The organism is Cohnella caldifontis (genome assembly GCF_029360585.1).
Taxonomy (GTDB): domain Bacteria; phylum Bacillota; class Bacilli; order Paenibacillales; family Paenibacillaceae; genus Cohnella; species Cohnella caldifontis.
Window position 1 is genome coordinate 1 of sequence record NZ_JAQZSJ010000005.1, and the last position, 230,686, is coordinate 230,686.

General features: G+C 59.6%; 205 protein-coding genes, 1 pseudogene and 2 riboswitches (1 of these 208 cut by a window edge). Of the genes and pseudogenes, 147 read left to right on the plus strand and 59 right to left on the minus strand.

The features are described from left to right. Positions 1 to 666: 666 nt before the first annotated feature. Positions 667 to 1,473 carry an NAD kinase gene (locus PTZ19_RS09540; protein WP_276354011.1) on the minus strand — a complete coding sequence of 269 codons (807 nt, stop codon included), beginning with the start codon at positions 1,471 to 1,473 and terminating at the stop codon, positions 667 to 669. Positions 1,474 to 1,559: 86 nt separating this feature from the next. Beyond that, entirely contained in the window at positions 1,560 to 2,843 is a 1,284-nt protein-coding gene (locus tag PTZ19_RS09545; RefSeq protein ID WP_276354012.1) for a nucleoside recognition domain-containing protein, read from the minus strand. 473 nt (positions 2,844 to 3,316) lie between these two features. On the opposite strand from PTZ19_RS09545, the gene PTZ19_RS09550 reads away from it, so the two are divergent. Then, positions 3,317 to 3,697 (plus strand): globin domain-containing protein, encoded by a 381-nt coding sequence (locus PTZ19_RS09550; RefSeq protein ID WP_276354013.1) that lies wholly within the window; start codon positions 3,317 to 3,319, stop codon positions 3,695 to 3,697. Positions 3,698 to 3,720: 23 nt separating this feature from the next. Beyond that, a complete protein-coding gene (locus tag PTZ19_RS09555) occupies positions 3,721 to 4,419 on the plus strand; it encodes a DUF2225 domain-containing protein (RefSeq protein WP_276354014.1) in 699 nt (232 codons plus the stop codon). Positions 4,420 to 4,431: 12 nt separating this feature from the next. On the opposite strand, the gene PTZ19_RS09560 is transcribed toward PTZ19_RS09555, so the two are convergent. Next, positions 4,432 to 4,674: a hypothetical protein gene (locus PTZ19_RS09560; RefSeq protein WP_276354015.1), complete on the minus strand. Its 243-nt coding sequence runs from the start codon at positions 4,672 to 4,674 to the stop codon at positions 4,432 to 4,434. A gap of 110 nt (positions 4,675 to 4,784) precedes the next feature. Here PTZ19_RS09560 and PTZ19_RS09565 point away from each other — a divergent pair, with 110 nt between their 5' ends. The 3 genes from PTZ19_RS09565 (at position 4,785) to trpS (ending at position 8,516) form a co-directional block, all read left to right on the plus strand. After that, positions 4,785 to 6,602, plus strand: a complete 1,818-nt coding sequence (locus tag PTZ19_RS09565; protein ID WP_276354017.1) for a M3 family oligoendopeptidase — start codon at positions 4,785 to 4,787, stop codon at positions 6,600 to 6,602. A 73-nt stretch (positions 6,603 to 6,675) separates the two neighbouring features. After that, a complete protein-coding gene (locus PTZ19_RS09570) occupies positions 6,676 to 7,068 on the plus strand; it encodes an O-methyltransferase (protein WP_276354018.1) in 393 nt (130 codons plus the stop codon). A gap of 449 nt (positions 7,069 to 7,517) precedes the next feature. Then, a complete protein-coding gene (gene trpS / locus PTZ19_RS09575; protein ID WP_276354019.1) occupies positions 7,518 to 8,516 on the plus strand; it encodes a tryptophan--tRNA ligase in 999 nt (332 codons plus the stop codon). A 7-nt stretch (positions 8,517 to 8,523) separates the two neighbouring features. On the opposite strand, the gene PTZ19_RS09580 is transcribed toward trpS, so the two are convergent. Further along, positions 8,524 to 8,697 carry a hypothetical protein gene (locus PTZ19_RS09580; RefSeq protein WP_276354025.1) on the minus strand — a complete coding sequence of 58 codons (174 nt, stop codon included), beginning with the start codon at positions 8,695 to 8,697 and terminating at the stop codon, positions 8,524 to 8,526. A gap of 96 nt (positions 8,698 to 8,793) precedes the next feature. Between PTZ19_RS09580 and PTZ19_RS09585 the strand changes: the two genes are divergently transcribed. Continuing rightward, positions 8,794 to 9,030, plus strand: coding sequence for an alpha/beta-type small acid-soluble spore protein (locus tag PTZ19_RS09585; protein ID WP_276354027.1), 237 nt, complete (start codon positions 8,794 to 8,796; stop codon positions 9,028 to 9,030). A 188-nt stretch (positions 9,031 to 9,218) separates the two neighbouring features. Here the strand turns inward: PTZ19_RS09585 and PTZ19_RS09590 are convergent, their stop codons facing one another. Next, positions 9,219 to 10,202, minus strand: a complete 984-nt coding sequence (locus PTZ19_RS09590) for a metal-dependent hydrolase (protein ID WP_276354028.1) — start codon at positions 10,200 to 10,202, stop codon at positions 9,219 to 9,221. A gap of 68 nt (positions 10,203 to 10,270) precedes the next feature. On the opposite strand from PTZ19_RS09590, the gene PTZ19_RS09595 reads away from it, so the two are divergent. Beyond that, positions 10,271 to 10,558: a hypothetical protein gene (locus PTZ19_RS09595; protein ID WP_276354029.1), complete on the plus strand. Its 288-nt coding sequence runs from the start codon at positions 10,271 to 10,273 to the stop codon at positions 10,556 to 10,558. Here the strand turns inward: PTZ19_RS09595 and gerQ are convergent. Together gerQ and PTZ19_RS09605 are read right to left on the minus strand one after the other, a co-directional pair. Then, positions 10,542 to 10,958, minus strand: coding sequence for a spore coat protein GerQ (gene gerQ, locus PTZ19_RS09600; RefSeq protein WP_276354300.1), 417 nt, complete (start codon positions 10,956 to 10,958; stop codon positions 10,542 to 10,544). The two genes, PTZ19_RS09595 and gerQ, sit on opposite strands and share 17 nt — an antisense overlap. A gap of 241 nt (positions 10,959 to 11,199) precedes the next feature. Continuing rightward, positions 11,200 to 11,622, minus strand: a complete 423-nt coding sequence (locus tag PTZ19_RS09605) for a cell wall hydrolase (protein ID WP_276354030.1) — start codon at positions 11,620 to 11,622, stop codon at positions 11,200 to 11,202. Positions 11,623 to 11,904: 282 nt separating this feature from the next. On the opposite strand from PTZ19_RS09605, the gene cyoE reads away from it, so the two are divergent. Together cyoE and PTZ19_RS09615 are read left to right on the plus strand one after the other, a co-directional pair. Beyond that, a complete protein-coding gene (gene cyoE, locus PTZ19_RS09610) occupies positions 11,905 to 12,762 on the plus strand; it encodes a heme o synthase (protein WP_276354031.1) in 858 nt (285 codons plus the stop codon). Between the two features lie 6 nt (positions 12,763 to 12,768). Beyond that, complete coding sequence (locus PTZ19_RS09615) at positions 12,769 to 13,410, plus strand: SCO family protein (RefSeq protein WP_276354032.1); 642 nt, start codon at positions 12,769 to 12,771, stop codon at positions 13,408 to 13,410. A gap of 64 nt (positions 13,411 to 13,474) precedes the next feature. Here the strand turns inward: PTZ19_RS09615 and PTZ19_RS09620 are convergent, their stop codons facing one another. Both PTZ19_RS09620 and PTZ19_RS09625 read right to left on the minus strand, forming a co-directional pair. Further along, positions 13,475 to 13,837 (minus strand): DNA primase, encoded by a 363-nt coding sequence (locus tag PTZ19_RS09620; protein ID WP_276354033.1) that lies wholly within the window; start codon positions 13,835 to 13,837, stop codon positions 13,475 to 13,477. 326 nt (positions 13,838 to 14,163) lie between these two features. Then, on the minus strand, positions 14,164 to 15,390 hold the full coding sequence (locus PTZ19_RS09625; protein WP_276354034.1) for an MFS transporter: 1,227 nt from the start codon (positions 15,388 to 15,390) through the stop codon (positions 14,164 to 14,166). Positions 15,391 to 15,580: 190 nt separating this feature from the next. On the opposite strand from PTZ19_RS09625, the gene PTZ19_RS09630 reads away from it, so the two are divergent. The 7 genes from PTZ19_RS09630 to PTZ19_RS09660 all read left to right on the plus strand — a co-directional run bounded on the left by PTZ19_RS09630 (position 15,581) and on the right by PTZ19_RS09660 (position 23,174). Beyond that, on the plus strand, positions 15,581 to 16,039 hold the full coding sequence (locus tag PTZ19_RS09630; RefSeq protein WP_276354035.1) for a hypothetical protein: 459 nt from the start codon (positions 15,581 to 15,583) through the stop codon (positions 16,037 to 16,039). A 68-nt stretch (positions 16,040 to 16,107) separates the two neighbouring features. Continuing rightward, positions 16,108 to 17,247: a transglutaminase domain-containing protein gene (locus PTZ19_RS09635; protein WP_276354036.1), complete on the plus strand. Its 1,140-nt coding sequence runs from the start codon at positions 16,108 to 16,110 to the stop codon at positions 17,245 to 17,247. Between the two features lie 88 nt (positions 17,248 to 17,335). Further along, positions 17,336 to 19,381, plus strand: a complete 2,046-nt coding sequence (locus tag PTZ19_RS09640) for a peptidoglycan D,D-transpeptidase FtsI family protein (protein WP_276354037.1) — start codon at positions 17,336 to 17,338, stop codon at positions 19,379 to 19,381. Positions 19,382 to 19,481: 100 nt separating this feature from the next. After that, entirely contained in the window at positions 19,482 to 20,225 is a 744-nt protein-coding gene (locus PTZ19_RS09645; RefSeq protein WP_276354038.1) for a Cof-type HAD-IIB family hydrolase, read from the plus strand. A gap of 7 nt (positions 20,226 to 20,232) precedes the next feature. Beyond that, positions 20,233 to 20,742, plus strand: a complete 510-nt coding sequence (locus tag PTZ19_RS09650; protein WP_276354039.1) for a DUF456 domain-containing protein — start codon at positions 20,233 to 20,235, stop codon at positions 20,740 to 20,742. Between the two features lie 66 nt (positions 20,743 to 20,808). Continuing rightward, complete coding sequence (locus PTZ19_RS09655) at positions 20,809 to 21,528, plus strand: ThuA domain-containing protein (protein ID WP_276354040.1); 720 nt, start codon at positions 20,809 to 20,811, stop codon at positions 21,526 to 21,528. 17 nt (positions 21,529 to 21,545) lie between these two features. Beyond that, positions 21,546 to 23,174 (plus strand): putative polysaccharide biosynthesis protein, encoded by a 1,629-nt coding sequence (locus PTZ19_RS09660; protein ID WP_276354041.1) that lies wholly within the window; start codon positions 21,546 to 21,548, stop codon positions 23,172 to 23,174. Here the strand turns inward: PTZ19_RS09660 and PTZ19_RS09665 are convergent. Beyond that, on the minus strand, positions 23,171 to 24,406 hold the full coding sequence (locus PTZ19_RS09665; protein ID WP_276354043.1) for a DUF2515 family protein: 1,236 nt from the start codon (positions 24,404 to 24,406) through the stop codon (positions 23,171 to 23,173). The genes PTZ19_RS09660 and PTZ19_RS09665 overlap by 4 nt on opposite strands. A 141-nt stretch (positions 24,407 to 24,547) precedes the next feature. Here PTZ19_RS09665 and PTZ19_RS09670 point away from each other — a divergent pair, with 141 nt between their 5' ends. The 7 genes from PTZ19_RS09670 (at position 24,548) to PTZ19_RS09700 (ending at position 32,296) form a co-directional block, all read left to right on the plus strand. Continuing rightward, complete coding sequence (locus tag PTZ19_RS09670) at positions 24,548 to 26,080, plus strand: stalk domain-containing protein (protein ID WP_276354045.1); 1,533 nt, start codon at positions 24,548 to 24,550, stop codon at positions 26,078 to 26,080. Between the two features lie 98 nt (positions 26,081 to 26,178). Beyond that, complete coding sequence (locus PTZ19_RS09675) at positions 26,179 to 26,529, plus strand: thioredoxin family protein (protein ID WP_276354047.1); 351 nt, start codon at positions 26,179 to 26,181, stop codon at positions 26,527 to 26,529. A 416-nt stretch (positions 26,530 to 26,945) separates the two neighbouring features. After that, positions 26,946 to 27,722, plus strand: coding sequence for a sigma-70 RNA polymerase sigma factor region 4 domain-containing protein (locus tag PTZ19_RS09680; RefSeq protein WP_276354048.1), 777 nt, complete (start codon positions 26,946 to 26,948; stop codon positions 27,720 to 27,722). A 179-nt stretch (positions 27,723 to 27,901) separates the two neighbouring features. Continuing rightward, positions 27,902 to 28,843: a COX15/CtaA family protein gene (locus PTZ19_RS09685; RefSeq protein WP_276354049.1), complete on the plus strand. Its 942-nt coding sequence runs from the start codon at positions 27,902 to 27,904 to the stop codon at positions 28,841 to 28,843. 30 nt (positions 28,844 to 28,873) lie between these two features. Continuing rightward, positions 28,874 to 30,640, plus strand: coding sequence for a UbiD family decarboxylase (locus PTZ19_RS09690; protein WP_276354050.1), 1,767 nt, complete (start codon positions 28,874 to 28,876; stop codon positions 30,638 to 30,640). 122 nt (positions 30,641 to 30,762) lie between these two features. Further along, entirely contained in the window at positions 30,763 to 31,482 is a 720-nt protein-coding gene (locus tag PTZ19_RS09695; RefSeq protein WP_276354051.1) for a Cthe_2314 family HEPN domain-containing protein, read from the plus strand. Positions 31,483 to 31,504: 22 nt separating this feature from the next. Further along, complete coding sequence (locus tag PTZ19_RS09700; protein ID WP_276354303.1) at positions 31,505 to 32,296, plus strand: SDR family oxidoreductase; 792 nt, start codon at positions 31,505 to 31,507, stop codon at positions 32,294 to 32,296. Positions 32,297 to 32,399: 103 nt separating this feature from the next. On the opposite strand, the gene PTZ19_RS09705 is transcribed toward PTZ19_RS09700, so the two are convergent. After that, a complete protein-coding gene (locus PTZ19_RS09705; protein ID WP_276354052.1) occupies positions 32,400 to 32,648 on the minus strand; it encodes a NifU family protein in 249 nt (82 codons plus the stop codon). A gap of 99 nt (positions 32,649 to 32,747) precedes the next feature. On the opposite strand from PTZ19_RS09705, the gene PTZ19_RS09710 reads away from it, so the two are divergent. Beyond that, a complete protein-coding gene (locus PTZ19_RS09710; RefSeq protein WP_422614989.1) occupies positions 32,748 to 33,014 on the plus strand; it encodes a YuzB family protein in 267 nt (88 codons plus the stop codon). A gap of 19 nt (positions 33,015 to 33,033) precedes the next feature. On the opposite strand, the gene PTZ19_RS09715 is transcribed toward PTZ19_RS09710, so the two are convergent. Together PTZ19_RS09715 and mqnE are read right to left on the minus strand one after the other, a co-directional pair. Then, positions 33,034 to 34,095: an NAD(P)/FAD-dependent oxidoreductase gene (locus PTZ19_RS09715; protein WP_276354053.1), complete on the minus strand. Its 1,062-nt coding sequence runs from the start codon at positions 34,093 to 34,095 to the stop codon at positions 33,034 to 33,036. Between the two features lie 79 nt (positions 34,096 to 34,174). Further along, complete coding sequence (mqnE, locus tag PTZ19_RS09720; RefSeq protein ID WP_422614990.1) at positions 34,175 to 35,278, minus strand: aminofutalosine synthase MqnE; 1,104 nt, start codon at positions 35,276 to 35,278, stop codon at positions 34,175 to 34,177. 284 nt (positions 35,279 to 35,562) lie between these two features. Here mqnE and PTZ19_RS09725 point away from each other — a divergent pair, with 284 nt between their 5' ends. Then, a complete protein-coding gene (locus PTZ19_RS09725; RefSeq protein ID WP_276354054.1) occupies positions 35,563 to 36,018 on the plus strand; it encodes a hypothetical protein in 456 nt (151 codons plus the stop codon). 131 nt (positions 36,019 to 36,149) lie between these two features. Then, positions 36,150 to 36,509, plus strand: a complete 360-nt coding sequence (locus tag PTZ19_RS09730) for a HesB/IscA family protein (protein WP_276354311.1) — start codon at positions 36,150 to 36,152, stop codon at positions 36,507 to 36,509. 90 nt (positions 36,510 to 36,599) lie between these two features. Here PTZ19_RS09730 and PTZ19_RS09735 read toward each other — a convergent pair whose 3' ends face one another. Next, entirely contained in the window at positions 36,600 to 37,055 is a 456-nt protein-coding gene (locus PTZ19_RS09735; RefSeq protein WP_276354056.1) for a DUF5946 family protein, read from the minus strand. Between the two features lie 112 nt (positions 37,056 to 37,167). Between PTZ19_RS09735 and PTZ19_RS09740 the strand changes: the two genes are divergently transcribed. Then, positions 37,168 to 37,839: a YheC/YheD family protein gene (locus PTZ19_RS09740; protein WP_276354057.1), complete on the plus strand. Its 672-nt coding sequence runs from the start codon at positions 37,168 to 37,170 to the stop codon at positions 37,837 to 37,839. 281 nt (positions 37,840 to 38,120) lie between these two features. Beyond that, positions 38,121 to 38,264, plus strand: coding sequence for a sporulation histidine kinase inhibitor Sda (gene sda / locus PTZ19_RS09745; RefSeq protein WP_276354058.1), 144 nt, complete (start codon positions 38,121 to 38,123; stop codon positions 38,262 to 38,264). Positions 38,265 to 38,581: 317 nt separating this feature from the next. On the opposite strand, the gene PTZ19_RS09750 is transcribed toward sda, so the two are convergent. After that, a complete protein-coding gene (locus tag PTZ19_RS09750) occupies positions 38,582 to 39,577 on the minus strand; it encodes an NAD(P)/FAD-dependent oxidoreductase (protein ID WP_276354059.1) in 996 nt (331 codons plus the stop codon). A 254-nt stretch (positions 39,578 to 39,831) separates the two neighbouring features. On the opposite strand from PTZ19_RS09750, the gene PTZ19_RS09755 reads away from it, so the two are divergent. Both PTZ19_RS09755 and PTZ19_RS09760 read left to right on the plus strand, forming a co-directional pair. Next, a complete protein-coding gene (locus tag PTZ19_RS09755; protein ID WP_276354060.1) occupies positions 39,832 to 41,025 on the plus strand; it encodes an NAD(P)/FAD-dependent oxidoreductase in 1,194 nt (397 codons plus the stop codon). After that, a complete protein-coding gene (locus PTZ19_RS09760) occupies positions 41,025 to 41,306 on the plus strand; it encodes a hypothetical protein (RefSeq protein WP_276354061.1) in 282 nt (93 codons plus the stop codon). The genes PTZ19_RS09755 and PTZ19_RS09760 overlap by 1 nt, the downstream gene beginning before the upstream one ends. A gap of 74 nt (positions 41,307 to 41,380) precedes the next feature. Here the strand turns inward: PTZ19_RS09760 and hemQ are convergent, their stop codons facing one another. Next, the gene (hemQ, locus tag PTZ19_RS09765) at positions 41,381 to 42,127 is read right to left on the minus strand and encodes a hydrogen peroxide-dependent heme synthase (RefSeq protein WP_276354062.1); all 747 of its coding nucleotides are present in this window, start codon (positions 42,125 to 42,127) and stop codon (positions 41,381 to 41,383) included. 152 nt (positions 42,128 to 42,279) lie between these two features. Here hemQ and PTZ19_RS09770 point away from each other — a divergent pair, with 152 nt between their 5' ends. The 3 genes from PTZ19_RS09770 to PTZ19_RS09780 are packed head-to-tail and all read left to right on the plus strand — an operon-like array spanning position 42,280 to position 43,929. Then, positions 42,280 to 42,564, plus strand: a complete 285-nt coding sequence (locus PTZ19_RS09770; protein ID WP_339329319.1) for a YuiB family protein — start codon at positions 42,280 to 42,282, stop codon at positions 42,562 to 42,564. Positions 42,565 to 42,586: 22 nt separating this feature from the next. Beyond that, a complete protein-coding gene (locus tag PTZ19_RS09775) occupies positions 42,587 to 43,003 on the plus strand; it encodes a GtrA family protein (RefSeq protein WP_276354065.1) in 417 nt (138 codons plus the stop codon). A 29-nt stretch (positions 43,004 to 43,032) separates the two neighbouring features. Further along, positions 43,033 to 43,929 (plus strand): alpha/beta fold hydrolase, encoded by an 897-nt coding sequence (locus PTZ19_RS09780; protein WP_276354067.1) that lies wholly within the window; start codon positions 43,033 to 43,035, stop codon positions 43,927 to 43,929. Between the two features lie 20 nt (positions 43,930 to 43,949). Here the strand turns inward: PTZ19_RS09780 and PTZ19_RS09785 are convergent, their stop codons facing one another. Continuing rightward, complete coding sequence (locus PTZ19_RS09785; protein WP_276354068.1) at positions 43,950 to 45,347, minus strand: DUF4832 domain-containing protein; 1,398 nt, start codon at positions 45,345 to 45,347, stop codon at positions 43,950 to 43,952. A 215-nt stretch (positions 45,348 to 45,562) separates the two neighbouring features. On the opposite strand from PTZ19_RS09785, the gene PTZ19_RS09790 reads away from it, so the two are divergent. The 7 genes from PTZ19_RS09790 to PTZ19_RS09820 are packed head-to-tail and all read left to right on the plus strand — an operon-like array spanning position 45,563 to position 56,432. After that, positions 45,563 to 47,767, plus strand: a complete 2,205-nt coding sequence (locus tag PTZ19_RS09790; protein ID WP_276354070.1) for an NAD-dependent epimerase/dehydratase family protein — start codon at positions 45,563 to 45,565, stop codon at positions 47,765 to 47,767. Then, the gene (locus tag PTZ19_RS09795) at positions 47,757 to 48,668 is read left to right on the plus strand and encodes a tetratricopeptide repeat protein (RefSeq protein WP_276354071.1); all 912 of its coding nucleotides are present in this window, start codon (positions 47,757 to 47,759) and stop codon (positions 48,666 to 48,668) included. The genes PTZ19_RS09790 and PTZ19_RS09795 overlap by 11 nt, the downstream gene beginning before the upstream one ends. After that, positions 48,646 to 50,487, plus strand: coding sequence for a DUF2194 domain-containing protein (locus tag PTZ19_RS09800; protein ID WP_276354073.1), 1,842 nt, complete (start codon positions 48,646 to 48,648; stop codon positions 50,485 to 50,487). Before PTZ19_RS09795 ends, PTZ19_RS09800 begins: the two co-directional genes overlap by 23 nt. A gap of 3 nt (positions 50,488 to 50,490) precedes the next feature. Then, positions 50,491 to 51,903, plus strand: coding sequence for a GT4 family glycosyltransferase PelF (gene pelF, locus PTZ19_RS09805; protein WP_276354074.1), 1,413 nt, complete (start codon positions 50,491 to 50,493; stop codon positions 51,901 to 51,903). Between the two features lie 4 nt (positions 51,904 to 51,907). Beyond that, positions 51,908 to 55,027: an exopolysaccharide Pel transporter PelG gene (gene pelG / locus PTZ19_RS09810; protein WP_276354075.1), complete on the plus strand. Its 3,120-nt coding sequence runs from the start codon at positions 51,908 to 51,910 to the stop codon at positions 55,025 to 55,027. Positions 55,028 to 55,049: 22 nt separating this feature from the next. Then, positions 55,050 to 55,736: a polyphosphate polymerase domain-containing protein gene (locus tag PTZ19_RS09815; RefSeq protein WP_276354314.1), complete on the plus strand. Its 687-nt coding sequence runs from the start codon at positions 55,050 to 55,052 to the stop codon at positions 55,734 to 55,736. 15 nt (positions 55,737 to 55,751) lie between these two features. After that, on the plus strand, positions 55,752 to 56,432 hold the full coding sequence (locus tag PTZ19_RS09820; RefSeq protein WP_276354076.1) for a DUF4956 domain-containing protein: 681 nt from the start codon (positions 55,752 to 55,754) through the stop codon (positions 56,430 to 56,432). Between the two features lie 16 nt (positions 56,433 to 56,448). On the opposite strand, the gene PTZ19_RS09825 is transcribed toward PTZ19_RS09820, so the two are convergent. Next, complete coding sequence (locus PTZ19_RS09825) at positions 56,449 to 57,438, minus strand: copper amine oxidase N-terminal domain-containing protein (protein WP_276354077.1); 990 nt, start codon at positions 57,436 to 57,438, stop codon at positions 56,449 to 56,451. A 74-nt stretch (positions 57,439 to 57,512) separates the two neighbouring features. Here PTZ19_RS09825 and PTZ19_RS09830 point away from each other — a divergent pair, with 74 nt between their 5' ends. The 6 genes from PTZ19_RS09830 to PTZ19_RS09855 all read left to right on the plus strand — a co-directional run bounded on the left by PTZ19_RS09830 (position 57,513) and on the right by PTZ19_RS09855 (position 63,935). Next, positions 57,513 to 59,015, plus strand: coding sequence for a DnaD domain protein (locus PTZ19_RS09830; RefSeq protein ID WP_276354078.1), 1,503 nt, complete (start codon positions 57,513 to 57,515; stop codon positions 59,013 to 59,015). Positions 59,016 to 59,057: 42 nt separating this feature from the next. Next, complete coding sequence (locus PTZ19_RS09835; protein WP_276354079.1) at positions 59,058 to 60,011, plus strand: ATP-binding protein; 954 nt, start codon at positions 59,058 to 59,060, stop codon at positions 60,009 to 60,011. Between the two features lie 820 nt (positions 60,012 to 60,831). Then, positions 60,832 to 61,947, plus strand: a complete 1,116-nt coding sequence (locus PTZ19_RS09840) for a sulfate ABC transporter substrate-binding protein (protein WP_276354080.1) — start codon at positions 60,832 to 60,834, stop codon at positions 61,945 to 61,947. Between the two features lie 34 nt (positions 61,948 to 61,981). Next, a complete protein-coding gene (cysT, locus tag PTZ19_RS09845; protein WP_276354081.1) occupies positions 61,982 to 62,818 on the plus strand; it encodes a sulfate ABC transporter permease subunit CysT in 837 nt (278 codons plus the stop codon). 12 nt (positions 62,819 to 62,830) lie between these two features. After that, the gene (cysW, locus tag PTZ19_RS09850) at positions 62,831 to 63,697 is read left to right on the plus strand and encodes a sulfate ABC transporter permease subunit CysW (protein WP_276354083.1); all 867 of its coding nucleotides are present in this window, start codon (positions 62,831 to 62,833) and stop codon (positions 63,695 to 63,697) included. Between the two features lie 28 nt (positions 63,698 to 63,725). Beyond that, complete coding sequence (locus tag PTZ19_RS09855) at positions 63,726 to 63,935, plus strand: YezD family protein (RefSeq protein ID WP_276354084.1); 210 nt, start codon at positions 63,726 to 63,728, stop codon at positions 63,933 to 63,935. Between the two features lie 92 nt (positions 63,936 to 64,027). Here PTZ19_RS09855 and PTZ19_RS09860 read toward each other — a convergent pair whose 3' ends face one another. After that, positions 64,028 to 64,174, minus strand: a complete 147-nt coding sequence (locus PTZ19_RS09860; RefSeq protein ID WP_276354085.1) for a YqzM family protein — start codon at positions 64,172 to 64,174, stop codon at positions 64,028 to 64,030. 195 nt (positions 64,175 to 64,369) lie between these two features. Between PTZ19_RS09860 and uvrC the strand changes: the two genes are divergently transcribed. Beyond that, positions 64,370 to 66,244 carry an excinuclease ABC subunit UvrC gene (gene uvrC, locus PTZ19_RS09865; protein ID WP_276354086.1) on the plus strand — a complete coding sequence of 625 codons (1,875 nt, stop codon included), beginning with the start codon at positions 64,370 to 64,372 and terminating at the stop codon, positions 66,242 to 66,244. 103 nt (positions 66,245 to 66,347) lie between these two features. On the opposite strand, the gene PTZ19_RS09870 is transcribed toward uvrC, so the two are convergent. Continuing rightward, complete coding sequence (locus tag PTZ19_RS09870; RefSeq protein ID WP_276354090.1) at positions 66,348 to 66,932, minus strand: TetR/AcrR family transcriptional regulator; 585 nt, start codon at positions 66,930 to 66,932, stop codon at positions 66,348 to 66,350. 171 nt (positions 66,933 to 67,103) lie between these two features. Between PTZ19_RS09870 and PTZ19_RS09875 the strand changes: the two genes are divergently transcribed. Then, positions 67,104 to 68,975 (plus strand): patatin-like phospholipase family protein, encoded by a 1,872-nt coding sequence (locus PTZ19_RS09875; RefSeq protein ID WP_276354091.1) that lies wholly within the window; start codon positions 67,104 to 67,106, stop codon positions 68,973 to 68,975. Here the strand turns inward: PTZ19_RS09875 and PTZ19_RS09880 are convergent. Continuing rightward, positions 68,972 to 70,714 (minus strand): CPBP family glutamic-type intramembrane protease, encoded by a 1,743-nt coding sequence (locus PTZ19_RS09880; protein WP_276354092.1) that lies wholly within the window; start codon positions 70,712 to 70,714, stop codon positions 68,972 to 68,974. The two genes, PTZ19_RS09875 and PTZ19_RS09880, sit on opposite strands and share 4 nt — an antisense overlap. Positions 70,715 to 70,977: 263 nt before the next feature. Then, positions 70,978 to 71,151: riboswitch (cyclic di-AMP (ydaO/yuaA leader) on the plus strand. A gap of 29 nt (positions 71,152 to 71,180) precedes the next feature. Between PTZ19_RS09880 and PTZ19_RS09885 the strand changes: the two genes are divergently transcribed. The 5 genes from PTZ19_RS09885 (at position 71,181) to PTZ19_RS09905 (ending at position 76,400) form a co-directional block, all read left to right on the plus strand. Further along, positions 71,181 to 72,587, plus strand: a complete 1,407-nt coding sequence (locus PTZ19_RS09885) for a TrkH family potassium uptake protein (protein ID WP_276354093.1) — start codon at positions 71,181 to 71,183, stop codon at positions 72,585 to 72,587. A 22-nt stretch (positions 72,588 to 72,609) separates the two neighbouring features. Beyond that, entirely contained in the window at positions 72,610 to 73,272 is a 663-nt protein-coding gene (locus PTZ19_RS09890; RefSeq protein WP_276354094.1) for a potassium channel family protein, read from the plus strand. 140 nt (positions 73,273 to 73,412) lie between these two features. After that, positions 73,413 to 74,693 (plus strand): ArsB/NhaD family transporter, encoded by a 1,281-nt coding sequence (locus PTZ19_RS09895; protein ID WP_276354095.1) that lies wholly within the window; start codon positions 73,413 to 73,415, stop codon positions 74,691 to 74,693. Between the two features lie 22 nt (positions 74,694 to 74,715). After that, complete coding sequence (locus tag PTZ19_RS09900; RefSeq protein ID WP_276354096.1) at positions 74,716 to 75,006, plus strand: hypothetical protein; 291 nt, start codon at positions 74,716 to 74,718, stop codon at positions 75,004 to 75,006. A gap of 113 nt (positions 75,007 to 75,119) precedes the next feature. Next, complete coding sequence (locus PTZ19_RS09905; protein ID WP_276354097.1) at positions 75,120 to 76,400, plus strand: ArsB/NhaD family transporter; 1,281 nt, start codon at positions 75,120 to 75,122, stop codon at positions 76,398 to 76,400. On the opposite strand, the gene PTZ19_RS09910 is transcribed toward PTZ19_RS09905, so the two are convergent. Then, the gene (locus PTZ19_RS09910; RefSeq protein ID WP_276354098.1) at positions 76,384 to 77,016 is read right to left on the minus strand and encodes a hypothetical protein; all 633 of its coding nucleotides are present in this window, start codon (positions 77,014 to 77,016) and stop codon (positions 76,384 to 76,386) included. The two genes, PTZ19_RS09905 and PTZ19_RS09910, sit on opposite strands and share 17 nt — an antisense overlap. Before the next feature lie 150 nt (positions 77,017 to 77,166). Here PTZ19_RS09910 and PTZ19_RS09915 point away from each other — a divergent pair, with 150 nt between their 5' ends. Next, complete coding sequence (locus tag PTZ19_RS09915) at positions 77,167 to 78,633, plus strand: polysaccharide deacetylase family protein (protein WP_276354099.1); 1,467 nt, start codon at positions 77,167 to 77,169, stop codon at positions 78,631 to 78,633. A gap of 72 nt (positions 78,634 to 78,705) precedes the next feature. Here the strand turns inward: PTZ19_RS09915 and PTZ19_RS09920 are convergent, their stop codons facing one another. Next, the gene (locus PTZ19_RS09920; protein ID WP_276354100.1) at positions 78,706 to 79,347 is read right to left on the minus strand and encodes a 3D domain-containing protein; all 642 of its coding nucleotides are present in this window, start codon (positions 79,345 to 79,347) and stop codon (positions 78,706 to 78,708) included. An 8-nt stretch (positions 79,348 to 79,355) separates the two neighbouring features. Further along, positions 79,356 to 79,516: riboswitch (cyclic di-AMP (ydaO/yuaA leader) on the minus strand. Positions 79,517 to 79,584: 68 nt separating this feature from the next. After that, positions 79,585 to 80,505, minus strand: coding sequence for a LysR family transcriptional regulator (locus PTZ19_RS09925; protein ID WP_276354101.1), 921 nt, complete (start codon positions 80,503 to 80,505; stop codon positions 79,585 to 79,587). 179 nt (positions 80,506 to 80,684) lie between these two features. Between PTZ19_RS09925 and PTZ19_RS09930 the strand changes: the two genes are divergently transcribed. The 3 genes from PTZ19_RS09930 to sdhB are packed head-to-tail and all read left to right on the plus strand — an operon-like array spanning position 80,685 to position 83,894. Then, on the plus strand, positions 80,685 to 81,353 hold the full coding sequence (locus PTZ19_RS09930; protein WP_276354102.1) for a succinate dehydrogenase cytochrome b558 subunit: 669 nt from the start codon (positions 80,685 to 80,687) through the stop codon (positions 81,351 to 81,353). A gap of 15 nt (positions 81,354 to 81,368) precedes the next feature. After that, entirely contained in the window at positions 81,369 to 83,126 is a 1,758-nt protein-coding gene (gene sdhA / locus PTZ19_RS09935) for a succinate dehydrogenase flavoprotein subunit (protein WP_276354103.1), read from the plus strand. Between the two features lie 3 nt (positions 83,127 to 83,129). After that, positions 83,130 to 83,894 carry a succinate dehydrogenase iron-sulfur subunit gene (gene sdhB, locus PTZ19_RS09940; protein ID WP_276354104.1) on the plus strand — a complete coding sequence of 255 codons (765 nt, stop codon included), beginning with the start codon at positions 83,130 to 83,132 and terminating at the stop codon, positions 83,892 to 83,894. A 329-nt stretch (positions 83,895 to 84,223) separates the two neighbouring features. Here sdhB and PTZ19_RS09945 read toward each other — a convergent pair whose 3' ends face one another. Then, positions 84,224 to 86,083 (minus strand): stalk domain-containing protein, encoded by a 1,860-nt coding sequence (locus PTZ19_RS09945; RefSeq protein WP_276354105.1) that lies wholly within the window; start codon positions 86,081 to 86,083, stop codon positions 84,224 to 84,226. Positions 86,084 to 86,251: 168 nt separating this feature from the next. Here PTZ19_RS09945 and PTZ19_RS09950 point away from each other — a divergent pair, with 168 nt between their 5' ends. From PTZ19_RS09950 to PTZ19_RS09960, 4 genes and pseudogenes are all read left to right on the plus strand, one after another. Next, on the plus strand, positions 86,252 to 87,484 hold the full coding sequence (locus PTZ19_RS09950) for a multidrug effflux MFS transporter (RefSeq protein ID WP_276354106.1): 1,233 nt from the start codon (positions 86,252 to 86,254) through the stop codon (positions 87,482 to 87,484). Between the two features lie 59 nt (positions 87,485 to 87,543). Further along, positions 87,544 to 87,815, plus strand: a pseudogene (locus tag PTZ19_RS25400) (transposase zinc-binding domain-containing protein); the annotation flags it as partial. A 307-nt stretch (positions 87,816 to 88,122) separates the two neighbouring features. Beyond that, positions 88,123 to 88,656 (plus strand): sigma-70 family RNA polymerase sigma factor, encoded by a 534-nt coding sequence (locus PTZ19_RS09955; RefSeq protein ID WP_276354107.1) that lies wholly within the window; start codon positions 88,123 to 88,125, stop codon positions 88,654 to 88,656. Continuing rightward, positions 88,640 to 90,049, plus strand: coding sequence for a DUF4179 domain-containing protein (locus PTZ19_RS09960; protein WP_276354108.1), 1,410 nt, complete (start codon positions 88,640 to 88,642; stop codon positions 90,047 to 90,049). The genes PTZ19_RS09955 and PTZ19_RS09960 overlap by 17 nt, the downstream gene beginning before the upstream one ends. Before the next feature lie 6 nt (positions 90,050 to 90,055). Here PTZ19_RS09960 and PTZ19_RS09965 read toward each other — a convergent pair whose 3' ends face one another. From PTZ19_RS09965 to PTZ19_RS09980, 4 genes are read right to left on the minus strand one after another with little or no spacing between them, the layout of a single operon-like run. Further along, positions 90,056 to 91,168 (minus strand): TolB family protein, encoded by a 1,113-nt coding sequence (locus PTZ19_RS09965; RefSeq protein ID WP_276354109.1) that lies wholly within the window; start codon positions 91,166 to 91,168, stop codon positions 90,056 to 90,058. Then, entirely contained in the window at positions 91,153 to 92,658 is a 1,506-nt protein-coding gene (locus tag PTZ19_RS09970; RefSeq protein WP_276354110.1) for a sensor histidine kinase, read from the minus strand. The genes PTZ19_RS09965 and PTZ19_RS09970 overlap by 16 nt, the downstream gene beginning before the upstream one ends. Next, positions 92,655 to 93,338 (minus strand): response regulator transcription factor, encoded by a 684-nt coding sequence (locus PTZ19_RS09975; RefSeq protein ID WP_276354111.1) that lies wholly within the window; start codon positions 93,336 to 93,338, stop codon positions 92,655 to 92,657. The genes PTZ19_RS09970 and PTZ19_RS09975 overlap by 4 nt, the downstream gene beginning before the upstream one ends. Positions 93,339 to 93,372: 34 nt before the next feature. Then, positions 93,373 to 94,344: a M15 family metallopeptidase gene (locus tag PTZ19_RS09980; protein ID WP_276354112.1), complete on the minus strand. Its 972-nt coding sequence runs from the start codon at positions 94,342 to 94,344 to the stop codon at positions 93,373 to 93,375. 208 nt (positions 94,345 to 94,552) lie between these two features. Between PTZ19_RS09980 and PTZ19_RS09985 the strand changes: the two genes are divergently transcribed. Then, the gene (locus tag PTZ19_RS09985; RefSeq protein WP_276354113.1) at positions 94,553 to 95,269 is read left to right on the plus strand and encodes a sensor domain-containing protein; all 717 of its coding nucleotides are present in this window, start codon (positions 94,553 to 94,555) and stop codon (positions 95,267 to 95,269) included. Between the two features lie 151 nt (positions 95,270 to 95,420). On the opposite strand, the gene PTZ19_RS09990 is transcribed toward PTZ19_RS09985, so the two are convergent. After that, positions 95,421 to 95,729: a winged helix-turn-helix transcriptional regulator gene (locus PTZ19_RS09990; RefSeq protein WP_276354114.1), complete on the minus strand. Its 309-nt coding sequence runs from the start codon at positions 95,727 to 95,729 to the stop codon at positions 95,421 to 95,423. A 198-nt stretch (positions 95,730 to 95,927) separates the two neighbouring features. Between PTZ19_RS09990 and PTZ19_RS09995 the strand changes: the two genes are divergently transcribed. Beyond that, a complete protein-coding gene (locus PTZ19_RS09995; RefSeq protein WP_276354115.1) occupies positions 95,928 to 96,326 on the plus strand; it encodes a DoxX family protein in 399 nt (132 codons plus the stop codon). A gap of 24 nt (positions 96,327 to 96,350) precedes the next feature. After that, positions 96,351 to 97,052: a pirin family protein gene (locus PTZ19_RS10000; protein WP_276354116.1), complete on the plus strand. Its 702-nt coding sequence runs from the start codon at positions 96,351 to 96,353 to the stop codon at positions 97,050 to 97,052. 61 nt (positions 97,053 to 97,113) lie between these two features. Here PTZ19_RS10000 and PTZ19_RS10005 read toward each other — a convergent pair whose 3' ends face one another. The 3 genes from PTZ19_RS10005 to PTZ19_RS10015 form a co-directional block, all read right to left on the minus strand. After that, the gene (locus PTZ19_RS10005) at positions 97,114 to 98,076 is read right to left on the minus strand and encodes a cation diffusion facilitator family transporter (protein WP_276354117.1); all 963 of its coding nucleotides are present in this window, start codon (positions 98,074 to 98,076) and stop codon (positions 97,114 to 97,116) included. Positions 98,077 to 98,583: 507 nt separating this feature from the next. Further along, on the minus strand, positions 98,584 to 99,396 hold the full coding sequence (locus PTZ19_RS10010; protein WP_276354118.1) for a histidinol-phosphatase: 813 nt from the start codon (positions 99,394 to 99,396) through the stop codon (positions 98,584 to 98,586). Positions 99,397 to 99,409: 13 nt separating this feature from the next. Further along, the gene (locus PTZ19_RS10015; RefSeq protein WP_276354121.1) at positions 99,410 to 100,312 is read right to left on the minus strand and encodes a LysR family transcriptional regulator; all 903 of its coding nucleotides are present in this window, start codon (positions 100,310 to 100,312) and stop codon (positions 99,410 to 99,412) included. A gap of 177 nt (positions 100,313 to 100,489) precedes the next feature. Between PTZ19_RS10015 and PTZ19_RS10020 the strand changes: the two genes are divergently transcribed. Then, entirely contained in the window at positions 100,490 to 102,085 is a 1,596-nt protein-coding gene (locus PTZ19_RS10020) for an MDR family MFS transporter (RefSeq protein WP_276354122.1), read from the plus strand. A 12-nt stretch (positions 102,086 to 102,097) separates the two neighbouring features. Next, positions 102,098 to 102,700, plus strand: a complete 603-nt coding sequence (locus tag PTZ19_RS10025; RefSeq protein ID WP_276354316.1) for a PadR family transcriptional regulator — start codon at positions 102,098 to 102,100, stop codon at positions 102,698 to 102,700. Between the two features lie 76 nt (positions 102,701 to 102,776). Here the strand turns inward: PTZ19_RS10025 and PTZ19_RS10030 are convergent, their stop codons facing one another. Beyond that, on the minus strand, positions 102,777 to 103,334 hold the full coding sequence (locus PTZ19_RS10030; protein WP_276354124.1) for a dihydrofolate reductase family protein: 558 nt from the start codon (positions 103,332 to 103,334) through the stop codon (positions 102,777 to 102,779). A 202-nt stretch (positions 103,335 to 103,536) separates the two neighbouring features. Here PTZ19_RS10030 and PTZ19_RS10035 point away from each other — a divergent pair, with 202 nt between their 5' ends. Beyond that, positions 103,537 to 104,829, plus strand: coding sequence for an MFS transporter (locus tag PTZ19_RS10035; RefSeq protein WP_276354125.1), 1,293 nt, complete (start codon positions 103,537 to 103,539; stop codon positions 104,827 to 104,829). 6 nt (positions 104,830 to 104,835) lie between these two features. Here PTZ19_RS10035 and PTZ19_RS10040 read toward each other — a convergent pair whose 3' ends face one another. After that, positions 104,836 to 105,783, minus strand: a complete 948-nt coding sequence (locus PTZ19_RS10040) for a zinc dependent phospholipase C family protein (protein ID WP_276354126.1) — start codon at positions 105,781 to 105,783, stop codon at positions 104,836 to 104,838. Positions 105,784 to 105,966: 183 nt separating this feature from the next. On the opposite strand from PTZ19_RS10040, the gene PTZ19_RS10045 reads away from it, so the two are divergent. From PTZ19_RS10045 to PTZ19_RS10070, 6 genes are all read left to right on the plus strand, one after another. Beyond that, complete coding sequence (locus PTZ19_RS10045; protein ID WP_276354128.1) at positions 105,967 to 106,416, plus strand: chemotaxis protein CheX; 450 nt, start codon at positions 105,967 to 105,969, stop codon at positions 106,414 to 106,416. Positions 106,417 to 106,503: 87 nt separating this feature from the next. Next, a complete protein-coding gene (locus PTZ19_RS10050) occupies positions 106,504 to 107,280 on the plus strand; it encodes an SDR family NAD(P)-dependent oxidoreductase (RefSeq protein ID WP_276354319.1) in 777 nt (258 codons plus the stop codon). A gap of 13 nt (positions 107,281 to 107,293) precedes the next feature. Beyond that, on the plus strand, positions 107,294 to 108,715 hold the full coding sequence (locus PTZ19_RS10055; protein ID WP_276354129.1) for a DEAD/DEAH box helicase: 1,422 nt from the start codon (positions 107,294 to 107,296) through the stop codon (positions 108,713 to 108,715). A 120-nt stretch (positions 108,716 to 108,835) separates the two neighbouring features. Further along, on the plus strand, positions 108,836 to 110,050 hold the full coding sequence (locus tag PTZ19_RS10060; protein WP_276354130.1) for an S-layer homology domain-containing protein: 1,215 nt from the start codon (positions 108,836 to 108,838) through the stop codon (positions 110,048 to 110,050). Between the two features lie 112 nt (positions 110,051 to 110,162). Then, the gene (locus PTZ19_RS10065; protein ID WP_276354132.1) at positions 110,163 to 110,993 is read left to right on the plus strand and encodes an ABC transporter ATP-binding protein; all 831 of its coding nucleotides are present in this window, start codon (positions 110,163 to 110,165) and stop codon (positions 110,991 to 110,993) included. Continuing rightward, the gene (locus tag PTZ19_RS10070) at positions 110,986 to 112,248 is read left to right on the plus strand and encodes an ABC transporter permease (RefSeq protein WP_276354133.1); all 1,263 of its coding nucleotides are present in this window, start codon (positions 110,986 to 110,988) and stop codon (positions 112,246 to 112,248) included. The genes PTZ19_RS10065 and PTZ19_RS10070 overlap by 8 nt, the downstream gene beginning before the upstream one ends. A 77-nt stretch (positions 112,249 to 112,325) precedes the next feature. Here PTZ19_RS10070 and PTZ19_RS10075 read toward each other — a convergent pair whose 3' ends face one another. Together PTZ19_RS10075 and PTZ19_RS10080 are read right to left on the minus strand one after the other, a co-directional pair. Next, positions 112,326 to 113,624: an aminotransferase class I/II-fold pyridoxal phosphate-dependent enzyme gene (locus PTZ19_RS10075; protein WP_276354134.1), complete on the minus strand. Its 1,299-nt coding sequence runs from the start codon at positions 113,622 to 113,624 to the stop codon at positions 112,326 to 112,328. A 135-nt stretch (positions 113,625 to 113,759) separates the two neighbouring features. Next, on the minus strand, positions 113,760 to 114,383 hold the full coding sequence (locus PTZ19_RS10080) for a pyridoxamine 5'-phosphate oxidase family protein (protein WP_276354135.1): 624 nt from the start codon (positions 114,381 to 114,383) through the stop codon (positions 113,760 to 113,762). 140 nt (positions 114,384 to 114,523) lie between these two features. Between PTZ19_RS10080 and pdxR the strand changes: the two genes are divergently transcribed. Next, positions 114,524 to 116,038, plus strand: a complete 1,515-nt coding sequence (pdxR, locus tag PTZ19_RS10085; RefSeq protein ID WP_276354136.1) for a MocR-like pyridoxine biosynthesis transcription factor PdxR — start codon at positions 114,524 to 114,526, stop codon at positions 116,036 to 116,038. Positions 116,039 to 116,196: 158 nt separating this feature from the next. Further along, positions 116,197 to 116,982 (plus strand): helix-turn-helix domain-containing protein, encoded by a 786-nt coding sequence (locus PTZ19_RS10090; protein WP_276354137.1) that lies wholly within the window; start codon positions 116,197 to 116,199, stop codon positions 116,980 to 116,982. Positions 116,983 to 117,045: 63 nt separating this feature from the next. Here PTZ19_RS10090 and PTZ19_RS10095 read toward each other — a convergent pair whose 3' ends face one another. Next, complete coding sequence (locus PTZ19_RS10095; RefSeq protein WP_276354138.1) at positions 117,046 to 117,915, minus strand: alpha/beta hydrolase; 870 nt, start codon at positions 117,913 to 117,915, stop codon at positions 117,046 to 117,048. A 2-nt stretch (positions 117,916 to 117,917) separates the two neighbouring features. Further along, entirely contained in the window at positions 117,918 to 119,147 is a 1,230-nt protein-coding gene (locus tag PTZ19_RS10100) for an outer membrane protein assembly factor BamB family protein (RefSeq protein WP_276354139.1), read from the minus strand. 151 nt (positions 119,148 to 119,298) lie between these two features. Between PTZ19_RS10100 and PTZ19_RS10105 the strand changes: the two genes are divergently transcribed. Continuing rightward, positions 119,299 to 120,924 carry a helix-turn-helix domain-containing protein gene (locus PTZ19_RS10105; protein ID WP_276354140.1) on the plus strand — a complete coding sequence of 542 codons (1,626 nt, stop codon included), beginning with the start codon at positions 119,299 to 119,301 and terminating at the stop codon, positions 120,922 to 120,924. A 95-nt stretch (positions 120,925 to 121,019) separates the two neighbouring features. Here the strand turns inward: PTZ19_RS10105 and asd are convergent, their stop codons facing one another. Further along, complete coding sequence (gene asd, locus PTZ19_RS10110) at positions 121,020 to 121,808, minus strand: archaetidylserine decarboxylase (protein WP_276354142.1); 789 nt, start codon at positions 121,806 to 121,808, stop codon at positions 121,020 to 121,022. A 160-nt stretch (positions 121,809 to 121,968) separates the two neighbouring features. Between asd and PTZ19_RS10115 the strand changes: the two genes are divergently transcribed. The 12 genes from PTZ19_RS10115 (at position 121,969) to PTZ19_RS10170 (ending at position 141,840) form a co-directional block, all read left to right on the plus strand. Continuing rightward, positions 121,969 to 128,787, plus strand: coding sequence for a WIAG-tail domain (locus tag PTZ19_RS10115; RefSeq protein ID WP_276354144.1), 6,819 nt, complete (start codon positions 121,969 to 121,971; stop codon positions 128,785 to 128,787). Between the two features lie 161 nt (positions 128,788 to 128,948). Continuing rightward, complete coding sequence (locus PTZ19_RS10120; RefSeq protein WP_276354146.1) at positions 128,949 to 129,764, plus strand: glycosyltransferase family 2 protein; 816 nt, start codon at positions 128,949 to 128,951, stop codon at positions 129,762 to 129,764. A 16-nt stretch (positions 129,765 to 129,780) separates the two neighbouring features. Further along, positions 129,781 to 130,788, plus strand: a complete 1,008-nt coding sequence (locus PTZ19_RS10125) for a hypothetical protein (RefSeq protein WP_276354147.1) — start codon at positions 129,781 to 129,783, stop codon at positions 130,786 to 130,788. 74 nt (positions 130,789 to 130,862) lie between these two features. Beyond that, a complete protein-coding gene (locus PTZ19_RS10130; protein ID WP_276354149.1) occupies positions 130,863 to 132,161 on the plus strand; it encodes a glycosyltransferase family 2 protein in 1,299 nt (432 codons plus the stop codon). Between the two features lie 85 nt (positions 132,162 to 132,246). Next, positions 132,247 to 132,537: a nucleoside-diphosphate sugar epimerase gene (locus PTZ19_RS10135; RefSeq protein ID WP_276354150.1), complete on the plus strand. Its 291-nt coding sequence runs from the start codon at positions 132,247 to 132,249 to the stop codon at positions 132,535 to 132,537. A gap of 23 nt (positions 132,538 to 132,560) precedes the next feature. Then, the gene (locus tag PTZ19_RS10140; protein WP_276354151.1) at positions 132,561 to 132,902 is read left to right on the plus strand and encodes an alpha-helical endospore appendage domain-containing protein; all 342 of its coding nucleotides are present in this window, start codon (positions 132,561 to 132,563) and stop codon (positions 132,900 to 132,902) included. Continuing rightward, the gene (locus tag PTZ19_RS10145) at positions 132,899 to 133,192 is read left to right on the plus strand and encodes a hypothetical protein (protein ID WP_276354152.1); all 294 of its coding nucleotides are present in this window, start codon (positions 132,899 to 132,901) and stop codon (positions 133,190 to 133,192) included. The genes PTZ19_RS10140 and PTZ19_RS10145 overlap by 4 nt, the downstream gene beginning before the upstream one ends. Beyond that, complete coding sequence (locus tag PTZ19_RS10150; RefSeq protein ID WP_276354153.1) at positions 133,189 to 133,419, plus strand: hypothetical protein; 231 nt, start codon at positions 133,189 to 133,191, stop codon at positions 133,417 to 133,419. Before PTZ19_RS10145 ends, PTZ19_RS10150 begins: the two co-directional genes overlap by 4 nt. Before the next feature lie 135 nt (positions 133,420 to 133,554). Further along, entirely contained in the window at positions 133,555 to 133,704 is a 150-nt protein-coding gene (locus tag PTZ19_RS10155; RefSeq protein ID WP_276354155.1) for a hypothetical protein, read from the plus strand. A 40-nt stretch (positions 133,705 to 133,744) separates the two neighbouring features. After that, entirely contained in the window at positions 133,745 to 134,368 is a 624-nt protein-coding gene (locus tag PTZ19_RS10160) for an S-layer homology domain-containing protein (RefSeq protein WP_276354156.1), read from the plus strand. Positions 134,369 to 134,385: 17 nt separating this feature from the next. Beyond that, on the plus strand, positions 134,386 to 135,597 hold the full coding sequence (locus tag PTZ19_RS10165) for an S-layer homology domain-containing protein (RefSeq protein WP_276354157.1): 1,212 nt from the start codon (positions 134,386 to 134,388) through the stop codon (positions 135,595 to 135,597). A gap of 9 nt (positions 135,598 to 135,606) precedes the next feature. After that, entirely contained in the window at positions 135,607 to 141,840 is a 6,234-nt protein-coding gene (locus PTZ19_RS10170; protein ID WP_276354158.1) for an Ig-like domain-containing protein, read from the plus strand. A gap of 8 nt (positions 141,841 to 141,848) precedes the next feature. Here the strand turns inward: PTZ19_RS10170 and PTZ19_RS10175 are convergent, their stop codons facing one another. Beyond that, positions 141,849 to 142,580 carry an RNA polymerase sigma factor gene (locus PTZ19_RS10175; RefSeq protein ID WP_276354159.1) on the minus strand — a complete coding sequence of 244 codons (732 nt, stop codon included), beginning with the start codon at positions 142,578 to 142,580 and terminating at the stop codon, positions 141,849 to 141,851. A 185-nt stretch (positions 142,581 to 142,765) separates the two neighbouring features. On the opposite strand from PTZ19_RS10175, the gene clpP reads away from it, so the two are divergent. Continuing rightward, entirely contained in the window at positions 142,766 to 143,347 is a 582-nt protein-coding gene (gene clpP, locus PTZ19_RS10180; RefSeq protein ID WP_276354161.1) for an ATP-dependent Clp endopeptidase proteolytic subunit ClpP, read from the plus strand. Positions 143,348 to 143,438: 91 nt separating this feature from the next. Here the strand turns inward: clpP and PTZ19_RS10185 are convergent, their stop codons facing one another. Next, positions 143,439 to 144,446: a ketoacyl-ACP synthase III gene (locus PTZ19_RS10185; protein WP_276354162.1), complete on the minus strand. Its 1,008-nt coding sequence runs from the start codon at positions 144,444 to 144,446 to the stop codon at positions 143,439 to 143,441. A 166-nt stretch (positions 144,447 to 144,612) separates the two neighbouring features. On the opposite strand from PTZ19_RS10185, the gene PTZ19_RS10190 reads away from it, so the two are divergent. Both PTZ19_RS10190 and PTZ19_RS10195 read left to right on the plus strand, forming a co-directional pair. Then, complete coding sequence (locus PTZ19_RS10190; RefSeq protein ID WP_276354163.1) at positions 144,613 to 145,242, plus strand: YhcN/YlaJ family sporulation lipoprotein; 630 nt, start codon at positions 144,613 to 144,615, stop codon at positions 145,240 to 145,242. 213 nt (positions 145,243 to 145,455) lie between these two features. Beyond that, positions 145,456 to 145,680 (plus strand): helix-turn-helix domain-containing protein, encoded by a 225-nt coding sequence (locus PTZ19_RS10195; RefSeq protein WP_019422432.1) that lies wholly within the window; start codon positions 145,456 to 145,458, stop codon positions 145,678 to 145,680. 121 nt (positions 145,681 to 145,801) lie between these two features. On the opposite strand, the gene PTZ19_RS10200 is transcribed toward PTZ19_RS10195, so the two are convergent. After that, complete coding sequence (locus PTZ19_RS10200; protein WP_276354164.1) at positions 145,802 to 146,053, minus strand: hypothetical protein; 252 nt, start codon at positions 146,051 to 146,053, stop codon at positions 145,802 to 145,804. A gap of 157 nt (positions 146,054 to 146,210) precedes the next feature. Between PTZ19_RS10200 and PTZ19_RS10205 the strand changes: the two genes are divergently transcribed. Beyond that, positions 146,211 to 147,554: a DRTGG domain-containing protein gene (locus PTZ19_RS10205; protein ID WP_276354166.1), complete on the plus strand. Its 1,344-nt coding sequence runs from the start codon at positions 146,211 to 146,213 to the stop codon at positions 147,552 to 147,554. On the opposite strand, the gene PTZ19_RS10210 is transcribed toward PTZ19_RS10205, so the two are convergent. From PTZ19_RS10210 to PTZ19_RS10240, 7 genes are all read right to left on the minus strand, one after another. Further along, entirely contained in the window at positions 147,551 to 147,850 is a 300-nt protein-coding gene (locus tag PTZ19_RS10210) for a YtpI family protein (protein ID WP_276354168.1), read from the minus strand. The two genes, PTZ19_RS10205 and PTZ19_RS10210, sit on opposite strands and share 4 nt — an antisense overlap. A gap of 101 nt (positions 147,851 to 147,951) precedes the next feature. Continuing rightward, complete coding sequence (locus PTZ19_RS10215; RefSeq protein WP_276354170.1) at positions 147,952 to 149,928, minus strand: FtsX-like permease family protein; 1,977 nt, start codon at positions 149,926 to 149,928, stop codon at positions 147,952 to 147,954. Beyond that, positions 149,903 to 150,679, minus strand: coding sequence for an ABC transporter ATP-binding protein (locus tag PTZ19_RS10220; RefSeq protein ID WP_276354171.1), 777 nt, complete (start codon positions 150,677 to 150,679; stop codon positions 149,903 to 149,905). Before PTZ19_RS10220 ends, PTZ19_RS10215 begins: the two co-directional genes overlap by 26 nt. A 147-nt stretch (positions 150,680 to 150,826) precedes the next feature. Beyond that, entirely contained in the window at positions 150,827 to 151,927 is a 1,101-nt protein-coding gene (locus PTZ19_RS10225; RefSeq protein WP_276354174.1) for a sensor histidine kinase, read from the minus strand. Next, positions 151,924 to 152,679, minus strand: a complete 756-nt coding sequence (locus PTZ19_RS10230) for a response regulator transcription factor (RefSeq protein ID WP_276354175.1) — start codon at positions 152,677 to 152,679, stop codon at positions 151,924 to 151,926. The genes PTZ19_RS10225 and PTZ19_RS10230 overlap by 4 nt, the downstream gene beginning before the upstream one ends. A gap of 88 nt (positions 152,680 to 152,767) precedes the next feature. After that, positions 152,768 to 153,265, minus strand: coding sequence for a sporulation membrane protein YtrI (locus tag PTZ19_RS10235; RefSeq protein WP_276354176.1), 498 nt, complete (start codon positions 153,263 to 153,265; stop codon positions 152,768 to 152,770). 6 nt (positions 153,266 to 153,271) lie between these two features. Next, positions 153,272 to 153,598: a YtrH family sporulation protein gene (locus PTZ19_RS10240; RefSeq protein ID WP_276354177.1), complete on the minus strand. Its 327-nt coding sequence runs from the start codon at positions 153,596 to 153,598 to the stop codon at positions 153,272 to 153,274. 140 nt (positions 153,599 to 153,738) lie between these two features. Between PTZ19_RS10240 and PTZ19_RS10245 the strand changes: the two genes are divergently transcribed. Then, a complete protein-coding gene (locus PTZ19_RS10245) occupies positions 153,739 to 157,482 on the plus strand; it encodes a DNA polymerase III subunit alpha (protein ID WP_276354179.1) in 3,744 nt (1,247 codons plus the stop codon). Positions 157,483 to 158,230: 748 nt separating this feature from the next. On the opposite strand, the gene PTZ19_RS10250 is transcribed toward PTZ19_RS10245, so the two are convergent. After that, positions 158,231 to 159,454 (minus strand): MFS transporter, encoded by a 1,224-nt coding sequence (locus tag PTZ19_RS10250; protein WP_276354181.1) that lies wholly within the window; start codon positions 159,452 to 159,454, stop codon positions 158,231 to 158,233. A 105-nt stretch (positions 159,455 to 159,559) separates the two neighbouring features. Here PTZ19_RS10250 and PTZ19_RS10255 point away from each other — a divergent pair, with 105 nt between their 5' ends. From PTZ19_RS10255 to ppk1, 7 genes are all read left to right on the plus strand, one after another. Continuing rightward, positions 159,560 to 160,378, plus strand: coding sequence for an AraC family transcriptional regulator (locus PTZ19_RS10255; RefSeq protein ID WP_276354182.1), 819 nt, complete (start codon positions 159,560 to 159,562; stop codon positions 160,376 to 160,378). A gap of 163 nt (positions 160,379 to 160,541) precedes the next feature. After that, positions 160,542 to 160,730 (plus strand): glutamate decarboxylase, encoded by a 189-nt coding sequence (locus PTZ19_RS10260; RefSeq protein ID WP_276354183.1) that lies wholly within the window; start codon positions 160,542 to 160,544, stop codon positions 160,728 to 160,730. 107 nt (positions 160,731 to 160,837) lie between these two features. Next, complete coding sequence (accD, locus tag PTZ19_RS10265) at positions 160,838 to 161,719, plus strand: acetyl-CoA carboxylase, carboxyltransferase subunit beta (protein WP_276354184.1); 882 nt, start codon at positions 160,838 to 160,840, stop codon at positions 161,717 to 161,719. Next, a complete protein-coding gene (locus PTZ19_RS10270) occupies positions 161,709 to 162,689 on the plus strand; it encodes an acetyl-CoA carboxylase carboxyltransferase subunit alpha (protein WP_276354185.1) in 981 nt (326 codons plus the stop codon). The genes accD and PTZ19_RS10270 overlap by 11 nt, the downstream gene beginning before the upstream one ends. 122 nt (positions 162,690 to 162,811) lie before the next feature. Continuing rightward, complete coding sequence (gene pyk / locus PTZ19_RS10275; RefSeq protein WP_276354186.1) at positions 162,812 to 164,566, plus strand: pyruvate kinase; 1,755 nt, start codon at positions 162,812 to 162,814, stop codon at positions 164,564 to 164,566. Between the two features lie 71 nt (positions 164,567 to 164,637). Further along, positions 164,638 to 165,102, plus strand: a complete 465-nt coding sequence (locus tag PTZ19_RS10280) for an acyl-CoA thioesterase (RefSeq protein WP_276354188.1) — start codon at positions 164,638 to 164,640, stop codon at positions 165,100 to 165,102. Positions 165,103 to 165,255: 153 nt separating this feature from the next. After that, positions 165,256 to 167,370: a polyphosphate kinase 1 gene (gene ppk1, locus PTZ19_RS10285; RefSeq protein ID WP_276354189.1), complete on the plus strand. Its 2,115-nt coding sequence runs from the start codon at positions 165,256 to 165,258 to the stop codon at positions 167,368 to 167,370. Here ppk1 and PTZ19_RS10290 read toward each other — a convergent pair. Next, positions 167,367 to 168,896 (minus strand): Ppx/GppA phosphatase family protein, encoded by a 1,530-nt coding sequence (locus PTZ19_RS10290; RefSeq protein ID WP_276354191.1) that lies wholly within the window; start codon positions 168,894 to 168,896, stop codon positions 167,367 to 167,369. The two genes, ppk1 and PTZ19_RS10290, sit on opposite strands and share 4 nt — an antisense overlap. Positions 168,897 to 169,182: 286 nt before the next feature. On the opposite strand from PTZ19_RS10290, the gene citZ reads away from it, so the two are divergent. From citZ to mdh, 3 genes are all read left to right on the plus strand, one after another. Then, positions 169,183 to 170,298, plus strand: a complete 1,116-nt coding sequence (gene citZ / locus PTZ19_RS10295; protein WP_276354193.1) for a citrate synthase — start codon at positions 169,183 to 169,185, stop codon at positions 170,296 to 170,298. Positions 170,299 to 170,399: 101 nt separating this feature from the next. Beyond that, positions 170,400 to 171,692, plus strand: coding sequence for an NADP-dependent isocitrate dehydrogenase (icd, locus tag PTZ19_RS10300; RefSeq protein WP_276354195.1), 1,293 nt, complete (start codon positions 170,400 to 170,402; stop codon positions 171,690 to 171,692). 1,716 nt (positions 171,693 to 173,408) lie between these two features. After that, positions 173,409 to 174,353, plus strand: coding sequence for a malate dehydrogenase (gene mdh / locus PTZ19_RS10305; protein ID WP_276354198.1), 945 nt, complete (start codon positions 173,409 to 173,411; stop codon positions 174,351 to 174,353). 717 nt (positions 174,354 to 175,070) lie between these two features. Here mdh and PTZ19_RS10310 read toward each other — a convergent pair. After that, entirely contained in the window at positions 175,071 to 176,135 is a 1,065-nt protein-coding gene (locus PTZ19_RS10310) for a GntR family transcriptional regulator (protein ID WP_276354201.1), read from the minus strand. Between the two features lie 148 nt (positions 176,136 to 176,283). Between PTZ19_RS10310 and PTZ19_RS10315 the strand changes: the two genes are divergently transcribed. The 13 genes from PTZ19_RS10315 (at position 176,284) to PTZ19_RS10375 (ending at position 187,934) form a co-directional block, all read left to right on the plus strand. After that, positions 176,284 to 177,627: an ABC transporter substrate-binding protein gene (locus tag PTZ19_RS10315; RefSeq protein ID WP_276354202.1), complete on the plus strand. Its 1,344-nt coding sequence runs from the start codon at positions 176,284 to 176,286 to the stop codon at positions 177,625 to 177,627. 85 nt (positions 177,628 to 177,712) lie between these two features. Next, the gene (locus PTZ19_RS10320; protein WP_276354203.1) at positions 177,713 to 178,597 is read left to right on the plus strand and encodes a carbohydrate ABC transporter permease; all 885 of its coding nucleotides are present in this window, start codon (positions 177,713 to 177,715) and stop codon (positions 178,595 to 178,597) included. A 2-nt stretch (positions 178,598 to 178,599) separates the two neighbouring features. Further along, positions 178,600 to 179,442, plus strand: coding sequence for a carbohydrate ABC transporter permease (locus tag PTZ19_RS10325; RefSeq protein ID WP_276354205.1), 843 nt, complete (start codon positions 178,600 to 178,602; stop codon positions 179,440 to 179,442). A 28-nt stretch (positions 179,443 to 179,470) separates the two neighbouring features. Next, on the plus strand, positions 179,471 to 180,457 hold the full coding sequence (locus PTZ19_RS10330; RefSeq protein ID WP_276354206.1) for a glycoside hydrolase family 43 protein: 987 nt from the start codon (positions 179,471 to 179,473) through the stop codon (positions 180,455 to 180,457). A gap of 21 nt (positions 180,458 to 180,478) precedes the next feature. After that, entirely contained in the window at positions 180,479 to 182,020 is a 1,542-nt protein-coding gene (locus PTZ19_RS10335; protein WP_276354208.1) for an AbfB domain-containing protein, read from the plus strand. 138 nt (positions 182,021 to 182,158) lie between these two features. Continuing rightward, complete coding sequence (gene hflK / locus PTZ19_RS10340) at positions 182,159 to 183,193, plus strand: FtsH protease activity modulator HflK (RefSeq protein WP_276354210.1); 1,035 nt, start codon at positions 182,159 to 182,161, stop codon at positions 183,191 to 183,193. After that, the gene (hflC, locus tag PTZ19_RS10345) at positions 183,190 to 184,071 is read left to right on the plus strand and encodes a protease modulator HflC (protein ID WP_276354211.1); all 882 of its coding nucleotides are present in this window, start codon (positions 183,190 to 183,192) and stop codon (positions 184,069 to 184,071) included. Before hflK ends, hflC begins: the two co-directional genes overlap by 4 nt. An 84-nt stretch (positions 184,072 to 184,155) precedes the next feature. Next, positions 184,156 to 184,530: a VOC family protein gene (locus tag PTZ19_RS10350; RefSeq protein WP_276354212.1), complete on the plus strand. Its 375-nt coding sequence runs from the start codon at positions 184,156 to 184,158 to the stop codon at positions 184,528 to 184,530. Positions 184,531 to 184,618: 88 nt separating this feature from the next. Continuing rightward, positions 184,619 to 185,050 (plus strand): DUF2269 family protein, encoded by a 432-nt coding sequence (locus tag PTZ19_RS10355; RefSeq protein WP_276354214.1) that lies wholly within the window; start codon positions 184,619 to 184,621, stop codon positions 185,048 to 185,050. A gap of 273 nt (positions 185,051 to 185,323) precedes the next feature. After that, complete coding sequence (locus PTZ19_RS10360; protein ID WP_276354216.1) at positions 185,324 to 185,884, plus strand: methylated-DNA--[protein]-cysteine S-methyltransferase; 561 nt, start codon at positions 185,324 to 185,326, stop codon at positions 185,882 to 185,884. A 92-nt stretch (positions 185,885 to 185,976) separates the two neighbouring features. Next, positions 185,977 to 186,627 carry a LysE family translocator gene (locus PTZ19_RS10365; protein ID WP_276354217.1) on the plus strand — a complete coding sequence of 217 codons (651 nt, stop codon included), beginning with the start codon at positions 185,977 to 185,979 and terminating at the stop codon, positions 186,625 to 186,627. 32 nt (positions 186,628 to 186,659) lie between these two features. Beyond that, positions 186,660 to 186,962: an MFS transporter gene (locus PTZ19_RS10370; RefSeq protein ID WP_276354218.1), complete on the plus strand. Its 303-nt coding sequence runs from the start codon at positions 186,660 to 186,662 to the stop codon at positions 186,960 to 186,962. A gap of 3 nt (positions 186,963 to 186,965) precedes the next feature. After that, positions 186,966 to 187,934, plus strand: coding sequence for an MFS transporter (locus PTZ19_RS10375; RefSeq protein WP_276354219.1), 969 nt, complete (start codon positions 186,966 to 186,968; stop codon positions 187,932 to 187,934). A gap of 550 nt (positions 187,935 to 188,484) precedes the next feature. On the opposite strand, the gene yfbR is transcribed toward PTZ19_RS10375, so the two are convergent. Then, positions 188,485 to 189,075: a 5'-deoxynucleotidase gene (yfbR, locus tag PTZ19_RS10380; RefSeq protein WP_276354221.1), complete on the minus strand. Its 591-nt coding sequence runs from the start codon at positions 189,073 to 189,075 to the stop codon at positions 188,485 to 188,487. A gap of 89 nt (positions 189,076 to 189,164) precedes the next feature. Here yfbR and PTZ19_RS10385 point away from each other — a divergent pair, with 89 nt between their 5' ends. The 3 genes from PTZ19_RS10385 to PTZ19_RS10395 all read left to right on the plus strand — a co-directional run bounded on the left by PTZ19_RS10385 (position 189,165) and on the right by PTZ19_RS10395 (position 193,446). Continuing rightward, positions 189,165 to 190,721, plus strand: coding sequence for a fumarate hydratase (locus PTZ19_RS10385; protein WP_276354222.1), 1,557 nt, complete (start codon positions 189,165 to 189,167; stop codon positions 190,719 to 190,721). Positions 190,722 to 190,783: 62 nt separating this feature from the next. After that, positions 190,784 to 192,583 carry a two-component system histidine kinase PnpS gene (gene pnpS / locus PTZ19_RS10390; protein ID WP_276354223.1) on the plus strand — a complete coding sequence of 600 codons (1,800 nt, stop codon included), beginning with the start codon at positions 190,784 to 190,786 and terminating at the stop codon, positions 192,581 to 192,583. Positions 192,584 to 192,732: 149 nt separating this feature from the next. Next, the gene (locus PTZ19_RS10395) at positions 192,733 to 193,446 is read left to right on the plus strand and encodes a response regulator transcription factor (RefSeq protein WP_276354224.1); all 714 of its coding nucleotides are present in this window, start codon (positions 192,733 to 192,735) and stop codon (positions 193,444 to 193,446) included. A gap of 50 nt (positions 193,447 to 193,496) precedes the next feature. Here PTZ19_RS10395 and PTZ19_RS10400 read toward each other — a convergent pair whose 3' ends face one another. Next, the gene (locus PTZ19_RS10400; protein ID WP_276354226.1) at positions 193,497 to 194,363 is read right to left on the minus strand and encodes a helix-turn-helix transcriptional regulator; all 867 of its coding nucleotides are present in this window, start codon (positions 194,361 to 194,363) and stop codon (positions 193,497 to 193,499) included. A 125-nt stretch (positions 194,364 to 194,488) separates the two neighbouring features. On the opposite strand from PTZ19_RS10400, the gene PTZ19_RS10405 reads away from it, so the two are divergent. The 6 genes from PTZ19_RS10405 (at position 194,489) to PTZ19_RS10430 (ending at position 201,052) form a co-directional block, all read left to right on the plus strand. Next, entirely contained in the window at positions 194,489 to 195,562 is a 1,074-nt protein-coding gene (locus tag PTZ19_RS10405) for a Gfo/Idh/MocA family protein (protein ID WP_276354228.1), read from the plus strand. A gap of 160 nt (positions 195,563 to 195,722) precedes the next feature. Then, positions 195,723 to 196,685, plus strand: coding sequence for a sugar phosphate isomerase/epimerase family protein (locus PTZ19_RS10410; RefSeq protein WP_276354229.1), 963 nt, complete (start codon positions 195,723 to 195,725; stop codon positions 196,683 to 196,685). 23 nt (positions 196,686 to 196,708) lie between these two features. Continuing rightward, positions 196,709 to 197,842: a Gfo/Idh/MocA family protein gene (locus tag PTZ19_RS10415; protein WP_276354320.1), complete on the plus strand. Its 1,134-nt coding sequence runs from the start codon at positions 196,709 to 196,711 to the stop codon at positions 197,840 to 197,842. A gap of 151 nt (positions 197,843 to 197,993) precedes the next feature. Then, complete coding sequence (locus tag PTZ19_RS10420) at positions 197,994 to 199,556, plus strand: GGDEF domain-containing protein (RefSeq protein WP_276354230.1); 1,563 nt, start codon at positions 197,994 to 197,996, stop codon at positions 199,554 to 199,556. Positions 199,557 to 199,855: 299 nt separating this feature from the next. Then, on the plus strand, positions 199,856 to 200,515 hold the full coding sequence (locus PTZ19_RS10425) for a class I SAM-dependent methyltransferase (protein ID WP_276354231.1): 660 nt from the start codon (positions 199,856 to 199,858) through the stop codon (positions 200,513 to 200,515). Between the two features lie 114 nt (positions 200,516 to 200,629). Beyond that, entirely contained in the window at positions 200,630 to 201,052 is a 423-nt protein-coding gene (locus tag PTZ19_RS10430; protein WP_276354233.1) for a MarR family winged helix-turn-helix transcriptional regulator, read from the plus strand. 102 nt (positions 201,053 to 201,154) lie between these two features. Here PTZ19_RS10430 and PTZ19_RS10435 read toward each other — a convergent pair whose 3' ends face one another. Continuing rightward, the gene (locus PTZ19_RS10435) at positions 201,155 to 201,598 is read right to left on the minus strand and encodes a cupredoxin domain-containing protein (protein WP_276354234.1); all 444 of its coding nucleotides are present in this window, start codon (positions 201,596 to 201,598) and stop codon (positions 201,155 to 201,157) included. Between the two features lie 356 nt (positions 201,599 to 201,954). Here PTZ19_RS10435 and PTZ19_RS10440 point away from each other — a divergent pair, with 356 nt between their 5' ends. From PTZ19_RS10440 to PTZ19_RS10530, 19 genes are all read left to right on the plus strand, one after another. Continuing rightward, complete coding sequence (locus PTZ19_RS10440; protein WP_276354236.1) at positions 201,955 to 203,688, plus strand: pyrroloquinoline quinone-dependent dehydrogenase; 1,734 nt, start codon at positions 201,955 to 201,957, stop codon at positions 203,686 to 203,688. 70 nt (positions 203,689 to 203,758) lie between these two features. After that, the gene (locus tag PTZ19_RS10445; RefSeq protein ID WP_276354237.1) at positions 203,759 to 204,910 is read left to right on the plus strand and encodes a carboxypeptidase-like regulatory domain-containing protein; all 1,152 of its coding nucleotides are present in this window, start codon (positions 203,759 to 203,761) and stop codon (positions 204,908 to 204,910) included. Between the two features lie 609 nt (positions 204,911 to 205,519). Beyond that, positions 205,520 to 206,656, plus strand: coding sequence for a methyl-accepting chemotaxis protein (locus PTZ19_RS10450; protein WP_276354239.1), 1,137 nt, complete (start codon positions 205,520 to 205,522; stop codon positions 206,654 to 206,656). Between the two features lie 124 nt (positions 206,657 to 206,780). Continuing rightward, positions 206,781 to 207,857: a TolB family protein gene (locus PTZ19_RS10455; protein WP_276354240.1), complete on the plus strand. Its 1,077-nt coding sequence runs from the start codon at positions 206,781 to 206,783 to the stop codon at positions 207,855 to 207,857. A gap of 22 nt (positions 207,858 to 207,879) precedes the next feature. Beyond that, positions 207,880 to 208,737, plus strand: coding sequence for a phosphate ABC transporter substrate-binding protein (locus tag PTZ19_RS10460; protein ID WP_276354241.1), 858 nt, complete (start codon positions 207,880 to 207,882; stop codon positions 208,735 to 208,737). Positions 208,738 to 208,929: 192 nt separating this feature from the next. Further along, complete coding sequence (gene pstC / locus PTZ19_RS10465; RefSeq protein WP_276354321.1) at positions 208,930 to 209,811, plus strand: phosphate ABC transporter permease subunit PstC; 882 nt, start codon at positions 208,930 to 208,932, stop codon at positions 209,809 to 209,811. Further along, on the plus strand, positions 209,808 to 210,662 hold the full coding sequence (gene pstA, locus PTZ19_RS10470; RefSeq protein ID WP_276354243.1) for a phosphate ABC transporter permease PstA: 855 nt from the start codon (positions 209,808 to 209,810) through the stop codon (positions 210,660 to 210,662). Before pstC (PTZ19_RS10465) ends, pstA (PTZ19_RS10470) begins: the two co-directional genes overlap by 4 nt. A 103-nt stretch (positions 210,663 to 210,765) precedes the next feature. After that, positions 210,766 to 211,521 (plus strand): phosphate ABC transporter ATP-binding protein PstB, encoded by a 756-nt coding sequence (pstB, locus tag PTZ19_RS10475; RefSeq protein ID WP_276354244.1) that lies wholly within the window; start codon positions 210,766 to 210,768, stop codon positions 211,519 to 211,521. A 33-nt stretch (positions 211,522 to 211,554) separates the two neighbouring features. Next, the gene (gene phoU / locus PTZ19_RS10480; protein ID WP_276354245.1) at positions 211,555 to 212,214 is read left to right on the plus strand and encodes a phosphate signaling complex protein PhoU; all 660 of its coding nucleotides are present in this window, start codon (positions 211,555 to 211,557) and stop codon (positions 212,212 to 212,214) included. A gap of 150 nt (positions 212,215 to 212,364) precedes the next feature. After that, positions 212,365 to 213,327 (plus strand): phosphate ABC transporter substrate-binding protein, encoded by a 963-nt coding sequence (locus tag PTZ19_RS10485; protein ID WP_422614992.1) that lies wholly within the window; start codon positions 212,365 to 212,367, stop codon positions 213,325 to 213,327. Positions 213,328 to 213,412: 85 nt separating this feature from the next. Beyond that, positions 213,413 to 214,339 carry a phosphate ABC transporter permease subunit PstC gene (gene pstC / locus PTZ19_RS10490; protein ID WP_276354248.1) on the plus strand — a complete coding sequence of 309 codons (927 nt, stop codon included), beginning with the start codon at positions 213,413 to 213,415 and terminating at the stop codon, positions 214,337 to 214,339. Continuing rightward, on the plus strand, positions 214,336 to 215,223 hold the full coding sequence (gene pstA, locus PTZ19_RS10495; protein ID WP_276354251.1) for a phosphate ABC transporter permease PstA: 888 nt from the start codon (positions 214,336 to 214,338) through the stop codon (positions 215,221 to 215,223). Before pstC (PTZ19_RS10490) ends, pstA (PTZ19_RS10495) begins: the two co-directional genes overlap by 4 nt. 15 nt (positions 215,224 to 215,238) lie before the next feature. Continuing rightward, the gene (gene pstB, locus PTZ19_RS10500) at positions 215,239 to 215,997 is read left to right on the plus strand and encodes a phosphate ABC transporter ATP-binding protein PstB (protein WP_276354253.1); all 759 of its coding nucleotides are present in this window, start codon (positions 215,239 to 215,241) and stop codon (positions 215,995 to 215,997) included. 35 nt (positions 215,998 to 216,032) lie between these two features. Then, complete coding sequence (phoU, locus tag PTZ19_RS10505; RefSeq protein ID WP_276354255.1) at positions 216,033 to 216,689, plus strand: phosphate signaling complex protein PhoU; 657 nt, start codon at positions 216,033 to 216,035, stop codon at positions 216,687 to 216,689. 176 nt (positions 216,690 to 216,865) lie between these two features. Beyond that, entirely contained in the window at positions 216,866 to 218,611 is a 1,746-nt protein-coding gene (locus PTZ19_RS10510) for a GGDEF domain-containing protein (RefSeq protein ID WP_276354257.1), read from the plus strand. 140 nt (positions 218,612 to 218,751) lie between these two features. Next, entirely contained in the window at positions 218,752 to 220,011 is a 1,260-nt protein-coding gene (locus PTZ19_RS10515) for an EAL domain-containing protein (protein WP_276354324.1), read from the plus strand. A 70-nt stretch (positions 220,012 to 220,081) separates the two neighbouring features. Then, the gene (polA, locus tag PTZ19_RS10520; protein ID WP_276354258.1) at positions 220,082 to 222,760 is read left to right on the plus strand and encodes a DNA polymerase I; all 2,679 of its coding nucleotides are present in this window, start codon (positions 220,082 to 220,084) and stop codon (positions 222,758 to 222,760) included. A gap of 7 nt (positions 222,761 to 222,767) precedes the next feature. Next, positions 222,768 to 223,745, plus strand: a complete 978-nt coding sequence (locus tag PTZ19_RS10525; RefSeq protein WP_276354259.1) for a helix-turn-helix transcriptional regulator — start codon at positions 222,768 to 222,770, stop codon at positions 223,743 to 223,745. 65 nt (positions 223,746 to 223,810) lie between these two features. Continuing rightward, on the plus strand, positions 223,811 to 224,437 hold the full coding sequence (locus tag PTZ19_RS10530) for a GyrI-like domain-containing protein (RefSeq protein WP_276354260.1): 627 nt from the start codon (positions 223,811 to 223,813) through the stop codon (positions 224,435 to 224,437). A 78-nt stretch (positions 224,438 to 224,515) separates the two neighbouring features. Here PTZ19_RS10530 and PTZ19_RS10535 read toward each other — a convergent pair whose 3' ends face one another. The 3 genes from PTZ19_RS10535 to PTZ19_RS10545 all read right to left on the minus strand — a co-directional run bounded on the left by PTZ19_RS10535 (position 224,516) and on the right by PTZ19_RS10545 (position 227,277). Beyond that, the gene (locus tag PTZ19_RS10535) at positions 224,516 to 225,670 is read right to left on the minus strand and encodes a class I SAM-dependent methyltransferase (protein WP_276354262.1); all 1,155 of its coding nucleotides are present in this window, start codon (positions 225,668 to 225,670) and stop codon (positions 224,516 to 224,518) included. 222 nt (positions 225,671 to 225,892) lie between these two features. Beyond that, positions 225,893 to 226,807, minus strand: coding sequence for an alpha/beta hydrolase (locus PTZ19_RS10540; protein ID WP_276354263.1), 915 nt, complete (start codon positions 226,805 to 226,807; stop codon positions 225,893 to 225,895). A gap of 62 nt (positions 226,808 to 226,869) precedes the next feature. Continuing rightward, positions 226,870 to 227,277: a MerR family transcriptional regulator gene (locus PTZ19_RS10545; protein WP_276354265.1), complete on the minus strand. Its 408-nt coding sequence runs from the start codon at positions 227,275 to 227,277 to the stop codon at positions 226,870 to 226,872. 1,266 nt (positions 227,278 to 228,543) lie between these two features. Between PTZ19_RS10545 and PTZ19_RS10550 the strand changes: the two genes are divergently transcribed. From PTZ19_RS10550 to mutM, 3 genes are all read left to right on the plus strand, one after another. After that, on the plus strand, positions 228,544 to 229,257 hold the full coding sequence (locus PTZ19_RS10550; protein ID WP_276354327.1) for a transcriptional regulator: 714 nt from the start codon (positions 228,544 to 228,546) through the stop codon (positions 229,255 to 229,257). 300 nt (positions 229,258 to 229,557) lie between these two features. After that, the gene (locus tag PTZ19_RS10555) at positions 229,558 to 230,313 is read left to right on the plus strand and encodes a hypothetical protein (RefSeq protein ID WP_276354268.1); all 756 of its coding nucleotides are present in this window, start codon (positions 229,558 to 229,560) and stop codon (positions 230,311 to 230,313) included. Between the two features lie 48 nt (positions 230,314 to 230,361). Then, on the plus strand, positions 230,362 to 230,686 hold the 5' end (the start) of the coding sequence (mutM, locus tag PTZ19_RS10560; protein ID WP_276354270.1) for a DNA-formamidopyrimidine glycosylase. The gene runs 650 nt beyond the window's last position; only the first 325 of its 975 coding nucleotides appear in the window; it begins with the start codon at positions 230,362 to 230,364; the stop codon falls past the right edge of the window.

Sequence of the window (230,686 nt, forward strand, 5' to 3'; positions counted from 1 at the left end):
GGCCACAACTGGTTAAGCTTGCCGCGCAAGCTTAACCCCCGCCAAAGTAGAGGGCCACAACTGGTTAAGCTTGCCGCGCAAGCTTAACCCCCGCCAACGTAGGGGGCCACAACTGGTTAAGCTTGCCGCGCAAGCTTAACCCCCGCCCCTCTGGACAAACGGGTCTCAATGGTCATGTTCATTTGAGTACAGGATTGAGTGATGTTCGTGGAAAAGTTGCTGAAGAGGGACTTCAGAGGCACGAAACACTAGGAGCGTCAGGGACGAATTTCTCCCTGACGGTTTTTCTTAAGAGCTTCGTGGTGGGTCAGACGCCGAACCGCTGTCTTCTACGCTGCAACCCGAGAAAACCCGGTTGCAGCACGCCGAATTTTCCGTCTTTGGCCTCCGGAACAAGTCAGACTAAGCGCCCCAGCCTGTCGAGCAAACTGAAATAGTGGGGATAGCTCCCGCTAATTTTCCATTCATTCGAAGCCCAACAGCGGGAAACCTCCCACTATCCGGGCAGTTTGGTCAACTTAGCCGGGATAATTGGGAGGTTTCCGCTTAAAGGCTCAGATTTGCCGACTATCCTCACAGGGAGGATTTCCCCTCTAGCCGGAGCTTACTCCGCAGCTTCTCATCGATGACCGCCGGATGCCTCCCGGGCCCGATACCCGCCAACCGTTATCGCTTGTCCGGCGGGGAGCCGATGAACGCTTCGCGGACCCGGTTCCAGAACGGGTAAGGCCGATACCTCGCGAAGGCGACTTTCTCTTGCGCCACGCGGCAAAGGATCGAGCGCACGCCCTTCATCTGCAGCACGAGGTGGTCGATCGCGACGTGGAGCAGCTCGTCCGGATCGGGCGCGATGTCGCAATGGTGATGCTTCGGAAGAATCATCGACGAACCGAGCGTCCGATATACGCGGTTGTTGATCGACGCGATCTCCGCGATCTGGATGCCCTCGAACGAGGGGTGGATGATCGCCCCGCCCAAACTTTTGTTGTAACCCGTGCTTCCCGGCGGGGTGGAGATGACGATGCCGTCCCCCCGGAACATTTCGAACGGCTCGTCGTTGATATGGATGGCGGCGACCAGCGTGCCGTCAACGCTTTTGAGCGTAAATTCGTTCAACGCCAAATATTGCTCCGCGGAGTTCCCGAGCGCGATATTGATCTCGATCAGGGGATACCGGGCCAAATACGGCTCTTTCATTGACGCGATCCGCTCGACGAGTTCGGGCAATTCGTCCTTCTTCCAATCGGCGTAAAATCCCAAATGCCCCGTGTGCACGCCCACGAACGCCACGTCTTTCACCCGATCCCGGAAACGGTGGAACGCCTGAAGCATCGTCCCGTCTCCCCCAATGGTCACGACGAGCTCGGGGGACGTTTCCTCGCGGACGAGGCCCCGATCGGCAGCCAGGGCATGGAAGGTCTCCGCAAGCTCTATGGACAACCGGTCGCCCCGGTCGAGCAGCGCGTACTTCAAACCAATGACGCTCCTTTAGCAAAGGGATGTTTCCCGTTATTTGTATCGATCATAAACAATTCGGGGCGGGAAGACAATCCCGCCCCTTACTTATTCCGTCCGATACGGAACGCCTTCCGGGCGACCGCCGCAGCCGCGCCTGCAGCGATCAGCGCCGCGAGCGCCGCAAGAAAAGCTGCCGGCGGCCATAAGACGCGTTCGTACCCGGTCATCGCGCCGACGGCCCGGCTGACGGGCAGCAGCGCCGATTGCCCGGTCGGAATGAAAGGCCAAATCAAATATACGGTCGCTGCCGCGATCACCCCGTGCAGCAGCCGGGTGCGCGCGAACGGGCCGTATTGCCAGCCGGTGCGGCCCATGAGCCCGGCCACTTGCGCATGGACGGAAAGTCCCGCCCAGGACAGGACGAACGCCGCCGCCGCCAGTCGGTCGACCAAGGGGAGAGTTCCTCCATCCGGGCTCGCGGCTTGCGCGGCGGCTCGAGCCCCCAGCGTGACTTCGAACGTCCCTTGGACGAATGCCGGAGACAGGCCGACCGGCATGCCGACGGCCCGCAGCGACCATTCCAGAAGATGACGGAATCCCGCCAGAATGCCGCTTTGCATCAGCAAATCCAAGGCGGCGGAGAAAAACACGACGAGCCCTCCGACGATCATCATCAGCGCGAGCGAAGATTGCATCGCCTGCTGCAGCAGGATGCCGAACGGCCGCCCGTCGGCCAGCCGGGCGCGGTGCATGGCGGAGAAGGCGGCTTTCAAGCGGTTGCCGACAGGCTTGGGGGCATCCGAATCCGCGGCCGATCCGGCCCCTGCCAACCCGGGATCCTTGCGCCATCTCCCGAGTACGCCCAGCAGCATCGCGCCGCCGTAATGGGCGATCGCCAGCACGGGAATCGCCTCGGGCCGGCCGAAAAAGCCTACGCCCACCGCGCCGATCAGAAAAATCGGGTCGGATGTCGTGGTCATTTCAACCAGCCGTTCCCCTTGCGCGCGGTTGACCAATTTTTGCTCCATCAGCCGGGACGTCAACCGGGCGCCTACGGGATATCCCGAGGCGAAGCCCATCGCGACGACGAACGCGCCGGCTCCCGGAAGCCGGAACAATGGACGCATCAAAGGATCGAGCAGCGTGCCGGCCAAATGCACGATTCCGAAACCGAGCAGGAGCTCCGACAGCACGAAGAAAGGGAATAAGGCCGGGAATAGGACTTCCCACCACACTTTTACGCCGCGCAAAGAAGCCTGCAACGCGGTTTCCGGCATCGCCAGCGCCATGCCTCCGATCAGCAGGGCCGCGGCCCCGATGACGATCGGGCCGAACGCGAATGACCGTCCCGTCCCCTTCGGAGGGTTCGAGCTGCGGATTTCCACGGGATCCCTCCGTTCCGCCTGCTTCTTGTCCTCCATCCAATATATGTGGACGAACCGTCGATCTTTCCTCGAAGAATTTTTACAAAAATTTCTTGCAACCGTTTACAAAAAGAGGCTTCGCAAACGCGCGGTTTATGGTACAATAGAACCAAATCCAGACGTCGTCCATGGACGGCTCAGGCAGAGGTGAAGGAAATGGCCGGGATCGTTGCGGGATTGCTTGTATGCGCTTTCGTATACGTCATTCGCGAAGCCATCGCCAACCCGGAGGAAGAGATTTGACGCCCAGCAGCCAGACCGAATCGGTATCAGCCCCCCGCCAGGGGCTTTTTTGCTATTATAGGCCGGAGTCATCATTATGGTATAATGGATTGAATTGGAACCTTGCCGGATGGGACCCCGGCATCATGAATCAGGCCGCAGTTCCCAGACATCCTAAGAATATTCCGTGTAAGCGGGGAGAGTTGAAAACCATGTCCGACTACATCAGCCTTTACGAAGCGATCGGGGGGGCGCCTGCCGTCCGGAGCCTGGTGGAAAAATTTTATCCGAAAGTCCAGGCCGACCCGCTGCTGTCGCCGATTTTTCCGGAGGACATTACCCCGGTCATGGAAAAGCAGTATTTGTTTCTTACGCAGTTTTTCGGCGGCCCGCCGCTGTATTCCGAGCAATTCGGCCATCCGATGATGCGGGCGCGCCATCTTCCGTTTCCGGTTACCCCGAAGCGGGCGGAAGCCTGGCTGTCCTGCATGGCTAGGGCGCTGGCGGATACCGATATTCCAGAAGAACTGCATCAAGTCGTGCTCGAACGGCTGTCGGGCCCGGCGCACCATTTCATCAATTCGGAAGATTGACTCAAGTCCGAGGAGGAGTCCCGATGGACCCGCTGTATCAAATCAAAGTCACCTGCGCATGCTGCGAAACCGAGTTCAAGACTTCCCGCGTCAGGCCCAGCCTGAAACGGGCGGTAAGGAGCGACAGCGATTTCTGCTCGTATTTCAAATCCGTCAATCCGGACTATTACGTCGTGAGAGTGTGCCCTTTCTGCGGTTTCGCCTCCACGGAGAATTTCGCGGATCAGATGAACGGCAAGCAAAAGGCGGCGTATTACGAAAAAATCGGCAACCATTGGATCGCGAAAGATTACGGCGGGGAACGCACGGAGCAGGAAGCCATGGAGTGCTACAAGCTGGCTTTGCTGACCGCGCAGGCCGTGGACGAGAACATACGGGTCATCGCGGGCATCCTCCACCACATCGCTTGGCTTTACCGCTATCAACAAAATACAACCCAAGAGAACCGTTTCTTAGCGTTCGCCCTGGACGCCTACGTCAAAGTGTTCGAGCAGGAACGGGACGGGAGCAACGCGCGGCTGATGTATTTGATCGGGGAATTAAACCGGCGGCTGGGGAATTATAACGATGCCGTCCGGTGGTTCAGCCGGGTCATCAACGACAAGAAAATCATGGACGCCAGCATGATCCGGGCATCGCGCGAAATGTGGCAGACGCTTCGGGAGGACATGACGCGCGGCGGCCTCGATTTGCCGGAGGAAATGAAGGAGAACACGGTCTGATCGGCGAACGGCTTATTTTCCGGCCCGTAAAGGACGGTCGGCGAGCAGGTAGTCTCCGTCCGCGTCGACCAGCCGGACCCGGCTGCCGCAGCAGGGGAGAACGACTGCGCGCTTGCAAGCTCCGCCGCGGAGTTCGAGCACTTCTTCGGGTTTGAGCGGCAACAGCACTTGGGAGCGCCCGCAGAAAGGACATTCCGGTACATAGACGTCTTTCATGACGATGTCGTACGGCAAAGTGTTCCGAAACGGTATCATGGCGCACCCCTCTTTCGTACCTACAACATACAACAAGCCATCCCGGCGTGCAAATTCCCGCAGCGGGCTTAAAGCCCGTTCGGATGCAACCGATGCAAGGAGGAAATCGAATGGCAAACGCGAACCCCATGGTTTGGGATCTCGACCGATTTTTCGCCGGCGGGTCGGAATCGCCGGCTTTCGCCGAATTCGTCGCCGGTACCGAACGGCGGATCGAGGACATTTTGAAAGAACTGAAGGAGCAGGCGGATCAAGCAGCCGATGAAAACCGGTTGACCGGATGGACCGGCAAGCTCCAGGACATTCAGCTCCGGCTGCGGGAAGCCGACAGCTACGTCGGCTGCCTGACCTCGCAGCGCGTCACCGACCGGAAGGCCGTCGCGTGGACCGAGACGGTGCAAACGTTGTATGCCCGTTACCGGCAGGCTTTGGACCTGTTCGACGCCCAGCTTGCCGCCATGCCGGACGACCGCTTCCGAAAATGGACGGCCGGAGGGGAAGCGGAGGTCCTGTCGTTCGTCTTGAACGAGCGCAGGGAAGGGACGAAGGACAAGTTGCCCCCGGTGCTCGAAGGGCTGGCCGGAGAGCTTGCGGTAGACGGTTATCATGGCTGGGGAGAGCATTACGGCACGATCGTCGCCAAAATCGGCATTCCCTGGGAGGAAGGCGGACGCAAGACGGTTCTCTCGGCGGGGCAGGCGGCCAACAAGATGGAGCATCCGGATCCGGCGGTGCGCGCCAAGGTCAAGGAAGAATGGGAGAAAGCCTGGGCGGAGCAAGCCGACTTGTGCGCGGACACGCTGAACCGGCTGGGCGGCTTCCGGCTGAAGCTGTACGGATTGCGCGGATGGAAGGACGTCTTGAAAGACCCGCTCCGCATCAATCGGATGAGCAGGGAAACGCTGGACGCCATGTGGACGGCGGTGGAAGATTCGATCGAACCGCTGCGGAAATATTTGTCGCTTAAAGCCCGCTTGATCGGCAAAGAAAAGCTCGATTGGCAGGACGTCGACGCTCCGCTGCCGTCCGAACAGAACCACATCCCTTACGAAGAAGCCGCCGTCCTGATCCAAGAAGCGTTCGGCCGATTCTCGCCCCGGCTCGCCGCGCTTGCCAAGCGGGCGTTCGACGAGCGTTGGATCGAGGCCGAAGACCGCCCCGGCAAACGGCCCGGCGGATTCTGCACCGATTTTCCGCTGGAGAGCGTCACGAGGATTTTCATGACGTACTCCGGCACCTCGGGGAACGTATCGACCCTGGCTCACGAATTGGGTCACGCATATCACGGGGAGCTGGTGTTCGGACTGCAGCCGTTCAACCAAGATTACGCCATGAACGTGGCGGAGACCGCCTCCACCTTCGCGGAAGCGCTCGTCAGCGACGAGCTGCTCAAGCGGGCGAAGACGGACGCGGAGAAACTGGCGCTGCTGGATATCCGGCTGCAGAGCGCCGTGTCGTTCTGCATGAACATCCGCGCCCGGTTCCTGTTCGAAACGCGCTTTTACGAGCGCCGCGCCCGCGGCATGCTGGAAGCGGCCGAACTGAACGAGCTGATGGAAGAAGCGCAGCATGAGGCGTTCGGAGGGGCGCTGGGCAGCTGGCATCCGCACTTCTGGGCGTCGAAGATGCATTTTTATTTGACGGACGTTCCCTTCTACAATTTCCCGTATACGTTCGGGTACTTGTTCAGCACGGGCATTCTTGCCGCCGCCGAGCGGGAAGGGGAAGGCTTCCGCGACCGTTATGACGCGCTGCTTCGGGATACGGGCGTTTTGACCGTGGAGGATTTGGCGCAACGGCATCTGGGCGTTCGGCTGGACCGGCCCGATTTTTGGCGGTCGGCGGTCGCCCGAGCGGTATCGGACGTGGAGCCGTTCGAGCGTCTTGCTGCGGTTTCAAATTCCAACATAAATTTACAAAATGATTGAAAATTCCTATCTCTTCCAGTATACTGAGTCCGAAGTCTTGAATCTCAGGATGCATGAAGGAGGAGAATGAAGTTTGGAGCAAGTGTCATTGGCTCGTCAGGTGGATCTGGCTTTGGAACGGCTGGAAGGCGAATTGACCGGCATGTCCGCGGGAACGATCGTCCTGCAAATCCGCAATGACGAGGTCGGAAAGTTCGGCATTCGGCACTTGCCCGTCGATTGCGGAAGCGGGGATCCGGATGCCGCCGGCTTGACGCCGGACCAGGTCCGGCAGTTGCGCCGCAAAGCGATGGAAGCGCTTCGGCACAAGCGGGGCTGGACGCATGGAGAGATCGCTTACGATTTCGTTCTCCGCCATGGACAAGTCCAGGTCAGCATGCAAATCGAATCCAACTACAATATGGCGAACCTGTTGTTCCGCCGCGCCGCCAAGCACCGTTCCCATCGCGACGTTTCCAACGAGTAGCCTTTTCATCATGCTCCGCCGAGCAGCCGCCTCTCCGGGCGGCTGTCGGTTTTTTCGGTCGGCCCCGCGAGGGCATAAGGGGTTCGACAGGTGACGGATCGGATGGATGGTTGACTTTCCGTCCGGGAACGGGTATTGTGTTGCTTAAACCAAACCGAAATCGGCCATGAACGGAACAAGTAAGCGGATGGCCGGGCGCTTCAGAGAGCCGGTGGACGCTGCGAACCGGCGCGCCCGCTCCGCCGAATGGATCCCGGAGCCGGGAGCGAAAGACGCGTCGACGCGCGTCCGGAAACTCCCCGAACGTTCCCCGTTACGGAACCAGAAGGTCTGCACTATCCGATACGGGATCGTGCAGGCGAAAAAGGGTGGCACCACGGCTTCCACGTCCCTTGCGGACGCGGGGCCTTTTTTTTTATTCAAGACGGAAAAGGGAAAGGAAGATCGAAATGGCGAACCCCAAACGCGTGCTCTCCGGTATCCAGCCCAGCGGCAGGCTGACGATCGGCAACTATATCGGAGCGATGAAAAGCTATGTCGCGCTGCAGGAGGAACATGACTGCTACTACATGATCGCGGACCTTCACGGCATCACCGTTCCCCAGGATCCGGAAGCGCTGCGGGAGCAGACCGAGATGGTGACGGCGCTGTACGTCGCCATCGGCCTGAATCCGGACAAAGCGGCGATTTTCCTACAGTCGCACGTGCCTGCCCACGCCGAGCTCGGCTGGATCATGACCACCTTGTCCTATATGGGCGAGCTGGAACGGATGACGCAGTTCAAGGACAAATCCGCCGGCAAGGAAGCGGTAGGGGCGGGGCTGTTCGTCTACCCCCCTCTCATGGCGGCGGACATCCTGCTGTACAAAGCCCATCTCGTGCCGGTGGGGGACGACCAGAAGCAGCACCTGGAGCTGACGCGGGATTTGGCGGGACGGTTCAACCACCGATTCGGGGAGACGCTCGTCGTGCCGGAGCCCCTCATCCCGAAGCTAGGCGCCCGGATCATGTCGCTGGACGACGCCTCCAAAAAGATGAGCAAGAGCAATCCGAATCCCGGCAGCTATATCGCGATGCTGGATTCGCCGGACGACATCCGCAAAAAAATATCCCGGGCCAAAACGGACCTGGGCCGGGAGATCGCGTACGATCCGGAGGAGAAACCGGAAATCAGCAACCTGATCACGATTTTCTCGCAATGCTCGGGAAAATCCGTCCCGGACATCGAAAAAGCGTACGAAGGTCAAGGGTACGGCACGTTCAAGAAAGACGTCGCCGAAGCGGTCGTTTCCGCGTTGGAACCGATTCAGGCCCGTTACGCGGACATTCGCGCCTCCGGAGAAATCCACCGCATCCTGAAGGACGGGGCGGACCGGGCGGCGGCCGTCGCGGACGCCACGCTGCGCGAAGCGAAGCAAGCCATGGGGTTCTTGCTCCCGCGCCGTTAATCGGCGGTCAGCCCGCCTTCCGGCGGGCTCGCGCTTTCCAGACGAAGCCCGCTCCGATATTCAAGAGAGCGAGCAACCCGAAGAGGGCGGCAAGCCAGATCCGATAGCTGATGCTGACCGCCGCGAGGCACATCCAGACGACGGACGTCAGGGCAAAGGTCAAGGATGCGATTTTGCTCATTTTTTAACCCCCTCTGTGAGCATATTTTTCTCCGACTCCCGCATACTAAAGAGGCAAGCTTGCACCCAATAACCTCAAGGCGAAAGGAGATTGACCATGCCAGCATCGCAACAGTCTGGAGGCGGAAGCCGGAATCAAGTTCTGGTTCCCCAAGCTCGTGCCGGTCTGAATAGCATGAAGATGGAAGCTGCCCAGTCCCTCGGGGTTCAAATTCCTTCCGACGGGTATTACGGCAACGTAACGGCCCGCGAAACAGGCGCCCTCGGCGGTTATATCACGAAAAACCTGGTCGCCATGGCAGAGCAACAGCTTTCCGGCGGCATTCGGCGGTAACCGCCAAGACGCTTAGGCGTCGGGTACCGAAAGCCCGGGGGCAGACCCCGGGCTTTTACGCTTGGGCAGCCAATCGTATGCATGCCGCCGCCGCCGGGCCGCAATTCAATGCTTCTATCTTGTCGCACAACGAGGCCGGACGTCAAGAAAAGAAGACCCTTGCGAGTCTTCTTTTCGCTCCGCGCGGCTTAGTATGTGTTGATTCTCAGCCTTTTCTCCAAGCGGTCGTCGCTCAGCCAACCGACGTAGGACTGCAGCGGCGCAAAGGAGAAATCCATGAGCACGACGGCTACGAACGGGTACTGACGCCGGTATCGGTAACGGATGTCTTGCCAGCGCACCTCGTAGCCCCAGGAATGCGGTTTGACCTTCGCGCAAGGAAAAGGAGTTCTCGCCAGGAAAGCCTGGATATCCGGGAGCCGTTTGGAAACGTCCGCCGCCGGGTGATCGTCGCAGGCCGGCGCATCCTCCCAGCGCAAGCGGCCGCGTTCCCATTCGCCCACGCCGTACCGGCCGCCCTCCGAGCTCCGAATGACGTTCCAACGGTACGGCGCCATCGTAGGAAGCACCGTGTACCGGTCGCCGGGCTGCCGATGGGGATCCGCTTCCGGCACTTTGCGCTCCGCCCGCGCGTGAACGAGCGTCCGCCAGGCGTAATAGAGAACCAACAAGCCGTACAGCACCGGAAAGATGACGCGAGGCTCCGCGATTTTGGCCGCCCACATGAACACGGCGAGGATGTGGGAGGAGAAGATAAACGGATCGAAAATATGGATGACATTCCATTTGACCCATTTCCGGCTGAACGGGAGTAAAGCTTGGGCCCCGAAGGAATTGAACAAATCCGTCAGCACATGCACCACGACCGACAGCAACACCCAGAAGGCCAAATGCCGCCAGGGCAGCGAAGGGTTCAACACCAGGAGCGCCGAAGTGATCAGCCCCGTCCAGGCGAACCAAGCCGGTATGGAGTGGGACCAGCCGCGGTGATGCTTAATGTACAAAGTGTTGCTCCTCAGCCGGAGCAGCGTGTCCAGATCGGGCGCGTTCGAGCCGGCGACGGTAGCGACCAAAACGACCGCCATGACATCCGGACGGGAAGAGAAGGCGGGGTCGAGCATGGCCAATCCGCCGAGGCCCAGGCCGAACACGAGATGAGTGCCGGTATCCATCGCAACGCCTCCTTACGATCAGTATGGACGTTGGCCGGCCCGATTATGAGAACGGAGGAGACTGCGCAATGGTCCTGTTTTGCGAATACACCGTTCCGGAGAACCATAGGGAAGCCTTCCTGGCATGGGTCCGGCGGCACCCGGAGCTTTGGCGGGACGCCGAATTCATGGAAAGCGCGGATCAGCCGGGCGTTTTCCTCGAAATCCGGCAGGCGGTTGACGAAGAAGACGCCCTCCGCAAAAAAGCGGAACGCCGGCAAGGGCGTTCCGAATGGCGGGAGATGGAGGGATGGATCAAGGGGGGCCGTGACGGACTTCGGCTTTGGACTTTCCGCTCCGTCAGTCGGGACGGGTGAGCCCGGTCGTACCCGGGCCTCCCGGCGTTCCGGGCGTGCCGAACGGAAGCGTGTAGACAAGCGGTTCGTCGAACGTGATATAGTCGAGGTTGACGGTCAGCAGCAAATAACGTTTGCCCGATACGGGATCCCGGATAATGATGTGATCGCGGCCGGCGGCTTCCAGCACGCCTTTGAAAACTTTGGCGTTCCACTCGCAGTTGTTCTCGAACGTCATGTAAATGGTCGCCACTTTGCTCAGGTTCATGCGCAGAATGTTCTCGACATAAGATTCTTCTTGACCGACGATCGGAACGACGGCCCCGCCGGGAGTCATCGGCAGCCCGCTAGGTACGGAAGGCGGGACGGCCGCTCCGGTCGACAGGCCGGTGAACGTGCCGCCGGTCGTCCCGGGGAACATGCCGCCGGTCGTCCCGGGGAACATGCCGCCGGTCGTCCCGGGGAACATGCCGGTGCCGGGCATCGTTCCGGTCATGCCGCCGACTCCGGGCAACGTGCCCGGAAGCGGAACCGCGCCGGGATAACCGACGTTCGGCGCCGTGCCCGTAACGCCTGCAACGCCGGGAAATGCCGGTGCCGTGCCGGCTCGATAAGGGGACCAAGACGGAAAGCTGTACATCGGTGGAAATTCCTCCTTCGGTTTAATAAACGCGCGGGCAGTCTTCCCGGGTCGGGGCGAAGAAGCAGTGGGCTCTGTGACGTCCGGTATTCGTCTGGTCGTACCAGGTACCCGGGCAGCTGCCCGTGGGGCGGAAAAACCAGAGGGCGTTCGTGGCCGGACGCGTCCTTTCGCCGTTAACCGCCCTTCTCGCGAGCCGGGTGAATTTCTCCCGGGCCCTTTGGTAGAAATAAGGCTTCCGCACCGCTTCGAAGCCGCCGGGCGATTGGAACACCATCTGCGGTAGCGTGCGGATACCCTTGAAGTCCAGGCAGTTCCCCCGTACCCGATTGACGCCGACGTTGCCGACCATCAGCATGCCCAGCTCGCCTTCGCCTTCCGCTTCCGCGCGCATCAGCCTGCCCAGCATCGCAATGTCGCTGCTCGTTGCCTTGATAACGGCCATCCGGGCATAACATCCTTCCTTTGTGCCATGGGCGATTGTCGCTATACAGTCTATTTCGCCCGCCCGGTTTTGGTGACACCCGCCCGGGCGTTTTGTTCTCAAGTTAGCCACATGCGGTGGCGATTTGATGAACACCGGGTAGCGAACATTGTCAATGCCTTTCCGGAAAGGTATCATAGACGATATAACATTTGCCTTTTTTCCGGGGGCTCCCCCAAAAGCATTCGGAATCGGCTTCGAAGCTTTGCGTCACTTTTGGGGGTCTAATCTAGGAGGAACTCCGTGTTTAAAGATCTCGTGGCCCTAACCAAACCGCGCATCATCCGGCTGAACCTGATCGCGGCGTTCGGAGGTTTCTGGGTCGCTTCCAAATGGAGCATCGACATCCCGCTGTTGATTTGGATGCTGCTCGGTTCCGCGCTGACGATGGCTTCGTCCTGCGTGTTCAATAACTATTTGGACCGCGATTTCGACATTAAAATGTCCAGAACCCGAGAACGGGCGCTCCCCCAAGGAAGATTGTCCCCTTCATTCGTGCTGGGGTACGGCATTATTCTGGGAATCGCCGGATTAGCCGTGTTGTTTCTGCTCGTGAATCCGCTCACCGGTTGGCTGGGCGTTTTGGGCATGTTCGTTTACGTCGTGATCTATACGATGTGGTTAAAGCGCAATTCGACCTGGAGCACTTCCATCGGAGGCGTGTCGGGCGCGATGCCCCCGGTCATCGGCTATTGCGCGGTGAATCCGACGCTGGATGCGGGAGCTTGGCTTCTGTTCGCCCTGCTGTTTCTTTGGCAGCCCGCCCATTTCTGGTCGCTGGCGATCCGCAGACGGGAAGAATACCGGGAAGCCGGCTTTCCCTTGCTTCCGGTCGTGAAGGGCGTTACCCGCACCAAATGGCAAATGCTGCCTTATATCGCGCTTTTGATCCCGGCGTCCATCCTGATGTACCAATACGGATACGCAGGCGTCTATTTTCTCGTGTTGTCCCTGGCAGCCAGCGCGGTGTGGCTGCTGCACGCCCTTTCGGGACTGCGTTCGTCGGATGACGAGAAATGGGCGAAAACCGACTTTTTCCTATCCATTAACTATTTGATGATTATGTTTCTGGTCATGATTCTCGATACGAACGGAGTGTAACGGACGTTGGAACAAGAACAACAAGGAACTTCGGCTCCCGCTTCGCGCGCCAAACGATACGCGTTTCCGCTCGCCGTGCTGGCCGTCTGCGTGATTCTTGCCGCCTATGTGCTCTGGAACCAGTACGGGGGATCCAAATATCCGAAAGGCGCGGATTTCGCCTACACGGATCTGGACGGCCAGACGGTGACGTTGAAAAACACGAACGGAAGCGTCCGCTTGCTGTACTTCTTCTATTCTTATTGCCCGGACGTCTGCCCTCCGACCACCTTCTTGATGTCCCAGGTCCAAGACGAGCTCAAGAAGGAAGGAAAGTTCGGCAGCGAAGTGAAATTCCTGTCGGTCACGATCGACCCGACGCGGGATACGCCGGAACGTCTCAAGGAGTGGTCCGCTCAGTTCGGAGCCGACCCCGGCGGGTGGAAATTTCTGCGGGGAGACGAGAAAGCGACGGCCGATTTGGCCAAACAGTATCAGATCCTGGTCACCAAAGACGCGGAAGGCAACTTCGGTCACATGAACTTGATCGTGCTGCTCGACAAGAAAGGGCGGATCCGCGACTGGATATCCGCGAACGATTACTTCGCCAACGGAGACCGGAACTTGCCGCTCAGCGATTTCGTCAAGCAAATCACCGACCTGTTGTGAGAACCGTGGAACAAGAGAAGGAGCGATCCCAGACGGTCTTGATCGATCGGGGGACCGCTCCTTTTTATTTCGGATCCGGCGGATAGACGGAGGGATCCGGATAACGGATGTACTCCTCCAGGCCGGCTTTCTCCAGCTGCTGGATCAAGTACTCCTCGGGCGTGCCTTCCACGCCCTTGTAGCCTTTGCGCGTGTAAAGATGCTCGGCGTCGGGAAAGACGTCGCTCAGCATGCCGCGGATCCGGCGGCCGGAGGCGTCGTTGTCCAGGAAGAGGTACACCTGCCGATGGCCCACGGTCCGGCGCAGGCTGTCCAGCCGATCCGGGCCCATCGTGCCGAACGTGCAATGGATCGGAACGTCGGGCGACAAGACGCGGGATAAGCGGCTTTTGTCGTTTTTTCCTTCCACGATAATGGCGAAATCCAAGGCGGAAGCCCCCGTTTTTCCCCGAAAGGCGGGTAATCGGATCGTTTTCTGTATTGTACCATATCCGAACGGGGGTCAAGCGGGCTTAGAAAAACAGCAGTACCAAGAGGAGCAGAAGGAATAAAACCAGGATGATCCAAAAGCCGGAGGAGAAGAGAAAATCCCCGCGGCGAGCGGCGACCGACATGCGCGTTCACCCCGTTTCGTCTCCCGGATCGGCTCCGGTTTCCGCGCCTGCGGATAGGCGGGCGATAATCCATCCTATGCAAGGCAGCAACGCCTGTCATGTGCGGAAGCCCATTGCCCATAGTTAAGTCTCGCACGAGCTACATATGGGGGACCGCCGGCCGATTGTTCCAGCCTTCCTGGTAGGTCTGGCGCGGGAACAGCAGCACCATGGCGGCCATCAGCGCCAGGAAGGCGAGAAAGAAGGGCGAGATCCGGTCCCGGAAGGCGCCGGCCGCAACCGGACCGATGAATGACCCGATCGACAGCGCGATCGATAGAAAGGAGAACGTTCGACCGTATCGGGAGGTGCCGCTCAGCTGCAGCAGGAAAGAGGTCATCGCCGGGAACAGCACGCCTTTGGCCATGCCCAGGAAAAACAGAATCGCCGTGAGCGGAAGGGGCCATCCCCCGGCCAGCGCGTAATAGGCGCAAGCCTCAAGGGCTAATCCCCCGATGATCCGGGAGTATGGCAAATACCGGTTCAGGAACAGCAGCCCTAGCGTGGCAAGCGACCCGAGGCTGATCACCGAGAACAGAAGGCCGACGGTCATGACCTCCGAGGCGTTGCGCGCCCGCAGCGGCAGCTCGAAAGACAGGATGCCTTGCGCGCAGGAGAGGGCCAGCGGCAGGATGAACACGATCCAGGGGAAAGGTTTGGGCGCCCCGGTCTCCTCTTGCGCGGGTTCGCGCAAATGGCGGTCCGTGCCTCCCGCCGCGTCGGAAGCGGCATCGCCGCTCTCCCGGATGGCGGGTTTGCCCGAGCTGTCCATCGGAAGCTTGGCCGGTTCGCGGATAAACCCAAGCGAGATCACGCCCGTGAACAGAAGAATCCAGCCCAGCACGGTGAACGCCGTATTGAATCCGACCGCGGCCGCCAGCCAGGCTCCCGCGGCGGGGGATATCACCGAGGCCACCGTATGCACGAGGCCGTTGCCGGCCATCAGCTTGCCTTGGTGCACATGGTCGCGCGCCAACCGGGCCAGCATGGCCATGCTGGCCGGCGACAGAAACGCGAGCACGAAGCCGCTCGCGGAACGGATGTACAGCAGTTGCCACGGATCGGTAACGCGTCCCTGCAGGATGAGCAGGACGCCGGCGCCCGTCAAGCTGGCGGAGATGAACAGCCGGCTGCCGAAACGGTCCACGCCGTAACCGGCGAGAAGATTGCCGGGCAAGTGGGTGAGCGAATACATCCCCATGACGAGACCGATAAAGGAGGGAGCGGCGCCCAGCGATATGGCGAAAGGAGTCAGCATCGGATATTGGGCGTGCAGGTCGAAAAGGGCGACGAAAGAGAAAAAGTAAAGCCATACGGCGGTTTTCAATGGACGGCGACCTCCTCATGTCCGCGTTACCGGCGGCCTATCCTACTTGTACGTAAGGACGAGTCCGGTTATGCCCCTCTCGTTTACGGGGTGCGATTCCGTAGGGTATAATGGTTGGGACGCGAGAGTCGTTCGCGGCCCTCGCAGGTTAAGCCGATTCGAAATTCGGCCGGAGGAGTGTCGGTTCGTCATGAAATGGAATCCCGAATCTTGGACGTCGGATGCTTGGACGCAGTTTCTCCAGGAGCATTGGATCGTCTTGCTGGCGGCCGTCGTCGTCATTTTCATCGTGATGAAGGTCGTCAAAACGGTGCTCAAATGGGTGCTGGCCGCCGCCATTCTGTTCGGGGTGGTCGCATACGGCGGATACAGCATCGACGATTTGTCCGCGCTCGGCAGCAAGGTGGAGGCGGGGACGAAGGACGCCATCCTGAAAGCGGCCGTGAACGAAGCCTCGAAGGCGGAATACACGGTGCAGCCGGACGGAAGCTACGTGATCCGCACGCCGAATCTGGAGCTCAAAGGCGAGAAGGGAAGCGGGAAAGTCAAAATCTCGTTTCAAGGCATCCCGGCCGGCACGTGGGACGTGGAAGGCCCCATTCGGACGCTGATCGAACAAGCAGAATCCAAAGCCGGGGCCCAAGCCTGATTTGCCGACCCGCACCCTCTCGCGGGTTTATTTTTTGCGCAAGAAATCGGGGAAGGAGGTGGGGAAGGATGCCGGCCATCCTCGATTGGAACGTTCAAGCGTTCAACGTCGTCACCGTCGCGCTGCTCGCGATCGTCGCTTTGTCTTTGCTGCAAGGGTTGCGTAAAGGAGCGAAAGGTTCGGCCCGGCAGCTGTTCCTTTTCCTGCTCCACTCGGCGGTTACGGTCGGAGCCGTCATCCTGTCCGCGGCGGCGGCCGCCGCATTCTCCCCCCGGCTGCAGCAATGGCTGGCGGAGAGCGGGATGACGAGACCTTCCCCGGACGCCAATTCGGTCCGGCAGCTGCTGTATACGGCCGGCTCCGGCCTCCGGGATCTGCCGCTGCTTCGGTTCGCCGTCCTGTTCCTCCTCTGTTACGCGGTCGTCCGCTCGGCCGCCGGCCTGCTGGCCCGGCTGCTCGGGTCCGTCATTTCGGCGCCGCTGGCGATCATGCCTTCCGGAGGAGCGGTAAGCCGCGCGGCCGGAGGCGTCATCGGCACGGCGCTCGGGGCCGTGCGCGCGCTCTTGCTGACGGCGGCGCTGTTCGCGTATTGCGCGTTGTTTCCGCAGGCGCCGTACACCGATTATATCCAGCAATCCGGCTTGTACCGGGAGGCGGCGGCGCAAGTGATCCAGCCCGCTGCCGGCACGCTGCTGGAGGAGCGGCTGCCGGTGTTCGCGCAGGCGATGTCGGGCGAACTGAACCAGCTCTGGCTGCGCCGCTACGACGTCATCGACGCCGAAATCCCGGACGACATCGTAGGCGCCGCGCTGGAAGTCACCAAAGACAAATCCGGCGAAGAAGCCAAAGCCAAGGCTTTGTATGACTGGGTCGGGACGCGGATCGCGTACGACTACGACAAGGTCGAAGCCTACGAAGAAAGAGGAGACTGGCGGGAACAGACGCCGGAGACGACGTTCCGGACCCGCAAAGGCGTGTGCATCGATTACGCCCGCCTGTACGCCGCGATGGCGCGGGCCGCGGGGCTGGACGCCCGGGTCGTGACCGGGCTCGGCTACGACGGCCGGGGCGGCTATGGCGCGCATGCCTGGAACGAAGTGTACCTGCCGGCGGCCGGCAAATGGGTCCCGCTCGATCCGACGTGGGCCCGCACCGGCAACTGGTTCGATCCGCCGCGATTCTACGACACGCACATCCGCAACGCCTAAACCCTTTATCCAACTTTTCGCCGCAGTCATTCGTATATTTCGTTAGTCAGGTCTCCGCCATGAGGCTACCCGCAAGGAGGTTACACAAGTGAGCGGTTCCGGATCGGAAGATGCGCAAAAGAAAGAACTGCGCAACCGCCGCCATTTCAGTTTTCGCCTGAACGTGTTCTTTTTCGCGACCTTTTTCGTGTTTTCGGTGCTGATCGTCAAGCTCGCCCTGCTGCAGTTCGTGGACGGCCCGACGCTCAAAGCGGAGGAACATAAAATCGGGACCCGCGACGTGCCGATTCCGCCGATCCGCGGCAATATTTACGACTCCGCAGGCCGGCCGATCGCTTACTCCACCTCCACCCAGTCCCTGTACTTCACGCTGGAGCCGGGGACGAAGGAAGAGGAGGGACGGGCGCTCGCCGCCAAGCTGGTCGACGTGTTCAATCGATACGGAGATCCGGTGGAGAAGCCGCTGACGGCGGAGCAAGTGTTCGATTACATGGACTTCGGCGGCAAAGTGAATTTGCCGTTCCAGCCGCGGCGCATCAAGACCGGCTTGAACCAGAAAGAGATCGCATATTTCTCCGAGCACCGGGACGAATTCAAAGGCATCGACGTCGTGGAGGAGAGCATCCGCCAGTATAGCAAAGAGCAAATCGCGGTACAGCTGGTCGGCTACATGAAGAAGCTGAGCGGCGCGAAGTCGCTCGACAAATACAAGGACATCAACGCGGACCAGGACGACCCGACCTTGAAATACCTCGATTCCGAGGAGGTCGGCTTCGACGGGCTGGAGCTCATGTACCAGGACGAGCTGCGCGGGCGCAACGGGGTGAAGTCGTATCCCGTCAACAACGAGAGCAAAATCGTCGGGCCGATGCAGCTGACCAAGCCGGTCAAGGGAGACAACCTCTACCTGACGATCAATCAGGACGTACAGCTCGCGACGCAGAAGGCCATCATGGACCATCTGCAATTCATGAAGCAATCCTCGCCCGGCACGACTTATTACGACGGCCGGTTCGCGACGACCGGCTACGCCGTGGCCATCGAGGTCAAAACCGGCAAAGTCGTCGCCATGGCCAGCATGCCGGACTACGATCCGAACCTGTGGCAGGGCGGCATCAGCTCCAAAGATTACGACGCCGTCAAATATTTCACGGGCAACGGCGCGATCCGCGAGGTTCAAGCTCCCTACGCCGATGACAAGGAACGCAAGAAGCACCCCTCTTCGCTCGTGTTCTTGGGCTCGACCCAGAAACCACTGTCCATTCTGATCGGGTTGAACGAGAAGCTGATCACGCCGAACTCGACGTGGAACGACCCGGGGTATTTCGCGTTCGGGGCCAAAGGCCACGAGGTGAAAGTGCGCAACGCGAGCAGCGCCGCCAACGGTTCGCTGAACCCGACCACGGCGATCGCCAAATCGTCCAACGCCTTCATGGCGGCCAATATCGGCAACGGTCTATACATGAAATACAAAGACAGCGAAGGCGTCGACGTCTGGGACAGCTACGTGAAGCAGTTCGGCCTCGGCGTCACGACCGGCAGCGGCCTTCCCGGGGAGTCCAAGGGCGACGCGAACTACTTCTCCGAGGCCAAACGAGGCAGCGCGCAGTCCGCTCTCATCTACGCTTCCTTCGGCCAGCAAGGCCGTTATACGGCGCTGCAGCTGGCCCAATACGCCGCCACGCTGGCCAGCCACGGCCAGCGCATGAAGCCGCAGTTCGTGGACGAAATCAAGGACGCGGAAGGCAACGTCATTCAGCCTTACCAGCCGGAAGTGCTGAACACGGTGCATTTTCCGGACGCATATTGGCGTACGATCGAAAGAGGGATGGCGCAGGTCAAGGTGCAAGGGTTCGAAGGCTTCCCTTACAATTACCTGCGGAAAACGGGGACGTCCCAGCAGGACGTCGCCGGAAAGAAGCTGGAGAACGGCGTGTTCATCGCCTACGCCCCGGCGGAGAACCCGACGCTGGCCGTGGCCGTCGTCGTCCCGCAGGGCGGCTACGGCGGATGGTCCGCGGCTCCGATCGCGCGCAAAATTTTCGATGCGTACGACGAGGCGGTCGGTCTGACGGGTACGCCCCGCAAAGCGTCCCCACCCGTCTCTCCGCCGTCGGACGCTCCGAATCCGTGAAAAACCGAAAATCCGCTCCCGATGGAGCGGATTTCGCGCGATTATGGTAGAATGTCGATGAACGAGGTGCCGGCATGGCGAAAGGAGAGTCTTCGGCAAAATGTCACGTTATCGCTTGTTGGCGCTGGATTTGGACGGAACGCTGCTAAACGGGGAGAGCGAAATCAGCCCGGGCAACGCCGAATGGGTTCGCCGGGCCCGGGAAGCGGGCATCGTCGTCATCCTGTCCACCGGCCGCGGCGCGGATAGCGCTTCGGAGTTCGCGAGGCAGCTGGAGCTGGATACGCCGATGATCACGCTGAACGGCGGGGAAATATGGCGCGGACCGAACGAGCTGTTTCGCCGCACGCCCCTTGAGGCGTCGCAAATCAAGGAGCTTCACCGGCTTGCCCGGCGCAGCGGAGACGTATGGTATTGGGCCTATTCCACGGAAGGTCTCTGCAATAAGGAAAAATGGCCGGAAGACATCGAATCCCGGGAATGGCTGAAGTTCGGCTTCTACTCCGAGGAGTTGGACCAAATCCGCGCCATCCTGGAAGAGATCCGGACCTGGGACGGACTCGAGCTGAGCAACTCGTCTCCTTACAATATCGAGATCAATCCGGCCGGAGTGTCCAAGGCGGCGGCGATGGAAGAAGTTTGCCGGCTCGTCGGCTGCCGGATGTCCGAGGCGGTGGCGATGGGGGACAGCTTGAACGACATCGCGGCCATCCGCGCCAGCGGGCTCGGCATCGCCATGGGCAACGCCCAGGAGGAAGTGAAGCAGGCGGCCGACGCGGTCACCTCCAGCCATCTGGAGGACGGGGTCGCCCGCGCGATTCGGGACTTTGTGCTAAAGGCGTGAGATCTTGATGGACGCAATCGGCTGGCTGATCGTCGCGGCGCTGTTCGCCCTTGGCATGGCGGGCGCCGTGCTTCCGGTACTCCCGGGGGCGGTGTTCATTTTCGCGGGCTTCTTCGTGTACGGCTTTTTTTTCTCGTTCGAGCCGTTCGGTTTCTGGTTCTGGGCGATCCAGACGTTGATCCTCGTCCTGCTGACCGTCGCGGACTACCTCGTGAACGCCTGGGGAGTCAAGAAATACGGAGGCTCCAAAGCTTCGGTGGTCGGCAGCACGATCGGCGTGCTGATCGGGCCGTTCGTGATTCCGGCGTTCGGTCTGATCATCGGCCCGTTGGCCGGCGCGGTGATCGGGGAATGGTTGGACGGCCTGGTCAAAGGAACCCCGCTGAACCGGGAATTTTTCGTCCGGTCTTTGAAGGTCGGCTGGGGATCGCTCATCGGGCTGTTCAGCAGCACGGTCGTGAAGATCATCCTGCAGCTGTCCATGATTGCCGTATTCGTCGTTTGGCTGATTTGGTAATTTCGCAACCCTAAAACCAGCGAGAGTTTGGCTCCGTCAAACTCCGATTCAAGGAGGATCTACATCATGCTTCGCGTAACGGTATGGAACGAATTCCGGCACGAGCAGATTCACGAAGAGGTTCGCAAAGTGTATCCGGAGGGGCTTCACAAGGCGATCGCCGACGGTCTCGAGGCGGAGGGAGGCTTCACGGTCCGCACGGCCACTTTGCCGGAGCCCGAGCACGGGCTGACGCAGGAAGTGCTGGACGACACCGACGTCTTGATCTGGTGGGGGCACATGGCCCATCACGAGGTGGATGACGCCATCGTCGAACGGGTGCACGAGCGCGTGCTGAACGGCATGGGCCTCGTCGTGCTCCATTCGGGACATTTCTCGAAAATTTTCAAAAAGCTGATGGGAACGGGCTGCGACCTGAAATGGCGCGAGGCGAACGAGAAGGAAAGAATCTGGACGGTGAATCCCGCCCATCCGATCGCCGCGGGCATTCCGGAATATTTCGAAATCAAGCCGGAGGAAATGTACGGCGAGCACTTCGACATCCCGGCGCCGGACGAGCTGATATTCGTCAGCTGGTTCGAAGGCGGGGAAGTATTCCGCAGCGGCTGCACGTGGCATCGCGGCCAAGGGAAAATTTTCTATTTCCGCCCGGGACACGAGACGTACCCGACCTACTACGTCCCGCTCGTGCGCCGCGTGATCGCGAACGGCGTCCGTTGGGCGGCGCCGTCGGGCGCGGCGAAACCCGTGCGGGGCCACCATCAACCGCTCGAACCGATCCAATGAATCGAGGCTCTTAACCGGTGAAAAAAGACACGCTGCTCAAAGGCACGCTTATCCTCGCCGCGGCCGCGCTCGTGGCGAGGGCTCTCGGCATTCTGCAGCGGGTGCCCATCGAGCATATCCTCGGGGATAAAGGAAACCAATACTACGGAATCGCCAATAACCTGTATTTGTTGCTGCTGGCGGTGGCGACGGCCGGGATTCCCAGCGCGGTAAGCAAGATGGTCTCCGAACGCTATTCGCTGGGGAGAGAGAACGAGGCGCGGCAAATTTACCGCGCCGCTCTTCTGTTCGGAGCGGCCGCCGGACTCCTGATCACGCTCGTCATGCTCGGCTTGGCTCCGATGATCTCCGCGCTCATGCACGATCCGGGCGCCGCGGCGTCGATTCGGGCCATCGCCCCTTCGCTTATCCTGTTCCCGGTGATCGCGATGATGCGCGGGTATTTCCAGGGTCGGCACAACATGTCGGCGGGCGGCCTCTCGCAGATCGTCGAGCAAATCCTGAGGGTGGCGTCGGCGGTCGCCCTGGCTTTCGCGTTTTCGGCATGGGGGTGGAGCGACGAGAAAGTCGCGGCGGGAGCCTCGTTCGGCAGCGTTTTCGGCAGCATTGGCGCGTTCGGCGTCATGTTGTACTATGCGCGCAAGCTGGCCTCGGCGGATAAGGCTTCCGGTACCGCGAAGCACGCTTCCGGCGGCCGGAGGCTGAAATTGGGCGACATTTACCGGGAGCTGTTTCGCCTTTCGGTGCCGATCGTACTTACGGCCATTACCGTTCAAATGATGTATACGCTGGACGGGGTTCTCCTCCATCCTTTGCTGCGGGGGCATTTCCAACCCGAAACGATCGATGCGTGGGGCAGCGTGCTCTTGCAGAACGCGCAGTCCATCGCGGGCATCCCGGTCATTCTGGCCGTCGCGCTCAGCCAGTCGATCATTCCGGTCATCTCCTCCGCCCATGCGACGGGGGACCGCGCCAAAGTCGGCGCCCAATCGTCGCTGGCCGTGCGCATCGCCGTATTCAGCGGCATGCCGATCGTCTTGCTGCTGTCCGTCGGAGCTTACAGCGTCAACGGCTGCCTGTTCAGTTCCAGCCGGGGGAGCCTCGTCGTGGGGCTGCTGTCGTTCGGCACCATTTTCCAGATCGGGATGATGGTGACGAACTCGATTTTGCTCGGGATCGGCCAGCCGCGTAAAGCCACCATGCACGCGCTGACCGGCATTCTGGTGAAAATCGTGCTCAGCTTCGCCCTGGCGCCTTGGATGGGCGTATACGGACTGATCGCCGCGACGTCGATCTGTTTCCTGTGGACGCTGGGCTTCAATATCCTCAGCCTGAAAAAAAGATCGGACCTGCGGGTCATCGACAAGGGACGCTGGGCCGGTTTCCTGGCGGCGATCGCCGTAACGGCCGCCGTGCTTTGGGGGCTTCAAAGCGCGGTGCTCGCCTTATTGGCCGGCTTGCCCGACCGGGGCGCGCTGTTCTTCTCTTCGGCCGTAATGGGCGTCGCCGTCCTTCTGGTGTATCCGGCGCTGCTCATCCTGTTCCGGGTGATTACCCGGGAAGAGGCGGGGTCGTATCCCGGGCCCGTCCGCAAGCTGCTGGCCCCGTTGTTCCGCTTGCGCGCCGGCCGCGCCTCCGGCGGTTAAATACGGGGAAGCGGCGCGGCCGCAAGGGTTTGCAGCTTGCGCTGCGCGAGCTCATGCTCCTCCGTCATGTCGACGAGCCGAGGAGGCTTCGGCGATGTAAGCCACGATGCGGTCATGGACCGCGCCAAGTCTCCTCGGAACCAATCGATGGACGGAGGTTCGGGCAAGGGGCGGTCGTTCCACGCTTGGTCCAGTTTGGGGCTGTACCAAAGCGAATCGTCGGCGGAGAATTCCCTTTCGGGGGAGTTCCCGCCTTTTTTGCGTTCCCCGAACCGCTCCGGCCAATAGTCCGCTCGGGAACCGGTATGCGGGATCCGCTCCGCGAACGCCCGAACGCCGGCCAGCACGCGCGGATAACCGAAAAGCATCGCATATAAGCTTTTGCCGAACCGGATCCGCTCGTCCAGGCTGGCGAACCGCTCCAGCACCGCTCCGGCCAATGGAAGCCGGATTTTTCCTTTCCGGTCGTCTTCCAGCAACGGAAAGACGACCTGGTTCGTCTGCAGCCAGGGCAGGGCGCGGAAAGACGGCGTTCGGAGCACGCGGTCCCGATACAACGGATGTTCCACGACCGGGTTCTGGATCACGTTCTGTTCGTTGATAATCAAGGCAACCGTCAAAGGCACGGGGTCGCGATCCGTCCAGAAACGTTCCCAGAACGGGCCCATGAACGCCGATACGCCGAATTTCGGCAACAGCCCGAACAGCGGCCTATTCCGTTTAAGGCTTTCCGCGTACAACCTGAGCTGCGGGTAGGCATCCCGGAAAATCAGCGCGTTGCACGTCTCCAGCAAAGCGAAATGCATCTCCGCCGTATCCGGTTCGAGCAGCCGGGGCAGCCATTCCCCTTTCAAATCGGTCATCGACCAGCCTCCGTTCCGCGACACCATGTGGGCGAGCAGCGCCCAGTGCAGTTCGGGCAGCGATCGGAATACATTCCAATAGGCCTGCGTTCGCGTCACGTTGTCGAGGTTCCAGACGCGGGTGTCCCGGAGAAGCGTCCCGATGAACGCCTCTTCTTCCGCGTTACCCATTCCGGACTGGATCGTGAACGTTTCCCTGGAGGGCTCTCGCAACAACCGGTTCAATTCGCCGAAGAGCGGGCTTCCTTCCCCGCAGTTGCAGGAAAGCGGCCTGCGCCGGGCGGTTAGCCGAAGGGACCTCCGCCATGCCGCGGACTTCCTCGCGAATCCGAGCGCCAGCTCGCCGGCGGCCTGCCATAACGATGTCAATGGGGCGCCCACTCCTTTGTTTGGGAATGTAACGGATTTGCCGGGAGGATTCCCGTTCCGGGCGTCGAATTACTCTTGTTGCGGCTAGGGAAATGTTTCCAAACTTACTTGTGCAGGGCCGCGAGGAAAGGGGAAAACGGAATGAAGAAAACATGGCGGAAATGGGGCATCGCCTTATGCGCGGTGCTAGCGGCCTTGCTGGTCGGCTGTCAAGCGGTCTCGGGCCTGAATTTCGACGACGTGATCCTGAAGCAGCTGGACGTGAAGTCCGCGGAGCAGTCGGGCACCGTCGACGTGGCGATCGATTGGAATCCGGACTTCCTGGAAACGATGGATCCTCAGGAAGCGAAGCTGCTCGGGCTTCTGGGCCAGATCTCGCTGAAGATCGATAAAGCGCAGGTAGACGCGCAAAACCGGATCAGCTACGCGGGCTCGCTCGCGTTCGGCGGCAAAAAGCCGGTGAACTTCAAATTCCTGATGGACTCCGAGCGGATGCTGCTCTCCGTGGAGGGAGCCAAGAAACCGCTGCTGATCGATCTCGGCGAGGCGGATATGCCGATGACGAATCAGCTCGAAGAACCGGTTCGGCAGCTCATGAAAGAGGCAGCCGGATATTTCGTGCACCATCTTCCGAATCCGGAAAAGCTGAGCGCTTCCCGCGAATGGACGTCGGTGAACGGGCAATCGACGGGGCTCACGAAGCTGCACGCGGAATTCGACGGCCAAGAGCTTGGAGACCTTCTCCTTCGCTACGTGGATGCGCTGGCCGGGGACGAAGACGGGTTGCGGGCCATGCTCGAAAGCGTCGCGGGCCAGCTCTCGGGGCTGCCGCCGGAATTGCTTTGGGAATTGACCGGGGACGAGAACCCCACCGCAGAGGATTTGAAGGACTGGGCGGAAGAAGGGGTCCAGACGCTGATTCCCGAGCTCAAAGAGGCCCAGGCCGAACTGGCGAAAGCAAAAGGAAGCCTCGAGTGGTCGCTCGTTTTCGATAAAGGCACGCAATTGAAGGCCGACTTCTACGTGGACGATTCGCTGCAGCTGCGCAAGTCCGACATGGACCTGAAGATCGCTCCTGCCGTGTTCTCGATGTCCGGATTCCCCGTGCGGAGCATCGCCGTGCGGACGCATTCGGAGATTTGGAACGTGAACGGCAACGTATCCGTTCCCGCGATCGAGACGCCGGCGGACGCGCTCACCCCCGATGAGCTGGACGGATTGTCCGCCTCCGGATTTTTGCGGAACCTTGAAGAAGGTTCGCCGATTTACGATCTGCTCAAAAACGAGCTGCAGATCGACGACACTTCGTTCGAGCTGGATGGCTATTCCTTTTACGACACGCCCCCTGTAATCGAAAGGAACGGGTCGAAAGCCAGCGTTCAACTTCCGATTCGGGAAACGTTGGAAGGATTCGAAGACTCGTTCACGTACAACCACCCCACGAGGGAAATCCGGTTTACGGACGAGGGGACGGGGCAAGAAATCGTCCTGACGATCGGCTCGTCCGAAGCGGTCGTGAACGGGTCGAAGGTCCAGCTGGCGGAGCCGGTGCATCTGAACGGTTCCTACGCGTACATGGGCGCGGATGACCTGACGAAGCTGCTGAAGGCCACTTACACGTATGCCGAGGAAGACGACGGTTTCCTTACGGTGACGGTCAGCCGGGATCTCTGAATTGGCGAGTCGGCAGCCGGCTTGCCGCGGCTCATCCCCGGGCGTATAATAACCGTACATCTTAGCCGGTTGTTGGCCGACAATGGAGGATGATCCTTATGCAAAAAGTAACCGAAGAGCAAGCGTTTCGGGAGGCGACGGGCCGGGACGGGCTGACGGTGGCGGTGTTCAAGGCTACGTGGTGCAAGGACTGCCATTTCATCGAGCCTTTCATGCCCGAAGTGGAGGCTGCGTACGCCGACCGAATCCGGTTTATCGAGATCGACCGGGACGAGTTGCCCGACCTTTGCTCGGAGCTGAATATCCTGGGCATCCCCAGCTTTATCGCGTTTCGCGGCGGGCAGGAGCTCATCCGCTTCGTCAGCAAGCTTCGCAAAACCCGCGACGAAATCGAGCAGTTCCTGGACCGGGCGGTTGAAGTTTCGAACGCGATGGCTCCGCAAGCTTAATCGAAAACCGAATGAACGCAGGCGCAAACAGACGCCTTTCCCATTGCCGCTAAGGCGAGAGGAAGGGCGTCTGTTTTATTATATTGCCGGCGAATTTACATGCATATAGTCACCGCAAGTTTCGGGGAGAGTCTTTTCTGCGCGCCTCTCCCGTTCATGCGTTCGAACTCTTTTTGGGCTTACGGCCCCCTCGCTGGGGTGCTGCAACCCGATTTTATCGGGTCACGGCGTGGGTATGGCGCGTCGAAGGCGCTGCGCCGACGGTCGTGAGGAGGTAGATTCCGACTCTCAACCTCATTTTCTCGGCGCTTCCGGTATTTTCAGGGAACCTTCAGCGAGGATTCATCCCCGTTTAAGATTGGCCGCCCATACTGTACCTGTACCAAACTTTGCTATAACTTGAAGGAGGCAAGGAAATGAAGAAAACGACGAAAGCGATCGGTTTGGCCGCGGCGATGGCGGTCATGATTCCCTTCAGCGCCTATGCGGCGACGTCGACGGGCGGCAGCTCCGCGGCATCCCCGACTAGCGCCGTGCAGACGGACAAGCAACATCCGGGCAAAGGAGGCCGCTTCGGCATGGGTACCCGCGCCGTCGACCAGTCCGTGCTGGACCTTCTGAAGCTGGATCGGGCCGCCCTGCAAGCGAAGCTGAAGGAAGGCAAGTCGCTGGCGGAAATCGCGGAGGAGCAAGGGGTGTCCCGAGACGCGTTAAAGCAGGCGCTGATCGACGCCAACGCGGCGAGATTGGATCAGATGAAGCAGGAGTTCGCGAACAACGCGGACGATCTGCTCGACGCCAAAGGCGGCGTTGCGGCGGGCAAACGGGACGGCGTTGCGGGAGCGGAGGGTTTTGCGCAACGCGACCTGTCCGCCGCGGCATCCGCGCTCGGAATGACCGTGGAAGACTTGAAGACGGCGCTGCAAGCGGGCAAAACGCTCGCCGACGTGGCGAAGGAGAAAAACGTCGAAGTCCAGACGTTGATCGACGCGGAAACCGCAGCCATCCAAGCGCAAATCCAGCAGCAGGTCCAAGACGGCAAATTGACCCAGGACCAGGCCGATAAACGGCTGGCGCGAGCGGCGGATTTGGCGGACAAATTCGTGAACGGCGGATTCTTCCGCGGAGGCGGGCGCGGGCATCACGGCTCCGGCGGCTCCGCGCAGGACAGCGGCCAGAGCCAGTCGAGCTAAGAGCTATGCGTTAGGACCTCGGCTTCCCCGACAAGGTGGAGGCGGAGGTCTTTTTTCATTGGCTTCACACTTCGTTTGGGAATCGGACACATTTTGAACATGGTATTGGGGGGAGGGCTTCGGTATAATGGGAAATGTCGATCGGACGTATCTTCCATCAGAGAAATCGGGGAATGGCGATGACCCTGCAAAAATACAAATGGTTGACCTTGCTGACCTGCATCGGCATGTTCGTCGTGCTGATCGCGGGCGTGCTGGTCACGAATACGGAGTCCCAGGCGGGATGCGGCACGGACTGGCCCCTCTGCAACGGGAAGTTCATTCCCGCCTACACGCTGGAATCGATGGTGGAGTATTCCCACCGCATGGTGAGCGGAGCAGTCGGCCTTCTGGTCGGCGCGAGCTTCCTGGCGACGGTGCTTTGGAAGCCGGTGAAGCGCAAGGAACCGATTTGGTACGCTTCGGGATCTTTGTTCTTCACCTTCCTTCAAGCGGCGCTCGGAGCGATGGCGGTCGTCTGGCAGCAATCGAAGGCGGTGCTGGCGCTTCACTTCGGCATCTCGATGTTCGCCTTCACTTGCACCTGGCTGCTCTATGCTTGGGCCGCGAAGGCCGCGTCCGAACCGGATGGGCGGCAAACGGCCGCCAAGTCCGGCGGAAGCCGCCCGGTGCCAAGCTCGGTGTTCTGGTTTTCGCTGGTTACGCTGATCTATTGTTACGGAGTCGTCTATTTGGGAGCGTATATCCGGCATACCGGATCGGGCGGCGCTTGCGCCGGTTGGCCGCTTTGCAACGGGGAAGCGATTCCGACGATGGGCGGCCGGGCCGTCGACATCGCTTTCGCGCACCGTCTGGCGGCCTTGCTGCTGCTCGTCGTGGCGGCGGCGCTCGTGTACTTCGTTCGCAAACGGACGGAGTCCGGCTCGGACGCGGCGCGGACGTCGAACTGGGCGCTCTTGCTCGTCTGCTTGCAGATCCTGAGCGGAGGGCTGTTGGTCGCGACCCTTGGCAACCATAACGTCTACGTGTTTACCGGTTTGCTTCATACCGTCATCATTTCCGCCTTGTTCAGCGTCCTCTGCCAGCTGACGCTGCGAACCCGGAACTTTTTCGATACTTGAGGCTTTTCGATTGGAGGCTCGCTGCGGTTCATGACATTCCGATCCCTGAGGCCGTATTTGGACGCTTTGCGTCAAGAAAACCAACTCGCCGTCATCGAGGCGCCGGTGGATCCCAACCTGGAGCTGGCGGAAATCCATCGGCGCGTCATCGAACAGGAAGGGCCGGCCCTGCTGTTCACGAACGTCAAAGGAAGCCCGTTCCCCGTCGCGACGAATCTGTTCGGGACGAGCCGGCGGGTCGACCTGGCGTTCGGCCACCGGCCGGAGGCGCTGGCCCGCAGGCTGGTCGGCGCCTTGGATACGCTCATTCCGCCGACGCTTCCGAATTTGTGGCGGGAGAAGGACATGCTGCTCGACCTGATGAAGGTCGGGATGCGGCGGGTTCCGCATGAGCAAGCTCCGGTGCTCCAAGCCTCCAGAAAGGAAAATCCGCTGGAAGGTCTGCCCGTCATCACGAGCTGGCAGGAGGACGGGGGACCGTTCGTGACGCTGCCGCTCGTGTATACGGAGCACCCGGACCACCCCAAACAACATAACCTCGGCATGTATCGGATGCAGGTGTTCGACGGCCGGACGACCGGCATGCACTGGCAAATCCATAAAGGCGGAGGCTTCCATTACCACGAGGCCGAGAAGCGGGGACGGGCTTTGCCGGTATCCGTTTTCCTCGGAGGACCGCCCGCCCTCATCGCGTCGGCGATCGCGCCGGTGCCGGAGAACGTGCCGGAGCTGCTCCTGGCTTCGCTCATTCTCGGCGGCAAGCTGCCCTTGGCGGACGATCCGCTGGGCGGGCACCGGATTCCCGCCGAAGCCGAGTTCGCGATCGCCGGCCAAGTGCCGCCGTTCGAACGCAGGCCGGAAGGGCCGTTCGGCGACCATTACGGCTACTATTCGCTGCAGCATGATTTTCCGGTGTTCCATGTGGACCACGTCTGGCACCGCAAAGACGCGATCTACCCGGCGACGGTCGTCGGCAAGCCCCGGCAGGAAGATTATTACCTCGGCGAATTTTTGCAGCGGCTGCTGTCGCCCGCCTTCCCGATGGTCATGCCGGGCGTGCGCAGTCTTTGGACCTATGCCGAGACCGGATTCCACGCGCTTGCCGCGGCGGTGGTGCGGGAAAGCTATTCCCGCGAAGCGCTGGGCACCGCGTTCCGGATTTTGGGCGAAGGACAACTGACGCTCACCAAGTTCCTGATGCTGACCGACCGGCCGGTCGACTTGGCCCGTTTCCCGGATCTGCTGGAAGCGGTGCTGGAGCGGTTCGACCCGTCGCGCGACCTGATCGTGTTCGACAACACTTCGCATGACACGCTGGACTATACCGGCCCAAGGCTGAACCATGGCAGCAAGGCCGTGCTGCTGGGCGTAGGCGAGCCGGTGCGCGAGCTGCCGGCCGTTTACGAAGAGGGCCCGCTGCCCGGCATCCGGAAGGTCAAGCCTTACAGCCGCGGCTGCCTGGTCGTGGAAGGCGCTTCCTTCCGGGAGGACCCGCAGCTCTGCTCGCGGCTGGCCGAATACTTGAACCGCAGCGGCTCTTCCTGGCCGCTCGTCATCCTTGCCGACGACGCGGACGTCGCGGGCGGGCAGACGCCGTTCCTGTGGACGACGTTCACCCGGTTCAATCCCGCCGCCGACATTTACGCGGCCAGCGAACCGGGACGGCATCATATCGCGTATCGGCTTCCGATCGTCATCGATGCCCGCATGAAGCCCGGATACCCGGACGAGCTCATCCCCCGGGAGGACGTCGCGCAATTGGTGGACCGTCGTTGGTCCGAATATTTCCGCTCCTGAGCGAGCATGAAGCAAGAGCCCCTAAGGTACGCCCTTAGGGGTTCTTTGCGTGAAGGCCGGTTGAGCGTCCATAGCGGGTTGCGATACAATGGGAATATGCGAAATGGGTGGAGGAGTCGCCGTTGCTGCGATCGATGCTGGGAGAACCCCCCCGTACGCCCGATGGAGCGCTGAAAGCCGCCTTCGCGGCGATGGGGGAATTCACGGAGTTATGCGACCGCTTGTCGCGCCGCAATCCGGAGATCGCCGGGAAGCTCCGGACCTACGCCGTCTGGGCGGAAGGGCTGCGGCGTTCGCTGGACGAGCTGGAAGAGAGCCTGTTCGCCGCCGAGTTTTTCGGCAACCGGGTGCCCCGCGTTTCCTGGGAAAAGTTGACCGACGCGGATCGGTTGAATTACGGCCGGCACGTTTATTTCGATAAAAACGCCTACATTCGCATTTTCTCGCTGCTGGATAAGATGGGCACGCTGATGAACGACCTGCTGGAGTTGAAGACCGAGAAGGTCAAGCCCCGGTTCTCCTATTTCACCGTGCTCCGGCGGTTGCGGGAGACCGGACGCCATGCCGAACTGGCCGCGATGCTGACCGCCCTGAAGGAAGAGCACCGGGACGCGATGAGCCGGCTTCGGAGAAGGAGAAACACGGAAATCCACTACATGAACGCCGAGCTGAAAGACGACCTGCAGACCAGCGAGCGGATGGGCTCGGGCAACGGGGAACCGTGGCATTTGGAAAATTTGCCGGGGAACATGGCGGACGCCCGCGAAGGCTGGGCCATGGTGCTGGGCACGGTGGAACGCGTATTCGCGTTCGCCTGCGGGCGCATGCGGCGCTTGCCTTAGGAGAGGGGAGGCGGGACGATTGTTGAACGGCAAGACGGCGCTGGTGACCGGCAGCGCCAAAGGATTGGGGCGCCGGACGGCGCTGGAGCTGGCCGCCTCCGGATGCGACGTGGCTTTGAATTACGTCTCGAGCCGCGAGGAAGCCGAACGGGCGGCGGCCGACATCCTGGCGATGGGCCGGAAGGCCGTGGCCATCCGGGCCGATATCTCGCGCGAGGAAGAAGCGGACCGCCTGGTGTCCGAAGTCGAACGGGAGCTGGGCATGGTCGACATTCTGATCAACAACGCCGGTCCCTTCATTCGGGAGCGCAAGTTGTTCGCGGATTACGGCAGGGAAGAGATCCATCATTTGATGAACGGAAACCTGGTCGGCACGATGCTGCTGGACCACCGCGTGCTTCCGGGCATGAGGGCGAAGGGGTGGGGCCGGATCATCCATTTCGGCTTCGGCCATGCGGCGGAGGCGCGGTCGTGGCCGCACCGGGCGGTTTACGCCGCGGCCAAAGTGGGTCTCGTTTCTTTTACGAAAACGCTGGCGGTCGAAGAAGCTTCCCATGGCATTACGGTCAACATGATTTGTCCGGGGGATATCCGAGGCGGCAACAAAGAGAAAGGCATCGCCGATGCCCGCGGCATCTTGGACGAAGAATCGCCGCGCGGACGGCCGGGCACCGGAGAGGACGTCGCCCGCGTGATCACGTTTCTCTGCCAGCCGGAATCCGACTTCATCACCGGCAATACGATCGACGTCTCGGGCGGACTCGACCCGATCCGCGCCAATTTAAGGGATCAAATCGGGGTCTCCAGAAAGTAGTCGGAATGTGCCTCGAAGGCAGGCTTCGCTTTTCGGGAAAAAAATCAAGGTCCCGCCGCGGGGGCAGGACCTTGGGTCGATGTATTTCACGATACCGATAAAATCAGAATACTTGTACGACTTCTTCGATGCCTTCGACTTCTTCGAGGAGCGCGCGCTCGATCCCGGCTTTCAGCGTGATCGTGGAGCTCGGGCAGCTGCCGCAGGCACCCATCAAGCGAAGCTTGACGACGCCGTCTTCCACGTCGACCAATTCCACGTCCCCGCCGTCCCGTTGCAGGAAGGGGCGCAATTTATCCAGTACCTCGAGCACTTCGTCGTACATCGACGTGCTTTGTACGCTTTCACTCATGGTTATCCACTCCTTTCGTATCTATTATAGTACAATTCCGCATGAATTCAAACGGAAGTTCGTCGCGACGTCCGGGTTTCGGAAAGGAGGCTCCGCATTGTGAACATCGTGGAATTTTGCGTCAGTAACCGGCATCATGGAACCGACGATATCATCGAACGCCTGGAACAGGATCCGGACATCGAGGTGGTCGAATACGGCTGCCTCGGCAATTGCGGAGAGTGTTTCCTGTCGCCTTACGCGATGGTGAACGGCGATACGGTCGTCGCGGAAACGCCGGAGCAGCTTTTGGAGCTCATTTACAAAGCCATCAAGGAGCAGGAAGAGGAAAAATCCGCTCTGGACAAGTTGCTCGACGATTTGTAAGAATCCGCTTCGGAATCCGTTAACCGATATGGTGTTTGCTCATCCACAAAACGCCGCTTTTGAGCACGCGGGGAACCCGGCCGATAATCGCCGTGGAACCCATGAGGCCGAAACCGGCTTTTTTTCCGAGCGAGCCCAGCACGCCTTTCAGCTTGATCCGCGGCAAGCGGATGTCTTTGCCTTGCCAGCGGGCCGCAATGACGTCGGCGACCTGTTTGCCCATCGCCTCCGCCAATTGGGCGCTGGGCGAGAAGGCGGAGGAAGCGCAGTCCCCGATGACGTACACGTCGCGGAAATCGGGCAGTTCGTGCCATTCGTTCACGATCAGCCGTCCCATCCGGTCCTTCGGCAAGTTTAACCCGCCGACGAGCTCCACGGGTTGAATGCCGGCCGTCCAAATCGTGACGTCGGCGAGAATCTCCTCATCGCCGTTATGAACGACGCCCTGTTCGACCGAAGTAATGGAAATGTGGGAACGCATTTCGATGTCGTGTTCCGTGAACCAAGCGGACACGTATTTCTGTAATTTCCCGGGGAATCCGTTCAAGATGCTTCCGCCGCGGTCCAAGATGCGAATGTTCAGATCCGGCCGGCTTTCGCGGAGCTCGGCGGCGACTTCTACGCCGCTTAATCCCCCGCCGACGATCGTGACTTGGCCGTTCGGCTTGACGTCGTTCACTTGCTGGTACGTGCGGCGGGTCGACGACAGGGACTGGATGCTGCAGCTGAACTCCCGCGCTCCCGCGATGCCGTGGTAATTGTCGGTGCATCCGAGCGCGATGACGAGGGAGTCGTACGGAAGGGGGTCATGTCCGGATACGGCGACCAGCCGCCGTTCCCAGTCGATGCCCTCGATTTCCCCGTAAACGACTTCCAACTGCGGATGCACGGGAAAAGCCACGCGGATATCCATATCCGTCACCGTGCCGGCCGCCAGCGCGTAATACTCCGTTTTCAGGCCTTGAAACGGAAGCCTGTCGACGAGATGAATTTTGGCGTCTTTCGGCAGTTCCTTGCCCAGCAGTTCGTGCACCAAGGTGAGACCGCCGTATCCTCCGCCTAATACCACTACGTTTTTCACTTCGACTTACCCCTTTGGCGTGAACGTTCTTTTAGTATGGCACAGAAGAGACCCCGTCTACCCGACGGGGCCGGCCGAATTATTCGAACACCTGAACTTCGTTGTAAAACGTATCCCTTTCCACCGGGACTCTTCCGGCTCCCCGGATAAGCCACATCAGGTCTTCCCTCGTGATGCCCGCCGGGGTGAGCGCGCCGGCCGCATGGCTGATCCGCTCCCGCACGATCGTGCCGTGGGCGTCGGACGCTCCCATCGTCAAGGCGACTTGGGTCAGCTGCGTGCCGATATTGATAAAATACGCCTTGATGTGCGGGATGTTGTCCAGCATCAGGCGGCTGATCGCGATCGCCTTGAGATCCTCGAAGGCGGAGTTGCGCCGGCGGATGCCCGCGTTGGGACTGATCGGCTGCATCGACAGGGGAATGAACACCTGGAATCCGCCCGTCTCGTCCTGGAGGGAACGGATATGCAGCATGTGCTGAACCCGTTCCTCCACCGATTCGACCGAACCGTACAGCATCGTCGTCGGCGTCCGGAGGCCGAGAAGGTGGGCTTGACGGTGAACCTCCAAATATTGCTCGATGCCCGCTTTGTCCACCCGCATTTTTTTACGGTATTCCGCCGAGAGGATTTCCGCGCCGCCCCCGGTCAGCGACTCCAGTCCGGCGTCGATGAGCCGTTCCAGAACCTCCCGGTAGGAAAGACCGGAAATCCGGGAATAAAAATCGATTTCCGCCGCGGTGTAGGCTTTGATCGTTACGTTCGGATACCGCTTCTTCAGCGCCCGAATCGATTCCACGTAATAATCGAAGGGAACGTGGGGATTATGCCCGCCGACGATATGGAATTCGCGAACGCCCGGATGAATATGCTGGTCGACGTAGGCGATCATTTCCTCGGGGGTCAGCGTGTACGCCCCTTCGTCGCCTTGATCCTTGCGGAAATTGCAGAAAGCGCAGTGAGCTTCGCACACGTTCGTGAAGTACAAGCTCATGTTTTCGATGAAGTACACTTTCCTGCCGTTTTTCTTCAGGTTGACTTCGTTGGCCAGCTGGCCGATCGTCAGCAAGTCGTCGGAGCGGTACAGGAAGACTCCGTCTTCGAAAGACAATCTTTCGCCATGGCGGACTTTATCGGCGATTTCGGTCATGCGTTTGCCGGCATCCGCGGATACCAAGGTCATGATTCCAACCTCCTCGCCGTCATGAGACTTACGGCGTTATGATTTGTGAAAAAAATTACATGTAGTTCCCGCCGAAAAACAAGGGCTTCGTTCCGGTCCACAACTGTAAACATTATAAACCTGCTCCTATTCCCCGGCAACTGAAAATAAATGAAAGGAATGGAGAGGTATATTTGGAAGGAAAAACGGGAATCAACTAGAATTATAAACAATTAATGGTTATCTTATGGCGCAAAGAGCATGGGATAACGATAACCCCGTACGAAAGGTGTGTTCTTCCGAAAATGGAGATTATGCCGCTGAGCGAGCTGGAGAAGCTGGAGGAAGAAGAGAAAATCAAGACGCTGCGCGAATACCGCGAAGCCTATACGATCAAGGATCTCAGCCAGGCATGGGGGCTGTCCAATCCGATCCAATATTATATGTGGCTCAAAAAGCAGCGCATTTACGAGCACATCGTCCGGAAAGCGGACAAGTTCGACCCGTCCAAGGAATGGCGGAGGATGCAGGAGAACGATTCCCGCGAGCTCGACCGCCGGGTGCGCGGTTTGTCCGCCGACCAGTTCCGGTACACGCTCGATACCGAATCGACGGGCCCCGAGCTGGCTCAAGTGTTCCGCAGATTGTCGGACTTCCTGCAGAACGAGAAAGGGCTGTTCCGCTGCCGGATCGAGCTCAAAGCGTTGGCGGGCCAGATCCCGGCCCCTAAAGAGTGGAAAGACGAAGAAGCCGGCGCTTAACGCCGGTTTTCGCTTTATAGGGACCATAAGCGGGGACAACCGATTCTTGAGGCGCAGGCGCAGGTGAAGTATACTGAAGGAAGAGCAACAGCGCGTTCAGAGGACGCCTCAAGGAGGTTAGGAGCATGAGCATGGTGAACATCAGCGAATCCGCCGGATCCAAAATCCAAGAGATGCTGGCGGCCGAAGGGTCTTCCGATTTGTTCCTGCGCATCGGCGTGAAAGAGGGCGGATGCACCGGTTTTTCGTACGGCATGGGTTTCGACGACGAAAAACACGATAACGATAAAGTGTTCCAGGTGCAAGGGCTCACGGTCGTGGTAGACGAGGACAGCGCCAAGTACCTGTACGGCGTGGAAATCGACTGGAAGGAATCCGCCATGGGCGGCGGCTTCACGATCCACAACCCGAACGCCGTCGCGACCTGCGGCTGCGGCCAATCGTTCCGCACCGCCGCCGACGCGGGCAAGCCGAACCCGGACACTTGCTGAATCAGCCAGGACCTTCTAGAAAGCCTCCTCCGTATGATTCTGGTTCTCAGAATGATGCGAAGGAGGCTTTTTTGTGCCCGGCGGGGAGCGTTAGAGTTCTCTCCGGACCCGGCTTCTCCATACCTTCACGTTTTGCGCGGCATTCCGCTCGCCTCCGCGGTAAATGTCCTCGATGGTCATGGACCATTCCCTGGGCAGTCTGCGTCTCTCGCCGGAAGGCAGCGGGTTCGTGATCTTGAATTTTCCTTTGTCCGCGATAAACGTTCGGGTGGCCTCCAGGATTTCGCTCGTATTCCATTTCCGATCGTAAGCTTCGCGGAAAATGCCGGCTGTCATGGCGTATCCCTCTTCAGTATAGTTGGAGGGGTGTTGCAGCATGTAACAAGCGACGTTCCAATAATGCAGGGAGGCCAGCTCAGCGTCGTCTTGCTCCCAAGCCAGAAGTCGGCCGAATAAATCGTGGCAGGCGAGTCCATCTGCCGTACGTGCGCCGCATTCCACGCAAGCGCCTTCTTTCATAACCGCGGCGATATCGGCATTCGCCATTTGCAGATCCCTCCTATCCGCGGAATCGGGCGTTTTACCGGCGTCATGCATCCAAGAACCTGTCCCAGGATAAACGTATACATAAAGTATATCAGATCTGGGAGGGCACCGAATGGAACAGGCGAACGGACGCCAGCTGGCCGACAAATGGCTGAAAACGCGGGCGTTACTGGGACACCGGCAAATTGCCGGACATATTCCGCATACGGTGCCGTATAACGCAGGGCGGCTGCGCGGCATGACGGAACGGCACGGGATGGTGGTGTTGAAGCCGGTACGGGGAGGCGGAGGCTACGGACTGATCCGGGTCGCCAAGGTTCGCCGCGGTTATCAGCTGGATTACCGCGCGCAAAAAACGGTGTACCGTTCTTTCGCAGCAGTGCGGAGCAGAGTGAACCGGATCCGCAGGGGAAGACCGTATCTGATCCAGAAAGGGATCCGGCTCACCCAGGTGAACGGCCGTCCGATCGACTATCGGGTCAAATACGTGAAACAGGACGGCGTTTGGAGGTTTCGGGCGCTGGTCGGCCGGGTCGCCCGGAGGGGATTGTTCGTCACGAATCTCTGCCAGGGCGGGCAGATGCTGACGGCGGCGGAAGGTTTGCGAAGATCTCTGTCCCCAAGACGGGTCGCCGCCAAGAAACGGGAGATGCGGGTTTTGACGAAACTTTGCACGGCCGTGCTGGAGCGGCGTTTTCCGGGCATCGGGGCGCTCGGTTACGACTACGGCATCGACCGGAAGGGACAGATTTGGATCTTGGAAGTCAATACTCGACCGCAGTAACCCAGAAAATTTGACATTATTTTCTATACAAAACTTTAATCGGCTCCCATATGGAAATGAAACTTTTTTATGGCCTTCATTCACCCACAGGTTGTGAATAACTTCATCCCCAATATCCCCGGCATTACGACAAGGGTTGAGGATGTTCATCAACATTTTGCTCACAGCTTCTCCACATGCGGCTGTGGATATCCGGGCGATTGTCCGTTCCGCGAAGGACATGCTATGATGCCCTCACGAACTTCTCTATTCTATGATATGGGGAAAGGGTGAGGGTTATGTTGCCTATCCTATCGGACGAACTGTTGCTAGACGCTTATCGGAACGCCGTCCGGCTCGGCCTGGAGAGGGATTTCATCCGGCTGCTCCGGACGGAGATCCGGCGCCGCGGGCTGGCTTCTGCGGAAGCGCGGGAACATCACTGATGCAGCGCAACGACTTGTACGAGGAAATCGCGTCCGCATTCGGGGCAGCTCGCCAGATGGGGGCAGACGGCATCGTCCTCCGCGGAGGATCCCATTCTCGGAGTCAATTCGTAGGGAGAGTAGGGACCGGTCCAATCCTCCGGACGACCTTCGTCTTCGGCTCGGGCACCGCAATTCGGACATGAAGCTTCCAGGGGGATCATTCCATTGCATACCGGACACAGCAAAACGGGGCACCTCCTTCGAATTCCGGATTCAGCCGGATTCCTGAAGTAGGATGCCCCGTTTTCGTTGAATTCGAAGCCTTCTTGCGGAAATTACAGTTTCATGTTGCTGCTATGCCCCGGAGACAGCTTCGCTTCCGGATCGATATACACTTTGGCGTTGTTGACGGCGGTCGGCGCTTCCCCGAACCCGACGGCGATCAGCTTGAGCTTCCCTGGATAAGTGGAGATATCCCCGCAGGCGAAAATGCCCGGTATGCTTGTCTCCATCCGGGAATCCACGACGATGGAACCGCCCTCGATCTCCAGTCCCCACTCTGAGATCGGACCCAGCGAGCTTACGAAGCCGAAGTTTACGATGACGTCGTCCACATCATGATCGGATGTCTGGCCGGTTTTCACGTCGGTCAGCGTCACCCGCTCGATCGCCGAATCTCCCGAAAGCGCGGTGATTTCGGTCGGGGTGACGATCTTCACCTTCGATCGCTGCAGGAGCTCCACGCTGTGCTCGTGGGCCCGGAATTTATCGCGGCGGTGGACGAGCGTCACCGACTCCGCGATCGGCTCCAGCATGAGCGCCCAGTCGACGGCGGAATCGCCGCCGCCCGAGATCAGTACCTTGCGTCCGCGGAACTTCTCCAGGTCGCTTACGAAATAATGCAGATTGGCTTTTTCGTAACGCGCCGCTTCCGGCAGTTCCAGCTTTCTCGGCTCGAACGCGCCGACTCCGGCGGCAATAATCACCGCGCGCGCATGGATTGTGCCCGCATCGGTGACAATTTCAAACAAGCGCTCTTCCTTTTTTTCGACCTTGAGCACTTTCTCTTCCAAGCGGATGTCCGCTTGAAACAGCTCCATCTGCCGTTTCAGGTTGTTCACCAGGTCCTGGCCGGTCACTTTCGGAAATCCCGCGACGTCGTAAATGTATTTCTCGGGATACAACGCGGCCAGTTGACCGCCCAATTGGGGCATGCTTTCGATTATGGTGACGGACATTTGCCGCATGCCGCCGTAGAAAGCCGCGAACATGCCGGCAGGACCTCCGCCGATGATGGCCACGTCGGTCGTGGCGGGTTGTGTTGAAGTCAACTTCGTGCGCACCTCCCGTGCAGCTTGCAAGCTGTCTTCCTATTTTCCACATTATAAGCTTTTCAAAACGCCCAGGGAAAGGAAATTTTGTGGAGATGTCCAAACAAGATTGTGAAAATCAACCTTGAAAATTTGCAAAAAAGTCGATATCATTCTCCATGTATAGGCCGGGAGTTTCGACGAAGGCCGACGACGGACTTTGTGTTATTTTTCACAAACAGACAAAACACAAACAGAGATTGGATGGGATTGCGATGAGCAGCATACCGAAAATTGTCATCCTCGGAGCCGGATACGGCGGGGTACTGACTTCGCTTCGGCTGCAGAAGGAATTGAATTATAACGAAGCGGACGTTACGTTGGTGAATAAGCACGATTACCACTACATCACCACGCATCTTCACATGCCCGCGGCCGGCACGGACAACCCGGAGAACGCGCGCGTCAACATTTCGAAGTTGATCGACGAGTTCAAGATCGATTTCGTGAAATCGACCGTCGTGCAAATCCGTCCGCAAGACCGCAAAGTGATTCTGGAAGACGGAACGCTTTCCTACGATTATCTGGTCATCGGTCTCGGCGGCGAGCCGGAAACGTTCGGCATCCCGGGGCTGGCCGAGAACGCGCTGAGCATTCGCAGCATCAACTCCGTCCGTCTCATCCGCGAGCATATCGAATATCAATTCGCCCGTTTCAAACGCGAGCCGCACCGCACGGACTACCTGACTTTCGTGGTCGGCGGGGCCGGCTTCACGGGCATCGAGTTCGTCGGCGAGCTGGCCACCCGCGTGCCGGAGCTGTGCAAGCAGTTCGACGTCGATCCGGCGCTCGTGAAAATCTATAACATCGAGGCCGCGCCTACCGCGCTGCCGGGCTTCGACCCGGAGCTCGTCCAGTACGCGATGGAGACGCTCACCAAGAAAGGCGTCACCTTCAAGATCGGCACCGCCATCAAGGAATGCACGCCGGACGGCGTCGTCGTCGGCGTAGGCGAAGAAATCAAAGCGCAAACCGTCGTCTGGACGGGAGGCATCCGCGGCAACCGCCTGATCGAGGAAGCCGGCTTCGAAACGATGCGCGGCCGCGTCAAAGTGGACGAGTTCATGCGCGCTCCGGGCCACGAAAATATTTTCATCCTGGGCGACAACGCGCTCGTGTTCAATCCGGAAGGACGTCCGTACCCGCCGACGGCGCAAATCGCGATGCAAGCCGGCATGAACTGCGCCCACAACCTGGTCGCTTCGATCCGCAACCAGCCGCTGAAGCCGTTCGTGTTCCACAACAAGGGCGTCGTCGCCTCCTTGGGCAAAGGCGAAGGCATCGGCGTCGCGTTCGGCCGCAAGTACAAAGGCCGCACCGGCGCTTGGCTGAAGAAGATCGTCGACCTGCGCTACTTGTTCATTATCGGCGGCATCCCGCTGGTGCTCCGCAAAGGCAAGTTCCTGTAATGAGACACTGCAGCGTGCAGGTCCGCGGGTTGTTGACCCGCGAGGAATTGGACCGGTATAACGCGCTGATGGAAGTGGGCTCTTACCTGGAATCCCAGTCCCGCTACGATTTGTCCGCCGTCATCCAGGCGGAGGTCGATCGGTTGATCCTTCCCGCCATCGAGCGGCTCAAGGAGAAAGGCAGGGAACGGGACCGGAAAACGCAGGAGTTTCTGGAGGAGCAGCGCCGCGCGGAATGGGAAGCCAAAATGCGCGAGCTGTCGGAAGACGAAGCCGAGTAAACGAAGAAAACCGTGGCCAGGATCCGGATGGGATCCTGGCCACGGTTTTTCGGTTGATTGCGTGCGCATGTCGATCAGCCGTTGAGCAGCTCCGACAACGCATCGCGGGTCAGCCGGTTGCCGACGTAGAAGGGGCCGAACTCGCCGTACCGCGCGCTCACCTCGTCGAAGCGCATTTCGTACACGAGCTTTTTGAACTGGAGGGCGTCGTCGGAGAACAGCGTCACTCCCCATTCCCAATCGTCGAAACCGACCGAGCCGGTGATGATTTGCTTCACTTTGCCCGCATAGCTGCGGCCGATCATTCCGTGGCTGCGCATCATCGCCTTGCGGTCTTCCATCGGCAGCATGTACCAGTTGTCCTGGAGCAGCCGGCGTTTATTCATCGGGTAGAAGCAAACGTGCTTCGTCTTCGGCAAAATCGGCTTCAGGCGGGCGGCGATTTCCGGTACCTGCATCGGGTCGACGCCCGGCTGGCCCATGTAATTGCTCAGTTCCACGACGCTGACGTACGAGTAGGCTTTTTTCGTATACCGGGCGAAGGCGGAACGGTTAAACGCGTTCTCGATCGCGTTCAGCTCTTCCAGCGTTTCCCGAAGGTGCATGAACGCCAGGTCCGCTTTCTGTCCGACCACGGCGTACAAGGCCAGGCTGCCTTCTTTCCGTTCTTCCGTCTCTTCCCAGTCGGCGACCAATTGCCGCAATCCGTGCAGCGCTTCTTCCCGGTCCTCCGGGGAAGCGTCTTTCCACGCCCCCCAATCGATCGTGCGGAAATCGTGCAGCGCGTACCATCCGTCCAGCGTTTGGGCGGCTTCGCTCATGTCTCATCTCTCCTTGTCCAATGCGACCTGTCGGCTACCATTGTACCAAAGTTCCGGCCAATGTTCACATCCTGTTCGTTTGACGGGCGAGAAAGCGATCTTGTACACTACTAGGTGTAGAAAGAAGATGAGGCCTGGAGGTAAACGCGTCCGTGTTCGAAATCTTACAGGAAATCGTCGGTGCCCTGCTGTTTTTCGTGCTGCTGTTCGGCATCGGCTTCATTTTGAACATGCTCATAAAAACGACTTGGCTGCCGACTTGGCTGTGGGTGATCATTTTCATCCCGCTGGGCATCTGGCATTATTGGGAACCGGGACTCACGCTGGGGTCGTTCCTGGCGGTATGGCTGCCCTCGATCCTGTCCAGCACGGCCGGCGCGCTGGTCAGCGGCTGGGCGATCCGCAAGCTGCGCAAAGGCGGCTACAAGATGTTTTGACGCCTGGAGAGGAGCCTAGCGCATGTGGAAGCTCGGCAAGGAACATATCCGGATGGCGAAGTTCGCGCTGGTCGGTGTCTTGAATACCGGTGTGGATTTCGCCGTTTTTATCGTTTTGGTGTACGGACTCGGGCTGAACTCGGCCTTGGCGCAGGTCATATCCTATTGCTGCGGCGTGGCGAACAGCTATGCGCTCAACCGGATTTGGACGTTCCGCGGGGCGGCACGCGGGGGGTTCGGGGAAATTCTCCGCTTTCTCCTGGTGAACGGGGCTTCGTTCGGCGCCGCCACGGCGGTTCTGATCGGGCTGTTGGACGGGGCAGGCTGGCCGGCGTACGCGGCCAAATTGGTTTCGGTACTGGCCGCCATGGCCGTCAATTACGCCGGTACCCGGCTATGGGTGTTTCGGATGGAAAAGGATCGGCAAGGGGCACAATAGAGGGGAATTCCAGCGAAGAGGTGATTCCCATGCCCCGAACCGAGGTGAATGGCGTCCAGCTTCATTACCACGCGCAAGGAAGCGGAACGCCGATCGTCTTTCTGCACCCGGCTTGCATCGGTAGCCGGGTGTTTACCTATTTGCACAACGACCTGTCGCGCGATTTCCGGACGATCCGCTTCGATTTCCGCGGACATGGGCAAAGCGGGACCGCGCCGGCCAAAGTGACGATTCCGCTGCTGGTCGAGGACACTTGCCGTTTAATGGATGCTTTGGACGTGCCAAACGCGTATCTGATATCGTATTCCGTCGCTTCGATGGTCGCTCTGGAGGCGCTGCTGACGCATCCGAACCGTTTCCGGGGAGCGGCGCTGATGAGCGGAATGGCGGAAGCGGAAGGGTGGAGAACGCGGACCAAGCTGAAAATGGGCGGTTTCGCCGGCAGAGTCGGCGCCCGGGATTTTCTCGTGTTCCCGCAGCTGTGGTCCAATTCCGACAACATCTACACGTATCGACGGCTGCGGGGCGAGACGCTGCATGGCGATATCGGGAAATGGCGGGAGTACATGGAGAGCGCCATGGCCTACTCCGCCGTTTCGCGCCTGCCCTACATCGACCAACCCGTGCTGCTGCTATGCGGGGAGCGCGACGCGGAATCGCTCCGGCACGCCCGGACCCTGCAGCAAGGGCTGCGGAACGATTCGACGGCGTTTCTGCCGGGACGCAAGCACACGCTTCCGACCTATGGCGGAGATGAAGCCGGAGCGCTGATCCGGGGTTGGCTGTACGCGCTTGAGGGAAGGGAGCCGGAAGCAGAGGGGCTTTCGGAAGATCAGGCCGCCGATCCGCCGCTGGCCGATGCCGGACGGTATATGCCGGATCCCGATTTTCCGGCGGATACCGACCTCCCCTCCGCGCGGCGGTAAGAACCCGCGGCACGGAGGTTTTATTCGTCGATTCGGATGCTGCCGAGCGGATAACGGCCGTCGGAACGGCCCCCATCCATGGCGAACTCGATTCCCGGCAGGCCCGTTTCGGGATCGAGAATGGCGATATTCAGGCGGTATGTACCGGGAGCGAGCGTCTCCGGAAGCGCCCATTGTTCTTCGAAGTCCGTGCGGCCGGGCAGCCATTGCCGAATGTCTGCCTGGGCCGCGGTTGCCGCCGCGATCCGGCCTTCCGCATCGGACAAAGAGAGCTCCATCTTCCAAGGAAAGTAGAAGGGGGCCGTCCCCCGATTGACGACGCTCAGCCCGATGGGGATCGTCTCTCCCGCCCGGGCCGACTCCGGGTGCGTGTCGGAGGCGACCGCGAATCGATAGCCGATCGTTTTCAGAAACCGGTCGATGTTGGCTTGCAGAGGTCCGCCCGGCGGCTCCTCGACCGGCGCGTCGGGTCCCATCCAAGAGACATGGGTCAGCTTCGCCTGACGGATGGTCTCGTCGATTTTATCGCTGCTGAAATAGGTGGGAGCACCCGAGAATTCGCCGCCGCTGGGACGACTGACCCAAAATTGCGGCATGGCCGGCTCTTGCTCCCCCGTCAGCCAGGATTCATACCCCTGGGTGTACCATTGCCAGAAACCGTCTACCGTCGAATCGGTTTTCCCGAACGCGTCGTTGAACAGCCCCATCCCGTTCTTGGCAGCGACGTTCATCGGCCGTCTCATGAGCAGCGGCTTATGGCTGAAATGCCGGATATAAGCTTGAACGTATTGGTCCGCAACGGCCCGTTTGGGAAAAGGAATGAGACCGGGTTCTTCGTCCCAGGTGTGCCATTCCCCCCAATGGCCGACGCTTCCGAGTTCGACGAACGCAATCGACGGATCGTCGTTATATCGTTCCGCCAAAGCGCGAATCAGCGACTCGTGTTCCCGGATTAATACGGGATTCGAGTAGTCGGGACTGAATCCTTTGCCGTATTCCAGCGTGTAATGCGTTCCTTTATGCTGGATTTCCTCGTAAAGCCAGTCCGGAATATCCAGATGGTCTTCGTCCTCCGGATAGTCGAGTACGACGCGGAGTATGATTTTGACGTTTTTCGTTTTCCATTCTTCCAAATGGATCACTTTCTCGAAGCCTGCGAAATCGAACTCCCCTTTGCGGGGTTCGATTTCCCGCCAGGTCATTTTGGCGAAAGCCAGGCGAACGGGCTGAGAGATTTGGGGGTAGCGGGCGTCGGCCACGAACCCTATATACGGGTTGTCGAGCAGCCGGTCGCTTTCGGCAGGGACGTATGTAACGGAGGCCGGCGGTACTTGGCCCTGTACGTGCAGGGCGGCGAAACAACCTCCGATGGTCAGCGCGGCGAACGCTGCGGTGAGGAATTTTCTGGTATGCCGCATTGGACTTGCCTCCTGTCGTGACGATGTAATAGTCCTATTTCACTAGACGCGGATTGGAAAATAGTTCCGATAGACTACTTTCGGCGCTTATGTTTAGAATTTGTTTAGCCTTCTATGACATAATATCGCTGATTTGCGATAGTTGGATTTTATTACGGACGGCACGGATTTGTCGATCATTTGTTTCCCGGAGAATCGGGGGACTGAGGTGAACCATGAGAGTCTTAATCACCGGAGGATACGGCTTTATCGGCTCTTTCGTCGCGGAAAGGTTCTATCAAGAAGGCTGCGAGGTTTCGATCCTCGACGATCTTTCCACGGGCAATCCGGACCATATCGATTTTAAACACCACAAATACATACTATCGATCGAAGACCCGAACTGCGAGGAATTGTTCCGGAACGGCCGTTTCGAAGTCGTCGTCCATTTGGCCGCGCAGGTCAGCGTCGCAGCTTCCGTCGAGGATCCCGGGCTGGATACCCGAACGAACGTGCTCGGGCTGACCCAGATGCTGAATCTGTCCCGCAAATACGGGGTCCGGAAATTCATCATGGCCTCCTCGGCCGCCGTGTACGGCATGAACGAGCGTTTTCCCTTAACCGAGCAGGAAGCATGCGAGCCCGTATCCCCCTATGGAATCAGCAAATGGGTCGGGGAACGGTACTGCCGCAAATGGCAGGAGCTCTATGGTTTGGAAACGCTATGCCTTCGGTTTTCCAACGTGTACGGTCCCCGCCAGCAAAGCTCGGGGGAAGGGGGCGTCGTCTCCGTTTTCCTGGAAAACGCGATGTCCGGCAAACCGCTGCCCGTTTACGGGGACGGTACCCAATTCCGGGATTTCATCTACGTCCGCGACGTAGCGGACGCGATTTTCCGGGCCGCTTCCAGCACGTTGACGGGGATTTACAATCTTTCTACCGGGCAAGCATCCAGCGTTAACGATTTGATCAGTTGCCTGGAGCGGCTCCATGGGCCGTTGACCGTGCAGCGCAAAGAGAAAAGGCAAGGCGATATCGAGAAGTCGCTGCTCGATAACCGCGCGATCCGCCGGGACTTGGACTGGGCGCCTCGATACGAGTTGGCCGAAGGGCTGGCCTTGACCTACGAGTGGACAGCGCAGCGGCAGGCTGCCGCCGATCGCGAAGAAGCCGCCGAAGAGAAGAAGAAAAGACCGCCGTCCCGATTCCGCCAATGGCTGCATAAATGCCTGCCCTACGCGGAAAATCTCGGACTGTTCGCGATCACCGTCTATCTCTCCGGGGCCTTTGCCGATTCTTCCTACGAATTTCTCGATTTCAAGCTCTTTTACATTTTGATTCTGGGCATGGTTCACGGCAACCGGCAAGCCATTACGGCCGTTATCCTGTCGTCCGCCTTGTTCACGTGGGAGCAGCTCAACAACGGGCGGGAACTGATCTCCCTGATGTACGACACGGAATATTTCTTCCAGATCGCCATCTATTTGTTCATCGGACTCGTCGTCGGCTATACGGTCGAACGGAAGCTCGCGCTCATTTCCTCTTTGAAAAGCCAGTTGCTGGATGGGGCGGAAAAGTACGAATTTCTCCATGGGGTGTACCAGGAAACGCGGCGGGTCAAGGAGGAGCTGCAGCAGCAAATCCTGAATAACGGGGACAGCTTCGGAAAAATCTACGCCGTCACCAAAAACCTGGAGAGTCTGGAGCCAGAAAAAATTTTGGCATCGACGGTCAGCGTGGTCGAGTCGATCTTGAAGTCGGACAGCGTAACGATCTACACGGTCAACAAGTACGGAAGTTACTTGCGGCTCGCCGCCCGTTCGAACGGGGAACCTTTCGACGCGCCGAAGTCCCTGAAGGTGGAGGAATACCCCTTCATCCAAGAGATGCTGACGAACAAACAGCTGTACGTCAACAAGCGGCTGCAACCCGGCACGCCGCTGCTGGCGGCGCCCGTCCAAAGCGGCGGCCAAGTGTTGGCCGTGATCGCCCTGCATCGGATGCCGTTCGAAAACTTCACGCTGTATTACCAAAACCTGTTCAAAGTCACGGTCGAGTTGGTGTCTTCCGCATTGTCCCGCGCGCTGTCCTACGTGGAGGCCACGGCGAGCCAACGTTATCTGGAGGACACCTTGATTCTCAAGCCGGAAGTGTTCAAGGAAATCCTGGACAGCAAACGGTTGGCCCGAGACCGGCACGGCGTGGAGTATGCGCTGCTGACGCCGGTCGATTCCCGCCCCGGCCACGATTTCGCCGAGCTTTCCCGAGTCATTTCCCGCTCGCTTAGGGAGACGGATTATATAGGGTTGTCCCCCGACGGCAAGCTTCTGCTGCTGCTCTCCAATTCCACCCGTGAAGAGGCCGATTTCGTGGCCCGCCGCCTCAGCCAGTCCGGGGTCGAGATGGCGTTCGTGAACGAGGAGCTGCCCTATGTGGGTTGAAGCTTACTTGGCCTACGCTGCCGCATTGGCGATTTGGCTAGGCATCCGTTACCGGCGCGATTGGAGAGAGGGCGTGCTGCGATGGATGGTTGCGGCTTTCCTGCCGGGGGCCGGGCTGTTGCTTCCGCCGTTCGTCACCGGACGGAAGGCGGGCAGGCGGAGCGAAGACGATTTCGACTTCGAGTTTATTTCCGTTCAACCGTCCGACCGGCCCCAGATTTACGACACGGAATCGATGGAAAAAGAGATGAACGTCGTTCCGCTGGAAGAAGCGCTGTTCATCAACGACCGTGCCACGAGACGCGGCGTGATGATCGATTTGCTGAAACAGGATTCGCTGGAGTATTTGGACGTGCTGCAGCTGGCGGTCGCCAACGAAGACTCCGAAACGTCCCATTACGCGGTCAGCGCGATCATGGAAGTGAAGCGGAAGCTGCAGCTGGCGATCCAGGAGCTGTCGGTCCGTTACGAGACGGACAAGGACGACCCCCATCTGCTGCAGTCTTATGCGGAAGTGCTAAGCCAATATTTGAAGAGCGGTTTCCTGGACGAACGGACGAGGCTCAAGCATCTTTATACTTACGTCGAAATCATGGGGCAGTTGATCCGGTTGAATCCGGACGAGCCGGATTATTATATCGGGAAAGCCGAAGCGGAAATCTCCCTTCGGCTGCTGGCGGACGCGGAAGCGACCGCGCTCCGGTTCGCGGAACGGCTGCCGCTTCGGGAAGAAGCGTATTTGATGCTGATCAAGGTTTACTTTAATCGGCGATCTTACGAGCAGATTCGCTCCACCGTCATCCGTATGACGGAAGCCCCGATCCGGTTGTCCAACCAAGCGCTCTCCATCGTCAGATATTGGCTGGAGGTGAGCTCGGGTGAGACGCAAGCGAAGGGATAACTTCAGGCGGGAAATCTATTTGATTCTCTCCGGCGTACTGCTGCTTGCCTTGGCGGTGCAAATTACCCATTCTCAATACCTGCTGCGGTTCAGCGTAAACCAAAAACTTGCCGGCCAGATAGAAGAAAACAAGTTCCGTCGGGTCGATCCCCAGACGCTGGTCTCCTCGGAATCCCCCTTCTGCCTGGCTTACGATTCGGATAACGAGGGCAGCGCAGAAATTGAAGCGAACGTGGAAAAAGTTTTGCAGTACATGAAGAAACCGTCGGCCGTGTTCGATCTGTCCTTAAAACCTCTTCAAACCGCGGGCTGCCAGGCGGTCATCGCTTCGACTCCGGCATTAGGCAAGCTTGGAGATCCCGATCGGCTAAGTGAGTACGTGGAGAACGGCGGTTACATGTTCTTGACGCAGCCTGTGGATGCGGACGATTCATATTATCGCTTATATCGCAAGCTTGGAATCGTCAACTCAGGCTCCCCGATCACGGACATCCCGGGTATTAAGCTGACTTCTCCCATATTGATCGGAAGTCAAGGTTTTGAAATCGACGATCCCTCCATCACGAATTCGCTCATGGCGGTGGAGTTGGAACCGAACAGCAAGGTGCTTGCAACGACCGCAGCCGGCCAGCCTTTAATATGGGAGCATGCGTACGGCAAAGGCAAATTCATGGTATTCAACGGAACGATGCTGCAGGAAAAAACGAGCCGAGGATTGATCGCGGGTGGTATCGGTCTCCTGATCCCGGACTTCGTATACCCGGTTTTCAACTCCAAGGTCATGTTTATCGATGATTTTCCGGCACCGATCCCGCAAGGCAAGAACGAGCAGATCTACCATGATTATCGGATGGATATCCCGGCATTTTTCCATAGCGTTTGGTGGCCGGATATGCTCAAAGCCGCGAAAAAATACGATTTTCGTTATTCGGCTGTACTGATCGAATCCTATCAAGACCGCGTGGAACCGCCTTTCGAGAACCCCAGCGATCAGGACAGGAAAGGATTGATTTCCTACGGCAGGGAAGTCATCAAAAGCGGGGGGGAGATCGGGCTGCACGGGTACAACCATCAATCCTTGCAGACGCTCGAATCGACTGCCGAGGAGTTCGGTTACAAGGCTTGGGGAAGCGTCGATGAGATGGCGGCATCGGTAGGGGAGGCGCTCGCCTACTTCCGCAGTGCGTTTCCCCAATATGATATGGTCACCTACGTGCCGCCTTCCAACGTGCTCTCCGCCGAAGGACGAGAAGCGTTGAAACGGAGTTGGCCCGACCTGGCGGTCCTTTCTTCCTTATACGGGGAAGACGCATCCGGATTGGCTTACGTTCAGGAGTACGAAATCGCATCCGACGGAATTTTGGAAATGCCGAGGGTATCTTCGGGTTATTTGGATAGTGCTTATGACCGGTGGGCGGACGCGAACGCGCTCACCTCGCTCGGCTTGTACTCCCATTTCCTTCATCCCGATGATCTGCTAGATCCGGCGAGGAGTCAGTATCTGAACTGGGAGCGGTTGTACAAGCAATATTCGGGGATTCTCCAGCGCGTCGAGAGCTCGTATCCATGGCTTCGCAGCATGACCGCGACGGAAGCGGCCCTCGACATGTCGGACGTGCTCACAAGCAAGGTGGACTGGCATCGGAGCGGAAAGACGCTGTACGGCACAATCGATCCCTTTAACCGACCGGAATATTTCGTCTTGCGGACGGACAAGAAGTTCGGTAAACTGCAAGGCTGCGATGTACGGAAGATCGATGAAGGGACGTATTTGATCCGGGCAGTCCAATCGCAATTTAACATGGAATTGGGTGAATGAGTCATGCGGATCTGCTTAATCGCGGAAGGTTCCTATCCCTATATCACGGGCGGGGTGTCCAGTTGGATCCATTCGCTCATCGCGAGTTTGCCGGAGCATGAGTTCATCATCTTCACGATCGGCGCCCAAGAAAAACAACGCGGTCTTTTTCGTTACGAGCTGCCGGCTAACGTTACGCAAATCAAGGAAACGTTTTTGGACACCTATCTGCGCGAAGAAGGCGAATGGGGACGGCGATTCCGGCTGACCGCCACGCAGAGAGACGCCTTCCGGTCTTTGTTGGGCGGGAGCGGAAGCGTCGATTGGGCCGAAGTATTCAATTTACTGCGGACGAAAAAATTTGCTAGAGCCGCCGACTTCCTGATGAGCAAGGATTACTTCGACGTCTTGACGGAGCTGTGCCGGGAAAAGTACAGCTTGGTTCCGTTTACGGAAATGTTCTGGACGGTCCGTTCCATGATACTGCCCCTTTTCCTGACGATCCGGCACGAGGTGCCCGAAGCCGACGTCTACCACAGCGTGTCTACCGGATACGCCGGCGTCGTAGGAGGGTTGGCCAAGCAATTGCATGGCAAGCCGCTCATTCTGACGGAACACGGGATTTACTCTCGGGAGCGGGAGGAAGAGATCATCAAGGCGGACTGGGTCAAAGGGTACTTCAAGGATCTTTGGATCCAATATTTCTACCGGTTATCGGAGTGCGCTTACCAGTATGCCGACCGCGTCGTCACGCTATTCGGGCGCAACCGGGAAATCGAAGTCGAACTCGGCTGCGACCCCGGGAAAATCGCCATCATTCCCAACGGAGTCAACTTGGCGGAATATGCCGACATCCAGAAGGAGCGGGACCCCGCAGCATTTCGGATCGGCGCGGTCGTCCGGGTCGTTCCGATCAAAGACATCAAGACGATGATTCAAAGCTTCGCGATCGTGAGGCGCGAAGTTCCGAACGCTGAGTTATACATAATCGGACCGGTGAGCGAGAACGAAGAATATGAACGCGAATGCCGCCAATTGGCCGAAAGCCTGCAAGTGGACGGCATCGTCTTCACCGGCGAGGTGGACGTGAAGGACTACTTGAAGCGCATGGACATGGTTTTGCTCTCCAGCATCAGCGAAGGGCAGCCGCTTGCCGTCCTGGAAGCGATGGCGTCCGGGTTGCCTTGCGTCACGACGGACGTCGGAAGCTGCCGGGAGCTGCTCGAAGGACCGGACGACGACATAGGGCCCGCCGGTTATGTCGTGCCGGTCATGCACTACGAGCAAATGGCGGCCTCCATCGTCAAGTTAAGCCGCAACGAGCGGCTTCGCCATGAAATGGGCCGCAATGGCCGGGAAAGAGTCTCCAGGCGGTATACGAAAGAAGCGTTCATCGAGTCTTATCGGCAGTTGTATCGGGAATGCGAGGGGGGATAGGAAAGTGGCAGGGGTCGGATTCGAACTGAGAAAGCTGTTCCGGGACCAAGGAATCGTCCATACGTTCAAGGCGTATGCCTATTCTTCGCTGACGACCGTCGGGCCGATGTTCGTCTGCATGCTGATGATTCTGTTCCTGCAGACGCTGCTCGCCCATAACGGCGCCTCCTATCCGGATAGGGAATTGTTTCTGGCTACGGTCGTCTACGCCTTCGTTTTTTCCGTGCTGGTGACGGGCGGCTTGTCCATGCTGCTCACCCGATTCCTATCGGACCGCATGTTCGAAAAAAAATACGAGCACCTGCTCTCGTCTTACTACGGCGCGATCGGCGTATGCCTGCCAATCGGCGCGGTTGCGGCCTGGCTGTTTCTGCGCCATGTCCAAGCCGGATCCGCTTTTAAAGCCGCAGCTTACCTGCTGTTTGCCGAGCTGATCGTGGTCTGGATCCAGTCGGTGCATCTCTCTGCGCTGAAAGATTATAAACGGATCGTGCGGAACTTCTCGTTCGGCGCGGGTTTCGCCATCGTCGGCACGTGGGCGTGGTTTCGCTTCACGCCGTACGACAACGCGCTGTCGGCCGTCTGCTGGATCGATCTGGGACTTCTGATCATCGTGGGGCTGACCGCCAGGCATTTCGCGGGTTTCTTTCCCCCCCGCAGCAGCCGGCTGTATTGGAGCTTCCTCTCTTATTTGAATAAATATCCGTCCCTGCTTCTGATCGGAACGTTCCTGTATGCCGGCGTGTACGTCCACAGCTTCGTTTATTGGTTCTCGCCCGATTTCGGGGAAAGCGTCGCTTCCGCCTACCGGATTTCCTCCTATTACGATCTTCCGGTTTTTTACGCGTATTTGTCGGTCGTTCCGACGCTGGTGACGTTCGTCGTGTCCGTGGAAACCTCGTTCTATGACAAATTCCGCGACTATTATACGAAGATCATCAGCAGCGGAACGCTGCAGGAAATCACGAGAGCCAAGCAGGAGATGCAGCGCACGCTGATGCAGGAAGTCAGCTTCGTCATGGAAGTGCAGCTCCTGTTCACGGTCGTCTCGCTCGCGGTCGGCATCAAGGCGCTTCCCGCGATCGGGCTGACGATGGAACAGCTGGACATTTTCAAAATCCTGGTCCTGGGGTATTACGCCTTTATCGTCGCTTTCGTCCTGCTGCTGCTCATGCTCTATTTCGACGACCGCCGCGGCGTTGCCTGGATCAGCGGAGGTTTCGTCTTGCTGAACGCGGGTCTGACCTTGTGGACGATGCGGCACGGGCAGCACGGCCTCGGCATGTTCATCGCGTCTTTCATCGCGCTGGTCGTTGCCTTGGTCCGGCTTCGCCTTTACGTGCGGAATATCGATTACTACACGTTCTGCGCGCAGCCTCTCGTGGTCGTGGAGAAGAAGCCGTTCTGGAGAAGGCGGTTCGGCAAGAAAGGCGCCGCCGCGGTCATGATGCTGGGGCTGGTGCTGCTTTCTGCCTGCACGAGCGGTCAAGAGCCGGAAGCTTCCGTCCCGGTGGATCTGTCTTCCGCTCCCTCGGTCACCGACACGAACCATTTTGTGGAAGACAAGCGCATATACGAACGGGACGACGATTTGTCCGTCGACACCTTGTACTTGACTGTCCTCTCGGGCAAAGACGGCGACGGAGATGAAGACGACATCGATCCGGTTACCTGGTACGCGATGAATCGCATCCAAAGCAAAATGGAGGAAGGGGAACTACCGGTCATTGCGCAGGAGGGGGCGCCGGGCGGCAAAGGACCGCAGCCCGGATTGTTCCAGTTCGGCGCGACGAAGGCGAATGCCACGATCTCGCTGCGGGGCAATACGTCCCGGTACGCGTCCCAACGGTCTTACAACATCAAGTTGTACGACAGTGCCGGACTCTGGAACGACCAGAAAATAATCAATCTGAACAAACATATTTACGATCCAACTCGAATCCGCAACAAATTGAGCTTCGATCTCTTCGAGACTTTGCCGGATATCGGCAGTTTGCGAACGCAGTTCGTTCACGTCTACGTTCGGGATTTGTCGGAAAAAGGAATGGATAGAGGGTTTGAAGATTACGGTTTGTTCACGCACGTCGAGCAGCCGAATAAAAATTTTTTGAAAACGCATTGGCTGGACCCTAACGGACAGTTATATAAAGCCATTATGTTCGAATTTTATCGATATCCGGACGAATTAAAGTCGGAAAACGATCCCGGATATGATCCTGCAGCATTTGAAACGCGTCTTGAAATACGGGGCAGGGAAGAACACGGCAAGCTGCTTCAAATGCTGGACGACTTGAACGATATGTCCATCCCGATCGACGATGTCATGCAAAAACACTTCGATCTGGACAATTATTTGACGTGGATGGCTGCCAACATTCTCATGGACAACATGGACACCAACGCTTCCAATTTTCTGTTATACTCCCCGCTTAATTCCGATAAATGGTATTTCCTTCCTTGGGATTATGACGGAGGCTGGGAACTTCAGCGAAACCTCGGAAGCATCAGCCCATATGCCAGCGGAATCAGCAATTATTGGGGCAGCGTTCTCGCGAATCGGTTTTTCCGTACGCAAGAACATGTCGATCTACTGAAAAACAAGATTGACGAGCTTTACGATTCGACTTTTAACGGCTCGCTCGAAACGAAAATAGCGGATTACCGAAGAATCGTTGAGCCGTATCTCGATTCGAAGCCGGACCGGAGCTTCCTTCCGGATTCGGTGGATCGCCTGTATCAAGATTATGCGGAGCTTTCCAAGGTGCCGCTTCGATCCATCGAAAGGTTTAACGAAGATCTGCAACGGCCGAAGCCGTTTTTCATGGGGGAATTTGTTCAGTCCGGCAACACCGGTCATTTCGTGTGGGATCCGTCCTTTGACCTTCAAAAAGACGAACTGTCCTATGACTGGTCCTTGGCCAAGGATCCGGGATTCACACGTATCGTGCAGGAGAAACAAAACCTGAAAGGCACTTCGTATGATATCGGCGGATTGACGCCCGGCACGTATTATTGGAAAGTCGTCGTCCGAGACTCTCAAGGCCATGAGCAGCAGTCTTTCGATCAATTGATCGATGATGAAGGGGAACCGCACTATGGAATCCGGAAAATCGAGGTGAAATGACATTCTCTACCTGGGACGCCGGCTGCGGCACGAATGGAAATATTACCTGCACGTCCACGAATACGCGGCGCTCCGGGGAAGGGTGGCTTCGCTCCTCTCCTTGGACGCCCATTCGGCGGGGCCGAACGGATACCTCATCCGCAGCCTGTATTTCGACGGCGTGCACGATCAAGCGCTGGAAGACAAAGCGTCCGGCATCTTCGGGCGGGAGAAATACCGGATCCGCACCTATAACGGAAGCGACGATACGATCAAGTTGGAACGGAAACACAAATACGGGGATTACATCCACAAAGAATCGGTATCGCTGACCCGGGAGGAATACGAACGCATCCTGAAGGGAGACGTCTCGTTCCTCAAGAACGGCTCCATGCCGCTGCAGCGGGATTTCCATCTCGCCGTCGCGCACCGCGGCTTCCGGCCGTCGGTCATCGTCGAGTATTGGAGAGAAGCCTATGTCGACGAGGGCGATGTCCGGATCACGTTCGACAAGCGGTTGTCGGCCGTCGTGAACGGACGGGATCTATTCGAGCCGGGCGCGATGCCGGTCGAGGTGTTCGACGACGCGAGAACGATTCTGGAGATCAAATACGGGAGTTATTTTCCGGAAAACGTCCGGGTGTTGGCGCAGCCGGAATCGTTCCAGCGCTCCGCCATTTCGAAATATTTGCTGTGCCGGGAGATGGCGTTCCGCCATTTTCTTCCGTAGAAGGGGGAAGCGGGAATGGGAGATTACCTGAATTTCGAGGATTTGTTCAAAAAAAGCGTGCTGCACCTGGACGCCTTCCAAAACGTGTCCTACATGGATATCGGACTGGGGCTGCTTTGCTCGTTCGCCATCGGCATGTTCATTTACTTCGTCTATAAGATGACGTTCCGCGGCGTCATCTACAGTTACAACTACAACGTCACGTTCGTGCTCATGTCGATGATCACGGCCTTGATCATCATGACGATCAGCACGAACATCGTCCTGTCGCTCGGAATGGTCGGGGCGCTCAGCATCGTCCGCTTCCGTACGGCGGTCAAGGATCCGCTCGATATCGTCTACATGTTCTGGGCGATCTCCGCCGGCATCGCGTCCGGCGCCAAGCTGTATCCGCTGGCGCTTATCGGATCGGCCGCCGTCGGCGCCGTGCTCTTTTTCCTATCCCGGAAAAAGATCCGGACAAGCCCGTACCTGCTGATCATTCGCCATGATCTGTCGGCTTCCGACGAAGTGAAAAACCAGCTGGTCAAAATGAATTACCACCTGAAATCCAAGACGGTGCGGAAAGACCTCATCGAGATGACGCTCGAGATCCGCTTGCGGGACGACAACACCGCGTTCGTCAACCGTTTGTCGGAGATCGAAGGCGTCGCCGACGTCGCGCTGGTGAATTACCGCGGAGATTACGCCCAGTAAGGGGGCGTCATTTGCGTCATTTGGACGCGATCTGGATCGTTCGGGTGGCCGCTTCCCAAACGACATAGCTGCCCAGCGCTTCTCCCGCGAATCTGAGCGGCACCATCGTCGAGCCGTCTAACGAATAAGGCGCCGCATCCAATGACACCCGTTTTCCGTTGACTTCGGCCGTTTTGCTGCCCAGCGTCAGCCGCACCGTTTGCTTGCCCTTTACGGCTTTCACGGTGCGGCTTTTGGCGTCCCAGGAAACCGAGGCGGACAACGCCTCGAACAAGCCGCGGAACGGCACGAACGCCGCCCCCCCTTTGAGGACCGGCGGCTGCGGGAAAAACTGCTCCTTCCCGTCGATGAACAGGCGCGGGGCGTCGGATTCCGCGCGGATGCCGATCACGCCCATCTCCGGAGAGAGACAGACGGCGTCGCCGTTCGGAGCCGCCCGGCATTCGACGGGGGAGGACGCTTCGGCTGCGGACAGGACAAACCGGAGCTGTCCCTTCCCGTCCAGCGAATAGAACGATTGGGCGTCGTCCTGGAAGAAAAGGTCGCCTTTATCGTCCGTATGAAGGGAACCGGCCGTCACCTGACGGCCATCCGGAAGCCGGTAACTCCAAGTCCGGTCCTTCTGGACGGAACGGACTTCGCTGCCTTCGGCCTGGATCGTGACAGGGACGGAGAGACCCGAGGGGATGCCCGCGAGGGAGCCTGCGGGCTCCCGCTCGCCGGACAGACGCACGGCGCGGCTGCCATCCGGCGTCTCGTAGGAGAAGACGTCTCCCTTGCGGTAATAGGTTAATCGGCTCGGCTGGGGTTCCGACAACCGCCACGCGACCGAGAACGAACCGTCCGAGAGCAATTCGGCGGTCAAGTCCCGCGTTTCCGGCTCGCCGGCGGACGGGAAAACGAGTTTTTGGACGACGCTCGGGGCCGTGCCGGCCTCCGCTCCGTTCGCCGACGACGTCACGAACAGACATAAACCGACCCATGCCGATAACCGGAGCAGCCTCATGCTGGCTTCATTCCTTTTCCGTATTCTGCTTGGCTTCATTATACCAATCTTTATGCTACAATAGAGAGACATTCTTGCGGAAGAGAGTTGTCGATTCCGTTATGCACGTGTCGAATTTACTGGAATTCACAGAGAACCACCGCTACTTCGTCTATCGGGATTTCGCCCTGAGCGGCTTGGACCGCAAGCTGCTGGCGGCCCTCTATCAGCCGATGGTCGGCGCTTTCGCGGCCGGTCTCTATCATTATCTCTATCACGTCAAGGCGGAGGACGAGGTCGGCTACAGCTCCTTGGAGTCGCAGAGGGAGCTGTTCCTGGGGCTAGGCGTCGAACCGGGACCTTCCGGCAGGAAGGTCGCGATCGACGCCGCTTCGAAGCTGGAAGCGGTCGGCTTGCTGCAGGTGTTCGTCCACGAGAATCCGCTGACGGAGGAAACGGTTTACGAATATGCGCTTTTGCGTCCGCTGGGTGCGGCGGAGTTTTTCTCGAACGTCCACCTGTCGCTGCTGTTAAGAGACAAAATCGGCCGGTCGGCCGTATTGGAACTCCGAAAGCGCTGGTCCGCCGAACCGCCTGCGGAACTCACGCGGTTCATCGGCCGGCAGGAGGTGACGGTGCCGTTCTACGACATGTTCCGCCTTTCGGGCGGGCCGGCCGACCCGGAGCTGGAAGCGGGCTGGCAGGAGACGGCGACGGCCCGGCAGCAGGCTCCGAAGTTCACGCCGCCGGAGAAGATCCGCTATCACGACATCCTGAAGCATTTCCCCCGGAGCGCGACGACCCGCCGATACGTCGAACGCCTGAACAAGGCGCCCGAAACGATGCAGCAACTGAATTATTACGCCTACCGGTACGATTTGACCGTGCTGGACGTCCAGCGGCTGTTGGATCGGGACGAGATGTTCCGGGCGGACGGGGCCGTGAATTGGGAAATCTTCGAAGAGAACGCGACGGAAATTTTCAAGGTGCGGCAGAGCCAAGCGAGAGCGGAACGGGTATCCGTCCATCTGGAGCCTTCGGCAGCCGATCCGGAACCGCCTGGCGACGCCGGCGAAGGGGCGTTCGACGTGCCGGCCAAATTCCGGGACAGCGTCACGCCGAAGCAGTACGAGCATATTTTGCGCCATGAGCCGTACCATCGCGTGCTCGCCTGGCATTTTCCCGGCGAGGTGCCGGAGCCGACGCGCCGGCTGTATAACCGGATTTTCTTCGAGCTTAAAATGCCGCAGCCGGTGATCAACGTGCTGATCCATTACGTCAACGAAATTCTGAATACGAATTGGGAACAGCCGAATTCGGCCGCCTACGTGGAAACCATCGCTTCCACGATGCTGCAGAAGAACATCGATACGTTCGAGTTGGCCGTAGCCTACGTGAAGGCGGCGCAACGGTTCGAACGCCGGCGGCGCGAAGAGAAACGGGCCGGGGAAGGCACGGGCGCGAGGAGCCGCGGCAGAGCTCAGGCGCCCCGCAAGCCGGCTCTGTCCGTCGTAGAGGATACGGGCCCGATCGCGAACTTCAGCGCGGAAGAATGGGAGCGCATGATGGATCTGGCGCGGAAGCTGCAGGAAGAATAACCGGCCATAGGCCGGATGCGCGAGCGAAAGGAACGTGACGCGATGCAACCATTGGGAGACGAGCTTCGGCAATGGTCCCGTGCGGCCGCCCGTATTCCCGGCACGGAACAGTTAGCCCAGCAGGTGTTGAACGGTTCGGTGGCCGCCGGGCTGAAGGAAGCGTATCCGGGGCTGGACGACCGGACGCTGCGTTTCAACCTGAACCGTCTGTACCAGGCCGAGCGGGAGAGCGCCAATTGCCGGAACTGCCCGGGATTGGACCAGTGCCCGAACGACCTGCAGGGGCACTTCACCCGGATTTCCTGCGCGGAAATGGGCGGCCGCTGGCAAGCGTTCGATCACAAGGTTCCCTGCGCGTTGTGGACCGCGTACGAGCAGCAGCAACAGCTGCGGAACCGCATCACCAGCTTTTATGTCGACGAGTCTGTCCTCAAGGATGCGTACGCCGAGCAGGAAATGATGGAAGCGGACCGGACCCGCGCCCCCGCCGTGATGCAGATTTTAGCCTACGTGGACCGCGCGAAACGGGAGGGGCTGCAGAAGGACGGACTTTATTTGATGGGCAGCTTCGGCACCGGCAAGACGTTTTTGGCCGGGTACCTGCTGCACAAGCTGGCCAAAGAAGGCTTCTCCGGCGTCATCGTCTACATGCCCGACTTCGTGGAGGACGCCAAGGCGCTGATGTATGAGCCTCAGAAGCTTAAAGAGACGATCTCCCTCATGAAGGAAACGGATCTGCTCGTCTTCGACGACATCGGAGCGGAAAATCTGACCCCTTGGGTCCGGGACCACGTGCTGGGCTCGATCCTGAACCACCGGATGAACCGGAAGCCCACCTTCTATACGTCCAACCACGACTTGGCCGAGTTGGAGAAACACTTCAGCTTTACGCATAAAGACGGAGAAGAATCGCATAAAGGGCAGCGCCTCATGGACCGGATCCGGCCGTTCGTGGAAGTTGTCCACGTGCGGGGGCGGAACCAGCGGGGCGGCTGAGCGGGAAATGAAGCTGCGTTCGTTGTGGCAGGCGCGACTGCTGCTTCGTTCAATTTGGCGGATGGAGCCCAATCGTAAGAGATGCTAGGAGCATGAAGCCGGTGAGACCGACTTCATGATGTCCACCGTCGCAATTCACGATGGATTAAGCTTGTGAGGCAGGCTTAACGGTCCTCCGCGCTACGATTCCGGAGCGTTTAAGCTCGCGAGACGGGCTTAACGGTCCTCCGCGCTACGATTCGGGAGCGTTTAAGCCTGCGAGACAGGCTTAACGCTCCCCGGCTCCGCGATTCCGGTAGGAATAAGCCTACGAGACAGGCTTAACGCTCCCCGGCTCCACGATTCCGGAGCGTTTAAGCTCGCGAGACGGGTTTAACGCTCCCCGGCTCCGCGATTCCGGAGCGTTTAAGCCTGCGAGACGGGCTTAACGCTCCCCGGCTTCGCGATTCCCGAGGGAATCGCGCCGCTTGGGGGCGGCTTTCCCTATGGCTGGATCCATAACAGGTCACTGTTTGATAAACAAGTTGAGACCGCGGGCGATTATCGCTCTCACGAACAGAACCGTCAGGGTGCGAGGAGTTAAACCGGCGAGACCGACTTAACCCCTCGAATCCCCGACGGTTTTTTTTCAATTAACGTTTATGATTAAAATCATCAATAATTCTTATAACACATATTGACATCTGGCTGGACCATCGGTTATCATCTCCTCAATACCTACTAAACAGGTAGGAATAACCTGCTTTAACGACCGGACCACCGGAGAGCGGCATGGATTCCTTCCCTGCAATAACCAAAAAATTGAGGGGTGCTCTCCATCATGAACAATTGGAAATCCATTCGTATTCTCCTGGTTTCGGCATTGATATTGACGGTGCTAGCGGCTTGCGGCTCGAAGAAAGAAGAAACTTCCGCCGGTTCTTCCGCCAGCCCTTCGCCCAGTTCTTCGGCAAGCGAGGAAAGCGGCGCTGCCGCCAGCGGCAGCCCGGCGAAAGTTCCGGATCCGATCGAGCTGCTGAACGTCTCCTATGACCCTACGCGCGAGTTGTACGAAGAATTCAACAAAAGCTTCGCGGAGTACTGGAAGCAGCAGACCGGCGGCACGATCACGGTCAAGCAATCCCACGGAGGCTCGGGCAAGCAAAGCCGCGCCGTCATCGACGGCCTGCAGGCGGACGTGGTGACGCTGGCGCTGGCGTACGACATCGACGCGATCGCCGGGAAAGGCCTTCTCAAGCCGGATTGGCAGCAATCGTTCGAAAGCAACAGCACGCCGTATACGTCCACGATCGTCTTCCTAGTGCGCAAAGGCAATCCGAAAGGAATCAAGGATTGGAACGACCTCATCAAGGACGGCGTTCAAGTCATCACCCCGAATCCGAAAACGTCGGGCGGGGCCCGCTGGAACTACCTCGCGGCGTGGGGATACGCCGCCCAGCAGAACGGCAACGACGAGGCGAAGATCAAGGAATTCATGACGAAGCTGTTCAAAAACGTCCCGGTTCTCGACTCCGGCGCTAGGGATGCGACGAACACGTTCGTGCAGCGCAAAATCGGGGACGTCCTGCTGGCTTGGGAGAACGAAGCGTACTTGGCCTTGAAGGAGTTCGGAGACGAGTACGAGATCGTCACGCCTTCGCTCAGCGTCCTGGCGGAACCTCCGGTCGCCGTCGTCGACAAGGTCGTCGACAAGAGAGGAACCCGGGAAGCCGCCGAGGCCTACCTGAAATACTTGTATACCGAGCAAGGCCAGGAGATCGCCGCGAAGAATTTCTACCGTCCCCGCCTGCAAGCCGTGGCCGACAAATACAAGGATCAATTCCCGCAACTGAAGCTGCTCACGATCGACCAAGATTTCGGGGGCTGGCAGGAAGCGCAGAAAAAGCATTTCGCGGACGGCGGCCTGTTCGACCAAATCTATACGCCGGGGTCCTGACGACAGGAACGGCTGAAGGAGCCTTTGCCCGGAAATGGCACAAACGACAAAAACGAAACGACTGCTGCCGGGATTTCGTCTCACGATGGGATTTTCGATTCTCTACCTGAGCCTGATCGTGCTCATTCCCCTGGCCGCGCTGGCGGCGAAATCCGCCAGCCTGCCGGCCGGGATGTGGTGGGAGACGGTCACGGCGCCGAGAATTCTCGCTTCCTATAAGCTGAGCCTGATGACTTCGTTCTTCGCCGCGGCGGCGAACTTGTTCATCGGCCTGCTGCTCGCCTGGGTGCTGGTGCGATACCGGTTTCCCGGAAGACGGATAATCGACGGGCTGATCGACCTGCCGTTCGCTCTGCCCACCGCGGTAGCCGGCATCGCGCTGACCACGATCTACGCGCCGAACGGCTGGATCGGCCGGCTGCTGGCGCCGCTCGGGGTCAAAATCGCCTATTCGCCGCTCGGCATCACGCTAGCCCTCGTCTTCATCGGCCTCCCGTTCGTCGTCCGGACCGTGCAGCCGGTGCTGCAGGACCTGGAGGCGGACATGGAGGAGGCGGCCGTCATGCTCGGCGCTTACCGGCGGAAAATCTTTTTTCGGGTCATCTTGCCGGAACTCGTTCCGGCGATGCTCACGGGGTTCGCGCTTGCCTTCGCCAGGGGCATCGGGGAATATGGCTCGGTCGTGTTCATCTCCGGCAACATGCCCATGAAAACGGAGATCGCGCCGCTGCTTATCATCACGAAGTTAGAGCAATACGAGTACGGCCAGGCGGCGGCTATCGCCGTCGTCCTGCTCCTGATTTCGTTCCTGCTCCTGCTGGTCATCAATCTGCTGCAGCGGCGGGCCGGCCGCCGGCTGCACGCGGCTTAAGGGGGGGACGTCATGGCGGCAACCATCGACCAGACGCTGCCCGAGAATAAGCCCATGCGGACGCCCCGGCATTTGACGGAGTCGGGCGCCGTACGCGCCTTGCTGATCGGCGTTGCCTTGCTGCTCGTCGGCGCGATCATCCTGCTGCCTTTGGCGACGGTGATTACGCAAGCGTTCAGCAAAGGATGGGACGCCTACGCCGCCGCGCTCAGAGACCCCGACGCGCTGGCTGCGCTGCGTCTCACCTTGATCACCGCGGCGATCGCCGTACCGCTCAATACTCTGTTCGGGCTGGCGGCCGCGTGGGCGATCACGAAGTTCAAGTTCCGGGGAAAGCAGTTGCTTGTCACGCTGATAGACCTTCCATTCGCGGTTTCTCCCGTGATCAGCGGATTGATCTACGTGCTGTTGTTCGGCGCGCAGGGCCTGCTGGGTCCTTGGCTGCAGGAGCATAACGTCTCGATCATTTTCGCGACGCCCGGCATCGTCCTGGCCACGATGTTCGTGACGTTCCCGTTCGTGGCCCGCGAGCTGCTGCCCCTGATGGAGGAGCAGGGCGTCCAGGACGAGGAGGCTGCCGTCACCCTTGGCGCGCGGGGATTCCGGGTGTTTTTCAAGGTGACGCTGCCGAACGTCAAATGGGGACTGCTGTACGGCATGATCCTCTGCAACGCCCGGGCCATGGGGGAGTTCGGCGCCGTGTCGGTCGTCTCCGGCCATATCCGGGGCGAGACGAACACGCTGCCGCTCCATATCGAAATTCTGTACAACGAATACAAGTTTTCCGCGGCATTCGCCGTCGCCTCGCTGCTCATGCTGCTGGCCGTCGTAACGCTGATCGTGAAGTCCGTCGTGGAGAGCCGAATCCATCGGAACTAGCAAGGAACCTTGAGGGAGGGGAATCCGGATGACGAAGCCGGTGCAATGGAACGAAGAGTGGAATGAAAGAATCCGGGAGGCCGTGGAAGGGTTGGCTTACGGCACGGTGCAGATCGTCGTGCACGACGGCCGGATCGTCCAGATCGAACGGACGGAGAAGTTTCGGTACGAAGGCGCCAAGGATAGCCGCGTCTCCGCGGCCTCGTCCCCCAAGCCGAACGGCACGGCTTCCCTCTAGTAAGTCCCGCCAAGTGAAAATAAAACGCACCCCGATCGCCGTCCTTCGGCGCCGGGGTGCGTTTTTCATGTCCGCATCAAGCCTTAAGAGTATCAGATGTTCGCTTTGATGATGACGGCCGCGAAGAATACGACCACCATAAAGGCGAACATGACGGCGAATCCCATCGCCACGTCTTGGAAATCGTCGCGGGGCTCTTCGTTCACATGCAGGCGAGGATCGCGAATGTTCTCTTCCATGGGAAGCCTCCTGGTTGGGTCAAACCTCATTTCCCCTAGTATACCCAACATCGCTTTTCCTTGTAAAGCGCGCGAAACGTGACAAGTTTGCGACAAACCGGACGCCGGGCTCCGCCAAGGAGCGGCTGCCTGTGTTACAATGGAGGGGATGGCATCATGGATCGAAATCATTCCGAAGGGAGGATGCCGCGCCACATGGATACCGAACAAACGACGTTTCCGGACCGGGAGAAGGCGATGGAGAACATCCGCCGCAAGCTTGCGCTCCTCCCGGATCAGCCCGGCTGCTACTTGATGAAGAACGGCGAAGGCCAGATCATCTACGTCGGCAAGGCCAAAGTGCTGAAAAACCGCGTGCGCTCCTATTTTAGCGGCAGCCACGACGGCAAGACGCAGCGGCTCGTCTCGGAAATCCGGGACTTCGAATACATCGTGACCGCGAGCAACACGGAATCGCTCATTTTGGAATGCAACCTGATCAAGCAGCATTATCCCCGTTACAACGTGCTGCTCAAGGACGACAAGTCGTTCCCTTATCTGAAGATCACGCATGAGGAGCACCCCCGGCTGGAGGTCACTCGCCGCATCCTGAAGGACAAGGCGAAATATTTCGGCCCCTATCCGAACGCCTTCGCGGCCCAGCAGACGAAAAAGCTGCTCGACCGGCTGTACCCGCTGCGGAAATGCCGCACGATACCCGACAAAGTGTGTTTGTATTACCATCTCGGGCAGTGCCTCGCGCCTTGCGAATTCACCGTGCCTTCTTCGGAGTGGGACCGGATGGCCGGGGAGATCGCCAAGTTCCTGAACGGCGGCCATGCGGACATCAAAAAAGAACTTCAGCGCAAAATGGAGGAGGCGGCGGAGGCGCTCGAGTTCGAGCGGGCGCGGGAATACCGGGACCAAATCCTGGCGATCGAAGCGACGATGGAGAAGCAGACGATCACGCTGCAGGACGCCCAGGACCGCGACGTGTTCGGCTTTGCCGTGGACAAAGGCTGGATGTGCGTGCAGATCCTGTACATGCGCCAAGGCAAAATGGTGCAGCGGCACGTGTCGTTGTTTCCGTTCTACGGCGAGCCGTACGACGATTTCCTCAGCTTCGTGACGCAGTATTACAGCGACAACCCGGCGCTGCCGCGCGAGATGCTCATTCCCGCGCCGGAGGACGAGGCGGAGGAGGACGAGATCGCCGAGTCGCTGCATCGCTTTCTCCGCGTGAAGGTGCTCGTGCCGAAGCGGGGGACGAAGCGTTCCCTGGTGGATATGGCCTGCGACAACGCCCGCGTGGCGCTGGAGGAAAAGTTCCGGCTCATCGAACGGGACGAGGAGCGCAGCGTCAAGGCGGCCGCCGGCTTGGCCGAGTGGCTGGGCATCCCGTCCGCGAGCCGCATCGAGGCGTTCGACAACTCCAACATCCAGGGGACGAACCCGGTTTCGGCCATGGTCGTGTTCCGGGACGGCAAGCCGGACAAGAAGGAATACCGCAAATACAACATCCGCACGGTACAGGGACCGGACGATTACGAAACGATGCGGGAGGTCGTCCGGCGGCGGTACGAGCGGGCGTTGAAGGAAGACCTGGAGCTGCCCGACCTGATCGTCGTGGACGGCGGGCGCGGCCATATCGCGGCGGCTCTGGACGTGCTCGCGAACGAGCTGGGGCTCGACATTCCCGTGTGCGGCCTGGCGAAAGACGATAAACACCGGACCGCCCAACTGCTCGTCGGCGATCCGCCGGAAGTCGTTCCGCTGCCCCGGGACAGCCAGGAGTTTTATTTGCTGCAGCGTATCCAAGACGAGGTGCATCGCTTCGCGATCACGTTCCACCGCGAGAAACGCGCCAAGTCGATGATCGCGTCCAAGCTCGACGCCATCCCGGGCATCGGCGAGAAGCGGCGCAAGCAGCTGCTGCGGCACTTCGGCTCGCTGAAGGCGATCCGAGAGGCGAAGGTGGAGGACTTCCGCGAGGTGTCCATCGGCGAGGCGCTGGCCCGCCGCATTCTGGACGCGCTCAACGGGAACGAGGAGGCGGGCGAATCCGCGGCCGCGGAACATTCTCCGTTATAAACAGGAAAGGAATGCGATATCCCCCATAGGCTGTCCCGGCTCATCGCGAATGAGGGTCGGGACAGCTCTTTTTTCATCGGCTCCGCCCATCTCCCACTCTCGTTTACGTCGTTCCGGCGGGTTGCGCGAATCCCTTCGATTGCAGCTTGATGAGAGCGTACATGTCTTCGGGAGATAGATTTTTGCGATTGCGGATCCATTGGATCAGAATGTGGATCAGGGCGCCCGAGCGGAAGGCCAAGAAATACTCGAAGTGCGGAGAACGGCTCGTCAGGGCCGGATTGAGCCGGGATACTAGTTGTTTCAAGGTGTTCTCGAACGCTGAGTAAAGAATGTCGATCCGACGGGCCGCGACCAATAATTCGATGATTTCCGAATCCTCTTTCCAAAATCGGAAAAAAGGCAATAGAAAAGGAAAGGGATCGGCGTCGTGCCGAATTTCCTGCGCGGAGATGGATTCGAGGATAAAACGGTATAGGGATTGGAAGGTCTCATTGCATTTCCACAGCAAAATCGATTCCAGGTCATCGAAATTTCGGTAAAAGGTCGATCTTCCGACCTGCGCGGTCAGGACGACTTCTTGGATCGTGAGGGTTCGAAAGTCCTTCTCCCGTATTTTTTGCGACAAGGCGCGATACAGCATGTTTTTCGACTGGATGGACCTCCGGTCTTCGTTATTGTGGTACATAGTCCCTCCGTTTGTCCTTTATCCGTTCCTACTCTTGACTTCCCAATGGGTTCCCGAGAAAATTTGGGGTATATTCCCTTTATATCATAGAAGATCCGTCCCTTCTACGGCTTGGTAGCTGTCGTGAAATTCGCTGCAGCCGCGAACCTGCGAGGAAAGGATGTATGCGCTTTGAATCTCCTTCACGATCTCCAATCGATTCCGATGATCGGCGAGTTGAACGATCAGGACATGCGGTCTATATCCCCTTACTTGCAGCTCCATGATTTCGAAAGCGGGACGGTGGTTCTACGGCAGAATCAAGAGGCCGCCCGTTTCCATATCATCCTGTCCGGAATTTTGCACGTATACGTTCAACAAGAAACCCGAATCCACGTCGCGAAGCTGGAATCGGGGCAATTCTTCGGGGAAATGTCCTGTTTGACGGGCAGCCCGGTGAGCGCGACGGTTCAAGCGGACGGGCCGGTTCGGACGGTGTCCCTGCCCCGAGAAGGCTTGCTTCAACTCATGGACGGCAGCCCCGGGTTCCGCCGGCATATGATCGAAGCGATGGTGGGGCGGATCGCGAACTCCAACGACCGCGTGCTGGAGGAGCACGCGAAAAGCTCCGTGATCTTACGTCAACTGAAGGAAGAACGGCAATCCCAATACGGGGTTTTGGCCGGAGAGAGCGGGTTCATGCGCGGGTTGCGGCGCCGCATCGACGAGCTGGCCCGAAGGGACGGCTTGCTGTGCATCATCGGGGAGAAAGGGGTCGGCCGCTCCCATGCCGCTTGGGAGATTCACGCGCGATCTCGGAGATCCGAATTACCGGTCTTCCTGATGGAAGGGGAGAGCCTGAACATCGAGGAATGGGAAGCCAAATGCCGGGCGGCTAGAGGAGGAACGGTCATCCTAAGGGAAGCCGATCTACTCCCGTCCGATCTCTTGCAGCGCCTGGCGGCTTCGCTGGAGGACGAAACCCGGTGCATCATGACCGCCAGGCGCCCGCTTGAACTGGCCGAAGACCGGCTCACGATCCTGCCGCTCAGGGAACGGATGGAAGATATCCCCGCGCTTGTCCATGCCTTTATCGCCGACGCGGGGTTCGAGGCTCCCGAAACCTTGATTTCGCAAGAAGCATTGAACCTGATCGGCAATTTCCCGTTTCTGGCCGAGAATATCAAGGAACTGAAACGGGTGGTCCACGAGGCGCTCATCCGGAGCGACGGGGATACGATCCGCATTTCGCATCTTCGGTTCGGAAGCGCTCGCAAGCCCGGGACCCGCCCGAAAATCGCGCTCGCGCTGGGAAGCGGTTCGGCGCGGGGAGCGGCTCATGTCGGGGTCATCAAAGCGCTGGAGCAGGCCGAAATTCCCATCGACATGATCGCGGGCACGAGCGTGGGCGCGTTCATCGGCGCTTTGTACGCGGGAGGCCAGCCGACTTCGGCGTTCGAGCGGGTATTGCCTACCGTTCGCTGGAGACAGTTGGTACGCCCTACCATTCCGCTCCAAGGGTTCGTCAACAATCACCCGATGGTTCGATTCGTGGAAAAATACATCGGACCGGTCGATTTCCGGGACTTGAAGATTCCTTTTGCCGCCGTAGCTTCCCATGCGGTTAGCGGGGAGGCTTGCATTCTCAATAAAGGCAAAGTGTCGCACGCGATCTGTGCATCCACGGCCATTCCCGGAGTCATGAAACCGGTCCAATACGGGGATCAACTGCTGCTCGACGGAGCCGTCGCGCATCCCGTTCCCGTCGCGCTGGCCAAAAGCATGGGAGCGGATATCGTCATTGCCGTCGATCTCAGCACGCCTGCCTTCGCGAAGAGAGTGCCGTCCCATTTCGTCGCCGCCATTCTCAATACGATCGACGTCATGAGCAAGCGGATGATTCTGGAAGAATTGCAACTCGCCGATATCGTACTGAATCCTCGGCTCGAGCACGCTTCCGTCTCCTTTAAATTATCGGCTGCGAGCATTCAAGCCGGGGAGAATGCCGCGCGCCAATCGATAGCCGACATTCTACGGAAGATCGAATCCTACACGATTCCTTAGGTTTCGCGGCCTTCGGTAGGGAAGGAATGTCCGTTTCGCCGCCGATGCGCCAGCCAGATCAGCCAAGCGACGGCCGCCGGGAGCAGGAACCCGACCGGCGCCGCGATCCGGTCCCCGGGCAGGCCGTCCGCCATCAACTGAACGCACATAAGCGTAGTATCCAGCACGATATGCGCGAACACGACGGCGAAGAGGCCGAAGCGAAGCAGAAACCAGCCGAACAACAGGCTCAAGACGATCAGCTCGATCAGCCTGGAGGTGGCCGGGTAAACGGCGTATCCCGCATGGCCGAACGCCCAGACCGCGCCGGGAGGGATCATCGCCGCCAGCGTCAGCCAAGTCTCGGCGCGCGGGGAAGGGGGCCGCCCCAGCGCCCGTTTCGCCCCGCCGAGCAGCCAGCTGCGGAACAGACCGATGCCGAACAGGCGGCTCTGCAGCTCCTCCGAAATGCCCGTGCACCAGGCGAGCGCAAGCAGCAGCCAAGGCAGCGTCATGTTCGGCGAAGACTGGCTGGCGTCGGTGGATTGGAACATCCCGATGCCTTGCTCCAGTCCGAGCAGGATCACCGACTGCACGCCCAGGAGCAGGAAGGCAAGCGGATAGCCTTGCTTCATGCCGGTCAGCACCGCCTGCCCGTAACCGGCTTCCTTCCACCTCGGCCACAAATTCCGGCCCATCGACCGCCATAGCCCGTCTCCCGCGACCGCCGAGAAATAGGTGAAAATCCCCATGCAAGCCAGGATGACCAAGTTGATGATCAACAGGCCGAGCACCGCCAGGTCGTCGCCGGTGATGCCCTCGTCGAGCAGTCCGGCCCGAAACCCGGGCAGCAGGTTGAAGTAAAAGGCCGTATACAGGATCAGGAAAACCGCGGTCAGGCCGAGCCCCCGCCGGAACGAGGCATAGCTCCGCCGAGCGGCCGCGTAAACGATGGAGAGCACGAGCAGCACCAGCTCCGGCAGGACGAAACCGATCGCGTTCAAACGGCTCGCCAGGCGTTTCTGCTGGGCCAAATAGGCCGAGAACGCTTCGGGAACGCGGATGTCGTACGTCACCGAGCCTCCCTCGGTCGGAGGATACGCCGACGAGGCCGGAGAGAACGTCTCGGGCACGCGCGCTTCCAGAACGAGCCGGGCTTCCCCCAGATCTCCTTTGCGGCTCAAGAACGTCCATTTTCCGTCCGGATCCGCCGGATTCCCGTCCCACTCCCAGTCCGAGGTTTTCACGCCCCAGAACGCCGCGTACTGAAGCGCCCGATCGGCCCCCTCCCGGGAGCCCTCGCTCGAGGACGAAGCCGGGGTTTCGCCGGTGCCCGCCCGATCCGCTGCAGGAAGGCGGCCGTCCCGCCAAGCTACCAGCTTGCCGGATTCCAACGATATATACAACGTCAGCGTGCCCGAATCGGCCTCGGGCCAGAAATCGGCTCGGTAAACGTCGGTCGGATAGTCCTCCGCCCAAGTCCGGTCGTAGCGATCGGTTAGCTTTTCTTTGGCGAAATAGCCGACCGCTTCGCTGTCGGAGAGGTGGGTCAGCCGGACGTCCGCGGATCCCGCCGTCACGCCGAACTTCTCCCGCGCCGCGGCCAGCGCCGCTTTTTCGCCCGTTTCCCGGCTCAGCGGACGATTGCCGCCATGATCTCCGAGAATGGGGAATACTTGAATCAACAGGAAGAGAACCAGGCCGATGCCTGCCGCGATCCACCATCCCGGATGCTCGAACGTTCTCCCGATTCGGCGCATTTTCACTGCTCCTTTGGCTGATGCCGTTCAGGTAAACGCATACAGCTAGCGTAGCATAAATTTCGCCTTCATTTCCATCGCGCGGCGTTCGCTGCGGCAGAGAAACGGAGAAAAAGCGGCGATAATGCGTGCGCGCCCCTTGTTCTGTCCAGGCGGAAAGCGGATAAACTCTCCTTTTGCCCGGATTGGCCCAAATTTGCATTTGTCGGCCATTCGGGGAAAGTCTATAATGCGAAAGTACGGTTTTCACGCATTTTCATACCATCATTCATCAGCCGAATTTCTTTGAAGAAAACGGGGGAACCAACCGCGCCGCGGACTCGAATCCGCACGGCGCATCCGGGGTGAATTCCGACCGCGCGCCGCGCGGAAGGATAGGGCCGCCTGTTCGTGCCCGAACCCGTCAGCTAACCTCGCAGGCTGCCGGAACAGGACTCGCATGCGCATTTGCGGCATTGGGGTTCCAATGCTTTTTTTTGTGCTTAGGATTCTGCTCGCCCGGGATGGAACCGACATCGAGGTGAAGGGATTGTTCGGCAAAATTTACCGGTTTTTGGTGGCATCGCCTCCCCGCCTGCTCGTCATCGGCTTCGCCCTCATCATCCTGATCGGGGCCCAGCTGTTGTCACTGCCGGAAGCGTCCGCCACAGGGCAGCCGACCCGCTGGATCGACGCGCTGTTTACCGCCACTTCGGCGACCTGCGTGACCGGATTGGTCGTGGTCGACACCGGAACGTATTATTCGTCGTTCGGGCAAATCGTGATCCTGCTGCTGATCCAGATCGGCGGTCTGGGCTTCATGACGATGGCGACTTTGTTCGCGGTGTTCCTGAAAAGGCGTATCTCGCTGAAGGAGCGCCTGGTGCTGCAGGAAGCGCTCAACCAGTCCAGCATCGAAGGCATCGTCCGGCTCGTGCGGAAGGTCGTGGGGTATTCGCTGGTCATCGAGCTGGCCGGAGCCGTCTGCTTCACGGTTCGCTTCCTGTTCGACATGAGTCCGGGCCGAGCCGTTTACTATGGCATTTTCCACTCCGTCTCCTTTTTCAACAACGCCGGTTTCGACATCATGGGAAATTACCGCAGCCTGATGAGCTACGTCGGGGATCCTTGGGTGAACCTGACGGCGGCGCTGTTGATCATCCTGGGCGGTCTGGGCTTCGTGGTGCTCGCCGACCTGGCGGATTACCGCAACAAACGGAAGTTGTCCTTGCATTCCAAGGTCGTGCTCAGCATGTCGGGGCTGCTGATTTTCGCCGGCGCGGTCGTCATCCTCGTGTTCGAATATTCCAATCCGCTGACGATGGGGCCGCTTCCCCTCGGCCAGAAGCTGCTGGCCGCCTTCTTCCAGTCCGTGTCCCCGCGGACGGCGGGCGTCAACACGCTGGACGTCGGTTCGCTCCGGCAGGCCACGCAATTCATCATCATCGTGCTGATGTTCATCGGCGCTTCCCCGGGGTCGACCGGCGGCGGCATCAAAACGACCACGTTCGCGGCGCTGATCGGCGCGGTGAACACGATGATCCGCGGCAAGGAAGACGTCGTCCTCTTCCGTTACCGCTTGGCACAGGAACGCGTGTACAAGGCGCTGACCGTGACGATGTTCGCGCTGGCGCTCGTCATGGTCGCCACGATGATCCTGTCGACGACGGAGGACCATTTTTTCCTGATGATTCTGTTCGAGGTCACCTCGGCGTTCGGCACGGTCGGCTTAACGATGGGGCTGACGACGGATCTGTCGCTGGCCGGCAAAATCATCATCATTATCATGATGTTCATCGGGCGGCTGGGACCGCTGACGCTGTCTTACGCGATCGCCCCCAAGCCGGGCCGCGCGCTCTACCGGAACGCGGAAGGCAAAATCATTATCGGGTAATCAGAAGGAGCAGAACGAACGGATGAAGCTGAATCAATTCGTCATCATCGGTTTGGGCCGTTTCGGTTCCAGCCTGGGACGCGAACTCTGCCAGCTGGGGTACGAGGTGCTGGGGATCGATCAAGACGAAGAGAAAGTGGAGGAAATGAGCGGCGTGCTGACGCATGCCGTCACGGCGGACGGGAAAGACGAGGAAGTGCTGCGCTCCGTCGGGGTCCGCAATTTCGACTGCGGCGTCGTCGCGATCGGAGACGACATCCAAGCCAGCATTCTGGCCGCCATCCTCTTGAAGGATCTTGGGGTCAAAAAAGTCGTCGCCAAAGCGGTCACCGAGCTGCACGGCCGGGTGTTGGAGAAAATCGGCGTCGATCGCGTCATCTATCCCGAACGGGACATGGGCGTGCGGGTGGCCCATCAGCTCGTATCGCCGAACTTGCTCGACTACATCGAACTGTCCAAGAAATACACCATCGCGGAACTAGGCGTCCCGAAAGCGTGGTCGGGCAAAAACCTCGCCGCGGTCAATCCGCGAGGCCGTTTCGGCTGCAGCATCGTGGCCATCCATAAGCCGCAATGCATGGTGATCGCCCCGGTCGCGGAGGACGTGCTCGCCGAGAACGACGTCATGATCGTGATCGGAACGAACGAGCAGGTCGAGCAATTCCACGAGTCCATCGGAAAATGAGTTTACAACGGCAAATGAGAGAATTATAATCGGAGTAACCGAATATTGTCGGATTCATTGGTGGAGCCTGTCAACAAGGGCTCTTTTTGTTTTTTCGGGCCCATGCGGAAACAACCATGACCGGACTTGGAGGTACTTGAATGGAAGCGCAGGCGGTTTGGGCCATCGCCATTTTTCTCGTGATCTACGCCATTATCATTTCGGAGAAAATCCATCGGACCATCGCGGCGATGATCGGCGCGGCGCTGGTCGTCGGATTCGGCATCGTCGATCAGAGCACCGCCGTCCGCCATATCGATTTCAACACGCTGGGGCTGCTTATCGGCATGATGGTCATCGTGAACGTCACGGCGGAAACCGGCTTGTTCCGGTATATCGCCGTCGTGGCCGCCAAGCGGGCGAAAGGCGAACCCGTCCGCATCCTGATCGCGCTCGCCCTGATCACGGCCGCTTGCTCCGCGTTTCTGGACAACGTGACGACCGTGCTGCTCATCGTCCCCGTAACGTTCAGCATCACGCGGCAACTGCAAGTCAAGCCGTTTCCGTTCCTATTCACGCAGATCATCGCTTCCAACGTCGGCGGAACGGCGACCTTGATCGGGGATCCTCCCAATATCATGATCGGCAGCGCGCAGAAAGACCTGACGTTCGTCGCGTTTCTCGGCAACTTGGCGCCGGCCGTGCTGATCATCCTGCTCGCCTACATTCCCTTGTTCATCCTGCTGTTCCGGAAGGACCTAAGGACGAAGCCGGAGTTGAAGGAAAACATCCTCGGCCTGGACACCGCCGGGCTCATCGAGGACCGCGCGCTGCTCGTCCGGTGCCTCTCCGTCGTCGGCCTTACGATGCTCGGTTTTTTCCTGCACCAGCTGCTCCATCTCGAGTCGGCGACCGTTGCGCTGGCCGGAGCGTTCCTCCTGCTGCTGCTGGCAGGCGAGCATAAAATGGAGCAAGCGCTGCATCGCGTGGAATGGACGACCATCTTCTTCTTCGTCGGCTTGTTCGTGGTCATCTCGGGACTGGTGGAGACCGGGGTCATCGCCAAGCTCGCGGCCGGCGCGATGGACATGACGGGCGGCGGCGTGACGGCGTCCTCCATGCTGATCCTCTGGCTCAGCGCGATCGCTTCCGCGTTCGTGGACAACATTCCGTTCGTCGCCACGATGATTCCGCTCATCCAGGAGATGGGGCAAATGGGCGTATCCCATCTGGAGCCGCTCTGGTGGAGCTTGGCCCTAGGCGCGTGCCTGGGCGGAAACGGAACGCTCATCGGCGCCAGCGCCAACCTGATCGTCGCGGGACTGGCGGGCAAGGAAGGGCACCCGATCCGGTTCATGACGTTCCTCAAGCTCGGATTCCCGCTCATGCTGCTGTCCATTGTCATTTCAAGCGTTTACGTCTATCTTCGGTACTTGATCTAGAAAGGGAAGGAGAGGTTGGTCTATGGTTCCGAACGTCCAATACCGGTTCGATCCCGGCCGCATCGAGATCCGGGAATCCGCGAACGGGGAAGACGCCGAATTCCTCATCCGGATTCCGGACGGCTCCCCGTATCTGGAAGCGATGAAGCAGATCCGGCAATATTTCGAGGACAACGACGAAATCACCGACGTCCTGTTCTACTTGTATCCCGGCCATGAAATCAAGGCGATCGTGAACAGGGCCCACTATGCGGATTTCCTCGGGGAACTGTGGAAACGCCGGCTGCTGCTGAGCCTGGAATGGAAGGAATAACAGCCGAACGATAACCGCATAAGATTCGCGAACATGGAGGAGCCTGTCACCAAGGGCTCCTTCTGCTTTTTTTACAACGTATCTAATCATTCATGGGAGGGTTCGTTTTCAAAATGGAACAACAAGCGCTCATCGCCATCGGAATTTTCCTCGCTACTTACGCACTAATCGTTTCGGAAAAAATCCACCGCACGATCGTGGCCATGATCGGGGGCGTGCTCATGGTCGCGCTGGGCATCGTGGAACAGGACGACGCCCTGTATCATATCGATTTCAACACGATCGGGCTGCTGGCCGGGATGATGATCATCGTGACGGTGACGGCGGAAACGGGCGTATTCAAGTACGTGGCGGTATGGGCCGCCAAGAAGGCGCGCGGGAATCCGGTGCGGATCCTGGTCGCGCTCTGCCTGATCACCGCGGTCGGTTCCGCTTTCCTCGACAACGTGACGACCGTGCTGCTCATGGTTCCGGTCACGTTCAGCATCACCCGGCAGCTTAGGGTGTCGCCGATGCCCTATTTGATCAGCGAAATCATCTCTTCCAACGTCGGAGGGACGGCTACGCTGATCGGAGACCCGCCGAACATCATGATCGGCAGCGCGGTCAAGGAGCTGACGTTCTCGGCGTTCCTCGCCAACCTGGCCCCGATCGCCGCCGTGATCATGCTGGCGTATATCCCCTTGTTCGTCCGGATTTACCGCAAATCGCTCCGTACGACCCCGGAGCTGATCCGCAGCATCATGGAGATGGACGAGAAGGAGTCCATTACGGACCGCAAGCGGCTCGTCCAAAGCTTGTCGGTGCTCGCCATGACGATACTCGGCTTTTTCCTTCACCAGGCGCTGCACTTGGAGTCGGCGACGGTCGCGCTGGCGGGGGCTTTCCTGCTGCTGCTCATGACCGGAGAGCATTCTATGGAACACGCCCTCGCCAAGGTGGAATGGACGACGATCTTCTTCTTCGTCGGCTTGTTCGCGCTGGTCGCCGGACTCGTGGAGACGGGCGTCATCTCGCGGCTCGCGGTTCAGGCCATCGACATGACCGGCGGGGATCCGGTCGCCTCCTCGATGCTGATCCTGTGGCTCAGCGCGATCGCGTCCGCGTTCCTGGACAACATCCCGTTCGTGGCCACGATGATTCCGATGATCCAGGAGATGGGCAACATGGGCGTCTCCGACCTGGAGCCGCTTTGGTGGAGCTTGGCGCTCGGGGCATGTCTGGGGGGCAACGGCTCGCTGATCGGCGCGAGCGCGAATTTGATCGCCGCGGGACTCGCGGCGAAGGAAGGGCATCCGATCAAATTCGTCCAGTACCTGAAAATCGGCTTCCCTTTGATGCTATTGTCCGTGCTGTTAGCCAGCGCATACGTCTACCTCAGATATCTGCTCTGATGACGCGTCCGGTCTGCGCGTGCACGAACAGGCGGCCGTTCTCCCCGACGTTCACCGCGTAGACCAGGGGAATGCCCGGCCGATCGGGCAAATAAAAGGAAGTCACGCCGCCGATCTCGGCCGCGAGTCCTTCCGATTCCAGCCACCGCGCGGCCGCCGCGGCCGCGCGGTCCGCCGACAACGCCGGCCGTTTGGGACGATGGAACAGGTCGCTCAACAAATCCGCGTGCATTCGGCCCGTCACGCGCCGGATCACGCCTTGCCGATCGATCTCGACGGACAGCCCGTCCCCCCATACCGGGGTGCGGAACACGTACCGCTGATAGAAGACCCGCGTTCCCCCGTCCGGCAAGTCCGAAATATCGGCCACGATCATGTCTTCCCTGGGATTGCGCAGGCCGAGCATCCGCTTCCGCGATTCCAACAACCGGTATCCGATCCAAGCGGGCGTATGCGGGGAAGGGGAAGAAAGCGCGCCGGACCATAAGACCTTTGGAGTTGGGGCGCGTCCTTCGGCGGCGGCCGGACTTTGGATAGGGATCAAGCATAATGCGGCCAGGCAGAGCGTTGCCAGGCATAAAGACGAAACGCCGAACGGCTTATGGATTCGCTTCATCCGTCAAAACCTCCCGTCGTCCCCATTATGGGACAGAACCGGCCCGCATATTCCGGCATGCCACCGGTTCCTGGACATGAGCCTGCATGAATTCTCCAAATTCCGCCAACGCTAGGAGACAGCCCTTTTTTATCGGAAAGGAAGGTTGTAATGGCGCAACGCGGATTCAAACGGACGGCGGGCGTGATGATGGGGATTTTCGCCTTTCTCTTCTGGGCGGAGCCCGTCGTCCAGGCGGCGGGAGAGATGGAGACGGTCGGGCGGGACAAGCCGCATAAAATGTCGTGGACGGAAATGCAAAGGCGGTATGACGGCGCGTTCGTCCTCTCTGCCGGGAGGCAAAGTCCCAAGGTGGCGCTGACGTTCGACGACGTGCCCGACCCGAGGTATACGCCGAAAGTGCTGGACGTGCTGAAACGCAAGGGCGTCCGGGCCACGTTTTTCGTCGTCGGCACCCGGGCGCGGAAGCATCCCGAAATCGTGAAGCGTATCCGCCGGGAAGGACATGCGATCGGCAACCACTCTTTCTCGCATCCGGACTTTTCCCGGCTTTCGCTGGCCCATATGAAGGAACAGGTTCTCAAAACCGAGGAGCGCCTATTGCCATTGGCCGGTTTCCGGCCCAAGCTGATCCGTCCTCCGTACGGGGAAATCCGCCCGGATCAGCTGGATTGGACCCGGCGGGAAGGGTATACGGTGGTCAATTGGGACGTCGATTCCTCCGACTGGCGGCAATTGACGGCGGATCAAGTGTTCCGCAACGTGACCCGGGCGGTTCGTCCGGGATCGGTCGTGCTGCTGCACGCGGGCGGAGGAGAGGGACAGAAGCTGTCGGGCACCGTGCAGGCGCTGCCCCGGATTATCGATTGGCTGCGGAACCACGGCTATCAGCCCGTCACGCTGCCGGAGCTGCTGGACACGCCGGAGAGCCTGAAAGTATCGGGCCATGCACCGAAACCGCCCGTAGGCGCATATCCCGGCGGAAAAAGCGGGGAGCGGATTCCACCCGAGATGTACGATTTCTTCTATCCGTTCGCAAACGGTTTTACGTTCCGGCCGGTTCCGTTCGTCTGGACGGCGTCGAAAGTGGAGCTGAACCGCACGTTCCGGACGTTGTGGGAACAGCACATTTACTGGACCCGCCTCACGGTGAACAGCATCGCCGGCCGGCTGCCGGACGAAGCCCCGACGACGGCCCGGCTGCTGAGGAACGCCGACGATCTGGGCGCCGCCTTTCGTCCGTATTACGGCCCAGCCCTTGCGAATCAATTCGCCGGGCTGGTGCGGGAACATCTCGCGATCGCGGCCGAGCTCGTCACCGCGCTGCAGGACGGGCAGAAGGCGAAAGCGGAAGACGCCAATAAGCGCTGGTACGCCAACGCCGACGACATTGCCCGGTTATTGGGCCGAATCAATCCGTATTGGTCCGAAGCGAAATGGAGGGCGATGTACCGCGAGCATCTCAGGCTGCTGACGATAGAGGTCTCCGACCGGCTGGCAGGGAAGTACAAGGAGAACGTCGCGACCAACGAAGCCGTCGAGGCCCAGGCGCTGGGCATGGCGGACGAATTCACGTTCGGTATCGTCCGCCAATTCCCGAGAATGTTCGCCGCATGAGACGGCAAGTCCCGCTCGACGGCAGAACGGCCCGGCCGGAGAATCCCGGTCGGGCCGTTTTCGGCGACATGCTTATTTCAGAATGTACACCTTCACGTTCTGGAGTCCGAAAGTCGAGACGAACAAGCGCGAACCCGGCACGAAAATATCGATCCGGTTGCCCTTGATGGCGCTGCCGGAATCGGTCGCTTTGGCGATCAAGCCGCCTTTGGGCAGGCCGCTGAAATCGTAGCCGGTCACGTACACTTTGGTTCCGAACGGGATGACCTTCGGATCCACGGCGATCGTGCCCAGCTTGAGGGGGTTGCCGAAGTAGTCGACCGGTCCCCATCCGTTTTCTTCCGGAGCGGAGGAATAAGCCGTCGCCTGGATGTCGAGGACTTTGGAATAGGACAACGTGTCCCCGGAAGCGGTCGTGACGACGGTCGCCGCCGCGGCTTTCGCCGCCGGCGCGGACAATGCTTCCTTGACGGCGCCCGAAGGAATCGTGAGCTTCAGGCCTTCGTAGATGTTCAGCGGGTTCACTTTCGGGTTGGCGTCCATCAGCGTTTGCAGCGGGACGCCGAATTTTTTGGACAAGGTCCAGAACGTATCCCCTTCATGCGCCGTGTAGGGAGCGGCGGCATGGGCGGACAGGGCGGGAAGCAGCAAAGCGCTTCCGAGGACGAGGGCGGCGGTGCGTCTGGCGGTCTTTTTCCAACTGATGGTCGACAAGTATGATGTTCCTCCTTGTGTTCGGCCGGCGAGGTTAGCTGTCGGGTTCGGGTTGGGAGTTCAACCCTAGGCATCTTCCGATGCGATTCACCCCGAGCGCGGCGGGAGCCGCGCGTTCGATCTTTTCCCCCGCACCCTCTAAACGCTTGGGTTTTGGCCATTTCGGTTCCATCCGAGAATAGCATAGCCCCCCAGCCCGTCCTAGCGGCAATTACTGCCAAGAGGCGCGTGCACGCATCAGACCTTCTCTTGGGGGAGATGGTTCCTTCTGGCGAAATGGGCGGTCGTTTCCTCGATTAAATACCGAATCGAAGGCGTCAGCCACTCCGGGCTTCCGTAAATGAGCGACGTGGTCCGTTTCGTCTGCTCCAAATCCCGGACCCGGACGACGTACAGGTCGTTGTCCTCGAGCAATTGCGGCCGCAAATACGATTTCGGCAGCAGCGTACCCGCCCGGCACGCGGACAGCAGCCGAACGATCGCTTCGAACGAGTCGATTTCCATCTGGACTTCCGGCTTGACGCCATACTTGCGGAACAGCTCGTCCGTAAGCGTGCGGTACCAGGTTCCCGGCGCGAACAGGATCATGGAGAACCCGTTCAGATCGGACATCTGGAGCTGGGTGCCTTCCAATATAAAATGCGTTCTCGGAAGGACGAGCATCAGATGGTCGTCGAATAAGGGTACACTGGTAACGGAGGGTTCGTCTTCCACCGCGGAAGCGACGATGCCGAAGTCGACTTTGCGTTCCTTCACCAGCGTGGCGATCTCATGCGATTTGCCGGTGACGGCCTTGATCTCGAGATGGGGGTGCTTCTCCGTCATCGCGGTAATCCAGTCCGGCAGCGTCGTCTGCAGGGTGGTGAGGCTCGCCCCGATCGTGACGACTTGCGCCTCGTCCGATTTGAATGCGTTCAGCTTCTGGAGGTAAGCCCCGTGAATCCGCCGCAGTTCCAGCGCGAACTCGTAGGACAGCTGACCCGCGGGCGTGAGCTCCAGCCGTTTTCCGATCCGGCGGAACAACTGGGTGCCGAGTTCGGCTTCGAGCCGGGAAATCCTGCGCGAGAGGGCGGGCTGGGAAAGGTTCAGCCGCTCGGCGGCTTTGTTGAGGCTAGTATGCTCTACGACCGTGGCGAACAAACGCATATCTTCCAACATTTCGCCAATCTTCCTTTCCCGATATGCATTTTGATTATAACAATTTATAAAAAATCGGCAGTTCCATTATAAGCGAAAATAGGGTAACCTTAATAGCGGTGACAAAACGGTGACGGAATGGGAACCCGAACCTCCCTCCGTTCGACGATCGCCGACGCGAAAGGAGAACAAACGTAGACATGAGTGGAAATTCGTACTTACCCCGCAAGCTGCATTCCCTGCTGGGGGTCATCCCGCTGGGGCTGTTCTTCATTGAGCACGCCTTGACGAACTATTCCGCGTTCGAGGGCGGACTCGAGGGCTTCAACCGGAGCGTCAATTTCCTGCATCAGCTTCCGCTTGTCTTTTTCCTCGAGCTTATCCTCATTTGGCTGCCGATCCTGTTCCACGGCGTGTACGGCCTCTATATCGCGTACCAGTCGAACCTCAATACCGGCCGTTTTCAGTATGGCCGCAACTGGGCGTTCGCGCTTCAACGGATTTCGGGCGTGATTACGTTCATTTTCGTGATTTGGCACGTCTGGGAAACCCGGATCCAAGTGGCGCTCGGCAACACCACGTACGAAGAACTCGGCGCGCACATGCACGAAATCTTTACGAATCCGGCATATATCGTGATCTACGTGATCGGGGTCATCGCGGCTTCGTTCCATTTCGCCAACGGGCTGTGGGCGTTCCTGGTCAGCTGGGGCATCACGATCGGGCCGCGCGCGCAGCGCGTGTCCTCGAATATTTGCATGGGCATTTTCGTCATCGTGGCCGTGCTGTTCCTGCTGTCTCTCGTGGCGTTCAGCGGCGACGAGTTCGCTTCGGCCGCGGCGGCCGCCGGCTCGGCATCGATCGGTTAAGGAGGGCTTTCAACCATGGCAAAAGATAAAATCATCATCGTAGGCGGCGGTCTCGCCGGCCTCATGGCGACCGTCAAAGCGGCCGAGGCGGGCATGCGGGTCGATCTGTTCTCGCTCGTTCCGGTCAAACGCTCGCACTCGGTTTGCGCGCAAGGCGGCATCAACGGCGCCGTCAATACGAAAGGCGAAGGCGACTCCCCTTGGGAGCACTTCGACGATACGGTTTACGGGGGCGACTTCCTGGCGAACCAGCCGCCCGTCAAGGCGATGTGCGAGGCGGCGCCCGGCATCATCCACCTCATGGACCGCATGGGCGTCATGTTCAACCGGACGCCGGAAGGCTTGCTGGACTTCCGCCGGTTCGGCGGCACGAAGCACCACCGTACCGCGTTCGCGGGCGCGACGACCGGACAGCAGCTGCTTTACGCCCTGGACGAGCAAGTGCGCCGCTGGGAAGTGGCGGGCTTGGTCCAGAAGTTCGAACATTGGGAATTCACCTCGGTCGTGATCGACGACGACAACGTCTGCCGCGGCATCGCGGCGCAGAACCTGCGTTCCATGGAGATCCAGACGTTCAAGGCGGACGCGGTCATTCTGGCGACCGGCGGGCCGGGGATCATATTCGGCAAAACGACGAACTCGGTCATCAACACGGGCACGGCGGCCAGCGCCGTGTACCAGCAGGGCGTTTACTACGCCAACGGCGAAATGATCCAGATCCACCCGACCGCGATTCCGGGCGACGACAAGCTGCGTCTCATGAGCGAATCGGCGCGCGGCGAAGGCGGGCGGATTTGGACGTATAAGGACGGCAAACCGTGGTACTTCCTCGAGGAGAAATATCCGGCCTACGGCAACCTGGTGCCCCGGGACATCGCGACGCGGGAAATTTTCCACGTCTGCGTCGATCAGAAGCTCGGCATCAACGGCGAGAACATGGTCTATCTGGATCTCTCGCACAAAGACCCGAAAGAGCTGGACGTCAAGCTGGGCGGCATCATCGAAATCTACGAGAAGTTCATGGGCGACGACCCGCGCAAAATCCCGATGAAGATTTTCCCTGCGGTCCACTATTCCATGGGCGGCATGTGGGTCGACTACAACCAGATGACCAACATTCCCGGCCTGTTCGCCTGCGGGGAGTGCGAATACCAGTACCACGGCGCGAACCGGCTCGGCGCGAACTCGCTGCTGTCCGCCATCTACGGCGGCATGATCACGGGACCGAAAGCGATCGAATATATCAAAGGGCTGAAGAAGTCGGCCGAAGACGTCTCCGAGAGCGTGTTCGAGCGCGAAGCCAAACGCCAGACGGACAAATACGAATCCATTCTCAAAATGGACGGCAACGAGAATGCCTACTCGCTTCATAAAGAGCTCGGCGAATGGATGACGAACAACATGACCGTCGTGCGCTTCAACGACAAGCTGCAGCAAACGATCGACAAGATCAAAGAACTCAAGCAGCGCTATCAGAAAATCAACATCAACGACACGGCCCGTTGGAACAACGCCGGCGTCGCGTTCACCCGCCAGCTGTGGAACATGCTGGAGCTGGCCGAAGCGATGACTTTGGGCGCCCTGCTGCGGAACGAAAGCCGCGGCGCGCACTACAAGCCGGATTTCCCGGACCGGGACGACGAGAATTTCCTGAAAACGACGAAAGCGAAGTGGACGGCGGACGGCCCGCAAATCTCCTATGAGGAAGTGGACGTCTCGCTGATCCCTCCGCGGATTCGCGACTACTCCCACGACAAGAAGAAGGAGGGTTAAACGATGGCGGATACGGCAACCAAACCACGCACGGTCAAATTCATCATCACGCGCCGGGATCGTCCGGAAGCCGCTCCTTACACGGAGGAGTTCGAGATTCCCTATCGTCCGAACATGAACGTCATCAGCGCGCTGATGGAAATCCAGCGCAATCCGGTGAAGGCAGACGGGACCAAAACGACTCCGGTCGTCTGGGAATCGAACTGCCTGGAGGAAGTGTGCGGCGCCTGCTCGATGGTGATCAACGGCAAGCCCCGCCAGGCATGCTCGGCGCTCGTCGACAAGCTGGAACAGCCGATCCGGCTGGAGCCGATGTCGACGTTCCCGGTCGTGCGCGACCTCGTCATCAACCGCGAGCGGATGTTCCAGGCATTGAAGAAAGTCAAAGCCTGGATCCCGATCGACGGCACGTACGACCTCGGACCGGGCCCGCGGATGGCGGAGTCCAAACGGCAATGGGCTTACGAGCTGTCCAAGTGCATGACGTGCGGCGTCTGCCTGGAAGCTTGCCCGAACGTGAACGACCGCAACTCGTTCATCGGGCCGGCCCCGATCTCGCAGGTGCGTCTGTTCAACGCCCATCCGACGGGCGAAATGAACGCGCACGAGCGTCTTGAGGCCCTGATGGACGACGGCGGCATCGAAGGCTGCGGCAACTCGCAGAACTGCGTGCGGTCCTGCCCGAAGGGCATTCCGCTGACGACCTCGATCGCGGCGATCAACCGAGACACGACCAAGCATATGTTCAAGAAGTGGCTGACCTCTTGATTCGCGGCAACGCCCCTGTCCCGGATTCGAACCGGGCAGGGGCGTTTTTTCGTTGGACGGTGAAGGGGGAGCGGCTCGTGCTTGAGGGATGCAGCTCGTGCGTGGGGGAACGGCTCATGCGCAGGAGAAGCGGCTCGTGCGCAGGGGATGCGGCTCACGGGGCCGGCATGAAGGGTCGACGGATCCGCCCCGGTCCGGCCGCAGACGATCGCGATGCGGTTGCGGAGTTATTGCGTTTGAGCAATAACTCCCGGTCGTCCGAGCTTGAAAAGCCGTGAAACCGCTGAAACGCAAAAGGCGTGAACGTTAATATGTTTGGCATTCCGCGATTACGGCTTGGAGCCGTTTTGGACGAGATCGTTCAACTCATCCATCATCTCGCGGTATTCCTCGGACGCCGTCATTTTTTGTACTTGGCGGTTCCAATCGTCAATCGAAGCCGCGCCGAGAATGACCTTGATTTTGAACCGTTCCAATTGCGCGTTCAGATCGGCGTATTTTCCCGTGCTCCACAACTTGGCGATCCCGGGTACGTCCGCGTCCGCGTAAGAGACGTTCCTCCATTCCTTCACCGCCGCAGCATAGGCGTCCCGTTCGGCCGAAGACAGGTTCGGCAGGCTGCCGGCGTCCTTCAACAGGTCGGAGGTGCCGAACAGGCTGCGCAGGACGGGCCGATCCGCCTCGGTCACCCCGTTCGGTTCCGCCTCGCCGCCGTCCGCGAACTGTTTCACACCCTGTTCGAGCCACGACAAAATGCGCTCCGGCGGGATTTTCGCCATTTTCGTCACGATATAGACGCCCGCATTCTGATTGCTCCAGGGCGCGATCGGCGACGCGAGCGCGTCGGCTTTAACGCCGGAAAGCGGCGTCCAATCCGTGGCGCCTTCGGATAACGAAGCCGCTTCGTCCAGCCGGAGGGAAGCCATGCCGGCCCGGCCTTCGCGAACCCGATCCATGGCTTGCTCCTGCGTGATGATCGGAAACTCTTTATCGATCACGCCATCCGCGTACGCACGCGCCAGCCACTCCAGCGCAGACGTTTCCTCGCCGGTCACCGCATGGTCGACGACCCGCCCGTCTGCCGCCGAGAACCGCCCCGGGCTGCCAGTGTAGGCCTGTTCCACCCAGGCGAACGAACCCAGGCCGTCAGCGGGCACGAACCCGGTCATGCCGTATGTATCCGATTTGCCGTTGCCGTCCGGATCCAGGTCGGTAAAAGCTTTCAGCACTTGGTAAACTTCATCCATCGTTTTCGGCTGAGCCAAGCCCAGCTTGTTCATCCAGTCCTGCCGGACGGCGGGGAACGGCGCGTCATGCGGATCCTGGGGCAGCGGAATCCCGTAGATCCGCCCTCCGGCCGTAAGGCCGCGCGCGGGATCGAAAGCCAGCTGTTTCAGGCGGGGGAATCCGTCGAGCAGGTCCGTTACATCCACGGAGATCGAGGCAATCAGGTCATCCTGATACTGCCGGTCGCCGGGGAGCAGCATCAGCGCGTCCATGTCGCCGGCGGCGATGGCGATATGGACTCGGTCCGTATATTGCGCGGGCGCGAACATCCGAACGCTTGCGTCCGCGCCCAGACGTGATTTCAACTCGGCGGACAAGGCGGGCGAGACGGACGCGGAACCGCCGCCTGAAGCTTTGGCCGTGACGGTAAAGCGGGGCAGCGCGTTCGGGTCTTTCACGTAGGCCATGCGGTTCGCCGGGTCCCAATTCACGGTCATGCCGCATGCTTCCACCGTTGTCCGAAGCGGAATCCAGAGCGCATCGTCCTTTACGAACGGCGGGGCGGGCAAGTCCCTGACGGTTGCGCCTCCGATTTCGGCTTCGGCCGAGTCCGCCCGATAGACGAACGATGCCTTGCCGGCTTGCGTCGCCGCCAGCGTACGCGATTCGGCATCCCACTCGGTCACGTACCCGAGACCTTGGAGCAAGGCGATGCCGGGCACCATCATCCTTTCATGGACGATGGCAGGCTCCGCTAGCAGCGCGATGCTGTAGTCCTCGAAATAGACGGATACGCCGGCCCGGGAAGCCGGTCCGGATGCGGGGGAAGCGGCCGGCGCGGCGGCATCCCAGGGACTGCCGGGCGGCATGGCCCCATAGGCGGGCAAGGCGCAGATCAGCTCGAAGGCCAATAAGGCAACGGCTCCCGATATTGCAGGACGGAGAAACGGATTTCGATTCAAGGTTCAACCTCCTTGTCGGTTCTCGGATCTGCTTGTTTAGACGATCCAAAAAAGGAATAGTTACGGGAGCATGGGAAGATGGCGGAGAGGCCGCTCATCCGGTACAATGGTCAGGAAGCATGATCCTGCCTCATTTTCATTTTCATCCAAGAAAGGTGACATCCGCGCATGAACAAGTCCGGCAACCTCGCAGCCGCGCAACCCGCCCGTACGACCGGCACCGCCCTGATCGTCATATTGGGCGCTTTGACCGCCTTCGGGCCATTATCCATCGACATGTACCTGCCGGCATTCCCGAGAATCGAAGAAGAACTGCATACGTCCGGTTCGATGGTCCAGCTCAGCCTGACCGCCTGCCTGGTCGGCCTGGCGCTCGGCCAAATATTGGCGGGTCCGGTCAGCGATCAGAAAGGCCGCAGAGGCCCGCTGCTCATCGGCTTGGCCGTATATGTGATTTCCTCCTTGCTGTGCGCATGGCTGCCGTCGATCGAGGCGCTGGTGGCGTTCCGGTTCCTGCAAGGGCTGTCGGGAGCGGCGGGGATCGTGATCGCGCGCGCCGTCTCGCGCGACCTGTTCGCCGGGTCGGCGCTGACCCGGTTTTCCGCGGCGCTGATGCTGGTGAACGGTACGGCGCCGATCCTGGCGCCCATCGTCGGCGGGCAGCTGCTCAAGCTCATGTCCTGGCGGGGCGTGTTTCTCGTATTGGCGGCGATCGGAGCCGTCATGCTCGTGTCCGTATGGCTAGGGCTGAAGGAGACGTTGCCTGCAGATCGGCGAAACGGGGGCGGCTTGCGGAAAACCGCGGCGGACTTCGGGACGTTGCTGCGGGACGGACGGTTCATCGGACTCGCGCTGGCGCAGGGCTTCGTCATGGCGTCCATGTTCGCGTACATTTCCGGATCTCCGTTCGTCCTGCAAAATTTGTACGGCGCTTCTCCCCAGACCTACAGCTTGTTTTTCGCGGTCAACGCCGTCGGCATCGTGGCGGCCGGACAGTTCGCGGGACGCACGGCCGAGCGGTTCGGAGAACTCCGGCTGTTCGTCGTCGGCGTGACGCTCGCGGCAACGGGCGGCACCGTGCTGCTGATCTCCGTCTTGGCGAACGCCGGACTGGCACTGTTGCTGCCTTGCATTTTCGTCACGGTGGCCAGCGTCGGGCTGGTTACGACGACCGGGTTTTCCCTGGCCATGACGAATTACGGACGATCGGCCGGCAGCGCCGCGGCCCTGATCGGCGTGCTTTCCTTCGTATTCGGCGGAGTCGTCGCTCCTTTGGTCGGAATCGCCGGCACGCTGACCGCGGTTCCGATGGGCATCGTGATGGCGGCGGCGACTTGGTGTTCGGCGCTCTGCTGCCTGCTCGTCGTCCGGAAGGCCAAGAAGAACGGAAGCCGCGCGTAATGCGCGGTTTTTCTTGATATATCGGAATTTATAACTTATCGGGGTGAAGCTCAGGTCTCATCCTTTTCGTTTTTGAAGGCAGGATCCGAGCGAATGTCCTGAAAGAAGTTGCCAATTTCCGTATCCAAAGAATGGTTTTAGGCTGACCGGTGTGCGAAGGGTGCCACGACCTGCGGCTTGTACTGTATCGCTGCAAAGGGAAGTTTTGCACGACCCGTTCCTGTGGTGAGACGGAAGAGCGGAGCAGACTGCGGATGTGTTCCAGGTCAATCATCGTCATGTGATCATGACGATCAAGAGAGATTCGGAACTTATCTATTTTACCGGCAGGTGAACCCCGTGTTTAGAGAGGAATTAAGAAAGTTTCTTTCTTAACTGGCAGGTGAACCCCGTGTTTAGAGAGGAATTAAGAAATATTCTTTCTTAACTGGCTGTTGAACCCCATGTATAGAGAGGAATTAAGAAACTTTCTTTCTTAACTGGCCGTTGAACCCCATGTTTAGAGAGGAATTAAGAAACTTTCTTTCTTAACTGGCCGTTGAACCCCATGTTTAGAGAGGAATTAAGAAACTTTCTTTTACCCGCCAAAACCGTTTGGCCGTCTCGGCAGTCTAATGTACGGAATGCGGAGGTGGAACATGTCGACGGAGGAACGGGTTAAAGCCGCTCAGGACGGGGATCCCGAAGCGTTTCGGCAGCTGGTCGCCGAGGCGAAAACGAGATTGTTCGCGATCGCGCTGGCTTATTTGCATAATGAGGACGACGCGCTGGAAGCGATCCAGGAAGCCGTTTGCCGGGCGTACGCGAAGCTGGGGAAGCTCAAGGAGCCCCGGTATTTCCAAACCTGGCTGATCCGCATTCTGATCCGCTGCTGCATCGACGAACAAAAACGCAGGCGAAAGATGCTCCCCTTGTTCGCCATACCGGATACGCTGGCCGCGGACCTCGCTTTGGACGAGAAGCTGCGGATGCGGATGGAAATCGATCGGCTGCCGCCGAATTTGCGCCATATCATCATTCTCAAATATTACGAGGACATGACGCTGCAAGAAATCGCCGGGCTGCTGAAGAAACCGGAGGGCACGGTGAAAACGTGGCTGAACAAAGCTTTGAAGCTGTTAAGAACGGCACTGCGGAAGGAGGGGGAGCAAACGTATGTCCAACCCGGCTGACGAAGCGGCGCAAACGGAACTTTCGGAGAGGATCGACGCCGCGATCGCGGAAGGGATCCGCAGGGGGCAGGCGGAGGCCGCCCGGCAACGTCTGCGGGCGCGGAGAAGGCTGGCCGCAGCGGCGGCGGCATGCGTGATCCTGCTGGCATGTCTGCTCTCCATCCGCGTGTCCCCGGTGTTCGCGTCCATGATGCGGGACATTCCGGGTATGGATCGATTCGTCGATCTGATCCGCGATACGCAAGATAAAGGCGTCCGATTGGCGGTCGACAACGATTTCGTCCAGCCCGTGGGCGCGTCCGACGAACATGACGGCATCCGGTTTACCGTCCAGGGGATTATCGCGGACGACTCCCGGATGGTCGTCTTCTACGAGACGTCTTCGGAGAACGAATCCGAGACCGTTCGGCTGGCGGATATCCGGCCGGTGGACGTTTCCGGCAAAGAGCTGCCGGCCATGATCAGCTATCGGTATCTGCAGGAAGAGGAGCAGGCCGCGAACGAAAACGGCGTGTACCGGGGAACGGTCGACATCAGTTTGGCCCAGGAAGACCAACTGCCGGAAGAGATCATCCTTCGGACCCGAATGATCCGATCCGACGGGCCCGAGCGTCCGGACGCGCCTCCGACGCGGAACGTTAGAGACGACGAGTGGAGCGTGCCGTCCGACCGGGATGCGGGCGGGCCGGAATATCAGGTGCGTTTCCGGATCGACCGGGCCAAGTTCCAGCACCTGAGGCGCGAATACCAGCTAGGGGAAACGATCGTCGCGGAAGGGCAGCGGATCACGTTCGCCAAGGCGGTCGTGACGCCGCTTCGGGTGTCCTTATACGTGGATTACGGCGAGGCCAATCCCAAACAAGTCTTCGGCGCGGGCGACATCCGGCTGGTAGACGACAAAGGCGAGGTGTGGGCAACCACTTCGTCCAGCTTGGTGAAAGACCATCCCGTCATTTATTTCGAAAGTCCGTACTTCACGGAACCTAAAGCGCTGTACGCGGAAGGAAGCTGGTTCCGGGCGCTCGATAAAGACCGGATGACCGTCACGGTCGATCTCGGAAAGCGAAAAGTGGTCTCCGCCCCGGATGGTAAACTCGCGCTTAACGGCGTCCAGGTCGGGCAAAGCCGAACCCGGCTCGATTTTTTCCTCACCGGCGTCGATCCGTCGGACAACATGGGCTATACGCTGTTCGAATCCGAATTCAAGGACGGAACCGGCAAAACGCGCAATATGTCGGACGAAGGCGGCGTTGCCGTGGAAACGAGAGGGGATACGCGCGAACAGCATTCCTACTATTATCTCGACAATGCCGATTATCCGCAGCCGCTGACGTTCAAGATCTCGCTTTACCCCCAATACATCCGCCAGCCGTACAAGATCCGGATCAAATAACGGAATTTACTTCGCGGCGGCCAAATACGTGACGAAGGAAGGTTTGCCCCCGTCTCCCCGGACGACCGCGGCGGTCACCATCAGCCGGTCGCCGGAGGGGCTCCAGCGAGGGGCGTCGGCGATGAAGTTCGCGTCGATCGGCAGGGCCGCGGTCGTTCCCTTCGCGATGTCCGAGACGTAGACCCCGCGGGTCTTCCCGCTTGGCTCGATGCCGGCATAAGCCAGCCGTTCGCCCGCCGGCGTCCAGGCCAAGCCGAAAATCTGGGCATCTTGGGCGATCGCCGCGCGGTTCCCGCCATCCGCGTCCGCCACGGAGAGCTCCATGGATCCTCCACGGATTTTCCGCACGACGGCAAGCTTCTTCCCGTCGGCGGACGGAGACGCCCATACGGCGTTTTTGCCGACGACCGTCCGTTTTCCCGTCTCCGGGTCGTAGGAGAACAGCACCCCGTAAGGAGCGGAATAGATGACCTTGCCGCCGGCCGCCGACAAATTCCCGATCCGGGGAACCTCCGGATCGGACCATGATTTCTTTTCCGTACCGTCGGCGGACACGAGGACGAGACGGCCGTCCATCGCGGCATAGAGAATCGTCCGGTCGTCCAGCCAGACGCCGCTCGTCAGCTCCAGCTCGTCTCTCTGCGTGACCCGTATCGAGCGCCTCGTCTTCAGGTCCATCACGTAACCGGTTCCGACCGTGCTCTGCAAATCGAACGTCTTGTAGAAGATCCGGCTGCGGTCGGGACTGGCGACGGCGAACCCCTGGTTATCCGGACCCGGCGCCAGCGCGGTGTCCTCTCCCGTCGCCAGATTTCGCGCGTATAGGTTGAGCGGCCGGTACTCCGTTCCTTCTTCCGCGGTCGGCTGGCCGTTCGGATTTTCCTTGCTGACGAGGAGAAGGTCGTCGGTGAGCCAATCCGCTCCGCGAACGCCATCCAGGCGCACGAGAGGCTGAGCTTCCGAAGCTCCGAACGAAGCGCTCTCCGGGTTATCGAGGACAACGACGGGGGCGTAGGCGGGGGCTGCCGCGTCCTCGCCATTCCCGGCATGCCCGCAGCCCGCGGTGAACAAGACCAGTCCGACGGCGGACAGGACGACGCCTTTCAATCGGTTCGGCACGATGGATCTCCTCCTTGAAAAGGGCGTTCCGGCGGCGATTCCGGCAGCGTGACCCGGAAGACGGTTTCGCCGTCGGCCCGCAGGAGCTCGAGCGTTCCGTGCTGCCTCTCCGCGAGACGCCTCGCCAGCGGCAATCCCAGGCCCGCTCCGCCGGATTCGTCCAGGCGGCTCTCGGCCGCGGTGCGGAACGGCTCGAAAATCCGTTCCCGTTCCGCTTCCGGAATGCCTGCGCCGGTATCGGCGACGTCCGCGACGGCCCGCCCGCCCCAAGAGCGGCAGGCGATCCGGATTTCCCCTCCGGGCACGTTGTATTTCACGGCATTGTCGAGCAAATTGACGAAAATATGCGTCAGGCTGTCCCGGTCCGCCCAGACTTGGACCGGCTCGAGCTCGGTTCGGATCGAGAGGCCGAACCTTCGCGCCCTCGCCTTCATCCGATCCGCCAAGTCTTCCAGCAAGCGGCGCAGGTCGACGCTCTCCGCACGGTACTCGAAATCGTACTTCTCGAGCGCCGTCAGCCGAAGCGCCTTCTCGACCATGTCGTGCAGGCGGGACGTTTCCTTCCCGATCGTTCGCGCCGCGTCCGCTTGCAGCGAGGGGTCGTCCGGGTACATGGCCATCAGTTCCACGTAGGCTTTAATCGAGGTCAAGGGGGTTTTGAATTCGTGGCTGATGTGGCCGATGAATTCCTTCCGCCGGCTTTCCATTTCCTCCAGCTTGGCGACGGCTTGCCGCAGCTTCGCTTCTTCCTCTTTCATGGCGTTCAGATTGGCCTGGATCCCTTGGCTCATGTCGAAAAGGCTTTCGCTCAGCCTGCCGAGCTCGTCTTTGCGCTTGCGAAGAGGCGGTTCGGCGGGGAAGTTCCCGCCGCGGATCCGTTCCGCCGCCCGGCTGAGCCGGATCACGGAAGAAGCGGAACGGCCGAAATACCAGTAGCCCAGCAGAAAGCTGACGACCGTCACCGCGCTGCCCGCCAGGAGGAACAAATCGCGGGTCTCCCCGTAATACCGCAAATCGGACGCGAGCGGATATTCGAACAGATATACGCCCATTTGCGCATGCGGACCTTGCATGGGCGCGGCATACCACAGGTATGCTCCGTCCGCCCGGTAGGCGATTTTGCCTTTCTCCGCGATCGCCACGAGGTCGCCGCCGTTCGGCAAAGCGCCGAGCGGAACGGAATCTCCGACCGGACGGCCGGCAACGTCGTACAGCACGACCCGCAGCCCGGAGCGGATCGCCAGGTCCAACGCCAGCTGGCGGCCGTTGCGCCGAAGGAACGCCGGCGGGTCGGGCTCCTGGCTTTCGTAATAAGCCTGCTTGACGCCGAGATTGGCCGACCGGGTCAGCTGGAGCAGGTTGTGCTCCGCCGTCTCCCGCTGGTGGTCCCGGATGCCTCCGAGCACGAGCAGGCTGAGGACGAGAACGGTCAGCAGAAGCAGGAGCGCCAGAAACAGGCTGTATTTGATTTTGATGCTGGACGGGATCATCGTCCCGCCCCCGAAGCTTTGTACCCGATGCCGTAGACGGTCTGCAGCAGGCGCTGCCCTTCGTCTCCCAGCTTCTTGCGGAGCCGCTGGATATGGATGTCGACCGTGCGGGTGCCGGGCGCGGAGTCGAACCCCCAGACCGAGTCCAGCAGCTCGTCGCGGGTGAACACCCGGTTCGGGCGGGCGAGCAGCAGCGCGAGCAGGTCGAATTCCTTCGGCGTCAGATCCACCGGAACGCCCTCCAATTCCACGGTACGCGAAGCCGGATCCAGCGACAGGGCTCCGGCCGTCAATTTCCCCGGCTCCTCCGGCTTCGCCTCCAACCGGCGGATCAAGGCTTTCACCCTCGCGACCAGCTCCCGCAGGTCGAACGGCTTGGTCATGTAGTCGTCGGCGCCCAGTTCGAGCCCGGCGATTTTATCCACGATATCGTTCTTGACGGTGAGCAGGATGATGCCCATCCCCGTCCGGCTTTCCAGCCTGCGGCACACCTCGTAACCGCTCAGCTTCGGCATCGACACGTCCAGCACGAGCACGTCGGGGCGGAACTCCGCGGTCAAGCGGAGCGCCTCTTCCCCGTCGTAAGCCGCCGCGACTTCGTATCCTTCTTTGCGAAAAGCGTATGCGAGCGGGCCCACGATGCCGCGCTCGTCGTCCGCCACGAGAATCCGTTTGGCCATCGGTTCACCTCGCCGCCGGGTTGTCCGTGAAACGTTATGCTTTTTCGGCGGATGCTTCCAATGTACCAAAAAACTGCTCCAAAGTCAGACGGCTCTCCGCGACCTCGGCGGCGGCCTCCTTGCCGAGATACCGGATGTGCCAGGGCTCGTACGTATATCCCGTGATGCTTTCCTTTCCTTTGGGGTAGCGGATGATGAAGCCGTAATCGGCCGCGTGCGCCGCGAGCCAGCGGCCTTCTTCCGTCTTCCCGAAGCTTTCCTCGAGCGCGTAACCGACGCTGGCGCTGGATACGTCCATGGCCAGCCCCGTCTGATGCTCGCTCTGACCGGGATGGGCGCTCGTGCGGTTGGCTTCCTCGGCTCCTTTGGCGGCGGCGTTGGCGTCGAAAATCGCTTTCTGCCGGGCGTAGGAGCGGTAGCCGGACACGGCTTTCAGCCGGATCCCCGCTTTCTCCGCGCCGGCGAACAGCTTTTCCAATGCGGCGGCGGCTTCCTTGCGCATCTTCTTCTTGTCGGAATCCCCGGAGAACGAGAAGGGGACGTCAGGGACGGTCAGGTCCCGCGGAACGTAATCGGAAGGCAAATTCCGCTTTTTGTTGACCAGAACGTACAGGCTGGACGCGTTCGTGATGACCGCCAGATCGTCCTCCGTACGGATCGTGCGCGAAGGAAGGTTGTCCGCGGCCCAGGCGGGCAAAGCGGCGGAATCATCCGGGTTCCCGTCGGCGGGCCCGGGATCGGCGGAAGGGAGGGACGCTGGCCCCGTCGGCTTCGCAGACGATTCGGGCGGCGTTGCGGCAGGTGCCGTCGGCGAGTCGGTTTGAACCGCAGTTTCGGACGGCTGCGAGGATGGCGTTACGGGCGCTGCGGAAGGCGAATCGGCAGGGCCGGCCCCCGCGGTGCCCAAGACGTCGTCGCCGCCTTTCATATGGAAAACCCAGCCGACGATACCCAATGCGATCACGAAGGCAAGCAGCCAGCGGCCGGTTTTCGGCATGTTGCGCATTTCCTCTCCTCCATTCGAGCGAATAGCTTCAGGGTAAGAGAGGAATGTATCGCGGGTTTATCGAAATGTATCGAACTTGTAAACAAGCCCGGATCACGCCGAAAACTAGACCTAAGTCTGGCCGCCCGCCGTACTCAGGCCGATTCTGCCCGGCCTCGGCTGCCGGTACAATGGAAACATCGAAAAAGGAAAGCGTGGTCGGTAAACGATGAAAACGAAAAAAAGCGCGCTGCAGGCCTGGAAAATGCTGATGCTGTCGCTGCCGAAAGGCGTCGCGGCATTCGTCACGGCGGTCGCCGGGATTTCGGTCAGCCTGCCGCTGTCGGTGTTCGTCGTCGGCCTTCCTCTATTGGCGGAAACGCTCGTGCTTTGCGGGCATTTGCTCGAGTCGGAACGGTGGACCGTGGAACGGTGGAAGCGGGGGAAGGCTGCCGCGGCGGACCCTTCCGGCTTCGGGGATCGTCCGGTGAAGCCGAAATGGGAAGGTTGGCAGGCGCTGCTCGCGAGGCTCTTCAAAGGCCGCTCCTACCGGGGCGTCGTATACGGCTTGCTTCAACTGCCCGTCGGCATCGCGGCGTTCACCTTGGCGGTCGTGCTGCCGGCGACGTTCTGGGCATTCCTTCTGTCGCCTTTAGCCTACCAAGTCAGCGTAAGGGCGTTCTCGTTCGACTGGTACGCCGGCGATATCGTATCGAACTTCCTGCTGCCGGCATGGTCGGGAACGCAGATCTCCTGGTTGTACGGCGGGATCGGCGCGGTGCTCGTGCTTCTGCTGCCGTCGATCCTTCGCGGGCTGGGCCGTCTGTACGCGGCTTGGATCGAAGCGGCCGCCGGCCCGGCACTTCCCGCGGATCCGGCACCCGCTCCGAGCGGGAACGCGGCGCCCGTATCGGATCCGCTCCCCGAAATCCGCCAATACGCCTAACCGCCGCTTGAACGGCAAAACCCCTCCGCTCCGCGATAAGTCGCGGGACGGAGGGGTTTGCGTTTGTTGTAGGCTTTTTATTTTTCCGGGGGCTCCCCCAAAAGTAATCGGAATGTGCTGCGGAGCAAGGCGTCACATTTGGGGAAATCATTTACATCCATTTTTCGCCCCAAACCTGGATGGACTCGATGACGTCCTTCATGTCTTTGCCTTTATCGGTCAGTTCATATTCGATCCGAACCGGCATTTCCGGATAGACGGTCCGGGTGAGGACGCCTTGGGCTTCCAGTTCTTTCATGCGGTCGGTCAGCATTTTGTCGCTCATCTCGGGGATTTGCTCCTTGATGTCCTTGAACCGTTTGGGGCCTCCCATGAGCACCCGGATGATCAAGCCGGTCCACCGTTTGCCGAGCAATTCGGCGGCTTGCTCGTACTTCGGGCACATCTTGGAATAGTCCATACGGGTCCCCCCTTCCAACGTCGCGGCCGGGTCCGGGATCGGACGGGCCAATTCGCTTTGTCGATTCTCCGTTATTTTATCACAAAGCGCGCCGAAAAGGGAGTAGTAACTAAAACAAATTTAATTACTTGACAAAAGTAAGTGACCTGGATAAGATGAAACTGTAATCAAAACATATACAGAAAAGGAGTTTTGGATATGGAGTGGGGATTGCTGTTGATCAGGGTCATCATCGGATTGCTGTTCGCGGGGCACGCGATGCAGAAGCTGGCGGGATGGTTCGGAGGCGGCGGGCTGAAAGGCACCGGAAGCTTTTTCGACTCCATCGGCATCAAGCCCGGACGCCTCATGGCGCTGCTGGCCGGGGCTGCCGAACTGGCCGGGGGGCTGCTGTTCGCTTTCGGGCTGTTGACTCCGGCGGCTGCGGCGCTGATCGTCGTCACGATGGTGATGGCCGCCGCGAAAGTGCACGGACGAAACGGGCTGTGGATCACGCAGAACGGGTTCGAATATAACCTGGTGCTGACGGCGATCGCGGTCGGAATCGCCCTTACGGGCCCCGGAGCCTATTCCTTGGATGCCCTATGGTTTAACTAATCGCGAGAAGAGGAGGCGGTAAACATGATCCGAATCCAAAGGGCGGACGACCGCTACCTGGCCGATCATGGCTGGCTGAAATCCCGATTCAGCTTTTCTTTCGCCGACCACTACGATCCCGATAACGTGAAATTCGGCGTAATGCGCGTCCTCAACGACGATTCGATCGCGCCTTCCGAAGGCTTCGGCATGCATCCGCATAGGGAAATGGAAATCGTAACGATCGTGCTGAAAGGCCGTTTGGAGCATAAAGACAGCCTGGGCAACCGGGCGGCGACGACCTGGGGCGGCATTCAGCGCATGAGCGCCGGCACCGGCATTTTCCATTCGGAGTACAACTCCTCGGATGAGGAACAGCTGGAGCTGCTGCAGATGTGGTTCCTGCCGGAGCGGCGCGGGCTGACCCCCTCGTATGAGACGACCGCATTCGATCCCGGGGAACTGAGGGGAAGGCTGGTTCCCGTGGCGTCTTCCGAGGGCGTAGCCGGAAAAGTCGCGCGAGTCCACCAGGACATGACGATTTATTTGTCGGAGTTGGGCGCGGGAGAATCGCTGGCTTTCCGGCAGCCGGCCGGCCGAAGGATTTTCCTGTTCGTGCTGGAAGGAGAGCTGACGGCAAACGGAGAGACGCTGCATCGGCGCGACGCCGCGAGAATCGAGGGAACGGCGGAGATGTCGCTCGCCAGCACGACCGGCGCGAAGCTCATGCTGATCGATCTTCCGTAAGAATAGGAAAGGGCGTCCCGCGTGGAAGCGGGGCGCCCTTTCCGTTTTCCGGATCGGATATTCACGAATGCTTCTCCTGCCGATGGAGCAGGAATTGCCGGCCGTATTCGCCGTGCGGGTGAATCGTCGCATGCTCCATCTGCAAGGTGGCATGCGAGATGCCGTATTTTTCCTTCAACATTTCGTTGGCCGCGAGAATGATGCAGAACGGCTGGATATCCTCGCGGATGAACATATGGGCGGTCAGGGAGTAGTGGTCGGTCGAGATCGCCCACAGGTGCATTTCATGCACGTCCTCGACGCCTTCGACTTTGCGGAGCTCGCCGCGGATCTCCTCCAGATCGAACGATTCGGGCACTTTCTCCATGAGGATGGCGGTGGATTCCTTCAGGATTTTGGCGCCGCCCGTGAAGATGATGCCGCCGATGATCATGGAAATGACGGGATCGACGAACAGGAGTCCGGTAAAGTAAATAATCACCGCGGCTGCGATGACGCCGACGGAGCTGAGCAAATCGCCGATGAAATGCCAGAGCGCGCTTTTGACGTTCAGGTTTTCTTCTTCCTTGTTGCTGCGGCTCAGGACGATCGTCAGCGTCAAATTCACGAGGAATCCGATGGACGCGATGACGATCATCAGGCCGAATTTCACGTCCACGGGGTGAATCAGGCGCTGAATGCCCTCGATGAAGATGCCGACCGCGATGACGCAGAGCGCGAGACCGTTTAGGAAAGAAGCGATGATTTCGAACCGAAGGTAGCCGAACGTATACCGCGAGTTGGGCCGTCTTCTGGCCAAGTAAATCGCCGTCATGCTGAGGCCGAGCGCCACGACGTCGGAGATCATATGGGCGGAGTCGGACAGCAGGGCCAACGAATGGGACAGCAGGCCCCCGACGATTTCGACGATGGTGAAAAACAAGGTGAGCAGAAGGACGATCCACAGCGTCTTGCCGGATTTCGACTGCTCTTTTACGTGATCCAAGTGGTGAAAATCATATGCCGCTTCGGCATGTTGGGTCATGGGACGCCTCCTTTCCGTCGAATGCTTTTATCTTATCATACACGCAACCGGTTGAGGCGTCCTTTCCGGCCGATTTTGTTACACAATTGAAATATTGCTGTTACCCGCCTGTCGCAGAGCCCGGCTACAATAAGAAGCAAGACCCCCTTTTTCATAATATTAGAACCTGCCGTCTCGGCAGGTTCCTTTTTTTCTACGGTTGACTAGTTGACATACAGAAGATTTGTCTTATGCCGATCGTTACGGACACCACAGCCGTTATTGGAGCAATTTCAACGTTTTTCAAATCGTAACGGACAACACGGACCTTAAGCACAACACTTCGCGGCTAATCAGCGGTATTTTTGCTGAATAAGTGCAATCGTGTCCGTTAGAATACGATACGTTGAGAAATGCCCCTGATAACGTCCTCTGTGTCCCTTAGCCTGATGGTGTCCGTGTTTTTCGACCTGGTATGCGAATGGGTCAGTCGTAGTTTTTTTTCTGTCTGATAAGCGGGAAATAGGGTCAAATCGGAACGGGCACTTTGCGCTTCTGCCGGTAAAATACCCAGCGGCTGAACCCGATTTCCCGCAGGCGGGCGCGCACTTGCTCCCATTCGTCGCCGACCCGGCCCGGCACGTGGGCGTCGGAGCCGAACGTGACGTCGACGCCGAAGCGGAGCGCTCGCTCGAGCAGTTCATCGGACGGATACCACCCGCCGCAATCCTTCGTTTTGCCGCTCGTGTTGATTTCGATGGCGATATCGTTCTCCTTGACGGCCCGGAACACGTCGTCGATTTCGGATTCGGCCCCGCGGATGTCGGAGAACGCCGGGTAATAGCCTTTCATCGCGTCGATATGGCCGAGGATTTGGAACAACCCGTCGTTCGCGGAGTCGCGGATCAGCCGGTAATACTCTTTTTTGTCCTCGACTTTCTCGGCTTCGCCCAGCTTCTTCCACCGGTTGCGGTTGAAAATGCTGATCCCGCGGGTCTGATGCACCGAGCCGATGATGTAATCGAAAGGATAGCGGGCGTAAGCTTCCCGGTACGCTTCGATCTCGTTCGGGAAAAAGTCCGATTCGACGCCGAGCAGCACTTCGATTCGGCCCGCGTATTTCTCCTTCAGGCGGAGCACTTCCTCCACGTAGCTCGCGAATTCGCTCTTGGCCATGGTGATTTGGGGAAACGGGCGGTCCTCCTCCCGGGCAAAATAAGGGGAGTGGTCGGAAATCCCGATGACGGTCATTTCCGCCTTCAGCGCCGCGCGGATGTAGTCTTCGATCGTTCCGTCCGCGTGTCCGCAGCGTTCATGGTGGGTGTGCAAGTCGAATTTCAATTTCGGTTCCTCCTTACTCGCTTCCGGTGAATTGGTCCTCCGGCATGCCTTTCAAGTCGCTCAGGAACTGCCGCATCGCGCTGCTGACGTACCGTCCCGATTTCGTCATCACGCCGACGGGGTGGCTCACCTCGAGTTCGCGCACCGGCACGATTTTTAACGTTCCCCGTTTCAGTTCGCCCGTAATCGACAATTTGGAGACGATCGCCGCGCCCAAGCCCATTTCGACCATCCGCTTCACTTCTTCGCTGCTGCTCAGCTCCATCATGATGTTCGGCTCGATCTGGTAATCGCGGAAGATCCGGTCGACGAACCGTCTCCCGAGCGTATCCGGCGACAGCATGATGAAAGGAACGTCCTTGAGCATGCCGACATTCACGCTCGAAGCCAAGGCGAGCGGATGGTTCGGCGCGGTCACCAACTCGAACGTATCGTAGTACAACACCGAAGTTTCCACCTGCGGGCTGCGGTCGGTCAAATAACCGATCCCGATATCCACCGTGCCGTTCTCCACGTTGGCCAGCACCTGCAGCGAAGGCATCGACAGGATGGTCGTCTTGATGAGCGGATATTGATCCTGGAAGTAAGAGAGCACGCGGGGCAGGATCTGAATGGCGATCGAGGTCGTCGTGCCGAGCACGATGTGGCCCTGCGGAACCTGGTCCAGGTCGGACAGCTTCTGCTTCAATTCCTCGACGATGCGCAAAATGCGCTCGGCATGCTCCAGGAACACTTTGCCGCGGTCGGTCAGCGTGACCGGATGGTTGCGGTCGACGAGCACCGCCTTGAATTCGTCCTCCAGGCTTTTGATCTGCGCGGATACCGCGGGCTGCGTCAGATTGAGCAGCTCGCCCGCTTTGCGGAAACTAAGCGTACGGGAAATCATGAGCAGCGTCTCCAGCTGGCTGATGTTCAATCTTGTTCGCCTCCCGAATTGAAAATATTTATCGAAGTGACGACAAGAGATTAAAAGGATTTGTCACTGCCTTCATTATAGGGTTTTTCCCGTTGGGTGGCAAAAAAAGGTTTACGAGAACTCAAATTTGAGTATAATGAGGAAGGGTTTACTCAAATTTGAGGAGAGGGAAGTTCGATGGATTCCAAAAAAAGCAACGTCAACCTGGTCGTCACGGGGTTGCTGCTCGGGCTGTTCATGGTATCGCTCGACCAGACGATCGTTTCGACGGCGATGGCGAACATCATCAAGAAGCTTGGCGGCATGGAAAGCTTCATCTGGGTCTATTCCGCGTACATGATCGCGATGGTCGTCTCGACCCCGATATTGGGCAAACTGTCCGATATGTACGGCCGCAAACGGTTTTTCCTGCTCGGCCTCGTGCTCTTCGTCGTCGGGTCGATCATGTGCGGCACGGCCACGAACATGGAGCAGTTGATCGTCTACCGGGCGATCCAGGGGATCGGCGGCGGGGCGGTCATGCCGATCGTGTTCACGATCATATTCGATCTGTTCCCCCAGGAGAAGCGCGGCAAGATGATGGGGCTGTTCGGCGCCGTATTCGGCATTTCGAGCATCTTCGGGCCGCTCTTGGGCGGAACGATTTCCGACGGCCTGAGCTGGCGCTGGATTTTCTACATTAACGTGCCGATCGGCTTGCTGTCGATTTTGTTCATTTGGATGGGATATCGCGAAACGAAGCAGACGAGAAAACAAATCATCGACTGGACCGGGGCGATCTTGCTGACGGCGGGGATTCTGTGCCTCATGTTCGCGCTGGAGCTCGGCGGAACGGACGGCTGGGCGTGGGGTTCCTGGAAGATCGTTTCGCTGCTGGCCGCTTCCGGCGCGCTATTGGTCTTGTTCTTGCTGGCGGAACGGATGGCGAAGGATCCGATCGTGAATTTGAGCCTGTTCCGTTCCAACCTGTTCACCGGCAGCATGATGGTCGGCCTCCTGTACGGCGGGGCGATGATGGCCGGCGCGACGTATATCCCGATCTTCGTTCAAGGCGTATTCCACCAAACCGCCACGCAGACGACCACGGTGCTCATTCCGATGATGCTCGGGTCCGTCGTCAGCGCCCAGATCGGCGGAAGGATCGCCGGCAAATTCCGGTTCCGGGACGTCATGATCGTGTCCGCGCTCATGCTGACGGCCGGCCTGTCGCTGCTCGCGTTCGCGATGGACACGTCGACGAGCCGGCTGATCATCAGCTTGTACATGATCGTAGTCGGCCTCGGAATGGGTGTGTCGTTCTCGCTGCTCAACATTTCGACGCTGAGCTCCGTTCCGCCGCAATACAAAGGCTCGGCGTCTTCGCTGATCGCCTTCTTCCGGACGATCGGATCCGCTCTCGGCATTACGGTATTCGGCGTGCTGCAGAAGCACGATTTCCAGGAGCAGCTGCGCGACGTTCCGAACCTGAACCCGCAGCTGGCGGCGCAAATCAAAGGCGGCCAGGCGCTGCTTGATCCTGCGGTCCAAGCGCAGATGGGCATGTCGCCGGATGCGGTGAACGCGCTGCTGTCGAGGCTGGCCGATTCGATCATTTACGTTTTCCAATGGTCGGTCATTCTACCCGTCATCGCCTTGGTCTTCGTCTTCCTGATGGGGCGCGCGCGCCTTTCGGCCATGCCGGCAGGCGCACCGGCGGCGGGCGGCGGGCAGGGCCGTCCGGACGCTTCGCCGGACAACGCCGCGGGTACCGAGCCGAGCTTTCATGGGGGGTGAGTCCCCTTGTCGGTGAAGTTGCTTGTATTGGGCATGCTGTTAGAACGCGACCGGCACCCCTATGACATCCGGCAGACCATCAAGGAACGGAACTGGAACGAAACTTTCCATATTCGGGACGGCTCGCTGTACTACGCGGTGGACCAAATGAAGGCCGACGGATGGATCGAGGCGGCCGAGGTCATCCCGGTGCCGGGCGAGCATCGTCCCGACAAGACGGTGTACCGGATCACGGAAATCGGCAGACAGGCGTTCCTCGATCTCCTCTACGGCCAATTGGAGCAAGCGCAGCAGTACCCCAGCCATTCGTTTTTTCCCGCGCTGCCGTTCGTCCGGCACGCCGATATCAGCCGGGTAGGGGAATCCGTCGTCCGCCAACTGGAGGCGTGCGAAGCCCGGATCGAACGGATGCGATGCGTGATCGGCTTGAAGGAAGCTTATCTGCCGCGCGGATCCGTTCACCTGCTGCGGGGGATTCTCCGCTTCACCGAAGCGGAGCGGGACTGGCTGCGGGATTTGCTGACGGACGCCGAGTCCGGCGCGCTCGGAGACCCTGGATGGTCTCCGAAGCGGGTGGCTGAGATGCAGGAGATGATGAAACGCCGGTCCGAATGAGGAAAAGCCTTGCAAGGGGAGGGTTCCCAGCCCCCTTGCAAGGCTTTTCATGATGAAGGCGATAGGAGACGATCGTTTAGTTCCCGTGCGAATGATAGATGAGTTGCACGACGCCGGAGGAGAACGTTTTTGCATGGACCAGTTGTAAACGCAACCTTCGTTTCCTATCCGCAAACAAAGGTTTTCCTTCTCCCAAAATAACGGGATGCACGGATAATCTGAATTCATCGACTAATCCGAGATCGATAAAAGTCGTGACAAGACTCGCCCCGCCATAGAGCCAGATGTCTTTACCGGGCTTGCTCTTCAGTCGATTTACTGCTTCCAGAATATTTTCGTTGACGAATATCGCTTGATGATCATCCGTTCCCTGTTGCGTCCGGGAAAACACGTATTTCTCTTTGCGATGGACTTGTTCCCAAATTTCCTTCTCCATTTCCGACTGTTCGATTCCGGGAGTAAATTGTCCCCACAAGTCATAGCTCTTTCTTCCATACAATATCGTATCGATTTGATTCAAGAAATGAAGAAACCCCATCTCCGCGTCCATGATACACCAATCGATTTCCCCATTTTTCCCTTCGATAAAACCGTCTAACGTAACCGCTAAATCCAAGATGATTTTTCGTTTCATGAGATATGCCTCCTCGTCTATGGATCTACCCCCCAAGTATAGCTGATAAACATGACATCTCGTGACATATTACGAGTCGATCGGGTCGAAATGGCCTATGAAACGAAGGGATAATAGAGCGGCCCTCACGAAGGAAAATGGCGGCGGCCGTCGAATGTTAGGGGGCAGAGAGGCCCTAACGGGGAGAAGGGAAGAGGCGCGCATGTGGGACGATCGCAAGTCGGTACGATCTTGGGTCATGTACGACTGGGCCAATTCGGCATTCGCTACCACAATCATGGCGGCGGTGATGCCGATCTACTTTCAGAAGGGGATCGGGGGAACGGACGCGGGCTGGGCGTTCACCCAGACGGCCTCCGCGGTGGTCATTGCCGTGCTCGCGCCGCTGCTCGGCGCGATGGCGGACCATTACGGGAACAAGAAAGCCTATTTGCGGTTTTTCACTTATCTCGGGGCGGCGGCGAGCGTCTGCTTGGCTTTTCCCGGCAACGGAGACGTCTTGTTCGCCTCCCTGCTCGTGATTCTCGGCATGATCGGGATCGGGGGCGGAGGCACGTTTTACGATGCGCTGCTCAATGACGTCGCTTCGCCGGCAAACCGGGAGAAGGTCAGCGCAAGGGGATACGCGATGGGCTACCTGGGCGGAGGCCTGCTGCTGGTCGTGAACCTGCTGCTGATCCAAAAGCCGGAAACGTTCGGCTTGCCCGACTCCGCGGCGGGCTCCAAACTCTCCTTCGTCACGGTCGGCATCTGGTGGCTGGTATTCTCGCTCCCGCTCTTCCGCAACGTGAAGGAAACCGCCTCCGCAACGCGGGGACGGTTAGGCGGACAGGTGAAGGAAGGGATCCGAAGGCTGGGCGAAACCGCCCGCCAGATTCGCCACTACCCGGAGCTTTGGAAGTACATGATCGCGTACTGGTTTTTGTTCGACGGGGTCAACACGGTCATCGTCATGGCGACCAGCTACGGCACGACGATCGGCATCGAGGATTCCGCCTTGATCGGCGCGCTGCTGATCACCCAGTTCGTCGGCTATCCTGCCACGGTCGGATTCGGGGCTCTGGCGGCGCGGCTGGGCGGCAAAACGATGCTGTACGCGTCCATGGCGACATACTTGATCATCGTGGTTCTGGGCTTCTTCATGACGAACGCGCTGCATTTCTTCGTGCTGGCCGGTCTGGTCGGTCTGGTGCAGGGCGGTTCCCAGGCCACCGCCAGGGCGATTTACAGCCGCCTGATCCCGCCCGCGAGGACCGCCGAGTTCAACGGTTTCCTGACGTTTACGAGCCGGTTTTTCTCGTTCGGGGGGCCGCTCGTGTTCGGCTTGGTCAAAATTTTCACCGATTCCAGCCGGTACGCCATTCTGGCCGTGGCTTTCTTCTTCGTCGCCGCCATGGCGATGCTGACGTTCGTCAACGTCGCCAAAGGGGAGCGGGAAGCGTTGCGGGCGTTCGGCGAACCCGCGGACGGAACCGCCCGCTCCCCCTCCATGTGACCCGGCTCAAACCGGGATCGCGGAATCCGCGAACGTGATCGCGGCGGCGCCGCAAGACAAGCCGGTTTCATAGGATACGTCGCCGAGCACGCGGGCGAATTCCCCGCGCCGCCGCTCCGAATCGGCACCCTTCCCGCCGAGCAGCCAGGCGAGGGCGGCTCCGCCCGTCTCCCGCGCGTCCGCCAGCGCGGCGTCCCACAAATCGTCCGCGCTTTCGGTCCGGAACCGCGTACGGTCGGTCGGGTCCACCCAGGGCCGGCGGGCGTCGTTCAGCACGTCCCAATCCGGCAGGACGCGGGGGGGAGAGAACGGCTCCAGCTGCCGCCGCAGCAGCAGGCGCTTCCAGCCGGCCGGATCGAAGAACAGGCGCTGGGCGCGGACCATGTTCCGGACGGCTTCGTCCAGCTGCTCCGGCAAAATCCGCTGCGCCAGCGCGGGATAGCAGGCAAGCAGCAAGCCGTGGAACGTACGGGAGAACCCTCCGGGCAGTCCGCCGCCGGCGTCGATTTCGGGAGCGACCGGCACGCGGCCGGTGGAGATGCCGGCCCTGCGGTGCAGGATGACGGCATCCATCGCCGTCTCGTACCGTTGGTGATGCCATTTGCGAAACCCCGAACGGCTGAAGACGAACGGATGGAGGTTGCGGTCCAGCACGTGGTGAAGCAGGAAACCGAACGAGAACGCGAATGCCGGGTCGGACGCGTCCCGATCCTTGATCCCGTCCATCAGGGAGAGCAGGAACGGACCGCATCGGACCCCGTGCATGAGGTTTCCCAAGCGGTTCAGATCCGTGGAGGCCTGCCAGGGCAGAAAACGGTGGTAAAACAGAAAATCCGGCCCCTGGCAGCCGAGCTGGAACGCGGTTTTCCACGCGCGCGCATCGAGCTGTTCCCGAAGCGGTCCTTCCGACACCGCTTCGCGGCCGAATTGGATATGGGCCCAAATATTCGGCATTTTTTCCTCGCCCTTCCGTTGAATTGTCGTCGCGTTCTAGGACTTGCCGGGCATTCGGATGATTCTGGAGTCCCGTATCATGGCAAAAAGAGGTATACTTGTCCCGGCATTTTCAGTATAATGGGAGAAAGCGGTTACGAACAGCATGTCGGGCATTGTCGATGAAAGGGGCGCAACTTACGTATGAAGGCCGAGTACATCAATCCGTTTCTGGAGTCCGCCCGGATGGTCATCGAGCAAATGGTTCAAATCCGTCCCAGCACGGGACAGCTGGCTTTGAAAGATATCAAGTTCGTGGATCATCACGTCTGGATTCAGATCGGACTTACCGGGCAAATGACGGGGGACATCGTGTTCGGATTCAGCGAAACCGTGGCGCTGAAGATCATTTCGGCCATGATGGGCGGATTCGTCTTGACGGAAATAGACGACCTGGGCCGGAGCGCGATTTCCGAGCTGGGCAACATGATCAGCGGCAACGCGAGCACGATGCTGTACAACCAAGGCGTGCACGTCGACATCACGCCGCCGCGGGTCATCGACTTGAGCCATTTGGAATCCCGCCGGGCGCTTACGGTTCCATTGATCATGGACGGAATCGGCGAGATGGAAATCCAGGTTTTGATCGCGTAAAATAAGAAGAAGCGATAACGCCCCGTACGGGGCTTTTTTCTTGCACATGTTAACCGGAGAATATGTTGAGGAGGAATCCGTTTGGCGATTTCGCTGAAAGACCGCGTCGTCATCATCACCGGGGCTTCGAGCGGCATCGGCGCCCTGGCGGCCGCCCGGCTGTCCGAACGGGGGGCGATCCCGGTCCTGACGGCGCGCTCCGAAGATAAGCTGCGGGAGCTGTCCGACCGAATCCGGGGGCCGCACGCCGTCTATCCGCTCGACGTGACGGATTCGGCGCAGGCGGAGGATATTGCTTCGCGCGTCTACGAACGCTATGGCCGAATCGATATTTTGCTGAACAACGCCGGATACGGGGAATTCGTTCCGTTTCGGGACGCCGATCTCGAACATTTCCGGAGCATGATGGACGTCAACTATTTGGGCGTCGTGCGCTGCATCAAGGCGGTGCTGCCCTACATGGAGCGCGCCGGCTCGGGCCATATCGTCAACGTCGCCTCGCTCGCCGGCAAAATCGGGTCCGCCAAATCCAGCGGCTACGCCGCCACCAAACACGCGGTGCTGGGGCTGACGGAATCGCTGCGGCAAGAGCTTCGGCCTTCCGGCATCCTGGTGTCGGCCGTCAATCCCGGCCCGATCGACACGCCTTTTTTCGAGCGAGCGGATCCGGAGGGGACGTATCTCCGCAACATCCGGTGGTTCCTCATGCCGCCCGAGAAAGTCGTCCGGGCGATTATCGAAGTAATGGAGCGGCGCCTGCCGGAGAAAGATTTGCCGTGGCTGGCCGCGGCGGGCGTCCGCGTTCGCCGGCTGTTCCCCCGGTGGACCGAATCCATCGCCGCCAAAATTTTGAGCCAGAAATAAGGAGGGCCATGAAGTGTCCGATCCGTCCGAGCATACATTCGAAGGCCTCGGCCTGAGCCCCGCCCTGTCGGAGGCTTTGCAGGCCGAAGGAATCACGGCGCCGACGCCCGTGCAGTCCCAAGCGATACCGGATATGCTGGCCGGCCGCGACGGCGTGCTGGTGTCCCCGACGGGCACCGGCAAAACGCTGGCCTACCTGCTTCCGATTCTGCAGAAGCTGGACGGAACCCGCCGCGAGACGCAGGCCGTCGTGCTGGCCCCGACCCAGGAGCTGGCCATGCAAATCGTCCGGGAAGCGGAACGGTATGGCGCAGGTCTCGGCATTAAAACCGTCGGGCTGATCGGCGGCGCGTCCTTGTCCCGCCAATTGGAGCGGATGAAGGCGAAGCCCGCGCTCGTCGTCGGCACCCCAGGCCGCGTCCGGGAAGTCGCTTCTCTCCGCAAGCTCAGCTTGCCCGGCGTCCGGTTCGTCGTCGTGGACGAGACCGACCGCGTATTCTCGCTGGGCGGCAGAGCCGACGTCGAACAGCTGATCCGACAGTGCTCGCGGGACCGGCAGACGGTGTTCGTCTCGGCCACCCGGTCCGATGCCATGCGGGAGGCCGAGCGGTCGTGGCTGAAGCAGCCCTGGGTATCGCAAGCGGCCGAGCAAGGGCCCGGCGCGGGAAGCGGGCTGCCGGACACGATCCGCCATTGGTACTTCACGGCCGACAAGCGGGAGAAAATCGATCTGGTGTGCCGTTTGGTCCGCCATCTCCATGTGAAGCCGGTGTTGCTTTTCTTGAACGACATCGAAAAAATCGGCGAGCTGACCGCGAAGCTGAAATACGAAGGCATCCTGGTCGACGCGCTGTACGGGGACACCCCCGGCAAAGAGCGCGGCGAGGCGCTGCGCCGCTTCCGCGCCGGGCGCACGCACGTGCTGGTCGCCACGGATCTGGCGGCGAGGGGGCTCGACGTGCCCGGCCTCCCGCTGGTCATCCAGTTCGAGCCGGCGCTGGACGCGGACCATTACGTGCATCGGGCGGGGCGCACCGGGCGGATGGGCCGCGAAGGCGTCTCCATTACGCTTGCGGCCCCGCAGGAGCGTTTTATCGTCGATAAGCTCTCCAAGCAGCTCGGGATCCTCATGGAGCCGAAGACGTTTTATCAAGGCCGCGTGTTGTCGCCGGAAGAAGCCGGCCGCCGCAGAAACGTCGTCTCCGCCCGGGCGAAGGAGGGCGCCGGGAAACTCACGGAAGCGGCGGAACGCAGCTCCGAGCCGGTTCGCGGGACGTCTCCCAAGCCGGCCCGCAAGCCGCCGGCGCAAGCGCCGGCCTCCGCCCAAGCGAAGGGCAAGGCCAAGATCGACCGGGAGCGCGACCGCAAAAACAAAGGCGCTCCCCGCTGGTTGAAAGCCAAGCGGGAAGTTGGTCCCGGTTCGGATCGCCCGTAACGCGAATCGGTAGGACCAACGTCTCATTTTCCGGAAGTACCCGCCAAAACCCCCAGCCGCTCCCGAATCCTCTAGGCGTACGGTTAAAAACCGTGAATCCGGACAAGGGAGTGGTTAGGGATGAAGAACGTTTGGAAGAAGACGGCCGTTACGGCCCTCGCGGTCAGCATGCTGGCAGGGAGCGCGGCAGGAGTCGCATCCGCGAAATCGAACCACGGCAACAACGGAAACGGCAAAGGCAACGGCGGCGCGAAAGCGAACGTCCATATCAACCTCAACTTCAAAGACCTGAACGAAAAGCAAATGCAGTGGGCATACGCGCACATTATCCGGCTGGCTGCGCAAGGCGTATTCAACGGATACGACGACGGCAGCTTCAAGCCGGGCAACAACATCTCCCGGGTGGAGACGATCGTCGCGGCCGTCCGCTTGCTCGGCCTCGAAGCGGAAGCCCAGAAGCCGGAGAACATGAACGCCACTCTGAATTTCAAGGACTTCGACCAGTTGAAGAAGAAATACCCGAACGCCGTCGGCTACGTGGCGGTCGCCTTGAAGAACGATCTGATCGGCGAAGACGAGACGTCGATCCAGCCGGAAAAGCCGGCCACGCGGCTGTGGGCTTCCGTGTTGCTGGTCAAAGGTCTGAAGCTGGGAGACGAAGCGAGAGCCGACATGACCGCGTCGCTTCCGTTCAAGGATTCCAAGGAAATTCCGGCCGGCTCCGTCGGCTACGTCGCCGTCGCGGTGGAGAAAGGCATCGTCTCGGGTTACACCGACCAGACGTTCAAGCCGAACAAGCCGGTTACGCGCGCCGAACTGGCCACCATTCTGGACCGCCTCGGCGTTGAGCTCCCGGGCCAAGGAAACACGGACACCGTCAATGCCGCGGTTACGGGCACCGTCGTCGCCAACGTGTACGGCAGCTCCATTACCGTGCAGAAGACGGACGGCACGAACGTCACGATTCCGGTCGCTTCCGACGTTTTCGTATTCCGTAACGGCGTGAAGGCTTCCGCGTCCGCGATCGTGGCCGGCGACCAAGTGCTGGTTCGCACGTACAACGGCCAGGCCGTATTCATCGAAGTCACGAAGCTGGCATCCGCAACGACGCAATTCACGGATGCCGGCAAAGTGAGCGCGTTCACGTTCGACGCTCAAGGGCGGATCGCTACGATTTCCCTGGTTCGCGACGTGAACGGCACGTCCTCCACGGTCGTGTATAACGTCGATCCGAGCGTGTCGATCACGGGCGGCTCCGGCGTGCTGGCCGTAAACCTCGTCGTCATCGTCAAAGGCGAGAACAGCAGCGTCAAGCAAATCCAGATCACGGGCTGACGTTTCGCGTAAAACCCGTCAATTGGCAAGTCAGGCACCCTTCGGCCGAGCCCCAGGCCGGAGGGTGTTTTTTGTGCCTGTATGTCCGGCAGCGTTATAATGGAAAGAACGAATGGATACCGAGAGGGGAGATCGCGAGTTGGTTCAGGAAGGGCGGACCGAAGCCACGCTGCGGGTAACGGACCTGACGGGCGGATACAGCCGGAGAAAGCCGGTTCTCCACGGCGTTTCCTTGGAGGTTCGGGCGGGGGAAATCGTCGGTTTGATCGGCCTGAACGGCGCGGGCAAAAGCACGTTGATTCGCCACGTGCTCGGACTCATGACGCCGCATTCGGGAGAAGTGAGCGTAATGGGCGTCCGGCTGGAGGAAGATCGGGACCGGTATCGCCAATCCTGCGCTTACGTGCCGGAGCATCCGATGCTGTTCCCCCATCTGACGGTGCGCGAGCATCTTCGCTTCTCTGCTTCCGCGTACGGGATGGACAAGGAAGCCGCGGAACGGAGAACGGCGGAGCTGGCTTCCGCTTTCCGCATGTCCGAGGCGCTGGACGCTTTGCCGGACACGCTGTCCAAAGGAATGAAGCAGAAAACGATGCTGATGGGCGCGCTGCTCGTCGCCCCGCCGCTGCTGATCATCGACGAACCGTTGCTGGGGCTGGATCCGCTCGCCATCCGGGGCTTGCTCGGCGCCTTGGAAGAGGCGCGTGACGCGGGCTGCGCGATTCTGCTCAGCTCGCATATTCTGCCGGCGCTGGAACGGAGGGCCGACCGGCTGGCGGTGCTGCACCGTGGCGAAATCATCGCCCGGGGAACGCCGCGGGACGTGAAGTTACAGGCCGGCTTCGATTCGGCGGACGCCTCGCTGGACGACGCGTTCGAGACCCTGGTGGTGAAGGCCGAAACCCGAGGCTCGGCCGCCGAAGGAGGGCCGTCCCGTGTCTGACGGACGGAACGACCGGCAGCGGGAGCCGCTCCTCTCGCTGAAGCGCAGCCGCGCCTCCGCTTTCCGGACCGAGGTGTTCCCGTACTTCCGCTATGTGGCCCAAAGCGGTTTTGGGCTGCTCGTCTCGGCCGTCTTCTTCGCGTTCGCGATCGGTTACGGGAACCTGCTGCGGGACGTTCCGCCGGACTTGCCGGCCGGGCTTACGGGAGCAGCGGCGATCGCGGCGGTCTCGGTCTGGACGCCGCTGCGGACGTATTTGGGACGGGCCGATACGGTGTTCATGCTGCCGATGGAGTCCTCCGTCATGCGGACGTATTTGCGGCCGACGATCCGCCGGGCGATACGTTCCGGCGCGCTGCGGGCTTTGGCCGCGTACGCGGTTTTCCTGCCGCTGTACGTCCGCGCGCCCGCGACGGAAGCGGCGGCGGCCGGCAGGCCGCTCTGGCTGCTAGGCTTGGCGCTGGCCGCGCTGGGCGCCTGGAACGCTTGCGGGGGCTGGATAGAGAGGCAGACCGTGCGCGGGGACGCGAGGCTGCTCCTTCGGCTGGCGAGGTTCGCGTTGACGCTATTGGCCGCTTGGGCGCTGGTGAATGCTTCGCCGCTGCCGGCGTTCGGTTTCGCCGCGGCAGCCGCGGCGCTCGTGTCCGCGTGCTGGCGGATCCCGAAGCGGCAGGCGCTGCCGTGGGAGAAGCTGATCGCGGAGGAGGAGGCGGCCCGCCGCCGCTGGATGCGGTTTCTCGGCTGGTTCGTGGACGTGCCTTCCGAAGCGGCCAGGCCGAAGCCGAGACGCTGGGCGGCCTGGATCGGGGACCGCCTGCCTTGGGGGCGCGGGCGTGCCTGGCATTTCTTGTACGCCAAGACGTTTCTAAGAGGCGAAACGTTCGGCGCTTGGCTCTGGTGGAACGCGGTGATCGGCTTGATCCTGATCGCCGCGAACCATCCGGCCGCCGATTGGATCGCATACGGCATCGGGGCCGCCATCGGCGGCATCCAGCTCGGAGAGCTGGCCGGTTATCGGTTGGCCGCGCCGACGGAATCGCTGCCGCTGGATCCGAGCGGCCGCAAAGCCGCCGCGGCCGGGACCGCCCGAGCGGCCGGCATGGCCGGCGCCGCCGTACTGTGGCTGCTGGCCGCCGTTCCGTATCGCGCAGACGTCGGTTGGGTCGGCTGGGCGATGCTGGCGGCAGGCTTGCTGTGGAACGGTTGGCTGATCCCAAGGCGAATGGCCAAACCGCGTGAGGACGACGAGGAGTGAAGGTGGATTGGAAACAAACGGGGGCTTTTGCCCAAGCGACCGCGGCTTGGGCAAAAGCCCCCTTCTTCGAATCTCCCTTACTTCCCGGCCCGCACGTCGAGTACGGCGCGGTGGATTCGGTCGAACAGGTCCTCGAGTTCAGGCTCCTCGATGCAGGAGAACGCGACCCGCAGGTCGGTGCCGCCGAGGGCGATCGTGCCGACCTCGTATTCGTTCAGCAGCAGCTGCCGCACCGCTTCCGCGTCTACGTCAAGCTTCAGGCACATGAAGTAGCCGGAGTTGAACGGGTAGTATATCAGATCGTCTCCGTATTTCCCGCTGTCAAGCAGCTGTTTGACCCGATTGGCGCGGCCTTTCATGATCGCGTATTTCCGCGCCTTCTGATCGGCGAAATCCGGGGATTTCAGCGCCCGCAGCACGAACGTCTGCGAAGGATGCGGCCCGCTGGAGATCGTCGCCCGGATGATGCCGAGCGTCTTCTGCTCCAGGGCGGCCAGACAAGCGTCGGAGGTTCCCCCATAGGTGATGAAGCCGACCCGGAAGCCCCACACGTATTCTTCCTTCGTCGCGCCGTCGATCTTCACGGGCAGCACCCGCTCGTGAAGCCCGCACAGGCGTCCGAACAAGGATTCGTGCAGGGAATCCTCGAAGAACAGCGCGAAGTACGCGTCGTCCGTGACGGCCACGACGTTGATGCCGGCTTCGGCGGCGTCGCGGATCGCGGCGACGATCGCTTCGCCCTCCTTCTTTCCGGGCGTATAGCCGGTCGGGTTGTTCGGGAAGTTCAGCAGCACGATCGCCTTGCCCCGCTCTTTCTGCGCCAGCAGCGCGTCCCGCAGTCCGGCGGCGTTGAACGAACCGTCGGCGTCGTACAGCGGGTATTCCACCATGACCGCGCCGCGGCGGATGCCGAACGTCAGCTCGTAGTTCTCCCAGTTTTTATCCGGCAGGATCACCGCGTCGCCTTCGTCGGCGAACAGATCGGCGACGATGCTGAGGCCGTGGGTCAACGCGTTGGTCACGACCGGCTGGCTGAACCGCTTGCCGGCCAAGGACGGGTTCTCCTGCAGCATTTTGTCGCGCCAAGCCGTGCGCAGCTCGGGTTTGCCCGCGGGCGGCGCGTATTCGTAAATGTCCTTCGGCTCGTAGGCGGACAACGTTTCCTGAATGACTTCCAGGTGCATCGGCTGTCCGTTCTCCGTCGCGATGCCGATCGTCGCGTTGTACGTTTTCGCCTTCTGCTTGGCCTCCGCGGACTGGCTCAGGATCCCGATTTTCGGAAAGTAAATGGCCCGGCCGAGTTTCGAGAGCATTTCGAAAACGCGGGGCTGCTCATGGGCAATGGTTTCGTTCAACTGCTGGGCGAGGGGATTCATGGCTTCCTTCCTTCCAAAATTTCGATTCGGTCTCTAGAAACGATTGGTCATCGCTATTATACACGAATGGACCGGGAGCGTCATCGACCGGGAAAGGAAAAGGAATGGCAATTCGGAGGATTCCGGATAAACGGCTTATCGGCCCGCGGAATCGTGCGGCGCCTTGGCCCGGATCCACGCCATCGTTTCCGGGTCGCCGGGCCAATTCCGGTTTTCCAATCCGGCCAGTACGCCTTCCCGCTTTTTGCCGCTCATGTTCTGCCCGAATTTGAATTTGCCGGAGACGGACTCGGAATCCAGCCGCAGCACCCCCACGCCTTTCAGCTCCGGAACGTATCTGGGGTCGGCCGCGTCGATCGGCGCGTGGCCCCCCTCCGGCTGCATGGCGGCCATCAGCGCGCCGAGCGCCCCGGCTTTCTCCTGCAGGTCCTCGACTTGGCTGACGGTTCCCCGGATCCGGACGGAACGGAAGAAAACCGTCGCCGGACAAGCTCTCACGGGATCGGAGAAATAAGACGGAATAAACGCGTGGGCTTCGTAGACGACGAATTCGGCGCGCGGATCATCCGCCAGCCCGCGCATTTTCTCGCCTGCCTTGCTGCCGTGGAAATAGATCGCATCCGCATGGTAGACGAAGTTCAGCGGCACGGCTTTCGGCCACCCGTCGCTCCCCCGGAACGTCAACACCCCGTCGTGCTTTTCCCGCAAAAACGCCTCGATTTCCTCGCGGTTCTCCACTTCGAACTCTTTTCTTCTCATGGCCAGTCCCCCTTGTCGATCCCGCCGTTCACGTATGGATGGCGTCGATTGACGTACAGTGTAAAACTGAAATTGACATATGAAAAGATCCAATTTAGAGTAAAATCAATAGACCATTTCACGCTAAGGAGGAAGACCGAATGGCGCTGCCGATCGCGTATGAGGCCAGGCTCGCGGAATGCGGAAGCAAACACATGGCGCTGTACCAAGCGCTGAGGGACGCGATCGCGGGCGGGCTTCTCCCTCCGGGGGAGAAGCTGCCGTCTACCCGCGCGCTGGCGGCCATGTACGGTCTGTCCCGAGGCAGCGTGAATCTCGCTTACGAAATGCTGGCGGCGGAAGGGTACGTCCGAACCGGCGTCGGACAAGGCACCTTCGCCGCGGGGGCGGCGGGAACGGCCGCCCGGATCCCGGGAGGGACGGCTGCCGCGCAACCGGATTTGTCCGCCTGGGGCCGACGCCTCATGGAAATCGGCGGATCGGACGAATCGGATGAAACGGACGAATCGGATGAAGGGTACGTACCGGCCACTTCTTTGCCAGGCGCAGAGATGGAGGAAGCTCCGCTCAGCTTCGTCCCCCGGAATATCGGAGAACGATGGTTTCCCTGGGCGGAATGGCGGTCGGCCGTAGCCTCCGTCTGGCCCGGCAGCAAGGGGAACAGGGAGCCGCCTTCTGCGCCCGCGGCGGGAAGCCTCGAGCTCCGCCGGGCCATTGCCGGCCGCCTGCGGCGGGAGCGGGGCATCCTGTGCGACGCCGGCCACGTCGTGCTCACCGGGGGTTCGATGCAGGCGATCGCACTGCTGTCCCAATTGCTGCTGGAGAAGGGGAGGACGGCGGTGGCCGAAGACCCGGGGTATACCGGCATCCGAATGGCGGCGCAGGCGGCGGGGGCGGCTGTCGCAGCCGGGGCGGTCGACGACGGCGGCATCGTGCCGCGGGATTGGGATGCCGACGTGCTGTTCGTCACGCCGACGAGACAATATCCGACCGGGGCCGTTTTGGCTTACGAGCGGCGCCTGGCGCTGCTGGAATGGGCGTCGCGGCGGGGCGCCTGGATCGTGGAAGACGATTACGACAGCGATTTCCGCTGGGGCGGACGGCCGATCGAACCGCTCAAGTCGCTGGACCGCGAGGACCGCGTCGTATACGTGGGCACGTTTTCCCGTTCGTTGCGGACGGACATCCGGATCGGCTTCGCCGTCGTTCCCTCGGCCCTGCGGGACGCATTCGTTGCGGCCAAGCGGCTGTACGAACCCCATCCCACGGGGCTGACCGAGCAGCGGGCGCTCGCCGTTTGGATGGCTCAAGGCGGTTACGACCGCCACATGCGGCGGATGAGAAGGATTTACGGCCGGCTGCAAGGAACGCTGCGCCGCCTGATGGAGGAGAAGCTTGGCGAATGGTTCCGCGTCGTTCCTTCGGATGCAGGGCTGCATCTGTATGCCGTTTGGAGGAAAAATGAGGTAGAATATGAGAGACTGAGACAAGCTTGCCGAAGCTTCGGGGTGGAATGGAAGGACGCGGGCTTGTACAGGCTTGATCCCCGAAGCAGTCCGCCGTCCGGCATTTTCGGGTTTGCCCACTTGGACGAAGAACAGATCGGGGAAGGAGTCGCGCGCATTCGGCGGGCGGCGGATTCGCTGGGGCTGTAACGATGGAGACGACGAAGTCTTTTTGTTTAAGGATTAGGAGAAATGTGATGCAATTTCTTGTGGATATTAACCGGGGGCTCCCCCAAAAGTAATCGGTATAGGCTGCTTAGTTTCGCGTCACTTTTGGGGGATCCTGTTCAAGGGGAAGGATGACGAACATGCTGAACGCGGCACCGTCTTCGTTCGTGCTTACGCCTTCGTTCGCCAAAATCTCGTGCGAGCCGGGCTGGAAATGGCAGAAACGCCCGAAGGCGATGGAGAACTACGATTTGTTCTACGTATGGAACGGCGAAGGGGAGGTCGTGCTGGGAGAGCGGGCCTATCCCGTGAGCAAAGGGAGCTGCTTCCTGTTCCGCCCGGGCGACCATCCGACGGCCACCCACAATCCGCAAAAGCCCCTTACCCTGACTTATATCCATTTCAACGTCACGGAAAAGGTAGAGGAGGTGCCCGAGCGGTACCGCGTCATCGAGGATTCGATCGACTTCGAGTTCCTGCTGGCCCGTTACGTCCGGTTGTTCCTCGTGCGCACGTTCGCGGCGGAAGAGGAAGCGCGGCTCCTCCTGAAGCTGATGATGATCCATCTTCTCCGCCAGGACCGGGAAGAGCCGGTGGAGCGCAAAGCCAGCAACCAACTGACGGAGAGCATCCACGAAGTGGCGAACTTTATCCGGCAGCATCCCGGCACCGCCCACCGGGTGGACGAGCTGGCGGCCCGGGCCGGGCTGTCTTCGCGTTATTTCTCGACCAAATTCAAGGAATTGATCGGCGAGTCCGTCCAGACGTACATGATCCGCAGCCGGATCGAGCGGGCGCAGCATTTGCTGACGCATGCGGGCATGAACGTGACCGAGGTGGCCGACGCGCTGGGTTATCGGGACATTTTCTTCTTCAGCCGGCAGTTCAAGCAGTACACGGGCAAAAGCCCTTCGGAAATCCGTTGAAAACGTCGGCGGCAGATCGATAAGCAAACGCGCAAAAAGCGAAGGGGGCTGGCCGGCCCCCTTCTATGATTGTCCGGCATAAAATTGCAAGTAGTCCGCGAAATGTCCCGTCCAATAGGAGACGGCATGCCCGCCGGGCCAGGTATGCCATTCGGCGGCAACGCCGGTCTGCCGGAGCAGACGGTACAACTTTTCGTCCACGCCGGCCAACCCGTCCTCGGCCCCGGCATCCAGATAGACGGCGATTCCGCTCAGATCGCGGCTGACCGCAAGCCGGAACGGGTCGCGCTCATTGCGCAACGGTTCGCTCGGGTACAGCCAATCGCGCTGGTCGATATAATCGTCTTCGGCGCCGTAATCCCAGATGGCGGCGCTGTGGCCGCCGACGCGCGAGAACAGGTCCGCATGACGGAACCCGAGATAGAGCGAAGCGAACCCGCCCATGGAGAATCCGGCCAACATGCGGCCGCTTCTCTGCGAATGGGTGCTGTACGTGCGGTCGATTTGCGGGATCAGCTCCTTGATTAAATAATCTTCGTATCGGCCTTCGTCGACGCCGGGCGGCTTTACGCCTTGGCCGGGAGTCGTATTGACCCCGAAGCTTTGCCCGTAGTCCGGCGATACGATGAGAAGCGGCTTTATTTTCCCTTCCGCGATCAGACGGTCCGCAACCCGATTCAATCCCATCAGGCTGAAAACGGAGTCGCGCGTTCCTCCGTACCCATAAAGCGCGTAGAGAACCGGATATTCGCGCTTGGGGTCGTAACCGGGCGGGACATACACCGCGGCGTGTTTCATTTTCCCCAACGCCTGGCTGTCGATATCGACGGTATCCAGATAAGACGCGCTAACCGGCCGATGGGCCGAGCGATCTCCGCATCCGCTCAAGAACAGACAGATCATGACGGTTGCCGCCGCCATCCTTCTCCTCATCGTCAATTCACCGCGTACAGATTGTGGTCTTCGCTGCCCACGTACAGAACGCCCTCATGGAGGGTCGGCGTGGAGAAGACGTTGCCGCCAACCTGCAGTTTGCTTACTTCTTCGCCGGTCTTCGCGTCAAGGGCGTACACATACCCGTTGTCATCGCGATAAGAGTCGCCTGAGCCGAAATAAATCCGCTTACCATCCGTAACGGGCGATGAATGGATGGCGGCGAGCGCCTCGTACTTCCACTTCACGGCACCGTCCTTCGTACTGACCGCGAACAGCTCATGCTGGTCCGAACTTCCGATATAAACCGTATCGTTCAGCACCGCCGGAGACGACATCGTATATTGGAGTCCGGTGGAGTACCACAAGATCTTGCCCGTCTTTCGATCGAGGGCGACAAGCGGAAAATTCCGTCCAGCCGCATACACCGCGTTGTCGTCGAGCGCCGGCGAAGGATCCGCCGCCTGCATGAGCGGGGACGCCCACAGTTGTTCCCCCGTCTTCGCATCGAGCGCAACGATGTTGCCGGGTTCGGTGCGCAATTTCTCGATGATTCCTTGCGTACCGACATAGACGACTCCATCGTCTACGACAGGCGTAGAGTGCAGGGTGACGGGGTAGTCTTTGTAGGTGTCCGGGTTCTGAAAATGCAGCTCGCGCTTCCACCGCAGCTTGCCGTTTGCAAGGTCCAGCGCATAGAACGTTCCGCCGCCGCCGCCGAAGTAGACGGTATCGCCGTCGATGGCCGAGGAAGAAAGCCAAAAGTCGTATACGTCGCGCGGTCCGTTCGTCCCGCCTGCAACGAACTTCCAGCGCTGCTTGCCGGTTGCGGCATTGACTGCATAGAAATTGCCGTCCCCGCTCAAGAAATAAACGACGCCATCCCGGACGACCGGCGAGGAGGAGACGGGACCGCCGGTGCCGAACTTCCATTTTAGCTTGCCGGTCTCCGCGTCGGCGGCGTACAGATGGTTGTCGTCGCTCCCGACGAAGATCGTGCCGTTGTCGTAGACCGGTGAGGAGCGAATGCGGCCGCCGGTCGCGAACGACCATTTGATGTGACTGAACCGCGCCGGCCCATTCGTGGCATAAACGCCGGTATGGCGGGCGTCGCCCCGAAAGTTGACCGCCGGCGAGCCGCCGGCCCGTGAGTCGCCCGCCGAACAGCCTGCCAACGCCGCGGCGAATGCCAATGTCATACCAAATGCGGCGATTTTGGATTTCCCGCCCATGAGAGTATCCCCTTCTTTGTATGGATTTGTAGCCCAGTATAAAAGAACTCTCCCCATTGTGGAGCAGGACAGGACAGAACTGGCCTCGACAAGTCTGCCTTCCGCTTGTTATGGTAATTACATCCAAAGATTGGCTTGAAGGGGATTCAAGATGGATAACCGGGTAAAATTCGGCGATTGTTTGGCGGAGCTCTTGCAAGCAAGGGAATGGTCGGCGGCGCGTCTGGCCAAGTCGTTGAATATCGATGCATCGTATGTGCGGCGCTGGATACGGGGCGAACGGACGCCGGCATTACACGCGGCGTACATTCCGCAAATCTCGCATGCGCTCACGGATGGACTTGATCGGGATTTTCGTTCGGCATCGCGCGCTGCGCTGTTGACCGTACTGACGATGCTGGAGGAGCGAACGGGGCTGGCCGGCGAAACCGCCGCTCGGACGATTCCGGCAATCGAGCGCGTGGAGCGGGTACTGCGGGAGGCGCAACGCCACACGTTGATGCTCGATGTTGCCGCGCGAAGAACGAATCATTCCGACGAACGGACGACGCACGTGATGGAGCTGCTGACGCGGCTTCATCGACAGGCGCCGCCGGCAGGCACCCGGCCGCAAGCGCCGATGATACCGGCCGAGCGTGGTTTACCGCGCGTCGTGGTCGGCCGCGATCGCGTGCTGCTCGCGGCCGTCAACCTGATTCGGGCGGCGGTACAGGCGGACGGGCAGGCCGGGGAACGCGAAATCTGCTTTACGCTGCAGAGCGAACGGGAGCATTTTGACAATCAGCCTGATCTGTATGGGGAGTGGCATGCGGCCATCCGGCAGGCGCTGGAGCGAGGCTGGAACATTCGCCAAATCTGCCGGCTCACCCGCAATTTGGAGCGGTCGCTGCGGCTCGTGACGCAAATTATGGATTGGGCGAACGAACGGGGCGAATACGCGCTGTATTACATGCACAAATATGGGGTGCATCAGCCGCCGTTCGAGATCATTCAGGCGAGCGGGCACGGGGCTTTGTTATGTTTTGCCGGGACGAGCGGGACGGAGATCGAAACGGCGCTGTATATCGATGAGGCGGAGGCGGCGCCTACGATCGGTCCGTTCGTGCGGCAGATGTTGCACAGCGCCGAACCTCTCGTGCGCAAGCTTGATATGGAGTCTTACTTTCTGTTAAACGCGGCGAAGGACGGCAAAGGGGGCGATCACCTGTTATGTTATAGAGACATCAGTTACTTGACGGTGCCGCTTGATCTGATGGCGAAGTACGTGCAGCGATCGATACCGGACGTGCGGGAGCAGGAGGCGCATATGGGGCGTATTCGCGCGGCGGTTGAATCTTTTTACCGGGATATTCGCGCTTATCGCATGTGCCACATGTATCCGCTTCGGGTCTTTGAACAGTTGGCCGGCACGGGCGCACACCCGCACAATTACTTCTTGCGTCCCATGGGCGGCGAAGCGGCGGCCCATCTCCGGCATCTGATCGGATTGTTGACGGCTTACGAAAAGTTCGAGATCGCTCTTGTGACGGATGAACAGCTGGGATTGCTCGGGGAAGCGGAGTGGGAAGTGAAGGGCGACCACACGATCATGATCGGCGTGCCGCCGAAATCCGGGACAGCGGCCGATTCGGTAGATCTGTTGACGATTTCGGAAGGGACGATCGTCGGGGCGTTTCAGGAATATTATGGAGAGCTGTGGGAGCGGATCAATCCGTTCAGCCGAGACAAAGAGAATGTGATCCGGAAATTGGAGCAGCTGATTGCTACGATGGCGTAATCGGATAAAAAAATGGATCTATATTAACGGCTACATAAGAATCCCGGTAATCGCGAGCGGATCGCGGATACCGGGATTCTTTTTTGCTGCGCGTTTCATTTCCGAGCCAACGTCCCCAGCCGATGCCCCATTCGGACGGTGTCGCCGGCTTTCAGGTCCGTTCTCGGTTCCACGGTCCCGTCCTCGGTCAACAGAACGACGGTGGAGCCGAACTCGAAGTAAGCCAGCTCGTCCCCCCGGCCGAGGCGTGCCGGCAACGGTTCCACGTAGCGGATGCTGCTGACGTTGAGTGCGCCGACCTTCACCACGGCCAGCTCGCCGCCTTCGTGGCGAATATAGGTAACCAGCCGCTCGTTCCGGGACAGGACGCGCCGCATGAAGGTGAGTCCGAATTCGTTAACCGGGTACACTTTCCCGGGAACATGCTCGGTTTCCACGATCTCGCCCGCGCAAGGGGAATGGATGCGGTGGTAGTCCGTCGGACTGAGATAAAGCACCCAATAATAACCGTGCCGGTATTGGCGCGTGCGGGGCGAGCCGTTCAACAGCTCGTCCAGCGTGTAATCCTGTCCTTTGATCTGCAGTAGAAGGCCGTCTCGGATCGGTCCGCAGGCAGTGATCCGGGCGTCTACCGGACTGACCAGGGTATCTACGGCCTCGTCGATCGGCCGGCTGCCCGGCTTCAGGCGGCGGGTGAAAAATTCGTTCAGCGTTCCGTACTCTTCCAGCCGTTTCTCCGCTTCTTCCACGGCGATCCGATACGTGGCGGCAAACCGCGGGATCAGCCGCCGGCTGAAGGCCGATTTGGCGAACGATCCCGTCAGCCGCGACACGAATTTGCGCGAGGACAGTTCCGTCATCGCGCGCAGCAGTCGGCGAGTCATCGGGCCGGCCACTCCTTTATCGCTTGAGTTCTTATCGATTGGATTAGTGTGCCATAACGGCGGGCAAAGTGCAATAGACCGAGCGGCGCCCATCCTCGTGGCGTGCCTATGGGTATATGCATATGATACTCCAGACTTGAATACGGGGAAGGAGAAGGACATGAGAAAGGACAAACCGAAAAAGGCGCCACAATCCCGCAGGCGATCCTATATCGTCGACAACCCGAACACGCTCGAGCTCCAACTGCTGGACGAAATCCGCAAGAAAGAAGCCCGGCAAGTTTCGATTCTCGGGGCTTCCTCGGCGAATGTCGAGAAACCCGAAGCGCCGGAGCAGGATCAAGCCGCAGGCCCGGCATGGGGAGACGGACGCAGGGGCCGCAAGACCCCTTCGGCCGCCAAAGCCGGAAACAAAACGAGGCCGGGGGTGTGGAGTTCGGCCCAGCCTCCGTCCGCGCTGGGCGAATCCTCGGCGAAGCGCGGCTCCGATCGGGAGGATATCGTGTCCTCCGCCGTGCACGGCTCCGTTCGGGAAGAATTCGTATCTTCCCCGCAAGAGACCGACCGGATCGCGGAACTCGCCGCTTCCACCGCCCTGGAGGAAACGAAAGCCGAACCCGAATTGCCGGCCGCGATCGCGGAACCGGCAAAGGACGAACCGATCGCCTTGCCTTTGAATCGGGAGGAAACGGTCACGGAGTCGCCGGCCCCCTCGGCAGAAGAAACAAGGGCTGCGACCGCCGCGGTGGAGCGCCGGTCTCGGCTGGAGGAAAAACGTATGCCTTCCAAACCGCTTCCGATCGTGTATACGGACGATTTGGCGGACGGAGCGGTGACCGGGGACAAAATCGCGCCTTACACCATCGGCCCGCGTCAGCTGGGCAGAGAATCCGTCGTCACGGACGCTTTGGCGGATTTCGCCGTGACCGCCATCAAATTGGCGGACGGCTCGGTGACTTCGACCAAGCTGGCACCGGAATCGGTCTCCGGCGACCATTTGATCAAGAACTCCGTCTCGGGGCAAAAAATCAGGGATCGGTCCATCACCTCGGAAAAACTGAAGGACGGCAGCGTCACTTCGGAGAAACTGGCGGATCGGACGATCAGTTCGGATAAAATCGCGGAAGGTTCGATCACGGCCAAACATTTGAGCCTGTCGGTCATCACCGCCGAACTGCTGCAGGACCAAGCCGTCACCGCGGAGAAAATCCGCAGCGGAACGATCCGAAGCGAGAACTTGGCCAACGAAGTCATCGACACTTCCAAGCTGGCGGACGGTGCGGTCACCACCTCGAAAATCCGGGCGGGCTCCGTCACGGGAGAATTGATCGCCGGCGGCGCGGTGGAATCGAAGCACTTGGCGGAAGGGCTTATCCTGGCCGATCACGTGGCGCCGGGGGTGGTGCAGGGAAAGCACTTGGCCCCGAGGACGATCCGGTCGGATCACCTCGCGGAAGGGGCCGTGGGAAGCCGGGAATTGGCGGATCAAGCTTTGTCGGGAAACAAGCTGGCAGCCGGCGCGGTCACCGGCGCTCATCTGCAGGCGGAGGCGGTGTCCGGCCGCCATCTCGCCGAAAAAGCCGTTGAGGCCCGGCACCTGGCCGACGATACCGTCACGGCCGCCAAATTGGCGGAGCAGTCGGTGTCCACGATTAAACTCGTCGACCATTCCGTCACCTCGACGAAAATCGCGGATCAAAGCGTCGTTTCCGCCAAAATCGCCGACGAAGCGGTATTGGCCCGGCACTTGTTCCGCGGCAGCGTGACCGCCGACAAACTGGGCGACGGCGCGGTGGAGCGGCGGCATCTGGCCCCGGGAGCGGTCGAAGGGACGCATCTGGCGGATGGAAGCGTCGGGAGGAAACATTTGCAGGAGGGTGCCGTGGACTCCGGGAATTTGGCTCCGAACGCCGTTAAACGAAGCCATCTGTCGGCAGGATCCGTCGCGGCGGAACAGATCGCGGAAACGTCCGTACTGGGCGACCATCTGGCCGACGGAGCGGTCGAGAGCCGGCATTTGACTCCGGAAGCCGTCGAATCGGGGCACCTGGCCCCGGAATCCGTGACCTCGGAAAAGCTGGCCGTAGGCGCGATCCGTCCGATCCACTTCGGGATCGAGTCGGTGACGGCGGGCGCGCTCGCCCACAAAGCGGTGGAAAGCCGCCATCTGAAACCGGGCATCGTGAAGGAGGAGCATTTGGCTGAAGATTCGGTCGGAACCAAAGCGCTGCAGCCGGAGTCCGTCACCGACAAGACGATCGCGTCCGGCGCGGTCGGGGAGCGGCATCTGGCCGTTCGTTCGGTGCTTCCGCATCATTTGACGGACCATGCGGTCACTTCGCTCAAGCTCTCGCCGGAATGCGTTTCGACGGATAAATTGGCGGACTTTGCCGTTACCGCGGCGAAACTGGCCGACGGAAGCGTGACGGCGCCGAAACTCGAAGACGGCTCCGTCGGGACGTCCGCTTTGAAGCCCGGATCCGTCACCGACCGAATTCTCGCCAACGAAGCGGTCGGAGCCCTCCAGATCCGGAAGCAGGCGGTCGGGTCCGCGCATCTGGCGGACGGCAGCGTGACCGGACGCGCCATCGCGGAGGGAGCCGTAGTTTCCGGGGCGTTGGCGGACGGATCGGTGACGTCCTCCAAATTGGCTTCGGAGGCGGTGGAAAGCCAGCATTTGGCGCCCCAATCCGTGCTCAGCTGCCATTTGGGCGTCGGCAGCGTCCATGACTTCCATCTGAGCGAGGGGGCCGTGGATTCCTCGCACCTCGCCCCCGGCAGCGTAAACAGCGGCCATCTGGCGGAGGAGGCGGTAACGGGCGTCCATCTGGCCAAGAAAACCGTCGGCCCGGACCATGTGGAGTCGAACGCGATCCATGCCCGGCATTTGGGCGTCGGCGCGGTGCTGCCGCAGCATCTGACCGACAGCAGCGTCACCGAGAGGACGCTGGTGGATGAGTCCGTCACGACCCCCAAACTCGCGGAAAGGGCGGTCACGTCGGACAAAATTTCGATCGGCAGCGTGGGGACCGAACATTTGGCGCCGGAAAGCGTCGGAGGCAAACACCTGAAGCCGGATTCGGTCCACGGGTATCACCTCCGGAAAGGGACGGTCACCTTGTCCCACTTGTCTCCGGATTTGTACGAAAGGGCCAAAGCGGCGGATCTCCCGATCGGTTCGGAACGGCTCGGGGTCGGCTCGGTCGGAGCCATTCAGCTGCAGGACGGCTCCGTGGAGGAAGGCAAACTTGCCGACGGGGCCGTTACGACCCGGACGATGGCGAACGAAAGCGTGACCGCCCAGAAGCTGGGGCCCGCCGTGCTGCAGACGCTGGCGTTCGCGGCGTCCCTTGTCGACGAGGAGCGATTGGCCGACGGCGCGGTCACGACGGAGAAGCTGGCGGAAGACAGCGTGACGGCCCCGAAGCTCGAGCCGGAACTGCGGGAGCTGCTGGCCGACCTCGCTTCCCCCGCTCGGGAGGAACGTCTGGCGGATGAGGCGGTCACCGCCGCCAAACTCGCGGCCGGCGCCGTCACGGAGGCGCGGATCGCCGATCGGGCCGTGAGCGGGGCGAAGCTGGCCGACGGTTCGGTGAGCGAAACGAAGCTGGCGGATGGCGCGGTGAGCGAAGCGAAGCTTGCGGACGGCTCGGTGAGCGGGGCGAAGCTTGCGGACGGCTCGGTGAACGAAGCGAAGTTGACGGCAGGCTCGGTGAGCGAGGCAAAGTTGACGGCAGGCTCGGTGAGCGAGACGAAGCTGGCGGACGGCGCGGTGAGCGAAGCGAAGCTTGCGGACGGCGCGGTGAGCGAAACGAAGCTGGCCGACGGCTCGGTGAGCGAGACGAAGCTCGCGGCAGGCTCGGTGAGCGAGACGAAGCTGGCCGACGGCTCGGTGAGCGAGACGAAGCTCGCGGCAGGCTCGGTGAGCGAGACGAAGCTGGCCGACGGCTCGGTGAGCGAGACGAAGCTCGCGGCAGGCTCGGTGAGCGAGACGAAGCTGGCCGACGGCTCGGTGAGCGAGGCGAAGCTGGCGGACGGCGCGGTGAGCGAGGTAAAGCTGGCGGATGGCGCGGTGAGCGAGGCGAAGCTGTCGGATGGCGCGGTGAGCGAGGCGAAGCTGGCAGAAGGCGCGGTGAGCGAGGCAAAGCTGGCGGAAGGCTCGGTGAGCGAGGCAAAGCTGGCGGATGGCGTGGTGAGCGAGGCAAAGCTGGCCGACGGCTCGGTGAGTGAGAAGAAGCTGGCGGATGGCGCGGTGAGCGAGACGAAGCTGGCGGATGGCGCGGTGAATGAGCTGAAGCTGGCCGACGGCTCGGTGAGCGAGACGAAGCTGGCCGACGGCTCGGTGAGCGAGACGAAGCTCGCGGACGGCTCGGTGAGCGAGACGAAGCTCGCCGACGGCTCGGTGAGTGAGGCGAAGCTGGCGGACGGCTCGGTGAGCGAGGTAAAGCTGGCGGACGGTTCGGTGAGCGAGGCGAAGCTTGCGGAAGGCGCGGTAAGCGGGGAGAAGCTGGCGGACGGCGCGGTGAGCGAGGCGAAGCTGGCGGATGGTTCGGTGAGCGAGACGAAGCTGGCGGACGGTTCGGTGAGCGAAGCGAAGCTGGCGGATGGTGCGGTGAGCATAGCGAAGCTAGCGGACGGCGCGGTGAGCGAGCCGAAGTTGGCGGATCGCGCGGTAAGCGAAGCGAAGCTGGCCGACGGTGCCGTGACCGGAACGAAGCTCGGCGAGCGTTCGGTCGGCACCCGTCACCTGCTTTCGGGGGCCGTCACGGAATCGGTGCTGGCGGACGGAGCCGTCACTTTCGAGAAGCTGGATCCCACGCTGGCCGAAGCCGTCGCGCTAGCCAACACGCCGGCCGGTCCGGACCGGCTTCAGGATCGCTCGGTCGGCTCCGACAAGTTGGTGCCGGAATCGGTCGGCTCCGTCCACCTGGCCGCGCAAGCGGTGACCGCCGGCAAAATCGCGGCCGAGGCCGTAGGACATCGGGAGCTGCAATCGCGGTCGGTCACGGAAGCCCATCTGGCGAACGGCTCCGTTACGATCGGAAAACTGGATCCGGAACTGGCGAATACGATCGCGATGGCGGCCGCCCCCGTCGGAGAGGATCGGTTGACGGATGGCGCGGTGACCTCCGCGAAGCTGGCCGTCGGTTCGATCGGGAACTTGCAGCTGGCCGATTCGGCCGTCACGAGCGAGAAAATCGCCGCGAACTCGGTTGGAGAAGCTCAACTCGCTGAGGGAGCTGTCACGGAAGCCCGCTTGGCCGACGGCAGCATCGCGTTTGCGAAACTGAACGACGAGCTGAAGGCTTTCGTGGAACGCAACGACGCCCCCGTATCGGAGGAACGGTTGACCGATGAGGCGGTCACCTCCCGGAAGCTGGCGGCAGGTGCCGTCGGCGCGGTTCATCTGGCCGAGGGGAGCGTCACGCGCGAAAAGCTTGCGGAAGGAGCCGTCGCCGTTCGGCAGCTCGCGCCTGGGGCGGTCAGCGGGGAGAAGCTTGCGGTACGCAGCGTCAGTTCCTCTCATCTGATTCCGAAGTCGATCGGAACCATGCATTTGGGGGACCAGGCGGTAACGTCGGAAAATTTGGCCGACGGCGCGGTGAGCGAGGCGAAGCTGGCCGACGGCGCGGTGAGCGAGGCGAAACTGGCTGACGGCGCGGTGAGCGGGGCGAAGCTGGCCGACGGCGCGGTAAGCGAGGCAAAACTGGCCGACGGCGCGGTAAGCGAGGCGAAGCTGACCGACGGCGCGGTAAGCGAAGCGAAGCTGACCGATGGCGCGGTGAGCGAGGCCAAACTGGCTGACGGTGCGGTGAGCGAGGCGAAGCTGACCGATGGCGCGGTGAGCGAGGCCAAACTGGCGGACGGCGCGGTGATCGAGGCAAAGCTGGCCGACGGCGCGGTAAGCGAGATGAAGCTGGCCGACGGCGCGGTGAATGAGGCGAAGCTGACCGATGGCGCGGTGAGCGAGGCAAAGCTGGCCGACGGCGCGGTGAGCGAGGCAAAGCTGGCTGACGGCGCGATAAGCGAGGCAAAGCTGGCCGACGGCGCGATAAGCGAAGCGAAGCTGTCCGACGGCGTGGTAAGTGAGGCGAAACTCGCCGACGGCGCTGTAAGCGAAGCGAAGCTGATCGACGGCGCGGTAAGCGAGGCGAAGCTGGCTGACGGCGCGGTAAGCGAGGCAAAGCTGGCCGACGGCGCGATAAGCGAAGCGAAGCTGTCCGACGGCGTGGTAAGTGAGGCGAAACTCGCCGACGGCGCTGTAAGCGAAGCGAAGCTGATCGACGGCGCGGTAAGCGAGGCGAAGCTGGCTGACGGCGCGGTAAGCGAGGCAAAGCTGGCCGACGGCGCGATAAGCGAAGCGAAGCTGGCCGACGGCGTGGTAAGTGAGGCGAAACTCGCCGACGGAGTCGTAACCGAAGCGAAGTTGGCGCCTGAGGTGCGGCAAATTTTGGCGGAGGCCCAGCAACTTGCAGCGCAAGCCAAGATCGAATCGGAGAAGTCGGTCATTTCCGAGCCGGAGATTGACGCCGTTGCTGTAATTCCGTTCACAGAGGACGCTGTCGACGATTACAGGCTGGTTGACGGCTGCATAGACGGTTCTAAGCTGGGCGACGGCTCTATCGACGGTTCTAAACTGACCGACGGATCCATCGACGCATCCAAGCTGGCCGCCGGCTCCGTGACGCCTGGCCATTTGGCTTTCATGCCGGTCGCCGCGCAGATTCCCGGCGTCTCCTTGCAATATGGGAACATGGAATACGCCTTTCAGGGCGCCGTCGAAGCCATCGAATTGACGGTTCCGTTCGCCGCCCCGTTTACCGACGCTTCCTACGTCATTTTTGCGATGTCGGATCACCCCTCCTGTTGCTGCTTCGTACGATCCAAAAAGGAAAACGAAGCCGTCATCCAAATTCTAAGAACCCGCCTCGGACCGGAGCCGCAAGGCACGATCCAGTGGGTCGCCATTGGCCGGTAATTGCGCCCCGCCAATCTTCGTCCGGTCCTCCGCTTTCCGCGGGGGACCGGTTTTTTTATCCGTTAGGCCATTCTCATGGCCGTACATACGCCGTTGCGCTTGGACACTTGACACATACAATGTCAAAGAAAACGGGGCCGGTATGCCGGGAGGAGGAAGGCATGCCCATCAACGCGACGAAACGCAGACGCCGAAACGCCGGATCGTCATCCCGCGCCTCCCGATCGCCTTTGCCGATCTCTGCGCAGCCCGACGGTCATCCCGCGGCAGACACCCCTCATGTATCCGTGATCGTGCCGGTCATGAACGAGAGAAAGACGTTGGCGGAAGTTCTGCAAGAAGCGTTCCGGGTCCATCCGCTCACGGAAGTGATCGCCGTCGTTAACGGTTCGACGGACGGTTCGCTGGAAGTTGCCCGCCGCAGCGGCGCGCAGGTCATCCATTTCGAAAGCCCGCTCGGTCACGACGTGGGCAGGGCGATCGGAGCGAAAGCGGCCAAAGGAGACGTGCTGCTGTTCATCGACGGGGATATGGCGATTCGCGCTCCGGTGTTAAAAGCTTTTGTCGATGCCGTGGATAGCGGAACGGACGTCGCCCTGAATGACTATTCGGGCCCGGTGAAACGTTCGGCCGTGCACAGCGTGGTGCTTGCGAAGCACGCATTGAACCTGTTAATGGGCCGGCCGGATTTGCAAGGCGCGTCACTGACGGCGGTGCCCCATGCGCTGAGCCGACGCGTTTTGGATAAGATCGGGCCCCACCCGCTGGCCATTCCGCCCTTGGCGCTGGCGATGGCGGTCAAGAGCGGCCTTACCGTCCGGCGCTGCCGCCACGTGCCTGTCGGTCGCCTGAATCCCTCGCCTCGATCCAAGGCGGGGGCGTATCCGCTCATACCTCTCGTCGTGGGCGACCATCTGGAGGCGATCGGGTGGTGGTTGGAAAATGAACCGCCTGAATCCTCGAATGGGAAAGCGTAAGGAAGGAAGGAACCGTTTGGCTCGAACGAGAAAAACCAACCGGAGGAGAACCGGAATCCGCCGCGCTGCCGGACTCGAGCTCTATACGCTGGGCATTCGCCGAGGGAGAGAATGGAGCACGTCGAGCCGCAGCCGGGCGGCTCCCGCTGACGTTATCTCCGCCGTTCAAGAGGCATGGCGCAAGTTGGCAGACCGCCCGTCGCTCCGAACCGCGAAATGGCCGGCCGCGCTCCGGTTAGGAAGGCGATTTGCCTCCGGATTTTGGCGGGGAGCGCGCAGGAAGGGACGGCTTATCCTTCTCCCGCTTCAAGGATCGGCCGGAGCCATTCTCGCGGCGCCTCGCGCAACGGAGTCGCTTCAATCCGCCTTGCGGAGGCTTCGGCAACTGCCGCTGTCGGAAATCATCGTGGCGATCCCCGAAGATTCGCCTGCCGAACTGCTTCAAGCCGCGCATGCGGACCCGGATGTGACGGTCGTGTTCCATCCCGTTACGGCGGCTTCCGGAGCCGTTCTGGCGGTGGCCGCCAAATCATCGAAAGCGGACACGGTCCTTTTCGTGGACGGGGAGAACCCGGTAGAGACGGTCCGGATGGCTCGCTTCGTGTGGGCTTGCGATCGGGGAGGCTTGGATGTAGCGCTGAACGACAGCGCCGGGCGGTTTCTTCCTTTCTATCGGCGGAACGGCACGCAACGGCTGGCGGAATTCCTGAACCGTTCGCTGCAGCGGCGCGATCTGCGCGCGGGGTCTTTGACATCGCCGCCTTTCGCCTTGTCCCGGAAAGCGCTGGAGGAAATCGGGGAGGATCTCGTTCATCCGGCAAGGGCGCAGGTGGCGGCCATTTTCAGTTCGCTGCGTGTAGGGATCGGGGGATCCGTTCCCGTTGCCGAAGCGTCTTCGGACGACGGGGTACAGGAAAGGACTGCGTTCGCCGAAGCATGGAAAAAGGCATTAGCAAGCGGGGACAGCCGACTGACGTTTCCAGACCGGGCGCGAAATCGCGAAGTTTTGGAGGAATGGACTTAATCGAAATGGGTTTTCGAGCATCATCTGCCGTTGCGGCCGGGGCGGTCTGATCAGTGGCGAAGGGAGGTAACGCGGTGGCGGAGGAAACCGAGCGGTTCCCGGGCGACGACAGTTCTTCTCTCTATCGCGAAGGCTTCGAAGAGGGCTGGCTGCAGGGTGTACAGTCGGGTTTACAGCAGTTTTTCGAGAGGTTTGAAGGAACCAGTATCGTCATTCCGACATGCAACGCTTTGCAAGAGCTGCAAGATTGCCTGGACAGTATCGAGCAGTACACCCGATTGCCCCATGAGGTGATTGTGGTGGATAACGCCTCGACCGATGGAACGGACGCCTTTCTGGAGTCGCTGCGGGGTCAAGTCCGTTACCAGGTACTGACATCGAACGTCGGGCTCGCGGGCGCGATCAACCGCGGACTGATGATGGCGAAGGGCAGGACGCTGGCGTTGCTGAGCCCGTATACCGTCGTGACGGAAAATTGGCTGGAACCATTGATGTCGTGTCTGGAAGATCCCGAAGCCGGAATGGCGGGGCCGGTTGCGAACGACGCCGGGGGGGAGCAAGGAATCCCGGTTCCGCACCGCAGACCGGCACAATTGCAGGATTTCGCCAGTTGGTACAACCGCCGCAATCCCGGCCTACGGAGAACGGCTAAGCGGTTGCGATCGTTTTGCCTGCTGTTCCGAAGGGAAACGTTCGAGGATGTCGGTTATTGGGATGAAGGATTGTCGCCCGAGGACGCGGAAACCGACTTTAATCTCCGCGTACGGATGACGGGCAAACGATTGATGATCGCCCAAGGCACGTTCGTGCAATTTTCCGGTTCGCGTTGTGCCGATGGGCAAGCGCAGATTTCAAGCACGCGGAATCAGAATGAATTTTTCAAAAAATGGACCCAACCGGATATGTGGCTGAATAAGGTCCTCAGCCGGATCGGACATGGCGTCGGAGACTTCGCGGGGGTTTCCTTGTTCCCGCAGCGGGTCATGATACGGGGATTGGGAGAAACCGCATATTGGGTTGAGGGCGGGATGAAGCATCCCGTCGAGGGGGAGCTGTCCGTGCCGATCGTTCGGGTCACGCAGGTGGAGCTGCGCCGCTGGCCTTCCGGAGAGCCGATAGCCGCCGATGTAGTGGAGCATCGCTGGCGCGGATTGGACGATCCGTCGGGTTGGGAGGCCGGGATTGCCGTTTTTCCGGACGGTACCCTGCATCATTTGGAGGGGAACTCGTATCGGCCGGTGATGAACCGCAGGGCGCTGGAGGGCTGGCAGCTGCATTTGAAGCCGATTCGCTTGGTCGCTTACGAAGAGATGGACGGTCGATGGGAAGGCTTTCCCATTATCCCCCTTCCCGAAATCCGACAGCATTTATAAACCGGAAAAGCGTTTTACAGAGGTGTGACACACGCCGCGATCGCGAATATGATGTAACGATTCCGGCAGCTGGAGGCGAATAGACTTGCAGAGGGTTTTAACGGAAACCGTCGTTCATCTGTCCCAATCCCACCAGCAGCTGGCCCGGATTTTGGAGGCCAAGCGGCAGATTACCGTCCGAATGGCGGAACTGGTGAACGGACTTCCCGACCATCAGCCCGAGCTGAACGGGATGGAAGGATTGCTGGACAGTTCTTCGCAAGTCACCAAAAGCATCGTGGCCTATTTGAACGGCCTGGCGGAACTGGTGGAAGCGACGGGCGACAGTTTATCGCATGTCGTGAAGGCGAGCCGGACCGGCGAGGATGAAGAATAACGGGGATACGGGGGTGAGGGGCGATGGAGGCGGGGCTTGAAGAAGCATTCGAGACGACGCTGGACGCCATTTCCAAAATCCAGAGAGACGTCTCCATGATGCTCGGAGCCAAGGCGGTGGAAGCCGAAAAAGTGCGGAATTGGGTCCTGAATCATGTGAAGGAAGGCGTGTTCCAGACCCAGTTGGATCGGTTTTCCACTAGCATGCAGTTCCACGAACAGCAGATCGAAGTGATCGACGGCTTGGCGAAAATGTGCAACGGCCTCAGCCGGAGCATGCGGATCATTTTGCATCCCGATCAGGACGAAAACCAGGGAATGCCGCCGTTCCCGGGAGGTTATTTGCCGGAGGAACCCATAAGATGATTCGGAAGCGTCGGGAGTGGGAGATCAAGCTGCATTTGCTGGAGTCGATCGCCAGAAGCCAACGCGCGCTGGCTTCCATGCTGGAAAGCGCGGCGGAGGTGACCGCGGCGGCAGGGCTTCCCCCGACATTGCTCCATGAGCATATTCGTGCGTTGGATCGGATGCAGGCCGCGCTGCTTCGAGCGGCGACGGGAACGGCGTGGCGTCCTCCGAAACGGGGGGCGCCGGCTCCGCCCTGGCTTCGGCAAGGCGTGCGGAGTGTTTGGCGCGAGGACGGGAGGGGCGCATGACCAAACGAAAAATCCGTAAACCCCGAAAGGCGGCGAATCGTCGGGAAAAGATCCAGGAACCGGAACCGGAATTCGATCTTGCGTTCATCAGCGATATCGAATACGACGAAACGTATCAAGCCGGCTTCGACGCCGGATTTGTCCAAGGCTTCGAGGAAGGCCACCGGATGGCGTACGAGCAGGAAGATCGGAATGTACTGCAGGAAGATGAGAATATCGGACATTGACGAAAATTGGGATTTTTTCTTATAATGGGAATGAAAATGAATACGGAACGATGCGAGGAAGCACCCGCGTGAGACACGACGTCGGCAGTGCTTTCTTTTTTGTTTTATCCGGAAACGGCATGGGGAGGGAATCGGATGAGGCAATGGGGCGAAATTTTGTTGATTTTGCTGGCGCTTCTGGCCGCCATGGCGGGGATGGATACCGTTGCGGCAACTGGGCAGCCGGGGAAGGTGGCGCCTTCTGCGCCGATTGGCGTTGCGATTTTGGGGAGCGAGAGCGTGTGAGGTTGGAGATGGCTGCTTGAATGTCTTGGAGGGAATAGGGATGAAAAAATTAGGCCCACTAGGGATGCTAATTGTCGCATCGCTGCTGGCGGCGCCGAGCATTCATGCTCAAGAATCGAAGCCTGTTGCGGGATGGAGGGAGTTTAAGGACGTCGCCGGTACATACTGGGCGAAGGCTCAAATCGACAAAGCCGCGGCAGATGGTTATGTCAGCGGGTTTTCGGACGGCACGTTTCGTCCGGAACGGAAGGTCAGCCGCGCCGAGTTTTTTCGGATGCTTGTTGATGCGCTGAAGCTGCCGCATGTAGCGAAGGGGAGCCCGTGGTATCAACCGTATGTCGCCGTAATGGTTGAGTTCAACTTTCACAACGCAAGCGATTTTAAAGAGTACACCGAAAACCTTTCGAGGCTGGAGATGATTCGACTCGCCGCGCGTGCCGTGCATTTGGATTTTCAGTCCGTTGGCGTTACGGAACAGGAATTCGTCGTGTGGGCAGCGGAAAGCGGGTTGATCTACGGATCTTCGATAGACGGTGATTTGGAACTGGATGGTTCGGTTACGAGGGCGGAAGCCATCGTCGTGATTCAACGGGTGCTTACCCTAATCAAGGGCAAGGTATTGGACGTCAACCCGGAGGCGGTTAAAGCCGCCAAACAAATGTAGATGTGGGGGTTTAGAATATGAAAAAAACATTATTCGTTCTTGTCATTCTTTCTCTCTTCGCAGCGGTCGCGCTGCCTGCTGCTTCTTATGCTGCTCCGTCGTTCTCGGATACGAAGGGGCATTGGGCCGCGAAGGATATTCAGACTGCGATAGACCGGGGGTATGTTTCCGGGTATCCGGACGGTACGTTTAAGCCGAACGGTGCAATTACGCGTGCGGAAGCAGCCGGCATGCTTAGTCGGATTACGAAGCTGGTTCCGGCCTCGGCCTCGGAGGCATTCGCCGATCTAGAGAAGCATTGGGCGAAGGATCAGGTGCGCAAGCTGGTTGCGCTGGGCTTCATTGATCCTGCGGATTATCCGAAGGGCTTCGAGCCGAACAAACCGATCACTCGGTTCGAGCTGATGAAATGGATCGCATCCGGACTGGCCAAGTCGGAGGCGGACTTTGCGCAAGCGCTCAAAGACACGAAAGATACCTTGCTCCCGACGCCCGAAAGCTTCAAGGGCGGGATCACTCCGGAACAAGTTCCCTATATTGCATTGGTGCGGGGAACCGGCATCGTCGTCGGTTTCGAGGACGGCACGTTCCGTCCCGCCACGACCACGACGCGGGCTGAAGTCGTCTCTACGCTTCTTCGCTATGAGAAAGTGGAAGGCACGGATGCGAAAAGCTACACCGCGTTGAATGAGCTGCGTGAAGTCGGGCTAACCGGGACGAATATGCTCAGCATTACGAAGTTTAGGTATTTTACTGGTGACAATTATACCGATTTCAAAGGGATTCAAGGCAAGCCTATCTCCGGGAGAAATAAACTAGAGTCTATTGCGATCCATAGGATGATCTTTATCCCTCTGGAAGGCAGTGTTTATTTCGACTTGTATATTTCTCCTTCTATGAAAAGTGAACTGCTAAGAACTAGAGGAGATATCATTGCAGTAATAGAGGAAGTATCCTTTACGTCAAATGTAGACAAGTTGGATACAGATCGCTATATCAAAGAATATGCTGGTGGACTAGTAGCCAGATATAGCCTTCCTTTAGATTTCGCGAAAGAGAAAGGATTCAATACTCTTGTAAAAAAGTACATTCCTGGGGTGGATAATAAAGACTACATAAAGAAGGGAGAGACTGTAATGGTTTGGTTTAATTCCGCAGTAAGTAAAAATACGTTTCATACAATTACAACAGATGACAATACTAAAATGTCCATTTCGGACATGGATTGAGGTTAGTGCATGAAAAAATTTATGAAGCAAGTTAGCATCTTTATAACTTGTCTTTTAATTTTGCAAATTTTTTTTGCGATTATTCCATCCGAAAGAGTTTCTGCAACTGCACCCAAAACGCAAAAAACAATGAAATACGTGCAATCTCAACCAAACGGGTGGGATGGTATTGTCTGGTGGTACCAACTGGATGACGGAAGTTTCAGAGCGGATTTTCCAGATGGTACTCAACCTGTCGTTGCTAAGCAGGGTACAAAAGATCAGCCATACCCTGCAGAGTATACGAAGTCTTTTTCCTTTAAGGGTATCAGCAATTGGGCTGCTGCTGAGTGGCCACCTGGGACTGAGGTAAGTCAAATTTCGAACATTGATGTTCTAAGAGCAGAATGGGATAGCGAACACCCGGATATTACCACCGTTGGAGAACCCAAAAGGGTCGGCAATAAAGAAGTTTTAGTTAATGTTACTTCAGGGGGGAAGATTCCCTCAAACCCTGATAATTACTATCGATATGGCACTAGTGGAACAACAGGTAACCCCAAATTCAAAGCGGGCTACCTGGTTCCCCTACGTCTCGTATGGCAAGGCGAGGTTTATGAAGAGAAAGAAATAGACGTTAATCCGGATTCAACCATTCAAGTCGGGAAAACGAAACAGCTTAACGCCAGCGTCCGGACCAAAGATTTTGGAAAAACCACTTGGGGTTCTTGGAACAGCGTGGCTTCTAGTCCCTCCACAACTTGGGAGACGAGCAACGCTGCGATTGCAACGGTAAGCAACACAGGACTTGTGACGGCAAAATCCGCAGGTACAGTCGTTATTCGTGCCACCTGGAAGAGTGGGGAATATGAGATTTCCGATGCGGCCACGATCACGGTAACAAAGGCGCCGGATCCATGCGTCTCAAACCCAAGCGCTCCCGGTTGCCAACCTGATTCGACCTACTCGGTAACTGGCGACTTTGATATTCTTCCGTCCACCACGATCAAGTGGCGGGATCCCTTCGAATTAAAACCTAAAAACTTTCAGATTCCGTCTGCATGCGTATATCTGTATCATGAATACCGTTTCCAAAAAGACGGCGTGACTTGGACAAGCAATCGTGCTGCGTCGAAGACATCCAATACATCGTTTTCTTACTCGACGTATCCTTCAAACTTAGGTGTTGGGGCTAACTATATAGAAATTCGAATAACGGCCTCTTGCGGCAGCGCCGGCACCATTGACTCTGGTTGGACGGCAGGAAAGTATCTCAATATAACCACGCCAACAGATAACCATCCGCCGCAGTTCAATGCCGGCTTCTTCAAGGAATATAACCGAACAGGCATCGTTCCTGACTATGAAGTTGTTGTGAATAGCTTCGTAAACCTGCGCATCATCAACGACAATACGAAGAACCCGGCTTGGCCTTACGATCCGGACGGAGATCCGATTGAATACACTTGGCTGTTTTCAGACAGCAAAAGTTCCTGGATTCGGAGTTTGCCATCGGAATATGGGGCATGGGAGCATGATGACCGTTTCTATAACTTGAAGGCAACGGAGCTCGGATCTCATAGCGTTAAAGTGATTGCAAGAGATTCGTTTGGCGCGGAATCGAGTAAAACGGTAACGATAAATGTCATCCCCGAAAACCCGATCCCGATCATTAACGGTCCTACGGAGGTAAAAGAAACCCACCCCTTGCCCAAGCCGTTTGACGGCAGCAAGAGTTACAGCCCGATGGGTCGATCGATCAGCGAATACATTTGGCAGAACAAAAAAGACGTGTACACCGCGGCCGGCACGGAGACGATTAAACTGGATGTCGTCGACAGCGCGGGCCTTAAATCACTTGCGCCCGCCGTCCATATCCTTACTGTCATTCCGGACGATCCACCCATCGGCGTGCTCGATGTACCTCCGCTTGGAATCCGTGGCGGAACGTTTGACATCATCAACAAGTCGTACAGTCCCGATGGAGACAAAATCACCAGTCTCATCTATCGGTTTAAGTATGATGCGAACAATAACGGCTTCGCTGATGATGCTTGGCAGAATCGAACTGGCGATGTAACGAAGACCGTGCTTCAACCCACGAAAGTCGGAAAATACTTGTTCGACATTAAAGTATGCGAAGAATACGGCAAGTGCGCCTATGCGTCGGATACGCAGCCGGAAAGCAGCCGCACGTTGGATGTCGTTAACCAAGCGCCGAGTGTATCATTCTTAGTCGAAGGGAAAAACGAAATACCGGAACCGCCGAACAGCAATCCCGGCATTCCGGCCAGCGAAATCATCAGCAAATGGTCCTTATATGAGACGAACAGCACGACAGCTTTAACCAATAAACCGTACATGTGGGTAACCGACAAAGGGAAGCTCATGGCTGGACTCGGGAAAGGCATGGAAAAGCAGTTTCCGTTCTTTCGAGGTTTTTCCTATGGGCCGGGACAAATCCAGAACTATGCCATGTTCCAATCCCTAGAGGACAACGGGTATGGTCCGAATAGTTTGTCTCCGTATCGGGCAATGGCGAGTTACGATCCCACGCGATCGGCTCCGATCGTGGTACCCGTGAAGTCAGGGTACTACACTACCTACACCACGGGCGAAGACTATGACAAGCTTCAACCTGTTAAATTCAGCAATCTTGTTAGAACGAACAATCAATACATTTATTTCGATCAACAGTCTTACGTTGATGACCCCAGACCGGATGCAGATTCTGATGATAACGTGATCGAATATTATATATTCGCCTTAAATAAAAGCAAATTGCCGCCAACCCGACAGGTCTCCGAATGGGAGACGTCGGGGTATTACAATCGTGTCTGGTTGAACTATGAGTGGGATGGACCGAACCCGTACGATTTTATATTAAGAATCCCGCACTACAGCACGTTCGATGTGCCTTACTTTACAGAGACCGATCAATATTATCACAGCGATTGGTACAAGAAGGCGCAAGCAGGAGATTACAGTTACGCAACAGGAAAATCCAAAGCGTACTCGATGCAATTGTACGATTTCGAAGTAACCGGAAGTCGGATCGTCGCCGCTTATGCTGGATGTGTGCCGAAGTACGGTTACTATGAACGTGACAGCGATGGAGACAGTCGTTCGACCTATCCGTGTCCCACGGACGGCGACAAATTGATGCTTCGGATTTGGGATGCCATGACAGGGCAAGAGCTTCCAAGCTCTCTCAGCGTTGGAAATCCTTCAATTAAAAACGCCATCCGTTATCCCGGAATTACGGTGAAAGGCGAAAACATCGAAGTCTATGATGCTGGCTCAATCAATGAGGGCTCCTATAAATACGTTCAATTTGATCGTTCTGGGAAAATCGTTTCTCAGGGGGCAACCCCCTGGCCGGTAATAAATATCAACTATGGATTGAAATATCGTAACTTCTGGGGTCAATTGGTTACACCCGACCCAACACCGTATACGTGTCGTTTTAACAGTTTTTTTGGACAACCTTACAAGGATGACAAGGGGAACACTTACTTTTTAACGTTGCTTTATTGTTCCAATGGAAGCGAATCAGTGAATATCGACTATGATCGATCATTAAACCCGGATTTCCCGCAAAGCGCGTATCTCATTCAGATGAAACCCGACCATACGATCGGAACGATGGCCAAATTGTCGGGGAACCAGCTCTATCGGACACAAGCGGGACCGTATGACTTTCAACCTGAATCAGACCCGCTGGTGGCGATCAATCCGGTTACGAATCAGGCGATCGTTCGAATATTCACGACGAAGTATTGTTCTGGCTGCATGTATCCGCAGGTTGGCTGGAACCAAGATACCGTCAACTTAACGACGGGTGCAGTTACACCGTATGGAGGCTCATCTTTTACGCTGGGCGAATTGGGCGCGAACCTGACCATCGGGCACAACGGCTCTTTCGGGACAGGCTGGGCCTCCAACAGCGCCAGCGGGACATTCGACAAGTTCAACAAACATGCAGGTTATAAGGTCGTAATGGAGAGCACAACGTACTCGTACTCCGATTACAAAACGACAGACTTGCGCTATGGCGAGTACGTGGGGGACGGCATGTGGCTGTCCATCTACAACGGAGATACGCAATGGTCTGGAGGAGGAATGTCACAAGGGTATACGACGATGGACGCCTGGATGTTCCTCGATGTTGGCACGCCAAGCGCCACGCAAACGGTAAAAACGTTCCAGTTCGGTCAATACGTATCTCCGGCTGCTTACACCGATGGAGAATACACAATGACCATAAATATGGATAATCCTACTGAAAATTCGAAAATGGCGGGTTTGTCGTTCCGCATGACGGATCCGCGCAACCGGTACTCCCTTGAAATGGACGGCTCTAAACTGTACCTCTCCAAATACGTAGCAGGGGCGCGGACCGTTCTGGCAAACATTGCTTATCCGTTCCAGCCTAAAACGGATTATGCGTTTAAGGTAGTTGCGCAGGGCAACCGGATCCAAGTGACGTTAAACGGCGTTCCGTATTTCGACGTGACGGATAACCAATTTACTTCGGGCAAGTATGGCCCGTTCTCGGACAAGTCTTATGTGACGTTCTCGAATATCAACGAGAAAGATCTGAACGCGGCCGACGATAGCTGGGTTACGAATTATGCGATTTGGGAAAACGGCGTCGCCCAAGCAGACGTTAGGTACACCAACATGGTGTTCGACGATCCGGAGAAGGATCCGATGGCCGGAAACTACCGGTGGAGCATACAGCACACGCCGAAATTCCTTAACAATCAAGGCCTTTCAGCGTTGCACGGCCAAACCTTAACAAGTCCCGCGCTTAAATTCGATAAAGTAGGCAACTACCGTGTAACCCTAAAGGCCCAAGATGACCCGAATTCCACTTACCCGTACCCAAGCGCGGTATTCGGCGGATATCGAAAGTGGTCAAACGATTACTGGCAGATCGTTACGGTCCATCGCCGGCCGATCGCGCAGTTCACGCTGTCGGTCAATTCAACCGACCATACAGTGTCCTGGAATGATCAAAGTTACGATCCGGATCGATGGCAAAGCTCAACGATGTACGATACGGAAGCAACGGGGGTCGACTATAAAATCTCTAGGGGTGTTTTGGAGCGGAAATATTATTATCAAACGCCAAAAGGGGCAACGGTGAACTCCAAGCTCGTCACCCCAACCGAAGCAGGAACGTACAAAGTCGGTCTCCAAGTGAAGGACGAATACGGGGCATGGAGCTACTGGGCCGAGCAAACAATCGACATTTTGGTGCCGGTTCAGCCGAATCAACCGCCGACGCCCGGATTTACCCTTAGTAAGACATCCTTGTATCGCGGTGACGTGCTTACCATTACGTCTACCGCTTCCGATCAAGAGGACGGACCGGCGGCGAATCTCCCGCATGAGTATTATATCCGGAACAAAAAGGCCGGGGGCGCGGAGACGCTGCAAAGCACGAGCAGAGGAACGTGGACGAAGGCTTTCAACTCGATTGGAGTGATGGAGATCCGCCAGGTCGTTTGCGATTCGAAGGGGCAGTGCGCGCAAGCGATCAAATCCGTGACGGTGCTGAACCGGGCGCCGAATGCGGCCTTCGATTGGTCTCCCGTGCCGGCTTTCGAAGGGGATCCGATTGCCATCTCGAACCGTTCTACCGATCCGGACGGCGACGCATTGACCTCCGTATGGACGGTAAACGGACCGGGCGGATACGCGCAAACCGGCAGTACGAGGGATTTCACGATTCCGGGAGCGCAAACGAGAAACCATCCGGGGTTGTATCAGGTGAAATTGACCGTTCGCGATCCGGACGGCGCGACCGACACCGTCACCCGTACGATCGAAGTCAGGGAATTGGGGATTCAGGGAATGGTGCTGCACACGGACGCTTGGGAACAGAACCGTCTGCGGTACAACGAGAAGCACCCGGACGCTCCCCGTCCCCCGAATTGGTTCTGGGCGGGGGAAGCGTTCCGGCTCGCGGCCGACGTCACGGATACGGGAAGCTCCGCGACGCGTCCGCTATCGGTGGAAGCCGCTGCTTCCGCCGATCTGAAAAAAGTCCTCGAGGCTGTCGGAGCCAGCCGAGTCCGGTGGGAAGGACTGCTGCGGTCGGAGGATGCGGGATTTCCGCTGGACGAGCTTCCGCAAGGGGAGTACACCTTCATGTTCACGGTTGTATACAGCAACGGAACCGTGAAAACATCCAGCGTGACCGTTCGCTTGGTCGACACGGTCCAACAATATGTCCGAGTGCACCGGGTGCAATAACAGGCAGATTATGCCGCCATACGGGCGGTCGGAAATGTTGTCGTTCTCGTTTCCTTCCGCTCGCGGCTTGCCCGGATTTGCGCGATTCCCGCGGCGGTAATCGGCGGCAGAACGTCGAGGGCGACGGCCAGCTCGGCGAAGCGGGCGGCGTCTCCTTGGAGGTACGCCGCGGCCAAGCTGCGGATCAACGTTTTCGACGCCTCGTCTTCCGGTTCGGGAAGCGTGCCGTCCTCCCAGTCGCGCTTCATCCGGGCTAGCGCCTGACGGGCACGGCTCAAGGAGGCTTTAACGGCTCCTTCGGTCGTTCCGAGCCGTTGGGCGGTTTCGGCGCCGGAGAAATCCATGACGTCGCGCAGCAAGAACACGGCTCTCTGGAGCGGGGATAAATGCCGCACCACGGCCGTGAACGCGGCATCCGTTTCCAGCCATGCTTCCGCGGCGTCGATCCCCTTCGTCGAGACGGCATTCCGCAAGCGGGGCAACAGATCTTTGCGGCGGCTGCGGTCGATCCACGTGTTTTTGGCGATCCGCAGCAGGAACGCCTCCGCGTTCGGATGCCCGTCTCCCTGCAGCAAGCCGATCGCTTTCACCCAAGTATCCTGCGCCAAATCCTCCGCGTCCCACCTTGTGCCCGCCAAGGAGCGGCAATATCGGTTAAGAGAGTCTTGCAGGCGCAACACGTCTTCCTCTGCGAAATGGGAAAAGGCCCTGCGGCCCGATTCCGCCGAAATGGTTGTCATATGGCTTCTCTCCTCTGCCGGTCTTGCGGTCGGCGAAAGCCGCCTTCATCGAAGTAAACGATTGAAGAAGGCGGAAAGATACGCTTCGAGTTACTTTTATATTATATCGCCGTGCCCCGTTTCTTTCGACGGTTCCGGATCGTTTACCGTATGCAAGGAACGCGATAAAACGGAGGGATGGTACCATGAGCGTAATTCCTTATGTCGTGGAGCAGACGAATCGCGGGGAGCGGTCGTACGACATTTACTCCCGGCTGCTCAAGGATCGGATCGTGTTTGTCGGAGCCGCCATCGACGACCCGTTGGCCAACAGCGTCGTTGCCCAGCTGCTGTTTCTGGCTTCGGAGGATCCCGACAAGGAGATCCATATGTACATCAACAGTCCAGGCGGATCGACGACGGCAGGGTTCGCGATCTATGACACGATGCAGATCATCAAACCGCCCGTCCATACGATCTGCACGGGAATGGCCGCTTCTTTCGGCTCCTTCCTGCTCCTCTCGGGCGAGAAGGGCAAACGGTTCACGCTGCCGAACAGCGAAATCATGATCCATCAGCCGCACGGCGGGGCCCAAGGGCAAGCGAGCGATATCGAGATCAGCGCGAAGCGGATCCTGCTCGTGAGGGAAAAGATGAACCGGATGATGGCGGAACGGACAGGGCAGCCGTTGGAGCGGATCGAGAAGGATACCGACCGGGATTATTTCATGTCGGCGGAAGAAGCGCTCGAGTACGGGATTATCGACCGGATCGTCACGAAGGTTTGAACAAACGCACAACGGCTAAGGCCCTCGCGGATGCGGGGGCCTTAGCCGTCGGTGCGGAATTTTTTGGAGCGTAGAGTGCCATCAAGCCGGTTTACGCTTCCCGTCCGTTGCCCGCCGTCCATCGAATCACGGCGCCCGATTGGGTCAGCCCCGAGCCGAAGCCGAACAGGGCCACGAGATGCCCGGGCTTCAGCTTGCCCGCGCGAACGGCGGCGTCGAGGGCCAGCGGAATGGAGGCGGCCGAAGTATTCCCGTTCTCGACGACGCTTTCGAGCGCACGCTCCGCGGGGAACTGGAGCCGTTCGCAGATCGCCTCGACGATGCGCATATTCGCGCTGTGGGGAACGAGCCAATCCAGTTCCTCCAGCCGCAGGCCGGCATTCTCCGTCAATTCGCGGATGGCGTCCGGAATGGAGGAGACCGCCCATTTATATACTTCGCGTCCGTTCTGCACCAGTTTACCCTGTCCGGGGAGCGCTTGCCCTTCCCACAGGTTGGATAAGCCGGTCAGATAGACGTGATGGCCTCCGCTGCCTTCCGTGGCGGCGAACGTCGAGAGGAAGGAACCGGTATCCGCCGCTTCCACGAGCAAGGCGCCGGCACCGTCGCCGAACAGGACGCAGGTGGTGCGGTCGGTGTAGTCCGTGATTTTGGTCAGCGTCTCCGCCCCGATGACGAGAATTTTGCGATAGGCTCCCGTAAGGATAAGGCCGTTGGCCATTTGCAGACCCGTAACGAAACCGGCGCATGCCGCGTTCAGATCGACGGCCATCGCCCGGTCCATCCCGAAAGCTTTCTGAACCTGCGAAGCGACGGACGGGAAGGGCATATCCGGCGTCGTGGTGGCCACAATAATCCCATCCGCGTCCGAGACCGACACGCCATACCGTTCGGTTAAATCGCGGACCGCCGCCGTCGCCAAATCGCTGGTGAATTCGTTCTCGCCCGCGCGGTGCCGCTTGCGGATGCCGGTCCGACGTACGATCCACTCGTCATTCGTATCGACCATGCGTTCCAGGTCGGCGTTCGTGATCAAGCCTTGCGGCACGTAACTGCCGATGGCGGTCACCGCAGCCCGGGATTGGAATTTCGCACTCATTCTGGCTCACCCGATTCGTTTTAGTATTAGATATTAGCACCAAGTACTAATTAAATACATCATACTACTTAAGGAAATAAACCGCAAGCGCATAGCGTTATGCCGGGCGGAACATGCTAAAGCTGGCGGATTCAACAAACTGCATTTCCTATAAGGAGGTATTCGGGTGCGCAAAGCTTTGCTAACGACGGCGATCGCGCTGACCGCCGCGCTGGCCGTGTCGGGATGCGTCAACAACAGGACCGGCGAAGTCGGGCAGAAGAACATTCGTCCCAATTCCGTTAACGGATATGACAACCATCGCCTTTCGCTCAACGGAACCCATTCTTACGGCAGTCCGACGTACCGGACCCGTTTCGCGAACGACCAGGGCAACGAACAGAACCGGATGTTGGGCCGCAACCGGATGGGCAACGGGGTCGTCGGCCCTCACGACAATTACCGGCTGGAGTCCAGCCATACCCTCGCGAGCCAGATTTCGGCATTGCCGGAAGTGGACGACGCCTACGTGCTGCTCTCCGACAAAAACGCGTACGTAGGGGTTACGCTTTTCCGGCGTTCGGGCACGTCCACCTACGCGGCGGGCGTCGACAACCGGCTCAGAAGCAAAATCGCCGACAAAGTGAAAGCGGCGGCGCCGGGCGTCCAAAAAGTGTTCGTCTCCTCCCATCCCGAGTTCGTCGAACGGATGCAGACGTACGCCTTGCCGCAAGGTCGTCCCGCGCAGGACTTCCTGGAGGAATTCAACGCCCTGTCGGCGAGAATGTTCCCGGCAAGCAACGTCCGCAACCGCTGACCGCGAGAGCGCCATATCCCGTATACGAAGCAAGCCTCCCGGAACGATCCCAAGGGAATCGTCCGAGAGGCTTTTTCTTTTTGGCGGGGGAATCGTATACGCCCATTTATCCGGCCTATCCGCACCGACGGAAAAACCGCCTCATATGATAAAGTTGACTGTATCCCTATCCCCGATATCGATTCCAGACCGGGCAAGGAGGGGTGACACACGTTGAAAGGCAGCGATCACAAAAGCAAGTTCCTGCTGACGAATCGGGAGCGCGAAGTGTTCGAACTGCTGGTGCAGGACAAAACGACTCGCGACATTGCCCAACAATTGTTTATCAGCGAGAAAACGGTAAGGAACCACATCTCCAATGTCATGCAGAAGCTGAACGTCAAAGGCCGTTCCCAAGCCGTCGTGGAGCTGATCAAGCTCGGCGAGCTCAAGATCTGATCCCATGTTTGTCGATGAACATCGACTCAGGCCTTCTTTGTCGCCGCCGACCGGGGGCGGGGGAGAAGGTTTTTTGAGTTGGGCGGGTGCCGTCGCTATGGCAGTCGAAGCGCGAAGCCGCTTACGTGCGGCTCCTGGCCGCCTGTTTGCGGATTTCGGCGATTTCGGCCGGCTGGGGTTCATGGACGGAGCGATCCAGCTTCTCATGAAGCCTGCCCAGGTGCCACCCGATCCCGATGTTCACCACGGCCAGCGCGGAGAACAGCAGATAATCTCCCCAAGGCTCGGGAAGCAGCAGATCCGCGGCCAGCCATCCGCCCGTCAACGCCGCACCCATCAAAGCGCCTTTCATGGCCTTGGCATATCCCCTCATTCTCTCAACCTCCTCTCGTTTCCCGTCGCATTCCTTCCCTCCTATTTTTATGCCGCCCGGAACCGCGAATATGATCATCGTTTTGGGAATGCTTGTACGCGGTGTCGAAACCGATGGTAAAATAAAAGGAAGAACGCTGCAGAAAGAAGGGGACGGCATGCCGGATCATCACGCGGGGGCGGGGGAAGCCACCAAGCACGAGCAGCTGCTCCGCTATATCCGGGAGCTGGCCGTCGGCACGAAAATATCGGTCCGCCAGATGGCGAAGGATCGGGGCGTGTCGGAAGGGACGGCGTACCGGGCATTGAAGGAGGCCGAGCAACTGGGCCTGATCAGCACGAAGGAGCGGATCGGCACGGTCCGCGTGGACAAGAAGAGGCGCAGCCTTCCCGGCCAGCTCACCTTCGCGGAAGCGCTGGAAATCGTGCAAGGCAGCCTGCTGGGCGGCGAGGAAGGGCTGGAGAAAACGCTGAACAAGTTCGTGATCGGCGCCATGGAGCTGGACGAAATGGCGGGTTACATCGACGCGGGCAGCCTGCTCATCGTGGGAAACCGGGAGAGCGCCCACCGCATCGCGCTGGAACACGGCGCGGGAGTGCTCGTCACGGGCGGCTTCGGCACGAGCGATGACGTGAAGGCGCTGGCCGACGCTCGCCGGCTGCCGATCCTCACGTGCCGGCACGACACGTTCACCGTGGCGTCCATGATCAACCGGGCGATGTTCGACCGCCAGATCCAGCGGAAAATCATGATGATCGCCGACCTCGTCGAGCCTTCCTCGCGAATCGGCGCCCTCAAGCAGTCGGCGACCGTGGCCGACTTCCACCGGCTTAGCGCGGAGACGGGCGGCTCCCGCTTTCCCGTCACGGACGAGTGGAACCGGGTCGTCGGCATGATCACGTCCAAGGACGTGGTCGGCTCCCCGTCGTCGCAGTCGCTGGACAAGCTCATGACCCGCAGGCCGACGACGGTGACGTTGAACACGCCGATCGCCTCGGCGGCGCACCGGATGGTATCGGAGGGGCTCGAGCTGCTGCCGGTCACCGACCGGTACCGGAAGCTGATCGGCACGATCGGGCGCGGCGAGGTGCTGCGCGCGATGCATTACGAGGGGCGGCCCGCTTTTCTCGGAGAGACGTTCGATGCGCTGATGTGGAGCGGGATGACGGAGCGGCGGGACGAGGACGGCCGCCTCCAGTTCACGGGGGCCGCGACCCCGCAGATGTCCGGTCCGCTCGGAACCGTGTCCGAAGGCGTGCTGGCGTCCCTCATGCAGCAGGCGGCTGCGCGCGCGGCTTACGACCTGCGGAGAAGGGAACACGTGCTCGAGAACGTGACGGCGTACTATCTTCGGACGATCCCGGTCGACGCGGTGATGACGGTCCAGCCCCGCGTCATCGAGGCGAGCCGGCGTTTCATCAAGCTGGAGGTCGAAGTGCTGCAGGACGGGGAATTGATCGCCAAGGCGATGATGACTGCCCAGACGATCGATCCGGCTTAAGGCCGGCTCATGCGGCTGAAATGGGAGTGGTTCCGCAGCCCGGCGAACAGATTGAACAGCCCGAGCAGCAGGAAAACGGCGCCGATCACGACGCGCAAGGTGGATCCGCTGAACAGGAACATTTGGATCAGCGCGATGAAGACCAGCATGAGACCCATGCAAACGTTCATGCGGGCGGCGTACAATCCGCGGAGCCGGCCGTCGGCGGAACGGCGGTAGCGGAAGCTGAAGACGACGGAACCGATGCAGCTTAACACGATGAGGGCGCCCAGCACCCATGTAATGGCGTTGACCAACGGACAGCAACTCCCTTTTCCAATGAAATCTGCGAGGATGCTGACCCTGATTGTACCATAAAAACGACGGAAACGCCCTTCCGATGGGCGTTTCCGTCGTTTTATGCGGCCGCGGCGGCCGCGGAATCGTTCCCCGCGATGCTCCGCAGATAAGAGGAGCAGCTGATGCCGAAGTAAATGGCTTGCAAGAGCACATACGCGACAAACACGTGCGACGAGACGGCGAACACGGATTGCCCCAAAATGTTGCTCAAAGCGTACATGGCGAACAAGGCGTGCGCGATGCCGACGGCGCAAGGGACGAAGAACAGGATGCCGACCTGCGCCATGACGACCCGGCGGATTTCGGCCGCGGTCATACCGATTTTCACCAACGCGCGGAACTGGGCCCGATCGTCCTGCAGCTCCGTGAACAGCTTGAAATAGAGCATGCTGCCGGAGGCGACGAAGAACAACAGCGTGATGAACAGTCCGATGAAAAACGTCAGCGCCATGCTCTGTTTCGTTTCCGAGTAATACGCGACCCGTTTGGTCTGCGCTTGTTCCTTGGCCGCGGGCGACATCGCTTTCTCGATTTTCTCCGCGGTGGCCAGACTGTTCTCCCAATCCTTCCACTCGAACCCGTAGGCGGTCAAACGCTGAGACGGCGCGGCATCGGCGGACAGCTTGGCGTAATCCGCGTCGCTGAGCACGATCAAATATTCGGCCGACGAGACGGGACTGACGACGGAGCCCGCCCGAACGTCCGCTATGGATAAATCGGCCTTCCGCCCGCCTACGTCCGCTTCCATTTTGGATCCCGTATAGTCGAGGTACGGCAGCATTTCCCGATAGGGAAGAATGACGGCGGCGCTTCCTTCCGTTAATGCGACAGGCGGTTGCCCAAACCGGGAAGCCGCGGCGTTGTACCCCGAAGCCGGCACGGCCATCGCCCCGTCGCCGTCAAGCTGCCGGGCCTTCCCGCCGTCATCCGGCCGAAACGCGACGCGGCTGGCGAGCAGGCCGGACAATTCCAATTCCCGCGTCAGCTCTTTGCCGTCTTCCTTCAAAATCCGCCGGATGACGTCCGGATCCGCGACTTCATGCGCCGAACTGTCTCCATGCTCGATATACCCGACGGTATACGGCATATGCTCCAGAAGCTGGTCCCGCTGCACTTTCTGAAACGAGTAAACGGTGCCCGACGCGGTAAGCAGAACCGCGCCGAGAATCGACACGCTGAACAGCACGCGCGCGTTGTCTTTCATTTTGAACGCCATCTGCGAAACGATCAGCATGCGGGTGCGGCGATAATACAAGGATTTGCGCCGCTGCAGGAAACGGATGGCCGCGAGGCTGCCCTGGGTGAACAGGAAGTAAGTCCCGATCACGGTCAATCCGACGACCGGCAGCATGAACATCAGGAACGTATAGACCGACATGCCGGCCGCCAAGCCGTATCCGCCTCCCAGACAGAGGACGCAGAGGATGGCGAGCCAGCGGGAATGCTTCGGTTCGGGTTTCGGTTTATGGGCATCCTTCAGCAGGTCGACGATTTCGGTCCGGCCCGTTCTCCGCATCGTCAGCAGCGAGATGGCCATGAACAGGGCGAAAAACCCGGCTCCGGTAAGCGCGACAGCCTTCCCCGGGACGGCGAACGGAATCGGCGTTTCGGAGTCCAGCAATACGGCGAGCGCCATGAAGAACAGCTTGCTGAACAGCAGGCCGAGCCCGATGCCGGCCGCGATCGCCAGCAGCGCGAGGAACGCGCTCTCGTACAGCACCATTTTGCGGATTTGGCCGCGGGTCATGCCGAACAGCGAGAACAGCCCGAATTCCTTCTTCCGCGTCTTCATGAACGCCGAGTGGGAGTACAGCACGAAGAAGAACGAGAAGATCGCGATCAGGATCTCGCAGATCCGCATGCCCTGCCGCACCTGCCCGGCCGCGTATATATAGCCGCTGGTCACGCCCGGGTGGTAGAGGAACGCGGCGTACAGGTAGAACACGAGAACCGAGAAAACGCTGCTCAGGAAAAAGGCGGCGTACGCGCGGCGATTGCCCCGGATATTGCTAAGCGCGAGCGAACGGAACGTCATCGAAATTCCCTCCCAGCACGCTGAGCGCGTCCAAAATGTGCTGGAAGAACGTCTGCCGGTTCGCGCCGCGCCGGATTTCCGAGTACATCCTTCCGTCCTTGATGAAGAGAACCCGCTTGCAGTAGCTGGCCGAGAACGGGTCGTGCGTGACCATCAGCACCGTCGCGCCCAGCCGCCCGTTCAAGTCGGCGAGCGCCTCCATGACGTCCTTCGCCGATTTGGAGTCGAGGTTGCCCGTCAGTTCGTCCGCCAGCAGCAGCGAAGGCTGGTGGATGATCGCCCGGGCGATCGCCGCCCGCTGCTTCTGCCCGCCGGACACCTCGTACACCCGCTTGGACAGAATGCCGGCAATGCCGAGCATTTCCGCGATCGGGCGCAGCTTGCGCTCGATCTCCTTAGGCGCGGTCCCTTCGAGCACGAGCGGCAAAATGATGTTTTCCTGAATGGACAGCGTGTCCAGCAGGTTGAAATCCTGGAACACGAAGCCGAGCTGCCTTCTGCGGAACAGGGCGATCTCCCGCTCGCCCAGGCGCGCCGGGTTCGTGCCCCCGATCTCGATCGTGCCGGACGTCGGCTTGTCGATCGTCGCGAGCAGGTTGAGCAGCGTCGTCTTGCCGCTCCCGGACGGCCCCATGATGCCGACGAACTCGCCGGCTTCCACCTGAAGATCGATATGCTCCAGCGCGGTATACGTGACGTTGCCCTTCGAACCGTAAATTTTGCTGAGTCCTTCCGTGCGAAGGATGGCCATGCGGAACTTCCTCCCGTCGATGCGATGTCGTTGAACCGTTATGCCTAGTATACCGGGGTCGCCGGGAGGGTCCCATCGATTTTCCTTTCAAACGGCCGGCGGAAACCTTACGTTTTCGTCACCTTCGGGCAGTGCTTCCGGAGGCGGTCAAATGCGGTGAATGCCCGCAGGCCGGAACTCGACCGTCAAGGTCGTTCCTTCCCCCGGAGCCGATTCGGCGGTCAGCCGGTGTCCGAGCTTAAGGCAGACTTGCTTGGCCAAATACAGGCCCATGCCCGTGGATTCCTCCGTGATCCTGCCATTGTCGCCGGTGAAGAAAGGATCGAAGACGCGCGGAAGGTCGTGCGGCGGAATGCCGACGCCTTGGTCCCGCACTTTCAGCGTCACGCCGCCTTCCGCGGCAGGTTCGATCCGGATCAGCAGCTTTTTGGCTCCTTCCGCCGGTTTCGAATACTTGATCGCATTCCCGACCAATTGGTGCAGGACGAAGCCCAGCCATTTCGGGTCGGTCTCGACCGAAGCCTCGCCCTCCAGGCGGGGAAACACGGAATGGCGGATGCACAGGCTCTTGTAATCGTTCAGAACATCCCTCGCCAGCTCGTGCAGGGCGGTAAGCCGGACGTGCACGTCGATCTCGAACTTGTCCAAACGGGCGGCGTGCAGCATCATGTCGAGTCCCCGCCGCATCCGCTCGGTTTCCTCCAGGATGCTTCGGCCGCGCTCCTCCTCGGCGAACCCGCCTCCTTCGCCCGGCCTCGCCGATTCCTGCGCCAGCAAGTCGATGACGGACAGCGGCGTTTTCATCTGGTGCACCCATCGCATCGTAAAATGGTGGCGGATGTCCTGCTCCCTCCGGATCCGGTTCAGCTCGTTCCGATAGGCTTCGTGCAGGCCTTCCACGAGGCGGACGACCGCTTCCTGCTCGCGGGAGGAAGCCGTCCGCAGCGCGAGCGGGGCGTCCAGATCGGGCAGCCGGGCTGCCGCGGCGTTCAGTTCAAGGTAGTAGGGCTTCTTGCGGTAATAGTCCACGGCCAGCCACGCGCCCAAGACGAACAAGGCAAGCAGAAGCAGGTAAAACAAACTTCCGGCCGACAGCCTTCCCGTCTGCCGGACATCGAGATCAACCACGGCGGCCAGCAGCAACACGCCGGCGAATAGGGCGATCGCGTAGGACAGCCTGTCCCGCAAAAAATCGCCCCAACCGTACTTCGGAGGGCGCCGGGATTCGGAGGAGGGCTCGCGGTTCATGGGCGGTCCTCCTTCGGGTTCGGGTTCGGGTGCGGCGGAGCGTCCGCTTCGGGCGGCAACAAGCGGTAGCCTTGGCCCCGTACGGTCAGCAGGACGCCGGGAAGCCCGAGGTCCTCCAGCTTTTTGCGCAAGCGGGTCACGTTGACGGTGAGCGTGTTGTCGTCCACGAATTCGGCGTCGTCCCACAGCGATTCCAGCAGCCGCTCGCGGGAAACGACCCGGCCCGCGGAACGGATCAGCGCGTCCGCCAGCTTCCGCTCGTTGGGAGTCAGCATCGTCCGATTCGCGCGATAGGCCAGTTCGCTTCGCCCGAGATCCAGGACCAGGCTTCCGGCAGCCATCGTTCCGGACGCGATGGACGGCTGTTCGGCGGAGGCCGCCGCGTATTCGCCGTAAGCCCGGCGCAGGGCGGCGCGGATTTTGGCCATCAGCAGGTCGACGGGGATCGGTTTCGCGACGTAATCGTCTCCCCCGTTTTCGATGGCCATGACCTGATCCATTTCGCCCGAACGGGCCGAAAGGAAGAGAATCGGGGCGCTCGAGCGAAGCCGGATTTGCCTGCACCAATAGTAACCGTCGAAATAGGGCAGGTGGATGTCCAGCAGCGTCAGATGAGGGGCATAAGCCTCGAATTCTCCCGCTACGTTCCGGAAATCCGTCACGGCACGGGCCTCGAAGCCGTATTTTTCCATATTGGATTTCAGAATCGCGGCGATTTTCGGATCGTCTTCCACGATCAGGATGCGGTACATGAGCCGGGCCTCCCAGGCGGTGTCGTCAAAAAAGAGGTTCGAGGATCAACCTCTCCCCGTTCTAGTTTGGCACGAAACGCCCCGGGCCTCAAGGCCGCAGATGCACCTTGGCCTGCACCCATACCTGCAGCACGCCGTCCGCCACGAGGATGGTGGAAATCCGAACCTCGTAATCGTTATCCCCGATGCCGGAATAGATTTTGTTTTCGAAAAGGCTGCGGGCGAATTGGGCATCCTTGCCGATGTTGTAGACGCGCCGTCCGCGAAATCCCGTGAGATCGTCCCGGATCCGCTTTTTGAGCTCCCGTTCGGTTACCGCGTCGAGCGGCGTCTTGCCCGCCGGTTCTTCCACGAAAACGAGGATGCTTTGAATGATGCTGCCTTTTTCCGAATCGTTCTGCATCCGGCTCAGTTCTTCCTGGTAGTTGTCGATCTGTTCCTTGAGCTCGATGTTGCGCAGGATGACCTGGTTCATCTGCTCGTTCGCCAGGCCGCTCCAGACCGCGGCGCCGACCACCATGCCGCAGACGAAGAACGCGCCCGCCGCGGAAATCCGCTGGAACCGCTCGAAGGACGGCACCCGCATGCCGGGTCACCTCCCGCTGCGGCACATCCACTGGACCAATTCCGTCCCCATATGGGCGCCGAGAAAGGCGAACAGGATATAGCCGACTTGCCGGACGGCGAGCGAGAGATTCCCCTCCACCACGCCCGACTCGATGACGCGTATCGGATCGATCGTGCCCCCGACGGCCGCGACGAGCGCCCATATTTTCAAATGGGATGCGACCTTCAGCATTTCCACCCGAGGCGGCGTCCACAGGAAAACGGAACCCAAGCCCGCCAGCAGCGCCCCGCCCATGACGACCCCGAACGCGATGAAGAAGCAGAAAGCCGCCCGCGTATAAATCTCGTTCATGTACATCCCTCCATCATTTGAAGGAGACAAACGCTCACCACTTATTTGTATGGGACGAGTCGCGCTTCAAATACCGAACATATGTGCTATAATGGGGAGAAAAGCGGAACGGCAACGGGAAGAAAGGGGGGTGCGGCGACATGTGCGGCTTTGTCCATTTGCACGTGCACAGCGAATACAGCCTGCTGGACGGCGCGGCGCGCATCCGGGATTTGACGGCGCGGGCCGCGGAGCTCGGCATGAAGGCGCTGGCGCTGACGGACCACGGGGTCATGTACGGCGCCGTCGCGTTCTATAAAGCTTGCAAGGAGCGGGGCATCAAGCCGATCGTCGGGATGGAGGCGTACGTGGCGGCCGGGTCCCGGCACGAGAAGGCGTCCCGCAAGGAGCAGCCGACCTACCATTTGACGCTGCTGGCGAAGAACGAGACCGGGTACCGCAATTTGATGAAGCTGTCGTCCATCGGCCATTTGGAAGGGTACTACTACCGCCCCCGGATCGATTTCGAAGCGTTGTCGGCCCACGCGGAAGGGTTGGTCTGCCTGAGCGGCTGCCTGGCGGGAGAGCTCTCCCAGCTTCTGCTCGCGGACAAGTACGACGAGGCGAAAGCCGTCGCGCTCCGTTACCGGGAGCTGTTCGGCGAAGACTATTTCCTGGAAATCCAGGACCACGGCATGCTGGAACAAAAGAAGACGTCCGCCGGGCTGATCCGGCTCGCGGAAGAGACGGGCATCCCGCTCGCGGCGACGAACGATTCCCATTACCTGAACCAGGAGGATCATGCGCTCCAGGACGTGCTCCTATGCATCGGAACGGGCAAAACGCTGGAAGACCCGGACCGGTTCAAAATCGAATCGACCCAGCTGTACCTGAAGAGCGGAGAGGAAATGTCGGCTTTGTTCCGGCATGTGCCGGAGGCGGTGGCCAACGCGGGGGCGATCGCGGAGCGCTGCAACCTGGAGCTCGGCTTCGGCGGCCACGTGCTGCCGAAGTTCGCTCCGCTGCCGGACGGGATGGACGCCGGGGCATACCTGGCCTCCCTGTGCCGGGACGGCCTGGAAGCCAGGTACGGCGGGACGCCGCAATGGCGGGACGGGGAGTTCCGCCGGGAAGCAGAAGCCCGGCTGCTGTACGAGCTCGAGGTGATCGGGCGGATGGGCTTCGACGATTACTTCCTGATCGTCTGGGATTTCATCCGATTCGCCAGGGAGCAGGGCATCGCGACGGGGCCCGGCAGGGGTTCGTCCGCCGGCAGCTTGGTCGCGTACGCGCTGCGCATCACGGACGTGGACCCGATCGCGCATAAGCTGCTGTTCGAGCGGTTCCTGAACCCGGAGCGGGTGACGATGCCCGACATCGACATCGACTTCAGCGACGAGCGGCGCGACGAGGTCATCCGTTACGTGTCGGAGAAGTACGGCCGCGAACGGGTCGCCCAGATCATCACGTTCGGGACGCTGGCCGCCCGGGCCGCGGTGAGGGACGTCGGCCGCGTCATGAACGTGCCTTACGGGGAGGTCGACAAGGCGGCCAAGCTCATTCCCGGCATGCCGGGCATGTCGATCGAACGGGCGATGAAGGAAAGCCCGGAATTCCGCGCGCTGGCGGAAGGAGGCGGACGCGCCGGGGAGCTCGTGGCGATGGCCCGGCGCGTCGAGGGCATGCCGAGGCACGCCTCCACGCACGCCGCGGGCGTCGTGATCGCGCCGACGCCGCTGACGGATTACGTGCCGCTGCAGGAGGGAACGGACGGCGTTCCCCTGACGCAATACTCCATGGAACATCTGGAAGCGATCGGGCTGCTGAAAATGGACTTCCTGGGTTTGCGGACCTTGTCGATCATCGAGCGGACGCTGGCGTGGATCCGCGAGACGACGGGACGCGTGCTTCGTTGGGAAGACGTGCCCATGACGGACGAAGCGACGTACGCGCTGCTCAGCCGGGGGGACACGACGGGCATTTTCCAGCTAGAAGGCTCGGGCGTGCGGCGCGTGCTCAAGGAGCTGAAGCCTTCTTCATTCGAGGACATTATTTCGGTGCTGGCGCTGTACCGGCCGGGGCCGATGGAGTTCATTCCGCAGTTCGTCCGGACAAGGCACGGCCAAGCCCAGGCGGAGTATCCCCATCCGTCCCTGGAGCCGATCCTGAAAGACACGTACGGCATCATCGTCTATCAGGAGCAGATCATGCAGATCGCTTCGTCCATGGCGGGCTTCTCGCTCGGACAAGCGGATTTGCTGCGCCGGGCGGTCGGCAAGAAGAAACGGGAGATTCTGGACGAGCAGCGGCAATATTTCGTGTCGGGCAGTCTGCAGATGGGTTACGGGGAAGAAGAAGCGAACCACGTCTACGACATGATCGTCCGGTTCGCGGATTACGGTTTCCCCCGCGCGCACGCCGCCGCCTACGCGGTGCTCGCTTTCCGGACGGCTTATCTCAAAGCCCACTATCCCGTGCCGTTTATGGCGTCGATGCTCACGTCCGTGATCGGGAACCAACGCAAAACGGCCGAATACGTGGACGAATGCCGGCATATGGGTATTCCGGTGCTGCCGCCGGACGTGAACGAGAGCGGCGTGCTGTTCACGCCGGTTGCGCCGGCGGACGGAAGCGGCAGCGGCGATGCGGGCGCAACGGGCCCTGCAGGCGCAAAGGATGCATCGGGGGGCACGTCGGGTGCAACGGGGGCTGCGGGTCCGTCCGGCGTTATGGGCGCGATCCGCTTCGGGCTGGCTGCCGTGAAGAACGTCGGCACGCAGGCGATCGAGGCGATCCTGAAGGAACGCCGGGAGCGCCGGTTCGATTCGCTCGGCGACTTGTGCCGACGCGTCGATTCCCGCGTGTGCAACAAGCGGGTGATCGAATCGCTGCTGCTGGCCGGCGCGTTCGGGTCGCTGCCCGGCCATCGCGCGCAGCAGCTCGCGGCGCTGGACGAGGCGCTGGAGGCGGCCGCCAAATGGCGCAAAGAGCGCGAGGAGCTGCAGATCGAGCTGTTCGCCGATTTCGGCGATTCGCCGAACTGGGACGTGGAGCTGCCGGAGGTGTCGGCTTTCGGCGCCGCGCAGACGCTGGAGCTGGAGCGGGAGCTGCTCGGGCTGTATTTGTCCGGGCATCCGCTGGACGAATACGAAAGCCTATTGGACGAGCTGAAGCTGGAACGGCTGGTCGATTTGGGCGAAGCGCCCGACGAGTCCTCCGCGCTGACGGCGGGCATGGTCGTATCGGTCAAACCTTTCGTCACGCGCAAGGGACAGCCGATGGCGTTCCTGGAAATCGAGGACCGGATCATGACCGTGGAGCTGGTCGCGTTCCCGTCGGTATGGAAGAACGCGTCGTCCTTCGTCAAGAAAGGCGCGCTGCTCTTGGTGCGGGCGAAGGTGCAGCAGGGGGACGAAGATTTCAAGCTGCTCGCCGACGACCTGCTGCCGCTCGATGCGCCGGACTTGTGCCGGCAAGCGGAGCGGCTTCGCCGGCTGATGGCGGCCCCGGCCTCTCCCGGACGGGAACGTTCGGATCGCGGGGCTCCCCGCGCCGCTGCCAGGCCGGAGACAGGGAAGCCGGCCGCCGGCAACAGGGAAGCCGGGAACCCGGCGATCGCCGCTGCGGCCCCGGCGGTGACTTCGGCTGCCGCCGCGGTTGCCCCGAAGGCTTCGCCGGCGCAGCGGGCCTATATCCGAATAGACGAGACGCACGAGACGTCCGAGGTGTTGGCCCGCTTGAAATCGCTGCTGTCGGAGCATCCCGGCCCGCTGCGCACGGTGCTGCACTACGACCGCGGCCACCGCTCGGTCATGCTGTCGGAAGACTTAAGCATCCATCCATCTCCGGATCTCACCGGGCGGATCGAAGAACTGATGGGCAAAGGGAGCTTCCGGATCAAATAACCGGCAGCTCCCTTTTTCTATCCGGAATATTAGCGGATCTGTGGATAGGATACGCAATTGCGGCGGTTGGGTGGAAAGTTCGGCTTAATAGTGGATGTGGTACGCTAATTCTGCGGTTGAGCGGAAGGTTCGACGGAATAGTGGATGTAGTACGCTAATTCTGCGGTTGGGTGGAAGGTTCGGCTGAATAGTGGATGTGGTACGCTAATTCTGCGGTTGAGCGGAAGGTTCGACGGAATAGTGGATGTAGTACGCTAATTCTGCGGTTGGGTGGAAGGTTCGGCTGAATAGTGGATGTGGTACGCTAATTCTGCGGTTGAGCGGAAGGTTCGACGGAATAGTGGATGTAGTACGCTAATTCTGCGGTTGGGTGGAAGGTTCGGCTGAATAGTGGATGTGGTACGCTAATTCTGCGGTTGAGCGGAAGGTTCGACGGAATAGTGGATGTAGTACGCTAATTCTGCGGTTGGGTGGAAGGTTCGACGGAATAGTGGATGTGGTACGCTAATTCGGCAGATGGACGGAAGGTTCGACGGAATAGTGGAAGTGGTACGCTAATTCTGCGGTTGGGTGGAAGGCTCGGCTGAATAGTGGATGTGGTACGCTAATTCGGCGTTTAAGCATTGGTTGAATAGCGCATGTGATACGCTATTACGGCGCTTGAGAGGAAAGTTCGGCTGTACTGGACGGGTCACCCGCAATGAACCGTCAGGGACGGAGGTCTCCCTGACGGTTTATTCTTTTTCGGCTAACGTCCCATCAGCTTGGAATCGCGGGGCAGCAGCGCGGCGAAGAGGCCGAGCAGCGGCAGGAAGGCGCAGATGCGCATCACGGGCGCGACGCCGGCATGGTCGATCAACCAGCCGAGCGCGACCGAGCCCAGCCCGCCCATGCCGAATGACAAGCCGAAGAACAAACCCGCGATCATCCCGACCCTCCCGGGCAGCATCTCCTGCGCGTAGACGATGATGACGGAGAAGCCCGACATCAGGATGGCGCCGATCGCGAAGCAGAGCACGGTCGCGGCGACCGGACCTGCATGGGGCAGCCAGATGGAGAACGGCGCGGTGCCGAGAATCGAGAACCAGATCATGTTTTTCCGGCCGTATCGGTCGGCGAGCGGTCCGCCGAGCAGCGTGCCGAGCATGCCCGCGAATTGGAGGACGAACAGCGCGGTTTGGGCCCGGCCGAGCGATAAATGATACGTTTCCGTGAAATAGAACGCGTAATACCCCGTCATGCTCGCCAAATAGACGAATTTGGAAAACAGCAGCACGATCAGCACGCCCAGCACGAGAACCACGAACCCTCTCGTCCGGCCGGGGTTCCCCTCGGCCGCCGCACTCCGTTCCGTCTTCGCGGAGCCGCGGGCGCGCGCGGCATACCACCGGCTGACGTACGCTTGAAGGAGAATGCCGGCCGCGGCGGGCAGCGTCAGCCACAGGAACCCGCGCTGGCCGGCCGGCACGATCAGGAAGGCGGCCAACAAGGGAGCGAGCGCTTGCCCGGTATTGCCGCCGACCTGGAAGATCGACTGCGCCAAGCCTTTGCCTCGGCCGGCGGCCAGATGCGCCACGCGGGAAGACTTGGGGTGCAGGACGGAGGAGCCGATCCCGATCAAAGCGGCGGACACGATCAGCATCGCCAGGCCGGGGGAGAAGGCGAGCCCCGCCATGCCGAGCAGCGTGAAGGCCATACCGAGCGGCAAAAGAATGGGCAAAGGTTTGCGGTCCGTGTAAGCCCCGATCAGCGGCTGCAGGATCGAAGCGGTGACGTTAAGCGTGAAGGCCACCCAGCCGATCTGGGTGAAGGAAAGCTTGAGCGATTGCTGGAAGACGGGGAACACCGCCGGCACGAGGTTTTGCATCGCGTCGTTCAGCAAATGCGCCGTGCTGACCCCCAGCAAGGCGACGTTGGCCGCTTGCCTGACCGTAACGGCCTGAACGGATGGAGAGGAAGACAAACGGATCATCCTTTCGTTTTTCCCCTATCGTAGGCCGGTAGCGGACGGGCCGTCTTCGCGATTGTTGCCCGGGTGCCGGGCGATTTTTGCTATAATGGACCCAGGTGATCCCCGATGATTGTCAAACTGGCAACGCCGCGGCTGGAACTGTGGCGGATTTCCGGAAATTACTCCAATACGCCGCACGTTCACGGAGAAGATTACCAGGTCACCGTGCCGATCGGCGGGACATGCCGCTTTACGATGGAGAACAAGCCGTACGAGCTGACGGGCGGATGCGGCATCGTCCAGCATCCGAACGACCGCCATTCTTTCGAAATCGACGAAAGCTCCGGCGTGATCATTTTCAAAGTCCGGCAAGACGGCTGGTCGGATCTTGCCCGAGGGGAACGGGTGGAGTTCTCCGTTCTCCAACGGTTCGATCCCATCCTGTTAAGCGATAAATTCCGCCGGTGGTCGAACGCGCTGATGGACGGAGATCCGCTCGACCCGCTCGCGCAGGGAGAAACGGAATCGCAGGTTGTCCGGTATTTGTTCGGCGCGGTCACCGGCAACTTCGGCGCGGGAGCGGACGCGGAACCCCTGCGGACTTCAAGGGAACGCGATCCGCATGTGGGCCGGGCTTTGGAGTATTTGCACGCGCACTACAAAGAGGAGATCCGCATCGAAACGCTGTCGCAGGTCGCCCTGATGAGCCGGCATCACTTCATCCGCTCGTTTAAAGCGGCGATCGGCGTCTCCCCGTACCAATACGTGCAAAGGCTGAGGATCGAGGAGGCAAAGAGGCTGCTCCGGCAATCCGACGCATCCGTCACGGAGATCGGCCTTGCGCTCGGCTTTTCCAGCATCAGCCCGTTCTACCGGGCGTTCCGCAAAACGGTCGGAATCGCGCCCGAATCGTATCGGAACGAAACCGCTTCCGGCATGCGATAGAAGGAACGGCCGCATCCGCGCGCTAACGTCCCGCGAATCCCTTGACGGGGGCGGGATGGGACGCCCTTTTGTTGCTAGTCTCTCGATGGATGTGCTATGATTCGATTGTTGCAGTCCTTTATCCAATCTTTAAAATCAGCATTCACAATGGGGGTTCCGCTTCATGTGGACGGTCATTTACATTGCGCCGACCGCGAAGATTGCCGAACGGATTCAATCCCGTTTGACCGAGCAAGGGTTCCTCGTTCGAGTGCGCCCCATCAATTTGACCAAACCTCAGTACGAAATATTGGTACCGTCCGGCGAAGTGCGCGAAGTTCAGGAAGTGCTGGGCAGCATCCTGACTCCCTGAAACCCGAAATTCCCGCGCCCCGTCCCCAGACTGGCAACGTCTGTACAGAAGCGGAACGTTTCCATGGAGATCGGACCGCCATTTTTTTCGCCTTGTGAGGTGTCGCTGTGTTCAAGGATTTGTTTCAAAAGAAAAAATACGCCGTCGTCCCTTCCGAACGGGTCAGCGCGGAACGTCCCAAGCGCGAGATCCCGGAAGGTCTCATGAACAAATGCCCGAAATGCGGCACGATCCAGTTCAGCAAGGAGCTGGAGAAAAACCAGAAGGTCTGCTCCTCCTGCGGCCACCATTTCCGGCTGAGCGCCCATGAACGGATCGCCATGACGATCGACGAAGGAACGTTCTCCGAAATCGACGCGGACTTGGTGTCCCAAGACCCGCTGAATTTCCCCGGCTACGCGGGCAAGCTCGAGCAGCAGAAAGCGAGCTCGGGGCTGAAAGACGCGATCGTCACCGGCGAAGGGGAAATCGGCGGCTTCCGCGTCGTCATCGGCGTCATGAGTTTCGATTTTTTCACCGGCAGCATGGGCTCCGTGGTCGGCGAGAAGGTGACCCGGGCCATCGAACGCGCGGCCGAGAAGCAACTCCCGCTCCTCCTTTTCTCCACGTCCGGCGGAGCCCGGATGCAGGAGAGCATCCTGAGCCTCATGCAGATGGCGAAAACGAGCGCGGCGCTCGCGCGGTTCCAGGACCAGGGCGGCCTGTTCATCTCAGTCTTCACGGATCCGACGCTCGGCGGCGTGTCCGCCAGCTTCGCCAGCCTCGGCGATTACAACCTGGCCGAGCCCGGCGCGATCGTCGGCTTCGCCGGCCGGATCGTCATCGAGCAGACGATCCGCCAGAAGCTGCCGGACAACTTCCAGACGGCCGAATTCAACCTGAAGCACGGCCAACTGGATAAAGTCGTCCATCGGAAGGACATGAAGTCGTTCCTGACCAAGCTGCTCGACATGCATTCGGCGAAAGGGGATCCGGCAGATGTCTCTTGAGCTCCCGTTCGAGAAACCCCTCGCAGAGCTTCGCAAGAAAATCGACGAGTTGAAAAAGTTCGGCGCGGAACGGCAGATCGATTTCACCGACGAAATCGGCAGGCTGGAGCTGCGTTACCAAGAGCTGGAGCAGGAAATTTACGGGAACCTGACGGCGGCGCAGATCATGCACCTGGCCCGCCACCATGCGCGGCCGACGACGCTGGACTACATTCCCCATGTTTTCACGGATTTCATCGAACTGCACGGCGACCGCGTGTTCGCCGACGATCTCGCGATCGTCGGCGGATTGGCCAAGCTGAACGGCGTCCCGGTGACGGTCGTCGGCCATCAGCGCGGCAAGGATACGAAGGACAACATCCAGCGGTTCTTCGGCAGCCCGCACCCGGAAGGGTTCCGGAAGGCGCTGCGGTTCATGCAGCAGGCCAACAAGTTCGGCCGCCCCATCATCACCTTCATCGATACCAAAGGGGCCTATCCCGGGGACACCGCCGAAGAGCGGGGCCAGTCCGAGGCGATCGCCCGCAACCTGCACGCGATGTCGACGTTCGGCGTCCCGATCATTTGCGTGGTCATCGGCGAAGGCGGCAGCGGCGGCGCGCTGGCGCTCGGCGTCGGCAACCGGGTCCTGATGCTGGAGAACGCGATTTACTCCGTCATTTCGCCTAACGGCGCCGCGTCCATCCTTTGGAAGGATGCGTCCAAGGCGGACCAAGCCGCCGAGACGATGAAAATCACCGCCAAGGACCTGCTGGAATTCGGCGTCATCGAAGAGGTGATCCCCGAACCTTACGGGGGCGCCCACCGCGACTTGCCGGTGCAGGCCGAGGCGATCAAAGAAGCGCTCTGGAGACATATGCGGGAGCTTTCCGCCCTGTCGCCGGAGCAGCTTATGGAAGACCGTTACGCCAAGTTCCGCAAAGTCGGCGTTTTCGCCGAGGAAGCGGCGCCGCTGCCGGTCACCGAATAAAACGTTTCGCCCCGCTCAACTGCCATCCGCTTTTTCCCGGGTTGTCTGTACATTTTCCGGGAAATCGTGTATGGTAGTTTTCGGGTTTAAGCACGGATGGATAAACGGAGGAAAGAGAAATCATGCGCAAAACCAAAATCGTCTGCACCATCGGACCGTCCAGCGAGTCTCTCGAAAACATCAAGAAACTGATCGCCGCCGGCATGAACGTGGCCCGCCTCAACTTCTCCCACGGGGATTTCGAGGAACACGGCCGCCGCATCCAAACGATTCGGCAGGCGTGCCGGGAACTGAACAAAACCGTGGCCATCCTGCTAGACACCAAAGGACCCGAGATCCGGCTCGGCAAGCTGAAGGAAGAGCCGATCGAGCTGATTCAGGGCGAGACGATCACCTTGACCACCCAGGAAATCCTCGGAGATAAAGACCGGATTCCGGTCACGTACGCGGATCTGCCGTCCGACGTGCATGTCGGATCGACGATATTGATCGACGACGGCTTGATCGGATTGACCGTGGAAGACATCCAGGGCACGGAAATCAAATGCCGCATCGTCAACAGCGGTCCGATCAAGAGCAAGAAAGGCGTCAACGTTCCCGGCGTCGCCATTTCCATGCCGGGTCTCACGGAGAAAGACATCGGCGACATCAAATTCGGCATCGAGCAGAACATCGATTTCATCGCCGCTTCTTTCGTGCGCCGCGCGAGCGACGTGCTGGAGATCCGCGAGCTGCTCGAACGCCATGAAGCCCGCCATATCCAGATCATTTCCAAAATCGAAAACCAGCAGGGCGTGGACAACCTCGACGAAATCCTCGACGTGTCCGACGGCCTGATGGTCGCGCGCGGCGACCTCGGCGTGGAAATCCCGGCCGAAGAAGTGCCGCTCGTGCAGAAGCGCATGATCGAGAAGTGCAACCGCGCCGGCAAGCCGGTCATCACCGCGACCCAAATGCTCGATTCGATGCAGCGCAATCCGCGCCCGACGCGCGCGGAAGCTTCCGACGTCGCGAACGCGATTTTCGACGGCACGGACGCCATCATGCTGTCCGGCGAAACCGCGGCCGGCAAATACCCGGTCGAATCCGTCGAGACGATGGCCCGCATCGCGGTTCGCGCGGAATCCGCGCTTCCGTACCGCGAAATCTTCATGAAGCAGGCGCAATCCCAGCAAATTTCCGTGACCGAAGCGATCAGCCAGGCGGTGGCCAATTCGGCCCTCGACCTCGACGCCCGGGCGATCGTGACGTCCACCGAGAGCGGTTATACGGCCCGCATGGTTTCCAAATACCGTCCGAAATCGCCGATTATCGCGGTCACGCCGATCGAGCAGGTCAAACGCCGGCTGCAGCTGGTGTGGGGCGTGATCCCGGTGCTGGGCACGCCGGCGACGACGACGGACGAAATGTTCGACATCGCCGTGAAAGGCGCGATGGACTCCGGCTTCGTCCGCCTCGGCGACACGATCGTCATTACCGCGGGCGTACCGGTCGGCCGTTCCGGCACGACGAACCTGATCAAAATCCATAACGTCGGCGAGTTGATCGCCCAGGGCCAAGGCATCGGATCGCTCAGCGCGACGGGCAAAGTCGTCGTCGCCTCCTCGCCGGAGGAAGCCGTCCGCAAAATGGCGCCGGGCGCCATTCTGGTCGCTCCTTCCACCGATAAGGAGTACATGCCGGCATTCGAGCAGGCGGCTGCCGTCATCACGGAATGCGGGGGCATCACCTGCCACGCGGCCGTAGTCGGCTTGAACCTGGGCATTCCGGTCGTCGTCGGCGTAGACGGGGCGACGAGCCGGCTTCGCGACGGCATGGAAGTGACCGTGTACTCCGAGAAAGGCTTGATCTATTCGGGCCAAGCCAAAGTCCTGTAATCGAGCGGATAGATGTTGAAAGCGACGGCCGAGCCGTCGCTTTTCTCGCTTAAGGAAGGAAGGAATGCCGCATGAAAACCTGGTTTCTGCATGCGCTGCGGGTCCGTTACCAGGAGACCGACCGAATGAAAGTCGTCTACCATGCCAATTACTTGAACTGGTTCGAAATCGGGCGCACCGAATGGGTGCGGCACGCGGGGATCTCCTACCGGGACATGGAGGAACGGGGGCTGTTGCTTCCGGTGCTGCATCTCGAGGCATCGTTCCGGGCTCCGGCGCGATACGACGATTGGGTCACCGTGTGCACCCATCTGGAGGAGATGTCCCCGCTGCGCGTTCGCTTTCAATCCCGCATCGTCAGCGGCGATCTGACGGCCGAGCACGGGGATTCCTTGCAGGCGGAGGAGCCGGAAGGCGAAATGCTTGTCGAGGGCGGCACCCGGCACGTCTGGGTGAACGAAGCCTGGAAGCCGATCCGGCTCGACCGGGAAGCCCCGGAGTTGTATGGGAAAATGAAGGCTCTCGCCTCGAAATAACGGAAATCGGAACAAGCCGCCGCGGCCAACGGCGGCTTTTTACGTGCATTTTACCGAATGCGCGCTTCAATTTTACACAGGGATAACATAATAGAAAGATAAGGGGAGATACGCTCTTTTATCCATATTCGGAATGCAGGGGAGAAACCGGACATGAAAAAGGGAACGCGCCAGTCGCCGTCGTATCGGCCGGTAAACCGATATTTAAATCGGGATCTGAGCTGGATCGAATTCAACAGACGCGTGCTGGAGGAAGCCGAGGACGCCGCGACGCCGCTCTTGGAACGGCTCCAGTTCCTGGCCATCACGGCCAGCAACCTCGACGAATTCATGGGGGTGCGCGTGGCGGGACTGAAGGACCAGCGCAAGGCCGGGATGAACAAAACCGACTTTACCGGTTATACGCCCCAGGGCTTGATCAAGCGGGTCATGAAACGGACGGAACGGTTCATCCGCGATCAATACCGGACGTACCGGGAGCTCATGCGGCTGATGGCGCGCGAAGGCGTATTCATCGCGTCATGGGAAGAGTTGTCGACCGCGCAGCGGGAAGCGATGAAACAGTATTTCCAGGACATCGTCTACCCGGTGCTGACTCCGATGGCCGTCGACGTCAGCCGCCCGTTCCCCTTGGTCCACAGCCGCGAGGTGTATTTGGCCGTCGTGCTTCGTCCGCTTGCGCCGAACGCCCGCCATGAGGAACGGACCTATTGCGCCATCGTGCAGGTACCGTCGATTCTGCCCCGCACGATCCCCGTGCCGGGACGGGGCAATAGCCGCAAGATGACGTTCCTGATGCTGGAAGAGCTGATCAAGGAGCAGATCGGCCTGCTGTTCAGCGGGTACGCCACGGAGGCGGTGCACGCCTTCCGCATTACGCGGAATTCGGATCTCACCTTGAACGAGGAAGAAGCGGAGGATCTGCTGCAGGAGCTCGAGAAGGAGCTGCGCAGACGCCGCCGGGGCTTTCCCGTGCGCCTGGAGATCGAGAAAGGCATGCATCCCAGCGCGCTCGAAATGTTGAAGGACGAACTCGAGCTCGACGACGGCGTTTTCGAGATCGAAGGGCCGCTCGACCTTTCGTTCCTGTCCAAATTCGCGGGTTCGCTGACGAATTTCGATCACCTCCGCTATCCCAAGGTAGAGCCGGCGTATCCCGTGGAATTCGAAGAAGGGGAAGACATCATGGGCGTCATCCGGGAGCGGGACGTGCTGGTGTACCATCCGTACGAATCGTTCGAAGCGGTTCACGACTTTCTGATCGAGGCGGCGGCGGATCCGGAAGTGCTGGCCATCAAAATGACGCTGTACCGCGTGGACGCCCATTCGGTGCTGGTTCAGGCGCTCGTGAAGGCGGCGGAGTCGGGCAAACAGGTGACCGTCGTCGTCGAGATCAAAGCGCGGTTCGACGAAGAGCGCAACATCGCCTGGGCCCGGCAGCTGGAAAAGGCGGGCTGCCACGTCGTTTACGGGCTTGCCGGGCTCAAAACCCACGCGAAGGTCACGCTGGTCGTCCGGAGGGAGGCGGGAGCGCTTCGCCGTTACGTACACGTCGGTACCGGCAACTACAACGAGAGCACCGCCAAGCTTTACACGGATGCCGGCTTGTTCACCTGCCATCCCGACATCGGGGCGGACGCCTCCGCGCTGTTCAACGAGATGACGGGCTACTCGACCCCGCATGATTGGCGGGCGTTCGCGGTGGCGCCGGACGCGCTGAAGCCGAAGCTGTTCGACCTCATCGACCGGGAAATCCGGTTCGCCCGCGAGGGGCGGGACGCCCGTATCATCGCGAAGATGAATTCGCTGTCGAACCAGCAAATGATCGACAAGCTATATGAAGCCTCCCAGGCCGGGGTTTGCATCGAGCTGATCGTGCGGGGGGTGTGCTGCCTGCGGCCGGGGGTCCCGGGGCTAAGCGAGAACATCCGGGTCGTCAGCATCGTGGACCGCTTTCTGGAGCACTCCCGGATCCTGGCGGTTTCCGCGGGCGGCGAGGACGAGGTATACATCTCCAGCGCGGACTGGATGACGCGGAATTTGACCCGCCGCGTGGAGGTCATGTGCCCGGTGTATGACTCGGGGCTTCGCGCGATGCTGGTCAATTTGCTGCGCATGAATTTGCTGGATAACGTAAAAGCCCGGGAACTGACCCCGGGCGGAGGTTACGCGAGAGTGGAGGGAGGCGGCCAGACGCCTCTGCGCAGCCAATTCGAGCTGGCGGACATTCCGCTCTGGAAGACGGTGGCTTCGGCGGCGGAGGATTAAGCCTCCGACAATACGGGGACGCGTCCCCAGATTTTCTTGAACTCTTTCGCGTGCGCTTCGACTTCCTTTTTTTCCACGGCCAGAGATTGCGCGGCTTCCGCCTTCAACAGCAGTTTGCCGGGGGCTGGCGCAGCCGTCAGGGAGCGGATCGCCTGCGATTCGCTGCGGTCCAAGGCGGCGGCGAGCTGGAGGATCGACCCCAGTTTGGCCGCCGCTTCTGCGTCTCCTTCCCGCAGCAGGGAGCGGAAGGGAGCGAGGCGGCGCCGGAGCGAACCGGCGCCTTTGTAAGAGGCGATCGCCGCCGTCAGCAAGGTTTCGCGGTGGGACAGCCCGTACCAATGCGTATGGACCAGCATGTAGAACGTATGGTCCGCGTTATCGTTCAAGTCGATTGCCGCCCCGATCTTGAACAGCCTTGCCGCCGCGTCCAGCCACGTTCCGGCGTTTTCCGGAAGGTCGGCTTCGGCTTCGAGGGCGCGATAGACCGCCATGGCCAAGCCGCGGACTTGAGCCAAGTGCTCCGAGGGCGCGGTGGGATACAAGGCGTTCAGGTTGCGGATGCTCGATTCCAGCACCGGGTTGCCGCCTTCTTGGGCAAAACCGGGCAAGCAGGTCTCGAAAAACAGCCCGTCGCGGATCCCGGTCCCGCACACGACGAGCTTGTCCGCGCCGATGTGCCGCCAAACCGCCGAAAGGATGGCCAGGCCGGGCACGATGACCTCGGCCCGGTCTTTGGACAAGCCCGGAAGCTTGCCGCGGGCAGCGGCCGGTTTGTCCGCCAGCCGATCGAGCGCGTCCGCGAGCTCGCGTTCGGACTGCTCGTACCCGTGCAGCAAGGGGAACGGATAGTCCGTTTCCCGTTGGCGGAGCTTGGCGAACGCGCGGACGGTGCCGCCGAGTCCGATCAGGGGAAGTCCCGGCCGTTCGGAAATCCAAGGCAGCGCGTCCAGTTGCCGGCTGACTTCCCGGCGGATTTCTTCCAGCCGGTCGGCGGACACGGGGCCGTCGCCCAGCTCGAATCGGCTCGCCGTATTGACGCATCCGAACGGAAAGGAGACCGACCGGAGCGTCTTCCGATCCCGGAGCAGCGTGATTTCCGTGCTGCCGCCCCCGATGTCGACGACGTACCCTTCGGTCAGATTCAGCGTGCGGAGCATGGCTTCGCTTCCGAACCGCGCTTCTTCTTCCCCGGAGAGCACCTCGATGCGCAGGTCCGTGGCCTTGGAGAGCCGCCGGATCACGGCATCCCGGTTTTTGGCCGCCCGGAGGGCGGCCGTGGCGACCGCGCGGATCTTGCGCGTGCCGTGCATGCGGCAGATCCGGAGATAGTGGATCAGCACGTCCGCCAGTTCGTCCACGGCTTCGTCCGGGAGATGGCCGTCCGCGGTCAGCTTCTTGCTGAGCCTCGCGGACCAGCGCCCCTGGTCGATCAGCCGGTAGGCGCCCCCAGCCGAATATTGATAAACCGCCAGCCGGACCGTATTCGAGCCGATGTCGATCATTCCCGCCACTTCCGATAAGCTCATGAGGCACCTCGCGGACATATTGTCGAAGTCTATTCCGGATCATTGTATCATTGGGCGGGCCGGCGGCAAAAGAACCTTTATGATGCCGATAAAACAATTTGATGCCGGGCTCGGTTTCTTTCGCCGACGAAATCGTTTATCATTAAAAAAAGGTGCGAAATCCTTGGAATCCTGCGTTTTGCGCGTTTTTTGGAGCATGACCATGGGCTCCCGCGCATGGAATCATCCTCCCCCGATCCGGGGCGCGCTTCGGATCCGGCATTTCCCGAACAAAGGAGAGAGAAACATGACGGCAACCAAAGGCCTCGAGGGCATCGTCGCCGCGTCCTCGTCGATCAGTTCCATCATCGACGGCGTGCTGACGTACCGCGGCATCAACATTGACGAACTTGCGGAAAAAGCGACTTTCGAGGAAGTCGCATACCTGTTATGGCATGGCAAGCTGCCGACCCAGGCGGAGCTGGATCAACTGATCGCGCAATTGGGCGACTATGCCGCCGTCCCCGCGGAAGTCATTAACGGCCTCCGGCTGTATCCGAAAAACAGCAACGCGATGGCCGCGCTCCGGACGGCCGTGTCCAGCCTCGCGCTGTACGACCCGGCATCGGACGACATGAGCCGCGAAGCCAACGTTCTGAAAGCGGTGAAACTGCAAGCCCAGCTTCCGACGATCGTGGCGGCTTTCGCCCGCATCCGCGAAGGCAAAGAGCCGGTCGCGCCGAAGAAAGGCGTAGGCATCGCGCATAATTTCCTGTACATGCTGACCGGGGAAGAGCCCGCCGCCGTGGCCGTAGAAGCCATGAACAAGGCGCTCGTCCTGCATGCCGACCATGAGCTGAACGCTTCCACGTTCGCGGCCCGCGTCACGGTAGCCACGCTGTCCGACATCTACTCGGGCGTGACTTCCGCGATCGGCGCTCTCAAAGGACCGCTGCACGGCGGCGCCAACGAAGCGGTCATGGTCATGCTGGATGAGATCGGTTCTCCGGACAAAGTCGAGTCCTACATCCAGAACAAGCTGAACAACAAAGAGAAGATCATGGGCTTCGGCCACCGGGTATACCGCAACGGCGATCCGCGCGCGAAGCACCTGCAGGCGATGTCCCGCCAGCTGGGCGAGCTGAAAGGCAACATGACGCTGTACAACATGTCCGTGCAGATCGAAGAGCTCGTCACCGGGCAGAAGGGGCTGAAGCCGAACGTCGACTTCTATTCCGCTTCCTGCTACACGATGCTCGGCATCCCGCGCGACCTGTTCACGCCGATCTTCGCGGTCAGCCGGGTGTCCGGATGGACGGCCCACATTCTCGAGCAATACGGCGACAACCGGCTCATCCGCCCGCGCGCGGAATACGTCGGACCGGTCGACCAGCATTACGTCCCGATTTCCCAGCGGGGCTGAATTCAACAGACGCGTTTACCGGCGGACAGCCCGCTTGCGCGCGTTCGCGCGGGGGCTGAATGCCGGTTTCTTGCGAAAAATCGAAATGGAGGAAATCAAGCATGCAACTCGAAAAATTCGCCGCACCCACGTCCGGCCAACCGATTACCGTAACGAACGGCGTCCTGAACGTCCCGAACAACCCGATCATCCCGTTCATCGAAGGGGACGGAACGGGCCGCGATATATGGCGCGCTTCCAAGCGCGTGTTGGACGCGGCCGTCGAGAAAGCCTATAAAGGCGAGAAGCAAATCGCTTGGTACGAAGTGTTTGCCGGCGAGAAAGCATTCAATACTTACGGTGAGTGGCTGCCGAACGATACGCTCACCGCGATCCGCGAATACATCATCGCCATCAAGGGACCGTTGACGACGCCGATCGGCGGCGGCATCCGCTCCCTGAACGTGGCGCTCCGCCAAGAGCTGGACCTGTACGTTTGCTTGCGTCCGGTCCGCTACTTCCAAGGCGTGCCTTCCCCGGTCAAACGTCCGGAGCTCGTCGACATGGTCATTTTCCGCGAGAACACGGAAGACATCTACGCGGGCATCGAGTACCAAGCCGAGACGGCCGACGTGAAGAAGGTCATCGAATTCCTGCAGAAGGAAATGGGCGTCAAGAAAATCCGCTTCCCGGAAACGTCCGGCATCGGCATCAAGCCGGTATCCTCGGAAGGCTCCAAACGTCTGGTCCGCGCCGCGATCGAATACGCGATCAAGCACAAGCGCAAATCCGTCACGCTGGTGCATAAAGGCAACATCATGAAGTTCACCGAGGGCGCGTTCAAGAACTGGGGCTACGAAGTGGCCGAAACCGAGTTCGCGGACAAAACCTTCACGTGGGGACAATACGACAAAATCAAAGCCGAGCAGGGCGAGGAAGCCGCCAATGCGGCGCAGAAGGCCGCGCTGGACGCCGGCAAAGTCCTGATCAAGGACGCCATCGCCGACATCGCGCTGCAGCAGGTCTTGACGCGTCCGACCGACTTCGACGTCATCGCGACGCTGAACCTGAACGGCGACTACTTGTCCGACGCCCTCGCGGCCCAAGTCGGCGGCATCGGCATCGCGCCCGGTGCCAACATCAACTATGTAACCGGACACGCGATTTTCGAGGCGACGCACGGCACCGCTCCGAAATACGCCGACAAAGACGTCGTCAACCCGGGCTCCGTCATCCTGTCCGGCGTCATGATGTTCGAGCACCTCGGCTGGCTGGAAGCGGCCGACTTGATCTACAAAGGCATGGAGCAATCCATCGCGAACAAAACGGTCACCTACGATTTCGCGCGTCTGATGGAAGGCGCGACCGAGATCAAGTGCTCCGCGTTCGCGGACGAGATCATCAAGAATATGTAACCCAGGGTCCCTTGTCTAAGGGATTCGCCCACCCCTTAAATCCCCCTCCCGCCGGGAGGGGGATTCTCGTTATCGTCCCACCCTCTAAGGAATTCGCCCACCCCCTAAGTCCCCCTCCCCCGGTAGGGGGATCCCGAGGCGCTCAGGAATTCGCCCACCCCCTAAGTCCCCCTCCCCCGGTAGGGGGATCCCGAGGCGCTCAGGAATTCGCCCCCCCCCGAAGTCCCCCACCCCCCGGAGGGGGATCCCGAGGCGCTCAGGAATTCGCCCCCCCCCGAAGTCCCCCACCCCCCGGAGGGGGATCCCGAGGCGCTCAGGAATTCGCCCCCCCCCGAAGTCCCCCACCCCCCGGAGGGGGATCCCGAGGCGCTCAGGAATTCGCCCCCCCCCGAAGTCCCCCACCCCCCGGAGGGGGATCCCGAGGCGCTCAGGAATTCGCCCACCCCCTAAGTCCCCCTCCCCCAGGAGGGGGATCCCGAGGCGCTCCGCCCTCTGGACACCCGGATTAAGAGCCTCGTGCTGCGGGAGACGTTGGCGGAGGAACGGTGGGGTAGAGGTGCGTGGGACTGCGCGGCTTGGCTCGTCGGCGGTTTCTCTCTCGAGAAAACTTGCCGACTTGCCTTTTTTATGGCCTACTTTGCTTGTGCCCGCTCGCCAGCATAGGCCGTAACGGCAGAAAGCGTACCACATACGCTATACCGCCAAAGCCCACGCCGAACCGATCGATTAGCGTAGTACATACGATATATCGTCAAAGCCCACGTCGAACCGATCAATTAGCGTACCACATACGCTATACCGCCAAAGCCCACGTCAAACCGATCAATTAGCGTACTACATACGCTATACCGCCAAAGCCCACGCCGCACCGAGCAATTAGCGTACTACATACGCTATCCCGCCAAAGCCCACGCCGAACCGCTCAATTAGCGTACTACATCCGCTATACCGCCAAAGCCCACGCCGCACCGAGCAATTAGCGTACTACATACGCTATCCCGCCAAAGCCCACGCCGAACCGCTCAATTAGCGTACTACATCCGCTATACCGCCAAAGCCCACGCCGCACCGAGCAATTAGCGTACTACATACGCTATACCGCCAAAGCCCACGCCGAACCGATCGATTAGCGTACTACATACGCTATATCGTCAAAGCACACGCCGAACCGATCGATTCGCGTACCACATACGCTATACCGTCAAAGCCCACGTCGAACCGATCAATTAGCGTACCACATACGCTATACCGCCAAAGCCCACGCCGCACCGAGCAATTAGCGTACTACATACGCTATACCGCCAAAGTCCACGCCGAACCGATCGATAAGCGTACTACATACGCTATACCGCCAAAGCCCACGCCGACCCGATCAATTAGCGTACTACATACGCTATACCGCCTAAGTCCACGCCGAACCGATCGATTAGCGTACTACATACGCTATACCGCCAAAGCCCACGCCGAACCGATCAATTAGCGTACTACATACGCTATACCGCCAAAGTCCACGCCGAACCGATCGATTAGCGTACTACATACGCTATACCGCCAAAGCCCACGCCGAACCGATCGATTAGCGTACCACATACGCTAAATCTTCTGAACCCATGCCGGGATGCGCAAATGTCGCGCTGCTAGGCATGGAATCCGGGTTGAATGGCTATAATGCGTTAAATGTGTATGGTTTACCATCTGAAGGAGGGCATTTCGGTTATGGCGATTCAACGTGCGAAGATTACCGTCGTGGGCGCGGGGTTCACGGGGGCGACGACGGCGCTGATGCTGGCGCAGAAGGAACTGGGGGACGTCGTGCTGCTCGACATTCCGCAGCTCGAGAACCCGACCAAAGGCAAGGCGCTGGATATGCTCGAATCCACGCCGGTGCAAGGCGTAGATGCCCGGATCGTCGGCACGGCCGATTATCGGGATTCCGCGAACTCCGACGTCGTCATCATCACCGCCGGAGTGGCGCGCAAGCCGGGCATGAGCCGCGACGATCTGGTGAGCACGAACGCCGGCATCGTCAAGTCGGTGTGCGAGCAAGTCAAAGCGACCAGTCCGAACGCATACGTCATCATCCTGTCCAACCCGGTCGACGCGATGACCTACGTGGCGCACCGAACGCTCGGTTTCCCGAAAAACCGGGTCATCGGACAATCCGGCGTCCTCGATACGGCACGTTACAACACGTTCCTGGCGGAGGCGCTGAACGTATCCGTCGAAGACGTGCGAGGCGTCGTACTCGGCGGCCACGGAGACGATATGGTCCCGCTGGTCCGATACACGACGGTCGGCGGCATCCCGGTCGAGAAGTTGCTGCCCAAGGAGCAAATTGACGCGATCGTGCAGCGTACCCGCGTCGGCGGCGGGGAAATCGTCAACCTGCTCGGCAACGGCAGCGCCTATTACGCGCCGGCGGCTTCGCTCGTCCAGATGACCGAAGCGATCCTGAAGGACAAGAAGCGCATCCTTCCGGTCATCGCCCTGCTGCAAGGAGAATACGGCTATCAAGACCTGTTCATTGGCGTGCTGGCCGTACTGGGCGGAGACGGCATCGAAAAAATCATGGAAATCGAGTTGACGGCGGAAGAGAAAGCCGCGCTGGACAAATCGGCCGAATCCGTCCGCAATGTCATCAAAGTCGTCGAAAACGCCTGATCTTGGCCGTAAAACGGGAAGCTCCGACCCGAGGCAACCGCCTAGGGCCGGAGCCTTTTATTCGGCACCATCGCGAGCGCGCCGTTATCCGACTTTCCCGTACAACTTGCCCGAAACCCCGCAACAGGCCCGCCGTTATCCGACTTTCCCGTACAACTAGCCCGAAACCCCGCAAAAGTCCCGCCGTTCTCCGACTTTCCCGTACAACTTGCCCGAAACCCCGCAACAGGCCCGCCGTTATCCGACTTTCCCGTACAACTAGCCCGAAACCCCGCAAAAGTCCCGCCGTTCTCCGACTTTCCCGTACAACTTGCCCGAAACCCCGCAACAGGCCCGCCGTTATCCGACTTTCCCGTACAACTTGCCCGAAACCCCGCAAAAGTCCCGCCGTTGTCCGATTTTTCCGTACATCTCGCCCGAAATCCCGCAAAAGTCCCGCCGTTGTCCGACTTTTCCGTACATCTCGCCCGAAATCCCGCAAAAGTCCCGCCGTTATCCGATTTTTCCGTACATCTCGCCCGAAACCCCGCAAAAGTCCCGCCGTTGTCCGACTTTTCCGTACATCTCGCCCGAAATCCCGCAAAAGTCCCGCCGTGATCCGATTTTTCCGTACATCTCGCCCGAAACCCCGCAAAAGTCCCGCCGTTGTCCGACTTTCCCGTACATCGACCCGGTGCGCCGATCATCCATGGAAGCCGTCTCCGTTCTCGATTCCGCTCACCGAAAGACAAGCTTCACGGGCACGACGACGTTCTGCGGCGCGTAGGCGGACTTGATCTGTTCGCAGAGCAGCGATACGGCGGAGCGGGCCATCTCCCGTTCGTCCTGCTGCACGTAGGAAACGTTCGGAATGCCGGGATCGTCGAACGAGATCAGCTCGACGTCCTTTTCCCTTCGGGTGCGGCGAAGGGCCTGCGACGTCAGTTGGGCGATTTCCTCCGTCAGCGTGAAGGCCGCGGTGATCGCCGGATGGCCCCCCCAAAATTCCGTAATGTAATCGAGCGCGCGGTCGCTGCGCAGAATGTCGAGCGGGACGTGGCACCACAGGTTTTTGTCGATGGAGATTTCCCGGTCGATATACGCCTTCTCGAACCCGGTCGTCCGATCCTGGACGGCCGTGTTCGCGTTCTCCGGGGAAAGGAGCGCGATGTGCCGATGCCCCTTCTCCAGCAGGTAGGATACGGTGTCATACGCCCCGCCTAGGTTGTCGGAGGTGATCGTGTAGGTTTCGATATTGCGCAGATAGCGGTCGATAAAGACGAACGGGAATTTGTCGAGCGACAGGCGAAGCAGCGACTCGTTGTATTTCTCGTCCTCGGTCGGGAACACGATCAAGCCTTGCACCCCCGCGTCGACCAAGTCCCGGATCGCCCGCGATTCCTCGGCCGCCGACTCGCGCGTAATGCTCAGAATCATCTGGAAGCCGGCTTCCTTCAGGAAAAGCTCGGTGTGGTCGACCAGCTTCCGGATGACGCCCGTTTTCAACGTCGGGATGATGAGGCCGATCAGCGGCGCGGCCTGGGCGGACGGGCTTCCGAATGGCGGGATGCCGGTCTGCGGCACGTCCGCGGCGACGAACGTGCCTTTTCCTTGGATGCGGACGATGAGCCCTTCGTCGGCAAGCTCGGTCAAGGCGTTTTTGACCGTGATTTTGCTCACCTTGTATTCGTCCATCAATTCTTGCTCCGAAGGAATCCGATCGGCGGGACGCAGCTTGCCGGACATGATTTTGTCCCGGATCTGGAATTGGATCTGTTTGTACAACGCGGTTTTTTTGTTCATGGCGGCCACTCCCGAAAAAATATGATTTTATGACCAATTGGTTATATAAATTATATTTAACCCATATTATAATCCAAATTGTAAAGCGCTTACAACCCTGACTTTAGGAAATTAAGCGCATTCAACATTTTTCTAGGGGGAAATCCGAATGAAAAAAGCGCTGCTTTATCTACTTTCTTTGACGCTGGTCAGCATGTTGGCATTGGCAGGATGCAGTTCGAAAAAAGGCGGTACCGACGCTTCGCCCGCATCACCCGGTGCTTCCGGCTCGTCCGCTCCCGCGTCCGCGTCCGCGAACGGAACGCCGGCCAAGCTGGAATTCTGGACGTTCAACGAACTGCACCAGAAGTTTTTCGAAAGCATGGCCAAGCAGTGGAACGCGGCCCATCCGGACATGCCGATCGAGCTCACGGCCACGACGTTCCCCTACGACGACGCTCACAACAAGCTGCTCGTCGCCCTCCAGTCCGGCAAAGGAGCGCCCGATCTGGCCGACATCGAAATCAGCAAAATCGGCAACTACCTGAAAGGCGATCCGCAGCTGGTTCCGCTTAACGACATCGTGGAGCCCGTCAAGGACAACCTGGTCATGTCCCGCCTCGACAACTATGCCAAGGACGGCAAATACTACGGCATCGACTATCACGTCGGCGCGCAAGTCATCTACTACAACAAGGAAATCCTCGACCAGGCCGGCGTCAATCCGGACAGCATCGTCACATGGGACGATTTCGAGGCGGCAGGCAAACAAGTGCTGGACAAGACCGGCAAACCGATGACGACCGTCGAGACGACGGACCAATGGACGTTCTGGCCGATGGTCGTGCAGCACGGTTCCGATTTCCTCGACAAAGACGGCAACGTGACGCTGAACGATCAAGCGAACGTAGAGGTTCTGACGTACCTGCAGAAACTGGTGAAAGAGAAGATCGCGATCGCGGCGCCCGGCGGATTCCATCACTCCGAAGAATATTACGGATTCATGAACGGCGGCGGCGCGGCGGCGATCTGGATGCCGATGTGGTACATGGGACGGTTCACGGACTACATGCCCGACTTGAAAGGCAAAATCGTCATCAAGCCGATGCCCGTATTCAAGCAGGGCGAAATGCGCTCCTCCGGGATGGGCGGCACGGGCACGGTCATCACGAATCAGTCCAAAAACCAGGAGCTGGCGAAAAAGTTCCTGGAGTTCGCGAAAGTGTCGAAGGAAGGCACCATCGAAATCTGGAAGCAGCTCGGCTTCGATCCGATCCGCACGGACGCCTGGACGGATCCGGCGATGAGCGAACCGAACAAGTACACCGATTATTTCGGCACCGGCATCTTCACGTTCCTCGACAGCCTGAAGAGCGAGATCGCGCCGACGAACATCAAGGAAAGAACGCCCGCGGTATCCGACGTCATCAAGACGAAGGCGATGTTCCAGGCGCTGAACGACTTGAAAGATCCGAAGCAAGTGCTTGACGACGCAGCCGCCGGCATCAAGTAAAACAGGAACGGAACGCTTTGCCGAAGACCGCGGCCGGTTCTTCGGCAAAGCTTCTCCCGTTTCGGGAAGGAGCGATAACGACGGTATGAAATGGATCTATTCCCAGCGGCTCGCCCCTTACGTGTTCGTGCTCCCGTTCGTGCTCTCGCTCGCCGTGTTTTTCGCCTATCCCGTGCTGTCCACGATCCTCATGAGCTTCCAGGAAGTGCTGCCGGGCCAGACGCATTTCATCGGCTGGACGAACTACCGGGATCTATGGAAAGACGATTCCTTCTATACGGCGCTTTGGAACAGCACGAAGTATACGTTCTGGACCCTCGTCGTCCTGATCCCGCTGCCGCTCGTGCTGGCGGTATTCCTGAATGCCAAACGCATGAAGTGGAGCTCTTTCTTTCGCTCCGCCCTATTCGTTCCCACGCTGACATCGGTCGTCGTGGCGGGCATCGTTTTCCGCCTCGTGTTCGGTTCCCTTGACGAATCGGTCATGAATACGTTCCGCCATGCGTTCGGCGCAGGGACGATCAACTGGCTCGGCAACCGCGTGACGGGCATGCTCGTGCTCGTCATTTTGGCGACGTGGCGTTACGTGGGCATCAACATCGTCTATTTCCTGTCGGCGCTGCAGTCCATCCCCGGCGAACTGTACGAATCGGCGGAAATCGACGGGGCGAACACTTGGCAGAAATTCCGGCGCATCACGCTTCCGCTGCTCAAGCCGGTGTCGATCTACGTCATCACGATCAGCATCTACGGCGGATACGCGATGTTCACGGAGAGTTTCATCTTGTGGAGCGGCAACCGTTCGCCCAACGATATCGGGCTGACGATGATCGGGCTGCTCTATCGGCACGGCATCGAGAAGAACAGCCTGGGGCTCGGCTCCGCGATCGGGATCGTACTTCTTGCGTTCACGATGGTTTTGAACGTGATCCAACTTCGGCTATTCGGCTTGTTCAAGAAGGAGGATTGACCATGCGCGCCAAACGCTTCGACACGCAAACGCTCCTTCTGGTTGTCCTGTTCGTCCTATTGGCCGCGCTGGCCTTGTTTCCTTTCTATTGCTTGGCGCTCGCATCGCTTAAACCTTCGAAGGAGCTGCTCCGTTTCGGCCTCAATATCCGCTTGCAGCCGGAATTGCTTTCTTTGGACAACTACACCTTCATCTTCTCGAAGGGCGCCGCCAAGTACGCGACTTGGTATAAGAACAGCCTCGTCATTACGGTCGTCTATACGGCCGGCTGCATGCTGCTGTCGTCGATGGTCGGCTACGGCCTGGCGATGTACCGGTTCATCGGGCGCAACTTCATTTTCCTCTGCGTGCTGCTCGTCATGATGATCCCGGTGGAAATCATCATGCTTCCGCTGTATAAGCAGATGATCGCGCTGAACCTGATCGACAGCTTCGGAGGAGTGATCCTGCCCTTCGTCGTCTCTCCGCTGCCGATCTTCTTCTTCCGGCAATACGCTTCGGGTTTGCCCAAAGATTTTCTCGATGCCGGGAGAATCGACGGCTGCTCGGAATACGGCATTTTTTTCCGCATTTTCGTGCCGATCATGACGCCGGCTTTCGGAGCCATGATCATCGTGCAGGCTCTGGCCAGCTGGAACAGCTTCGTATGGCCGCTTATCGTGCTGAGTTCGGGCGAGAAGCTGACGCTGCCGATCGGGCTGTCGAGCCTGGTGACGCCGTACGGCAACAACTACGATATTCTGATCGCCGGTTCCGTGCTCGCGATCGTGCCGATCATGATCGTCTTCGTCTTTTTCCAACGGTACTTCGTTTCGGGGCTGACCGTGGGCGGCGTGAAAGGCTGACGACAACAAAAAAGAAGCAGGTGACGGGATGGGAGTCCAACAACGAACGAAGGCAGACGGTGTGATGCCGTTGATCGAACAGCGGGCGGATCCGCATATTTACCGGCATTCCGACGGGTATTACTATTTCGCGGCCTCCGTGCCGGAATACGACCGCATCGAGATCCGCAGAGGCAGGACGATCGAGGAGCTGCGTCAGGCGAGCCCCGCCGTCATCTGGAGAAAGCATGAATCGGGCTTGCTGAGCGCGAATATTTGGGCGCCCGAAATTCATCATATCGACGGCAAATGGTACGTCTATTTCGCCGCCGCCCGCACGGCCGAGACCAACGACGGGTTATTCGACCACCGGATGTTCGTGCTGGAGAACGGGAACGCCAATCCAATGGAAGGGGAGTGGGAGGAGAAGGGGCAAATCCGCACGGCTTGGGAAAGCTTCTCGCTCGACGCCACGACGTTCGAGCATCGGGGGACGCGTTATCTCGTATGGGCCCAGAAGGATCCGGGCATCGCCGGCAACTCCAACCTGTACATTTCCGAAATGGGCAATCCGTGGACGCTGACCGGCAAGCAGACGATGATATCGAAGCCGGAGTACGACTGGGAAACCGTCGGCTTCAAGGTGAACGAAGGCGCGGCGTTCCTCCGCAAGGACGGGCGGGTGTTCATCGCCTATTCCGCCAGCGCGACGGACGCCAACTATTGCATCGGGCTGCTCGAGGCCGACGCCGATGCGGACTTGCTTGACGTTACCTCTTGGCGCAAGTCCCCGGCGCCGGTTCTGGCGACCGACGAGAAGCTCGGGCTGTACGGCCCCGGACATAACAGCTTTACCGTAACGGAAGACGGCAAGGAAACCTTATTCGTTTTTCATGCGAGAACGTACAAGGAGATCGCGGGAGATCCGCTGTACGACCCGAATCGGCATACCTTCGTCGCGGAGCTCCAATGGACGAACGACGGAAGGCCGGATTTTCGCAGCTCAATCGCCACGCTTTCGCGCTTCCGATCTTAATCGGAAAAGGGGAATGCAGGCATGGGAGCAAGACCGCTCAGGAAATGGGCAAAAATCGTCGGAATGGGACTGTTTGCGTTGTTACTCGTATTCGGGGAGGCGAGCGCGTTCGGGCCGAGCGTCATGTACTCGTCGCCGTCCAGCGATCCCGGGCCGGGCACGCTGTATCCGCGGGCGCTGCGCCTGCAGTACGGCGGCAGCGCCAACGGCACGCTGCTGGCGACGTTCGAGCATTACGTGAACGGAACGCCTTCGTTCCCGATTTACCGGAGTACGGACGGCGGCGTCACCTGGGCGCATCTTTCCGAAGTGACCGATACGGTGAACGGGTGGGGGCTCCGGTACCAACCGTTCCTGTACGAGCTGCCGCAAGCGATCGGAAGCATGCCCGCGGGGACGATTCTATGCGCGGGCAACTCCATTCCGTCGGACCTGTCCGCCACGAAGATCGACCTGTACAAAAGCACGGACCACGGCGTAACCTGGTCGTTCGTCAGCTCGATCGCGACGGGCGGCAGAGCCGACCCGTCCGGCGCGTACGACCCGGTATGGGAACCGTTCCTGCTCGTTGCCAACAACAAGCTGATTTTGTACTACTCGGACGAACGGGATCCGGCGCATAACCAGAAGCTCGTGCACGTGACGTCCACGAACGGCACGGCCTGGAGCTCCCCGGTCGAGGACATCGCGCTGGCGGATTCCGCCAAACGCCCGGGCATGACGACGGTCGCCAAACTCGGCAACGGCAACTACATCATGACGTACGAATACGGCGGTTCCCCGAACGGCAATTTCGCGGTTTACTATAAAATTTCGTCCAATCCGGAAAACTTCGGGGCGGCCACGGATCCCGGGACGCTGCTGAAAACGAGGGACGGAGTCGTTCCGACCAGCTCTCCGTACGTCGTATGGCTGTCCGGCACGGGACCGAACGGCACGATCGCGGTATCGGCCAACTCCAGCACGGAGCTGTACCTCAACTCGGAGAACGGGGCGGCTGACAACTGGACGAGAGTCAGCACCGTCGTGCCGCAAGGATACAGCCGCGCGCTCGTCCCGCTCGCGGACAACCACAACGTGCTGATCCTTTCCGCAGGTCCGCTCGGCAGCGGGCATAACTCGGTCCGGTACGGCAGCAAGGAGCTCGGAGACGCGGCGCTCATCCGCCAATGGGAGTCCAACCGGTATCCGGGGTACTATATCCGGCACTATAATTTTTTGGCCCGTCTCGACCAGAATCCGACCCCGGTCAACGATTCCCGGTTCCGGATGGTTCCGGGATTGGCGGATTCGGCGGGCGTCTCGTTCGAGTCGGTCAATTTCCCGGGATATTATTTGCGGCATTATAACTACGTCCTGCGTTTAGACCGCAATGACGGTTCTTCCATCTTCCAGCAGGACGCGACGTTCTACCAAACGGCGGGGCTCGCGAACGCAAGCCAGGCGTCGTTCAAGTCGTACAACTTCCCGACGTATTATATCCGCCAATCCAGCTATCAGCTCCGGATCGACCCGATCAGCACGGCGACGGAGAAGCAGGACGCGACTTTCATCGTCCACTAGCGGAAGCGGAAGATCCGCCCTGAACGAACGGCCCCAGAACGCCTCGCGGCGCCTGGGGCCGTTCTCTTTCTGAAACGGGGGGAGGAGACCGCCGTATCATTTCATAAGCGTCAATATCACACGCAAGGGAGAGGAAAGATGGACGTCATCGACATCAACCCGCGCAAAAACGGCCGGCCCATGGGCCAACTGCCGCCGGGGCTGTTCCGGAAAATCGGGCTGGGAGCCGCGGCCGTCGCCGTGCTGCTGATCGCTTATTCCTGCTTCTACACGGTGCAGGAGCAGGAGAGAGCCGCCATTCTCACGTTCGGCAAGTACACGGGGGAGACGAGGGCCGGGCTGCATTTCAAGTGGCCGTACCCGATCCAGCAGGTCGTGAAGGTGCCTGCGGAGCTGACCCAGCAAATCACGATCGGCTATCACCAGAACGGCGAGACGATCACGCCCGTGGAAGAAGAAGCGATGATGATCACGGGGGACGAGAACATCGTGTCCGCCGATGCCGTCGTCCAGTGGAAAATCAGCAACATCCGCGATTATTTGTATAACGTGGACCACCCGGAGCAATTCCTTCGCAACGCCGCCAGCGCCTCCATCCGCTCCGTCATCGGATCGGAGAAGCTGGATTACGCCATCACCGACGGCAAGACGGACATCCAGGACAAAGTGCGGACCAAGCTGATCGAGCTGCAGGATATTTATCAGACGGGGATCCAGATTCTCGACATCAAGTTCCAGGACATCGAGCCGCCGGGCGGACAAGTGGAAGAAGCGTTCCGAGAAGTGACGAACGCCCGGGAGGAGAAGAACACCAAGATCAACAACGCCGCCAAATACGAGAACGAACGGATTCCGAAAGCGCGTGGCGAAGCACAGGCGCTGCTGGAGAAGGCCGAGGCCGACAAAAAATCGCGGATCCTGAACGCGCAAGGCGACGTCGCCAAATTCAACGCGATTTACGAGCAGTATAAAGCCAGCCCGGACGTTACGCAGAGCCGGCTCATTTTGGAAACCCTGGAGAAGATTTTGCCGAACGCGCGCATCATCTTGTCGGATTCCTCCGGGGATACCGTGAAATATTTGCCCCTGAACGAGCTGCTGCCGGGCGCGAAGCCTTCATCGCCGCCTCCGTCGGCATCCAATCAGGGAACGCAAGGAGGCGTGTCGCCATGACCCCGGGCATCAAACGCAAAATCCTATACGGCGTCGGCGCTTTGGTTGTCCTTATTCTGCTGCTCAATTCGACGTTTCTAGTAAAAGAAGGGGAGTACAAAGTCGTGCTGAAGTTCGGGGAAGCCGTGCGCGTCGTCGGCTCGCCGGGTCTCCAGTTCAAAATCCCCTTCGTGGAGAACACGATGACGCTGCCCAAACGCCAGATGACGTACGAGAGCAATCCGACGTCCATCCTGACCAAGGACAAGAAACCGATCATCGTCGACAATTACACCGTCTGGCGGATCGACGACGCCCAGCAGTTCCTGCGCACGGCCAAGACGGTCGGGGCCGGCATCCAGCGGATCGACGCGGCGGTGTACAACACGGTCCGGCGCAAGCTCTCCGAGATCAATTACGACCAGATCATCAGCGAGGATACCGCGCGGGGCAACCTGAACGACGAAATCACGAAGGACGTGGCGGAAGCCCTCAAACGGGACCGGTCCGGCGTTCAAATCGTAGACGTGCGGATCAAGCGGACCGACCTGCCGGAAAGCAACAAACAAAGCGTCTACAACCGGATGATTTCCGACCGGAAATCGATCGCCGCCCAATATTTGTCAGAAGGCGACGAGGAATCCCGCAAAATCATGGCCAAGGCCGACCGTACGGCCGCCGAGCTGACCGCGGAAGCCCAAGCGAAAGCCAAAACGATCGTCGCCGAAGGGGAAGGGGAAGCGGCGAAAATCTACAATCAGGCCTACGGCAAAGATCCGGCGTTCTATAGTTTCTATCGGACGCTGGACAGCTACGTGACGACGCTGCAGAACGAACCGGTCATTCTGATGCCGATCGATTCGCCGTACGCCCGCATCCTGCTCGGCCGTCAGCCGTAACCTTCCGCGCCCGGCTCTATTAAGAATCCCTCCGTTCGGTTAGAATGTAGGCAGTACGTTGTCCGGCCGAACGGGAGGGATCACATGGGCAAAGTGCTGCGTTTCGAGCTGCAGGTCCCGGACCCCGAGCTCGCGGTCGACTTTTATTCGCGAACGTTCGGATGGCGCTTCGTCAAAATGCCGGGTCCGCTCGACTATTGGCTGATCCGGACCGGGGAAACCGGCGAAGAAGGAATCGATGGCGGCCTCATCCGTTCTCCGGACGGGGAGCCGCGGACGACCAATTCGATCGAAGTCGAAGACCTGGATGACCACCTCGCCAAAGTCGCGGAACATGGGGGGACGGTGCTCGTTCCGAAAACGGCCGTTCCCGGCATGGGGTATTTCGCGTATTGCTCGGACGATCAAGGGTTGGTCTTTATCGTTTCGGAATCCGATCCGAATGCGGAAACTCCGTGAACCGGAATTCGATTTGGACGACGCTTCCGTTTCGTGTATACTGGATGTATCCGGTAGTATGTTGTCGTTTGGGGAGGATTTCGTACAAATGAATACGATCATGCTGTTTTTGCATGTAGTCGGCGCGGTCGGCATGGGCATTTACGCGATCATGCCGTTTCTGGCGGGCCAGTTCCGTAAAGTATCGGGCGCCGCGCAGGAAGGACTGGCCAGGGGACTCATCACCGGCGGGCGGATCGGACAATTCTCGCTCGTTATCCAATTGTTGACCGGCGGGTATTTGATTTCCCAGCTCGGTCCGGATTACGCCGTCAGCTGGATGATCACCGTTCTGGTCATTTTCATCGTGATCGGCGCGCTCACGGGCGTCGTGCAGGGGCCGATCAAACGGATCGCGGCCGCGGCCAAGGAAGGGCAAGACGCCAGCAGCGCCATCGGCCGGGTCCGGACGCTCAGCGTTCTCATCCTTATTTTGTTCTTGGCGATCTTGTGGCTGATGCAGGATCCTTGGCTCGCGTAAACCGCAGTCATGCAGGCAAAGCCTCGCATCCGCTCCTTCTTCGGAGCAAGGATGCGGGGCTTTTTTCGTGATTCAGAATTTATATGTTGCAACGCCTATTCATTTCTGAATCACCTCCGATAAAAACGACATTCTCTGTACCCGATGGACGCGAAGTCGTTTTTACTTGGTTCGCCGGAAGTATTCGGGCTTTCGAAATGTTGCGCTTCCGTTGCCCGGGGGTTATCGGATTTTACGGGTCCGTTTATAATGGGGCCATAAGGAGGAGTCACGATGAGTCCGAAAACGTCGATGGTGTATTGGGAATCGCTTCGGGTCCCGTTGTTCGGGGGAAAGGAAATCTTCTTGGCCGCGACCGAGCGGGGGTTATGCCGCATCACTTGGCCCCAGGAAGCGTATGAAGTGCTTCGGGCATGGGCGGACAAGCGTTGGCCCGACGCCGCTTGGATTCGGAACGGAGGGAGAATCGCCGAATATGCCGGCCAAATGGCGTCGTATTTCGAAGGGACCCGGCAAGCATTCGACATTCCGCTAGACTTGCGAGGCACGGAGTTCCAAGTCGCGGTTTGGAGGCGGCTGGCGCGAATTCCGTACGGCGAATGCCGAAGCTACTCGGAGATTGCCCGGGAAATCGGCCGGCCGGCCGCCGTTCGCGCGGTCAGCGCGGCGGTCGGCGCGAATCCGCTATCGATCGTCGTTCCCTGCCATCGGGTGCTCGGCAAGAACGGCGCCTTGACCGGCTTCCGGGGAGGGTTGCAGGCGAAGGAGGCTTTGCTCCGGCTGGAAGGGTTCGAAGCTTTTTCGGCTAAGGGACATGCCAGATTCCGATTTTAAACGGAACGGGCGTTCGGAAATTTGTATCCGCACGCCTGTTTTTTTGTGTTAAAATGGGACATTAAACGTTTCGAGTTTCGGAGGTTGTCGGAATGGAGTCCGTGCTTTACGCGTTCGGCAAAGGTTTTTTGTTCAGTCTCGCCCTATGCTTGGATTTGGGCATCGTGAACCTCGCCATCATGAAAACCGGCCTGGACCGGGGATTCGGGGCTTCCTTCCGCATCGGTTTCGGCTCTTGTTTCGGAGATGCCTTTTACATGGTGCTGGCTCTGCTCGGTTGGACGGCGGTTTTCCATTATTCGGCCGTGCGATGGGTGCTTTGGATTGGCGGTACTATGGTACTGCTGTGGCTGGCGAAAAACATGATCAGGGACACCATCCGTCCCAAGGATTTGTCGGGAGGCGCGGATGCGGTACGAAGCCGCGGGGGATGGCAGGACGTGATGGTCGGCGCGGGGCTGGCGATTTCTTCGCCGACCTTGATTCTGTCTTTCGCGGCGATCGCGGGGCCCGTCGTCGCGGACTTGAATATCCGCGATGGGGCTGTACTGACGGCATTCGTAGCCGGGTTCTTCGCGGCCGGACTGCTGTGGTCGGTGTTGATCGCTTGGTTGGGCAGCCGGGCGGCCCGGCTCGGACAAGGAGTGGTCCGGGGGATGTCCCTGCTATCTGCTTTGTTGTTTCTGGGATTTGCGGCGAGTCTGTTTTGGCAAGGGCTGCGGGATCTCGTTTTGGCCCGATAAAAATTTAGGCGGCGAATGGGGAAGCGATGTCCGTGTTCCGGAAACTTCAGGGCCTGCTGGGTCGATATGAAAGCGAGATTTGGATTCGCGTGGTTGGGTCGGCCCTGTCCACGATCACCGGACTCATGGTGCGCCCTTTCCTCGTTCTTTATTTGTACGACCAACTGGACGGCTCCGTCTTGCTGCCGATGATCGTCGTGGGTCTCAGTCCGTTGTGCGGCATGGTCGTCAGCTGGTTCGGAGGAGGCATAAGCGATCGTCTGGGCCGCAAGCCCGTCATGATCGCCTCGCTTCTCGTGCAAATGCTGTGCATGATCGGATACGCGTTATCGTAGAACGTGTGGCAATATGCGGCCGTGTCCATCGTAACCGGGGCCGGTTCGGCGCTGTTCATGCCCGCGGCCAATGCCCAAATGACCGACATGGTGCGGGAGGAGCGCCGCGCCGAGGTTTTCGCCCTGATGCACACCGGCTTTAACGTAGGGGCGGCGGTCGGGCCTATTCTCGGCATGTTGATGTTCCGCTGGAATCCGACGGTCGTGTTTCTGATCGCGGCGTTTTCGTTCTTGGTGAACGTACTTCTCGTATCGTTCAAGCTGCCGGAGACAGCGCCGCTCGTCTTGACTCGCCGCTCGGGCGGCGGGAACGTCCGTACCGGGAGGACGGACAACGGGCAAAAAGGAGGGCTCCGCCCGCTGTTCACCAGCGAGCGTCTCCTGCTCTCGGTTACGCTCCTCACGCTTCCGGTCTCCTTTTTATACGCGTTGGCGGAGACGGCGCTGCCGATTCATCTGGGCACCCGATTCGCCCATCCCGAAAACATCTTTCCTTCCATGATCGCGTTCAACGGGCTGGCGGTAATCGCGCTGCAAATCTGGATCGCCCGGCGTACGGAGGGGTTTCGATCCTACGCCGTCGTCGGAGGGTCCTACCTTTGTTTTGCCGTCGTCGCGCTCGGTTACGGCTATTCTTCCGTGCTGCTTGCCTTGTTCGCCGCGGAATTCGTATTCACCATCGGCGAAATGCTGAACGGACCTCACCTGCAGAAGGTGATTTCGTTGATGGCGGCCGAGGAGAAGCGGGGCTATTATTTCGCGGTATTCGGGGCCAGCCGACTGCTGGGCCAAGGGATCGGACCGATGCTCGGCGGATTGGCGCTGGCTTGGACGAACGGGGAGACGTTGTTCGCGCTGTTGGCTGCGCTGTTGCTCGTTGCAGGCTTTGCCCAGTTTCGCGTCATGCGGAAGGAAGAGCGGGCAAGGAATGGGGCTGGGATGCGGCAGGATTCGGCTGGTTTGTCCTTGTAGGCGTTATCCCCTTCGCTCAGGGGGAGGGCGTGTAGTCTAAGTCGATGTGGCCGACTTAAACTGTCATGCTACGAGGAGGGAAGACAATTCGCGTTATGAACATCCGTCCAATCTCGTTAACAAGTTCCATGACAACGTCCCTTTCCTGAACGAAGGGGATATCGCAGATAATAACAGTTTCGCGTATAGATACTCGACGCGCAGGGCGATAGGTTAAGTCGATCACGCCGACTTAACGGGGCTGCTCGACCCATAGTGCGTCAGTTTAAGTCGGTCACGCCGACTTAACGGGGCTGCTCGACCCATAATGCGTCAGGTTAAGTCGGTCACGCCGACTTAACGGGGTTGCTCGACCCGTAGTGCGTCAACTTAAGTCGGTCACGCCGACTTAACGGGTTTGCTCGACCCACGGTGCAGCAGTTTAACCCTGTCGCACGGGCTTAACGGGTCGGCTCACCAGGTTGAGGGACACCCTCACACGCAAGAGGCGTTCCCCCAACCGAGGAGACGCCTCTTTAACATATAATCATACGCTGATATATAAACAGCGTTACTCGTCCTCGGACAGTTCGTCGATCGTTTTCTCGAAGCTGGGGGCCAGCCGCTCGAGCAGCCAATCCACTTCCGGCATGCCGAGCTGGCGGAGTTTCTCTTCGCTCTGGCGGCGGGCGGTCGCGAATTCCCGGTTGCCGGCGGACGTTTCGCTCAGGCATTTGAGGTAGGCGTCGAGCAGGTCGGCCGCTTTGACGTATCGCACGAGCTCCGGATCGGCGCCTGCGCCCGTCAAGAGCGGGCGGTACCGCTCTTGCAGTTCTTCCGGCACCGTGTTCAGCATCCGCAACGCGGCGATCGCCTCGATTTCCCGGAAGTTGGACAGGATCCGCGGATTATGATGCTTCACCGGCGTCGGAATATCCCCCGTAAACACTTCGGTCGCATCGTGGAACAGCGCGTAAGAGACCGCTTTGTCCGGATCGACGTCCCGGCCGAAAACGTCCCGGGCGGCCGTGCACAACACGTGCGTGAGCAGCGCCACGTGATAGGTATGCTCCGCCACGTTCTCGGAGGTGGTGTTGCGCATGAGACTCCACCGCTCGATGTTTTGCAGGCGGTACAAATACGCGAGAAAATGATGGGACATGTCCGGACTCCTTTTCGACCTTGGCCGATTCTCTTATGCTATTATATATGTATCAAGGATTACCGACCAGAGAGGGGAAATCTCGCAGCATGTCCACCTTTGAGCAAAGCATTTACGATCTGATCGTCGAAACGTCCACGAACCTTCCCGCCGACGTGCGCCGGGCGGTAGCCGCGGCTAAAGCCGCGGAAGACCAAGCGACCCGCGCGGGACTATCCCTGGCCACGATCGCCCAAAATATCGAGATGGCGGAGTGCAACGTATCGCCGATCTGCCAGGATACCGGCATGCCGACTTTTATCGTCCACACGCCGGTCGGCGCCAACCAAATCGCGATGAAACGCGACATCCGCGAAGCCGTCGCCCGCGCGACCAAAGACGGCAAGCTGCGGACGAACTCCGTCGATTCGCTGACGGGTTCGAACAGCGGCGACAACCTCGGACCGGGCACGCCGGTTATCCATTTCGAACAGTGGGAGCGCGACGACGTCGAGGTCAAGCTCATCCTGAAGGGCGGCGGGTGCGAGAACAAGAACATTCAGTACAGCCTGCCCTGCGAGCTGGAAGGGCTCGGCAAAGCCGGCCGCGACCTGGACGGCATCCGCAAATGCATCCTGCACGCGGTTTATCAAGCGCAAGGCCAAGGCTGCAGCGCCGGCTTCATCGGCGTCGGCATCGGCGGCGACCGGACGACCGGCTATGAGCTCGCGAAGCACCAACTGTTCCGTCCGGTCGACGACGTGAACCCGATCCCTGAGCTGCGCCAGCTCGAAGAGTACGTCTTGGACAAAGCGAACCAGCTCGGCATCGGCACGATGGGCTTCGGAGGCAACGTCACGCTGCTGGGCTGCAAAGTCGGGGCGAACAACCGGCTGCCGGCCAGCTTCTTCGTTTCCGTTGCTTACAATTGCTGGGCGTTCCGCCGTCAGGGCGTCATCCTGGACGGATCGTCCCACGAGATCAAAGAATGGGTTTACGAGAGAGGCCAATCGGTCCCGATGCGCGCGTCCGAAACCGGGAACGCGTCGCCGGACGCCAAGCCGGCAGCCGCGACAGCCGGGAAACGCCGGGAGTTCGTGCTCACCGCCCCGCTGTCCGAGGAAGACGTGCGCCAGCTGCGCGTCGGCGACGTCGTCATCCTGAACGGGGACATGCACACGGGACGCGACGCCTTGCACAAATATTTGATGGACCACGACTCGCCGGTGGATTTGAACGGCGGGGTCATCTACCATTGCGGACCCGTGATGCTCAAAGACGACGCGGGTTGGCACGTGAAAGCCGCCGGTCCGACGACCAGCATCCGGGAGGAGCCTTATCAAGGCGACATCATCCGCAAATTCGGCATCCGGGCGGTCATCGGCAAAGGCGGCATGGGAGCGAAAACCCTCAAAGCGCTGCAAGAGCATGGCGCCGTTTATCTAAACGCCGTCGGCGGCGCCGCCCAATATTACGCGGAATGCATCAAGAACGTGAACGGCGTCGATCTGATGGAATTCGGCATTCCGGAAGCCATGTGGCACCTGAAGGTGGAAGGCTTCGCGGCCATCGTGACGATGGACGCCCACGGGAACAGCCTGCATGCCGACGTCGAGAAAGATTCGAAAGCGAAGCTCGAGCAGTTCAAAGATCCGGTGTTCGCTTAACCGACGCCGGCAGCCGCCGGTCGTAAGCGAGGAAAGCAGGAAGGAGAGCCGGCAACCCCCCGATGACCAAATTCCGTCTCAAGCTGTCCCTGCTGTTCCTGCTGCTCATCGGCATTTCCGTGCTGGCGGCGGGACTGCTGTCGGGCCATTATTACCGCCAGAACCACCAAGAAGCGCTGCGGGAGAACATGGTGCGGGAACTCAAACTCCTCAACCTCACGGCCCCTTGGCCGTCCGCGGACGACCGGGCGTCGTTGAAGGACGAGCTGCACCGAAGGGCGTTGGGTCTCAAGCAGGCCGCCGAAATGAGGGTCACCTACATTTTGCCGGACGGCACGGTCGCGGGGGACTCGGACCATAGCGAAAGCACGATGGATAACCACTCCGGCCGGCCGGAGATCAGGCAAGCGCTGCAGGCGGGCATCGGAAGCAGCGTCCGCCGCAGCGATACGCTGCAGGAAAACATGATGTACGTCGCGATGGCCGTAAAGGACGATGGCGGCAATTTGCTGGGATTCATCCGGTTGTCCATGAGCCTCGACGCCGTAAGCGGCGGGTTGAACGACATGTGGGCCGCCTTGGTCTTCAGCCTGTTCCTGCTGTTCGCGCTTGCGGCAGCCGTCAGCTACCGCCTCGCGCAAAGCGTGACCCGCCCGCTGGAACGGATGACTTCGGCGGCCGAGCGGATGTCGCAAATGGACTACGCGATCCGCGTTCCCGAAGGGGGGCGCGACGAGATCGGCGCGTTGGCCCGGGCGCTCAACCGGATGGCGGCCAACCTCCAGGAGCAGCTCGACCTGATCCGCCGGAACGGCGAGCGCCTGCAGGACGTGCTCGACAACATGCCGAGCGGCGTGGTCATGATCGGGGACGACGGCCGGGTCACCTTGTATAACCGCCAGGCGGAGGCGCTGCTCGGAAGCTCCTCGAGGGAACGGGTCGGCAGGCCGTACGCCGAAATCCGTCAGCACGTCGAATTGACCTCCTGGATTCGGGAAGGGCTGGAAACGCGCGAGCCCCAGTACCGGGAGATGCAGGTGTATTACCCGGACGAGAGGCTGCTGCAGCTCAGCGTGATCCCGATGACGCTGAGCGGCGGCAGTCAACCGGGGCTGTTGCTCGTCCTCCAGGACGTGACGGCGATCCGAAGGCTGGAGAACATGCGCAGCGAGTTCGTGGCCAACGTTTCGCACGAGCTCAAGACGCCGGTCGCGGCGGTCAAGGGTTTCGCGGAAACGCTGCTGGCCGGCGCGCTCGACGACCGGGAGACGGCCCGTTCGTTCCTCACGATCATCCACGACGAGAGCGAGCGGCTCAACCGGTTGATCGGCGACATCCTGGAGCTGTCCAAAATCGAGTCCAGGCGTTCGCCGCTGCAGTTCTCGCCGATCGATCTCGGCGCTTTCCTGGGCCGGATGAACGAGCTGGTCGCCCCCGAAGCCGCAAAGAAAAGGATCGCGCTGGATTTGCGGGCCGAGGAAGGATTGTTCCTGGAAGCGGACGAGGACCGGCTGGGCCAAATCCTGCTCAACCTGCTGCAAAACGGGATCAACTACACGCCGGAAGGCGGGCGGGTCCAGGTCCGCGCCGAAACGGTTCCCTCCGAAGACGAGGACGGCACGGAGCGCGTGCGCATTACGGTATCGGACACCGGCATCGGCATTCCCAAGAAGGATATCCCCCGCATTTTCGAGCGGTTTTACCGGGTCGACAAGGCGCGGTCCCGAAGCTCGGGCGGCACCGGGCTCGGCTTGTCCATCGTCAAGCACCTGGTGGAGCTGCATCACGGCTCGATCCGCGTCGAGAGCGAGCCGGGGGCGGGGAGCCGCTTCATCATCGAGCTTCCGCTGCTGCAGCCGTAAACGCGCGAACCGTAAACGCAGGATCAACGCGGTTCCCCTTTTTACATTCGGTTAACCGATTTTTAACTTCGGCTTGATACTGGCATGATAAAACGGAGATAGACCAGAGCGAGCAAATCAAGGCAGGTACTGCCGGACCGGAGGATCGCATGTCGGACAAGGTGCTGATCATCGAAGACGAACCGACTTTAGCCCGTCTAGTCACCTATAACTTGGCTCAAGAGGGCTATGAAACGGAGGTCGTCGGGAACGGGGCCGAAGGGCTTCACCGCGCGGTGAAGGACGGCGGATACGCCGTCATATTCCTGGACTTGATGCTGCCGGGCATGAACGGATTCGAAGTGCTGCAGAAACTGAGAGGGCACGGGGTCAAGACGCCGGTCATCATCTTGACGGCCCGCAATGCCGAGGAAGAGGTCGTGCAAGGCCTGCGGCTGGGGGCGGACGATTACATCACGAAGCCGTTCGGCGTGGCCGAATTGCTGGCCCGCACATCCGCGGTGCTCCGGCGTTCGCGCAACGAGGAGGGGAAACCCGCGGCGCCGGCGGGCGGCGAGAAAGTCATCGCGCTCGGCGACCTTCAGATTTATCCCGACAAATACGAAGTATGCCTGCATGGGGAATGGATCACGCTGCGCCCGAAGGAGTTCGAGGTGCTGCTGTACCTGGCGGAGCGTCCGGGCATCGTCGTTACCCGCGACGACCTGATGAACGTCGTTTGGGGCTTCGATTACGTCGGGGGACAGCGGACGGTGGACGTGCACGTCAGTTCGCTGCGCAAAAAGCTGGAGATGAACCAGCAGACGGTACAGATCGAATCGATCCGCGGCGTCGGATACAAATTGATCGTCAGCCGCAAATGAGCAAGGCCGGGGACTCACGAATCCCCGGCCTTTTTTATTGGCTTTAGGCGCTACCTCCCCCACGCCAGCATTTTGCGCTGGAATTCTTTGGGGGAGCAGCCGCTGAACCGTTTGAACGTTTTGTAGAAATGCGCCATGTTGGACATCCCGATGCGCTCGCCGACCTCGCTGACGCTGAGGTCGAGCGTGAGCAGCAGCTGCTCGGCGCGTTTGATTTTGCGGAAATTGACATACTCCGTGAAAGACATGCCCATGACTTTCTTGAAAAATTTAACGAAATAATAGTAGCTCATGTTCGCCAAGCCGCACACCTCTTCGATGGCGAGCCGGTCGTCGATGCGGGCTTCGACGTAGTCGAGCACCGGCTTCAGGCGGATTCGCTCCACCCGGTCTTGGCCGGCGAGCAGCCCTTTGCTGTCGCTCCGGATCAGAATCAGCAGCAGCTTTTTGATCAGCATGTTGACCGCCAGCTCGTAACCGCTCTCCTTGCGCTGGGCTTCCTCGAGAATTTCGCGGATGCAGTCGGCGGCTTCGGAGCGGGCTTGGGGATTTTCCCGGAAAATGTAATTCATGGCGCTGAGAGGCACTTTCGTTTCATTAAAATACTGCAAATAGGGAATCGTACTCTGGTCGAAAAAGCTTTGAAGGTCGAACTGGAGCACGATGTAGTCCACCAGCTCGCCGTGGCTGCGGTCGCCGTGCAGCTGGGAGCTGCCGAGGATGACGACGTCGCCGGCCGCCATCTCGAACGTTTCGCCGTCCAGATCGATGCTCAGCCTTCCCCGCTGCACGAGCAGCAGCTCGCATTCCGGATGGTAGTGCCAAAAGTAGCTGGCTTTGTCATGCCGGACCGCCCTCCAGATTTTGAGCGACAGGAGCGGGTTTTCGTATTGGATTTCTTCTTTGATCGCTTGCATCCGAAATCCCCCCAAGCCAAAATAACATATAAACCTCCCACCCGGAGAGGATGTCTGATCGCCGAATCGATGATACACTTAATTGTAGTCAATCTAGCAGTCTATTCGCAAGGAGGACAAGGATTTTGTCTACAACCGTCAACGTAGGAATGATCGGCTGCGGCGGCATCGCCATGGGGAAGCATCTTCCCTCGCTGGCCAAAATCCCGGAAGTCCGCATCACCGCCTTTTTCGATGTGGCATGGGACCGGGCTAACGAAGCCAAACAGAAATTCGGCACGCCGGATGCCAAGATTTACGACAACGTGAACGACTTGCTGCGCGACCCCGACGTGCAGGTCGTCCATGTCTGCACGCCGAACGATACGCATGCCGAGATCTCCATCGCCGCTCTCGAGGCGGGCAAGCACGTCCTGTGCGAGAAGCCGATGGCGAAGACGGCGGCCGACGCCCGCCGGATGCTGGAAACCGCGGAGCGCACCGGCAAAAAGCTGAGCATCGCCTATCAAAACCGCTATCGCCGGGATTCGTTGTGGCTCAAGGAAGCGGCCCGCGCCGGGGAGCTGGGGGAAATCTACCTGGCCAAAGCCCATGCCGTGCGCCGCAGAGCGGTGCCGACCTGGGGCGTGTTCCTCGACAAGGAGAAGCAGGGCGGAGGTCCGCTGATCGACATCGGGACGCACGCGCTCGACCTCGCGCTGTGGATGATGGACAATTACGAACCCCGCACCGTGCTGGGCACCTCGTACCGCAAGCTGGCCGAACAAGGCAGCCAGGCGAACGAGTGGGGATCGTGGGATCCTTCCCAATTCACGGTCGAGGATTCGGCTTTCGCCATGATCACGATGAAGAACGGCGCGACGATCTGGCTGGAATCCAGCTGGGCGCTTAATACGCTGGACGTCGACGAGGCGAAGGTGACGCTGTGCGGCACGAAGGCAGGCGCCGACATGAAGGGCGGGCTCCGCATCAACGGCGAAGAGCACGGGCGCCTGTATACCAAGGAAGTCCAATTGGGCTCGGTATGGGACAATTCGGTGCCGAACGACGCGCCGGAGAAAGAAGCCCGGGCTTGGATCGACGCCATTCTCCACGACCGCGAGCCGGTCGTGACGGCGAAGCAGGCGCTGGTCGTCCAGCAGATTTTGGAGGCCATCTACGAATCGGCGGACAAAGGGCAAGCGATCAGTTTCGAGTAACCGAAGCTTGAAACCTATTTTTGGCAGCGGATTGGGAAAAATCAAATAGAAATGAGCCGCGTTTTCAGGTAGAATAAATGAGGATGATGAATGTACACGCGTACATTAACATCCTCATTCGTTTGTCAAAACGAACCGTAGAAAGGTCAGGTGGCAGATCGTGAAGCTTGGGGTATTCATCGTATTATTCGGACAACAATCGTTCGAGCAGGCCCTGGACAACGCGAAGGCAGCCGGATGCGGAGCCGTCGAGATCGGCGTAGGCGGCTATCCGGGCACGTCGCACGTGAACGCGCGGGCGATCGTGAACGACGACGCCGCGGTGCGCAAGATCAAGGAGGCCGTCCAATCGCGCGGCCTGTCGATCAGCGCGCTCAGCATGCACGGCAACCCGCTGCATCCGAACAAGGAGCAGGCGAAGGAGTTCCATGAGGATTTCGTCGCGGCGGTCCTTCTGGCGGAAAAGCTCGGCGTAGACACCGTCATCACGTTCTCCGGATTGCCGGGGGAATCGGAACATTCCAAATATCCGTCCTGGGTGACCTGCCCGTGGCCGCCGGACTTCCTGACCGTGCTGGAGTGGCAGTGGAACGAAGTCGCCATCCCGTATTGGAAGGAACAATCCGCGTTCTGCCGGAAGCACGGCGTGAAGGTGGCGATCGAAGCCCACCCGGGTTTCCTGGTGTACAACACCGAGACCGCGCTGCGCCTGCGCCGGGAAGCGGGGGACAACATCGGCGTCAATTTCGACCCTTCCCACCTGTTCTGGCAGGGCATGGACCCGATCGAGTGCATCAAGGCGCTCGGCGATTCGATCTACCACGTGCACGCGAAGGACACGAAGATCGACAAGCGCAACACCGCGCTCAATGGCGTTCTCGACACGAAGCATTACGGCGACATCCTGAACCGTTCGTTCGTGTTCCGCACCGTCGGTTACGGGCATGACGACGAGTTCTGGAAGGACATGGTCAGCACGCTGCGCGTTATCGGCTACGACGGCACGATCAGCATCGAGCACGAGGACGGCTTGATGAGCGTGAACGAAGGCTTCACGAAGGCCGCGAACTTCCTGAACGGCTTGATCCTGAAAGAAGGAACGGGTGATATGTGGTGGGCGTAAACAACCGGAAACTGAACGTGGGCATGGTCGGATACAAGTTCATGGGCAAAGCCCACAGCCATGCGTATAAAGACGTCGGCATGTTCTTCGACATGGACGCGGACGTCGTCATGAAGGCGATCTGCGGCCGCGACGAGCAAGGCGTGAAGGAAGCCGCCGACAAGTTCGGCTGGGAAGGCTACGAGACCGACTGGCGCAAGCTGGTCGCGCGGGACGACATCGATTTTATCGACGTGAACGCGCCGAGCGACGCGCACAAGGAAATCACCCTCGCGGCGATCGCAAACGGCAAGCACGTGATCTGCGAAAAGCCGCTGGCGCTGAATCTCGCGGATGGCCGCGAGATGCTGGAAGCGGCGGAGAAGGCCGGCATCAAGCACGCCGTCTGCTTCAATTACCGTTTCCTGCCCGCGGTTCAGCTCGCCAAGAAGCTGATCGACGAAGGCAAGATCGGCGAAATCCACCATTACCGCGCCACCTATCTACAAGATTGGCTGGTGGATCCGAACGCCCCGCTGGCCTGGCGGCTGAAGAAGGAAGTGGCCGGCTCCGGCGCGCACGGGGACCTGAACGCCCACTCGATCGACTTGGCCCGTTTCCTGATCGGCGAGTTCGACCGGGTCGTCGGCCACAACCGCACCTTCGTCAAGGAGCGGCCGATCCCGACGTCCACCTCCGGGCTGTCCGGCACCGGCTCCTCGGAGAAAGGCGAAGTCACGGTAGACGATGCTACCGGCTTTCTGGCGGACTTCAAGAACGGCGCGATGGGCATGTTCATCGCCACCCGGTTCGCGACGGGCCGCAAAAACGGCAACACGTTCGAAATCCACGGCAGCAAAGGCACGATCCGCTGGGACCTGGAGCGCCTGAACGAGCTGGAAGTGTATTTCCGCGAGGACGAGCCGGAGGCGGCCGGCTTCCGCCGGATCATGGCGACGGAGCCCGTGCATAAGTACGCCGGCAACTGGTGGCCGACCGGGCATATCATCGGGTACGAGCACGGCTTCATCCATATCGTGTACGAGTACGTTCAGCACATCGCGGCCGGCACTCCGTTCGCGCCGACGTTCCTGGACGGCGTCCGTTGCCAGGAAGTGCTGGAAGCGGTCGATCTGTCGATCGAGCGGGGATCTTGGGTCAGCATTAGCGAGGTATAAACGATAGATCGCGTTCGAAGAGGGCCGGATTTCTGACCGGCCCTCTTTTTCGATTCCGTCATTTGTCGAAAATAGGTCTCCGAAATCGGGCAAGTCATAGTATAATCGACCTTAATTGCCAAGAGTCCATTTTTTGAGGTGCGCCGGATCGATGACCATCGACATGATCTCGAATTTTTCCTTCCTGAACCTGTTTCTGTTTCTATACAACCTGCTGGGCGGTTACTTGCGGGACAAGGTGCCGGGCATCGGCCGATCGAAGGTGCTTACCGGCGTGCTGCACGGATTGGCCGGCATTCTGCTCATGTTCTTCAGCGTGGAAATCTCCCCGTCGACGATCGTGGACATGCGGCAAATCATGATCGTTTCGTCTTCCTACTTCGGAGGCATTTACTCCTCCTTGCTGACGGCGCTTATTATTTCCGTGGGCCGGGTCGCTTTGTTCGGCGGGTTTCACCTTTCATCGATCATGGCGGCGGCGTCTGCGTTCGCGTTGGCCTTGGGCAGTTCGGCGATCATGAAGATCGTGCCTCATTTTTGGAGAAAATGGTCGTACGCCTTGGGTTTGGCCGCAGCCATCATGGCGGTTACCCTGTACGTTCTGGTGAACGGAGACCAATCGGCGATTCCGGAACTGGCGGGCATGCTGCTTGCGGGAGGACTGTTCGCGGCCGCGCTCGTGGCTTATATGCAAAAGTCGGATCGGGTATTCGCCGAGCTCCAGGAAAGCGAGAAGGAACTCCGCGAGCTGGATTCGCTGAACGAATCGATTTTCCGGTCGGCGGAAGGCATCTCGATCATCGCCGTCGATCTGGAATTGCGCATCGCGCGGTTCAACCGCGGGGCGGAATTGATGACCGGTTACGGCGCGGAGGAAGCGATCGGCCGGAACGCGATCGGATGGTTGTTCGACCCCGCGGAGGTTCAAACGCGCAAAGAAGCGCTGATTGGGAAATACGGGGGCCCGATTTCCGATATCGACGTGCTGCTGTTTGCCTCCCAGTCCGAACGATACGAGGACAAAGAATGGACGCGGATTCGCAAAGACGGAAGCCGCCTGAAGGTTGCGATGAACATAACGCCGATTTTCGGAGATGACGGAGAGGCCATCGGATACTTGGGCACGGCGGTGGATATCAACTCGCGGAAAGAAGCCGAAGCAGCCTTGCGGCAAGCCAACGAAATGCTCACCGAGCTTTCGTTCCGCGACGGCTTGACGGGAGTGTTCAACCGCCGTTACTTCAACGAAGCGTTGGAAGGAGAATGGAAAAGAGCCCAGCTTGCGGGGAGGGAAGCCCGGTTGTCGCTGCTCTTGCTGGACATCGACGATTTCAAGAAATACAACGATACCTACGGTCATCAAATGGGGGACGAATGCTTGCGCAAAGCCGCGCAGCTGCTGAAGGCCGCGGCTCGGAGAGGCTCCGGAATCGTGGCGCGCTACGGCGGGGAAGAATTCGCGGTGATCTTGCCGGACACGGATACCGAAGGCGCTCTGCTGGTCGCGGAATGGATCCTCAAGGCGATCGCGGAGGAGGCGATTCCGCATTCAACGTCCCGAGCCGCGGAATACGTCACGTTCAGCATCGGCGCCGCTACTTCGACGGGGAGTTCGGCGGGCGGGGCGGACGCCCTGATCGCCCAAGCCGACCAGGCACTGTACGAGGCCAAAGCCGCAGGCCGCAATCGCGTAATGGGTTCGCAGGCATCCTAGAGGCATTCGCAAGCCATGCACCGGTACCAGGGGCAATCCGAATGGAACCGGATCAACCGGAGCGGGTGGTCATGGGTCAGTTGATCGGCAAGCTGTCCAATGGAGAATCATCCGATCGTTGAAAAAGGGCTTTCCCGATGCAGGGGAAGCCTTTTTTTTGTCCCAAAAGCAAAAAAATCGCGCTCTTCACGATGGGACAAATATGGTGCCAATTCGACGCTTCCTTCAATACCATAAGGGGGACACGTCCTCTTTTCCAGGATCCGTACGTCAAAAAATCGAAAAGGGTGTGATTCGAAGTGAAGTTTGAGAAATTTTTGCGCAATATCAAGTATGCTCCTGTTCAACCCAACACGCCTCTTGAAGAAATCGCCAATACGACGCTCCCCGATGACGACGAGTTTTATAAACGCACCTTGTACGAATTGTGCACGACGGTGCCGAAACTGTCTACTTTCGGATTAGCCGCGATCATCAACAGGGCCGTGTCCCAAATGCCGAAAGAACAAGCTTACGTAAACGTTGGCGTGTGGCACGGATTCAGTTTTTTGGCCGGCATGATCCATAATCCCGACAAAAAGTGTATCGGCATCGACAATTTCACGCAATTCGGTTCCCCGCGGGACGAATTTTTAGCGAGATTCAACAAATACAAGAGCGACAACCATTACTTTTACGATATGGATTACGTCGATTTCTTTCGGTCATTTCAGGATCGGATCGGCTTTTATTTCTACGATGGGGAACACAGCTACGAAAATCAATTGAAGGGTCTGCAGTTAGCCGAACCCTTTTTCGCGAAAGATTGCATCGTCATGGTCGACGATACGAACTGGGAAGCCCCGCGGAGAGCAACGCTTGATTTTGTTTCGGCCAGCCCCTATCAATACAGCGTCCTGTTGTCCGAATCGCATCCCACGTTTTGGAACGGGGTTATGATTCTTAGAAAGGAAAACTGAATGAAAACAACCTCCCTTGCCAATGGAAGGATTCCGGGGCGTTCGCCTTCGACTTACCGATTCGATATAATGGAGAAATATACCGGTAACATCCTGCGGCAGAGGAGAGTTGACGTGGATCGACGAAAGCTGCTGAATGTCTACGTGGAAAATTTCATCATTCATCGGAACCAATGGGAAGCGGAATGGAGCCGGACCAACCGCTGCGGGTTGTCCAGCGCGCAAGGGGGCCTGATTACCCTTTTGATGGAGAAGGGCCCGTTGCAGGCGAAAGACTTGATGTTCCGGCTGGGGGTTTCGTCCGGCGGGGTAACGGTGATCACCAACAACCTGATCCAAAAAGGGTTGATCAGCAGAGTCAAAAGCGATACGGACAAGCGAGCGGTCTACTTCGAACTGACGGAGCGGGGCAAGGAGTTGTATCCCATCGTCGAACTGGACACGAATCAGGTGATGGACCGGATCTTCTCGGAATTGAGCGACATCGAAGTGGCGATCCTGGCCCAGTTGTTCGGGAAGCTCTCGGGTAAATCTTGAGCGGATTCCCTGAGGGCTGCTTTAACGGAAACGAGTCGAACGAAAAAGACCGTCGATCCTTTCGTCTTGCGAACGAAAGGTCCGACGGTCTTTTCTACTTCATTATTCGACGATCAGGTTGCCGGTCATGTTGTCATGGCCTTGGCCGCATTGGAGGCTGCAGTGGAACTCGAAAGTCCCTGCGTCCGTTACGGTAAATTCCTTCGTCTCCCCGGTTTTGACTTCCACGCCGAGATCCCCGAACGTGACTGCGTGCAGGCCGGAGTCGCTTTTCAGCGTCAGCTTGATCGTATCGCCTTTATGCGCTTTGATCTCCGTCTGATCGAACTGCCAGTTCGTTGCCGTCAAGGTGATTTCTTTGGTTTCACCCGCCGGCGCGGCTTGGCTGGAAGACGGGGCGGATTCGGAAGCGGCCGCCGAAGAGGCGGGAGCCGAGGAAGCGGGAGCGGACGGCTCGCTCGAGTCGTTATTGCTGCCGCATGCGCTGAGTGCGACTGCCGAAGCCATGGCGATCAGGGCAAGAAACGAAACTTTCTTCTTATTCATGGAGTAACAACCTCTTTCTTTTTAATGAATGATTACCTCCGACCGGTCAATCGTCGGATACCCCCGTTGATAAATCGATCGTTTAGCACCAAGAGACTTATTAGTAAGATAAGTTGTCCGGAGGATATTATACTGCTGCTGCCCGGATCCGTCAAATTCAATCGGGAAGATTCGTTATAATTCGACATGAAAATTCATTATTCTGCTCTAGCATTTTCAAAAATATGGGGAACACCATCGGGATGGAACAGACAAAATTGATTGACGAAAGGAAAAAGCAAGCGTATGATTCGGATTGTAATCTTACTAGTAAGATAATGTTGTCCAACATTTACCGTGACCTGGAGGGAATCTTGGTGAAAAAGTCAGTCACCGCAGCCAGCGCACTGCTGGCAGCAAGCATGGCGCTGGCCGCATGCAACAGCAACAACGATTCGGAATCATCCCCATCGGCTTCATCCAGCGCTTCCGCTGCACCGTCCGCATCCGCGCCTGCATCCGCGTCCGCTTCGACCGCGGCCGTAACGAACGAGAACTTTCCGACCGTTCACTTCGATTTGGCGAGCACGCGCCATGTGCCGTACTCCGAAATCACCAAAGAAAACGTCGGCGATTTGGGGATCGTCTGGTCGCAGGACTTCAAGAAACTCGATCCCTCGATTCCGAACGGCAACCAGGACTTTACGGTCGTCGTAGACGGCGTGCTTTACGCCACGACTTCCAAAAACCACGTTTTCGCTTTTAATGCCGTGACGGGAGAGCAGCTTTGGCACTGGGCTCCGGACCAGGAAATGCTCGATAACATGAAAAATCTCTATATCATCGCCAACCGCGGCGTTGCCGTAGCGGAAGGCAAAGTGTTCATGCTGACGCTGGACAATAGGCTGGTGTCGATCGACGCGAAAACCGGCCAAACGGTGAAAATCGTGAAAATTTCCGATGCCGTCGAAGGGGCCACGGTCGAAAACGGGTATTATGAAACGGCCGCTCCTATTTATTACAACGGAAATATCTATATCGGCAGCAGCGGCGGCGACAACGGCGTTCGCGGCTTCGAAATGGCGTACAAGGCCAGCGATTTGACGCCGGCTTGGGACGCTCCGTTCTGGACCGTGCCTCCGAAGGGCCAAGACTGGCTGAAAAACAACAAATTTAACGGCGGCGGCACCGTTTGGATGCCGGCTTCCGTCGACGAAGAGACCGGCATCCTGTACATGGGCACGGGCAACCCCGCTCCGGATATGTACGGCGAAGACCGTCCGGGCGCCAACCCTTATACCGATTCCGTCGTCGCGCTGGACAGCAAAACCGGCAAATTGGTCTGGGCGCAGCAGCTCGTCAGCCACGATCTGTGGGACTACGACGCTCCGATGTCCCCGATGATCATCAAAGCCAAAATTAACGGCGCGGAGCGCAAAGTGGTCGTGGAAGGCGGCAAATCCGGCGAATGGTTCGCTTTTGACGCCGCGACCGGCGAACCGATTTACAAGAACGTTCAATTCATCAAAAAAATCGATCATCCGAAACCGACGCCTGAAGGCGTGCTGATCTCCCCGGGGGTATACGGCGGCCAGAACTACGCGCCGGAAACGTACGATCCGGATTCGAACTACGTGCTCATTCCGGGCGTCGAGTCTCCGAACTTGGTCAAAGGCTATGAAGGCAAGAAAGAGGAAGTTACGGCGTTCGGAACGACGCTCGGCGAAACGCCTCCGGATATCAAGCCTTACGGCACGGTAACGGCCATCGACATGAACACGGGCAAAATCGCTTACCAATACGACACCGACCATGAAATGCGCGGCGGCTTCACCAGCACCGCGACCGGCCTTGCCTTCTATGGCGAGCTGAACGGCAAAGTCCGCGCGCTGGACATCAAGGCGGGCAAAATCGTATGGGAATTCCAGCTTCCCGGCGACAACGTCATGTCCGCGCCGTCCATCTTCACGCAGAACGGCAAAGAATACATCGCCTTTACGTCCGGTGGCACGAAGCCGCAAATTTACGTATTCGCCCTCGGCGGAGACAAAACGCAAGGCCAATCCGCAGATGAGAAAGTCGAAGGCGGCGTGGACCATAGCGCGAAATAAATCCTGTTCTTGAATCATACAGCGGAGGCAGGTCCAAGGACCTGCCTCTTCTTCATGAAGGAGGAGCGACATGTTGAAGCGATGGGCGGCGATTCCTGCGGCGATGGCGCTTGCGCTTGGGGTGTTGGCAGGCTGTACCGACAATGCGGAGCCGGAGACGGGGCCGGCATCCGAAACGGCGGCGAGCGCGGCGCCAACCGCGGCGAAAGTATCCCTCAGTCTGGACCAAGCAACGTTATCCGTTCAAACCTGGAAAATGGACAATTCCCATATGATGTCCGTGAAGGGTAAAGTACAGGCAGACGGACAGCCTGTGTCCGGCGTGGAAGTGAATTTGGCCGACAAGCGCAGCGTGACGACCGGCGAGGACGGCGCTTTCGAATTCAGGGTGGACCGGAGCATTCCCCAATCGATCCCGATTCGTGTCAAATCCGCCGACAAGGCGTCCGTGGCAGGAAAACCTTTAGATGATTCGACCAAATCCGCATTGCTGGCGGCGGAGAGCTTCGTGCAGGTGTACCATCCGATTCAAATCACGGAAGTGAAAGCGGCCCCCGGAGATCCGGATTCGGTTGAAGTTCACGCGCGCGCCGTCATGGGCGAAGGAGAGGAGTTCCCGACGACCAAGCTGGCGAATTACGCCATCAAGGGAACGGTGAAGGATGCCGGCGGCAATCCGGTCAAAGGCGCCGAAGTCAGTTTTTACCGGGAACACGGGGAAGGCTGGGCGAAATCGGCACCGTCCGACGAGAACGGCGCTTACATGTTTTATACTTCCCCGGAAGAAGACGAGGACGCGACTTTCCAGGTTTTCGTCGGAGATACGAAATATACGCTGCCTGAAAACAGGGTGTATCATTTTCCCGAAGATACCAGCTCCCAGGTGGACATCACTTTGCCCGCGGAAGGCACCGTCATCGTTGACAAGCCGCCTACCTTGGTCAGTCAAAAAACAGAAGGCGCCGTCTATTGGAGCCAGATGTACGGATTGTCCGTCGGAGAAGGCGTATCGTACACCATCACGCTCCCGGATAAGGACGGCTCTTTCGTCGTCACGGTTCCGAAATCCGTCTGGGATCAGTCCCCAACCTTCTACGAAACCCGCTACTCCCGGTTCTTGATCGATCCGATCGCGCCGGGCGATCCGGTATCTTCCGCGGATATCCCTGCTCCTCAGCCGGGCGATCCGCAGCAGATCGTTCCCGAACCCGCGAAATCATAACGCCGCAGCTTCGGCCCGCAAGGGCCGGAGCTTTCTTTTTTTTCTACGACTGACCCATTCGCATACCAGGTCGAAAAACACGGACACCATCAGGCTAGCCGCCCGTCAGTCGACCGCCCAGCCCGATCCTTCCGCTCCTGCATAGGATGACTTCAGCCTAGGGTAAAGGAGCGATGGCGAAATGAGTTTCTATCCGATGATGGGCGGATTTCCCTTTGGCGGATGGCAGGGCGGCTTGGCAGGCGGAGCCGGTGTCCCCGGAGTTCCGGGATATCCAGGGGTTCCGGGATATCCAGGGGTTCCGGGAGTACCCGGATACGGAGTGCCCGGATACGGAGTGCCCGGATATGGAGTGCCCGGATACGGAGTACCCGGATACGGAGTACCCGGATACGGAGTGCCCGGCCGATGGGAGTGGCGATAGATCCTATTCGACGGTGGTAAAAACAAAGTTGCAGACTCCCGAAAAACAACCGGCCTAGCGGGGACCTCCCCCGCAAGGCCGGTTTTTCGTTTGCGATTCTAACCTTCCCCTTACACCGCATTGATCGGGCGATAACACAAGATTGGTATTTTCTTACTATCCTAATCGCCCGAATGAGGTAGAGAATGATGACGATCGCCCTCCAACCCGCTCCGAAGCTTCCAGCCGCCGAGAATACGCCAAACACCTCGGTCCGCGACTGGATGAGGAATTGTCCCGTCGTTTCGCCCTCCATGCTATGCATGGAGTTGGTCGATTTATTCCGCCGCAAACCCGAGCTGGAATGCGTCGTCGCGTGCGACGAAAGTCGCCGGCCGCTCGGCCTGATGATGAAACACCGGTTTTTCCGTTCCCTTGGTTCTACCTTCGGCATGTCCCTGTTCGCGGACAAAGAGATTTCCGTCTTGATGGAACAGGGCGCTTACGTCGCGGACGCGGACGTCGACCCGCGGGAGCTGATCGACGGGGCTTTGTCCCGCAAAGAGGACACGTTCTACGACGCCGTGGTGCTGACGCAAAAAGGCGCGTTCGCCGGCATCCTCACGGTCCGCGACCTGCTGCACCTGTCCCGATACCTTCAGAAGGAGGCGGTCAATCGGCAAATCCGCACGGTCCGCCGGGCGGACGAGATGCTCCGTTCCGTGACGTCGGCCATGGGCAAAATGGCGGAGGCGGCGAGCGAGGCAAGGGACTGCAACGACACGATCTCGGAAACGGCGCGGCTCGGCGAGCGGGAATTGGAAATCTTGCTGGAGCTGTTCCGCCGGTGGGCGGCCAATGCCGACCAACAAGAGAAAGCGATGGCCCAATTGACGGAGCGGACCGAGGCCGCCCGTCAAATCGTGAAACTCATCGCGGAGCTGGCCGACCAGTGCAACCTCCTGGCGGTTAACGCGGCGATCGAAGCGGCCCGCGCCGGGGAAGCCGGCCGAGGTTTCGGCGTCGTGGCCCGGGAAATCCGCGAACTGGCGGACGGGACGAAAAAATCGGCCGGCCATATCCAGCGGGTGCTGCAGAGCATGACGGCCGCGGTCTCGGAGACGGTGGTCCTCGTGAAGGAAGGCATCGACGGAGCCGACCGCGGAGTCGCTCAAGTCCGCCGGGCCGAAGAGACGTTCGCCGAGCTCTGGGAATCGTCCGCGCGGAACGGGCAAACGGTCCGCCGCCTGATGGACGCTTCGCTCGAGGCCAGGCGCATTTCGGACGGGGCCCACGAGGAATTCGGCCGATTGATCGGGCAAATAAGCGGCGGTTTCACGTAAATCCGCAAACATGGAAAATTTTACATTGCCGAAATCTTTCGGTTAACTTTCCGCGAATCTATCTGCTCTATGATGTTCTAGTAGATACCAAGCAACCAATCACGAAAAAAGGGTGAGAAGGTTCATGTCGTGGAAAAAGTCGATGGCAGCAGCCGCGCTCGCGGCAACGCTGGGAGTAACGGCCGTTACCGGCGCGTTCGCGGCGGAAACGGTAAAGACGGGCAGCGCTTCCCTGCTGCCGAACGTCGATCATGTGCAGTGGCTGGACGCGGATCGTTTGATCGCTTCCCAGCTGACGGAGCAAGGGCGGACGGATTATATCCTGGATCTGGCTGCCGGAAAGTACGAGTTGCTGCTGGACGCCGCGGGCGCTTCCGATCTCGCGTTGTCGCCGAACGGAAGCAAGGCGGCCTATACGGACGAATCCGGGGCCGTATACGTGCTTGATCTGGCAACGAAAACTTCCAAGCGGATCAGCCAGGACACCAACATCAAACCCGAGCTGACGTGGTCGAGCGACGGCGCATCGCTTTACTTCCTTCAAGGAGACAAAGGCACCGTCATCAATCGGCTGGAGGTGGACTCCGGCGCCATCGTCAAGGTGTTGGACGACAAAAAGGACTATAAAGCCAACCTGGCCGTTTCGATGGGCGGAAAACGGTTCACGTACACGCTGACGGTGCCGCCGGTCGTGACGGCTCCTTCGGATAAACCCGTGGAGGAAGACGCGGTCGCCATCGACGACTCCAAGGCGTCCCAAAACATTTACCAGTACGTGAACGACCCGGAAGTCAAGGACGGCAACCCGGCCGCGCTCACGAACACGGGTGACGACAAGGTATTCGTCGGAGCGGAACCGTTCGGCGCCGAGAGCTATTTCATCAGCACTCCCGCGGGCGAAGGCGCGAGTTCGAAGCTCGTATCCGTATCGATCGACGGGAAAGTCAAGACCCTGTTCGCGAATCGGGACGTCTACATGGCCAAATACGCGGGCGGAATGCTGTATGCGCTGACTTCCGGGCCTTCCGGCCGGAATCAGATTTACGCGATCAGTCCGGTAAGCGGGGAAAGCCAATTGCTGACCACGGTGAACGGGACGACGTCTACGTTCGAAGTGAACAAGAACGGCACGATCGCGATCGAAACGGACGGCAAGTTCTACGTCGACCTGAACGGCAGTTGGGTTCAAATCACTCAATAATCGGAGAGGGGATCATCGCATCATGAAAAAATGGATCAAATCGCTCGGCATCGTTACGATGGCGGTTGCGTTCGCGGCCGCAGGCGTATCCGAAGCGGGCGCCGCCAGCTCGCTCAGCGGGAAAATCGTCGTCAACGGATCGTCGGCGCTGCTGCCGCTGACGCTTCAAGCCGCCAGCGAGTTCAAGAAACTGAACCCGAAAGTGAAAATTTCCGCTTCCGCGGCCGGCTCGGTCACGGGGCCCCAATCGGTCCGCAAGGGCATCGCCGACATCGGAGCCTGCGACTGGGACGCTTCCACGGACGTTCCGGGCTTCAAGAAGTTCGAAGGGCAAGTCGCGAACCCCGTGGCGGTCATTCCGTTCGCCGCCGTCGTGAACAAGAACGTGAAGGTCGAAAGCCTGACGAACAAGCAACTGGCGGATATTTTCTCCGGCAAAATCACGAACTGGAAAGACGTAGGAGGAAGCGACGCCGACATCGTGGTCGTCAATCGGGCGTTCGGCTCCGGCACCCGGGTCAATTTCCAAATGAAGGCGCTGAACGGCACGGAATTCATGAGCAAAGGCGACAATTATAAAGAAGTGAAATCGAGCGGCGACATGAAGACCGCGGTCGATACGACGCCGAACGCGATCGGTTACCTGGATCTCGTATACGTCACGGGCAGCATCAAAGCGTTGAAAATCAACGACGTCGCGCCGACGGAAGAGAACGTGATCAACGGAAAGTACAAAGTTTGGGGCTACGGTTACTACATGACGAAAGGCGAGCCGACGGGCGCGACCAAAGCGTTCATCGAATACGTGCAAAGCGCCAAATTTCAAAACGGCTCCCTGAAGAAGCTCAAATTCATTCCGTTGTCCGCGATGAAGAAGTGAACCGCGGATCGGCATGAACCATAACGGGCAAGCAAGGAAGCGGCCAGCTTCGGCGATACGTCCGAAGCTGGTTTCTTCGTGGGAGAATTCCGGGAAGGAGAATCGCGGGTGAGCGAGTCGACCTCTGCCTCTAATCGAACCCTGGCCGTGTCCGGCCAGCCGGGAAACGGCATCCGGATCGGAAACGGCCGGATGCTGGACCGTAAAAACCGGCTCCGGATCTACAACCGGTCGTTCCGGATCGTCTGCGTGGCCAGCGCGGTATTCGTATGCCTGATCCTGTTGTCCATTTTGTTTTTCATGTTCCGTACGGGGATCCTCACGTTTCGTTCCGTACCGGCGAGCACGTTCTTCTTCTCTACGAACTGGGATCCGGAAAACGAATCGTACGGGGCCTTCCTCTTTATATTCGGAACGGTTGCGCTTACGGCGCTAACGCTGGCGATCTCGGTGCCCATTTCGCTTTTCGTCGCCGTCTTCCTGTCGGAAGCCGCCCCGCGCTGGCTCAGCAACGCGCTGCGGCCGGTGCTCGATTTGCTGGTCGGCATCCCCTCCGTCGTCTACGGTTTCCTCGGCCTCACGATACTCATCCCGCTGCTGCGCGACATCACCGGCAGGCAGCTGACCGACGGTCTATTGGCCGCCGCGATCGTGCTCAGCATCATGGTGCTGCCGACGATCAGCCGGATCAGCGACGATGCGATCAGCGCCGTGCCGGCGAAATTCAAGGACGCTTCCTACGCGCTGGGCGCCACCCGGTTCCAGACGGTGTTCCGGGTCATGCTGCCTTCGGCCCGCAGCGGAATTCTGTACGGCATCATTCTCGGCATGGCGAGGGCGATCGGGGAGACGATGGCCGTCGTCATGGTGGTCGGAAACACGCCGCAGCTGGCGGATTCCTTGTTCAAGCCGACCTCCGTCCTGACCAGCAACATCGTCATGCAAATCCCGAACGTTCCGTTCGATTCCACTTGGAACTACGCGCTGTACTTGATGGGCTTCCTGCTGCTCGTCATTTCCCTGCTCATGATCGTCGTCATCCGGGTGCTTCAGAAGAAGGGGGTCAAAGCGTGAACCGCCTCAAAAACCGCATCTTCACGATCACGGTCTGGACGGTCGCCCTGTGCGTGATTTTGTTCGTATTCGCTCTTCTGCTGCTGATCCTGGAACGCGGTTTTCCGTCCCTGACGTGGGATTTCCTGTTCGGATTGCCGAGCGAGATCGAGGAAGGCGGCGGGATCGGACCGGCGCTGTTCAACTCGTTTTACATGCTGTTCCTTTCCATGGTGATCGCCGTCCCCCTGGGCATCGCCGCCGGCATCTATTTGGCCGAATTCGCCCCGGACAACGCCTGGATCGCGATGGTCCGGATTTGCGTCGAGGGGCTCGCCTCCGTTCCTTCGATTATTTTCGGCTTGTTCGGAATCGCGCTATTCGTCGAAATGTTCCAGCTCGGCCTCACGATCCTCGGCGGAGCGGCCAGCCTGGCCTTCCTGAATCTTCCGGTCATCACGCGCGTGACGGAGGAAGCGATCCGTGCCGTTCCCCGGGAATGGAGACACGCGTCGTTCGCGCTGGGCGCCACGCATTTGCAGACGATCCGGCGCGTGCTCTTGCCGGCTTCCATGAGCGCGATCATTACCGGCCTCAGCCTCGCGTCCGGCCGGGCTTTCGGGGAGAGCGCCGTGATCATCCTGACCGCGGGCGTGACGACCTCCGGCGTCATGTGGGATTTCAATCTGCTGTCCCCCGGGGAAACGCTGGCCGTTCACCTTTGGTACGTCCAGTCGGAAGCGATCGTGCCGGACGCGCAGCAAATCTCGCAAAAATCGGCGGCCGTGCTCCTGTTCATCGTGCTCGCGTTCAACGTCGTGTTCCGGATTCCGGCTTGGGTTCGGGACTTCCGGATCCGCAAGGCGGCTTGATTTTACATTCCGTTAACAATTCCCGCATGTCCGCTTTACACTGCGGAAGTATAATTTCGCGGATAGGAATCGTTTCAAATCATGCAGAAGCGGAGGTGCCAATATGCAAGCGTTGATCGAAATCGAGCGCTTGAACTTGTTCTACGGGTCGTTCCATGCGCTCAAGAACATCTCGATGGACATTCCCGAAAAAGCGATCACGGCCTTCATCGGTCCTTCGGGCTGCGGCAAATCGACGCTGCTTCGTTCGCTGAACCGAATGAACGACATGATCCCCGGCACGTCCACCCACGGCAGCATCAAAATCGCGGGAGCCGACATTTACGGTAAGGACATCGACGTCGAGGCGCTCCGGAAAAACGTCGGCATGGTCTTCCAGCAGCCGAACCCGTTTCCGAAGTCGATATACGACAACGTGGCATACGGGCCCAGGCTCCATGGCATCACTTCACGCCATAAACTGGACGAGATCGTGGAATCGAGCCTGCGCGGCGCGGCGCTCTGGAATGAAGTGAAAGATCACCTCAAACGGTCCGCGCTCAGCTTATCCGGCGGCCAGCAGCAACGCTTGTGCATCGCCAGGGCGCTGGCCGTGGAGCCCGACGTTCTGCTCATGGACGAAGCGACGTCCGCGCTCGACCCGATTTCCACCTTGAAAATCGAAGAGCTGGCGCAGGAGCTGAAAGCCAAGTACACGATCGTGATGGTCACCCACAACATGCACCAAGCCGCGCGCGTCTCCAACCAGACCGTGTTCTTCCTGAACGGCGAGGTCGTGGAATACGCCGAAACGGAAAAGCTGTTCTCCAATCCCCAGGACCAGCGCACGGAAGATTACATCAGCGGACGGTTCGGCTGATCCAACAAGAATGAAGCGGGAGGGAGACGCACGATGATTAAACGAAGGGAGCTCGACCAAGGGCTCGGAGACATGCAGCGGCTGCTCGTCGAAATGGGACGCCGCGTGGAGAGGGCGCTCACCGAGTCCATGGACGCGCTGAAATCGCTCGACGTCCTGGAAGCCAGAAGGATCATCGCTTCGGATTCGGAATTGAACGCGATGGAAATGCAGATTACCGAAATCGGCGCCAAGCTGATGGCGACGCAGCAACCGGTCGCCAAAGACTTGCGCAACATCTTGGCGGGACTCAAGATCAGCAGCGATCTGGAGCGGATGGGCGACTTGGCCGTCGATATCGCCAAGGTCGTGCTCCGGTTGGAAGGCCAGCAGCTGATCAAGCCGCTGATCGATCTTCCGAAACTCGCGGAAATGGTATGCTCCATGATCTCGGGCTCCGTCCGTTCCTATCTGGAGCAAAACGTGGATCTCGCCTATAAGCTGGACAAAGACGACCATGAGGTCGATGCGCTATACAGCCAGATCCTGAGCGAGCTGTTCGCGATGATGGCGAAGGATCCGGCGGTCATTTCCCAATCGATGCTGCTTTGCTTCGTCGGCCGCTATATCGAACGCATCGGGGATCACGCCACGAACATCGGGGAAAGCACGGTGTATCTCGTGACGGGCAAACGGCCGGATTTGAATACGTAGCCGGGATTCATATTTTACATTGCCTTTACACTGCGCACACATGAAGCTGAAAAAGAGACGCTAGAATCATAGATGTGCAGAGGACGCGGATGAAAATCCGGACCTTAATAACGACACAGCACAGACATGAGGAAGGGGATTATCGACATGATGAGAAAGTCTATCGTACTGATCCTGACGTTGGTCGTCGCGTTTACGCTCGCGGCGTGCGGCAAGAACAACACCGAAAGCGGCGGCGCCGGAGCAAGCAGCGACAGCCCAAGCCCTGGCTCTTCGGCCGAAAGCTCGGCTCCCGCAAGCGGAGAAGCGCTCAGCGGAACGATTCTCGCAGCCGGTTCGACCGCTCTCCAGCCTCTGGTGGAAGCCGTCGCCGCGAAGTTCATGGACGACGAGAAATATAAAGATATCAGCGTGCAAGTGCAAGGCGGCGGCAGCGGCGGCGGCCTGACGCAAGTGCAAGCCGGTCAAGTCGATATCGGCAACTCCGATATTTTCGCGGAAGAGAAGTTCAAAGACGCGGATGCCGACAAAGCGAAGGAACTGGTCGACCACCAAGTCGCGGTCGTCGCGATGGCGACCGTCGTCAACCCGCAGACCGGCGTAGACAACTTGACGAAGCAGCAACTGAACGATATTTTCTCCGGCAAAGTCACGAACTGGAAAGACGTCGGCGGCGCTGACCAGAAAATCGTCATCGTCCATCGCACGGCAAGCTCCGGTACCCGCAAAACGTTCGAGAATTTCGCGCTGGGCGGTCCTTCCCAAGACCTTCCGGGCTCCATCCAGGACGATTCCTCCGGCAACGTCAAGAAAATGGTTGCCGAAACGCCGGGAGCCATCGGCTATCTCGCTCTGTCCTACCTGGACGACACGGTGAAAGCCGTGAAGTACGAAGGCGTAGAAGCGAACGTTGACAACGTGGCGAGCGGCAAGTATCCGGTCTGGGCTTACGAGCATATGTACACGAAGGGCGAACCGAGCCCGGTCGTGAAAGCCTTCCTGGATTACATGCTTTCCCCTGAAGCCGAAAAAGACGTCATCGACGGCGGCTACATCCCGACGAGCCAAATGAAGGTGGTCCGGGACGTAAACGGCAACGTGACCAACAAGTAATCATGAATCGCACCTGAGAATTTATCACAATCGGCAAGAGGCTGACGAATGTCGGCCTCTGCTTTGCCGTTAAAGGAGAGTCCGTATGAACGCACCTGTCCGGTCAGTAGAGGCGGCTGGCGACCGGGTGGCTCGTTTCCCGCAGCATAAACGAGAAGAATGGATCGGCAGGTTGTACGCCTACGCCTGCGTCGCCCTGCTTGTCGTTACGATTTTCTCCATCGTATGGTTCATCGCGTCCAAAGGCTTGACTCCGTTCGTCAGCGGAGCGATCCGGTTTTCGGACCTGCTGTTCGGACGCGTGTGGAAACCCGAGGGCGAACCGGCCTTATTCGGCGCGCTGCCGTTCCTCGCGGGTTCGGCTTACGTCTCGTTCCTTGCGGCCGCGATCGCGTCGCCGTTCGGATTTTGCGCCGCCGTCTTCATGACGCAGATCGCCCCGAAGCTGGGACGCACCGTTCTCCAACCGGCCATCGAGCTGCTCGCCGGCATCCCTTCCGTCGTATACGGCTTCGTCGGATTGTCCGTCATCGTGCCGTTCCTGCGGGAAGTTTTCGAAGGCCAAGGTTACGGCATTTTGGCCGGATCGCTCGTCTTGTCCATCATGATTTTGCCGACGATCACTTCGATCGCCACGGACGCGCTCCATACGCTTCCGGCCGGGCTGAAGGAGGGGTCCTTCGCGTTGGGGGCGACCCGCTGGCAGACGATTTACCGCTTGATTCTGCCCACGACGCTGCCTTCGCTGCTGACCGGGATCGTGCTCGGCATTTCCCGCGCGTTCGGGGAGGCGCTCGCCGTGCAGATGGTCATCGGCAACGCGCCTTTCGTTCCGACATCCTTGCTGCAGTCCGCCGCGACGCTGACGAGCATCATTACGCTGGAAATGGGCAACACGATCGGAGGCTCGCTGCACAATAACACCTTGTGGAGCCTCGCGCTCATCCTGCTGATGATGACCTTCCTGTTCGTCTTTGCCGTTCGGTTTCTGGAAAGGAGGGCCAAGCGATGAAAGCGAGAGCCGCGGATCGAGTCGCCACGGGCGTCATCATCGGCATGGCGAGCCTGATCATGCTGGTACTGGTCGGCTTGATCGCCTACCTGCTATTCCGGGGACTCAGCCATATCAGCTGGCACTTCCTGACCTCGCCTCCGCAATCGATCAAGGCGGGCGGCGGAATCGGGCCCCAGCTGTTCAATTCGTTGTATTTGCTCATTCTCACCATGCTGATCACGATCCCGCTGGGCATCGGAGCGGGCATCTATATGAGCCAGTACGCCAAAGCCAACCAGTTGACCGCGTTTATCCGTCTCGTGGTCGAGGTGCTGTCCTCTTTTCCTTCGATCGTCATCGGTTTGTTCGGTTTGCTCGTGTTCGTCAACCTCTTCCATATGAAATATTCGCTTGCCGCCGGCGCGCTGGCGCTCACCGTCTTTAACCTGCCGCTCATGGTACGGGTGACGGAACAGGCGCTGAACGGCGTTCCGCGGGAGCAGAAGGAAGCGGGTTTGGCGCTTGGACTTTCGCGTTGGAAAACGATCTCGTCCATCATGCTGCCGATGGCTTTCCCGGCGATTTTGACCGGCACGATCCTGGCCGCCGGGCGCGTATTCGGCGAAGCGGCGGCGCTGCTCTTCACGGCCGGCATGACGACGCCGAGGCTGGATTTCGGCAACTGGAATCCGCTGGATTCCCATTCCCCCCTGAATCCGTTCCGTCCGGCGGAGACGCTGGCGGTGCATATTTGGAAAATCAACAGCGAAGGACGGGCGCCCGACGCTCCGGAGATCGCGGCCGGCGCTTCGGCCGTGCTGATCATCGTCGTGCTGCTGTTCAACTTCGGGGCCCGCTGGCTGGGCCGCGCGATCTACCGCAAATTTACGGCGACGAAGTAGAAACGGGAGGTTACCATGAGCGACACCGCGTTTTACACGAAAGATTTGTCGGTTTTCTACGGCGAGAAGCAGGCGATTAAAAAAGTCAGCATCACCTTCCCCGAGCGACAGGTCGTCGCGTTCATCGGCCCTTCCGGCTGCGGAAAATCGACGTTCCTGCGGTCGCTCAACCGGATGAACGACGTCATCCCCGGGGCGAGAGTCGAAGGGGAGATCCGGATCGGCGGCCGCGATATCAACGATCCGTCCACCGACGTCGTCCGGCTTCGCCAGAAGATCGGCATGGTCTGGCAGAAACCGAACCCGTTCCATAAGTCCATTTACGAGAACATCGCGTTCGGCCCCCGTTACCACGGCGTCAAGGACAAGCGCAATCTGGACGAAATCGTCGAGAGCAGCCTGCGCAAAACCGCGCTCTGGGACGAGGTGAAGGACCGGCTGCACGGCTCGGCCCTCGCCTTGTCCGGCGGCCAGCAGCAGCGGCTCTGCATCGCCAGGTCGATCGCGGTCCAACCTTCCATCCTGCTCATGGACGAGCCGGCTTCGGCGCTCGACCCCGTGTCCACGGCGAAAATCGAAGAGCTGATCGCGGAGCTGAAACGGGACTACTCGATCGTGATCGTCACGCATAACATGTACCAAGCGGCCCGCGTCTCCGACAAAACCGCTTTTTTCCTGATGGGCGATTTGATCGAGTACGACGAGACGCAGAAAATGTTCACGAATCCGTCGAACCGGGCGACGGACGATTATATTTCGGGCCGGTTCGGCTGAGCGGATGGCCGGCGGAAGAGGGAGAGATGGCGTAGATGGTGGTGCGGAAAGAGCTGGATGACGGCCTGAAGCAAATTCAGGATTGGCTGGGCGAAATGGGGGGGCGGGTGGAGCGCGCGCTCCGCGAATCCATGACCGCCTTGACGAACCTGGATATGAACCTCGCGCGGAAAGTGTTGGCGGACGACCTGCGCCTGAATCAAATCGAGGAACAAATCGACGAAGCCGCCGCCAGGCTGATCGCCACGCAGCAGCCGGTCGCGAAGGATCTCCGCCGCATTTTGGCCGGGATCACGATCGCTTCCGATCTGGAGCGGATGGGCGATTTGTCCGTGGACGTCGCCAAAGCGGCGATCCGGCTGGAGGGGCAGCAGCTGGTCAAACCGCTGATCGACCTGCCCCGCATGGCGGACATCGTTCGGGGCATGATCGCGGAGTCGATCCGGGCCTATAACGAAGAGAACGTGGATTTGGCCCTCAAGATGGCCAAGGACGACGACGAGGTTGACGCCTTGTGCGGGACGGTGTTCCGGGATTTGGCCGCCATCATGGCCGGCGACTCCGGAACGATCGGCCAAGCGATGCTGCTGTCCTTCACGGCGCGGTACATCGAGCGGATCGCCGACCACGCCACCAATATCGGGGAAAGCGTCGTTTATCTGGCGACGGGCAAACGGCCGGAGTTGAACTGACGGGGAAGCAGCCGCAGCGGAGGTTCCGCTTGCGGCTTTTCCGTTTTTTTCGGGTCTTTTAACATCGCGTTAACATCCTTTCGACACGGCTCGTACATGGGAGTGCTAGATTGAAAGAAATAGGAAATTCGGCCTAGAAGTTTCACGTTTGCCGTGACAGTCGGAGGCGATTTCGGATGGATCGGATGCAACCCGGGACACATGGCGGAGGGATAGACGTTCGTTACGCGCCTATCGTCTCCTTGTTGGACGGATCGTTGTTCGGCTATACGGCCATGCCATACGATGCGCGGACGAATATGCCGCTTACGCCGGCCGGGTTTTTCACCCGGTCCGAGGAAGAAGGCGCGCTCTACGACAACGACCGCCTGTTCCGGGAGCTCGCCATCCGGAACGCCGCGGGAGAGGCGGGGGCGGTCAAACTGTTCATCCCCGTGTCGGCCAGGATCGTATTCGACCCGAGGCTGCACCCGGGCGGCACGCTGAACCGGTTGGAAGCGGCGGGACTCCGCCCGGAGCAGGTCGTGCTTTCGTTCACGGACGAAATGTTCGAGCCCGCCGGTACGCTTCATGCGGCGGTCCGCCATTACCGCACCCAAGGCTTCCGCATCGAGCTCGGCGGCATGGCCGTGGATCGGGCTTCGATGGAGCGGATGGCCTCGCTGAAGCCCGACTACGTGCGGATCGGCAAAGAATGGCTGCCCCGGGGCCCCAAGGACGCGGTCGGGGAAAGCCTGCTCGCGGCGGTCTCCGCGCTGGCGAGGAAGGAGAAATTCGTCCTGATCGCCGGCGGGGTGGAGCGGGAAGAGCAGATCCGGGTTCTGATCGCCGGCGGCATCGGATACGGGGAAGGTTCGTGGATCGGAACGGGCACGGAGCGGCCGCCTGCCGTCGAAGAGAGAGTCGCGAGCCGCATCCGCCAAGAGATGCGGCGCCGGTTCCGCGGATCGGCGGGCTCCCTCGCCGAGCTGGCGGAGCCCGCGATCACGTTCCCCGGGCATACGCCGGTCATGGAGATCGCCCGCAGCTTCGAGATCCATCGGGAAGTCAGCGGCTTCGTGATCGTGGAAGACGGCAAGCCGGTCGGCATGCTGATGAAGGACAAGCTGCACCGGATGCTGTCGCGGCAATTCGGGCTCCCGCTGTACGGCAGCAGGCCCGTGTCGAAAATCATGGACGCCCAGCCGCTGATCGCCGACATCTCCACCCCCGTGGATCAATTGTCCCAGACCGCCATGGCCCGCGAGCCGGACAAGCTGTATGACGCGATCATCGTCACGAGGGGCGGGGAAGTGGCCGGCATCGTCTCGATCTCGGCTTTGCTGGACTGGGTGACGAACATCCGGATGTCGGACGCGCAATGGGCCAATCCGCTTACGGGGCTGCCCGGGAACGAGCCGATCCGCCGGGAGCTGCACCGCCGGTTGGACGAAGGGCGTCCGTTTTCCGTGTTTTACGCCGATCTCGATTATTTCAAATGGTATAACGACCAATACGGATTCCACCGCGGGGACGACGTCATCCGCTTCACCTCCGAAGTGCTGCAGTCGGTCGTCCGCAAGTACAACCCGGACGACAGCTTCGTCGGCCATATCGGCGGGGACGATTTCATCGCGGTGATCGACTACGGGAACCCCGTGCGGATGGGGGAGGAAATATTGGCGGAATTCGACCGGGGCATCGTGTCGTTTCTCGAGCCTTCCCAAGGACCGGTTCGGGACCGGAACGGCGACCCGGTGGAACAGGCGCGCCTCTCGCTTTCGCTCGCGCTGCTGTCTTGCCAGGATCCGAGCGGATGGACGCCGGAAAGGCTGTCCGAGTATTCCGCCCGGCTGAAGAAATCGGCCAAGGGCAAGCGCGGCAGCGCGCTGGAATGGGAGACGCTGGGCGGGTTTTCCGCCGCGGCCGCGAATCGGGGTTAACCGTTAACATTCCGTTAATCCGGCGCTAACGCCGGACACACACAGGCGTTGTAGAGTAAGGGAAAGGATTTTGTCATTTTCGTGCGTTTCGTGTCGGCGGCGAACTGCGGATGGAGGAAGGAATGGCTCCCGTGAACTTGATGACTCAGGATTCGGACGATGCGGAGGCGGCAGGCGGCTGGCTGTTCGACCGGCTCCCGGAAAGGGGAATCTCCCGGTCCGGCCGGTTCGGCTTGGTCGGATTGGATTTGAACGGCATGGGGTTAGGAAACGCCGGGATCGCGGCGATCGAGGCGATCGAGGAGACCGTCGGCTGGGAAGCGTGGCTGTCCCGCCTGCCCGGCCGCGGGAAGCTGGAGGTGTTCCATCGGATCGGGACCCATCTGTGGATTTTCGCCGGCATCCCCGCCAAATCCAAACAATCGCCCCAAGATTATATGGAAGGATTGGCCAGGCGGATCCAACAATGCCTGCAGGCGGAAGCCGCGCGCGTCCATCCGATCCGTACGGCGGCGCTTCCCGCGAGGGATCGGGGATTCGGGACCGCTGTCGTCGCGGAACAAGGGGACAAGCCGCTCCGGGAACGGTTATACGAAGCGTTCCTGCAGGCGGTATCCCGTCTCCAGGGCGTGAACCGTTCGGAAAAGGCCGCGGCGCAAGGGCAAGAACTGGAACGGATCTTGCGGGACGGAGACATCCGCAGCGCGTACCAGCCGATCTTCCACCTGCGCAGCGGGCAATTGTACGGGTATGAGGCGCTCACGCGCTGCCCGAAGAACGGCGTCTTCGACGGACCGCTGACCTTGTTCCACTGCGCGGAGCTGGAAGGCTACTCGTTCGCCCTGGACCGGTTGGCCCGGGAAACGGCGATTCGCACGTGCCCGAAGCTCGGCGAGAAGCAGAAGATTTTCATCAACATCCACTCGGGGATCATGAAGGACCCGCACTTCGTCTCCGGTCAGACGCGGCAATGGCTGGCCGCGCGTGGGCTGGAGCCGCAGCAGGTCGTGCTCGAAATCACGGAGCGAAGCTCGATCGACGATTTCGAGGAAGCGAAGCAGCTGCTCAACCACTACCGCAGCCAAGGGTATCAGATCGCGATCGACGACGCCGGAGCCGGGTATTCGTCGCTGCAGGCGATCGTCGAGCTGCGGCCGGATTACATCAAGCTGGACCGCTCCCTGGTGCAGAAGGCGGACCGGGACGAGATGAAGCTGCAGATGCTCCGGACTTTCGTGCGTTTCGCCAAGCGCATGCGGATCCTGACGGTGGCCGAAGGCATCGAGACGCCGGAGGAGCTGGGGCTCGTGCGCCGGATGGGCATCGACTTCGGGCAGGGTTACTTGATCGGGCGCCCGAGCGAGCAGCCGCTGCAAATCGTCTCCCTGAGCCGAATTTGATGCCGCGCCGGTCCGCTTATGGTATGATATTGCCATAATAAGCGGCCGATTCGGCGAGGTGGAGGCGTTCATGGGCAAAGGTACGGACAAGCTGATGCTGATCGACGGGAACAGCATCACGTATCGGGCGTTTTTCGCGATCCCGCCGCTGACGAACAGCAGCGGACTTCAGACGAACGCGATTTTCGGATTCACGACGATGCTCCTCAAAGTGCTGGAAGAGGAGAAGCCGACGCATATCGTCGTCGCCTTCGACGCGGGCAAAGTCACGTTCCGCCACGAAGGTTACGCGGAATACAAGGGCGGGCGCGAGAAAACGCCGCCCGAGCTGTCGCAGCAATTTCCCGTGCTCAAGGAATTGATCAAGTCGTTCTCCATCCCGCAGTACGAGCTGGCGGGCTACGAGGCCGACGACATCATCGGAACGTTATCCCGCCTGGCGGAGGAGCAGGACCGCCAGGTCGTCGTCGTTTCCGGGGATAAGGACTTGCTGCAGCTCGCCTCCGACAACGTGACCGTGCTCCTGACCCGCAAGGGGGTCAGCGAGGTGGAGAGATACACGCCGGCCGACGTGGACGCCCGTTATGGGCTGAAGCCTTTGCAGATCATCGACCTGAAAGGGTTGATGGGAGACCCCAGCGACAACATCCCCGGCGTGCCGGGGGTCGGGGAGAAGACCGCGCTGAAGCTGCTGCACGAATACGGCTCCGTGGAGAACGTGCTGGACAACCTCGGGAACTTGAAAGGCAAGCTGAAGGAAAATATCGAAAGCAACGTCGATAACGCCAGAATGAGCAAAAAGCTGGCGACGATCTACCGCGAGGTGCCGCTGGACAAAACCGTCGACGACGCGAAGTGGGACGGCTACGATCCCGCGGAGCTCGCGGCTTCCTTGCGGAAGCTGGAGTTCAAGTCGCTGTTGGACCGACTGGATCTCGGCGGCGCGGACGGCGCTTCCGCGGGTGAGCGGACGAAGGCGGCCGAATACGAGGTCGTCGTCGTTGGGGACGAAGCGGACGGATGGGAGCGGCTGACCGCAGCCCTCCCGCAGGCGGAGGCCCTGCTGGTCGAGGCCGCGGGAGACAACCCGCATCTGGCCGAGGGCATCGGCCTTGCGATCGCCGCGGGTTCCGCCTGTTACGTGCTGGCGTTCCCGCAGCTGAAATCGGATCGGGCGGAGCCGCTTCGGGCTTGGCTTGCGGACGCCGCCGCGCCCAAGACCGGGTATGATCTGCACCGTGCGGAGCTCGTGCTGGGGCATGCCGGGTATCCGCTGAGCGGACAGGCGTTCGACGTGCAGCTCGCGGCCTATTTGCTCGACCCGACCGAAGCGGATCCTTCGCTCGCCGGCTTGCTGCAGCGCCACGGCTTGCCGTCCGTTCCTTCGGATGAGGCCGTGTACGGCAAAGGCGCCAAGTTCAAAGTGCCGCCGGAGGAAGAGCTGGCCGCCCATCTGGCCGCGAAAGCCGACGCCGTCCGCCGGCTGGATCCGGTGCTGCGGGACGAGCTGGAGAAGCTCGGCATGCATAAGCTTTATTTCGAGCTGGAGCATCCGTTGTCCCGCGTGCTGGCGCAGATGGAGCTGCAGGGCATCAAGTGCGAAGGCGCAGCTTTGCAGGAGCTCGGCAAGGAATTCCAGCGGCGTATCGAGGAAATCGTAGCCGAAATTTACAAGCTGGCGGGCACCGAGTTCAACATCGGATCTCCGAAGCAGCTGGGGGAAATCCTGTTCGACAAGCTCGGCCTGCCGGTCATCAAAAAGAACAAAACCGGCTACTCGACGGACGCCGAGGTGTTAGAGAAGCTGGAGCCGTATCACGAGATCGTCCGGCTGATCCTGCATTACCGGCAGCTGGCGAAGCTGCAGTCGACGTACATCGAAGGACTGACGAAGGAAATCCGCGAGGACACCGGCGGCAAAATCCATACCTTTTACCGCCAGACGATCGCGGCTACGGGACGGCTGTCCAGCCAGTATCCGAACCTGCAGAACATCCCGATCCGGCTGGAAGAAGGACGCCAGATCCGCAAGGCGTTCGTGCCGTCGAAGCCGGGCTGGCGCATCCTGGCGGCGGACTACTCGCAGATCGAGCTGCGCGTGCTCGCGCATATTTCCGGCGACGAACGGCTGAAAGAAGCGTTCCTCCAGGAGATGGACATCCATACGAAAACCGCGATGGACGTATTCGGCGTCCCGAAGGAGCAGGTCGACGCGAACATGCGCCGCTCCGCCAAAGCGGTCAACTTCGGCATCGTGTACGGGATCAGCGATTACGGGCTGTCGCAGAACCTGAACATCACGCGCAAGGAAGCCGCCGCGTTTATCGAACAATATTTCAGCGTGTTCCGGGGCGTCCGTCGGTACATGGACGAAATCGTGGAGCAAGCGCGCCGGGACGGCTACGTCACGACGCTGCTGGAGCGCCGCCGCTACCTGCCGGACATCCGGGCGTCGAATTTCAACCTCCGATCCTTCGCCGAGCGCACGGCCATGAACACCCCGATCCAGGGGACCGCCGCCGACATCATCAAGCTGGCCATGATCCGCATGGACGAAGCGCTGCACGACCGCGGCATGAAGAGCCGGATGCTGCTGCAGGTACACGACGAATTGGTGTTCGAGGTGCCGGAAGAAGAATTCGAGACGATGAAGGCGCTCGTCCCCCAGGTAATGGAAACGGCAATCCGGCTGGACGTTCCGCTGAAGGCCGACGTCAGTTTCGGCTCCAACTGGTACGAAGCGAAGTAACGTCATCATGCCGAGATTGGATAACGTCCTGTCCGTCCTGTGGCTATTGAATACGGGCGCCAAAATGACGGCGGAACAAATGGCCGACAAGCTGGAAATCAGCGTTCGGACGGTCTACCGTTATATCGACGCGCTTTGCGCCAGCGGCGCTCCCATCGTATCCGAACCCGGACACGGCGGAGGCTTCCGGCTGCTTCCTTCCTTCGACGACGGCGTCCCGTTGTTTTTCGACCGGACGGAGCTGAAAGCGATGTTCCACAGCCTCTTGTGGACCCGGCAGGCGGATTATCCCTATGCCGATTCGCTGCAATCCGCGCTGCGGAAGATCGATCACCGGCTGCAGGAAGCCGAGCGGGAAGAATTGAAACGCCAGACGAGCGCGATCGACGCGATTCCGCATATGTCCCGTTCCTCCGTGGGCCCGGTGCTGAAACGGCTGGAACAAGCCGTGACGGAACGCCAAACGGTATCCATCCGGTATGCGAAGTCCGAACGCGGCGAAACGTCGGAACGTCTCGTGAATCCATACGGTCTCTTATTCCGGTTGAACGCGTGGTACTTGGCCGCCTATTGCCATTTGCGCCAAGCGGAACGGATATTCCGGGTGGATCGGGTCCGCGAGGCCGAATTCACGGGCGAGACGTTTGAAAGACCCGAACGTTATTCGGTACGGGAAGCCTATCTCCGGAGCGTACCCGAGCCGGAAACGGAGGGTGCTCCGGTCACCGTCATCCTTCGCAGCGGCAACGAGTCCATCCTGGATCAAATTTGCAATCAATGGTTCCTTCGGAAATATGTCGCCGAACGCGCCGACCGGGAAGCCCGATTTTCCCTACCGCAGGAAACGATGATGAAGTACATGCCGTATCTTCTCTTGTCGTTCGGTCAAGGGGTCAGGGTCGTCGAACCGGCGTCCTTGCGCAAAGCCCTGTCGGAACTCGCCCGTGATCTTGCGGCATTTTATGAATCTGCCGAACTTCCCTGACAGGCTTGTTGTCAGGGAAGTCTTTTTATAATGGAGGTGAAATCGGAGAAAAAAGGAGAATGAAGATGAAACTCGATATGGCGAAAACGGACAAAGCTTATTATTCGGCTACGGATGAACCTGCGCTCGCGGAATTCCCGGAACTTCCTTATTTGACGATCGAAGATCGGGGATCGCCGGACGGCGACGTATTCGCGAATGCCGTAGAGGCGCTGTACAGCGTGGCATACGGAGTGAAGGGGCTTTGCAAGAAGGTGGATCGCGACTTTACTGTATCGAAGCTCGAGGGGTTTTGGTGGTGGGCGGACGCCGGGAAGCAAGTTCACGAGGTTCCGCGCGAGGAGTGGTGCTGGAAGCTGCTGATCCGCATGCCCGATTTCGTGGACGGAAAGCTGGCGGAAACGGCGCGAACCCTCGCGGCTGAGAAGAAGAAGGACTTGGAACCGATCGCCCGCGTGGCGTTCGAGAGAATCCGGGAAGGCGTCTGCGTTCAAGTGCTGCATACGGGACCCTACCGCACGGAGCCGGAAACCATGGAGAAAGCCCATGCGTTCATGGAGCGGCATGGATACGCGCACAACGGGCTTGAACAGGGGATTTTCCACCATGAGATTTACTTGTCCGACCCTCGGAGAACGAAAGAATCCGCCAGGAAGACGATCCTCCGTTTCCCGGTCAAGCCGATCGGTTAAGTTGTAAGTGTTTTGAGTAGCAAGGAAAAAATGCCAAAAGACAGGAGGAGCTTCCGGTCTTTTGGCACTCCCCCAAGGTTATGCGATTTTTTCGATCCATAAACTGCCCTTATAATTCCCCAGTCCCTGCGGTGTGCCGTTATCAAATAGTTCCGGGAGTCGAATTGACAAATAATCCGGCCATAATTTGATCTTATAACAAGCGTTGTTCTGCAAAAACGCGCGTAGGAGATAAGCTTCGTTCCAATACGTATAATCCTGAATCCAACTGATCGGATATTCAAACGGATATAAGACATCGTGGATGTGTACGACTACCCCTTTTTGAAGCCGCGGCAAAATTTCGAAGATGAAGTGGTTGACGTCGCTTCCGATTTTGGAAATATGGGAAGTATCAAAGGAAAGGATTTCGTGCTCAGACAATTCTTCGAATAGGTGTAACGGAACTTCCTGAACGATGGAAGGAATCAGTTTGTAATCATTTGTAAGTTTAATCAGGCTCAAGAAGCGATCCGGATAAGGCTCGATGAAGGTACAGTCGATCGAGCCGCCAAAATGTTTCTCGGTGGTATCCAGAATCGCAGCAGATGAATAGCCGCAGCCGACTTCGACGATTTTCCCTGGTTTCAGATGCCGGATCATGGAATGCATAACGTTGGCGTCCCAAAACTGAAAAAAATGATTGTCATAATAGTACCTATGATCTTCGGATTTTTGAGCGGGGAATGGGGTTTGATTCCAGTACGTTTTGAGAGCGGTAAATAACTCGACTTGTTCGTTTTCGTAAAGCGGAATTCCCAGGGGAGGTTCACTCTGAAAAATTTGGCTTTTCCTCGAGAGAATGTCGGGTAATGATGGAATGGGCGAATGGAAATGACCGGGAACGAATTTTCCGACGAGGGGTCGAAGGATATTGAGCCCGTTAAAGTAATGAACGTTTTCGCAAAATCCCATGTCCGTTAGTTGACGGTTTATTTCGGTATAGAACTCGCTGGCTACGATGATGGCGATGTGATCAGGGTTTTCGGCGAGCAGTGTGTCCGGAGAATAACAGCGGAAGTCGTCGAATACCGTTTGATCCCATCGACTCGAATTGTTATCTACAAAGTAGCTGATTCCCAGTGGAAAAACGAAATTTAAAATATCTTTTCCCGAGGAGCCCGTTCCCCAGATGATACGCTTTTTATCCTCAAGTTTCTTGAAGGTTTCTTTCAAATCCGCTAGTTCCACCATGGAATGTGTTTTCTCCTTGTAGAATGGATTGGTTGCCGTCCGTTTTACTATAGATGGAACTTTTCGGGAGTGTCAATTCGTGGCACATAATTAATCGTTCGCTAAAATGATTCCATGATTCAAACAACCTTAAACGCCACGGACAACGGATAGAAGCACCCGATAACGGACAGGCATCCGGCGGCCGCCGGGAAGGCGGATTGGCGGATGCCTGTCTTTTCCTTATGGCGCCAGCCTCGACTGGACGAACCCTCCGATATTCGCGATCGCTTGACGCGCTTCCGGAAGCAGGCCGCCAAGAAATTGAAAGACGCTCCACATGCCCTCCCAAACTTCCAGTTCGACCGGGACGCCCGCGGCCCGCGCCCGATCCGCCAACCGCTCGGCGTCGCTCAGCAGCACCTCGTGGCCGCCGACCTGGATCAACAAGCCGGGCAACGCCTCCAAATTCATCCGAAGCGGCGATAGCAGCGGGACTTCTTCCCGATGGGCGCCCAAGTAATCGTCCAATATTCTCCGGCTGGCTTCCAGGCTGCCCGTCGGATCGGTCTCCGCCCGGGTTCGATACGATTCGCCGTCCAGGTGGACGAGATCGGCATGGGGGGAGAGGAGGAACGCGCCAGAAGGAAGCGGCTCCCCGTGATCCCGCAAGGCGAGCATAGTCATCAGCGCGAGGCTTCCCCCGACCGAATCTCCCCCGAACACGATATCCCGGGGCGCGTAGCCGTGCGCCAAGAGCCACCGATAGGCGAGCAGGCAGTCCTCGTTGGCGGCGGGATACGGAAATTCGGGAGCGAGGCGGTATTCGGGGATCAGCATTTTCGCTCCGCCGGCGAGCGCGATTCTGGAGCCGAGATCCCGGTAAAACGCGCAGGTGCCCGAGACGAAGCCTCCGCCATGGAAATACAGAATCGCCCGGCGCTCCATGTTCGCGTTCAGATCGGCGGGCCGAATCCATTCGCCGTACAGACTGCCGATCGTTTCGGCTTGGATGCTAACGCCCGGATGCGCAGGCATGGTTATGGCCGTCTCGGCCATTTCCAGCCTGATTCGTTCCACCGGCTTGCCGGCATATCCGCCCGATTGCCGCAGGTGAAGTTTGATCGCCGCCAACTTTTCGGGACTCGTCTTTTCCATGAGGGGTACCTCCCGCAGGTTTTACCGCCATCTTACAACCTGTAGTAAGGTACAAGGTCAAGCTACGAGTCCATGCGGAGCATGCGGAGCGTCGCCTTGACCTCCGGATGCCGTTCCTCAGCCTGCAAATCCTGCTTGAGCCGAGTCAGTCTGTTCAGCGTTTCTTCCTTTTTGGCGATTTCCCCGCGGATTTTATCCGATTTCTTCTCGATCGCCGCGAGAAAATCGTCTAAGGTGATCTGTCCGCTGCCGGAGCTGGTCAACGCCTTCTTGATTTCCTTCAGCGTGAATCCGCAGGATTTCGCGTTATGGATGAAGGCCAGCCGGTTCAATATTTCCTCCGAATAAAGCCGGTACCCGGACTCCGAACGGTCCGGGGGCGGAAGGAGTCCTTCTTCCTCGTAATATCGCAGCGTCTCGACATTCACGTTCGCCATTCTGGCGATCTGCCCGCGCAAATAACCCGCCATGGACACCCCTCCACCCGATTCCCTGATGCCATTTTAGCAGATTTTTCAAATCGCTTGAGGGCATATATGGAAGCGGTCGGCAGCAGGGGGACGAAACGTTACCGGATTCGGAGCAGGATTCGCTGGACAGCTTCGGGAGGGCGAAACGTTAACGGATTCGGAGCAGGATTCGCCGGACAGCTTCGGGAGGGCGAAACGTAAACGGATTCGGAGCAGGATTCGCCGGACAGCTTCGGGAGGGCGAGACGTTAACGGATTCGGAGCAGGATTCGCCGGACAGCTTCGGGAGGGCGAGACGTAAACGGATTCGGAGCAGGATTCGCCGGACAGCTTCGGGAGGGCGAAACGTTAACGGATTCGGAGCAGGATTCGCCGGACAGCTTCGGGAGGGCGAGACGTAAACGGATTCGGAGCAGGATTCGCCGGACAGCTTCGGGAGGGCGAAACGTTAACGGATTCGGAGCAGGATTCGCCGGACAGCTTCGGGAGGGCGAGACGTAAACGGATTCGGAGCAGGATTCGCCGGACAGCTTCGGGAGGGCGAAACGTTAACGGATTCGGAGCAGGATTCGCCGGACAGCTTCGGGAGGGCGAGACGTAAACGGATTCGGAGCAGGATTCGCCGGACAGCTTCGGGAGGGCGAAACGTTAACGGATTCGGAGCAGGATTCGCCGGACAGCTTCGGGAGGGCGAGACGTAAACGGATTCGGAGCAGGATTCGCCGGACAGCTTCGGGAGGGCGAAACGTTAACGGATTCGGAGTACGGTTCAGCCCCGGAAATGCCCGCGTTCGCTCCGTTCAAGGACTTCGGCGCTTATCCGCCCCGTTCAACCGTCGATCCCCGACCCCGATCCCGATCCGGCTTGGGCGTTTCCGGTCATGATGTGCAGCGAGGTTCGTTGTCATGAAGAACCAGCGGATGACGCTAACGGACGCAGCGGCCGTTATTGGAGTGGATTGGGCGATGATTTCGATGTAACGGACACCGAGGCTCTTATTTCCGGAAATTCGGAGCCTACCAACGTGAAATGAAGCGAATAAAGGCCGGTGTGTCCGTTAGAAACCATCGCACGGCATTGTTGGCGTAATAGCGTCTCTGGTGTCCGTTAAACTGAAGCGGATCTTGCCAAAAGAGTGGCAAAGGATTACGATGAAAGCAACATATTTCGGCGTGAAGCACATGCCGCTTACGTGCGCGATCCGGTTCGAATCGGGGTCCAGCATGGAAGCGGCTGTTTTCATTTTCCGGGTGGAGGGTGCGAAGATGGGCGCGTTCGAAAGTCTCTATGAGGATTGGCTGCGCAAGCAGATCGAGCAGGACAATAATCCGCGCAGGAGGGAGTTGCTGAGGAAAGGGCTCGGCCACGCAACGGTGGAATACCTCCGTACTTGTTGGCATCCGACGATCGGGAACCTGGACCACCTATATCCCGAGTGGGAGGTGCGGGATTTCAGCGGCCGTCTGCGGTATCTCGACATTGCCTATCTTCCGGGCGGAGTCCTTTACCTTCCAAGCGGAGCCGCCTATCATCCGGCTGAAGGCAAGGGCTGCGTCGAAATTCAAGGCTTCCGGTCGCACGCGAGAGATATCGAGGCGGCTCGCTTCAAAGATTTATGCATGAAACAAGCGATGCTGGCTTTGGACGATTGGCTCTTTCTTCCGGTCGCTTACCTTTCCATCGTGGAGGATCCGGAATTATGCAGACAACAGGTGCTCTCTTTTGTCGGGAAATTTCATTCCACGACCGTACCGTCGGGTTTGGGTTGGGCGGAGGCGGAAACGCTGAGGTTCGCGCGGCGTTTGCTCCGTCCCTTTACGCCCGGGGAATTGGCCCTTCATCTGCGGATTTCCGATCGGCACACCAGAAGGGTGCTGCATGAACTGGTGGAACGCAGCGCTCTGGTTGTGGCCGGCGGAAAACAGAGATATCGAATCTACCAAATCGCGTGGGGAAGCCGAACGTATAGGTCGCGGTAGCGTAATTGGAGGGGGTAGGGGGTCAATGTCGAGATCCTTCGACATGACATCTGGTCCGAATCTGATCTAACGGACATGGCGGCCGTTAATGGAGGTCGAAGGCTTGCTTTCCCGATCTAACGGACAGCAGCGCGCTTATTTGGGGAATATTGAGCCTCTCCAACACGAAAAGTAGCGAATAAAGGCCGGTGTGTCCGTTAGAATCCGTCGAGCAGCATTTTTGGTGTAATAGCGTCTCTGGTGTCCGTTAGAACAAGAAGCGGCCACGAGAAGATTGAACTGTACAGCGTGTTGTGGCCAATGGCGTCACTGTTGTCCGTTAGAACAAGAAGCGGCCACGAGAAGATTGAACTGTACAGCGTGTTGTGGTCAATGGCGACTCTGGTGTCTGTTAGAAAGGAGCGGCACGAGAAGATAAAACTGTACAGCGTGTTGTGGTCAATGGCGTCTCTGGTGTCCGTTAGAACAAGAAGCGGCCACGAGAAGATTGAACTGTACAGCGTGGTGTGGTCAATGGCGACTCTGGTGTCTGTTAGAAAGGAGCGGCACGAGAAGATAAAACTGTCCAGCGTGTTGTGGTCAATGGCGTCTCTGGTGTCCGTTAGAACAAGAAGCGGCCACGAGAAGATTGAACTGTACAGCGTGTTGAGGCCAATGGCGTCACTGTTGTCCGTTAGAACAAGAAGCGGCCACGAGAAGATTGAACTGTACAGCGTGTTGTGGCCAATGGCGTCACTGTTGTCCGTTAGAACAAGAAGCGGCCACGAGAAGATTGAACTGTACAGCGTGTTGCGGTCAATGGCGACTCTGGTGTCTGTTAGAAAGGAGCGGCACGAGAAGATTAAACTGTACAGCGTATTGTGGTCAATGGCGTCTCCGGTGTCCGTTAGAACAAGGAGCGGCCACGAGAAGATTGAACTGTACAGCGTATTGCGGCCAATAGCTTCCTGGGTGTCCGTCAGAACAAGGAGCGACAAGAAAAAATGCAACTTCGCCGAGGATGGGAGCGGTTGGCAGGCGATCCGGGGAGGACAGCCGATGCTCGTTCCGCTATAATGGAACCATTCGCGAAATCTCGCAATCCAATCGAAGAAGGTGATCGGGATGCCAGAATTGCCGGAGGTGGAGACGGTGCGCCGCACGCTCCAGACGCTGATCGCGGGAAAGACGATCCGCCGCGTTACGGCGACCCTCCCCCGCATTTTGCAAAAACCGGACGATCCCGACGTTTTCGCGGCGATGCTGGAGGGACGCACGTTCCAAGCGGTCGAGCGGCGAGGGAAGTTTCTGCGCCTGCTGCTGGACGGGCTGACGCTCGTTTCCCATTTGCGCATGGAGGGCCGGTACGGCTTATACCGGAATGATGAGCCGGTGGAGCCGCATACGCATGTCATTTTCCATTTTACGGACGGCACGGCCCTGCGGTACA

What these genes read in the sequence shown, in the direction of transcription:
- PTZ19_RS10455 (WP_276354240.1), top strand. Translation starts at nt 206,781, where the DNA reads ATGTCGTGGAAAAAGTCGATGGCAGCAGCCGCGCTCGCGGCAACGCTG.
- PTZ19_RS10325 (WP_276354205.1), top strand. Translation starts at nt 178,600, where the DNA reads ATGCGCGCCAAACGCTTCGACACGCAAACGCTCCTTCTGGTTGTCCTG.
- PTZ19_RS10065 (WP_276354132.1), top strand. Translation starts at nt 110,163, where the DNA reads ATGGATACCGAGAGGGGAGATCGCGAGTTGGTTCAGGAAGGGCGGACC.
- PTZ19_RS10485 (WP_422614992.1), top strand. Translation starts at nt 212,365, where the DNA reads ATGAGAAAGTCTATCGTACTGATCCTGACGTTGGTCGTCGCGTTTACG.
- gerQ (WP_276354300.1), bottom strand. Translation starts at nt 10,958, where the DNA reads ATGTTCCCCGGGACGACCGGCGGCACGTTCACCGGCCTGTCGACCGGA.
- PTZ19_RS09995 (WP_276354115.1), top strand. Translation starts at nt 95,928, where the DNA reads ATGGAGTGGGGATTGCTGTTGATCAGGGTCATCATCGGATTGCTGTTC.
- PTZ19_RS09885 (WP_276354093.1), top strand. Translation starts at nt 71,181, where the DNA reads ATGCTTTTTTTTGTGCTTAGGATTCTGCTCGCCCGGGATGGAACCGAC.
- pstA (WP_276354251.1), top strand. Translation starts at nt 214,336, where the DNA reads ATGAAAGCGAGAGCCGCGGATCGAGTCGCCACGGGCGTCATCATCGGC.
- PTZ19_RS09730 (WP_276354311.1), top strand. Translation starts at nt 36,150, where the DNA reads ATGGTGAACATCAGCGAATCCGCCGGATCCAAAATCCAAGAGATGCTG.
- PTZ19_RS09775 (WP_276354065.1), top strand. Translation starts at nt 42,587, where the DNA reads ATGTGGAAGCTCGGCAAGGAACATATCCGGATGGCGAAGTTCGCGCTG.
- PTZ19_RS09825 (WP_276354077.1), bottom strand. Translation starts at nt 57,438, where the DNA reads ATGAGGCTGCTCCGGTTATCGGCATGGGTCGGTTTATGTCTGTTCGTG.
- PTZ19_RS10335 (WP_276354208.1), top strand. Translation starts at nt 180,479, where the DNA reads ATGGGAGCAAGACCGCTCAGGAAATGGGCAAAAATCGTCGGAATGGGA.
- PTZ19_RS10315 (WP_276354202.1), top strand. Translation starts at nt 176,284, where the DNA reads ATGAAAAAAGCGCTGCTTTATCTACTTTCTTTGACGCTGGTCAGCATG.
- PTZ19_RS09820 (WP_276354076.1), top strand. Translation starts at nt 55,752, where the DNA reads ATGGGAGATTACCTGAATTTCGAGGATTTGTTCAAAAAAAGCGTGCTG.
- phoU (WP_276354255.1), top strand. Translation starts at nt 216,033, where the DNA reads ATGGTGGTGCGGAAAGAGCTGGATGACGGCCTGAAGCAAATTCAGGAT.
- PTZ19_RS09930 (WP_276354102.1), top strand. Translation starts at nt 80,685, where the DNA reads ATGAGTGGAAATTCGTACTTACCCCGCAAGCTGCATTCCCTGCTGGGG.
- PTZ19_RS09755 (WP_276354060.1), top strand. Translation starts at nt 39,832, where the DNA reads ATGAGCAGCATACCGAAAATTGTCATCCTCGGAGCCGGATACGGCGGG.
- trpS (WP_276354019.1), top strand. Translation starts at nt 7,518, where the DNA reads ATGGCGAACCCCAAACGCGTGCTCTCCGGTATCCAGCCCAGCGGCAGG.
- PTZ19_RS09975 (WP_276354111.1), bottom strand. Translation starts at nt 93,338, where the DNA reads ATGGCCAAACGGATTCTCGTGGCGGACGACGAGCGCGGCATCGTGGGC.
- PTZ19_RS09685 (WP_276354049.1), top strand. Translation starts at nt 27,902, where the DNA reads ATGACCCTGCAAAAATACAAATGGTTGACCTTGCTGACCTGCATCGGC.
- PTZ19_RS10080 (WP_276354135.1), bottom strand. Translation starts at nt 114,383, where the DNA reads ATGAGAAGAAAAGAGTTCGAAGTGGAGAACCGCGAGGAAATCGAGGCG.
- pnpS (WP_276354223.1), top strand. Translation starts at nt 190,784, where the DNA reads ATGACCAAATTCCGTCTCAAGCTGTCCCTGCTGTTCCTGCTGCTCATC.
- PTZ19_RS09890 (WP_276354094.1), top strand. Translation starts at nt 72,610, where the DNA reads ATGAAGCTGAATCAATTCGTCATCATCGGTTTGGGCCGTTTCGGTTCC.
- PTZ19_RS10365 (WP_276354217.1), top strand. Translation starts at nt 185,977, where the DNA reads ATGGAGTCCGTGCTTTACGCGTTCGGCAAAGGTTTTTTGTTCAGTCTC.
- PTZ19_RS10445 (WP_276354237.1), top strand. Translation starts at nt 203,759, where the DNA reads ATGTTGAAGCGATGGGCGGCGATTCCTGCGGCGATGGCGCTTGCGCTT.
- PTZ19_RS10115 (WP_276354144.1), top strand. Translation starts at nt 121,969, where the DNA reads ATGAGAAAGGACAAACCGAAAAAGGCGCCACAATCCCGCAGGCGATCC.
- PTZ19_RS10460 (WP_276354241.1), top strand. Translation starts at nt 207,880, where the DNA reads ATGAAAAAATGGATCAAATCGCTCGGCATCGTTACGATGGCGGTTGCG.
- PTZ19_RS10165 (WP_276354157.1), top strand. Translation starts at nt 134,386, where the DNA reads ATGAAAAAAACATTATTCGTTCTTGTCATTCTTTCTCTCTTCGCAGCG.
- PTZ19_RS10510 (WP_276354257.1), top strand. Translation starts at nt 216,866, where the DNA reads ATGGATCGGATGCAACCCGGGACACATGGCGGAGGGATAGACGTTCGT.
- ppk1 (WP_276354189.1), top strand. Translation starts at nt 165,256, where the DNA reads ATGAAAAAGGGAACGCGCCAGTCGCCGTCGTATCGGCCGGTAAACCGA.
- PTZ19_RS09990 (WP_276354114.1), bottom strand. Translation starts at nt 95,729, where the DNA reads ATGGACTATTCCAAGATGTGCCCGAAGTACGAGCAAGCCGCCGAATTG.
- PTZ19_RS09915 (WP_276354099.1), top strand. Translation starts at nt 77,167, where the DNA reads ATGGCGCAACGCGGATTCAAACGGACGGCGGGCGTGATGATGGGGATT.
- PTZ19_RS10550 (WP_276354327.1), top strand. Translation starts at nt 228,544, where the DNA reads ATGGGCGCGTTCGAAAGTCTCTATGAGGATTGGCTGCGCAAGCAGATC.
- PTZ19_RS09655 (WP_276354040.1), top strand. Translation starts at nt 20,809, where the DNA reads ATGCTTCGCGTAACGGTATGGAACGAATTCCGGCACGAGCAGATTCAC.
- PTZ19_RS10245 (WP_276354179.1), top strand. Translation starts at nt 153,739, where the DNA reads ATGTGCGGCTTTGTCCATTTGCACGTGCACAGCGAATACAGCCTGCTG.
- PTZ19_RS09690 (WP_276354050.1), top strand. Translation starts at nt 28,874, where the DNA reads ATGACATTCCGATCCCTGAGGCCGTATTTGGACGCTTTGCGTCAAGAA.
- icd (WP_276354195.1), top strand. Translation starts at nt 170,400, where the DNA reads ATGCAACTCGAAAAATTCGCCGCACCCACGTCCGGCCAACCGATTACC.
- PTZ19_RS10240 (WP_276354177.1), bottom strand. Translation starts at nt 153,598, where the DNA reads ATGAACGAGATTTATACGCGGGCGGCTTTCTGCTTCTTCATCGCGTTC.
- hemQ (WP_276354062.1), bottom strand. Translation starts at nt 42,127, where the DNA reads ATGAGCGAAGCCGCCCAAACGCTGGACGGATGGTACGCGCTGCACGAT.
- PTZ19_RS10100 (WP_276354139.1), bottom strand. Translation starts at nt 119,147, where the DNA reads ATGGGCGGGAAATCCAAAATCGCCGCATTTGGTATGACATTGGCATTC.
- PTZ19_RS10030 (WP_276354124.1), bottom strand. Translation starts at nt 103,334, where the DNA reads ATGAAACGAAAAATCATCTTGGATTTAGCGGTTACGTTAGACGGTTTT.
- sdhB (WP_276354104.1), top strand. Translation starts at nt 83,130, where the DNA reads ATGGCGGATACGGCAACCAAACCACGCACGGTCAAATTCATCATCACG.
- PTZ19_RS09550 (WP_276354013.1), top strand. Translation starts at nt 3,317, where the DNA reads ATGTCCGACTACATCAGCCTTTACGAAGCGATCGGGGGGGCGCCTGCC.
- PTZ19_RS09565 (WP_276354017.1), top strand. Translation starts at nt 4,785, where the DNA reads ATGGCAAACGCGAACCCCATGGTTTGGGATCTCGACCGATTTTTCGCC.
- PTZ19_RS09645 (WP_276354038.1), top strand. Translation starts at nt 19,482, where the DNA reads ATGTCACGTTATCGCTTGTTGGCGCTGGATTTGGACGGAACGCTGCTA.
- PTZ19_RS10420 (WP_276354230.1), top strand. Translation starts at nt 197,994, where the DNA reads ATGACCATCGACATGATCTCGAATTTTTCCTTCCTGAACCTGTTTCTG.
- PTZ19_RS09980 (WP_276354112.1), bottom strand. Translation starts at nt 94,344, where the DNA reads ATGCGCAACATGCCGAAAACCGGCCGCTGGCTGCTTGCCTTCGTGATC.
- pelF (WP_276354074.1), top strand. Translation starts at nt 50,491, where the DNA reads ATGCGGATCTGCTTAATCGCGGAAGGTTCCTATCCCTATATCACGGGC.
- PTZ19_RS10230 (WP_276354175.1), bottom strand. Translation starts at nt 152,679, where the DNA reads ATGTACCGCATCCTGATCGTGGAAGACGATCCGAAAATCGCCGCGATT.
- PTZ19_RS09740 (WP_276354057.1), top strand. Translation starts at nt 37,168, where the DNA reads ATGGAACAGGCGAACGGACGCCAGCTGGCCGACAAATGGCTGAAAACG.
- mdh (WP_276354198.1), top strand. Translation starts at nt 173,409, where the DNA reads ATGGCGATTCAACGTGCGAAGATTACCGTCGTGGGCGCGGGGTTCACG.
- hflC (WP_276354211.1), top strand. Translation starts at nt 183,190, where the DNA reads ATGACCCCGGGCATCAAACGCAAAATCCTATACGGCGTCGGCGCTTTG.
- PTZ19_RS10160 (WP_276354156.1), top strand. Translation starts at nt 133,745, where the DNA reads ATGAAAAAATTAGGCCCACTAGGGATGCTAATTGTCGCATCGCTGCTG.
- PTZ19_RS10450 (WP_276354239.1), top strand. Translation starts at nt 205,520, where the DNA reads ATGATGACGATCGCCCTCCAACCCGCTCCGAAGCTTCCAGCCGCCGAG.
- cysW (WP_276354083.1), top strand. Translation starts at nt 62,831, where the DNA reads ATGGCGGCAACCATCGACCAGACGCTGCCCGAGAATAAGCCCATGCGG.
- PTZ19_RS09880 (WP_276354092.1), bottom strand. Translation starts at nt 70,714, where the DNA reads ATGCGCCGAATCGGGAGAACGTTCGAGCATCCGGGATGGTGGATCGCG.
- PTZ19_RS10545 (WP_276354265.1), bottom strand. Translation starts at nt 227,277, where the DNA reads ATGGCGGGTTATTTGCGCGGGCAGATCGCCAGAATGGCGAACGTGAAT.
- PTZ19_RS10355 (WP_276354214.1), top strand. Translation starts at nt 184,619, where the DNA reads ATGAATACGATCATGCTGTTTTTGCATGTAGTCGGCGCGGTCGGCATG.
- PTZ19_RS09970 (WP_276354110.1), bottom strand. Translation starts at nt 92,658, where the DNA reads ATGATCCCGTCCAGCATCAAAATCAAATACAGCCTGTTTCTGGCGCTC.
- clpP (WP_276354161.1), top strand. Translation starts at nt 142,766, where the DNA reads ATGAGCGTAATTCCTTATGTCGTGGAGCAGACGAATCGCGGGGAGCGG.
- PTZ19_RS10170 (WP_276354158.1), top strand. Translation starts at nt 135,607, where the DNA reads ATGAAAAAATTTATGAAGCAAGTTAGCATCTTTATAACTTGTCTTTTA.
- PTZ19_RS10280 (WP_276354188.1), top strand. Translation starts at nt 164,638, where the DNA reads ATGAAAACCTGGTTTCTGCATGCGCTGCGGGTCCGTTACCAGGAGACC.
- PTZ19_RS10260 (WP_276354183.1), top strand. Translation starts at nt 160,542, where the DNA reads ATGTGGACGGTCATTTACATTGCGCCGACCGCGAAGATTGCCGAACGG.
- PTZ19_RS09595 (WP_276354029.1), top strand. Translation starts at nt 10,271, where the DNA reads ATGGTCCTGTTTTGCGAATACACCGTTCCGGAGAACCATAGGGAAGCC.
- phoU (WP_276354245.1), top strand. Translation starts at nt 211,555, where the DNA reads ATGATTAAACGAAGGGAGCTCGACCAAGGGCTCGGAGACATGCAGCGG.
- PTZ19_RS10350 (WP_276354212.1), top strand. Translation starts at nt 184,156, where the DNA reads ATGGGCAAAGTGCTGCGTTTCGAGCTGCAGGTCCCGGACCCCGAGCTC.
- pstB (WP_276354244.1), top strand. Translation starts at nt 210,766, where the DNA reads ATGCAAGCGTTGATCGAAATCGAGCGCTTGAACTTGTTCTACGGGTCG.
- PTZ19_RS09705 (WP_276354052.1), bottom strand. Translation starts at nt 32,648, where the DNA reads ATGAGTGAAAGCGTACAAAGCACGTCGATGTACGACGAAGTGCTCGAG.
- PTZ19_RS10155 (WP_276354155.1), top strand. Translation starts at nt 133,555, where the DNA reads ATGAGGCAATGGGGCGAAATTTTGTTGATTTTGCTGGCGCTTCTGGCC.
- PTZ19_RS10020 (WP_276354122.1), top strand. Translation starts at nt 100,490, where the DNA reads ATGGATTCCAAAAAAAGCAACGTCAACCTGGTCGTCACGGGGTTGCTG.
- pdxR (WP_276354136.1), top strand. Translation starts at nt 114,524, where the DNA reads ATGGCGCTGCCGATCGCGTATGAGGCCAGGCTCGCGGAATGCGGAAGC.
- PTZ19_RS09590 (WP_276354028.1), bottom strand. Translation starts at nt 10,202, where the DNA reads ATGGATACCGGCACTCATCTCGTGTTCGGCCTGGGCCTCGGCGGATTG.
- PTZ19_RS10005 (WP_276354117.1), bottom strand. Translation starts at nt 98,076, where the DNA reads ATGACCCAACATGCCGAAGCGGCATATGATTTTCACCACTTGGATCAC.
- PTZ19_RS10360 (WP_276354216.1), top strand. Translation starts at nt 185,324, where the DNA reads ATGAGTCCGAAAACGTCGATGGTGTATTGGGAATCGCTTCGGGTCCCG.
- PTZ19_RS09925 (WP_276354101.1), bottom strand. Translation starts at nt 80,505, where the DNA reads ATGTTGGAAGATATGCGTTTGTTCGCCACGGTCGTAGAGCATACTAGC.
- PTZ19_RS10515 (WP_276354324.1), top strand. Translation starts at nt 218,752, where the DNA reads ATGACTCAGGATTCGGACGATGCGGAGGCGGCAGGCGGCTGGCTGTTC.
- PTZ19_RS09630 (WP_276354035.1), top strand. Translation starts at nt 15,581, where the DNA reads ATGAAATGGAATCCCGAATCTTGGACGTCGGATGCTTGGACGCAGTTT.
- PTZ19_RS09950 (WP_276354106.1), top strand. Translation starts at nt 86,252, where the DNA reads ATGAACAAGTCCGGCAACCTCGCAGCCGCGCAACCCGCCCGTACGACC.
- pstC (WP_276354248.1), top strand. Translation starts at nt 213,413, where the DNA reads ATGAACGCACCTGTCCGGTCAGTAGAGGCGGCTGGCGACCGGGTGGCT.
- PTZ19_RS10385 (WP_276354222.1), top strand. Translation starts at nt 189,165, where the DNA reads ATGTCCACCTTTGAGCAAAGCATTTACGATCTGATCGTCGAAACGTCC.
- PTZ19_RS09955 (WP_276354107.1), top strand. Translation starts at nt 88,123, where the DNA reads ATGTCGACGGAGGAACGGGTTAAAGCCGCTCAGGACGGGGATCCCGAA.
- PTZ19_RS10400 (WP_276354226.1), bottom strand. Translation starts at nt 194,363, where the DNA reads ATGCAAGCGATCAAAGAAGAAATCCAATACGAAAACCCGCTCCTGTCG.
- pstB (WP_276354253.1), top strand. Translation starts at nt 215,239, where the DNA reads ATGAGCGACACCGCGTTTTACACGAAAGATTTGTCGGTTTTCTACGGC.
- PTZ19_RS09650 (WP_276354039.1), top strand. Translation starts at nt 20,233, where the DNA reads ATGGACGCAATCGGCTGGCTGATCGTCGCGGCGCTGTTCGCCCTTGGC.
- PTZ19_RS09895 (WP_276354095.1), top strand. Translation starts at nt 73,413, where the DNA reads ATGGAAGCGCAGGCGGTTTGGGCCATCGCCATTTTTCTCGTGATCTAC.
- PTZ19_RS10215 (WP_276354170.1), bottom strand. Translation starts at nt 149,928, where the DNA reads ATGACGTTCCGTTCGCTCGCGCTTAGCAATATCCGGGGCAATCGCCGC.
- PTZ19_RS09900 (WP_276354096.1), top strand. Translation starts at nt 74,716, where the DNA reads ATGGTTCCGAACGTCCAATACCGGTTCGATCCCGGCCGCATCGAGATC.
- PTZ19_RS10320 (WP_276354203.1), top strand. Translation starts at nt 177,713, where the DNA reads ATGAAATGGATCTATTCCCAGCGGCTCGCCCCTTACGTGTTCGTGCTC.
- PTZ19_RS10270 (WP_276354185.1), top strand. Translation starts at nt 161,709, where the DNA reads ATGTCTCTTGAGCTCCCGTTCGAGAAACCCCTCGCAGAGCTTCGCAAG.
- PTZ19_RS10200 (WP_276354164.1), bottom strand. Translation starts at nt 146,053, where the DNA reads ATGAGGGGATATGCCAAGGCCATGAAAGGCGCTTTGATGGGTGCGGCG.
- PTZ19_RS09795 (WP_276354071.1), top strand. Translation starts at nt 47,757, where the DNA reads ATGTGGGTTGAAGCTTACTTGGCCTACGCTGCCGCATTGGCGATTTGG.
- PTZ19_RS10290 (WP_276354191.1), bottom strand. Translation starts at nt 168,896, where the DNA reads ATGAGCTTATCGGAAGTGGCGGGAATGATCGACATCGGCTCGAATACG.
- PTZ19_RS10255 (WP_276354182.1), top strand. Translation starts at nt 159,560, where the DNA reads ATGATTGTCAAACTGGCAACGCCGCGGCTGGAACTGTGGCGGATTTCC.
- yfbR (WP_276354221.1), bottom strand. Translation starts at nt 189,075, where the DNA reads ATGTCCCATCATTTTCTCGCGTATTTGTACCGCCTGCAAAACATCGAG.
- sdhA (WP_276354103.1), top strand. Translation starts at nt 81,369, where the DNA reads ATGGCAAAAGATAAAATCATCATCGTAGGCGGCGGTCTCGCCGGCCTC.
- polA (WP_276354258.1), top strand. Translation starts at nt 220,082, where the DNA reads ATGGGCAAAGGTACGGACAAGCTGATGCTGATCGACGGGAACAGCATC.
- PTZ19_RS09960 (WP_276354108.1), top strand. Translation starts at nt 88,640, where the DNA reads ATGTCCAACCCGGCTGACGAAGCGGCGCAAACGGAACTTTCGGAGAGG.
- PTZ19_RS10185 (WP_276354162.1), bottom strand. Translation starts at nt 144,446, where the DNA reads ATGAGTGCGAAATTCCAATCCCGGGCTGCGGTGACCGCCATCGGCAGT.
- PTZ19_RS10250 (WP_276354181.1), bottom strand. Translation starts at nt 159,454, where the DNA reads ATGATCCGTTTGTCTTCCTCTCCATCCGTTCAGGCCGTTACGGTCAGG.
- PTZ19_RS09675 (WP_276354047.1), top strand. Translation starts at nt 26,179, where the DNA reads ATGCAAAAAGTAACCGAAGAGCAAGCGTTTCGGGAGGCGACGGGCCGG.
- PTZ19_RS09985 (WP_276354113.1), top strand. Translation starts at nt 94,553, where the DNA reads ATGAAAACGAAAAAAAGCGCGCTGCAGGCCTGGAAAATGCTGATGCTG.
- PTZ19_RS09605 (WP_276354030.1), bottom strand. Translation starts at nt 11,622, where the DNA reads ATGGCCGTTATCAAGGCAACGAGCAGCGACATTGCGATGCTGGGCAGG.
- pyk (WP_276354186.1), top strand. Translation starts at nt 162,812, where the DNA reads ATGCGCAAAACCAAAATCGTCTGCACCATCGGACCGTCCAGCGAGTCT.
- PTZ19_RS10145 (WP_276354152.1), top strand. Translation starts at nt 132,899, where the DNA reads ATGATTCGGAAGCGTCGGGAGTGGGAGATCAAGCTGCATTTGCTGGAG.
- PTZ19_RS09870 (WP_276354090.1), bottom strand. Translation starts at nt 66,932, where the DNA reads ATGTACCACAATAACGAAGACCGGAGGTCCATCCAGTCGAAAAACATG.
- PTZ19_RS10090 (WP_276354137.1), top strand. Translation starts at nt 116,197, where the DNA reads ATGCTGAACGCGGCACCGTCTTCGTTCGTGCTTACGCCTTCGTTCGCC.
- PTZ19_RS10225 (WP_276354174.1), bottom strand. Translation starts at nt 151,927, where the DNA reads ATGAACCGCGAGCCCTCCTCCGAATCCCGGCGCCCTCCGAAGTACGGT.
- PTZ19_RS10035 (WP_276354125.1), top strand. Translation starts at nt 103,537, where the DNA reads ATGTGGGACGATCGCAAGTCGGTACGATCTTGGGTCATGTACGACTGG.
- PTZ19_RS10310 (WP_276354201.1), bottom strand. Translation starts at nt 176,135, where the DNA reads ATGAACAAAAAAACCGCGTTGTACAAACAGATCCAATTCCAGATCCGG.
- PTZ19_RS09635 (WP_276354036.1), top strand. Translation starts at nt 16,108, where the DNA reads ATGCCGGCCATCCTCGATTGGAACGTTCAAGCGTTCAACGTCGTCACC.
- PTZ19_RS10220 (WP_276354171.1), bottom strand. Translation starts at nt 150,679, where the DNA reads ATGGCCATCCTTCGCACGGAAGGACTCAGCAAAATTTACGGTTCGAAG.
- PTZ19_RS10555 (WP_276354268.1), top strand. Translation starts at nt 229,558, where the DNA reads ATGGCGTCACTGTTGTCCGTTAGAACAAGAAGCGGCCACGAGAAGATT.
- PTZ19_RS09580 (WP_276354025.1), bottom strand. Translation starts at nt 8,697, where the DNA reads ATGAGCAAAATCGCATCCTTGACCTTTGCCCTGACGTCCGTCGTCTGG.
- PTZ19_RS10150 (WP_276354153.1), top strand. Translation starts at nt 133,189, where the DNA reads ATGACCAAACGAAAAATCCGTAAACCCCGAAAGGCGGCGAATCGTCGG.
- PTZ19_RS10095 (WP_276354138.1), bottom strand. Translation starts at nt 117,915, where the DNA reads ATGAGGAGAAGGATGGCGGCGGCAACCGTCATGATCTGTCTGTTCTTG.
- PTZ19_RS10535 (WP_276354262.1), bottom strand. Translation starts at nt 225,670, where the DNA reads ATGGTGGAACTAGCGGATTTGAAAGAAACCTTCAAGAAACTTGAGGAT.
- PTZ19_RS10205 (WP_276354166.1), top strand. Translation starts at nt 146,211, where the DNA reads ATGCCGGATCATCACGCGGGGGCGGGGGAAGCCACCAAGCACGAGCAG.
- PTZ19_RS09855 (WP_276354084.1), top strand. Translation starts at nt 63,726, where the DNA reads ATGACGAAGCCGGTGCAATGGAACGAAGAGTGGAATGAAAGAATCCGG.
- PTZ19_RS09680 (WP_276354048.1), top strand. Translation starts at nt 26,946, where the DNA reads ATGAAGAAAACGACGAAAGCGATCGGTTTGGCCGCGGCGATGGCGGTC.
- PTZ19_RS10060 (WP_276354130.1), top strand. Translation starts at nt 108,836, where the DNA reads ATGAAGAACGTTTGGAAGAAGACGGCCGTTACGGCCCTCGCGGTCAGC.
- PTZ19_RS09560 (WP_276354015.1), bottom strand. Translation starts at nt 4,674, where the DNA reads ATGATACCGTTTCGGAACACTTTGCCGTACGACATCGTCATGAAAGAC.
- PTZ19_RS10175 (WP_276354159.1), bottom strand. Translation starts at nt 142,580, where the DNA reads ATGACAACCATTTCGGCGGAATCGGGCCGCAGGGCCTTTTCCCATTTC.
- PTZ19_RS09910 (WP_276354098.1), bottom strand. Translation starts at nt 77,016, where the DNA reads ATGAAGCGAATCCATAAGCCGTTCGGCGTTTCGTCTTTATGCCTGGCA.
- PTZ19_RS09835 (WP_276354079.1), top strand. Translation starts at nt 59,058, where the DNA reads ATGCAACCATTGGGAGACGAGCTTCGGCAATGGTCCCGTGCGGCCGCC.
- PTZ19_RS10415 (WP_276354320.1), top strand. Translation starts at nt 196,709, where the DNA reads ATGGTCGGATACAAGTTCATGGGCAAAGCCCACAGCCATGCGTATAAA.
- PTZ19_RS10075 (WP_276354134.1), bottom strand. Translation starts at nt 113,624, where the DNA reads ATGAATCCCCTCGCCCAGCAGTTGAACGAAACCATTGCCCATGAGCAG.
- PTZ19_RS10525 (WP_276354259.1), top strand. Translation starts at nt 222,768, where the DNA reads ATGCCGAGATTGGATAACGTCCTGTCCGTCCTGTGGCTATTGAATACG.
- PTZ19_RS09860 (WP_276354085.1), bottom strand. Translation starts at nt 64,174, where the DNA reads ATGGAAGAGAACATTCGCGATCCTCGCCTGCATGTGAACGAAGAGCCC.
- PTZ19_RS10120 (WP_276354146.1), top strand. Translation starts at nt 128,949, where the DNA reads ATGCCCATCAACGCGACGAAACGCAGACGCCGAAACGCCGGATCGTCA.
- PTZ19_RS09790 (WP_276354070.1), top strand. Translation starts at nt 45,563, where the DNA reads ATGAGAGTCTTAATCACCGGAGGATACGGCTTTATCGGCTCTTTCGTC.
- PTZ19_RS10045 (WP_276354128.1), top strand. Translation starts at nt 105,967, where the DNA reads ATGAAGGCCGAGTACATCAATCCGTTTCTGGAGTCCGCCCGGATGGTC.
- hflK (WP_276354210.1), top strand. Translation starts at nt 182,159, where the DNA reads ATGGACGTCATCGACATCAACCCGCGCAAAAACGGCCGGCCCATGGGC.
- PTZ19_RS10235 (WP_276354176.1), bottom strand. Translation starts at nt 153,265, where the DNA reads ATGCGGGTGCCGTCCTTCGAGCGGTTCCAGCGGATTTCCGCGGCGGGC.
- PTZ19_RS09585 (WP_276354027.1), top strand. Translation starts at nt 8,794, where the DNA reads ATGCCAGCATCGCAACAGTCTGGAGGCGGAAGCCGGAATCAAGTTCTG.
- PTZ19_RS10040 (WP_276354126.1), bottom strand. Translation starts at nt 105,783, where the DNA reads ATGCCGAATATTTGGGCCCATATCCAATTCGGCCGCGAAGCGGTGTCG.
- PTZ19_RS10330 (WP_276354206.1), top strand. Translation starts at nt 179,471, where the DNA reads ATGGGAGTCCAACAACGAACGAAGGCAGACGGTGTGATGCCGTTGATC.
- mqnE (WP_422614990.1), bottom strand. Translation starts at nt 35,278, where the DNA reads ATGACCTTGGTATCCGCGGATGCCGGCAAACGCATGACCGAAATCGCC.
- PTZ19_RS10435 (WP_276354234.1), bottom strand. Translation starts at nt 201,598, where the DNA reads ATGAATAAGAAGAAAGTTTCGTTTCTTGCCCTGATCGCCATGGCTTCG.
- PTZ19_RS09785 (WP_276354068.1), bottom strand. Translation starts at nt 45,347, where the DNA reads ATGCGGCATACCAGAAAATTCCTCACCGCAGCGTTCGCCGCGCTGACC.
- PTZ19_RS10395 (WP_276354224.1), top strand. Translation starts at nt 192,733, where the DNA reads ATGTCGGACAAGGTGCTGATCATCGAAGACGAACCGACTTTAGCCCGT.
- PTZ19_RS10105 (WP_276354140.1), top strand. Translation starts at nt 119,299, where the DNA reads ATGGATAACCGGGTAAAATTCGGCGATTGTTTGGCGGAGCTCTTGCAA.
- PTZ19_RS09760 (WP_276354061.1), top strand. Translation starts at nt 41,025, where the DNA reads ATGAGACACTGCAGCGTGCAGGTCCGCGGGTTGTTGACCCGCGAGGAA.
- PTZ19_RS09555 (WP_276354014.1), top strand. Translation starts at nt 3,721, where the DNA reads ATGGACCCGCTGTATCAAATCAAAGTCACCTGCGCATGCTGCGAAACC.
- PTZ19_RS09780 (WP_276354067.1), top strand. Translation starts at nt 43,033, where the DNA reads ATGCCCCGAACCGAGGTGAATGGCGTCCAGCTTCATTACCACGCGCAA.
- pstC (WP_276354321.1), top strand. Translation starts at nt 208,930, where the DNA reads ATGCTGGACCGTAAAAACCGGCTCCGGATCTACAACCGGTCGTTCCGG.
- PTZ19_RS09905 (WP_276354097.1), top strand. Translation starts at nt 75,120, where the DNA reads ATGGAACAACAAGCGCTCATCGCCATCGGAATTTTCCTCGCTACTTAC.
- PTZ19_RS10140 (WP_276354151.1), top strand. Translation starts at nt 132,561, where the DNA reads ATGGAGGCGGGGCTTGAAGAAGCATTCGAGACGACGCTGGACGCCATT.
- PTZ19_RS10540 (WP_276354263.1), bottom strand. Translation starts at nt 226,807, where the DNA reads ATGGAAAAGACGAGTCCCGAAAAGTTGGCGGCGATCAAACTTCACCTG.
- PTZ19_RS10000 (WP_276354116.1), top strand. Translation starts at nt 96,351, where the DNA reads ATGATCCGAATCCAAAGGGCGGACGACCGCTACCTGGCCGATCATGGC.
- cysT (WP_276354081.1), top strand. Translation starts at nt 61,982, where the DNA reads ATGGCACAAACGACAAAAACGAAACGACTGCTGCCGGGATTTCGTCTC.
- PTZ19_RS09670 (WP_276354045.1), top strand. Translation starts at nt 24,548, where the DNA reads ATGAAGAAAACATGGCGGAAATGGGGCATCGCCTTATGCGCGGTGCTA.
- PTZ19_RS09735 (WP_276354056.1), bottom strand. Translation starts at nt 37,055, where the DNA reads ATGGCGAATGCCGATATCGCCGCGGTTATGAAAGAAGGCGCTTGCGTG.
- citZ (WP_276354193.1), top strand. Translation starts at nt 169,183, where the DNA reads ATGACGGCAACCAAAGGCCTCGAGGGCATCGTCGCCGCGTCCTCGTCG.
- uvrC (WP_276354086.1), top strand. Translation starts at nt 64,370, where the DNA reads ATGGATACCGAACAAACGACGTTTCCGGACCGGGAGAAGGCGATGGAG.
- asd (WP_276354142.1), bottom strand. Translation starts at nt 121,808, where the DNA reads ATGACTCGCCGACTGCTGCGCGCGATGACGGAACTGTCCTCGCGCAAA.
- PTZ19_RS09725 (WP_276354054.1), top strand. Translation starts at nt 35,563, where the DNA reads ATGGAGATTATGCCGCTGAGCGAGCTGGAGAAGCTGGAGGAAGAAGAG.
- PTZ19_RS10530 (WP_276354260.1), top strand. Translation starts at nt 223,811, where the DNA reads ATGAAACTCGATATGGCGAAAACGGACAAAGCTTATTATTCGGCTACG.
- PTZ19_RS09840 (WP_276354080.1), top strand. Translation starts at nt 60,832, where the DNA reads ATGAACAATTGGAAATCCATTCGTATTCTCCTGGTTTCGGCATTGATA.